At 63.2% G+C, this 230,686-nt stretch carries 198 protein-coding genes and 1 riboswitch (2 of these 199 running past the window's edge); of the genes, 86 read left to right on the plus strand and 112 right to left on the minus strand.

The genetic code is table 11. From position 1 onward, the window contains the following. The 11 genes from EIC84_RS07070 to EIC84_RS07120 all read right to left on the minus strand — a co-directional run. Positions 1-432, minus strand: partial view of an ABC transporter permease gene (locus EIC84_RS07070; protein WP_003058656.1) — the 5' portion only. It extends 324 nt beyond the left edge of the window; only the first 432 of its 756 coding nucleotides appear in the window; it begins with the start codon at positions 430-432; its stop codon lies beyond the left edge, outside the window. Continuing rightward, entirely contained in the window at positions 429-1,364 is a 936-nt protein-coding gene (locus tag EIC84_RS07075) for an ABC transporter ATP-binding protein (RefSeq protein WP_034348309.1), read from the minus strand. The genes EIC84_RS07070 and EIC84_RS07075 overlap by 4 nt, the downstream gene beginning before the upstream one ends. Before the next feature lie 74 nt (positions 1,365-1,438). Next, on the minus strand, positions 1,439-1,765 hold the full coding sequence (locus EIC84_RS07080) for a lipid asymmetry maintenance protein MlaB (RefSeq protein ID WP_003062083.1): 327 nt from the start codon (positions 1,763-1,765) through the stop codon (positions 1,439-1,441). 19 nt (positions 1,766-1,784) lie between these two features. After that, a complete protein-coding gene (locus EIC84_RS07085; protein ID WP_003062081.1) occupies positions 1,785-2,417 on the minus strand; it encodes a phospholipid-binding protein MlaC in 633 nt (210 codons plus the stop codon). 80 nt (positions 2,418-2,497) lie between these two features. Continuing rightward, the gene (locus EIC84_RS07090) at positions 2,498-3,295 is read right to left on the minus strand and encodes a VacJ family lipoprotein (RefSeq protein ID WP_012837064.1); all 798 of its coding nucleotides are present in this window, start codon (positions 3,293-3,295) and stop codon (positions 2,498-2,500) included. Next, complete coding sequence (mlaD, locus tag EIC84_RS07095; RefSeq protein WP_003062074.1) at positions 3,292-3,792, minus strand: outer membrane lipid asymmetry maintenance protein MlaD; 501 nt, start codon at positions 3,790-3,792, stop codon at positions 3,292-3,294. Before mlaD ends, EIC84_RS07090 begins: the two co-directional genes overlap by 4 nt. 29 nt (positions 3,793-3,821) lie before the next feature. Continuing rightward, the gene (mlaE, locus tag EIC84_RS07100; protein ID WP_003062071.1) at positions 3,822-4,598 is read right to left on the minus strand and encodes a lipid asymmetry maintenance ABC transporter permease subunit MlaE; all 777 of its coding nucleotides are present in this window, start codon (positions 4,596-4,598) and stop codon (positions 3,822-3,824) included. Beyond that, a complete protein-coding gene (locus EIC84_RS07105; protein WP_003062068.1) occupies positions 4,595-5,407 on the minus strand; it encodes an ABC transporter ATP-binding protein in 813 nt (270 codons plus the stop codon). The genes mlaE and EIC84_RS07105 overlap by 4 nt, the downstream gene beginning before the upstream one ends. Before the next feature lie 221 nt (positions 5,408-5,628). Beyond that, complete coding sequence (locus EIC84_RS07110) at positions 5,629-6,405, minus strand: amino acid ABC transporter ATP-binding protein (RefSeq protein ID WP_003062063.1); 777 nt, start codon at positions 6,403-6,405, stop codon at positions 5,629-5,631. Next, the gene (locus tag EIC84_RS07115) at positions 6,386-7,039 is read right to left on the minus strand and encodes an amino acid ABC transporter permease (RefSeq protein ID WP_003058677.1); all 654 of its coding nucleotides are present in this window, start codon (positions 7,037-7,039) and stop codon (positions 6,386-6,388) included. The genes EIC84_RS07110 and EIC84_RS07115 overlap by 20 nt, the downstream gene beginning before the upstream one ends. Positions 7,040-7,182: 143 nt before the next feature. Beyond that, complete coding sequence (locus tag EIC84_RS07120; protein ID WP_003062059.1) at positions 7,183-7,992, minus strand: amino acid ABC transporter substrate-binding protein; 810 nt, start codon at positions 7,990-7,992, stop codon at positions 7,183-7,185. Between the two features lie 266 nt (positions 7,993-8,258). Here EIC84_RS07120 and EIC84_RS07125 point away from each other — a divergent pair, with 266 nt between their 5' ends. Then, positions 8,259-8,708: a DUF3293 domain-containing protein gene (locus EIC84_RS07125; protein ID WP_034361381.1), complete on the plus strand. Its 450-nt coding sequence runs from the start codon at positions 8,259-8,261 to the stop codon at positions 8,706-8,708. Positions 8,709-8,853: 145 nt separating this feature from the next. Here EIC84_RS07125 and EIC84_RS07130 read toward each other — a convergent pair whose 3' ends face one another. The 4 genes from EIC84_RS07130 to EIC84_RS07145 all read right to left on the minus strand — a co-directional run bounded on the left by EIC84_RS07130 (position 8,854) and on the right by EIC84_RS07145 (position 16,955). Next, positions 8,854-10,329: a glutamate synthase subunit beta gene (locus tag EIC84_RS07130; RefSeq protein WP_003062054.1), complete on the minus strand. Its 1,476-nt coding sequence runs from the start codon at positions 10,327-10,329 to the stop codon at positions 8,854-8,856. 73 nt (positions 10,330-10,402) lie between these two features. After that, positions 10,403-15,139, minus strand: coding sequence for a glutamate synthase-related protein (locus tag EIC84_RS07135; RefSeq protein WP_003062051.1), 4,737 nt, complete (start codon positions 15,137-15,139; stop codon positions 10,403-10,405). Between the two features lie 182 nt (positions 15,140-15,321). Continuing rightward, positions 15,322-16,029 carry a transposase gene (locus EIC84_RS07140; protein WP_003062049.1) on the minus strand — a complete coding sequence of 236 codons (708 nt, stop codon included), beginning with the start codon at positions 16,027-16,029 and terminating at the stop codon, positions 15,322-15,324. Between the two features lie 89 nt (positions 16,030-16,118). Next, a complete protein-coding gene (locus EIC84_RS07145) occupies positions 16,119-16,955 on the minus strand; it encodes an IclR family transcriptional regulator (protein ID WP_034361331.1) in 837 nt (278 codons plus the stop codon). A 104-nt stretch (positions 16,956-17,059) separates the two neighbouring features. On the opposite strand from EIC84_RS07145, the gene EIC84_RS07150 reads away from it, so the two are divergent. From EIC84_RS07150 to catC, 10 genes are all read left to right on the plus strand, one after another. Beyond that, positions 17,060-17,761: a 3-oxoacid CoA-transferase subunit A gene (locus EIC84_RS07150; protein ID WP_003062042.1), complete on the plus strand. Its 702-nt coding sequence runs from the start codon at positions 17,060-17,062 to the stop codon at positions 17,759-17,761. 31 nt (positions 17,762-17,792) lie between these two features. Further along, positions 17,793-18,434: a 3-oxoacid CoA-transferase subunit B gene (locus EIC84_RS07155; protein WP_003058693.1), complete on the plus strand. Its 642-nt coding sequence runs from the start codon at positions 17,793-17,795 to the stop codon at positions 18,432-18,434. Positions 18,435-18,494: 60 nt separating this feature from the next. Next, positions 18,495-19,706, plus strand: coding sequence for a 3-oxoadipyl-CoA thiolase (gene pcaF / locus EIC84_RS07160; RefSeq protein WP_003062039.1), 1,212 nt, complete (start codon positions 18,495-18,497; stop codon positions 19,704-19,706). 165 nt (positions 19,707-19,871) lie between these two features. Next, complete coding sequence (locus tag EIC84_RS07165; RefSeq protein WP_003062036.1) at positions 19,872-20,867, plus strand: tripartite tricarboxylate transporter substrate binding protein; 996 nt, start codon at positions 19,872-19,874, stop codon at positions 20,865-20,867. Between the two features lie 163 nt (positions 20,868-21,030). Further along, positions 21,031-21,828 carry a 3-oxoadipate enol-lactonase gene (gene pcaD, locus EIC84_RS07170; protein ID WP_003062032.1) on the plus strand — a complete coding sequence of 266 codons (798 nt, stop codon included), beginning with the start codon at positions 21,031-21,033 and terminating at the stop codon, positions 21,826-21,828. A 68-nt stretch (positions 21,829-21,896) separates the two neighbouring features. Further along, positions 21,897-22,958, plus strand: a complete 1,062-nt coding sequence (locus EIC84_RS07175; protein WP_003062029.1) for a cyclase family protein — start codon at positions 21,897-21,899, stop codon at positions 22,956-22,958. Positions 22,959-22,977: 19 nt separating this feature from the next. Next, positions 22,978-23,286 carry a YciI family protein gene (locus tag EIC84_RS07180; protein WP_003062026.1) on the plus strand — a complete coding sequence of 103 codons (309 nt, stop codon included), beginning with the start codon at positions 22,978-22,980 and terminating at the stop codon, positions 23,284-23,286. A 52-nt stretch (positions 23,287-23,338) separates the two neighbouring features. Then, positions 23,339-24,076: an SDR family oxidoreductase gene (locus tag EIC84_RS07185; protein ID WP_003062025.1), complete on the plus strand. Its 738-nt coding sequence runs from the start codon at positions 23,339-23,341 to the stop codon at positions 24,074-24,076. Positions 24,077-24,294: 218 nt separating this feature from the next. After that, complete coding sequence (locus EIC84_RS07190; protein WP_003062023.1) at positions 24,295-25,632, plus strand: short-chain fatty acid transporter; 1,338 nt, start codon at positions 24,295-24,297, stop codon at positions 25,630-25,632. A gap of 50 nt (positions 25,633-25,682) precedes the next feature. Then, positions 25,683-25,967, plus strand: coding sequence for a muconolactone Delta-isomerase (gene catC / locus EIC84_RS07195; RefSeq protein WP_003062020.1), 285 nt, complete (start codon positions 25,683-25,685; stop codon positions 25,965-25,967). 221 nt (positions 25,968-26,188) lie between these two features. Here catC and EIC84_RS07200 read toward each other — a convergent pair whose 3' ends face one another. Then, the gene (locus tag EIC84_RS07200) at positions 26,189-27,034 is read right to left on the minus strand and encodes an SIS domain-containing protein (protein ID WP_003058703.1); all 846 of its coding nucleotides are present in this window, start codon (positions 27,032-27,034) and stop codon (positions 26,189-26,191) included. Positions 27,035-27,278: 244 nt separating this feature from the next. Between EIC84_RS07200 and tal the strand changes: the two genes are divergently transcribed. Beyond that, positions 27,279-28,244, plus strand: coding sequence for a transaldolase (gene tal / locus EIC84_RS07205; protein ID WP_003062018.1), 966 nt, complete (start codon positions 27,279-27,281; stop codon positions 28,242-28,244). A 12-nt stretch (positions 28,245-28,256) separates the two neighbouring features. Beyond that, positions 28,257-29,861, plus strand: coding sequence for a glucose-6-phosphate isomerase (gene pgi, locus EIC84_RS07210; protein ID WP_003062016.1), 1,605 nt, complete (start codon positions 28,257-28,259; stop codon positions 29,859-29,861). A 45-nt stretch (positions 29,862-29,906) separates the two neighbouring features. On the opposite strand, the gene EIC84_RS07215 is transcribed toward pgi, so the two are convergent. From EIC84_RS07215 to EIC84_RS07260, 10 genes are all read right to left on the minus strand, one after another. Then, complete coding sequence (locus tag EIC84_RS07215) at positions 29,907-30,812, minus strand: SAM-dependent methyltransferase (RefSeq protein WP_003062013.1); 906 nt, start codon at positions 30,810-30,812, stop codon at positions 29,907-29,909. Continuing rightward, on the minus strand, positions 30,812-31,429 hold the full coding sequence (locus EIC84_RS07220; RefSeq protein ID WP_003062011.1) for a DUF1415 domain-containing protein: 618 nt from the start codon (positions 31,427-31,429) through the stop codon (positions 30,812-30,814). Before EIC84_RS07220 ends, EIC84_RS07215 begins: the two co-directional genes overlap by 1 nt. Positions 31,430-31,584: 155 nt before the next feature. After that, positions 31,585-32,763: a deoxyguanosinetriphosphate triphosphohydrolase gene (locus EIC84_RS07225; protein ID WP_003062008.1), complete on the minus strand. Its 1,179-nt coding sequence runs from the start codon at positions 32,761-32,763 to the stop codon at positions 31,585-31,587. A gap of 84 nt (positions 32,764-32,847) precedes the next feature. Then, complete coding sequence (gene aroB / locus EIC84_RS07230) at positions 32,848-33,945, minus strand: 3-dehydroquinate synthase (RefSeq protein ID WP_003062004.1); 1,098 nt, start codon at positions 33,943-33,945, stop codon at positions 32,848-32,850. Between the two features lie 55 nt (positions 33,946-34,000). Then, positions 34,001-34,546, minus strand: a complete 546-nt coding sequence (locus EIC84_RS07235) for a shikimate kinase (RefSeq protein ID WP_034361329.1) — start codon at positions 34,544-34,546, stop codon at positions 34,001-34,003. 114 nt (positions 34,547-34,660) lie between these two features. Continuing rightward, positions 34,661-36,775: a type IV pilus secretin PilQ gene (gene pilQ, locus EIC84_RS07240; RefSeq protein WP_003061998.1), complete on the minus strand. Its 2,115-nt coding sequence runs from the start codon at positions 36,773-36,775 to the stop codon at positions 34,661-34,663. Then, positions 36,772-37,323, minus strand: coding sequence for a pilus assembly protein PilP (locus EIC84_RS07245; RefSeq protein ID WP_034357416.1), 552 nt, complete (start codon positions 37,321-37,323; stop codon positions 36,772-36,774). The genes pilQ and EIC84_RS07245 overlap by 4 nt, the downstream gene beginning before the upstream one ends. Beyond that, positions 37,320-37,994 (minus strand): type 4a pilus biogenesis protein PilO, encoded by a 675-nt coding sequence (locus EIC84_RS07250; RefSeq protein ID WP_003061994.1) that lies wholly within the window; start codon positions 37,992-37,994, stop codon positions 37,320-37,322. The genes EIC84_RS07245 and EIC84_RS07250 overlap by 4 nt, the downstream gene beginning before the upstream one ends. Next, positions 37,994-38,605, minus strand: coding sequence for a PilN domain-containing protein (locus tag EIC84_RS07255; RefSeq protein ID WP_012837038.1), 612 nt, complete (start codon positions 38,603-38,605; stop codon positions 37,994-37,996). Before EIC84_RS07255 ends, EIC84_RS07250 begins: the two co-directional genes overlap by 1 nt. After that, positions 38,602-39,684, minus strand: coding sequence for a pilus assembly protein PilM (locus tag EIC84_RS07260; RefSeq protein WP_370456492.1), 1,083 nt, complete (start codon positions 39,682-39,684; stop codon positions 38,602-38,604). The genes EIC84_RS07255 and EIC84_RS07260 overlap by 4 nt, the downstream gene beginning before the upstream one ends. A 349-nt stretch (positions 39,685-40,033) precedes the next feature. Between EIC84_RS07260 and EIC84_RS07265 the strand changes: the two genes are divergently transcribed. After that, positions 40,034-42,364: a penicillin-binding protein 1A gene (locus EIC84_RS07265; protein ID WP_003061989.1), complete on the plus strand. Its 2,331-nt coding sequence runs from the start codon at positions 40,034-40,036 to the stop codon at positions 42,362-42,364. A 67-nt stretch (positions 42,365-42,431) separates the two neighbouring features. Here the strand turns inward: EIC84_RS07265 and cyaY are convergent, their stop codons facing one another. Beyond that, complete coding sequence (gene cyaY, locus EIC84_RS07270) at positions 42,432-42,773, minus strand: iron donor protein CyaY (protein WP_003061987.1); 342 nt, start codon at positions 42,771-42,773, stop codon at positions 42,432-42,434. A gap of 12 nt (positions 42,774-42,785) precedes the next feature. Between cyaY and EIC84_RS07275 the strand changes: the two genes are divergently transcribed. Both EIC84_RS07275 and EIC84_RS07280 read left to right on the plus strand, forming a co-directional pair. Next, the gene (locus tag EIC84_RS07275) at positions 42,786-43,034 is read left to right on the plus strand and encodes a lipoprotein (protein WP_034361327.1); all 249 of its coding nucleotides are present in this window, start codon (positions 42,786-42,788) and stop codon (positions 43,032-43,034) included. A gap of 74 nt (positions 43,035-43,108) precedes the next feature. Then, positions 43,109-43,936 (plus strand): MBL fold metallo-hydrolase, encoded by an 828-nt coding sequence (locus EIC84_RS07280; RefSeq protein WP_003061985.1) that lies wholly within the window; start codon positions 43,109-43,111, stop codon positions 43,934-43,936. Here the strand turns inward: EIC84_RS07280 and EIC84_RS07285 are convergent. From EIC84_RS07285 to EIC84_RS07305, 5 genes are all read right to left on the minus strand, one after another. Continuing rightward, a complete protein-coding gene (locus EIC84_RS07285; RefSeq protein WP_003061983.1) occupies positions 43,900-44,532 on the minus strand; it encodes a sulfite oxidase heme-binding subunit YedZ in 633 nt (210 codons plus the stop codon). The genes EIC84_RS07280 and EIC84_RS07285 overlap by 37 nt on opposite strands. Further along, a complete protein-coding gene (gene msrP / locus EIC84_RS07290; RefSeq protein WP_134737304.1) occupies positions 44,532-45,524 on the minus strand; it encodes a protein-methionine-sulfoxide reductase catalytic subunit MsrP in 993 nt (330 codons plus the stop codon). Before msrP ends, EIC84_RS07285 begins: the two co-directional genes overlap by 1 nt. Positions 45,525-45,718: 194 nt before the next feature. Next, positions 45,719-47,053 carry a c-type cytochrome biogenesis protein CcsB gene (gene ccsB / locus EIC84_RS07295; protein ID WP_003058739.1) on the minus strand — a complete coding sequence of 445 codons (1,335 nt, stop codon included), beginning with the start codon at positions 47,051-47,053 and terminating at the stop codon, positions 45,719-45,721. Further along, positions 47,050-49,224 (minus strand): cytochrome c biogenesis protein ResB, encoded by a 2,175-nt coding sequence (locus tag EIC84_RS07300; RefSeq protein WP_034361325.1) that lies wholly within the window; start codon positions 49,222-49,224, stop codon positions 47,050-47,052. The genes ccsB and EIC84_RS07300 overlap by 4 nt, the downstream gene beginning before the upstream one ends. Positions 49,225-49,354: 130 nt before the next feature. Then, positions 49,355-49,978 (minus strand): c-type cytochrome, encoded by a 624-nt coding sequence (locus tag EIC84_RS07305; protein ID WP_003061979.1) that lies wholly within the window; start codon positions 49,976-49,978, stop codon positions 49,355-49,357. A 77-nt stretch (positions 49,979-50,055) separates the two neighbouring features. Between EIC84_RS07305 and yihA the strand changes: the two genes are divergently transcribed. Together yihA and EIC84_RS07315 are read left to right on the plus strand one after the other, a co-directional pair. Continuing rightward, the gene (gene yihA / locus EIC84_RS07310) at positions 50,056-50,826 is read left to right on the plus strand and encodes a ribosome biogenesis GTP-binding protein YihA/YsxC (RefSeq protein ID WP_034361323.1); all 771 of its coding nucleotides are present in this window, start codon (positions 50,056-50,058) and stop codon (positions 50,824-50,826) included. Positions 50,827-50,870: 44 nt separating this feature from the next. Beyond that, positions 50,871-51,788 carry an alpha/beta fold hydrolase gene (locus EIC84_RS07315; RefSeq protein WP_003061976.1) on the plus strand — a complete coding sequence of 306 codons (918 nt, stop codon included), beginning with the start codon at positions 50,871-50,873 and terminating at the stop codon, positions 51,786-51,788. Between the two features lie 50 nt (positions 51,789-51,838). Here EIC84_RS07315 and EIC84_RS07320 read toward each other — a convergent pair whose 3' ends face one another. Next, complete coding sequence (locus EIC84_RS07320; protein ID WP_003061974.1) at positions 51,839-52,720, minus strand: lysophospholipid acyltransferase family protein; 882 nt, start codon at positions 52,718-52,720, stop codon at positions 51,839-51,841. Then, the gene (locus EIC84_RS07325; protein WP_034361321.1) at positions 52,717-53,568 is read right to left on the minus strand and encodes a lysophospholipid acyltransferase family protein; all 852 of its coding nucleotides are present in this window, start codon (positions 53,566-53,568) and stop codon (positions 52,717-52,719) included. The genes EIC84_RS07320 and EIC84_RS07325 overlap by 4 nt, the downstream gene beginning before the upstream one ends. Before the next feature lie 126 nt (positions 53,569-53,694). Here EIC84_RS07325 and metK point away from each other — a divergent pair, with 126 nt between their 5' ends. Then, complete coding sequence (metK, locus tag EIC84_RS07330; RefSeq protein ID WP_003061970.1) at positions 53,695-54,882, plus strand: methionine adenosyltransferase; 1,188 nt, start codon at positions 53,695-53,697, stop codon at positions 54,880-54,882. Between the two features lie 194 nt (positions 54,883-55,076). Then, a complete protein-coding gene (locus EIC84_RS07335; RefSeq protein WP_003058756.1) occupies positions 55,077-55,250 on the plus strand; it encodes a DUF1328 domain-containing protein in 174 nt (57 codons plus the stop codon). A gap of 65 nt (positions 55,251-55,315) precedes the next feature. Here EIC84_RS07335 and EIC84_RS07340 read toward each other — a convergent pair whose 3' ends face one another. Continuing rightward, a complete protein-coding gene (locus EIC84_RS07340; protein ID WP_003061969.1) occupies positions 55,316-55,999 on the minus strand; it encodes an NUDIX domain-containing protein in 684 nt (227 codons plus the stop codon). A 122-nt stretch (positions 56,000-56,121) separates the two neighbouring features. Between EIC84_RS07340 and EIC84_RS07345 the strand changes: the two genes are divergently transcribed. From EIC84_RS07345 to EIC84_RS07370, 6 genes are all read left to right on the plus strand, one after another. After that, complete coding sequence (locus EIC84_RS07345; protein ID WP_003061966.1) at positions 56,122-56,970, plus strand: hypothetical protein; 849 nt, start codon at positions 56,122-56,124, stop codon at positions 56,968-56,970. A gap of 67 nt (positions 56,971-57,037) precedes the next feature. After that, positions 57,038-58,240 carry a nicotinate phosphoribosyltransferase gene (gene pncB, locus EIC84_RS07350; protein WP_003061964.1) on the plus strand — a complete coding sequence of 401 codons (1,203 nt, stop codon included), beginning with the start codon at positions 57,038-57,040 and terminating at the stop codon, positions 58,238-58,240. A gap of 16 nt (positions 58,241-58,256) precedes the next feature. After that, a complete protein-coding gene (locus EIC84_RS07355; RefSeq protein ID WP_003061963.1) occupies positions 58,257-59,960 on the plus strand; it encodes an NAD+ synthase in 1,704 nt (567 codons plus the stop codon). Positions 59,961-60,179: 219 nt separating this feature from the next. Further along, positions 60,180-61,340 (plus strand): bifunctional nicotinamide-nucleotide adenylyltransferase/Nudix hydroxylase, encoded by a 1,161-nt coding sequence (locus EIC84_RS07360; RefSeq protein ID WP_003061962.1) that lies wholly within the window; start codon positions 60,180-60,182, stop codon positions 61,338-61,340. A 66-nt stretch (positions 61,341-61,406) separates the two neighbouring features. Beyond that, positions 61,407-61,901, plus strand: a complete 495-nt coding sequence (locus EIC84_RS07365) for a GNAT family N-acetyltransferase (RefSeq protein ID WP_003061961.1) — start codon at positions 61,407-61,409, stop codon at positions 61,899-61,901. Between the two features lie 188 nt (positions 61,902-62,089). Further along, complete coding sequence (locus tag EIC84_RS07370) at positions 62,090-62,428, plus strand: H-NS family nucleoid-associated regulatory protein (protein WP_003061960.1); 339 nt, start codon at positions 62,090-62,092, stop codon at positions 62,426-62,428. A 14-nt stretch (positions 62,429-62,442) separates the two neighbouring features. Here EIC84_RS07370 and EIC84_RS07375 read toward each other — a convergent pair whose 3' ends face one another. Continuing rightward, the gene (locus EIC84_RS07375) at positions 62,443-65,091 is read right to left on the minus strand and encodes a chemotaxis protein CheW (RefSeq protein WP_100086381.1); all 2,649 of its coding nucleotides are present in this window, start codon (positions 65,089-65,091) and stop codon (positions 62,443-62,445) included. A gap of 246 nt (positions 65,092-65,337) precedes the next feature. Between EIC84_RS07375 and groES the strand changes: the two genes are divergently transcribed. Beyond that, entirely contained in the window at positions 65,338-65,628 is a 291-nt protein-coding gene (gene groES, locus EIC84_RS07380) for a co-chaperone GroES (RefSeq protein ID WP_003058782.1), read from the plus strand. A 93-nt stretch (positions 65,629-65,721) separates the two neighbouring features. Beyond that, positions 65,722-67,365, plus strand: coding sequence for a chaperonin GroEL (groL, locus tag EIC84_RS07385; protein WP_003061955.1), 1,644 nt, complete (start codon positions 65,722-65,724; stop codon positions 67,363-67,365). 158 nt (positions 67,366-67,523) lie between these two features. Here the strand turns inward: groL and EIC84_RS07390 are convergent, their stop codons facing one another. Together EIC84_RS07390 and EIC84_RS07395 are read right to left on the minus strand one after the other, a co-directional pair. Further along, positions 67,524-68,693 carry a porin gene (locus EIC84_RS07390; protein WP_034361318.1) on the minus strand — a complete coding sequence of 390 codons (1,170 nt, stop codon included), beginning with the start codon at positions 68,691-68,693 and terminating at the stop codon, positions 67,524-67,526. A 229-nt stretch (positions 68,694-68,922) separates the two neighbouring features. Further along, positions 68,923-69,975, minus strand: a complete 1,053-nt coding sequence (locus EIC84_RS07395; RefSeq protein ID WP_003061951.1) for a porin — start codon at positions 69,973-69,975, stop codon at positions 68,923-68,925. 330 nt (positions 69,976-70,305) lie between these two features. On the opposite strand from EIC84_RS07395, the gene coq7 reads away from it, so the two are divergent. Beyond that, positions 70,306-70,923: a 2-polyprenyl-3-methyl-6-methoxy-1,4-benzoquinone monooxygenase gene (coq7, locus tag EIC84_RS07400; protein ID WP_003061949.1), complete on the plus strand. Its 618-nt coding sequence runs from the start codon at positions 70,306-70,308 to the stop codon at positions 70,921-70,923. 59 nt (positions 70,924-70,982) lie between these two features. Here the strand turns inward: coq7 and EIC84_RS07405 are convergent, their stop codons facing one another. Next, entirely contained in the window at positions 70,983-71,435 is a 453-nt protein-coding gene (locus EIC84_RS07405; protein WP_012837016.1) for an OsmC family protein, read from the minus strand. 383 nt (positions 71,436-71,818) lie between these two features. Here EIC84_RS07405 and ilvA point away from each other — a divergent pair, with 383 nt between their 5' ends. The 3 genes from ilvA to EIC84_RS07420 all read left to right on the plus strand — a co-directional run bounded on the left by ilvA (position 71,819) and on the right by EIC84_RS07420 (position 74,880). After that, positions 71,819-73,372 (plus strand): threonine ammonia-lyase, biosynthetic, encoded by a 1,554-nt coding sequence (ilvA, locus tag EIC84_RS07410; protein ID WP_003061943.1) that lies wholly within the window; start codon positions 71,819-71,821, stop codon positions 73,370-73,372. A 109-nt stretch (positions 73,373-73,481) separates the two neighbouring features. After that, entirely contained in the window at positions 73,482-74,309 is an 828-nt protein-coding gene (locus EIC84_RS07415; RefSeq protein WP_003061941.1) for an adenosylcobinamide-GDP ribazoletransferase, read from the plus strand. A gap of 7 nt (positions 74,310-74,316) precedes the next feature. Beyond that, positions 74,317-74,880, plus strand: a complete 564-nt coding sequence (locus tag EIC84_RS07420) for a histidine phosphatase family protein (RefSeq protein WP_003061939.1) — start codon at positions 74,317-74,319, stop codon at positions 74,878-74,880. Here EIC84_RS07420 and EIC84_RS07425 read toward each other — a convergent pair. Next, complete coding sequence (locus EIC84_RS07425; RefSeq protein WP_003061938.1) at positions 74,873-75,343, minus strand: hypothetical protein; 471 nt, start codon at positions 75,341-75,343, stop codon at positions 74,873-74,875. The genes EIC84_RS07420 and EIC84_RS07425 overlap by 8 nt on opposite strands. A gap of 70 nt (positions 75,344-75,413) precedes the next feature. Here EIC84_RS07425 and gspG point away from each other — a divergent pair, with 70 nt between their 5' ends. The 10 genes from gspG (at position 75,414) to EIC84_RS07480 (ending at position 85,009) form a co-directional block, all read left to right on the plus strand. Next, positions 75,414-75,842: a type II secretion system major pseudopilin GspG gene (gene gspG, locus EIC84_RS07430; RefSeq protein ID WP_080554087.1), complete on the plus strand. Its 429-nt coding sequence runs from the start codon at positions 75,414-75,416 to the stop codon at positions 75,840-75,842. Between the two features lie 232 nt (positions 75,843-76,074). Beyond that, positions 76,075-76,482: a type II secretion system protein GspH gene (locus tag EIC84_RS07440; protein WP_003061935.1), complete on the plus strand. Its 408-nt coding sequence runs from the start codon at positions 76,075-76,077 to the stop codon at positions 76,480-76,482. Next, positions 76,479-76,844, plus strand: a complete 366-nt coding sequence (gene gspI / locus EIC84_RS07445; protein ID WP_003061933.1) for a type II secretion system minor pseudopilin GspI — start codon at positions 76,479-76,481, stop codon at positions 76,842-76,844. Before EIC84_RS07440 ends, gspI begins: the two co-directional genes overlap by 4 nt. 3 nt (positions 76,845-76,847) lie before the next feature. Then, a complete protein-coding gene (locus EIC84_RS07450) occupies positions 76,848-77,531 on the plus strand; it encodes a type II secretion system protein J (protein WP_003061931.1) in 684 nt (227 codons plus the stop codon). A 65-nt stretch (positions 77,532-77,596) separates the two neighbouring features. Then, entirely contained in the window at positions 77,597-78,598 is a 1,002-nt protein-coding gene (gspK, locus tag EIC84_RS07455) for a type II secretion system minor pseudopilin GspK (protein ID WP_003061929.1), read from the plus strand. Between the two features lie 45 nt (positions 78,599-78,643). Beyond that, entirely contained in the window at positions 78,644-79,870 is a 1,227-nt protein-coding gene (gspL, locus tag EIC84_RS07460) for a type II secretion system protein GspL (RefSeq protein ID WP_003061927.1), read from the plus strand. Further along, the gene (gspM, locus tag EIC84_RS07465; RefSeq protein WP_003061925.1) at positions 79,867-80,409 is read left to right on the plus strand and encodes a type II secretion system protein GspM; all 543 of its coding nucleotides are present in this window, start codon (positions 79,867-79,869) and stop codon (positions 80,407-80,409) included. Before gspL ends, gspM begins: the two co-directional genes overlap by 4 nt. A gap of 9 nt (positions 80,410-80,418) precedes the next feature. Then, entirely contained in the window at positions 80,419-81,249 is an 831-nt protein-coding gene (gspN, locus tag EIC84_RS07470; protein ID WP_003061923.1) for a type II secretion system protein N, read from the plus strand. Between the two features lie 3 nt (positions 81,250-81,252). Beyond that, positions 81,253-83,634: a type II secretion system secretin GspD gene (gene gspD / locus EIC84_RS07475; RefSeq protein WP_034361312.1), complete on the plus strand. Its 2,382-nt coding sequence runs from the start codon at positions 81,253-81,255 to the stop codon at positions 83,632-83,634. 13 nt (positions 83,635-83,647) lie between these two features. Next, positions 83,648-85,009 (plus strand): GspE/PulE family protein, encoded by a 1,362-nt coding sequence (locus EIC84_RS07480; protein WP_003061919.1) that lies wholly within the window; start codon positions 83,648-83,650, stop codon positions 85,007-85,009. Between the two features lie 11 nt (positions 85,010-85,020). On the opposite strand, the gene EIC84_RS07485 is transcribed toward EIC84_RS07480, so the two are convergent. Then, a complete protein-coding gene (locus EIC84_RS07485) occupies positions 85,021-86,199 on the minus strand; it encodes a helix-turn-helix transcriptional regulator (RefSeq protein WP_003061917.1) in 1,179 nt (392 codons plus the stop codon). 173 nt (positions 86,200-86,372) lie between these two features. Between EIC84_RS07485 and EIC84_RS07490 the strand changes: the two genes are divergently transcribed. From EIC84_RS07490 to EIC84_RS07510, 5 genes are all read left to right on the plus strand, one after another. After that, positions 86,373-88,325 carry a hypothetical protein gene (locus tag EIC84_RS07490; protein ID WP_003061912.1) on the plus strand — a complete coding sequence of 651 codons (1,953 nt, stop codon included), beginning with the start codon at positions 86,373-86,375 and terminating at the stop codon, positions 88,323-88,325. 95 nt (positions 88,326-88,420) lie between these two features. Then, on the plus strand, positions 88,421-88,705 hold the full coding sequence (locus EIC84_RS07495; protein ID WP_034361373.1) for a hypothetical protein: 285 nt from the start codon (positions 88,421-88,423) through the stop codon (positions 88,703-88,705). Positions 88,706-88,750: 45 nt separating this feature from the next. Next, the gene (locus EIC84_RS07500) at positions 88,751-89,758 is read left to right on the plus strand and encodes an LLM class flavin-dependent oxidoreductase (protein ID WP_003061908.1); all 1,008 of its coding nucleotides are present in this window, start codon (positions 88,751-88,753) and stop codon (positions 89,756-89,758) included. A gap of 125 nt (positions 89,759-89,883) precedes the next feature. After that, positions 89,884-90,573: a YafY family protein gene (locus EIC84_RS07505; RefSeq protein WP_003061905.1), complete on the plus strand. Its 690-nt coding sequence runs from the start codon at positions 89,884-89,886 to the stop codon at positions 90,571-90,573. Positions 90,574-90,666: 93 nt separating this feature from the next. Beyond that, on the plus strand, positions 90,667-91,323 hold the full coding sequence (locus tag EIC84_RS07510) for a glutathione S-transferase family protein (protein WP_003061904.1): 657 nt from the start codon (positions 90,667-90,669) through the stop codon (positions 91,321-91,323). A 72-nt stretch (positions 91,324-91,395) separates the two neighbouring features. On the opposite strand, the gene EIC84_RS07515 is transcribed toward EIC84_RS07510, so the two are convergent. Next, the gene (locus EIC84_RS07515) at positions 91,396-92,145 is read right to left on the minus strand and encodes an SDR family NAD(P)-dependent oxidoreductase (RefSeq protein WP_003061901.1); all 750 of its coding nucleotides are present in this window, start codon (positions 92,143-92,145) and stop codon (positions 91,396-91,398) included. A gap of 161 nt (positions 92,146-92,306) precedes the next feature. Here EIC84_RS07515 and gspF point away from each other — a divergent pair, with 161 nt between their 5' ends. From gspF to EIC84_RS07535, 4 genes are all read left to right on the plus strand, one after another. Further along, positions 92,307-93,530: a type II secretion system inner membrane protein GspF gene (gene gspF / locus EIC84_RS07520; RefSeq protein WP_003061898.1), complete on the plus strand. Its 1,224-nt coding sequence runs from the start codon at positions 92,307-92,309 to the stop codon at positions 93,528-93,530. A 131-nt stretch (positions 93,531-93,661) separates the two neighbouring features. Continuing rightward, a complete protein-coding gene (locus tag EIC84_RS07525) occupies positions 93,662-94,864 on the plus strand; it encodes an ammonium transporter (RefSeq protein ID WP_003058831.1) in 1,203 nt (400 codons plus the stop codon). Positions 94,865-94,925: 61 nt separating this feature from the next. Further along, positions 94,926-95,843 carry a 5'-nucleotidase gene (locus EIC84_RS07530; protein ID WP_003061895.1) on the plus strand — a complete coding sequence of 306 codons (918 nt, stop codon included), beginning with the start codon at positions 94,926-94,928 and terminating at the stop codon, positions 95,841-95,843. Positions 95,844-95,914: 71 nt separating this feature from the next. Next, positions 95,915-96,382, plus strand: coding sequence for an EF-hand domain-containing protein (locus EIC84_RS07535; RefSeq protein WP_003061892.1), 468 nt, complete (start codon positions 95,915-95,917; stop codon positions 96,380-96,382). 63 nt (positions 96,383-96,445) lie between these two features. On the opposite strand, the gene EIC84_RS07540 is transcribed toward EIC84_RS07535, so the two are convergent. From EIC84_RS07540 to EIC84_RS07550, 3 genes are all read right to left on the minus strand, one after another. Continuing rightward, complete coding sequence (locus tag EIC84_RS07540; protein ID WP_034361309.1) at positions 96,446-96,883, minus strand: hypothetical protein; 438 nt, start codon at positions 96,881-96,883, stop codon at positions 96,446-96,448. A 205-nt stretch (positions 96,884-97,088) separates the two neighbouring features. Then, the gene (locus EIC84_RS07545) at positions 97,089-97,580 is read right to left on the minus strand and encodes a DUF1854 domain-containing protein (RefSeq protein WP_003061886.1); all 492 of its coding nucleotides are present in this window, start codon (positions 97,578-97,580) and stop codon (positions 97,089-97,091) included. Continuing rightward, on the minus strand, positions 97,577-99,874 hold the full coding sequence (locus tag EIC84_RS07550; RefSeq protein ID WP_034361307.1) for an ABC transporter ATP-binding protein: 2,298 nt from the start codon (positions 99,872-99,874) through the stop codon (positions 97,577-97,579). The genes EIC84_RS07545 and EIC84_RS07550 overlap by 4 nt, the downstream gene beginning before the upstream one ends. A 225-nt stretch (positions 99,875-100,099) precedes the next feature. On the opposite strand from EIC84_RS07550, the gene cphA (EIC84_RS07555) reads away from it, so the two are divergent. The 4 genes from cphA (EIC84_RS07555) to EIC84_RS07570 all read left to right on the plus strand — a co-directional run bounded on the left by cphA (EIC84_RS07555) (position 100,100) and on the right by EIC84_RS07570 (position 108,016). Further along, positions 100,100-102,280, plus strand: a complete 2,181-nt coding sequence (gene cphA, locus EIC84_RS07555; RefSeq protein ID WP_034361371.1) for a cyanophycin synthetase — start codon at positions 100,100-100,102, stop codon at positions 102,278-102,280. Positions 102,281-102,376: 96 nt separating this feature from the next. Beyond that, positions 102,377-104,947: a cyanophycin synthetase gene (cphA, locus tag EIC84_RS07560; RefSeq protein WP_003061870.1), complete on the plus strand. Its 2,571-nt coding sequence runs from the start codon at positions 102,377-102,379 to the stop codon at positions 104,945-104,947. A gap of 294 nt (positions 104,948-105,241) precedes the next feature. Next, positions 105,242-105,616: a DUF2946 family protein gene (locus EIC84_RS07565; protein WP_003061869.1), complete on the plus strand. Its 375-nt coding sequence runs from the start codon at positions 105,242-105,244 to the stop codon at positions 105,614-105,616. 84 nt (positions 105,617-105,700) lie between these two features. Next, positions 105,701-108,016: a TonB-dependent receptor gene (locus tag EIC84_RS07570; RefSeq protein ID WP_003061866.1), complete on the plus strand. Its 2,316-nt coding sequence runs from the start codon at positions 105,701-105,703 to the stop codon at positions 108,014-108,016. Between the two features lie 12 nt (positions 108,017-108,028). Here EIC84_RS07570 and EIC84_RS07575 read toward each other — a convergent pair whose 3' ends face one another. Further along, entirely contained in the window at positions 108,029-109,228 is a 1,200-nt protein-coding gene (locus EIC84_RS07575) for an MFS transporter (protein ID WP_034361304.1), read from the minus strand. Positions 109,229-109,502: 274 nt separating this feature from the next. On the opposite strand from EIC84_RS07575, the gene EIC84_RS07580 reads away from it, so the two are divergent. Then, positions 109,503-110,003 carry a CreA family protein gene (locus EIC84_RS07580; RefSeq protein WP_003061862.1) on the plus strand — a complete coding sequence of 167 codons (501 nt, stop codon included), beginning with the start codon at positions 109,503-109,505 and terminating at the stop codon, positions 110,001-110,003. Positions 110,004-110,073: 70 nt separating this feature from the next. On the opposite strand, the gene EIC84_RS07585 is transcribed toward EIC84_RS07580, so the two are convergent. Together EIC84_RS07585 and EIC84_RS07590 are read right to left on the minus strand one after the other, a co-directional pair. Further along, positions 110,074-110,295 (minus strand): hypothetical protein, encoded by a 222-nt coding sequence (locus tag EIC84_RS07585; protein ID WP_003058848.1) that lies wholly within the window; start codon positions 110,293-110,295, stop codon positions 110,074-110,076. Between the two features lie 139 nt (positions 110,296-110,434). Then, positions 110,435-111,379 carry a LysR family transcriptional regulator gene (locus EIC84_RS07590; protein ID WP_034361369.1) on the minus strand — a complete coding sequence of 315 codons (945 nt, stop codon included), beginning with the start codon at positions 111,377-111,379 and terminating at the stop codon, positions 110,435-110,437. Positions 111,380-111,643: 264 nt separating this feature from the next. Here EIC84_RS07590 and EIC84_RS07595 point away from each other — a divergent pair, with 264 nt between their 5' ends. The 3 genes from EIC84_RS07595 (at position 111,644) to EIC84_RS07605 (ending at position 115,396) form a co-directional block, all read left to right on the plus strand. Next, the gene (locus EIC84_RS07595) at positions 111,644-112,732 is read left to right on the plus strand and encodes a YeiH family protein (protein WP_034361302.1); all 1,089 of its coding nucleotides are present in this window, start codon (positions 111,644-111,646) and stop codon (positions 112,730-112,732) included. Between the two features lie 181 nt (positions 112,733-112,913). Continuing rightward, positions 112,914-113,405, plus strand: a complete 492-nt coding sequence (locus tag EIC84_RS07600; RefSeq protein WP_003061853.1) for a MarR family winged helix-turn-helix transcriptional regulator — start codon at positions 112,914-112,916, stop codon at positions 113,403-113,405. After that, positions 113,402-115,396 carry an FUSC family protein gene (locus EIC84_RS07605; protein WP_003061851.1) on the plus strand — a complete coding sequence of 665 codons (1,995 nt, stop codon included), beginning with the start codon at positions 113,402-113,404 and terminating at the stop codon, positions 115,394-115,396. The genes EIC84_RS07600 and EIC84_RS07605 overlap by 4 nt, the downstream gene beginning before the upstream one ends. 5 nt (positions 115,397-115,401) lie before the next feature. On the opposite strand, the gene EIC84_RS07610 is transcribed toward EIC84_RS07605, so the two are convergent. From EIC84_RS07610 to EIC84_RS07695, 18 genes are all read right to left on the minus strand, one after another. Then, entirely contained in the window at positions 115,402-116,157 is a 756-nt protein-coding gene (locus tag EIC84_RS07610) for an ABC transporter ATP-binding protein (protein ID WP_003061849.1), read from the minus strand. After that, positions 116,157-117,215 carry an iron ABC transporter permease gene (locus EIC84_RS07615; protein ID WP_003061847.1) on the minus strand — a complete coding sequence of 353 codons (1,059 nt, stop codon included), beginning with the start codon at positions 117,213-117,215 and terminating at the stop codon, positions 116,157-116,159. Before EIC84_RS07615 ends, EIC84_RS07610 begins: the two co-directional genes overlap by 1 nt. A gap of 65 nt (positions 117,216-117,280) precedes the next feature. Further along, a complete protein-coding gene (locus EIC84_RS07620) occupies positions 117,281-118,318 on the minus strand; it encodes an iron ABC transporter substrate-binding protein (protein WP_003061846.1) in 1,038 nt (345 codons plus the stop codon). Then, positions 118,312-118,848 (minus strand): DUF2478 domain-containing protein, encoded by a 537-nt coding sequence (locus EIC84_RS07625; RefSeq protein ID WP_003061844.1) that lies wholly within the window; start codon positions 118,846-118,848, stop codon positions 118,312-118,314. The genes EIC84_RS07620 and EIC84_RS07625 overlap by 7 nt, the downstream gene beginning before the upstream one ends. A gap of 25 nt (positions 118,849-118,873) precedes the next feature. Continuing rightward, complete coding sequence (locus EIC84_RS07630) at positions 118,874-119,779, minus strand: tungsten ABC transporter permease (protein WP_237704397.1); 906 nt, start codon at positions 119,777-119,779, stop codon at positions 118,874-118,876. Between the two features lie 5 nt (positions 119,780-119,784). After that, positions 119,785-121,749, minus strand: a complete 1,965-nt coding sequence (locus EIC84_RS07635) for a TonB-dependent siderophore receptor (RefSeq protein ID WP_050788925.1) — start codon at positions 121,747-121,749, stop codon at positions 119,785-119,787. A gap of 256 nt (positions 121,750-122,005) precedes the next feature. Next, the gene (locus EIC84_RS07640; RefSeq protein WP_003061837.1) at positions 122,006-123,448 is read right to left on the minus strand and encodes an NAD-dependent succinate-semialdehyde dehydrogenase; all 1,443 of its coding nucleotides are present in this window, start codon (positions 123,446-123,448) and stop codon (positions 122,006-122,008) included. Positions 123,449-123,593: 145 nt separating this feature from the next. Beyond that, positions 123,594-124,418: a uroporphyrinogen-III C-methyltransferase gene (gene cobA, locus EIC84_RS07645; RefSeq protein ID WP_003061835.1), complete on the minus strand. Its 825-nt coding sequence runs from the start codon at positions 124,416-124,418 to the stop codon at positions 123,594-123,596. Positions 124,419-124,454: 36 nt separating this feature from the next. Continuing rightward, positions 124,455-127,316 (minus strand): nitrate reductase, encoded by a 2,862-nt coding sequence (locus tag EIC84_RS07650; RefSeq protein ID WP_003061833.1) that lies wholly within the window; start codon positions 127,314-127,316, stop codon positions 124,455-124,457. 189 nt (positions 127,317-127,505) lie between these two features. Next, positions 127,506-127,904, minus strand: a complete 399-nt coding sequence (nirD, locus tag EIC84_RS07655; RefSeq protein WP_003061831.1) for a nitrite reductase small subunit NirD — start codon at positions 127,902-127,904, stop codon at positions 127,506-127,508. Between the two features lie 23 nt (positions 127,905-127,927). Next, positions 127,928-130,408, minus strand: a complete 2,481-nt coding sequence (gene nirB / locus EIC84_RS07660; RefSeq protein ID WP_003061830.1) for a nitrite reductase large subunit NirB — start codon at positions 130,406-130,408, stop codon at positions 127,928-127,930. 289 nt (positions 130,409-130,697) lie between these two features. Next, positions 130,698-131,510 (minus strand): ABC transporter ATP-binding protein, encoded by an 813-nt coding sequence (locus tag EIC84_RS07665; RefSeq protein ID WP_003061828.1) that lies wholly within the window; start codon positions 131,508-131,510, stop codon positions 130,698-130,700. Between the two features lie 109 nt (positions 131,511-131,619). Then, entirely contained in the window at positions 131,620-132,612 is a 993-nt protein-coding gene (ntrB, locus tag EIC84_RS07670) for a nitrate ABC transporter permease (protein WP_003061826.1), read from the minus strand. A 26-nt stretch (positions 132,613-132,638) separates the two neighbouring features. Then, positions 132,639-133,913 carry a CmpA/NrtA family ABC transporter substrate-binding protein gene (locus EIC84_RS07675; protein WP_003061824.1) on the minus strand — a complete coding sequence of 425 codons (1,275 nt, stop codon included), beginning with the start codon at positions 133,911-133,913 and terminating at the stop codon, positions 132,639-132,641. A gap of 260 nt (positions 133,914-134,173) precedes the next feature. After that, a complete protein-coding gene (locus tag EIC84_RS07680) occupies positions 134,174-135,448 on the minus strand; it encodes a nitrate regulatory protein (protein ID WP_003061822.1) in 1,275 nt (424 codons plus the stop codon). A 57-nt stretch (positions 135,449-135,505) separates the two neighbouring features. Continuing rightward, on the minus strand, positions 135,506-135,886 hold the full coding sequence (locus EIC84_RS07685) for a DUF2809 domain-containing protein (protein WP_003061820.1): 381 nt from the start codon (positions 135,884-135,886) through the stop codon (positions 135,506-135,508). Positions 135,887-135,944: 58 nt separating this feature from the next. Beyond that, the gene (locus tag EIC84_RS07690; RefSeq protein WP_134737305.1) at positions 135,945-136,973 is read right to left on the minus strand and encodes a tripartite tricarboxylate transporter substrate binding protein; all 1,029 of its coding nucleotides are present in this window, start codon (positions 136,971-136,973) and stop codon (positions 135,945-135,947) included. A 195-nt stretch (positions 136,974-137,168) separates the two neighbouring features. Further along, a complete protein-coding gene (locus EIC84_RS07695; RefSeq protein WP_003061816.1) occupies positions 137,169-140,030 on the minus strand; it encodes an Hsp70 family protein in 2,862 nt (953 codons plus the stop codon). Between the two features lie 196 nt (positions 140,031-140,226). On the opposite strand from EIC84_RS07695, the gene EIC84_RS07700 reads away from it, so the two are divergent. Further along, a complete protein-coding gene (locus tag EIC84_RS07700; RefSeq protein WP_034361292.1) occupies positions 140,227-141,258 on the plus strand; it encodes a porin in 1,032 nt (343 codons plus the stop codon). Between the two features lie 250 nt (positions 141,259-141,508). Here the strand turns inward: EIC84_RS07700 and EIC84_RS07705 are convergent, their stop codons facing one another. Together EIC84_RS07705 and EIC84_RS07710 are read right to left on the minus strand one after the other, a co-directional pair. Next, positions 141,509-143,485, minus strand: coding sequence for an Hsp70 family protein (locus EIC84_RS07705; RefSeq protein ID WP_003061812.1), 1,977 nt, complete (start codon positions 143,483-143,485; stop codon positions 141,509-141,511). A 3-nt stretch (positions 143,486-143,488) separates the two neighbouring features. Next, positions 143,489-144,154, minus strand: a complete 666-nt coding sequence (locus tag EIC84_RS07710) for a DUF2760 domain-containing protein (protein ID WP_003061810.1) — start codon at positions 144,152-144,154, stop codon at positions 143,489-143,491. 467 nt (positions 144,155-144,621) lie between these two features. Between EIC84_RS07710 and EIC84_RS07715 the strand changes: the two genes are divergently transcribed. Then, complete coding sequence (locus EIC84_RS07715; RefSeq protein ID WP_003061808.1) at positions 144,622-145,533, plus strand: transporter substrate-binding domain-containing protein; 912 nt, start codon at positions 144,622-144,624, stop codon at positions 145,531-145,533. Positions 145,534-145,659: 126 nt separating this feature from the next. Here the strand turns inward: EIC84_RS07715 and EIC84_RS07720 are convergent, their stop codons facing one another. Beyond that, positions 145,660-146,577: a LysR family transcriptional regulator gene (locus tag EIC84_RS07720; RefSeq protein WP_034361365.1), complete on the minus strand. Its 918-nt coding sequence runs from the start codon at positions 146,575-146,577 to the stop codon at positions 145,660-145,662. Positions 146,578-146,747: 170 nt separating this feature from the next. On the opposite strand from EIC84_RS07720, the gene EIC84_RS07725 reads away from it, so the two are divergent. The 5 genes from EIC84_RS07725 (at position 146,748) to EIC84_RS07745 (ending at position 151,588) form a co-directional block, all read left to right on the plus strand. Next, entirely contained in the window at positions 146,748-148,163 is a 1,416-nt protein-coding gene (locus EIC84_RS07725) for a VOC family protein (RefSeq protein WP_034361363.1), read from the plus strand. Beyond that, a complete protein-coding gene (locus EIC84_RS07730; RefSeq protein ID WP_003061802.1) occupies positions 148,160-149,398 on the plus strand; it encodes a PLP-dependent aminotransferase family protein in 1,239 nt (412 codons plus the stop codon). Before EIC84_RS07725 ends, EIC84_RS07730 begins: the two co-directional genes overlap by 4 nt. Before the next feature lie 194 nt (positions 149,399-149,592). Continuing rightward, positions 149,593-149,772 carry a hypothetical protein gene (locus EIC84_RS07735; RefSeq protein WP_003061800.1) on the plus strand — a complete coding sequence of 60 codons (180 nt, stop codon included), beginning with the start codon at positions 149,593-149,595 and terminating at the stop codon, positions 149,770-149,772. A 143-nt stretch (positions 149,773-149,915) separates the two neighbouring features. Next, positions 149,916-150,785 (plus strand): FapA family protein, encoded by an 870-nt coding sequence (locus EIC84_RS07740; RefSeq protein WP_240701974.1) that lies wholly within the window; start codon positions 149,916-149,918, stop codon positions 150,783-150,785. Between the two features lie 95 nt (positions 150,786-150,880). Then, positions 150,881-151,588: a riboflavin synthase gene (locus EIC84_RS07745; RefSeq protein WP_003061796.1), complete on the plus strand. Its 708-nt coding sequence runs from the start codon at positions 150,881-150,883 to the stop codon at positions 151,586-151,588. Positions 151,589-151,645: 57 nt separating this feature from the next. On the opposite strand, the gene EIC84_RS07750 is transcribed toward EIC84_RS07745, so the two are convergent. The 4 genes from EIC84_RS07750 to EIC84_RS07765 all read right to left on the minus strand — a co-directional run bounded on the left by EIC84_RS07750 (position 151,646) and on the right by EIC84_RS07765 (position 156,886). Next, positions 151,646-154,129 (minus strand): heavy metal translocating P-type ATPase, encoded by a 2,484-nt coding sequence (locus tag EIC84_RS07750; protein WP_003061794.1) that lies wholly within the window; start codon positions 154,127-154,129, stop codon positions 151,646-151,648. Between the two features lie 103 nt (positions 154,130-154,232). Next, entirely contained in the window at positions 154,233-155,183 is a 951-nt protein-coding gene (locus EIC84_RS07755) for a 2-hydroxyacid dehydrogenase (RefSeq protein WP_003061792.1), read from the minus strand. Between the two features lie 69 nt (positions 155,184-155,252). Then, positions 155,253-156,023, minus strand: coding sequence for a class II aldolase/adducin family protein (locus EIC84_RS07760; RefSeq protein ID WP_034361290.1), 771 nt, complete (start codon positions 156,021-156,023; stop codon positions 155,253-155,255). Next, a complete protein-coding gene (locus EIC84_RS07765) occupies positions 156,005-156,886 on the minus strand; it encodes a TauD/TfdA family dioxygenase (RefSeq protein ID WP_003061789.1) in 882 nt (293 codons plus the stop codon). Before EIC84_RS07765 ends, EIC84_RS07760 begins: the two co-directional genes overlap by 19 nt. Positions 156,887-157,130: 244 nt before the next feature. Between EIC84_RS07765 and EIC84_RS07770 the strand changes: the two genes are divergently transcribed. Continuing rightward, a complete protein-coding gene (locus EIC84_RS07770) occupies positions 157,131-157,784 on the plus strand; it encodes a TetR/AcrR family transcriptional regulator (protein ID WP_003061787.1) in 654 nt (217 codons plus the stop codon). 50 nt (positions 157,785-157,834) lie between these two features. Here EIC84_RS07770 and EIC84_RS07775 read toward each other — a convergent pair whose 3' ends face one another. The 6 genes from EIC84_RS07775 to EIC84_RS07800 form a co-directional block, all read right to left on the minus strand. After that, positions 157,835-159,559, minus strand: coding sequence for a biotin carboxylase N-terminal domain-containing protein (locus EIC84_RS07775; RefSeq protein ID WP_034361360.1), 1,725 nt, complete (start codon positions 159,557-159,559; stop codon positions 157,835-157,837). A 147-nt stretch (positions 159,560-159,706) separates the two neighbouring features. Then, positions 159,707-161,329 carry an urea amidolyase family protein gene (locus EIC84_RS07780; protein WP_034361288.1) on the minus strand — a complete coding sequence of 541 codons (1,623 nt, stop codon included), beginning with the start codon at positions 161,327-161,329 and terminating at the stop codon, positions 159,707-159,709. A 5-nt stretch (positions 161,330-161,334) separates the two neighbouring features. After that, positions 161,335-162,102 carry a LamB/YcsF family protein gene (locus EIC84_RS07785; RefSeq protein WP_003061781.1) on the minus strand — a complete coding sequence of 256 codons (768 nt, stop codon included), beginning with the start codon at positions 162,100-162,102 and terminating at the stop codon, positions 161,335-161,337. Between the two features lie 20 nt (positions 162,103-162,122). Then, complete coding sequence (gene pcp, locus EIC84_RS07790) at positions 162,123-162,785, minus strand: pyroglutamyl-peptidase I (RefSeq protein ID WP_003061779.1); 663 nt, start codon at positions 162,783-162,785, stop codon at positions 162,123-162,125. Positions 162,786-162,797: 12 nt separating this feature from the next. Beyond that, positions 162,798-163,751, minus strand: a complete 954-nt coding sequence (locus tag EIC84_RS07795) for a DUF979 domain-containing protein (RefSeq protein ID WP_003061777.1) — start codon at positions 163,749-163,751, stop codon at positions 162,798-162,800. After that, positions 163,748-164,467 (minus strand): DUF969 domain-containing protein, encoded by a 720-nt coding sequence (locus tag EIC84_RS07800; RefSeq protein WP_003061775.1) that lies wholly within the window; start codon positions 164,465-164,467, stop codon positions 163,748-163,750. The genes EIC84_RS07795 and EIC84_RS07800 overlap by 4 nt, the downstream gene beginning before the upstream one ends. A gap of 293 nt (positions 164,468-164,760) precedes the next feature. Between EIC84_RS07800 and EIC84_RS07805 the strand changes: the two genes are divergently transcribed. From EIC84_RS07805 to EIC84_RS07820, 4 genes are all read left to right on the plus strand, one after another. After that, a complete protein-coding gene (locus EIC84_RS07805) occupies positions 164,761-165,438 on the plus strand; it encodes a GntR family transcriptional regulator (protein WP_003061773.1) in 678 nt (225 codons plus the stop codon). Positions 165,439-165,609: 171 nt separating this feature from the next. Then, complete coding sequence (locus EIC84_RS07810) at positions 165,610-166,593, plus strand: TRAP transporter substrate-binding protein (protein WP_003061772.1); 984 nt, start codon at positions 165,610-165,612, stop codon at positions 166,591-166,593. A gap of 79 nt (positions 166,594-166,672) precedes the next feature. Beyond that, the gene (locus EIC84_RS07815) at positions 166,673-167,179 is read left to right on the plus strand and encodes a TRAP transporter small permease (RefSeq protein WP_003061770.1); all 507 of its coding nucleotides are present in this window, start codon (positions 166,673-166,675) and stop codon (positions 167,177-167,179) included. Then, entirely contained in the window at positions 167,172-168,467 is a 1,296-nt protein-coding gene (locus EIC84_RS07820) for a TRAP transporter large permease (RefSeq protein ID WP_003061766.1), read from the plus strand. Before EIC84_RS07815 ends, EIC84_RS07820 begins: the two co-directional genes overlap by 8 nt. Before the next feature lie 399 nt (positions 168,468-168,866). On the opposite strand, the gene glmS is transcribed toward EIC84_RS07820, so the two are convergent. After that, on the minus strand, positions 168,867-170,783 hold the full coding sequence (gene glmS / locus EIC84_RS07825; protein ID WP_003061764.1) for a glutamine--fructose-6-phosphate transaminase (isomerizing): 1,917 nt from the start codon (positions 170,781-170,783) through the stop codon (positions 168,867-168,869). A gap of 136 nt (positions 170,784-170,919) precedes the next feature. Between glmS and EIC84_RS07830 the strand changes: the two genes are divergently transcribed. Further along, the gene (locus tag EIC84_RS07830) at positions 170,920-171,420 is read left to right on the plus strand and encodes an Lrp/AsnC family transcriptional regulator (RefSeq protein ID WP_003061762.1); all 501 of its coding nucleotides are present in this window, start codon (positions 170,920-170,922) and stop codon (positions 171,418-171,420) included. Positions 171,421-171,547: 127 nt separating this feature from the next. After that, positions 171,548-172,681, plus strand: a complete 1,134-nt coding sequence (locus EIC84_RS07835) for a diguanylate cyclase AdrA (RefSeq protein WP_034361285.1) — start codon at positions 171,548-171,550, stop codon at positions 172,679-172,681. 4 nt (positions 172,682-172,685) lie between these two features. On the opposite strand, the gene EIC84_RS07840 is transcribed toward EIC84_RS07835, so the two are convergent. After that, on the minus strand, positions 172,686-173,483 hold the full coding sequence (locus EIC84_RS07840) for an ATP-binding protein (RefSeq protein ID WP_003061759.1): 798 nt from the start codon (positions 173,481-173,483) through the stop codon (positions 172,686-172,688). Next, positions 173,483-174,922, minus strand: a complete 1,440-nt coding sequence (glmU, locus tag EIC84_RS07845) for a bifunctional UDP-N-acetylglucosamine diphosphorylase/glucosamine-1-phosphate N-acetyltransferase GlmU (RefSeq protein ID WP_003061757.1) — start codon at positions 174,920-174,922, stop codon at positions 173,483-173,485. Before glmU ends, EIC84_RS07840 begins: the two co-directional genes overlap by 1 nt. A gap of 104 nt (positions 174,923-175,026) precedes the next feature. Here glmU and EIC84_RS07850 point away from each other — a divergent pair, with 104 nt between their 5' ends. Next, positions 175,027-176,007, plus strand: a complete 981-nt coding sequence (locus EIC84_RS07850) for a LysR substrate-binding domain-containing protein (protein WP_003061754.1) — start codon at positions 175,027-175,029, stop codon at positions 176,005-176,007. A gap of 231 nt (positions 176,008-176,238) precedes the next feature. On the opposite strand, the gene tyrS is transcribed toward EIC84_RS07850, so the two are convergent. After that, a complete protein-coding gene (tyrS, locus tag EIC84_RS07855) occupies positions 176,239-177,471 on the minus strand; it encodes a tyrosine--tRNA ligase (RefSeq protein WP_003061750.1) in 1,233 nt (410 codons plus the stop codon). 191 nt (positions 177,472-177,662) lie between these two features. On the opposite strand from tyrS, the gene EIC84_RS07860 reads away from it, so the two are divergent. Continuing rightward, positions 177,663-179,021 carry a M23 family metallopeptidase gene (locus EIC84_RS07860; protein ID WP_003061747.1) on the plus strand — a complete coding sequence of 453 codons (1,359 nt, stop codon included), beginning with the start codon at positions 177,663-177,665 and terminating at the stop codon, positions 179,019-179,021. A 141-nt stretch (positions 179,022-179,162) separates the two neighbouring features. Further along, the gene (locus EIC84_RS07865; protein ID WP_003061745.1) at positions 179,163-180,302 is read left to right on the plus strand and encodes an anhydro-N-acetylmuramic acid kinase; all 1,140 of its coding nucleotides are present in this window, start codon (positions 179,163-179,165) and stop codon (positions 180,300-180,302) included. Positions 180,303-180,330: 28 nt separating this feature from the next. On the opposite strand, the gene EIC84_RS07870 is transcribed toward EIC84_RS07865, so the two are convergent. The 11 genes from EIC84_RS07870 to rplM all read right to left on the minus strand — a co-directional run bounded on the left by EIC84_RS07870 (position 180,331) and on the right by rplM (position 193,454). Continuing rightward, positions 180,331-181,683 carry an LLM class flavin-dependent oxidoreductase gene (locus EIC84_RS07870; protein WP_003061744.1) on the minus strand — a complete coding sequence of 451 codons (1,353 nt, stop codon included), beginning with the start codon at positions 181,681-181,683 and terminating at the stop codon, positions 180,331-180,333. Between the two features lie 13 nt (positions 181,684-181,696). After that, positions 181,697-182,422, minus strand: a complete 726-nt coding sequence (locus EIC84_RS07875; protein WP_034361283.1) for an ABC transporter ATP-binding protein — start codon at positions 182,420-182,422, stop codon at positions 181,697-181,699. Next, positions 182,419-183,276, minus strand: coding sequence for an ABC transporter permease (locus EIC84_RS07880; protein WP_003061740.1), 858 nt, complete (start codon positions 183,274-183,276; stop codon positions 182,419-182,421). The genes EIC84_RS07875 and EIC84_RS07880 overlap by 4 nt, the downstream gene beginning before the upstream one ends. A 12-nt stretch (positions 183,277-183,288) precedes the next feature. Continuing rightward, positions 183,289-184,272 carry an ABC transporter substrate-binding protein gene (locus EIC84_RS07885; protein ID WP_003061738.1) on the minus strand — a complete coding sequence of 328 codons (984 nt, stop codon included), beginning with the start codon at positions 184,270-184,272 and terminating at the stop codon, positions 183,289-183,291. Between the two features lie 421 nt (positions 184,273-184,693). Then, on the minus strand, positions 184,694-185,995 hold the full coding sequence (locus EIC84_RS07890) for an NCS2 family permease (RefSeq protein ID WP_003061737.1): 1,302 nt from the start codon (positions 185,993-185,995) through the stop codon (positions 184,694-184,696). Positions 185,996-186,158: 163 nt separating this feature from the next. Further along, entirely contained in the window at positions 186,159-188,585 is a 2,427-nt protein-coding gene (gene xdhB / locus EIC84_RS07895; protein ID WP_003061735.1) for a xanthine dehydrogenase molybdopterin binding subunit, read from the minus strand. Between the two features lies 1 nt (position 188,586). Next, on the minus strand, positions 188,587-190,191 hold the full coding sequence (gene xdhA, locus EIC84_RS07900) for a xanthine dehydrogenase small subunit (RefSeq protein WP_003061732.1): 1,605 nt from the start codon (positions 190,189-190,191) through the stop codon (positions 188,587-188,589). Between the two features lie 318 nt (positions 190,192-190,509). Next, on the minus strand, positions 190,510-191,982 hold the full coding sequence (gene mdtD / locus EIC84_RS07905; RefSeq protein WP_255432025.1) for a multidrug transporter subunit MdtD: 1,473 nt from the start codon (positions 191,980-191,982) through the stop codon (positions 190,510-190,512). A 64-nt stretch (positions 191,983-192,046) separates the two neighbouring features. Continuing rightward, entirely contained in the window at positions 192,047-192,412 is a 366-nt protein-coding gene (erpA, locus tag EIC84_RS07910; protein WP_003059000.1) for an iron-sulfur cluster insertion protein ErpA, read from the minus strand. A 210-nt stretch (positions 192,413-192,622) separates the two neighbouring features. Continuing rightward, positions 192,623-193,015: a 30S ribosomal protein S9 gene (gene rpsI, locus EIC84_RS07915; RefSeq protein ID WP_003059002.1), complete on the minus strand. Its 393-nt coding sequence runs from the start codon at positions 193,013-193,015 to the stop codon at positions 192,623-192,625. A gap of 10 nt (positions 193,016-193,025) precedes the next feature. After that, complete coding sequence (gene rplM, locus EIC84_RS07920) at positions 193,026-193,454, minus strand: 50S ribosomal protein L13 (protein ID WP_003059004.1); 429 nt, start codon at positions 193,452-193,454, stop codon at positions 193,026-193,028. A gap of 332 nt (positions 193,455-193,786) precedes the next feature. Between rplM and EIC84_RS07925 the strand changes: the two genes are divergently transcribed. Beyond that, positions 193,787-194,653, plus strand: a complete 867-nt coding sequence (locus EIC84_RS07925) for a 23S rRNA (adenine(2030)-N(6))-methyltransferase RlmJ (protein WP_003061727.1) — start codon at positions 193,787-193,789, stop codon at positions 194,651-194,653. 88 nt (positions 194,654-194,741) lie between these two features. On the opposite strand, the gene EIC84_RS07930 is transcribed toward EIC84_RS07925, so the two are convergent. The 12 genes from EIC84_RS07930 to EIC84_RS07985 form a co-directional block, all read right to left on the minus strand. Beyond that, entirely contained in the window at positions 194,742-195,419 is a 678-nt protein-coding gene (locus EIC84_RS07930; protein WP_003061725.1) for a septal ring lytic transglycosylase RlpA family protein, read from the minus strand. Positions 195,420-195,558: 139 nt separating this feature from the next. After that, positions 195,559-196,386: a methylenetetrahydrofolate reductase [NAD(P)H] gene (gene metF / locus EIC84_RS07935; RefSeq protein ID WP_003061724.1), complete on the minus strand. Its 828-nt coding sequence runs from the start codon at positions 196,384-196,386 to the stop codon at positions 195,559-195,561. Between the two features lie 77 nt (positions 196,387-196,463). Beyond that, the gene (locus EIC84_RS07940; RefSeq protein ID WP_003061723.1) at positions 196,464-197,672 is read right to left on the minus strand and encodes a TlyA family RNA methyltransferase; all 1,209 of its coding nucleotides are present in this window, start codon (positions 197,670-197,672) and stop codon (positions 196,464-196,466) included. Between the two features lie 323 nt (positions 197,673-197,995). Then, entirely contained in the window at positions 197,996-199,426 is a 1,431-nt protein-coding gene (ahcY, locus tag EIC84_RS07945; protein ID WP_003061721.1) for an adenosylhomocysteinase, read from the minus strand. A gap of 75 nt (positions 199,427-199,501) precedes the next feature. Then, a riboswitch (S-adenosyl-L-homocysteine riboswitch) is annotated at positions 199,502-199,598 on the minus strand. A gap of 18 nt (positions 199,599-199,616) precedes the next feature. Continuing rightward, on the minus strand, positions 199,617-200,324 hold the full coding sequence (locus EIC84_RS07950) for a response regulator (RefSeq protein WP_003061719.1): 708 nt from the start codon (positions 200,322-200,324) through the stop codon (positions 199,617-199,619). A 35-nt stretch (positions 200,325-200,359) separates the two neighbouring features. After that, positions 200,360-203,053, minus strand: a complete 2,694-nt coding sequence (locus EIC84_RS07955) for a sensor histidine kinase KdpD (RefSeq protein WP_003061718.1) — start codon at positions 203,051-203,053, stop codon at positions 200,360-200,362. Between the two features lie 29 nt (positions 203,054-203,082). Next, entirely contained in the window at positions 203,083-203,970 is an 888-nt protein-coding gene (locus EIC84_RS07960) for a TorF family putative porin (protein WP_003061716.1), read from the minus strand. 87 nt (positions 203,971-204,057) lie between these two features. Beyond that, positions 204,058-206,148 carry a potassium-transporting ATPase subunit KdpB gene (gene kdpB / locus EIC84_RS07965; RefSeq protein WP_003061713.1) on the minus strand — a complete coding sequence of 697 codons (2,091 nt, stop codon included), beginning with the start codon at positions 206,146-206,148 and terminating at the stop codon, positions 204,058-204,060. A gap of 3 nt (positions 206,149-206,151) precedes the next feature. Then, positions 206,152-206,865 carry a K(+)-transporting ATPase subunit C gene (gene kdpC / locus EIC84_RS07970; RefSeq protein ID WP_034361278.1) on the minus strand — a complete coding sequence of 238 codons (714 nt, stop codon included), beginning with the start codon at positions 206,863-206,865 and terminating at the stop codon, positions 206,152-206,154. A gap of 64 nt (positions 206,866-206,929) precedes the next feature. Continuing rightward, positions 206,930-208,636 (minus strand): potassium-transporting ATPase subunit KdpA, encoded by a 1,707-nt coding sequence (gene kdpA / locus EIC84_RS07975; protein WP_034361276.1) that lies wholly within the window; start codon positions 208,634-208,636, stop codon positions 206,930-206,932. A gap of 115 nt (positions 208,637-208,751) precedes the next feature. Continuing rightward, positions 208,752-208,847: a K(+)-transporting ATPase subunit F gene (gene kdpF / locus EIC84_RS07980; protein ID WP_003061706.1), complete on the minus strand. Its 96-nt coding sequence runs from the start codon at positions 208,845-208,847 to the stop codon at positions 208,752-208,754. Positions 208,848-208,955: 108 nt separating this feature from the next. Further along, positions 208,956-210,230: an MFS transporter gene (locus EIC84_RS07985; RefSeq protein WP_003061704.1), complete on the minus strand. Its 1,275-nt coding sequence runs from the start codon at positions 210,228-210,230 to the stop codon at positions 208,956-208,958. A gap of 266 nt (positions 210,231-210,496) precedes the next feature. Between EIC84_RS07985 and EIC84_RS07990 the strand changes: the two genes are divergently transcribed. The 5 genes from EIC84_RS07990 (at position 210,497) to EIC84_RS08010 (ending at position 216,488) form a co-directional block, all read left to right on the plus strand. Further along, positions 210,497-212,125, plus strand: a complete 1,629-nt coding sequence (locus tag EIC84_RS07990) for a peptide chain release factor 3 (protein WP_003061703.1) — start codon at positions 210,497-210,499, stop codon at positions 212,123-212,125. A gap of 165 nt (positions 212,126-212,290) precedes the next feature. Then, on the plus strand, positions 212,291-213,091 hold the full coding sequence (locus tag EIC84_RS07995; RefSeq protein ID WP_003061702.1) for an HAD-IIB family hydrolase: 801 nt from the start codon (positions 212,291-212,293) through the stop codon (positions 213,089-213,091). Positions 213,092-213,342: 251 nt separating this feature from the next. Then, positions 213,343-214,329: a TRAP transporter substrate-binding protein gene (locus EIC84_RS08000; protein WP_003061700.1), complete on the plus strand. Its 987-nt coding sequence runs from the start codon at positions 213,343-213,345 to the stop codon at positions 214,327-214,329. A gap of 202 nt (positions 214,330-214,531) precedes the next feature. Beyond that, entirely contained in the window at positions 214,532-215,047 is a 516-nt protein-coding gene (locus tag EIC84_RS08005; protein ID WP_034361274.1) for a TRAP transporter small permease, read from the plus strand. A 154-nt stretch (positions 215,048-215,201) separates the two neighbouring features. Continuing rightward, positions 215,202-216,488: a TRAP transporter large permease gene (locus tag EIC84_RS08010; protein WP_003061695.1), complete on the plus strand. Its 1,287-nt coding sequence runs from the start codon at positions 215,202-215,204 to the stop codon at positions 216,486-216,488. 192 nt (positions 216,489-216,680) lie between these two features. Here EIC84_RS08010 and EIC84_RS08015 read toward each other — a convergent pair whose 3' ends face one another. From EIC84_RS08015 to EIC84_RS08030, 5 genes are all read right to left on the minus strand, one after another. Continuing rightward, positions 216,681-217,442, minus strand: coding sequence for a hypothetical protein (locus EIC84_RS08015; protein WP_003061693.1), 762 nt, complete (start codon positions 217,440-217,442; stop codon positions 216,681-216,683). Between the two features lie 15 nt (positions 217,443-217,457). Continuing rightward, positions 217,458-223,394 (minus strand): excinuclease ABC subunit UvrA, encoded by a 5,937-nt coding sequence (uvrA, locus tag EIC84_RS08020; protein WP_003061691.1) that lies wholly within the window; start codon positions 223,392-223,394, stop codon positions 217,458-217,460. A gap of 148 nt (positions 223,395-223,542) precedes the next feature. After that, entirely contained in the window at positions 223,543-223,680 is a 138-nt protein-coding gene (locus EIC84_RS25940; RefSeq protein ID WP_003059044.1) for a hypothetical protein, read from the minus strand. Positions 223,681-223,900: 220 nt separating this feature from the next. Continuing rightward, a complete protein-coding gene (locus EIC84_RS08025) occupies positions 223,901-224,893 on the minus strand; it encodes a porin (RefSeq protein WP_003061690.1) in 993 nt (330 codons plus the stop codon). Positions 224,894-225,152: 259 nt separating this feature from the next. After that, complete coding sequence (locus EIC84_RS08030) at positions 225,153-226,835, minus strand: MFS transporter (protein WP_003061688.1); 1,683 nt, start codon at positions 226,833-226,835, stop codon at positions 225,153-225,155. A 292-nt stretch (positions 226,836-227,127) separates the two neighbouring features. Here EIC84_RS08030 and EIC84_RS08035 point away from each other — a divergent pair, with 292 nt between their 5' ends. Together EIC84_RS08035 and EIC84_RS08040 are read left to right on the plus strand one after the other, a co-directional pair. After that, positions 227,128-227,436: a DUF485 domain-containing protein gene (locus tag EIC84_RS08035; RefSeq protein WP_003061686.1), complete on the plus strand. Its 309-nt coding sequence runs from the start codon at positions 227,128-227,130 to the stop codon at positions 227,434-227,436. Further along, positions 227,433-229,166 (plus strand): cation acetate symporter, encoded by a 1,734-nt coding sequence (locus tag EIC84_RS08040; RefSeq protein WP_003061684.1) that lies wholly within the window; start codon positions 227,433-227,435, stop codon positions 229,164-229,166. The genes EIC84_RS08035 and EIC84_RS08040 overlap by 4 nt, the downstream gene beginning before the upstream one ends. Positions 229,167-229,258: 92 nt before the next feature. Here EIC84_RS08040 and EIC84_RS08045 read toward each other — a convergent pair whose 3' ends face one another. Then, the gene (locus EIC84_RS08045) at positions 229,259-230,179 is read right to left on the minus strand and encodes a LysR family transcriptional regulator (RefSeq protein ID WP_003061683.1); all 921 of its coding nucleotides are present in this window, start codon (positions 230,177-230,179) and stop codon (positions 229,259-229,261) included. An 83-nt stretch (positions 230,180-230,262) separates the two neighbouring features. On the opposite strand from EIC84_RS08045, the gene EIC84_RS25945 reads away from it, so the two are divergent. Together EIC84_RS25945 and EIC84_RS08050 are read left to right on the plus strand one after the other, a co-directional pair. Next, a complete protein-coding gene (locus tag EIC84_RS25945) occupies positions 230,263-230,424 on the plus strand; it encodes a hypothetical protein (RefSeq protein ID WP_003061681.1) in 162 nt (53 codons plus the stop codon). Between the two features lie 109 nt (positions 230,425-230,533). Beyond that, a protein-coding gene (locus EIC84_RS08050; RefSeq protein ID WP_003061680.1) for an NADH:flavin oxidoreductase/NADH oxidase crosses the window boundary here: on the plus strand, positions 230,534-230,686 show its start. 966 nt of this gene lie beyond the right edge of the window; only the first 153 of its 1,119 coding nucleotides appear in the window; the start codon lies at positions 230,534-230,536; the stop codon falls past the right edge of the window.

Here is a 230,686-nt window from a genome sequence, read left to right on the forward strand (position 1 = left end):
GCCCAGAAAGCCGAACACCAGAATCCACAGCGGCGCGGCAAAGTCGGGCACGGCAAAGAACAAGGTAACCACAAACACGCCCAGGCCCACCAGCAGGCCGCGCAGAATCGCCGCGCCCACATAGGCGCTGAACCAGGCCCAGTGCGACAGCGGCGTGAGCAGCACGAACACCAGCGAGCCCATGATCTTGCTCTGCACAAGGCTGGACGAGCTGTTGGCAAACGCGTTTTGCAACATGCTCATCATCACCAGGCCGGGAATCAGAAACGCGGTATAGGGTATGCGGTCGTAGACCATGACCCGGCCTTCGAGCACATGCCCGAAAACCAGCAGATACAGCACGGCCGTGAGCACCGGTGCGGCCACGGTCTGAAAGCTCACCTTCCAGAAGCGCAGCACTTCCTTCTTGAGCAGGGTCTGCCAGCCGTTCATTGGACACCTCCTGCAGGAGCCTGTGTCCTGGAGCCTTCATTCATGATGTGGATGAACACATCCTCCAGATCCGCGCGGCGGATTTCCACATCCTCGGGGGTCACACCCGCCTCGCGCAAAGCGGCCAGCAGTTGCTCCACATCGACTGCATGGGCGGCGGGAATCTGCACGATTCGACCGGTGACACGCGCTCTGTCGGCCACGGCCTTGGGCAGGGCGCTATCGGTCTTGAACTGCAACACATTGCTGGAAGCCGACTTGAGCAGCTCGCTCATGGGCGAGAGCTTGATGATCTCGCCGCGCTTGAGCATGGCCACGCGGCTGCAAAGGGCCTCGGCCTCTTCGAGATAGTGAGTGGTCAGCAGCACCGTATGGCCCTGCTTGTTGAGTTTGGCAATGAAATGCCACAGCGTCTGGCGCAGCTCCACGTCGACGCCGGCCGTGGGCTCGTCCAGCACGATGATGGGCGGCTTGTGCACCAGGGCCTGAGCCACCAGCACGCGGCGCTTCATGCCGCCCGAGAGCTGGCGCATATTGTTGTGGGCCTTGTCCGTCAGGCCCAGGCTGTCGAGCAGCTCGTCGATCCAGTCGTCGTTGTTCTTGACGCCGAAATATCCGGACTGGAACTTCAAGGCCTCGCGCACATTGAAGAAGGGGTCGAACACCAGCTCCTGCGGCACGATGCCCAGCTTGCGGCGTGCATCGGCGTAGTTCGCCTGCACATCGCTGCCCTGCACCAGCACGCGCCCGCCCGTGGCTTGCGCCAGTCCGGCGAGGATGCTGATCATCGTGGTCTTGCCGGCGCCGTTAGGGCCGAGCAGACCGAAGAATTCACCTTCCTCGATATCCAGGCTCACCGATTTGAGGGCCTGAAAATCCCCCTTGGGGGTGCGGTAGGTCTTGGAGACGGATTGGAATGAGACTGCGGACATGGAGCCCATGATTCTAGGGCTTGCCCACAGCCTCTGCCTTGGCGGGGCTTAGCCGGACACAGTGATTCGTCAGCCTAGCCCTGCTGAGCGGTGGCGGCCGCATCGGGCACGGGAGCGGGCATCAGCAAGCCGTCCACGCCATACAGCGCGGCCATGGACTGCAGGCCCTTGGGCAGACCTTCGACAATGAGCTGCTTGCCCACCTCCTGGGCTGCGCGCCGGCAGGCCAGCAGCACGGCCAGAGCCGCCGAGTCAAAAACCTTGACGGCGCTGGCATCCAGCACCACCTGGGCATCCGCATGACCGGTGACCAGCGGACGCAGACGCAGCAGACAGTCGCGCCCCTGACGATAGGTCAGTTCCTTGGGCAGTTGCAGAGGGTTGCTAGCTGAGCGGGCCATGACGTCTGAAGCGCTTTGCTTACTTGGTCGCCGCGGCCGGCATGGAGCTGCGCGAGGCCAGGGTCTTGATCAGGCCGTCAATGCCGTTGGCATTGATTTCCTGCGCAAACTGGTTGCGATAGGTTTCCACCAGCCACACACCGAGCACATTGAAGTTGTAGAGCTTCCAGCCCGTGGCCTGCTTTTCCAGACGGAAATCCAGTTGCACGGGGTCGCCACGGCCGTTGACCTGGGTGCGCACCAGCACGTCGGTGTCGCCGGCTGCCATGCGCACAGGCTTGACGGTAATGGTCTGATCGCCGACCTGGGACAGGGCCCCCGCATAGGTGCGAATCAGCAGGGCCTTGAACTCATCCTGCAGCTTCTGGCGCTGCTCGGGCGTGGCCTGACGCCAGGCCGGACCGACAGCAGCCGATGTCATGCGGCGAAAGTCCACATAGGGCATGACCTTCTCGTTGACCAGTGCATTGATCTTGCTGGAATCACCGTTGCGCAGCGAGGCATCCTTCTTGATGGTCTCCAGCACATCGGCAGAGACGCGCTTGACCAGTGCATCGGGCGCTTCCTCAGCAGCCTGGGCTGCAGGCAGACCCAGATTCAGAGCGAGCACGGCACTTGCTGCCATGCCCCACATGCGACGAGTAATCTTCATTGCGTTTTTTCTCCTAGGCCCGCAAGTGTCACCGCACTCGCGCAGCCTGTGCATCATGTTTGTAACCAAGCTCTACCGGCTCACTGGCCTTCGGGGGGCAGCTTGCCGGCGTTGTCGTCATCATAGTTTTCGAGGCGACCATCGCCGCCGGACGCCGCGCCGCCAATGCGTGAGCGCAGATAGACATCACGCACCAGGCTGTATTTGTCGAGCGCAACAGAGTCCAGCACATCGCCGGCCTTGAGCAGATTGGCACGGTTGTTGACCATGCGCAGACCGAACAGGCTGTTGCGCCAGCGCACATCATCCATGGTGTTGGCAGGATAGCCGAAGGCATCGACCACCAGGCCGGCCGAATCCCGCACCGTGGAAGGACCCCAGAAAGGCAGCACCAGATACGGCCCCGTGGGCATGCCCCAGCGACCCAGAGTCTGGCCAAAGTCCTGCTTCTGGCGCTCGATGCCGGCCTCGCTGGCGATGTCGAACAGACCGCCTATGCCCAGCACCGTGTTCACGCTGAAGCGCACCATGGAGTTGTAGGCACCCTGGCCCTGACCCTGCAGCACATTGTTGACGAAGGACCAAGCATCGCCGAGGTTGTCGAAGAAGTTGGTCACGCCCTGGCGCGCCACGCGCGGCGTCACGTTCTGATAGGCCGTGGCCACGGGCTTGAAGATCGCCTCGTCCACGCCTTCGTTGAAGGAATAGATGCTGCGGTTCATGGACTCCAGCGGGTCGGCTGGGTTGGCAGGGCCTGTGGTTGTGGCGCAGCCGGACAGCAGTGCGGCCACGGAAACGCTGGCTGCCAGCGCAACGCGCCTGAGCGCCTGGTTCTCGTCTGACGTCAATTTCGTCTGTGGGCTTGTTGTAGTCATCATTCTTTCGCTCCCCCGTTGGCTGCGGCACCACCGGAATCACCACCCTGCTCCGCCTTGCTGTAGAGAAACTGACCGATCAGATTCTCGAGCACCACGGCAGACTGGGTGGCCGTCACACGGTCGCCTGCCTTGAGGTTCTCTTCGCTGGCGCCCGCTTCAATACCAATGTACTGATCACCCAGCAGGCCGCTTGTCAGAATTTTCAGCGAGCTGTCCTTGGGGAAGGCGTAACGGGTTTCCATGCTCATGGCCACGTCGGCCTGGAAGGTCTGGTCGTTGAAGGCAATGGATTCGATACGGCCCACGACCACGCCGGCGCTCTTGACCGCCGCCTTGGGCTTGAGTCCGCCGATATTGTCAAAACGCGCCGTGATCGCATAGGTCTTCTGGAAATTCAGACTCAGCAGATTGGCCGACTGCAAGGCCAGGAACACCAGGGCCAGAGCACCGATCAGCACAAACAGGCCGACCCAGACATCACTTTTCTTTTGCTGCATGATTTTTTACCTCTATCTGCTGAGCAGCCTCAAATGCTGAACATGGTTGCGGTGAGCAGGAAGTCCAGGCCCAGAACCGCTAGCGAAGCCACGACCACGGTGCGGGTGGTGGCACGGGAAACTCCTTCAGGCGTGGGCTTGGCCGCATAGCCTTCGAGCAGGGCCACAAAGGTCACGGCCAGGCCGAAGACAAAGCTCTTGAGCACGCCATTGCCCAGATCGCTCCACCAGTCCACGCCCTGCTGCATCTGGCCCCAGAAAGCACCGCTGTCGACGCCGATCATCACCACGCCCACCAGCCAGCCGCCCAGCACACCCACGGCGCTGAAGACTGCAGCCAGCAAAGGCATGGTGATCAGCCCGGCCCAGAAGCGCGGCGCCAGAATGCGTTTGACGGGGTCCACCGCCATCATCTCCATTGCAGACAGCTGTTCACCGGCCTTCATCAGGCCGATTTCGGCCGTCAGGGCCGTGCCGGCACGACCCGCGAACAGCAGGGCCGTGACCACGGGCCCCAGCTCGCGCAGCAGGCTCAGGGCCACCATCATGCCCAGCGCCTCGGCCGAGCCATAGCGCTGCAGGATGTAATAGCCCTGCAGACCCAGCACAAAACCCACGAACAGACCGGAGACGCCGATGATGGCCAGCGAATAATTGCCCAAAAAGTGAATCTGGTCGCCGATCAGGCGCGGGCGCCTGAGCGCCGGCCCCATCAAACCCAGCAGGCGCCACAGCAGGCGTGCGCCAATCCCCATGTTGACCAGCTGGCAGCGCACTGCCAGGCCAATGCGTGCGAGAAAGTTCATGCACGCCTCCTGCTGCCAAAGTCCTCGTCGGCGCTGACGCCCGGATAGTGAAACGGCACAGGCCCCGTGGGTCTGGCATGGATGAATTGCTGCACCAGCGGGTCGGTGCTGGCGCGCACCTCCTCCGGTGTGCCCTGAGCGGCAACGCTGCCGGCTCCCAGAATCACCACATGGTCGGCCACGCGGAAAGTTTCTTCCAGATCGTGGGATACCAGAATCGAAGTCAGGCCCATGGCATCGTTGAGCTGGCGGATCAGCTGTGCCGAGGTACCCAGCGAAATAGGGTCCAGGCCCGCGAAAGGCTCGTCATACATGATGAGTTCGGGGTCCAGCGCAATCGCGCGGGCCAGTGCCACGCGGCGGGCCATGCCGCCCGAGACCTGGGAAGGCATCAGATCGCGCGCACCGCGCAGGCCCACGGCATGCAGCTTCATGAGCACGATGTCGCGAATCAGCTCTTCGGGCAGATCGGTGTGCTCGCGCAGCGGAAAGGCCACGTTGTCGAACACGCTCATGTCGGTGAACAGTGCACCGAACTGAAACAGCATGCCCATGCGACGACGCGCGGTGTAGAGCTGCTGCGCATTCATGATGGTCACATCCTGGCCGTCAAACAGCACCTGCCCCTGCTGGGCATGGTTCTGCCCGCCGATCAGACGCAGCACCGTGGTCTTGCCACCGCCCGATGCGCCCATCAGCGCCGTGACCTTGCCGCGCGGCACTTGCAGGGACAGATCGCGCAGGATGACGCGGTCACCATAGCCAAAGGTGACATTGCGCAGTTCCACAAAGGGTGCGTTGGGTGACATGCGTGAATAGCCGCTCAAGAGAAAGCAAACTGGTATTGTGCCGACAAGCTCGGCAAAAAGCTCGGGTTAGCCCCAAGTAAACATACATTCGCGAATGTTTCTTGAAGGTCTGGCTTGAATTGCAGAGCAATCACTCCTGTTTCAGGAGCATTAAGTGCTTGTTGCGTATTCGCAAACTGCTGTTTTTGCGATATGAAACCGCATCAGCAGCTGCGACTTATTTACAACATATTCTGCAGAAACGCCTTGGTACGCTCGTGCTGAGGCGCCACAAAGAATGCTTCGGACGGGCCTTGCTCGACGATGTAGCCACCGTCCATGAAGATGACGCGGTTGGCCACCTCTCGCGCAAAACCCATCTCGTGGGTCACGACCAGCATGGTCATGTGCTCCTCGGCCAGTTCGCGCATGGTGCGCAGCACCTCGCCGGTCAGCTCGGGATCCAGCGCCGAGGTGGGCTCGTCGAACAACAGAATGTCCGGCTCCATGGCCAGTGCACGGGCAATCGCCACGCGCTGTTTCTGACCGCCGGAGAGATGGTTGGGGTAGGCATCGCGCTTGGCGGCCAGCCCCACCTTGGCAAGCAGAGCCTCGGCCTTGGGAATGATGTCTTCGCGCTTCATGCCCTTGACGATGACGGGCGCCTCGATGATGTTCTCCAGCACCGTGAGATGGGGAAACAGATTGAAGGACTGAAACACCATGCCCATCTTGCGGCCGATCTTGCGGATTTCGGCATCGCTCACATACTGAGCCCTGGCCTCACCCTCGGAGCGCGCCAACACCTCGCCTTCGATGCTGATGGTGCCGCGGTCAATCGTCTCCAGGTGGTTGAGGCAGCGCAAAAAGGTGCTCTTGCCCGAGCCGGACGGGCCGATCACGGCCACCACCTCGCCGCGCAGCAGCTCCAGAGAGACGCCGCGCAGCACTTCGTTGCTGCCAAAGGCCTTGTGGATGCCCTGGGCGGAAATCATCACATCAGGCGTCGTACTTGGCATATTTTTTCTCAAGATATTGGAAGCCCCAGGTCAGCACCAGGGTCATGATGAGATAGAAGGCCGCAGCCACGATGAAGGGCGTGAAGCTGAAGTCGCGCTGCACCACGCCGCGCGCCACGCGCAGCAGATCGTTGAGTGCCAGCACATAGATCAGCGAGGTGTCCTTGACCAGGGTGATGGTCTCGTTGCTGACGGGCGGCAGGATGCGGGCCCACATCTGGGGCAGCACGATGCGGCGCATGGTCTGGGCATAGGTCATGCCCAGCACCTTGGCGCCCTCGTACTGGCCGCGGTCCACGGACTTGATGCCGGCGCGGAAGATCTCCGCAAAGTAGGCCGCATAGTTCAGCGCAAACGCCACCACGGCGGCAGGAAAGTCGGGCAGGCGCACACCGATGTAGGGCACAAAGGGCAGCGCGAAGTACACGAACAGCAGCTGCAGCATCAGCGGCGTGCCACGCATCAGCCAGATATAGGCGCCCACGGCGCTGCTCAGCGGCTTGATGCTGGAGATGCGCATCAGCGCCAGCGCCAGCCCCATGGGAATGGACAGCGCCAGCGTGATGAAAAACAGCTTGAGTGTGACAAGGGCACCAGCCGACATGGGCCCCAGGAGCGAGATTACATAGTCCATCAAATGGCCTTCAGTGTGGCGCTGCAGCTATCGAAAGCCCGCCACAGGCACGGGCGTGCGCAGGAGGAAGTGTTTGCACGCATTGTCGTCGCAAAAAAAACCGGCAATGCCAGGCATTGCCGGTGCAGTACGTCAAAAAGGGATTAGTGCTTGATGACGTCGGCGCCGAACCACTTCTGGGCGATTTCAGCAGCCTTGCCGTCCTTCTTCATTTCGGTCAGCACATCGTTGACCTTGTTGCGAGTGGCTTCGTCGTCCTTGCGGAAACCCACACCGTAGTCTTCGGTGCCGAAGTCCTCGGCCAGCACCACGTAGTTGTCGGGCTTCTTGTTGACGTAGTAGCGACCCACCACTTCATCCACCACCACCACGTCCAGACGGCCGGCTTCCAAGTCCATCATGGCAGCGATGTTGTCACCGAAAAGCTTGGTTTCCTTGAACTTGTCCGACAGTTCTTTGTCCTTGGTCAGGGCGGTCACGGCGCTGGAGCCTTCCTGGGCGCCCACGATCTTGCCGACCATGTCAGCCTTGCCCTTGATGGGAGAGCCGGCCTTCACGATGATGATCTGCTTGTTCACCATATAGGGGTCGGAGAACAGGATCTTTTCCTTGCGCTCTTCCAGAATGGTCAGGCCGTTCCACAGAGCGTCCACGCGCTTGCCCAGCAGCTCGGCTTCCTTGGCATTCCAGTCGATGGGCTTGAACTCCACTTCGATATTGGCGCGCTTGGCGACTTCACGGGCCATGTCGATGTCGAAACCGACCAGCTCGTTCTTTTCGTCACGGAAACCCATGGGCGGGAAGTTGTCGTCCAGGCCCACCACCAGCTTGGCGGCGGCTGCTGCGGGAGCGGGCGCAGGAGCTGCAGCGGTGTTGCTTGCGGGCTCGTTCTTGCCGCAGGCAGCCAAAATTGCAGTCAGGGCCACCGAGGCCAGCAGGGTACGTTTTTTCATGGCGTCAAAATTTGAAGTGGAAAAAGCGGAGGCAGGGGCTTTGTCTCCCGTCCGGGGCCACCGCAGCCGCCCCGAAGCCGGGCTGCCGCCAGCGCCGAATCCGCTATTGTCGCGCAGACGGGACAGAACGTCACTCGCCGGTCGCAAAACCATCACGACTTAGGCAAAACAGGTTCAGGCAAGACGGCTTCCTCAGGGGGCAGACCGTTGTTGCATTCTTGTTTGTACAAGTCCACACCATGTGCAAGCTTGCCAAACTCCAAACCATGTCACCACCGTCACCAGACACCAGCCAGCTCCCGCCTGCCTTGCAGCAGGCCTATCGCGATGCGCTCTACCGGGTCGATGCAGCCCAGGGCGCTGTCGCACAGACGCTACGCGTGGGCGAGCGCAATGACTGGCTCGGGCAACAACTGGGACGGCAGCTCGTCCAGGCCGCCTGCTATCTCACTGCCTGCAATCCCTTGGGACAGATCCTGGAACCTGCGGAGAACGCCCGCCGCATGCGCGCCCTGCGCCAGGAGCTGGACAGCGAGGGCTGGCAGTACCTGGGCGGCTCGGGCCAGGACCCGCTCGGCCATTGGCCTGCGGAGGACAGCGTGATGATCTGGGGCATGGATGCCGACACGGCCATGCAATGGGGCCGGCACTGGCAGCAGAATGCCGTGCTGTGGAGCGATGCCGACGCCCGCCCTCGGCTTCTGTGGCTACGCTGACTTTTTCTAATAGCAACTTACGCTTTACAGCAATCAAAAACCCACTGAAATCTCTCTGAATTCCATTTAAGGAAAGCGCTTGAAGCTATCAAAAACAAAAGGCATTCCGGGGAATGCCTTTTGTTTGATGACCCGCCGTGAATGATCAGCGAGGCAGTTCGCTGGCGCCCATCAGGAACTCGTCCACGGCACGTGCGGCCTGGCGGCCTTCACGAATGGCCCACACGACCAGCGACTGGCCACGGCGGATGTCGCCGGCAGCGAACACCTTGGACACGCTGGTGGCATAGCCGCCGATGAAATCGGTGCTGGCCTTGGCGTTGCCGCGCGCATCCTTGTCGACGCCAAAGGCTTCGAGCACGGTGGCGACGGGGTTCACAAAGCCCATGGCCAGCAGCACCAGATCCGCAGGCCAGACCTTTTCCGTGCCGGGCACTTCGCTCAGCTTGCCATCCTTGAACTCGACCTGCACGGTGGTCAGGCTCTTGACCTTGCCCTTTTCGCCGCCGAATTCCTTGGTGGAGATGGCGAACTCGCGCACCACGCCTTCGTCGTGGCTGGACGAGGTACGCAGCTTGATCGGCCAGTAAGGCCAGACCAGGGGCTTGTTCTCCTGCTCGGGCGGCATGGGCATGACCTCGAACTGGGTCACGCTCTTGGCGCCGTGGCGGTTGGAGGTGCCCACGCAGTCGGAGCCGGTGTCGCCACCGCCGATGACGATGACATGCTTGCCGTCGGCACGGATCTGGCCCTTGAGCTTGTCGCCCGCGTTGACCTTGTTCTGCTGGGGCAGGAACTCCATCGCGAAGTGCACGCCTTCCAGATCTCGGCCGGGCACGGGCAGATCACGCGACTGCTCGGAGCCGCCAGTCAGCAGCACGGCATCGAACTCGGCGTTGAGCTGCTCGGGGCTGATGGTTTCCTTGGCCCAGTTGGTGACCTTGGAGTCCTTGCCCAAGCCGTCCTTGCCGGCAATCAGCACGCCGGTGCGGATCTTCAGGCCTTCGGCCACCATCTGCTCGACACGGCGATCGATCAGGCCCTTGTCCAGCTTGAAGTCGGGGATGCCGTAGCGCAGCAGGCCGCCCACGCGGTCGTTCTTCTCGAACAGGGTCACGTCGTGGCCGGCGCGCACCAGTTGCTGGGCTGCCGCCATGCCTGCAGGGCCGGCACCGACCACGGCCACCTTCTTGCCGGTCTTGTGCTTGGGCAGCAGGGGCTTGACCCAGCCTTCGCTCCAGGCACGGTCGATGATGGAGTGTTCGATGGACTTGATGCCGATGGCGTCGCCATTGATATTGGCCACGCAGGCAGCTTCGCAGGGTGCGGGGCAGATGCGGCCCGTGAACTCGGGGAAGTTGTTGGTGCTGTGCAGCGTGGTGATGGCGTTCTTCCAGTCACCCTGGTACACGAGGTCGTTGAAGTCCGGAATGATGTTGTTGACCGGGCAGCCGTTGTTACAGAACGGCGTGCCGCAGTCCATGCAGCGTGCAGCCTGCACCTTGGCCTGATCGGTGGTCAGGCCGATGACGAATTCCTTGTAGTGCTTGAGACGTTCCGCAACGGGGGCATAGCCCTCTTCGATGCGCTCGTATTCCATGAAGCCGGTGGTCTTTCCCATGATCTTTAATCCTTGAAATCTGTGTTCGCTTGCAGTGCGGTGGCCGCCTGGCCGCCACCGCTTGGAGCCGTGTTTACTTGGCGGCTACTGCTTCTTTCTGAGGAGCTGCTGGCGCTTTCGCAGCTTGCTTTTCCTTCTGTTTGCGTTCAAAGATCTCGCCGAGTGCACGCTGGTACTCGGTCGGGAACACCTTGACAAACTTGGCACGCGCTGCGGCCCAGTTGTCCAGCAGATCACGGGCACGCTTGGAACCCGTCCAGCGGCTGTGAGCCTCCACCATATTGCGCAGTTGCTGATCGTCGCTCTGGCCGCGGTGCCAGATGCCGGGATCGACACGCGAGACAAACTCGTCGTGCGGCAGCACCTTCTCCAGCTTCACCGAAGCGGTGTTGCAACGCTCGGCAAACTTGCCGTCCTCGTCGTAGACATAGGCTACGCCGCCGCTCATGCCGGCCGCGAAGTTGCGGCCGGTCTTGCCCAGCACGACCACGGTACCGCCGGTCATGTATTCGCAGCCGTGGTCACCCACGCCTTCGACCACGGCCGTGGCGCCGGACAGACGCACGGCAAAGCGCTCGCCGGCCACGCCGCTGAAGAAGGCCTCACCGCTGGTGGCGCCGAACATCACGGTGTTGCCCACGATGGTGTTGGTGGTGGTGGAGCCACGGAACTCATGGCTGGGATGCACCACCACACGGCCGCCGGACAGGCCCTTGCCGGTGTAGTCGTTGGCTTCGCCGCTGAGGTTCAGCGTGATGCCGTTGCACAGGAAGGCACCGAAGGACTGGCCGCCCGTACCTTCGAAGTGGATGCGGATGGTGTCGTCTGGCAGGCCTTCGGCGTGATGCTTGGTCACCGCGCCAGAGAGCATGGCACCGACGGAGCGGTTGACGTTGCGCGCCACTTCCATGATGCGCACCTTCTCGCCGTTGTCGATGGCGGGCTTGCAGCGCTCGATGAGCTTGACGTCCAGCGCCTTGTCCAGCAGGTGATCCTGGCTTTCCACGTGATAGCGGGCCACGTCGGCAGGCACTTCGGGCTGGGCGAACAGACGGCTGAAGTCCAGGCCCTGAGCCTTCCAGTGCGCTATGCCCTTGCGGGTGTCGAGCAGGTCGGAACGGCCGATCAGGTCGTCGAACTTGGCGATACCCAGCTGGGCCATGATCTGGCGCACTTCTTCGGCGATGAAGAAGAAATAGTTCACCACATGCTCGGGTTTGCCGGTGAACTTGGCACGCAGCACGGGATCTTGCGTGGCCACGCCCACGGGGCAGGTGTTGAGGTGGCACTTGCGCATCATGATGCAGCCTTCCACCACCAGCGGAGCCGTGGCGAAGCCGAACTCGTCGGCACCCAGCAGAGCACCGATGACCACGTCGCGGCCGGTCTTCATCTGGCCGTCGGCCTGCACACGCACACGGCCGCGCAGACGGTTCAGCACCAGGGTCTGCTGGGTCTCGGCCAGGCCGATTTCCCAGGGGCCGCCCGCATGCTTGATGGAGGACCAGGGCGAGGCGCCGGTGCCGCCGTCGTGCCCTGCGATCACCAGGTGATCGCTCTTGCACTTGGTCACGCCTGCGGCAATCGTGCCCACACCGACTTCGGACACCAGCTTGGTGCTGATGCTGGCGTGCGGAGCCACGTTCTTCAGATCGTGGATCAGCTGCGCCAGGTCTTCGATCGAGTAGATGTCATGGTGTGGAGGAGGCGAGATCAGGCCCACACCGGGCACCGAGTGACGCAGTGCGCCGATGTAGTCGGAGACCTTGCCGCCGGGCAGCTGACCGCCTTCACCGGGCTTGGCGCCCTGAGCCATCTTGATCTGGATCTGGTCCGAAGAGGCCAGATATTCGGCAGTCACGCCGAAACGACCGGACGCGACCTGCTTGATCTTGGAGCGCAGCGAGTCGCCGGCCTGCAGTTCGATATCGGACTCGACCTTGTCCTTGCCGATGATGGAGGCCAGGGTTTCGCCCTTGCTGATGGGGATGCCCTTGAGCTCGTTGCGATAGCGCTTGGGATCTTCGCCGCCTTCGCCGGTGTTGCTCTTGCCGCCGATGCGGTTCATGGCCACGGCCAGCGTGGCATGGGCTTCGGTGGAGATGGAGCCCAGGGACATGGCACCCGTGGCAAAGCGCTTCACGATTTCCTTGGCCGACTCGACCTGGTCCACGGGAATCGCCTTGGCGGGATCGAACTTGAACTCGAACAGGCCGCGCAGCGTCATGTGGCGCTTGGTCTGGTCGTTGATCAGCTGGGCGTATTCCTTGTAGGTGCTGAAGTTGTTGGCACGTGTGGAGTGCTGCAGCTTGGCGATCACGTCAGGCGTCCACATATGCTCTTCGCCACGGGCGCGCCAGGCGTACTCGCCGCCGGCATCCAGCATGGTTTCGAGCACGGGGTCGTCGCTGAAGGCAGCTTCGTGGTTGCGGATGGTTTCCTCGGCGATCTCGAAGACGCCGATGCCTTCCACACGGCTGGCCGTGCCCGTGAAGTACTTGTCCACGGTCTCGCTGTTCAGGCCCACGGCTTCGAACAGCTGGGCGCCGCAGTAGGACATATAGGTGGACACGCCCATCTTGGACATGATCTTGGACAGGCCCTTGCCGATGGCCTTCACATAGTGATAGATGGCCTTGTCGGCAGTGATGGGCGCAGCTTCGCGGCTGAAGATGTCGACCAGGGTCTCCATCGCCAGATAGGGATGCACGGCTTCCGCACCGTAGCCGGCCAGCACGGCGAAGTGGTGCACTTCGCGGGCCGTGCCGGTTTCCACCACCAGACCGGCGGTGGTGCGCAGGCCTTCACGCACCAGATGCTGGTGGATGGCGGACAGAGCCAGCAGCGCAGGGATGGCCACTTGCGTGGCGCTCATGTTGCGGTCGCTGATGATCAGGATGTTGGCACCGCCCTTGATCTCGTCCACGGCGTGGGCGCACAGCGAGGCCAGCTTGGCTTCCACACCCTGCTTGCCCCAGGACAGCGGGTAGGTGATGTCGATCGTCGAGCTCTTGAACTTGCCGTTGGTGCGCTTCTCGATATCACGCAGCCTGGCCATGCCTTCGAAGTCGAGCACGGGCTGCTGCAGCTCCAGGCGCATGGGCGGGTTGACCTGGTTGATGTCCAGCAGGTTGGGCTTGGGGCCCACGAACGACACCAGCGACATCACGATCGCTTCGCGGATCGGGTCGATGGGGGGGTTCGTCACCTGGGCGAACATCTGACGGAAGTAGTTGTACAGCGGCTTGTTCTTGTCGGACAGCACGGCCAGCGGGCTGTCGTTGCCCATGGAGCCAATGCCTTCCTCGCCCTTTTCGGCCATCGGGGTCAGCAGGAACTTGATGTCTTCCTGCGTGAAGCCGAAGGCTTGCTGGCGGTCCAGTAGGGACAGCTCGGTCTTGGCTGCGGGTACCTTGAAGTCGGCGGGGATTTCCACCTCGTCGAGCTTGATGCGCAGGTTCTCGATCCACTGCTTGTAGGGCTTGGTGTTGACGACGTTGGCCTTGAGCTCTTCGTCTTCGATCATGCGACCCTGCTCCAGGTCGATCAGCAGCATCTTGCCGGGCTGCAGGCGCCACTTGCGCACGATCTTGCTATCGGGCACGGGCAGCACGCCGGCTTCGGAAGCCAGGATCACCATATCGTCATCGGTGATGCAGTAGCGCGAGGGACGCAGACCGTTGCGGTCCAGCGTGGCACCGATCTGGCGGCCATCGGTGAACACGATGGAGGCGGGGCCGTCCCAGGGCTCGATCATCGCAGCGTGGTATTCATAGAAGGCGCGGCGGCGCTCGTCCATGGCTTCGTGCTGCTCCCAGGGCTCGGGAATCATCATCATCACGGCCTGGCTGATGGGATAGCCGGCCATGGTCAGCAGTTCCAGGCAGTTGTCGAAGGTGGCGGTGTCGGACTGGCCGGCAAAGCTGATGGGATAGAGCTTTTGCAGGTCTTCGCCCAGCACGGGAGAGGCCATCACGCCTTCGCGCGCCAGCATCCAGTTGTAGTTGCCGCGCACGGTGTTGATTTCACCGTTGTGGGCCACATAGCGGTAGGGGTGAGCCAGGGGCCACTCGGGGAAAGTATTGGTGGAGAAACGCTGGTGCACCAGACCGATGGCCGAGACGCAGCGCTCGTCTGCCAGGTCACGGTAGTACACGCCCACCTGATCGGCCAGCAGCAAGCCCTTGTAGACCACGGTGCGGCTGCTCATGCTGGGAACGTAGTATTCCTTGCTGTGCTTGAGGCCCAGGTTCTGGATGGCGGCCGAGGCCGTCTTGCGGATCACGTACAGCTTGCGCTCCAGCGCGTCCTGCACGATGACGTCGGCGCCACGGCCGATGAAGACCTGGCGCAGGATGGGCTCCTTTTCCTGCACGGTGGGCGACATGGGCATGTCGCGGTTCACCGGCACATCGCGCCAGCCCAGCAGCACCTGGCCTTCGGCCTTGATGGCGCGCTCCATCTCCTGCTGGCAGGCCAGGCGCGAGGCATGTTCCTTGGGCAGGAAGATCATGCCCACGCCATATTCGCCGGCGGGGGGCAGTGCCACGCCCTGCTTGGCCATTTCTTCGCGGTAGAGCTGATCGGGGATCTGGATCAGGATACCGGCGCCGTCCCCCATCAGAGGGTCCGCACCCACTGCACCGCGATGGTCGATGTTCTCGAGGATCTTCAGTGCCCCTAGCACGATGTCATGGCGCTTCTGGCCCTTGATATGGGCCACAAAGCCCAGACCGCAGGCATCGTGTTCGTTGCTCTTGGAGTACAGACCGTGGTCCTGGAGATACTTGATCTCGGCAGCAGTCGTCATGGGGAATCCTCTTATATCAATCGCGGGGAACGCAAGATTACGACAGGACATGAAGTTATGCAATAAGTTTTAATTAGGGTCAGATTCCAATTAATTCCCAACTTTTTTTATTTGCATTTAATTAGGGACATATAAAAATAGAGTGAAGCAATCCAATAAAAACAAAGGGTTGGAAGAACCGCCTAGTCTTCGTGCACCGAAGCTGTGCGTGCTGCAGGCCTGCCGGCCTTCTGCCGCTTCACGCGTCGCTCGGTTTTCTGTTGCAAATTTTCAATGAAATCGGGCTCGCCCAAAGCCCAGCCACGCAGTGCGGCATGGCTGATCTGCGCCTGGGTATCGGCATCCAGACCGGCCTCCACGGCTCTGACATAAGCGGCATCTCTGGCAAACGGCGTGTTGCCCAGAGCCCAGAAAAGCGCATGCGGGCTGATGAGCGCATCGCTTTGCAGGCCTGCGTTGTGCGCATAGCTGGACCAGGGCCAGTCCACCGCGCGCTGCACCAGCCCGTCGCGCACGGGGTTGAGATCCATGGAGACCATGGTGGCCATCAGCCATTGCTCGGCCTGCAGCACGGTGCAGCGATAGCGCCCCTCCCACAGCGTACCGGTGCGTCCGTGGCGGTTGTTGAAGTAGCGCACATAGCTGCGCCCCACGGCCTGCATGAACTGGGGCACGCCCTGCTCCGTTCTGGGCGTCAGCAGCAGATGGAAGTGATTGGGCATGAGCACATAGGCATGCACATCGACCTCGAAGCGCCGCGCCATCTCGCGCATCAGATCCAGCATGACCAGGCGATCCTGCGCGTCCACAAAGATCTCGCCGCTGTTGTTGCCACGCTGGATGATGTGGTGCGGCATGTTTGCCAGCGTGAGACGGGGAAGGCGGGCCATGGAGCGGACTTGAGCAGGGGCGACAGAGAAGGCGTTTCGGTCATTATGAAGCGTCGCGCCAGGGCCGACGCGTCCTCAGGCGCCAGACATCACAGATGCATGCGACCCGAAGCACTCAGCAACTGACTGATGTGGCGCGTAGCGGCCAGCAACTGCGGCAGCAACCGCTCGCGCATCATCTGCTCGCTGGTGCGGTTGGCCTGACCACTGATGTTGAGCGCCGCCACGGTCTGGCCGCGCGCATTGCGTATGGGGGCGGCAATCGAGATCAGGCCCTCCTCCAGCTCCTGGTTGAGCAGGGCCCAGCCCTGCTCGCGCACGCGGGCAATCTCGGCATGCAGCTCGTCGTCGCCGGTCAGCGTGTGGCGCGTGAAGGCGCGCTGCTCGCGCCGGGCCATCAGCGCCCGCAGCTCATCGGGGGGCAGAGCCGCCAGCAGCACCCGGCCCATGGATGTCCAGAAGGCAGGCAGTCGCGAGCCCACGCCCAGATTGGTACTCATGATCTTGTGCGTGTGCACGCGCAGAACATAGACCACGTCCAGGCCCTCGAGCACCGCGGCCGAGCATGACTCCTTGACCTCGTCCACCAGCGCCTCCATCGCAGGCTCGGCCAGATTCCACAGCGGCGTGGAGCTCAGATAGGCAAAGCCCAGATCCAGGATGCGCGGCGTAAGTGCGTAGTACTTGCCATCGCTGCGCACATAGCCCAGCGTCTGCAGCGTCAGCAGGATGCGCCTTGCACCGGCACGCGTCAGACCCGTGGCGGCAGCCACCTCGCTGAGCGTCTGCTCGGGCGCCCTGGCGCTGAACGAACGTATGACTTCCAGCCCCCTGGCAAAGGACTGCACATAGCTGTCACCGGGCTTGAGCGAGACCGCTTCGCCCTCGACCTGGGTTTTCCCTGATGTGGTTTTTACAGTCTCCATTTTCATCATCCTTTTCTACAATTCTTTTAGCGAACAAATGTTCTATATACGAACATTTTAGCGCCAATGGCACAGATCTTTGTGTAGAAAAATTGGAGACACCCATGATCAACAAGATCGCCGACTCGGTCGCTCAGGCCCTGTCCGGCATTCAAGACGGCTCCACCGTGCTCATCGGCGGCTTCGGCACCTCGGGCATCCCCGGCGAGCTGATCGACGGCCTGATCGCCCAGGGTGCACGCGAGCTCACCGTGGTCAACAACAATGCCGGCAATGGCGACACCGGCCTGGCCGCCCTGCTCAAGACCGGCCAGGTGCGCAAGATCATCTGCAGCTTCCCGCGCCAGGTGGACAGCTGGGTCTTCGACGAGCTGTACCGCAGCGGCAAGATCGAGCTCGAACTGGTGGCCCAGGGCAATCTGGCCGAGCGCATGCGCGCTGCCGCCGCAGGCATAGGCGCTTTCTTCTGCCCCACGGCCTACGGCACCGAACTCGCAAAAGGCAAGGAAACGCGCGAGATCAACGGCAAGCACTATGTGCTGGAGTACCCCATCCATGGCGATGTGGCCTTGATCAAGGCCGAAAAAGGCGACCGCTGGGGCAATCTGACCTACCGCATGTCGGCGCGCAACTTCGGCCCCGTGATGGCTTCGGCCGCCAGGTTCACCGTGGCCACCGTGCATGAGATCGTGGAACTCGGCCAGCTTGACCCCGAAACAGTGGTCACCCCGGGCATCTATGTGAGCCAGGTGGTGAAGATCGAGCGCGTGGCCACCCAGGCCGGCGGCTTCAAGAAGGCGGCCTGAGCCCGCCAAGGTCCAGCAAGGAGATACAAGCGTGAGCTATCAAAAACGAAGCAAGGACGAACTGGCCCTGCGCGTGGCCCAGGACATTCATGACGGTGCCTATGTGAATCTGGGCATAGGCCAGCCCACCCTGGTGGCCAACCACATCCCCGCAGGACGCGAGATCGTGCTGCAAAGCGAGAACGGCATTCTGGGCATGGGCCCGGCACCGGCGGCCGGCTCCGAAGATTACGACCTGACCAATGCCGGCAAGCAACCCGTGACCCTGCTGCCCGGCGGCAGCTATTTCCACCACGCCGACAGCTTCGCCATGATGCGCGGCGGTCACCTGGACATCTGCGTACTCGGAGCCTTCCAGGTTTCAGCCACGGGCGACCTGGCCAACTGGAGCACGGGCGAGCCCGGTGCCATTCCCGCCGTGGGTGGAGCCATGGACCTGGCCATTGGCGCCAAGCAGACCTGGGTGATGATGGATCTGCTCACCAAAAAGGGCGAGAGCAAGGTCGTGGCCCAGTGCAGCTACCCGCTCACCGGCCTGGGCTGCGTCAAACGCATCTACACCGATCTGTGCACCCTGGCCTGCACACCCGAGGGGCTGCGCCTGATCGACAAGGTCGAAGGCCTGGAGCACGCCGAACTCGAACGCATCGTGGGCCTTCCCATCGCGGCCTGAACGGCCCTCAAGCCAATCCGACCTAGACCCCAAGCTCAATTTTTATAACGGAGACATGTCATGAGCAACCAAAACCAAGCCTTTATCTGCGACGCCATCCGCACCCCCTTCGGTCGCTACGGCGGCGCGCTGTCCAGCGTGCGCACCGATGATCTGGGCGCACTGCCCATCAAGGCGCTGATGCAGCGCAACCCCGACGTGGACTGGACCGCCGTGGCCGATGTGCTCTATGGCTGCGCCAACCAGGCTGGCGAGGACAACCGCAACGTGGCCCGCATGTCGGCGCTGCTGGCCGGCCTGCCCATCGACGTGCCCGGAGCCACCATCAACCGCCTGTGCGGCTCGGGTCTGGACGCTGTCGGCACGGCCGCGCGTGCCATCAAGTCCGGCGAAGCCCGCCTGATGATCGCCGGCGGCGTGGAGAGCATGAGCCGCGCCCCCTTCGTCATGCCCAAGGCCGAGTCCGCCTTCAGCCGCAACAATGCCGTCTACGACACCACCATTGGCTGGCGCTTTGTCAACAAGCTGATGAAAGCACAGTACGGCGTGGACTCCATGCCCGAGACCGCCGAAAACGTGGCCGACGATTTCGGAATCGAACGCGAAGCCCAGGACCGCATGGCCCTGGCCAGCCAGGAAAAGGCCGCGGCTGCGATTGCTGCCGGCCATCTGGCGCGCGAGATCGTGCCCGTCTCCATCGCCCAGAAAAAGGGCGATCCCATCGTCGTGAGCCAGGATGAGCACCCTCGCGCCACCACCATCGAGGCCTTGGCCAGGCTCAAGGGCGTGGTACGCCCTGACGGCACGGTCACGGCCGGCAACGCCAGCGGCGTCAACGACGGTGCCTGCGCCCTGCTGCTGGCCAACGAGGAAGCGGCAAAACAGTACGGCCTGGTGCCGCGCGCCCGTGTGGTCGGCATGGCCGTGGCCGGCGTCGCGCCGCGCATCATGGGCTTCGGCCCCGCTCCCGCCGTGCGCAAGGTGCTGGCCCAGACAGGACTGACTCTTGAGCAGATGGATGTCATCGAGCTCAACGAAGCCTTTGCCGCACAAGGCCTGGCCGTGCTGCGCGACCTGGGCATTGCCGACGACGACCGCCGCGTCAACCAGTGGGGCGGCGCCATCGCCCTGGGCCATCCCCTGGGCGCATCGGGCGCCCGCCTGGCCACCACGGCCGTGAACCAGCTGCATGCCTTCGGCGGCCGCTATGCGCTGTGCACCATGTGCATCGGCGTGGGCCAGGGCATCGCCGTGGTGCTCGAACGCGTCTGATCCCGACTGCGGCAGGGACCGGCCAAGTCCGGCCTGCTGCCGCCCCCTGCCTCTTACACCCAAACAACGACCGCTGGCGTGCACCTTCTCTCGCAGGTGTGCCACCGCGGCAGCCCGCGCCCCGGCCTTTGGCCGGCGGTGTCTTGCCTTTTTCCGGAGACCTAGATGTCCAATTCCCTTTCCCTGTCTCGCCGCCGCAGCCTGCAGACCCTGGCAGCAAGCGCCCTGTTCGCTCTGGGCGCTGCTCCCTCCATGGCCCAGACGCCCTATCCCAGCAAGCCCATCACCATGATCGTGCCCTTCTCGGCCGGCGGTACGACCGACATCCTGGCGCGCGTGGTGGGCCAGGCCCTGAGCACCGAACTGGGCCAGAGCATCATCATCGACAACCGCCCCGGCGCGGGCGGCAATATCGGCGGCCAGGCCGCGGCCCGCGCAGCCGGTGACGGCTACACCCTGTTCATGGGAACGGTGGGCACGCACGCCATCAACGAAGCCCTGTACAAAAAGATGCCCTTCGACCCGGTCAAGGACTTCGCTCCGCTGACCCGCGTCGCCAATGTGCCCAATCTGCTGGTGGCCCACCCCAGCCAGCCCTTCAAGACGGTCAAGGAAATGATGGCCTACGCCAAGGCCAATCCCGGCAAGCTGAATTTCGGCTCCTCGGGCTCGGGCAGCTCCATCCACCTGTCTGGCGAGCTGTTCAAGTCCATGACCCATCTGGACATGGTGCATGTGCCCTACAAGGGCAGCGCGCCGGCCATCACCGATCTGCTGGGCAACCAGATCGCCATCATGTTCGACAACATGCCCTCGGCCATCCAGCATGTGCGCTCGGGCAAGCTGCGCCCCATCGCCGTGACCACGGCCAAGCGCTCGCCCGAACTGCCCGATGTGCCCACCGTGGCCGAAGCCGGCGTGCCCGGCTATGAAGCCACTTCCTGGTTCGGTCTCTTCGTACCAGTCAAGACACCGGCCGACATCCAGCAAAAGCTGCATGCCGCCATTGCCAAGGTGCTCAAGGATCCCGCCGTGATCAAGAAGATCAACGACCAGGGCGGCGAAGTCGTGATCGACACCCAGGACGGCTTTGCCAAGTTCATCGATGCCGAAGCCAAGAAGTGGGGCAAGGTCGTCAAGGACTCCGGCGCCAGCGTTTGAGATCAGACACACCCCCTGAGCCGCTGCGCGGCTTCCCCCTCTCCTTCGGGAGGGGGACGACAGCCTCGCTGCGGGACGGCCCTTGCTCGCTGTCCCTAGCTTGATCCACGCCAGTTTCATGCGCTGCTACGCGCTCTACTTCACTCATCGTCTGCGAGTCTGTATGACCACCTCCCTGCTCTCCACTGCCAGCGGTGATTTCCGCATTGATCTGCAAGGCCCTGCCGACGCCCCCGTGCTGGTGCTGTCCAACTCCCTGGGCACCACGCTGGAGATGTGGGATGCACAGGTAGCTGCCCTGCGCAGCGAATTTCGCGTGCTTCGCTACGACACGCGCGGCCATGGCGCCAGCGTCTGCAACGACGGCCCCTACAGCTTTGACCAGTTGGGCCGCGATGTGCTGGCCATCCTCGACGCGCTGCAGGTACAGCAGGCGCATTTCTGCGGCATCTCCATGGGCGGCCTGACCGGCCTGTGGCTGGGTGTCAATGCCGGCCAGCGCCTGCGCAGTCTCACCGTGGCCAACAGCGCCGCCAGAATCGGCGTGGAGTCGGCCTGGCTGGAGCGTGCCGCCCAGGTGCGCGCCAACGGCGCAGCCGGCATGCAGGCCTTGGCCGAATCGTCGCCGGGCCGCTGGTTCACGCCCGGTTTTGTAGCTGCCCAGCCGGCCGTGGTGCAACGCGCCCAGGCCTGGATCGCCAGCATCGCCCCCGAAGGCTATGCCAGCTGCTGTGAAGCACTGGCCCGCGAGGACCTGCGCGCAGCGATTGCCGCCATCGCCACGCCCACGCTGCTGGTGGCCGGCGCGCATGACCCCGTGACCACGGTGGCCGATGCCCAGGCCATGCAGGCCGCCATCGCCGGCTCGCAGCTGGTCGAGCTGCAGGCCTCGCACCTGTCCAATCTGGAGGCGCCCGAGGCCTTCGAACAAGCCCTGGCCGGCTTTGCACGCCAGCACTGACCGACGCCGCGACGACCGGCTGCCCTTCTGTGGCAGCGGCCGCCACGGCCTGTGACACGGAGACCGCCATGCCCACACTCTCCCGCCGCTGGAGACACCGCCCCGAAGGCTCGACCTGGGGCGATTTCGGTGAAGACGACCAGCTCGGCCGCCTGAACCTGCTGACCCCCGAAAAAGTCCGCCAAGGCGCGGCCGAAGTGCAGACCGGCCAGCGCTTTGCGCTGAGCCTGCCGCTGGACTACCCGGGCGGCAGCGCCCTCAATCCCAACCGCAAGCCCCCGGTGCTGCGTCCGCTGCAGCGCAAGGGCCGCGTCAATTTCAACTGCCTGCTGCAGGAGCTGGAGCCAGGCCGCACCGATGTGCTCTCGGACGATATGGTCATCCTGTCGCTGCAGTACTCCACGCAGTGGGACGGCCTGGCCCATGTGGGCGCCCTGTTCGATGCCAACGGCGACGGTCTGCCCGAGCCGCTGTACTACAACGGCTTTGCTGCGGGTATCGACATCGTGGGCCCCGCCGAACTGAGCGGCACCGGCATTCCCGCGCACCTGGACGACAACGCCAGCACCAGCTGTGCCAAGGCCCTGGGCATTGAAGGCATGGCCCGCAACGGGGTGCAGGGCCGCGGGGTGATGGTGGACCTGCGCGCCCACTTCGGCGACGCCCGCACCGTGGTCGGCTACGAGCAGCTGATGCAGGCCATCGCCGCCGACGGCGTGCAGATCGAGCCCGGCGACATGCTGTGCCTGCACACAGGCTTTGCCCAGCGGGTGCTGGACATGCACAAAAACCCCGACCCCGAGGTGCTGGAACACGCCTGCGCCGTGCTCGACGGGCGCGATGCGCGCCTGCTGCAGTGGATCACCGACAGCCAGATCGCCGTCATCGCCACCGACAACTACGCGGTCGAGGCCTTCCCCGCGCGCCCCGGCGCTGCCTGCTGCGCGGCCCTGCCGCTGCACGAGCATTGCCTGTTCAAGCTGGGCGTACACCTGGGCGAATTGTGGCACCTGACGCCGCTGGCGCACTGGCTGCGCGAGCGCGGCCGCCACCGCTTCCTGCTCACGGCACCGCCGCTGAACCTGCCGGGCGCCATCGCCTCGCCGGTCACGCCCGTCGCCACGGTCTGAGCCCAACACCGGAGCCTTTATGCCCTTCATCATCGAAACCTTCGACAAGCCCGGTCACCAGGCCGTGCGCCAGGCCCATCGCCCCGCGCACCTGGGCTTTCTGGACACCCACAAGCACCTGCTGCTGGCCTGCGGCGCCAAGCTGGCCGACGACGGCAGCGACCTCGGTGGCGGCCTGTACGTGGTGGAACTGGACACGCGCGAAGCAGCCCAGTCCTTCATAGAGTCCGACCCCTTCTTCGCTGCCGGCCTGTTCGAGCGCGTGTCCATCACCCGCTGGCGCAAAGCCTATGTGGCCGGCGCCAGCCACCTGCCTGCGGCGGCCTAGCGCAAGTCCGCCAGCCCAGCCCTTTCCTCGCATTCCGTCCGAAAGTATTGCCATGTCCTCCCAGAACGCTTCCCTTCCGCTCCGCCCCCGTGTACTGATCACCGGCGGCGGAGCCGGCATCGGCGCCGCCGCTGCACAGCGCTGCCGCGCCGACGGCTACGAACCCATCATCATCGACCGTGTGGTCGACCATGTGCCCGGCGGCATCCAGGCCGACCTCAGCAATACCGAGGACACGGCGCGCGCCCTGCGTCAGGCTCTGGAAGGCGGCCCCATCACACGCCTGGTCAACAACGTTGGCGTGGTCGTGCCCAATGACGCCGCGTCCCAGACCTTGGCCGAGTTCGACCTGGCCGTCTCGCTGAACCTGCGCTGCGCCTTCCAGTGCATGCAGGCTCTGCTGCCCGGCATGAAGGAGGCGGGCTTCGGGCGCATCGTCAACATGTCCTCGCGCGCCGCGCTGGGCAAGGACTTGCGCACCGCCTACGCTGCCACCAAGGCTGGCCTGATCGGCATGACGCGCGTCTGGGCGCTGGAGCTGGGACAGTGGGGCATCACGGCCAACGCCATAGGCCCCGGCCCCATCCGCACCGAGCTGTTCGACAAGGCCAACCCGCCCGATGCACCGCGCACGCAGAAGATCATCCAGTCCGTCCCCGTCAAGCGGGTGGGCACTCCCGAGGATGTGGCCCATGCCGTGTCCTACATGCTCGACGAGCGCAGTGGCTTTGTGACCGGACAGGTGCTCTATGTCTGCGGCGGGATGACCGTCGGCGTGGCGTCCGTATGAACGCCTCCTGAGCCGCGCTGCGGCTTGCCTGCATGCACGGCGCCCTCTCTCGATGCGCGGGAGGGGACGACGCCCACGCTGCGGGACGGCCCTGGCTCGGCGTCTCTGACGCGAGCCCTGCCAGCCACTTCCGCAAAGCCACGTTCCAGCCCTGCGCCCCCGCGGCGCAGGCGCCTTCTTCTCCCCATAAATCATTCCAACCCCGGAGACCGGCACCCATGTCGAAAATCACCGCCTTCTTCACCGAGCTGATGCGCAAGTATCTGCCCGACCCCTTCGTCTTTGCCATCTTGCTGACCCTGTTGACCATGGTCCTGGCCTTTGCCGTGGAAAGCCGGCCCGTCAACCTCGTGGTCGAGGACTGGGGCAAGGGCTTCTGGAGCCTGCTGGCCTTCACCACCCAGATGGCCGTGATCCTGGTCATGGGCTATGTGCTGGCGGCCGCGCCCCTGGTCAACCGTTTCCTGGACCGCATCGCCAGCCACGTGCACACACCACGCCAGGCCATCATCGTGGCCACCATCGTGGGCTGCGTGGGCAGCTACCTGAACTGGGGCTTCGGCCTGGTGATCGGCGGCATCATGGCGCGCAAGCTGGCGCTCAAGGTCAAGGGCGTTCACTATCCGCTGATCATCGCCTCGGCCTATACCGGCTTCACCATGTACAGCCTGGGCTTCTCGGCCACGATTCCGGTGCTGATCTCGACCAAGGGCCACACCTTCGAGAGCAGCATGGGCCTGATCCCTCTGACGCAGACCATCTTCTCCGCCCCCATGCTGCTGACCAGTCTGGCCGTGCTCATTGCCCTGCCGCTGCTGAATGCCGCCATGCACCCCAAGGCCGGCGAGAAGATCGTGGAGCTGGACCCCGCCGTGGCCGCCGAAGAAGGCAAGAGCGCAGCGGGTCACGACCTGCTGGGCGACCAGAAGACCCTGGCCTACCGCCTGAACAACAGCCGCGTGCTCAATCTGCTGATCGGCCTGTGCGGCATGGCCTATGTGGTGCTGCATTTCGTCAAGGGCGGCAACCTCGACCTGAACATGATCAACTTCTTCATCCTGTTCCTGGGCGTGCTGCTCCTCAAGACGCCCATGCTCTATGTGGAAAAGGTCAATGAGGGCGTCAAGACCATCGGCGGCATCATCCTGCAGTTCCCCTTCTACGCGGGCATCATGGCCATCATGCATGGCTCTGGCCTGGTGGAGTCCATCGCCCACATCTTCGTGAGCATCGCCAGCGAGCACACGCTGCCGCTGTGGGGCCTGGTCAGCTCCTTCGTGATCAACTTCTTCGCGCCCTCGGGCGGCGGCCACTGGGTGCTGCAGGGCCCGTTCATGATTGACGCGGCCAAGACTCTGGGGGCCTCGCAGGCCCAGACCGCCATGTCGGTGATGCTGGGCAATGGCTGGAACGACCTGGTCCAGCCATTCTGGATCCTGCCGGCCCTGGCGCTGTCCAAGCTCAAGCTCAAGGACATCATGGGCTATACCGTGGTTTCCATGATGCTGGTCGGCGTCATCTACGCGACCACCATGCTGATCTGGCCTCATCTGTAACAGAGCGCCTGCGTACTTTTTCCGTTCACTTCCTCACCTAGGAGAACCCCATGCTGTACATGGTAGAAATGATTGTCCAGATCCCCCACTCGCTGGACCCCGCACTGGTCGCGCAGATCAAGCAGGACGAGAAGGAATACTCGCAAAAGCTGCAGCGCGAAGGCAAGTGGCGCCATATCTGGCGCGTGGTGGGCGAATACGCCAACGTCAGCATCTTCGACGTCCAGAGCAATGACGAACTGCACAGCCTGCTCAGCGGCCTGCCGCTGTTCCCCTATATGCAGATCAAGGTAAAGCCCCTGGCCAACCACCCCTCCTCCATCGTGCAGGAGTAAGCACGACAACGGCGGGCAAGCGCCCGCCCGCAACAAAGCCCATGCAGGTTTTGCCCGCATGGGCTTTTTTGATAGCTGTTACCGTCTATTCACAAAGGATTTCAATATGTTTTACATCTGAAATCTTTATCAATCAAGCGATAGAAGCTCCTATAAAAAGAGCAAAAAAGAGCACTCGCGCCTTCGCTGCTGCCCGCCCCAGGCCGCGTCTTTGCGGGCTTTCAGGTATAGCGTTTGGCGCGCAGATTGTTCTTCATCTGCTCCAGCGCCGGCTGCAGCGCAGGCCCGATGCGCAGTGCTACGCAGGTCGCCAGCACGTCGATGATGAGCAGGTGCAGCAGCCGCGAGACCATGGGACTGTAGCGGTCGTAGCCTTCGGGGTGATCGGCAGCCAGATGCACCTGGCAAGCGGAGGCAAGAGGCGAGCCGCTGGCCGTGATGGCGATGGTGGTGGCCCCGTTCTTGCGAGCGATATCCGCCGCATCCATCAGATCTCGCGTGCGCCCGGAGTTCGAGATGATGACCACGCAGTCGCCCGGACCCAGCAAGGTCGCGCTCATGACCTGCATATGGCCATCGCTGGTGGCCAGACTGGTCACACCGAGGCGGAAAAACTTGTGCTGGGCATCCAGCGCCACGATGCCCGAGTTCCCGGCGCCGTAAAACTCGATGCGCTTGCCCGTCTGCCAGGTCGCTGCAATCGCCTGCGCAGCCTGCTCTATGGCCGCCGTGCTCGCCGCATTGCGGTACTGCAGAAAAGCGGCAACCGCGTTGTCCACCACCTTGACCATGACATCGCTGGTCTTGTCATCGCTGTCCACACTGCGATGGATGAAGGGCACGCCTTCGCTGACGCTGCCCGCGAGCTTGAGCTTGAAGTCCGCCAGGCCGTCATAGCCCATGCTGCGGCAAAAGCGCACCACCGTGGGTTTGCTGACATGTGCCCGCACTGCCAGCTCTCGCACCGGCAGATGCGCGAAGGCCCGCGGATCGGCCAGTACCAGGCGTGCAACACGCTGCTCTGCAGGCGCCAGGGACGGAAGGGAGGCAGTAATCCGATCAAGCATATTGGCGCAGATGAGGTGGAGGCAATGAATGAGTGCAGCAAAAGGCGAGCATAAGACCGAAGCGCCTCACGCCTCGCAAAATGGCAGCAAAACTTGAATATTTCCGCAAATAAATAGGCGAGCGCGCATATTCAACAGGGTTTGCCTTGATGCATCCTCAAACGGAGTATCTGCAAGCTCATTCTCAATCAGGGATTCACGCTCTACACTTGCTGGTTAGTTTGAAACACAGCAAAGGATGGACATGAATCAGTTGGAGGCGCTCAAGCAATTCACGACCGTGGTCGCGGACACCGGTGATTTTCATCAACTGGCGCAGTTTCAACCGCAAGATGCCACCACCAATCCATCCCTGATTCTCAAAGCGGTTCAAAAGACCGAATATGCACCGCTGATGCGCGCCACCGTGGCGCAATTCAAAGACCGGGGGCTGGACGAAATCATGGACCGGACGCTGGTGCGCTTCGGCTGCGAGATTCTGAACACCATACCCGGTCGTGTTTCCACCGAAGTCGATGCCCGCCTGTCTTTCGACACCGTGGCCACGGTCACGCGCGCCGAGCGACTGATCGAGCTGTATCAGGCCGCAGGCATCCACACCGAGCGTGTGCTCATCAAGATCGCCGCCACCTGGGAAGGGATTGAAGCGGCCCGCATTCTCGAGCAGCGCGGCATTCACACCAATCTGACGCTGCTGTTCTCCTTCTGCCAGGCCGTTGCCTGCGGCCAGGCCAAGGTCCAGCTGATATCGCCCTTTGTGGGCCGTATCTACGACTGGTACAAAAAGCAGGCCGGCGCGCAGTGGGATGAGGCCACCATGGCCGGCGCCAATGATCCGGGCGTGCGCTCCGTACAGAAAATCTACGACTATTACAAGCACTTCGATGTTTCCACCGAGGTCATGGGTGCAAGCTTTCGTAATACCGGCCAGATTCTGGCTCTGGCGGGCTGCGATCTGCTTACCATTGCACCTGAGCTGCTGGCCCAGCTCCGCGCACAGCAGGACGACGCCATGCCTTTGACTCGCGCCCTGGACCCGGACAAGGCCAGAGCCCAGCCGCAGGAACGCGTTCTGTATGACCAGGCCTCGTTTCGCTTTGCGCTGAACGAAGATGCCATGGCCACCGAAAAGCTGGCCGAGGGCATTCGCGCTTTCACCGCGGACACCCTGAAGCTGGAAGCATTGATGCAGCAAGCGGCTGCAGATTGACGGAAATTTCCTTTGACGCCTCTTTGTCACGAGCTGCCTGCCTGGCAGGCTTTGCAAACCCATTACCGGTCGCAGATCCAGCATCTGGATTTGCGCCAGGCTTTTGCACAAGACCCGCAACGTCTTGACGCCCTGAGCATGCAGGCGCCGCATGTCTTCGCCGATCTGTCGAAGAACCTCTGGACTGGCGAGACCGAGGCCTTGCTGAGGCAGCTTGCAACCGAGAGCCAGCTCTCGAGCAAGCGCGACGCCATGCTGGCCGGCGCAGCCATCAATACCAGCGAGCAGCGCAGCGCGATGCACTGGCTGCTGCGCACTCCTGCAGACGGCGGGCAGCTCGCCCAGTCACCCGTGCTTCGGTCCTGGCCCCAGGACATGCATTCGGCGCTGCGTGAGGTTCACGACACACTGGATCGAATGCTCGCCCTGGCCGATCAGATCAGGGGCAGCCAACAGATCACCGATATCGTCAATATCGGCATCGGCGGCTCGCACCTGGGTCCGGAAGTCGTGGTCAATGCCCTTGAGGACTGGATAGACCAGGACAAGAACTTTCACTTTGTCTCCAATGTGGACGGCCACGAGCTGGGACATGTGCTGCGCCGGGTCAAACCGGAAAGCACGCTGTTTCTAATTGCCTCGAAATCCTTCACCACGGCCGAGACCATGCTGAATGCTCGCTCGGCCAGGCAGTGGTTTCTCGATCATGGCGGCAGCGAAGATCCGCAGGCCCCATGCTCGATCGACCGACACTTCGTGGCCCTCACCACCAATACACAGGCGGCTGCAGAGTTCGGCATACAGCGCACGCTGGGTTTCTGGGATTGGGTAGGCGGACGCTTTTCGCTGTGGTCCGCCATCGGCTTGCCTATCGCCATCGCCATAGGCTCGGCGCAATTCAGGGCGCTACTGGGCGGCGCGCACGCGATGGACGCCCACTTTTTCACAGCCCCTCTGGAGAGCAATCTCCCGGTGCGCCTGGGACTACTGGACATCTGGTATCGCAATTTCTGCCAGTTTTCCAGCCGCTGCATTGCACCTTACAGCCATGGACTGCGCCGCCTGACGGCCTATCTGCAGCAACTGGAGATGGAGAGCAATGGCAAAAGCATCAACAAGAATGGCGTTCGGCTCACAGCTCCCACGGCACCGGTGATCTGGGGCGAGCCCGGCACCAATGGGCAGCATGCTTTTTTCCAGATGCTGCACCAGGGGCAGGATGTCATACCGGTCGAATTCATTGCCCTGCGCGACGGGGGCAAATACCTGGGCGAGCACCATCAAAGCCTGGTAGTCAACGCGATTGCCCAGGCCCAGGCGCTGATGGTGGGGCGCTGCGGCGAAGGTCTGGAAAAAGACTGCCCCGGCAATCGCCCCAGCAGTTTCTTGATGCTTGAAAGACTGGATCCAGCCTCTCTGGGCGCCTTGATTGCGCTGTATGAACATCGCATTTTTGTCTCTGGCGCCATCTGGGACATCAACAGCTTCGACCAGTGGGGTGTGGAACTGGGCAAGAAGCTGGCAAAGCAGCTTCATGCCCGCCAGAACCACAATGACTGGGAAGGAGTGGACGCGTCAACGCAGGAGCTGATGGAGCGCCTGATGGAGAGTCACTGAGCATCACAAGCAGCGGGCCCGGCAGAGCTCATGCTTCAAGCCTGCTCAGACCGCGCTGGTTTGCTGCAAATGGGGATAGCGCACGCCAGCCAGACCTTCCAGTCCAAACTCGGCGAGCAGCTGACGCAGGCGTTGCGCCGCACTGCGCTTTTTCTGTCCCGTATAACGGGCCACAATCAATTCGTTTTTCATGCTGTGCTCCCAGCCCACCAGCTCGGTGACCGTGACCTGGTAGCCGCAAGCCTCCAGATACAGACAGCGCAGCACATTGGTAATCTGACTGCCCATCTCGCGAGTGTGGATCGGGTGACGCCACAACTCGGCCAGCGGAGTGCGCGCCAGGCTCATGGCCTTGGTCTGGCGCAGACATGCAGCTACCTCGGCCTGGCAGCAAGGCACCAGCACCATGGCCTTGGCCTGCTTTTCCAGCCCGAAGGCGATCGCATCATCAGTCGCCGTATCGCAGGCGTGCAAGGCCGTGACCACGTCAAACTGCGAAGGCATGAAGTCTGCTCGCGTGGACTCGGCCACCGACATATTGAGAAACTCCATGCGCTCGAAGCCAAGTTCAGCCGCCAGCTTCTGAGATGCCTCGACCAAAGGCGCACGCGTCTCGATACCGAAAATCCGGCCCTGAGCCAAGGCCTTGAAATACAGGTCGTAAAGAATGAACCCCAGATAGGACTTGCCCGCACCATGGTCAGCCAATGTCACGGCATGCCCATCCTTGGACAGCTCGGCAAGCAAAGGTTCGATGAACTGATAGAGGTGATAGACCTGCTTGAGCTTGCGGCGCGAATCCTGATTGAGCTTTCCCTCGCGCGTGAGGATATGCAGGGCCTTGAGCAACTCAAGGCTCTGGCCGGGCTTGAGCCCCAGTTGCTCGGCGATATCAAGTGCCCCTGCTTTGGCGGGCTTTTGCAGGCTCTGCTTTTTATCGGTCTTGCCCATCACTTCTCTGCCTTCGTCTGACCATGGCCGGTCACGGGGCAGCGAGCCCCGACATCCAGGTCCAGCCAGCCTTCGATGCCGATCTTTTCCAGCGTTTCCATATTGCGCTCGTATATCGTTTCGGCTTCCGGAAACACCTCCACAGCCTTGTCGATACTGTCTTCGCGCAGCAAGTGCAATATGGGATAGGGAGCACGATTGGTGCAGTTGGTAACGTCGTCCACATCCGTGCCCTCAAACTGAAATTGAGGATGGAACGAGGCCACCTGCAAGATGCCGCCCAGATCCAGCTCCTCGATCATGGCATCCGCCACTTCAAGAAAGTCATTGAAGTCCAGAAAATCCTGCAGGGCATGGGGCAGTATCAGCAGTGTGGTGTCGCGTTTTTCTGCGTTGGCTTCGGCCAGGGCCTCAAGCTCGCGATGCAGAGCCTCGGCAACAGCCTCCGCATCGGTCGCATCGCTGACGGCGTAGTGGATCTGAGCCTTGACATGCACGCCTTTGGCGAAAGGGCATAGGTTGAGACCTATCACGGCCTTTTCCAGCCAGCGCACGGTATCCGCAATCACAAGCTCCGGCGGGAAAGCCTGATCGGCGATGGTTGAAGTTTCGGTCATGACAGGGCCCTCCAAAATGCAAACGGGGGCCATCGCCCCCAAAGAATGCGCACTGGGCGGGAAATATTCCGGCTCTAGATACACAGAACCGCTATTTTAGCGATCCGGCCTGTGCCATGCTCGCCACTGGCAGCAAGACCGTTGAGGAGCTTCCTTCAGGCCTCGCCCAGCAGCCTGAGCCCGGTGATGCGCTCATGCTCTCGCGCCGCATAACGATCCGTCATACCCGCAATAAAGTCTGCCACCACTCGCGCACGTTCATGCAGGGTAGTGACGATATGGGCACGCTGAACAAAGCGCGGCTTCATGCGTTCAGGCTCCACCATATAAGCAGCAAACAGCTCTTTCACAACTTGCTGGGCACTGTTCATGGTCTGCATGACTTGAGGATGCCGATAGAGCTGCCTGAACAAGAACTGCTTTAGCACCAGAGACTGCGCTTTCATCTCTTCGCTGAAACCGATCAGCGTCCGACCGTGCTGACGAACCTCCTGCACCGAGCGCACAGCCGCCTGCTCAATACCGGCCTGTGAGTGATGGATGACGTCATAGACCTGGTCACTGAGCATGCGGCGAATGCTCTCATAGAGCAGCTTGCGCTGAGCATCCGGCAGAGCCAGATCGGGCCAATCCGCCAATGTCGAGGCATAGTAGCGGGCAAACAAAGGCACGGCTTCACGCAGCTGGGCCATGGTGATCAGACCCGATCGAACGCCGTCGTCCACATCGTGGGCGTTATAGGCAATCGCATCCGCCAGATTGCATAGCTGTGCCTCCAGAGAAGGCTGAGTGCCATCCAGAAAACGCTGAGCCACGCCGCCGGGCTCACGTGCATTCAGCAATTGCGCATTGCTGAGCGAGCAATGCTTGAGAATTCCCTCGCGCGTTTCAAAAGTCAGGTTCAGACCGTCAAAGGCTGGATAACGCTCCTCCAACCTGTCCACTACACGCAGACTTTGCAGATTGTGCTCAAAACCGCCATGGGGCTTCATGCACTCATTGAGCGCGTCTTGCCCCGCATGTCCAAAAGGTGTGTGCCCCAGATCATGCGCCAGACAGATGGCTTCAACCAAGTCTTCATCCAGCCGCAAAGAACGCGCGATGGAGCGCCCCAGTTGTGCCACTTCCAGAGAATGCGTGAGCCGGGTTCGGAACAGATCGCCCTCATGGTTCACAAAGACCTGGGTCTTGTAAACCAGTCGCCTGAAGGCCGAGGAGTGAACAATGCGATCCCGATCGCGCTGAAAGTCGCTGCGCGTGGGAGCCGGGGGCTCAGCAAAGCGACGCCCGCGGCTTTGCTGGGGATGGCAGGCGTAGGAAGCCAGAGCGGTCATGCAAATCGCCTCAACAACTCGATGCAATGACTCTAACAGCTATGGGCTCGCTTCCCCCAGGGTCTGCTCACATAGGGCCATCCATCAAGCGCAGCAACTCTCGATCACTTCACGCACCAGAGCGTCAGGTGCCGACCTCATCACCGCCTTGCCGGGACCATCGATCAGCACAAAGCGGATTTCACCAGCTTCGGATTTCTTGTCGACCCGCATCAGCTCCAGATAGCGACCAGCATTGTCCTCGACATCGATGACCGCTGCGCGCACCGGCAAGCCCGCTCGCTCAATCAGCTTGCGCAGACGCGAGACAAAGCTCGCCTCCACCAGGCCAAGACGTTGGGACAGCTCCGCCGCCATCACCATGCCTGCCGCCACACCTTCACCGTGCAGCCAGTTGCCGTAGCCCATGCCGGCCTCGATCGCATGACCGAAGGTATGACCAAAATTGAGAATCGCGCGCAGACCTGCTTCCTTCTCGTCCTGCCCCACGACCCAGGCCTTGATCTCCACACTTCGCTTGACGGCATGGGCGAGCATGTCGCGATCGCGGCGCAGCAGGCCATCCATGTTCTGCTCAAGCCAGTCGAAGAACTGCATATCGGCAATAGGGCCGTATTTGATGATTTCCCCCAGACCTGCACTCAACTCGCGCTCGGGCAGGGTATCCAGCGTAGCAAGATCGCAGAGCACCAGTTGCGGCTGGTAGAAGGCCCCAATCATGTTCTTGCCCAGCGGGTGGTTGATGGCAGTCTTGCCCCCCACCGAGGAATCGACCTGGGACAGCAGCGTGGTCGGCACCTGCACAAAAGGCACGCCACGCATATAGCTGGCGGCAGCAAAGCCCGTCATATCCCCCACAACACCGCCGCCCAGTGCAAACAGCACCGTCTTGCGGTCGCAAGCATGCTGCAGCAGGGCATCAAAAATCAGGTTCAGAGTCTGCCAGTCTTTATGCGCTTCGCCATCGGGCAACACCACCTCGTGAACCTGAGCGTATTGGCCGCTCAAGGCCTGCTTGAGCGCAGACAGATAAAGCGGGGCCACGACATCATTCGTCACGACCAGAGCCGCCGCCGCCTTGGGCAATGCCTGCCAAGTGGAGCTCTGGGCCAGCAAGCCCTCTGCAATCACGATGGGATAGCTGCGCTCTCCCAGATCAATATGCACCGTTTCCACGTTCAACCTCTCTCAAAATACATAGCAGGAACCACACGCAGTGTATTGACCAACAAGCTTTTCAGCGCAATCCGGAATGCTGACCGAGTTCAATCTGCATGGCAACTCGCTGAGCCACCTGCGTGGCGGACAGGCCGCTGCCCGCCACCACAAAATCTGCAACCTCCCTGTAGAGCGGATCTCTGATGGCATGCAAATCCAGCAAGCGCTGCAAAGGATTGTCCACTTGCAGCAAGGGACGCTGAGTATCCCGCTGCAGGCGCTTGGCAATCTCATGCGGTGATGCACTCAGATAGACCACCTGTGCATGCTCGGCCAGCTCTTGCCGGTTTTCAGCCTTCAGCACGGCACCGCCACCTGTGGCAACCACCGTTTTCTCAGGTCGCGCCAGCAGCGCTGCCAGCACCTCCTGCTCTACATCCCTGAATCTGGACTCGCCTTCCTTGGCAAAAAAATCGCGAATCGTGCAGCCGATATGCTCTTCGATGGCCACGTCCACATCCACAAAAGGCATAGACCAACGCTTGGCCAAATAGCGTCCGATGGTGGATTTGCCGGAGCCTGGCAAACCCACAAGGGCAATATGAAATTTCTTTAGAACAGTCATCGCGTTACCGTCATCCGCCAATCTGGCCAGCCCATGATTCTCGCAGCCCGCAGATATTACAAATGAAAAGGCCCGCATCAACTCGTGCGGGCCCTATGTAAAAACTGATAACAGTTATTTGCTGGTGCTGCGCGCCTGGCTCAGCATCTTGGGAGTGATGAAAACCAGCATTTCACGCTTGCTCGAAGCCTTGGTGTTGCTACGGAACAAATGCCCCAACACAGGCAGATCTCCGAACAGCGGTACCTTGTTGAGCTGGTTGGTTTCCTCCAGTTCAAAGATACCGCCAATCACGACCGTGCCGCCATTCTCGACCAGCACCTGGGTCTTGACATGTTTGGTATCAATGGCGACGCCCTGAGTCGTGGTCTCACCGCGACTGTCCTTGTTCACATCCAGATCCAGAATGATGTCGCCTTCAGGGGTAATTTGCGGAGTCACTTCCAGCTTCAGCACGGCCTTCTTGAACGAGATGGTCGTGGCGCCATTCGGCGCAGTCACGGAGTATGGGTATTCCGTGCCTTGCTCGATCAATGCCTTGTTCTGGTCTGCCGTCACCAGACGGGGGTTGGAGATGATCTTGCCGTCGCCTTCTGCTTCCAAAGCGGACAGCTCCAGGGACAGGAAACGTGTCATCGAGCTATTGAAGACAGAGAATGCGACCTGACCCACAGTGTTGATTCCCGAAACACTGGCGGGCAAATTGACAAAATTGCCACTGGGGAACTTGGAGCTTGATCCCGAGCTGCTATCAGGCAGGAACTGAGACGATGTCATGGAGGCATTGCTGCCAACAGCCCCTCCGCCAAACTTCACACCCAGCGAACGGCCAAAGGTATCGCGTGCCTCCACAATGCGGGCCTCGATCATGACCTGGCGCACCGGCACATCCAGCGTTGCCAGCAAAGCCTTCATTTCTTCCAGCTTGGTCGGCGTATCCGTCACAAACAGCTGATTGGTGCGTGGCTCGGAAATGGCGGAGCCTCTCGACGACAGAAAGCGCGTGCTGGACCCTGTACCGCCTGCACCGCCGCCGCCTGTCGAAGTCGTGATCTGCTGCAGAATGTCCGCCGCCTTCGCATAGTTGAGCTGGAAGCCTTGCGTGCGCAAAGGCTCCAGCTTCTGGATTTCCATGGCCGCTTCGTAGTCACGCTTGGTCCGCGCGTCAATCTCGTCCTTGGGAGCGATCCAGAGCACGGAGCCGGACTTGCGCATGCCCAGCCCCTTGGCATCCATAATGATCTGAAGAGCCTGGTCCCATGGCACATCCTTCAGACGCAGAGTCAAGGCACCTGTCACCGTATCCGAGGTGACGATATTGAAGTTGGTGAAGTCCGCGATGACCTGCAGCAAAGAGCGCACTTCAATATTCTGGAAATTGAGCGACAGCTTTTCGCCGCTGTAGCCCGGGCCTTGCGTCAACTTGCTGGTGTCGACCTTTTTCTGGCGCACTTCCACCACGAACTGATTGTCGCTCTGGTATGCGCTGTGCTCCCAGTCACCCACGGGGTCAATGCGCATCCGAACACGATCGCCTTGCTGAGTGGTCGATATCGTTTGCACAGGCGTACCGAAATCTCCCACATCAAGCTTCTTGCGCAAATTTTCAGGCAGAGCTGTACGCAGGAAGTCCACCGTCAGGCCCTTGCCCTCCTGCCGCAGATCCACCCCCACCTGGCTGCTGCCAAGGCTGACTACAACCCGGCCGGAGCCATCGCTACCACGGCGAAAGTCGATACCGCGAATCGGAGCTGCATCAGAGGCTGCCGTCTTGTTCTCGAACACCGGAGCCATGACAGGAGCCGCAGCTGCAGCGGTTGTCGCGGCACCTGCGGGATCAAGCAAGATCAGCAAAGATTTGCCCTGGCGCTGCAAGCGATAGGTCGTAGCCGTCTTCAGATTCAATACCAGGCGTGAGCGACCCGATGCTTCCACCAGATTTGCCGAGCGCAGATTGCCCTGATTGAATTCAAGCAACGACTTGCCCGAGCCATTGCTCACACCCGGAAAATCCAGAGCGATACGCGCCGGAGACTGAACCACGAATCCGGTCGGGTCAGCAGCCAGCGGTTCGGACAGCTCGACACGGACGACCTCGGAGCCTGACTGCAAAGCACCTGTAACAGCCTCAATGCGGGCTTGCGCCCAAGCTGCCGAAGAAAGCAAAAGGCCGCTCAGGGTCAGACCCCAACGGGCCTTCGCCATAGTGCTGCGATTAATACCCATCATTTGCCGACCTCCTGCAACTCCAAAGTGCTTGTTCTTTCAATCCAGTCACCACCGCCATCCTGGACAATTTCTCTTAGCTGGATGGAGTTTTCCGTAATCTTGGTGATCTTTCCGTAGTTCTGCCCCAGATAGTTGCCGACACGTACCTGATAGAGCAGGCCGCCGACTTTGACCAAGGCCGTGGGCACGTTCTTTTTGTCGAGACTGCCCACCATGGTCATGGTGTCCAGCGGCTCGGCCTCCAGCGGCTCCTTGCGGCGACTCAGCTCTGGCGTGAGCAACGCCGTGCTGATGTTGGATTGCGCAGACTCCTTGCGCAGCACCTGGATCAGCTTGAGCGGATTGAAGGGATCCATGCCATCAGCCCCTGTATAGGCCTGGGGCTTGAAAGGCTTGGGCTCCTCCAGAGGAGTCACGCGAGGCTTGGCATTGGCACGCTCCTGGGCCATCCACTCACGCAGTTGCTCCTCCTCGGAGGAGGTGCAACCCGCCAGCAAAGCACTGCTCATCAGGACCAGCCAGACAGGGCTCAAGAATGCTCTGCTCATTTCTTCCCCTTGGCCGCGTCACGCTGCGCCTTGACTTCGTCCGCATCCAGATATCGGAAGGTCCGTGCCGTGGCATCCATGGACAGCACATCCGTGTCCTTGCCGCCCGGGGCGATAGACAGATTGTTCAAGGTCACGATACGGGACAGGAAAGCGATATCCGAGGCAAAAGCACCGATGTCGTGATAGCGTCCCGTCACCTTCAGGGTGATTGGCAGCTCGGCGTAGTACTCCTTGGTCACCATGGCGCCAGGGCGGAATACTTCAAACTGCAGGCTACGCCCCAAGCCGGCCTGGTTGATATCGGAAAGCAGAGCAGCCATCTCCGCCTTGCTGGGCAGTTGCTTTTCCAGCTGCGTCACATACTGCTGCACCTGCTCGCGCTGCTTCTTCAAGCCCTCCAGGCTCACCGCCTTGACCATTTTCTTGGAGTAGTCTTCGCGCAGAGTCACCTCGGTCGCACGCTCGGCGTCGAGCTCTGCCTCGTAATCCTTCAGAACGACGAACCACAGCAAGGCAGCGACAGCGACTGCAACGGCGACATACAGCAGTGCCTTGGGCAAGGCTGGCCAGACCGAGGGGTCATTGGGGTCCAGATTCCGGAATTGGCGCTGAATCCTCTCTTGCAGCGCAGCGAAATCGATGTCCAGAGATTTCTTCTTTTTTGCCATTACTGCGCCTTCACAGAAGAGCTTGCAGCAAGCAGATTTTTCTCCGCATCGCTGGCTCTGGTCAGATTGAAGCGCAATGTGAATGCAGCTGCACGGCGCTTATCCTTGGCAGTCACATCAACAGTCTTGGCCACAATTTCCATCAGCTCCGGCTTGGAGAACCAGGGCGAGCCATCCGTAAGATTGCGCAGCATCTCGGAAATACGTTCATTCGACTGTGCAGTTCCCTGCATGGTCACCGACAGGCCTTCTTGCTTGATGCTGCTGATGTAGACACCGTCCGGCAGTTGCTTGACCAGCTCATTGAGCATGTACACCGGCAGGTTGCGGTCGGACTGTAGATCCTCCACCGCCTTCTGCCGTGCACGCAGAGCGGTGATTTCGGCCTCGAGCCCCTCGATTTCCTTGATCTGTGTTTCCAGGACCTTGATTTCGGAGCGCAGCAGATTGTTCTTGTTCTGCTGGCCCTCGATCATCATCTGGAAGTACCAGTAAATCAGTGCTGCGATCAGCAGTCCACCCAGTGCGCCCAGCACCATATTGACCTGAAACGCCTCTTTACGGCGTTTCTTGGCCGCCTCGCGGTGCGGTAAAAGGTTAATCAGTATCACTCTTGAAACCTCCGCATGGCCAAACCGCAAGAGGTCAGATAGGACGGCGCTTCACGCGCCATCTTCTTCAGACGCACGCCGCTGCCAATTTCCATGCCTTCAAAGGGATTGGCAAGACTGCAGGCACATCCCGTCTGCTGGCTGACGGCATCCACCAGCCCCGGCAAGGACGACGATCCACCTGCCAGCAAAACATGATCGACGCGGTTATAGGGAGTACTCGTGAAGAAGAACTGCAACGCTCGCGCCACTTCCTGGGTCAGGCTTTGCACAAAGGGCTTGAGCACACCAGCCGCGTAGTCGTCCGGCAATTCGCCGCTGCGCTTCTTGGCCTCCGCCTCTTCCGGAGAAAAACCGTACTGGCGTGCAATCAACTGGGTAAGCTGTGCGCCGCCAAAGGCCTGATCACGCTCATACAGCACCTCGTCATTGCGAAGCACCTGCATGCTGGTGGTCATTGCTCCCACCTCGAACAGCGCCACAACGGCGTCACGCCCGGCATTGGGCAAACGCGACACCAGACGCGTTGCCGCCATTCGGGCAGCGTAGGGCTCGATATCGATCACCATGGGCTTGAGACCGGCTGCCTCGGCCAGGCCCTGGCGGTCCTGCACTTTTTCCTTGCGCGATGCAGCGATCAGCACATCCACATCGCCAGGCGACACCAGCGATGGACCTATGACACAGAAATCCAGGCTCACCTCATCGAGCGAGAGCGGAATGTATTGATTGGCTTCGGACTCGACCTGAACTTCCATTTCCAGCTCGGTCAAGCCGGCTGGCAAGGTGATCTTCTTGGTAATCACCGCAGCGGCAGGCAGTGCCATGGCCACTTGCTTTGTACGCGTTCCGCTTTTCTTGACCAGGCGGCGCACAGCCTCCGCCACCTCATCAAATTTCTCAATATTGCCGTCGGTGATCCAGCCTTTTTCAAGAGGCTCAATCGCACAACGCTCCAGTTGCCACTCGCCGGATTTGCTTTTGGCCAGCTCGACCAGCTTCACGCTGGAGGAGCTGACATCAATGCCAAGCAAAGGTGCAGGCTGACGGCTGAATAAAGAACTCAGAGCAATCAACATGCCCCCCCAGGTTTGTAAGAATGGAAACAAAAGCCAGCGATACCCCGGAATCCTAGCAGCAAGCTATAGCAGCACATGCTTTGCTGCAGCGCTTTTCACCGTATTTCGTGGTCAAAAAAAGACAAACTTGTGTAACGTCAAACCGCAAGAACCTCAGCCCTTGCGCATACTGGTGCTTACCCTGTGATTTAGGATTCAATCAAAGCGCGGCACCCACCCGGCCGCCACGATGCTTTTCCGGGCGGCATTTCTATAATGCCCTACCCCTTGCCAATACTGCGAAATGCCGCCATCAGAACATTCTGCTCACCAGGCACCTGCGCCTGGGTCTCAAACTCCCAAAAAACGCATGCACTGGCTGCCGCGTTCCATTTTCTGGCTGATCGGACTTGCCGTCGCCGCCGCCCTGGCCGTGTTGCTGGCCGTGGCCGTGGCGCTGGCCATGGCTTACCCCAATCTTCCAGACGTCTCCGAACTTGCAGACTACCGCCCCAAGCTACCGCTGCGGGTCTACTCCAGCGAAGGCGCTCTGCTGGGCGAATTTGGGGAGGAGCGTCGCACCCTGACGCCCATCAACGAGATCCCCAAGGTCATGACGGATGCCGTGCTGGCCATCGAAGACACCCGCTTCTTCGAGCATGGCGGCGTGGACTACAAGGGCATGCTGCGTGCTGCGCTGGCCAACCTGGGCAAGGTCAAGAGCCAGGGCGCCTCGACCATCACCATGCAGGTCGCACGCAATGTCTACCTCTCCTCCGAGAAGACCTATACCCGCAAGATCTACGAAATCCTGCTGACCTTCAAGCTTGAGCACTTGCTCACCAAGGAGCAGATCCTCGAGATCTACATGAACCAGATTTTCCTTGGCAACCGTGCCTATGGCTTTGCAGCAGCCTGTGAAGCCTATTTCGGCCATCCGCTCAAGGACATCACGGTGGCCGAAGCCGCCATGCTGGCAGGCCTGCCCAAGGCTCCATCGGCCTACAACCCGATCAGCAACCCCAAGCGCGCCCGCATCCGCCAGCTCTACATCATCGAGCGCATGGAGGAAAACGGCTTCATCACGGCAGATCAGGCCAAGCAGGCCCGCGAAGAGCCGCTCAAGCTGCGTACTGCCGCCAATTCGACCCGTGTACATGCAGAGTACGTGGCTGAAATGGCCCGTCAACTGATCTTTGCCCAATACGGCAGCGACGCCTATACCCGCGGCCTGAACGTCTACACCACTCTCAATGCTGGTGAACAAGAGGCTGCCTACAAGGCTTTGCGCGAAGGCATCATGAACTACGAACGCCGCCAGAAGTACCGCGGCCCCGAGAAGTTCATCACTCTGCCAGCCAACGCTCAGGAGCTGGAAGACGCCATCGACGATGCCCTGGCCAACCATCCCGACAACGGCGATGTGGTTGCGGCCGTGGTGCTGGAAGCCTCGCCGCGCAAGATTGTCGCGGCCCGTGCGGACGGTACCCATTTCGAGATCACGGGCGACAACCTCAAGCCCGCCGAATCCGGCCTCAGCCCCAAGGCACCGCCCAATATCAAGATCCGCCCCGGTGCCGTGATCCGCGCCATCAAGAACGCCAAGGGTGCCTGGGAAATCACCCAGTTGCCCGAAGTCGAAGGCGCTTTTGTGGCCATGTCCACGCAAACCGGCGCGATCCGCGCGCTGATCGGTGGCTTCGACTTCGAAAAGAACAAGTTCAACCACGTGACCCAGGCCTGGCGCCAGCCCGGCTCCAGCTTCAAGCCCTTCATCTACTCGGCAGCGCTGGAGCACGGCTTCTCGCCCTCCACCATGATCAATGACGCACCGATCTTCTTCAGTGCGGCAACCACCGGTGGTCAGCCCTGGGAGCCCAAGAACTACGACGGCCGCTACGACGGCCCCATGACCATGCGCACGGGCTTGAACAAGTCCAAGAACATGATCTCCATCCGGTTGCTGCAGGCCATCGGCCCCAAGACCGGACAGGAATGGGCGACTCGCTTCGGCTTTGAAGCCGCCAAACAGCCCGCTTACCTGACTATGGCTTTGGGCGCCGGTTCCGTCACGCCGCTGCAGATGGCGGGAGCCTATTCGGTGTTTGCCAACGGCGGCCACCGCATCAACCCCTGGCTGATTGCCCGCGTGACCGACCACAAGGGTCGCATCCTCTCCGAGTTCACGCCGCCAGCGGTGAAGGAGCTGCCCCAGGCCATCCCCGAGCGCAATGCCTTCCTCACCGGCACCCTGCTCAATGATGTGGCACGCGTGGGCACGGCTGCACGTGCCCAGGCCACACTCAAGCGCCCAGACCTGTATGGCAAGACCGGCACCACCAATGACTCGGTGGACGCCTGGTTTGCCGGCTACCAGCCCAGCATTGCCGCAGTCTCCTGGATTGGCTACGACACTCCGCGCAACCTGGGTTCGCGCGAAACCGGTGGCGGCCTGAGCCTGCCCATCTGGATCAATTTCATGCAGCACGCACTCAAGGGTGTGCCGGTGGCCGAAGTGCAGACCCCGCCCGGCGTGGTCAATATGGGCGGCGACTGGTATTACGAAGAAAACGCCCGCAACGGCGGCGTCTCCAGCCTCGGTATGGAAGGCGCCTCCGATCCTGGCAACGCAGGCCCGGGTGCCACCCAGCCGCCTGCCGCAGAGGAGCGCAGCCGCATTCTGGACCTGTTCAGAAACTAAGCCCTCGCCAAGCAAAAAGCCTGCCTCTCGTCGAGGCAGGCTTTTTTTATTCCAGCGCCCTGAAGACTCAGGCCAGGGCCTTGAACTCCAGAGCCATGCCCGACTGCTCGCTTGCATATTGCGTCAGATTGGCAAAGAACTCGCCAGCACCCTTGGTGTCCAGCCAGACTTTCTTGTCCTCGTCAAAGCGATAGTGAAAGCCACCTGCCTTGGCCGCCAGCCAGATTTCATGCAGGGGTTTTTGCTGGTTGATGACAATCTGGCTGCGATTGGCAAACACCAAAGTCACCATGCCGCCCACACGCTGGGCATCAAGGTCGGCATCGGTTTCGTCATTGATGCGATCACAGCATTGCTCCACAGCCAGCAGAAGTTGGTCGGCGCGATCCAGATATTCAAGGTCAGTCATTACAATTTGCCCATGTTGAAAGCCAACCAAATTTTAGTCAGGAGCATTGCCCTTGCGGCTTGTGCGGCGTCCCTGGCAGCACTTTCCGCCTGCGGGCAAAAAGGCCCGCTCTATCTGCCTACAGATCCTGCGGCGCAGGGTCGCGCCACGCTGCCCGAAACGCTTGGCATTTCCCCCAAGCCTTCCAGCGCAGCAACACCCGCAACGAAAGCCACGCCGATAGAGGCTGAAGAGATTCCCCAGATCGATGCCAAGCCCTGAGGCTTGATGCACATCAACATGGCGCCCGGACTTACTCTCTAGAGTGATGGCATCTTGTCCTTTGACAAACTGCCATGTCCATTGAGCTCTATCGCGACAAAAACCACGTCTGTCTGATGTTCACCGACCTCATCGAAGAGGACGGTCAGGCCATTCAGGCCAACCAGTTTCTGATCGTGGACAACGGCACGGGCGCCATCATTGATCCCGGCGGTAACCTGGCTTTCAACGAGCTGTTCATGGGCATGTCGCGGCATTTCCCGCCGCAAAAGCTCGCCTATCTGATTGCCTCGCATGCCGACCCGGACATCATCGCCTCGCTGGATCGCTGGATGAGCAGCACGCGCGCACAACTGGTCATCTCGCGCATCTGGGAGCGCTTTGCACCGCACTTTACCAAGGTGGGCAAGACGGAAAACCGCGTCATCGGCGTACCTGACTCGGGCGGACGCCTGCCTCTGGGCCATAGCGAGCTGGTGCTGCTGCCCGCGCATTTTCTCCATGCAGAGGGGAACTTTCACTTCTACGACCCCATCAGCAAGATTCTGTTCACGGGCGACCTCGGCGTTTCTCTGACCACCGGCGCAGAAGCGCAGAAGCCCGTCACCGACCTCGCTCCCCATATCTCGCGCATGGAAGGCTTTCACCGCCGCTACATGGTCTCCAACAAGATTCTGAGGCTATGGGTGCAGATGGCACGGCAGTTGCCCATAGACATGATCGTGCCCCAGCATGGCGCGCCCATCATGGGCAAACAGGCGATTGGCGACCTGTTCAACTGGCTCGAAGGCCTGCAATGCGGAATCGACCTGTTCGACCAGCGCGCTTACCAGCTGCCTTCAGCCGAGATCGACCCGATCTCGCGTCAGGTACGTCCGCCGCTGCGCGCCGTGGCCGGTTGATTGCTTCTGAGTGCACGCAGCACTCGCCAGCCAAGCAAGCTACCGAGAATGGCTGCATAGACGGCCACCTCGCCAAAATTGTTCTTTCCGGCGCGCATCCAGAAAAAATGCAGCAAGGCCAGAGGCACCGCCACATAGACGGCACGGTGCAGCCATTGCCAGCGCTTGCCGCCCAGAGCCCTGAGCATGAACTTTGGCGAGGTGACGGCCAGCACCAGCAGCAGCAGCCAGGTGCTGAAACCTACCAAGATGAACGGGCGCTTGGGAATATCGGCCACGATATCGCCCCAGTCCAGCCCCATGTCGAACCAGGCATAGCAAAGCAGGTGCAGACAGGCGTAGAAGAACACGTACAGGCCCAGCATGCGCCGGTAACGCACCAGCAGATTCCAGCCGCTGATCTGGCGCAGCGGCGTCACTGCCAGCACGATGCAGAGAAAACGCAGAGTCCAGTCGCCCGTGCTGCGCAGCAGGGCTTCGGCCGGATTGGCCCCCAGCCCGTCGGTGAACGCCGCATAGAACAGCCATGCGCAAGGCAGCAGGCATAGCGTGAAGACCAGTGGCTTGGCCCAGGGCCTGAGCAACCAGGCCTGCATCAGTAGAACTTCTTCAGGTCCATGCCCGCATACAGCGACGCCACCTGATCGCCATAGCCATTGAACAGCAAGGTCTTGCGGCGCTTGGCGAACAGCCCGCCCTCGCCGATGCGCCGCTCGGTGGCCTGGCTCCAGCGCGGATGATCGACCTCGGGATTCACATTCGAATAAAAGCCGTACTCGTTGCGTGCCGCCTTGTTCCAGGCGGTGCCTGGCTCCTTGTCGGTCAGACGGATCGCCACCAGCGACTTGGCGCTCTTGAAACCATATTTCCAGGGCACGACCAGACGCAGCGGCGCACCATTCTGGTTGGGCAGTACCTCGCCATACATGCCGAAGGCCAGCAGCGTCAGCGGGTGCATGGCCTCATCCAGCCGCAAGCCTTCGGTATAGGGCCAGTCCAGCACGCCGCTTCTGAGCCCTGGCATCTGGGCCTTGTCGGCCAGGGTGACGAACTCCACATACCTGGCGCCGGAGAGCGGCTGCACTTTCTTCAGCAACTCGGACAGCGAGTAGCCGACCCAGGGGATGACCATGGACCAGCCCTCCACGCAGCGCAGGCGGTAGATGCGCTCTTCCATGGACGCGAGCTTGAGCAGGCTTTCGATATCCAGGGTCTGCGGCTTGTGCACCAGACCTTCTATGCGCACCGTCCAGGGCCGGGTCTTGAGCGTGTGCGCATTGCGTGCTGGCTCGTCCTTGTCGAGCCCGAACTCGTAGTAGTTGTTGTAGCTGGTCACGTCCTGATAGCTGGTGGCCGCCTCCACGGTCATGGCGCCGGCCACCTTGCTGGCCACGCCCTTCAGGGCGGGCAGATGCACGCGGTCGGCCGCAGCCAGCGCATCACGGCCGGCCCAGCCCGCCAGGCTCGCTCCCGCCGCCCCCATGGCCAGGGTCTGCAGAAAGTCCCGGCGCTGCATGTATTGGGTCTGAGGCGTGATCTCGCTGCCCAGCGGATGCTCGAAGCCTTGGTTGCTGTGACGAATCAGCATAGGAATGCTCCCAAACGACAATCAAGAGTAGTGCGATTTGGAAGTCCTCTGCGTCAGCAAAGTTCCCCCGAAGTGCTTAATAAAAAAGGAGCTGCTTGCGCTTGACGATCAATGGTTTCAGATTGTTTTCAACCTGAAATCCTTATTCAATCAGCGCAAGCAGCTCCTGTTTTTTGGAGTGCTTGTTACGCGGCCTACAGTTCGCCGTAGCTGTGCAGGCCCGACAGGAACATGTTCACGCCCAGGAAGGCAAAGGTGGTGACGGCCAGACCCGCCAGCGCCCACCAGGCGGACACCGTGCCGCGCAGGCCCTTCATCAGGCGCATGTGCAGCCAGGCTGCATAGTTGAGCCAGACGATCAGCGCCCAGGTTTCCTTGGGGTCCCAGCTCCAGTAGCCGCCCCAGGCCTCGGCCGCCCACAGAGCGCCGAGCACGGTGGCGATGGTGAAAAAGGCAAAGCCCACGGCGATGGCCTTGTACATCACGTCGTCCAGAATCTCGAACGAAGGCAGGCGGGCCGCAATGCGCTTGCGCGAGAGCAGGATGCCGGCCACGATCAGGGCCGAGATGCCGAAGTACACCATCCAGTAGCTGCCGCCGTTCTCGGTCGCACCCTTGCGAAAGACGATGGGCTCGAAGCACAGCACCACGCCCAGCAGCCACAGCGGCGCAAGCTTGTACCACTTGGTCTCGGTGGCCTGCTGCTTGATCAGATAGGCAAACGCCACCATGGCCGACAGCGCGAACGTGCCGTAGCCTATGAAGTTGGCGGGCACATGCAGCTTCATCCACCAGCTCTTGAGAGCCGGCACCAGGGGCTGAATCTCATGGGCCTGGCGCACCAGCGTGTACCAGAGCAGAAAGCCCACGGCCGCGCTGACCACCAGCATCACAAAGCCGCCCAGGGCACGCGTGTCGTAATGCTGCTCGTAGTACAGATAGAAAATGGCCGTCATCCAGCAGAACATGACGAACACTTCGTAGAGATTGCTGACGGGGATATGGCCGATGTCCGGACCCAGCAGATAGCTCTCGTACCAGCGCACCATGGTGCCAATCAGCGCCATGGCCACGGCCAGCCACGCCAGGCGAGAGCCCAGCAGCGACATCACCGAGCGCTCGCCCTTGGCAAACACGCCTATCCAGTAGAAGGCCGTGCTGATGAAGAACACCATGCTCATCCACAGGATGGCGGACTGGCTGGAGAGGAAGTACTTCAGGCCGAAGACGGTCTCCGACCGTGCCAGTTCGCCGCCATCTCCTCCCTGGTACAGACCGATGGCCATCAGCGAGAAGCCGGCCACGGTCAGCATCAGCACCGCCAGCGGGCGCCAGAACCAGCCCATCCAGATCATGGCCGGGATGGTCGCCAGCAAAATGCCCTTCTCATACACATCCATATAGGCGGCGTAGCGCTGCAGCGCATAGCCCAGGCCCACGGCCACCACGACCGCGAACAACCAGTCAAACCAGTTGCGGCGGGCGAAATAGCCTTCATTCAGAGTCAATGTCGTGGTTGCGGTGTTCATACAGAACCTCCGGGAGTCTTCTTTTGTAAGGGCTTGGCCCCGATCAGCTTGTCAGCCAGCATGACGAATTCGCGGTCGCCATCCATGGTCTTGCGGTTGGTGGACAAGGCCATGTTCGCATGGCTGCCACCATTCGCAGGGGTCAGCCAGATCCAGATGCGGCGGTCACGCACGTACAGCATGGCAAAAACGCCGAGGATCAGGAAGAGGCAACCCAGGTAAACAATGTTTTTACCGGGAGCTCGCGCCACCTGGAACACGCTGGCCTGAACCTGCTTGAAGTCCTGCAGCATGAAGACCACGGGCGCTGGGTAGAACTGCGCGTCGCTGAGCGAGAACACCGATTGCGTCATGAAGGCCTGGGTCTTCTCGTCGTTCTCGAAAGGCTTGAGCCCCGCCTGCTGGCGCACCTGCTGGGCCAGCTCGAACAGCACGCCGTTGAGAATCCGCACCAGCACCTCGCCGGCGCGCTCGCGCTCGGCCTCGGGCACATTGCTGTCCATGAAGTCCGATATCGCCTGCAAACCACCCAGCTGGCGGCCGTCAGGACCCTTGAGCTTGGCGTCCTGGCCGGCAAACAGCTCCAGCGCCTTGAGCGCGGACTGCGTCAGCGGCTCGGCCAGCTCGGGCTTGGAGACATCGACCGCACGCTGCACATAGGCGCGCGCCGCCTTCTCGGCCTGGGCCTTGTTCTGCATGGCCTGGCGCAGCTGCATGAAGGTGTTCATCGTGCCTTCAGGATCGGCAGGCACGCGCAGATAGCGCATCTGGTCGGCCTGATTCTCACGCACGCCTAGCAGGAAGACGGGCTGGCCCTCGCCCGTGTCCACGGGCAGCATATAGTTCTGGAACTCGCGCGCCTGACCCGAGGCATCGCGCAGCTTGTAGCCCACGCTGGGGCCGATATTGCGCAAATCCTTTTTGTCCGTGGTCTTGTGGGCAGCGCCCAGACGCTCGTCGATGGCCTGCTTCAGGTCGACCTTGCGCACATCGGTGCCGCCCTTGTCCTGGCCGCCGAAGTTCTCCACATTGATGGTGCGCAGCGCCGTGTACTCCAGAGTCACCTTGTCCTGCTGGCCATCGGCCAGCTTGCGCACGAACTCGGTGGAGTTGCCGATCACGCCCTCCACGTCGAAGGGCTGGGAGACGCCGTCCATGGGCACGGCATGCAGCTTGACGCTGGAGCCGCCGTCATCGAAGCTGCTCTGGTAGATCTCTATGCCCTTGTAGCTGGCCGGATGGTTCACTTCCACGCGCTTTTCCAGCTTCTCGCCGGTGGCGCGGTCATGAATCACTATATCGCTGGCAAACAGCTTGGGCATGCCGGTGGAGTAGTACTCCACGATGAATTTCTTGAGTTCCACCGAAAATGGCAGATCTTGCAGCAAGATGCCATCCGATTGATTCAGGATCGCAGTACCGGACTGCGTGCCTTCGGACACCATGAGGTTACCGCGAAAGGTCGGATTCTTGATCGACAGACGATGCTCGGGCGCCACGTCCGAGATCATGCCGCCGCCGGTATAAGGCGTTTTGCCGCCCAGCAGCATCTGGGCCCGCACGATGAGATCGCCGTCAAACAGCCCGCCAATGCAGATCAGCACGATCGCGCAATGCGCGGCGATATAGCCCAGCTTGTTGGCCGCACCGGCCTTGGCTGCCAGCATCCAGCCGGTACCGGGCCCGGCCGCCGTGTCGCGCTGCTGCATCTTGACCTTCCAGCCGCCAGACACCAGTTGCTGGCCGATGCGCTTGGCCGCCTCTTCGGTGCTGCCAGCCACATCCGCCTCGGCGCGATGATGGAAAGCCTTGAGGCTTTGCTCGCGGAGATTCTCCTTGTAGTTGCGGATGTCGGCCAGATATTTGGGAGCATGGCGGCTCACGCACAGCGAGGTGCTGATGACCAGGAAGGCCAGAATCAGCAGAAACCACCAGGCGCTGTAGACCGCATTGAGCTTCAGCGCCAGAAACAGCTGCGCCCAGAAGGGACCGAACTGGTTGACATAGTTGACCAGCGGTTCATGTTGCTTGAGCACCGTGCCGATGACCGATGCGATGCAGATCACCGTGAGCAGTGAAATCGCAAAGCGCATGGAGGCCAGCAACTCCAGAGTCGCGCGCACTGCCTGTGAGCGAGAGGAGTCACGATCGCGAAGTGGAAGGTCTGACATGAGGATGAGATAGAGCCGAACGCAAAAAGGCGGGCCATCTGCTGAACTAGCCGATGGGCCCGCCTGACTTGGGGGGTGCCAGATGCCTGAAAGTTCCCGGAGTCACCCGCGCATCTGGTGAAAAGGATTTTTAACGCAAGCCAGCTATATAGTCTGCCACGGCCTTGATTTCGCGATCATTAAGCTTGGCAGCAACCTGGGCCATGGGAATGCTATTGCTGCGCTTGCCGTCGCGGAAGTCCGTCAACGACTTCACGGTGTATTCCGCATGCTGACCCGACAGACGCGGGTACTGGGCCGGAATGCCGGAGCCGTTGGGGCTGTGGCAGCTCGCGCAGGCGGCAATCTGGCGATCCTGAATGCCGCCGCGATAAATGCGTTCACCCAGGGCGATGGAGTCCTTGTCCTTGGAGAAGCCGTTCTTGGGTGCCTGGGTATGCAGCCAGGCCGCAATGTTCTGCATGTCGCCATCGCTGAGCGTGGCGGCGAAGCCCTTCATCACCGGGTCGTTGCGCTTGCCATCCTTGAACTCGCGCAGCTGCTTGACCAGATACTCGGGGTGCTGGCCTGCCAGCTTGGGCTGCAGGGGAATGGTGGAATTGCCGTCTGCGGCGTGACAGGCGGCGCAAACCGCCCCATAACTGGCTTGCCCTTTGGCAGCATCCGCCTTCACAGGTGTTTCTCCCGCCGAAAATGCGGGGAAGGCAGGTGCTGCGAAAATGGCAGCAGTCAGCAAAGAGGCAAGCAACTTCATATCAAGGGGCTGGGTCTATTGTTGAGAGCGCGAATCCGTCAAATTCTACAATGGGCCTCCCTGAAATAGTTACCGTCATGACCCATGCTTCCCCGGATACCACTGCCGGAAAAACACTTTCTTTGATCGACAGCAAGCTTGCGATGGGCTGGATGCACACCGCGCGCTTTTTCACGACTGCGGCCCAGCTCAACCAACTGCCCAAGGTCGACGTTCCCGAGATTGCCTTCGTCGGCCGCTCCAACGCCGGCAAGTCCACCGCCATTAATACGCTGACCCAGCAAAAGCAGCTGGCTTTCGCTTCCAAGAAGCCTGGCCGCACCCAGCACATCAACCTGTTTGCGCTGGGCAAGCAGGGCGTGACCGATGCCGTGCTGGCCGACCTGCCCGGCTACGGCTACGCTGCCGTCTCGCGCACCGACAAGGAGCGCTGGCAGCGCGTCATGCTCAACTATCTGATGAGCCGAGAAAGCCTCTCCGCCGTGGTGCTGCTGTGCGATCCGCGCCTGGGCCTGACCGAACTCGACGAAGCCCTGCTGGATGCCATCCGTCCGCGCGTGGAGCAAGGTCTGAAGTTCCTCATCGTGCTGACCAAGGCCGACAAGCTGACCCGCGCCGAGCAGGCCAAGATCCTGTCCATCACCAAGCTCAATGCGGGCGGTGGCGAGGTGCGCCTGTTCTCCGCCCTCAAAAAGCAGGGCGTGGATGACGTAGCCCAGCTGCTGTGGCACTGGTGCCACCCCGAGGGGTTGCCCCAGGCGGGGACGCCCCAGGCGGGAATGCCCCAGGCGGCTCCCGTCACCCAAGCGACGCCCGCAGACGAGACACCTGCGCAAAATCAGCCATAGGCGCTTATCTTGCAAGCGCCAGAAGCTACAAAAAGGAGAGCTTCATGGTCATGACTTGCACGCATACCCTGTCCACAGGGGTTGAACTGGAATGCCGCACCAGCGGCGAGCCGGGTCAGCCCCTGTTGCTGTTTCTGCACGGTTTCCCCGAAGGCGCTTTCATCTGGGATGGGCTGCTTGAGCAATTCGGCAGCCGCTACCGCTGCGTGGCGCCCAATCTGCGCGGCTATGGCCGCTCCAGCCAGCCCACGTCCATCAGCGACTACCGTGCCAAATACCTGGTGGAGGATCTTGCCGCCTTGGTTGCGCTGGAAAGCCCTGCCAAGCGCGCTGCCTGCGTGATTGCCCATGATTGGGGCGGTGCCGTGGCCTGGGGCCTGGCCAACCGCTATCCCCAGCAGCTTGAGCGGCTGCTCATACTCAACTCCCCGCATCCCGGCAGCTTCTTGCGGGAGCTGCAGTCCAATCCCGTGCAGCAGTCCGCCAGCCAGTACATGCATTTTCTGCGCCGGCCTGATGCCCCCGAGCTGCTGGCCGAAAACGGCTGGCAGCGCATGCTCGGATTCTTTCAGAACCCCGACGGCAGCATGCCCGCATGGCTGACGCCCGAGCGTCAGCAGCAATACCGCGAGCATTGGGATCTGGGCGTGCACGGCGCCTGCATGTTCTACGCGGCCAGCCCGCTGGTGCCGCCCCGACCCGGCGGCAGCGCCGATGAGCTGCAGGACATTCGCGAGCTCAGCCTGCCCGATGAAATGCTGCACATCCCTGTGCCGGTGCGCATTCTCTGGGGCGATAGCGACCTGGCACTGCAGCCCGCCTTGTTGCATGGGCTGGAGCAATGGGTGCCGCAGCTTGCGATAGAGCATCTGCAAGGCTGCAGTCACTGGGTGGTCCACGAGAGGCCGGAGGCCGTGCAGCGCGCTCTGGCGGAGTTTCTTTCAGCGCCAGCTCGCTCCTGAAAAGGAAGCCTCTGGCACCCATGCCATCAGGCATGGAAACGATTTGGCGCCTATTTCCCGGAGTACAGCGATGGCTCGCCATCGGGGCGCGTCTTGAAGCGCTTGTGCACCCAGTAATACTGCGGAACCATGGTCATGATGGCGGCCTGCAGCTCGCGGTTCATGCGGGCGGTGTCGGCCACATGGTCGTCGGTCGGGAAGTTCTCCCAGGCCGGCGTCAGCTCGGCCACATAGCCTTCAGGCGTCATGCGGTTGTAGAGCGCCACCACCTTGGCCTTGCCCAGACGCGCAAAGCGCGAAAGCGAGGGAATCGTGGCCGTGTTTTCCACCGCAAAAAAGGGCACGAACACCGAATCGTTCTTGCCATAGTCCATATCGGGCAGCAGATACAGCAGCCCGCCCTTGCGCAGGCACTGGATGATGGGCTTGACGCCATCGGCACGATTGAGCATCTTCACATTGCCGAAGCGCTGACGGCCATTCATGAACCAGGCATCCAGGTCCGGGTCGGGATTGGTGGCAAAGATGGAGGTGAACTCGCGCTCGGTATTGAGCGGCAGGGCCAGGCCACCGGCATCCATGCTGTAGAAATGCGGCGCGAAGACGATGGTGGGTGTATCACCTTCCAGCTCATGCGTGGCTCCGTCCAGCTTGACACGGCTGCGCACCAGCTCCTCGGAGCCGAACCACAGCCAGCTTCTATCGAGAAAAGTCTGGCAAAAGACCTCAAAAGACTCTTTCGCCCAGGCTTTGCGCTGCGCCTCAGGCACATCGGGAAAGCACAGCTCGAAATTGCGCAGCGCGATGCATCGGCGCTGGCCCGCCACTACAAACAGCACACGCCCCACACACTTGCCCAGGCCACGCAGCACGGGCAGCGGCAGCTTGGCCAGCACATGCATGCAGCCGATAGCGATCTTGCTGGCGCTCATGCCTTCTCCCCCGAGAGTTGCTTGTCTTCACGCGGCTGCTTGTAGCGGCCATAGCCCCACAGGTATTGCTGCGGAGACTGGCGGATGGTGGTTTCCATGGCGTGATTGATCAGCGCCACGGTGGCTTCCAGCGATTGAGATTCGGGCACAGGCAATTCCTCTAGATACAGCGTGTAGCCCCGCCCCCAGGACTTGCGCTCGCACCGCGCCACGATGACCGTGGCCCCGGTTTGCAGCACCAGGCGTGCCGCCAATGTCATCGTATACGCATCACGGCCGAAAAAAGGCGACCAGATGCCCAGACCGTTGGGCGGCACCTGATCGGGCAGCAGCCCCACGGCCGCACCCTGGCGCAGCGCCTTGATCATCTGACGCACACCCGCGAGAGTGGTGGGAACGGCCTGAACGCCAGGACGATTGCGCGCGGTTTCCAGAATTTCGGCCAGCCAGCCCTGACGTGCGGGGCGGTAGAGCACGGTGATTGCGCCATGCCGGTCCGACCAGCGCCGCGCCGCGGCCTGCACGGACATCTCGAAGCAACCCAGATGCGGCGTGAGAAACACAATGCCCTTGCCACGCGCATAGGCCTGCTCGGCCACGGCTCCATTGACGATATCGCAATCCGGCAACTGGCCCAGCCAGATGCGCGGCATCTCGAACACCATGCGACCCGCATGTCCCACCGCAGCCCTGACCTGCGCAAATGCATAGCCAGCCTGCGCCGCATTGGCTGCAAATCGGCGCCGATAGGTGGGAGATAGCACCCAGGTCACCCACCCCATGGCAGCACCAAGGCCATGCAATAGCCATAAAGGCAGTGCAGCAAACAGTCGAAACAGGGAAGGCATTAGAATAGCGGGGTCGCTGAGTTAAAGAGCAACTTGCAGGGCGACGTAAAAACAAAACTGCTAAAGCGTTCGCCAGACTTCGAAGCTCGGGCAACGCAATTGCCCAAGCTACAAGGAGTTATATCAATGGCGAACAGCGATTTTCTGTTTACCTCGGAATCGGTTTCTGAAGGCCACCCCGACAAGGTCGCCGACCAGATCTCTGACGCGATTCTGGACGCTATTTTCACCCAAGACCCGCACAGCCGCGTGGCTGCCGAGACACTGACCAACACCGGTCTGGTGGTATTGGCCGGTGAAATCACCACCGGTGCTAATGTGGACTACATCCAGGTCGCACGCGACACCATCAAGCGCATCGGCTACGACAACACCGAATACGGCATCGACTACAAGGGTTGCTCGGTACTCGTCGCCTACGACAAGCAAAGCCAGGACATCGCCCAGGGCGTGGACAAGGCCAGCGATGACGAGCTGAACACCGGCGCTGGCGACCAGGGCCTGATGTTCGGCTACGCCTGCGACGAAACGCCCGAGCTGATGCCCGCTCCCATCTATTACGCACACCGTTTGATGGAACGTCAGGCTCAGCTGCGCAAGGATGGACGTCTGCCTTTCCTGCGCCCTGACGCCAAGAGCCAGGTGACCCTGCGCTATGTGGACGGCAAGCCCCACAGCATCGACACCGTGGTGCTGTCCACCCAGCACAGCCCCGATCAGTCGGAAACGGCGACCAAGATGAAGGCTTCGTTCACCGAAGCCATCATCGAAGAGATCATCAAGCCCGTGCTGCCCTCCGAGTGGCTGCTGGACACCAAATACCTGATCAACCCCACCGGCCGCTTCGTCGTGGGCGGCCCTCAGGGTGACTGCGGCCTGACCGGCCGCAAGATCATCGTGGACACCTACGGCGGTGCCTGCCCTCATGGCGGCGGCGCCTTCTCCGGCAAGGATCCAACCAAGGTGGACCGCTCGGCCGCCTACGCCGCCCGCTATGTGGCCAAGAACGTGGTGGCCGCCGGTCTGGCGCGCCAGTGCCAGGTGCAGGTCGCTTACGCCATCGGCGTGGCCCGCCCCATGAACATCACCGTGTACACCGAAGGCACGGGCGTGATTCCCGATGCGGAAATCGCCAAGCTGGTGGCGGCGCATTTCGACCTGCGTCCCAAGGGCATCATCCAGATGCTGGATCTGCTGCGCCCCATCTACAGCAAGACTGCAGCTTACGGTCACTTCGGCCGCGAAGAGCCCGAGTTCACCTGGGAACGCACCGACAAGGCGGCTTTGCTGCGCGCCGCTGCCGGTCTGAAGTGATTCGGACACCCGCAAAAACGGGCCTGAGGATATGAGGGCATGAGCCCTCAAGCCTCGTCAATAAGCCATCGCGAACCATCGCGGTGGCTTTTTTGTTGTCGGATCAAGCCGACAAGGATTTTCCCCAAATGAGCACCATGGGTCCGCGCCTGGCGACTTAGTCTCAAGGCATCGCTTCAGACAAAGGAGTTCCGATGCTCAAGTGGGCCATTATTTTTGCCATCATCTCCCTGGTGGCCGGTGTTTTCGGCTTCACCGGCGTAGCCGCAGGCGCAGCCGGCATAGCCAAGATCCTGTTCTTTATTTTCATTGCCGTTGCCGTGATCTTTGTGGTTCTGGCGCTGCTGGGCATAGGGGCTGTCAGCTAGCAGCCCTCCGCTGCACACGCGCCCAAATGCCTGCCTTGTGCAGGCATTTTTCATGCAGGCTGGCCTCAAAGCCCCCGGGCAGTCAGCGCCAGCGTCTGGCTGAAGCCGGGCTTGGCGCGGTAAAGCTGGGCGGGCCGGTGCGCCCCGCCACCTTGCATAGCCCCAGGCACTGCCTCCAGCCAGTCCATCTCATCCATCTTGCGCCTGAAGCTGACCTTGTTCAGCGGCTCACCCAGAATGTTTTCATAGACCTGCTGCAGCTGTGGCAGCGTGAAGGTTTCGCCGCACAGGTGAACGGGCAAGGAGGAATACAGGCTTTTGCTGCGAACGCGCTCCAAGGCAGCGTCCAGGATGGCACGGTGATCGAACGGCAGCTGCGGCAGAGCCGAGAGCGGCACCACGCTGAGGTCGGCGCGATCGGGCGGCAGGTTCTGCACAGGCAGCAGCGCGCAATAGGCGATTGCCACCGACCAGCCGCGCGGATCGCGCGCCGGGCCACTGAAAGTAGCCAGCTGCTCAAGATAAGCACCCTCTATGCCCACCTTGGTTCTGAGTACGCGCGCCGCACTGGCTTTGGCATCCGCATCCTCATCGGTATGAATAAAGCCGCCGGGCAAGGCCCACACCCCGGCAAAAGGCGCAGCCTGACGACGCAGCAGCACGGCATGCAGCTGCTGCTCCACCAGGGTCAGCAGCACCACATCCACACTGACCTGCACCGCTTCCCTGCGCTCATTGCTTTGATTCATTTTTTTACCAACTTAGTTTTTCTTGCCTGATTATTTCACAGCAATCTAAAAATACTTAGTTGCAAAAATATTTTAAGTGTTTTAAACTGCAGACATTGCATCTCGCATGAAAGCTGAACACCATGAGTCATCCACAAGCCCAGCTGCTCATCATTGACCCGCAAAACGACTTCTGCGACCTGCCTGCCGACTGGTGCCCCCACTCACCAGACACTCATCAGCTGATAGCACCCAGCCTTGCGGTGGCGGGCGCTCATGCCGATATGCAGCGCCTGAGCAGCTGGATGGCAGCCCAGGCAGACAAGCTGGGCCAGATCACCATCACTCTGGACTCGCACCAGGCTTATGACATTGCCCATCCCGCCTTCTGGCAGCAGCGCGATGGCCGTGCCGCCCTGCCATTCACCCCGATCACGGCAGCGCAGGTCCGTGCCGGCGACTATGCACCGCGCAACGCTGCCGAGCGCGAACGCACGCTGCAATACCTGGATCAGCTGGAGGCCCAAGGCAGCTACACCCTGATGGTCTGGCCGCTGCACTGCGAGATCGGCAGCTGGGGCCATGGCGTGCATCCCAGCGTGCTCGCGGCCTGCCGCCAGTGGCAGGAGCTGCAGCACCGTGCCACCCGCAATGTCTTCAAGGGCATGAACCCCTGGACCGAGCACTACAGCGCCATTCGTGCCGAGGTTCCCGACCCGCAGGATGATGAGACCGGCTTGAACACCGCCTTGCTGACCCAGTTGCGCCAGAGCAGCACCCTGGTGATCGCTGGCGAGGCCAGCAGCCACTGCGTGCGCGCCACCACCGAGCACATCGTGGAGCACTGGGGCAGCAACGACTACTCGCGCATCGTGCTGCTGACGGACTGCATGAGCCCGGTCGCCGGATTCGAGGCCGCGCACCAGGACTTCCTGCAGCGCATGCGCGCAACCGGTGTACGCTGCGAAACCAGTGCCAGCTTTGGCTTATGAGACAAATCGGCCTCTAGCTCCCATGGATAAAGCGCTAGCAGCTCATATTTTTGAAAAGAAGAACGGCATGAAGCCCATCATCACCAGCCTGCTGGACACCGACCTCTACAAATTCACGATGTGGCAGGCCATGCTGCACCGCCACCCCCAGACCGAGGCCGAGTACGAATTTGTCTGCCGCACGCCCACGGCCTTCCCGCTGGCCGAGCTGCTGCCCGAGGTGGAACGCGAGCTGGACGCCCTGTGCAGCCTGCGCTTTGACCAGGGCGAGCTGGACTACCTGGCCGGCCTGCGTTTCATGAAGAGCGACTTCATCGACTTTCTGCGCATCTTCCAGTTCCAGCGCGCCTTCATCCGCGCCTGGGCCGAAGGCGACCGGCTCCATATCGTGGCCAAGGGCCCGCAAGTCCATGTGATGGGCTTCGAGATCTATGTGCTGGCCATCGTCAACGAGCTGTACTTCCGCCGCTTCGATGCCGGGGCTGCCCTGGTCGAAGGCCGCAAGCGCCTGCAGGTCAAGCTGGCCCAGCTCAAGCATCTGGCTGTCGAGGCCAGGCTGCACAACCCCTTCGAGCTGTTTGACTTCGGCGTGCGCCGCCGCTTCTCGGGAGCCTGGCAACGCGAGGTGGTGCAGGCTTTTGCCCAGGAGACCGCGCAGTGGTTCAAGGGCACGTCCAACGTGCTGCTGGCTCGTGATCTGAACCTGGTGCCCATTGGCACCATGGCCCATGAGTATCTGCAGACCTATCAGGCCCTGGGCGTGCGTCTGCGCGACTTCCAGGTCGCCGCCCTTGAGGACTGGGTGCAGGAATACCGCGGCGACCTCGGTATCGCCCTGACCGATACCGTGGGCATGGACGCCTTTCTGGCCGACTTCGACATGTACTTTGCCAAGCTCTTCGACGGCCTGCGCCATGACTCCGGCGATCCCTTCGAGTGGGGCGAGAAGGCCATTGCCCACTATGAAAAGCTGCGCATTGCGCCGCAGAGCAAGCGCCTGGTGTTCTCGGACGGACTCGATCTGGACACGGCACTGGCGCTCTACCACCGCTTTGCCGATCGCATCCAGTGCGGCTTCGGCATAGGCACGCGATTGACCAACGACATGGGACTGACCACGATCAATATCGTGATGAAGCTGACCCATGCCAACGGCCAGCCCGTGGCCAAGATTTCGGACTCGCCCGGCAAGACGCTGTGCAACGACGAGACCTATCTGGCCTACCTGCGCCAGGTCTTCAACATCCCTGAGCCTGCCAAGGCAGCCTGAATCTTCGGAGGCAACCATGCTGAAAGTCACCATCGCCCAGCTCAACTACATGGTGGGCGACATCAGCGGCAACATCCGCCGCATGAGAGAAGCCGCGACCAGGGCGGCGGCCGAACAGGCCGATCTGGTGGTGTTTTCCGAGCTGTCGCTGTGCGGCTACTACCCCGGCGACCTGCTGGACGAGCCCAGCTTTCTGCAAAGACTCGATGCAGGTCTGCAGGAGCTGCTGCAGGCCACACGCCAGTTTCCCGATCTGCACTGGGTCGTGGGCGCACCCACACGCCACAATGGCCCCGGCAAACCGCTGCACAACAGCCTGCTGGTGCTCAAGAACGGACAGATCCGCCTGCAGTACGACAAGCAACTGCTGCCCACCTACAACATCTTTGACGAGCGCCGCCACTTCGAGCCCGGGGCCGACACGGCCAAGGTGCTGCGCGTGGGCAACTGCCAGGTGGGCTTTCTGGTCTGCGAGGACGGCTGGAACGACCAGGGCGCCGACTACGCCACCAACCCCTTTGTACGCATGGGCGATGCGGCCCCCGATCTGGTCATCAGCATCAACGCCAGCCCCAGCCACCTAGGCAAGCGCGAGCAGCGCCACGAGGTCTTCACCCAGGCCGCGGCACGCCACAAGCTGGCCATCCTCTATATCAACCAGATCGGCGGCCAGGATCAGATCGTGTTCGACGGCGCCTCGTTTGCCGTGGAGCCCGAGGCGGGCCTGGTGTTTGAAGCCAGACGCTTCGAAGAAGATGTCTGCACACTGGAGCTGAATGCGCAGGGCCGGTTTCAGGCCTGCGACGGTACGGCCTTGCCTACCGTGCCGGCGCAAGGCCTGGCCACCATGGAGTTCTACCGCCAGCAGATCGTGCTGGGCCTGCGCGACTATGCGCGCCGCTGCGGTTTCCAGCAGGTGGTGGTCGGCAGCTCGGGCGGCATCGATTCGGCATTGACGCTGGCCCTGGCCGTCGATGCCCTGGGAGCAGACAACGTGGTCGGCATCACCATGCCGTCCAGCTATTCCTCGGCCGGCTCGGTCGACGACTCCGTGCTGCTGTGCCGCAATCTGGGCATCAGACTCTACGAGCATCCGATCAAGGAGCTGGTCACCACCTATGCACGCCAGTTCGAGGCCAGCTTTGGCGAACCGCTCAAGGGTCTGGCGCTGGAGAATCTGCAGGCCCGCGCACGTGGCACCACGCTGATGGAGTTCTCCAATGCCTTTGGCCATCTGCTGCTGACCACAGGCAACAAATCCGAAGTCTCGGTGGGCTACTGCACCCTGTATGGCGACACCAACGGCGGCCTGGGCCTGCTCGGCGATCTGTACAAGACCGAGGTCTTCGAGCTGTCACGCCATATCAACCGCCATGCGGGCCGCGAGCTGATCCCGCAGGCCATCATCGACAAGCCGCCTTCGGCCGAACTGGCTCCCGGCCAGAAGGACGAGGACAGCCTGCCGCCCTATGCCGTGCTCGACGAGATTCTCAAATGGCATATCGAGGGCCAGCATCTGTCGAACAAGGAATATGCGCATGCCGCAACCTTTGTGGCCAAGCTGCGCACCCAGGCCGGCGGGCCCGAGACCATTGCCCGCGTGCAGAAGCTGGTGTTCCGCAGCGAATACAAGCGCCGCCAGGCTCCGCCCATGCTCAGAGTACGCCCACGGGCCTTTGGCACGGGCCGGCAGATGCCGATTGCGGCACACTACGAATAGCAATGCCCGGCATCTGCTTGAGACAAGCTGGCAAAGCCTTGCAGCACCTTGGGTGTCGCCGAGCGACTGGCAGCCTGTCTCGAATGCCGACTTTGGCCGTGCCGGGCCTGGTTAAACGTTTAAAAATGTGAGCTACTCTCGCTTACCCAGTAAGCGTTTAGCGCGTTTTCACCAATATTTGCCCTTGCGGGCGCCGATTTCTGTACGGGTTTCGCTCTCATGCCTCAAGCCAGTCCCAACACCTCCAGCAAGCGTGTCATCGCCGCAGCACCCGAGATCCTGCCCACCTCCGTGCCTCTGCATACCGCCGTGCTGATCGGCCGCTTTCAGCCACTGCACAACGGCCATATGGCCTTGCTGCATGCCGCACTGGAGCGGGCTCGCCAGGTCGTGGTGGTACTGGGCAGCGCCTGGCAGGCACCCAATCCCAAAAACCCGTTCAGCTGGCAGGAGCGCGCGCAGATGTTGCGCAATGCGCTATCGAAAGAGGATGCCGAGCGCGTGCGCTGCGTTCCCGTGCGCGACTACTACAACGAGCCGCTGTGGGTGCATGCCGTGCGCGAAGCCGTGCAGGCCCATGTACCCGAGGGCGCGAGCGTGGCCCTGGTCGGGCATTTCAAGGACTCCAGCAGCAGCTATCTGGCCCGCTTTCCGGGCTGGGAGCTGATCAGCCTGCCGCGCCTGGGCCAGTTCGACGCCACGCCGCTGCGCGAAATCCTCTTTGGCGAAGGCGGCGCCTCGCCCGAGACCATGGATGCTGCTCTGGCCAGGCTTTCCTCCCAGATGCCCGAGAGCACGCTGGACTTTCTGCGCCGCTGGGCCCAGACACCGCTGTATCTGCGCCTGCAAAAAGAATGGCATATGCTGCAGGACTACAAGCGGGCCTGGGCCAAGGCGCCTTATGCACCGGTGTTCGTCACCGTGGATGCGCTGCTGCGCTGCCGTGCCAAGGGCCAGGACCAGGTGCTGCTGATCCAGCGCGGCCATGCGCCGGGCCAGGGCCTTTGGGCGCTGCCCGGTGGGTTTCTCGAGCAGCGTGACAGCCTCTGGCAATCCTGCATGCGCGAGCTGCGTGAAGAGACTTGCTCCTCCATCAGCGAGGCCGATCTGCTGGCGGCCCTGCAGGCCGTGCAGGTCTTCGATCACCCGGACCGCAGCCTGCGCGGGCGTACCATCACCCATGTGCACTATCTGGACCTGGGCGTGCAGCCCAGCCTGCCTCCGGTACAGGGCGCGGACGACGCCGCCCTGGCCCGCTGGGTGCCGATTGCCGATCTGCCCCGCATGGAAGCCGAGTTCTTCGAGGACCATTTCCAGATCCTGTGCCAGTTCTTGCCCGTGACTCTGGCTCAGAGCGAGCCCGAGCTCCAGGTCGCCTGATAGAACAAAACCATAGCTGAGAGCGATTGACCATCAAGCGCTTGAGCTACTTTTCCCCGTTATTCCATGAGCCAGCTCCATATCCGCCCCGCCACCGAGCAAGACATCGACCTAATCCTGCACTTCGTACGTGAACTCGCCATCTATGAAAAGGCCGAGCATGAGGTCAAGGCCACGCCCGACCATGTGCGTCGCACGCTGTTCTGCGCCAACCCTTCTGTCTTTGGACTGATCTGCGAGATCGAGGGCAAGGCCGTGGGCTTTGCCGTGTATTTCTTCAACTATTCCACCTGGCAGGGCCAGCATGGCCTGTATCTGGAAGATCTGTACATCACTCCCGACGCCCGCGGCCACGGCGCCGGCAAGGCCCTGCTCCAGCATCTGGCCCAGATCGCCATGGAGAAGGACTGCGGCCGCTTTGAATGGAGTTGCCTGGACTGGAACACGCCCTCCATCAAGTTCTATGACAGCCTGGGCGCTCTGCCACAGACCGAGTGGATCCGCTATCGCATGACGGGCTCGGCCCTGCAGGCCATGGCCACGGGTGACAAACAGGCTTGAGCCCCAGACCGGATCATCCAGAGTGATGTGTGCAGCCCTTCGAAGTGATGTGCGCCCCTTTGCAGATTGAGTGTACGCAACATCAACAATGCGGCGCGTTCGCGCTTGCGCCAAAATGAATGGTTTTGCAAAACAATAACAAAGGCGGCAATCAGTGCTGACCTTTCACACTATCTCTGGAATCCAGAATGCCAAGCTATCAAGAACTCATCGCTCAGAAAAATGTGCTGGACAAGCGCATCGAAGAAGCGCGCAGCACCGAAGCCAAGGAAGCCCTGGCCACCGTCAAGCAACTGATCGCCACCTTCGGCTTTACCTCTCAGCAGGTTTTCCCCTGGAAGCCTGAAGAAAAGAAAAAGGTCGAAGCCAGGTACTACGACCCCGAAAGTGGTGCGACCTGGACCGGCCGCGGCAAGCCCCCGAAGTGGATCGAAGGCAAGGATCGCGGCCAGTACGAGATCAAGACCACGCCTACCGTGGACTTCAGCGCCCCTCGCGACGAAAAAAACCCGTTCCCGGTTCAGTAAGCGCCCCTGCCCGTTCAGCCCCCAGCAGCCTGCTCCGCCGGCAGCGGTGCCTTGAGCATGCGCACCAGGGCCGTCACGTTCAGGCATTGGATGAGCAGATCTCCGTCATTGGCACGGATCAAGCGGTCCACAAGCTGATCTGCCGCACCCGCCATTGCAGGAGCCAGTCGCAACTGCCCGCTCTCGAAGCGCACCACGCCTTCGAGATCACTGACCAGCACGCCCAGCTTGAGCCCCTGGAGCTCCAGCACGATCACCTGGCTTTGCGCCGTCCTGATGACAGGTTTGCCAAAGAGCAGGGCTCCCAGATCGAAGACCCATACATAGCCGGCCACGACTCCCTGGCTGCGCTGCGCCAGCGTGCCTACGCAATGCGGCAAGCGACCGGCAGAAACAGGAGCGATGGCCGAGGCACTCTGGGCCTCGAGCACGCAGGCAGCATCCACGGCGAGCACGCTGCGCCCCACAAAAAAGGTCGCCATCTCCATGCCGGCTGCACTGCCCTGGCTGGCCGCCGCCAGGCTTTGCACCCTGGTGTTGCGGCGAGAGACGGCCGCCAGCGCATCGTCCTGCACGGCACCAAACGCCTGCACGGACAAGGCCAGTACCTCTTCGCGATAGCCATCGCTGCGCTTGAACTCCCGGTAACCGCTGCCCGCCGTGATCGCCACCACACAATACCGGCCCTGATACACCATGGCACGGGCCATGCTCTGTCCAGGTGCCAGGGCCAGCATCTGTGGCGGCAGATCCAGCTGCATTCCCGGCTGCAGCTGCACATCCGAGGAGGACATGACCAGGCCCGAGCGGTTCAGGTAAGCCACCTGTCTGCTGGTTGCGCCTCCTGCCTGCACGCCGGTCACGCCTTCCAGCATGGCCTTGAATTCACGCTGTGCATGGAACACCAGGCCAATCCCGCCCAGCACCACGCCATCGGCATTGCGTATGGCCGCGTAATAGACATAGGTCGGGCCGTCCTCCTCGTGCTGAACACAAGGGCGCCATGGCGAGACGTGATAGGCCTGGGTCCCGCCCAGCGCCAGAACCTGGTGCAGGCTGTCCGTCTCTATATAGGTGCCCAGCAGCCCACGGACCTCGGCATCGGGGCGGCCTCGCTGACTGACGGCCACGACCCTGCCGCAAACGTCATAGACCATGATTTGCTGGTAGACCGTATACAGGTCGTGAATGGCGGTGAGCAGCGCACAGGCCTCGCTCACCTGATCTGGAGCCGTCTCGCCCAGGGCCTGGTCCTCGAGCAATTCGGACAGCTGCGGCGTCAAGGCCCACCAGCGGCAGTCGTTGGCACGCTCATAGAGATTGCGATCGAGCAGATCCACCAGCAGACTGGTCAACAGGCTGTTGTCTCTCAGTGCGGTGTTGAGCACCGTGCCGTAGAGCGCATCGATGGACTGTGAGAAGACCTCGTTGGTCCGCGCCCCCGTCTCGCCAATCTGCTCCAGCACGGCCTGCAGTCGCGTGTTGTCCATCTGCTTGCCTGCCGTCATGACGCGGCCGTTCCAGACCACACGACGTATGGTGTCCGCTGCGCTGCGTATGGCGTGCAGGGGTGGGCAGAAGCGATGTGCATGTGCCAGCAGGCCCTGGGCCACCGCGGCATCCAGCCCATCCAGACCCGCTTGCGATTGAAGACCGAAGGCCAGCTCCAGCGGCGTCATGATCTGCGCCCGCCAGCCCTGGGGGCCCATATAGCCTTGATAGCCTGCCGAGGCCGCCGATTGCACCAGATAGGTGCGTCCGCCATGTACATACAGCGGATCCGCACCATCACGGTGAGCCTGCAGCTTCGCCCCCACACCAATCCAGTGCGGATCGCTGCTGGTCAGCACCAGTCCCTGATCATCGAGCAACAGGGCGATGCTGGTCTGAGCTTCGGGCGCACCGCTACTGTCTGTCCGGTCTCGGCCGCTCCAGATGCCTTGCATCTCGCCATCAAAGTCAAAACACAGGCACAGCACGCCAATAGGCTGGCGGTTGTCGGCGTGCAGCATGCGATGCGCATAGATCAGCGCGCTGCCGTGCCCCGGCAGCAGGTCGGTGGCGCCGAAACTCTGCACAAAGCCCTGGCTTTGCAGAGCGCGGGCAATCAATGCATCCCGACATGGCTGATCTGTGGCCTGACTCCTCTCGCGCGCACTCGCTCGCACCTGGCCTTCGGCATCCAGCAGCAGAATGTCCGCGTAGACCGTGTACTTACTGCGGTAGGCACGCAGACGCTGGGTGATGGCCGCCTCATCGCCATCCGCTGCGGCCATGAACTGGCACAGCATGGCGTCGGTCGCCAGAAATCCCACGTCGGCCGTGCGCTCGTAGAGATTACGCACCAGGGTATCGATCAGATGCTGTGCCTGACTGGCCAGCCCCGCCGTCACCCCCGTCACAGCCTGCATCACCATGGACTGCACCAGGTCCTGCTCCAGCCGCTCGAAGCCGCCGCGCGTGGCGGCCATCATGGGCAGCAAGGCCTGCGCTTCCTGTGGGCAATTCATCTTGGCGGAGGACTCTATGAGCCGCCACATCAGATTCAGCTCCCTGAGCGAACTCTCGCAGCGCCCGACCTGGCACATATGGGGAATGAAGACATCTGTCTGCAACAGGTCTTGGGCGCGCTGCGCCGGGGCAGTCATGGTTTCTAGAGGCATGTTCTGCCAGAGCAAAAGCCAGGCCTATTTGTAAAAACACGTTACACATGACTAAGAATAAACCCTGTTTCCTCGCAGATTTGTCCTGCGACCGACGGGGGAGAGGTCTTGAAAGCGCGAGAAATTGCCTTATTATTAGCACTCAATGGGGTTGAGTGCTAACAGCTTGACCCTAGATATTCCGAATGTCGGCCAGGATGGCTGGCAAGTCTTGTTTCAACTTTGTTGATGTATTTAGGAGTTGGTATGAACCTGCGTCCCCTGCACGATCGCGTGATCGTCAAGCGCCTCGAAAACGAAACCAAGACAGCCTCGGGCATCGTGCTCCCTGATGCTGCCACCGAGAAGCCTGACCAGGGCGAAGTGCTGGCTGTGGGTCCCGGCAAGCGCAATGACAAGGGCGAGCTGATCGCTCTGAACGTGAAGGTCGGCGACCGCGTTCTGTTCGGCAAGTACTCTGGCCAAACCGTGAAGATCCACGGCGACGAGCTGCTGGTCATGAAGGAAGACGACCTGTTCGCAGTCGTCGAGAAGTAATCCTTCCCGAACACATTCTCCTCTTCATGGCTGTCGGCGACTGATTGACAAGCGCTGGCAGCCCAATTGAACCTCATTCTTTAGGAGCCAAAAATGGCAGCAAAAGACGTAGTTTTCGGCGGTGAAGCACGTGCACGCATGGTTGAAGGCGTGAACATCCTGGCTAACGCAGTCAAGGTTACCCTGGGCCCCAAGGGTCGCAACGTGGTTCTGGAGCGCTCCTTCGGCGCCCCCACCGTGACCAAGGACGGCGTGTCCGTGGCCAAGGAAATCGAACTCAAGGACAAGCTGCAGAACATGGGCGCCCAGCTCGTGAAGGAAGTGGCCTCCAAGACCAACGACATCGCTGGTGACGGCACGACCACCGCTACCGTGCTGGCCCAAGCCATCGTGCGCGAAGGCTCCAAGTACGTGGCCGCCGGCCTGAACCCCATGGACCTGAAGCGCGGCATCGACAAGGCTGTCGCCGCCCTGGTGGAAGAGCTGAAGAAGCAATCCAAGGCCACCACCACTTCCAAGGAAATCGCTCAAGTGGGCACGATCTCCGCCAACTCCGACTCCGACGTGGGCGAAATCATCGCTCAAGCCATGGACAAGGTCGGCAAGGAAGGCGTGATTACCGTTGAAGAAGGCAAGAGCCTGGCCAACGAACTGGATGTCGTCGAAGGCATGCAATTCGACCGCGGCTACCTGTCGCCCTACTTCATCAACAACCCCGAAAAGCAAGCCGCGATTCTGGACAACCCCTTCGTGCTGCTGTTCGACAAGAAGATCAGCAACATCCGCGACCTGCTGCCCACGCTGGAAGCTGTGGCTAAGGCCGGCCGTCCTCTGCTGATCATTGCCGAAGACGTCGAAGGCGAAGCCCTGGCGACTCTGGTGGTGAACACCATCCGCGGCATCCTGAAGGTTGTGGCTGTGAAGGCTCCCGGCTTCGGTGACCGTCGCAAGGCCATGCTGGAAGACATCGCCATCCTGACTGGCGGCAAGGTCATCGCTGAAGAAGTGGGCCTGTCGCTGGACAAGGTGACTCTGGAAGATCTGGGCCAGGCTGCTCGCGTCGAAATCGGCAAGGAAAACACCACCATCATCGACGGTGCTGGCGCTGCTGACGAAATCGAAGCCCGCGTGAAGCAAATTCGCATCCAGATCGAAGAAGCCACTTCCGACTACGACCGTGAAAAGCTGCAAGAGCGCGTGGCCAAGCTGGCCGGCGGTGTTGCCGTGATCAAGGTTGGCGCTGCCACCGAAGTCGAAATGAAGGAAAAGAAGGCCCGCGTGGAAGACGCCCTGCACGCTACCCGCGCAGCTGTGGAAGAAGGCATCGTGGCCGGCGGTGGCGTGGCCCTGCTGCGCGCCAAGCAAGCCGTTGGCGCCCTGGCTACCGGCAATGCCGAACAAGACGCCGGCATCAAGCTGGTGCTCAAGGCTATCGAAGCCCCTCTGCGCGAAATCGTGGCCAACGCCGGTGGCGAGCCCTCGGTGGTCGTGAACGCCGTGCTGAACGGTTCCGGCAACTACGGCTTCAACGCTGCCAACGACACCTACGGCGACATGCTGGAAATGGGTATCCTGGATCCCACCAAGGTGACTCGCACTGCTCTGCAGAACGCCGCTTCCGTGGCTTCCCTGCTGCTGACCACTGAGTGCATGATCGCCGAAGCCCCCAAGGCTGACGCAGCTCCTGCCATGCCCGATATGGGCGGCATGGGCGGCATGGGCGGCATGGGCATGTAATTGCTCTGCTGCTGACCGGGTGGTTTGCTCCACCTGGTTTGCCCACAACAAAAAGGCCGCATTTGCGGCCTTTTTCTTTTGCACCGAGCTTCACGAGCTGCTCCGAGCACAAAAAAGCCAGCCGATATCGGGCTGGCTTTTGTATCCAGAGATTCGCCTTAGAAACGATGACGCAGACCGATGGTGATACCGGTACGCTTTTTCGCGCCATTGGCATCAAGCATCACGCCCGCACCGCCTTTGGTCTTGGTGTGATCCACCGCGAAATAGGCGTCTGTGCGCTTGGAGAAGGCATAGTCAGCCACGGCAACGATAAAGTCGGCCTTGCCATTGAAGGCGCCAGTCGCCGATCCCGATTGCTTGGCATGGTAGTAATGCAGACCTGCATTGAGCTGCGGCGTGACCTGGTAGCCAAAACCGACCTTGAACATCTCACGCTTGTTGGCAAAATTTCCGGGCGCATTACCCGCGATAAAGCCACCATTGGAAGAGCCTGTCCAATATGCATTGAGCAGGCCAGCGTCAAAAATGGCACCAGCCCCCGCAGCACCGAGACTATCCTTGACCTTGTTCTGGCCGTAACCAGCCATCAGATACAGAGGCCCAGTGCGATAGGAGCCGCCCAGTGTCCAGGCATCCACATCGGTGCCGGCCGGCAAGGTGGAGCGCTGGAAAGCACCACCCACAGAAATGCCATTGGCAGAATAGCGCAGATAGCCGCCTGCGGTTTTCAATGCCAGACCACCTGGCGTCATATCAATACTGCCGCCCTTCTTGGCAAAGGTATTTCCTTCGTCAAAAGAATACTGCAGCCCTGCACGAACCGGCCCGAACTCGGCAACGTACTTCAGCATATTGTTTGCACGCGCACCCAGAGACATGCCGATTTCAGGCTTGTAGGCATCCATATAAGGCGAATATGGGAACGATGCATAGGTAGAGGTCACCAGATCAAACAGCACGTTGTATTGGCGCCCGATGGTCACCTGACCAAAACTGGTGCTGCGCAAGCCCACCCAGGACTGCGCAAAGTAAGGTTGAGCGGTGCTGGGCGTGCCCGAATCCGTCCAGAAACGATTTTCCAGATTGGCAATAGCCGACAAGCCTCCACCCAGATCTTCCTTGATATTGATACCCCAGCGGCTCTCCGACATGCCGCCACCGATCATTTTGGTCAGACCACTTTTATTCGGACCCTCATTAGTCGTGTGACGAATCGCTGCATCCACAATGCCATACAGTTGCACGCTGCTTTGTGCATAAGCAATCGTCCCCAGCGAACCCAGCACAGCCAAAGCCAATGTTTTTTTCACAAATGAAGATGTCATTGTGTTGCCTCTCTCTTAATTCAATTCGCAAACAGTTGGTGGAAAAATCATTCTAGAAATGCTTTCCTCAACCGCGCGAGCATTGGCACAAGCGCAACACAGGCCTTTCCCTCTGGGGGCAAACCTCTCAGCAAACACCCTTTCAGGTTTAACCCCAGAAATAAAAAAGGCCTGTCTTTCGACAGGCCTTTCGGCTTTTAAGCAGTTACTGGCTTACGCCAGCAATTGATTAGAAAGCGTGGCGGATACCAACTTGCACGCCAGTCTGGTTGCGAGCAGCACCGCTGTCCTTCAGACCGATTTGGTTGCTCACGCCCTTAGCGTTCAGGGACATGAAAGAACCTTCCTTGTTCTTCAGGTAAGCAACGGTACCGTACAAAGCAGTACGCTTGGACAGGTTGTGCACATAGCCCAGGGAGAACTGGTGAGCCTTGGCATCGTTAGCCTTTTGGTCATACATAGCGTACTGAGCCTTGACTTCACCCACGCCACCCACAGGAGCGGACACGCCCAGCAGGTATGTGTTGTACTTGTCGCTGCCAGCGCCATCCCACTTGTACTTCACTTGCTGTGCCAGACCTGCAACCTTGGCAACGCCAAAGTTGTAAGAAGCGCCGATAGACATTTCGTCACGCTTGTTCTGGGAACCCAGCAGCAGTTCGCCGTAAGCAGCAGTCACGCTCAGGGGACCGTTGTCGTAACCAACGTTACCACCAACATAGCGGCCAGCCTTGGTGTTGCCGTATTGCTTTTCGTCGAAAGCATAGCTCACGTTAGCGTTGAAGCCGTTGAAGTTAGGGGAGGAATAGGACAGCATGTTGTCCTTACGGATGGTGTTGCCGTCAGCAATATCAGTACCAGCCCAGTCAGCGTAGGACATGTTCTGGCCGATACCGGTGGCGCCGAACAGGTCATACTTCAGACCAGCACGGAAAGTGGGGGTGGTTTCACGACCCAGACGAACTTCACCGAAGTTGCCCGACAGACGCACTGTGGATTCACGGCGGAAATTGAAACCACCAGTGTTGCCGCTGTCGCCGAAGATTTCGCCTTCCAGCCAGAAGCCAGCCTTCAGACCACCACCCAGGTCTTCAGTGCCGCGCAGGCCCAGACGGCTAGTAGCGTTACCGCTGCTGTGCACGCCGTAACGGCTGCTGTCGCCGGAAGCGTTGTCGACGTAGGAAACGCCAGTGTCAACGATACCAAACAGGGTCACGGAAGATTGAGCCATTGCGGCGCCGGAAGCGGCCAGCACTGCCAGGGCGATCAGAGATTTTTTCATTACGAGTTACTCCAAGGTTTAGAAGGGCGCCGGTTCTATGGGAGAGAGACTTGAGCCTCGAGCTCCACCGGTTTCCCGCGCCAACCTCCTGGTGGGGAAGTTGGGTCTATTGCACCAGACCACCGAGCCCAGCGCAAAGGAATTCACCCAAAACTGCTCGATTCGGCGCGTTTTCGTTGCACCACCGCAACAAACACCAAGCCGCACTAGCGGGCACACCCTTAGGGGTTCCTGCCTAGGATTGCCCCAGCGCAAGTTGCGGATGAGCCACTCTGGTGTACCTTATGTGCATTGACGCCAGACAGGCGCCGCACTGAGTTCTTTTTAGCCATGGACAAGTTTCTGACCGCTGCCGATGCAGCTCTTCGCACTCTGTTTGCCGACCCGGTGGCCGCAGAGCGCTCGCCTGCCGCAGGGATCGCCGAAGCCGATCTGAGCGATGAACAGCGCAAGCTCTCCGCAGCCTTGATGCGCGTCAATCATGTGGGCGAGGTCTGTGCGCAGGCCCTGTACAACGCCCAGGCCATGGTGACCAAGGACATGGAGTTGCGCGAGCATCTGCTGCATGCCGCTCGCGAGGAAATGGACCACCTGGCCTGGACCCGCGAGCGCCTGCATGCCCTGGGTGACAGACCCTCGTTGCTGAACCCGCTGTGGTTTGCTGGCGCTTTTGCCATTGGCACGATTGCTGCCAAATTCAGCGATGCCGCCAGCCTGGGTTTTGTGGTCGAAACAGAAAACCAGGTCTCCGCCCACCTGGCAAGCCATCTGGGCCGCCTGCCCGAGGAGGACGAGGCTTCGCGTGCCGTGGTCGAGCGCATGAAGGATGACGAAGAGCGTCATGCTGCAGCAGCGATCGACGAAGGAGCGATGCAACTGCCCCCGATTGCCCAGGGGCTGATGCGTGTGGCAGCCAAAGTCATGACGATTACGGCGCATCGCATCTGATCAGCGCCTGTTCAACAAAAACGGGCCGTTGAGGCCCGTTTTTCGATCGAACGTCCAGTTCAGGCTTCGACGATGTCGAAACCCGTCGTGATTTCTGCCGTCTTTCCCAGCATGATGGTGGCCGAGCAGTATTTGTCGTGGCTCATGGCGATGGCACGTTCGACGGCACCGGCCGGCAGGTTCTTGCCGCTGACCGTGAACTGCATGTGGATCTTGGTGAACACCTTGGGGTCGGTCTCTGCGCGCTCGGAAGTCAGCTGCACGCTGCAGCCCTTCACATCGTGGCGACCGCGCTTGAGGATGAGCACCACGTCGTAGGCCGTGCAGCCGCCGGCGCCGGCCAGCAGCATCTCCATGGGGCGTGGTGCCTGGTTGCGACCGCCGTTGGCCGGGTTCTTCTCGTCCGGTGCGCCGTCCATATTGACCACATGGCCGCTGCCGGTCTCTGCCACAAAGCCCATGCCCGAGCGCGTTCCGGTGGCCGCGCCTGTCCAACTAACCGTGCATTCCATTGTTTTTCCTCTCAAAACTGTTGCAATTTTGCATCAAATACATAAAAACCCGAATCTTTTGATGCACAGAAAACACAAGCCTCATACAATACAACCCAAGCGTTACCTGTGAGGTCAAACCCGCAGGCAGACTGCAGATTGCTGGTTAATACCGATCTGTATCGCACCCTTTGTCTCCTCCACCTCCTCTAATGGTGGATTCAGCCCCTAGCTCCTGAGCTAGGGGCTTTTTTTCGTGCCTGCTCATCCTGCTTCTCAGAGCAGCAGCATGCACCTCTTGAGCGAGTACTGCAGCGCAGCAAGCAAGGGCCTATCATGATCGGCTTCCATGCACCCGGCAGGCTGATTGCCCTGGCTCTGGTGCTCTGCTTTCGATTTGCACCATGACTCAAGCCCTGACCCCTGCCGATTATCTGACTCGCATCCTCAATGCACGCGTCTATGACGTTGCCGTGGAGTCGGACCTGGACATTGCCAAGAACCTCAGCCGCCGCCTGCACAACAAAGTGCTTCTGAAGCGCGAGGACCAGCAGCCCGTGTTCAGCTTCAAGTTGCGCGGCGCCTATAACAAGATGGCCAATCTGACGGCCGAGCAGCTGCAAAAGGGCGTGATCTGCGCCAGCGCGGGCAACCATGCCCAGGGTACGGCGATGAGCGCCAAGAAGCTGGGCTGCCGCGCCGTGATCGTGATGCCCACCACCACGCCCCAGGTGAAGATCGATGCCGTGATCGCCCTGGGCGGCGAGGCGGTGCTGGCCGGAGAAAGTTACTCCGATGCCTACAAACACGCCGTCAAGCTGCAAAAGTCCGAGGGTCTGACCTTTGTCCACCCCTTTGACGACCCCGATGTGATTGCCGGCCAGGGCACCATCGCCATGGAGCTGCTGCGCCAGCTGCAAAAGCTGGGCAGCCAGCGTCTGGATGCCATCTTCGTGCCCATTGGCGGCGGCGGCCTGATTGCCGGCATTGCCAACTACATCAAGGCCGTGCGCCCCGAGGTGAAGGTGATCGGCGTGCATACCAAGGACTCGAACGCCATGATGCAGTCCGTGCAGGCGGGCGAGCGCGTGGAACTGGCCGATGTGGGCCTGTTTGCCGACGGCACGGCCGTGAAGCTGGTGGGAGCAGAAACCTTCCGCGTCACCCAGGGCCTGGTGGATGACTATGTGACCGTGGACACCGATGCCGTCTGCGCTGCCATCAAGGACATCTTTACCGACACCCGCTCCATCGTCGAGCCCTCGGGCGCCCTGGGCGTGGCAGCCATCAAGCAGTACGTGGCCAGGCACAAGACCAAGGGTGAGACCTACGCCGCCATACTGAGCGGCGCCAATATGAACTTCGACCGCCTGCGCTTTGTGGCCGAGCGCGCCGAGGTCGGCGAGGAGCGCGAAGCCCTGTTCGCCGTCACCATCCCCGAAGAGCGCGGCAGCTTCAAGCATTTTTGCGAGGTGGTGGGCAAGCTGCCCGGCGGCCCGCGCAACGTGACCGAGTTCAACTACCGCATCAGCCACGACAGCAAGGCCCATGTGTTCGTGGGTCTGACCACGCCGACCCGGGGCGAGTCCGAGAAGATCTGCAAGAACTTCCAGAAGAACGGCTTTGAGGCGCTGGACCTGACCTTTGACGAGATGGCCAAGGAACATCTGCGCCATATGGTGGGCGGCCACTCGCCACTGGCACAGGACGAGCGCCTGCTGCGCTTTGTCTTCCCCGAGCGCCCCGGCGCGCTGTTCAAGTTCCTGAGCCTGATGGCGCCGACCTGGAATATCTCCCTGTTCCACTACCGCAACCAGGGCGCCGACTACGGCCGCATCCTGGTCGGCATGCAGGTACCTGCCAAGGACCACAAGAAGTTCGACAGCTTCCTCAAGAACCTCGGCTATCCCTGGGTGGAGGAAACCAGCAATCCTGCTTATCAGTTGTTCCTGAAGTAAAAAATAAAAAAGGAGCTGCAACCACCCTCCCTGCAATGCTTTCAGATAGAAAAGACTCTGAAACATAGGAATACCAAGCGGGACCAGCTCCTTTTTTATTCGCAACATCATGCAAGCCCTGCGCCACTATCTGCTGGCCGTCCAGTTCTTCAGTCGCATCCCCGTGGCTGGACGTCTGGCCGCCTGGGTGGGCTGGAGCCCCGAAATGCAGCGTGCCAGCGCCGCGCATCTGCCGGGCGTGGGCTGGCTAGTGGGCCTGTGGGCCGCGCTGCTGCTAGCAGCCCTGCTCTGGCTGCTGCCGGCAAGCCCCTGGTCGCCGCTGGCGGCTGCTCTCATCAGCACCGCCGGCACCTTGTGGCTGACCGGCGGTTTTCATGAGGACGGCCTGGCCGACGTCGCCGACGGGCTGGGCGGCCTGGTCCCGCCCGAGCGCGCACTGGAGATCATGAAGGACTCGCGCATCGGCGCCTATGGCGTGATGGCACTGCTCATGGCCCTGCTCACCAAGGTCGTGCTGATCGCCCTGCTGCTGTCCGTCATGCAGCCGTTCTGGGGACCGGTGCCGGTGCTCATCCTCGTGTGCTGCATTCATGTGCTGTCGCGCTTTGCGCCGCTGGTGCTGATGCGCAGCCTGCCCCACGTCAGCCTGGCCGCGAGCAGCAAGACCCTGCATATCGCGGGCAGGCAGCTGGGCTGGCAAGGACTGCTGACAGGCAGCCTCTGGTGCCTGCCGGCACTGGGCCTGCTGGGCTGGCTCGGCGTCTGGAGCTTTGTGCCCAGCCTGCTGGCGGCCATGCTGCTCACCACCTGGCTGCTGCAGCGCTGGTTGTTGCAGCGCCTTGGCGGCATGACGGGTGACTGCCTGGGTGCCTGCCAGCAGCTCAATGAACTGGCTCTGCTGCTGGCCAGTTGCATCTATCTGCGCCAACTGCTATAGAACAGCCATGAAGACTCTATGGCTGGCGCGCCACGCACGCCCCTTGATCGATACAGAGCGCTGTTACGGCCGCCTCGATATCGCCGCCGATGCACAAGCCACCCGGCAAGCCGCTCAGGCCCTGCAGCAATCTCTGCAGCCCCTGCATGGCAGGCTGCAGATCCAGCACTCGCCGCTACAAAGATGCAGGCAGTTGGCGTTGGATCTGCAGGTACTGGAGCCGGATTTCATCTCCACCCCCGACGGCAGACTGCTGGAGATGGACTTCGGGCATTGGGAAGGCCTGCGCTGGAACGACATCGGCGAAGCTGCCATCGGTGCCTGGGCGCAGGATCTGGCGCGGCACGCACCTGGCGAGGGCGAATCACTGGCACAGATGCTGCAGCGCGTCCACGAGGCACTGCAGGACGCGCTCAGCAGCGACAGCGAGCATATGGTGTGGATCTGCCATGCCGGTGTGGCACGCTGTGCGCAGTGGCTGCTGCAACATGGCCGCCGGCTGCCGCAAAGCCATGAATGGACCTTGCCGGCGCCCGCCTATGGACAGTGGCTGCAGCTCGAACTCAGTTGAAGCTGGCCATGGGCGGCCTGGGCAATTGCAGCACCGTGCTGGCCGGCCCGTTGGCAGGGCCCAGTCGCGCTTCGCGCGCCGCCAGAGATTGCAGAATCACGCCATCCTCCACGGCCTCGCCCACACGCACGGCCTTGCTGCCCTTGCCTTCCACGGCAATCACCGCGGCACCGCCACCTGTTTCGTGCCCTGCCAGCACCCCCAGCAGCGCGTAGCGGCTGGCCACTGGCGCGGCCACGGCGGCAACAGGCGCGGCGACCGCCCCCAAAGCCTTGGCCATGGCCTGGACATTGGCCTGTACCGGCTGAGCAGGTACAACCGAAGGTAACTGCTCACTGCCACTGCCGACGAACCGGAGTGTCCAGAACACCACCACCGCAGCGGCAATCGCCCACAGCAGCAGGGTCGTGAGTTTGACCGGCATGGAAAGGCCCTGACCGGTATTGAAAGATTGCAGTCGCATTCGACGATTATGATGGTGCAATACTGCATTTTTCCTACAGTTTCCAATGAGCACCAACTGCCGTCATCCGATGTCTGCTATTCGCCACGCCGCATCGCGCGGCTTTACCCTGATCGAATTGATGGTGGTGCTGGTCATCATTGGCGTGCTGGCAGCTCTTATCGTGCCCAATGTGCTGGACCGCGCCGACGATGCCCGCGTGACCGCAGCCAAGACCGATATCGCCAATATCAACCAGGCGCTCAAGCTCTACCGCCTCGACAACCAGCGCTATCCAACGGCCGAACAGGGCCTGCAAGCGCTGGTGGTCAAACCCACCACCGGCCCCGCTCCGCAGAACTGGAAGCCCTACCTGGAAAAGCTGCCCAATGACCCCTGGGGCAATCCTTATCAATACCTGAACCCAGGCGTGAAGGGCCCCATTGACATCATGTCCCTGGGCGCTGACGGCAAGGCCGGCGGCGAAGGCAAGGATGCGGATATTGGCTCCTGGCAATAGCAATGAGCCCCCACGCTCCCTCACTGCGTGTGGTCGCTGCCCCCCGAGGGGGCCCTGACCGGCTGGCGCCGGGGTTTGCCTTGGGGCGGCCCGGCGGCAACCCCGAACGCATCAAATGCCTGTAGAACGGGTGCGCTCTGTCACAGGGACAGCCAGCAAGGGCCGCCCCGCAGCACAGGCTGTCGTCCCCCGGGGGGGAAGGCGCGCAGCGCTTCAGGGGGGATTCACACTCTTGGAGTTGCTGGTGGTGATTTCCATCATGGCGCTGGCGACGGCGGGTGTGAGCCTGGCCATACGCGACAGCGGCGAGCAACAGCTCGAGCGCGAAGCCCAGCGTCTGGCCACGCTGCTGGAGTCGGCACGCGCCCAGGCCCGTACCAATGGCGCCCTGGTGGTCTGGCGCCCGCTGCCGCAGGGCTTCCGGTTTGAAGGCCTGCCACCCAACGTCAAGATGCCCACTCAATGGCTGCAGACTCCTGTGCTGGTGCAGCCCAATACACCCGTGGTGCTGGGGCCGGAGCCGCTGATTCCAAGACAGAGCATTACCTTGTCGCTGCCCGGCAGCAACTCGGCACCACTGCGGCTGGCCACCGACGGGCTGCGCCCGTTCAGCATTCAAAGCCTGCAGGTGACGCCATGAAGCCCGTCCTGCTGCAGCGCGGCTTCACGCTGATCGAGGTACTGGTCGCGGTCGGCATTGTCGGCGTCACCCTGCTGGCTGGACTTCAGGCCAGCAGCGCCCTGACGCGCAACGCCCAACGCCAGTCCGACGTCATCCTGGCCCAGCTCTGCGCGCAGGACGAACTGGTGCGACTGCGCCTGTTCAATCAGATGCCTGCCGTCGGCGACACCACCATCCAGTGCCAGCAGGCCGGCAGACAGATGCAGGTACAGCTCAGCGTGCGCCCCACGCCCAACCCCAGTTTCAGGCGCGTGGATGCCCAGGTGTTTTCCGAGGCTGCTGCGGTGCTGCGCGTCTCCACCATCGTCGGTCGCTACTGAATCATGAGCAGCATGCGCAACAGAAACCAAGGTTTCACGCTGATCGAGCTGCTGGTCGCCCTGGCCGCCATGGCCCTGCTGGCCATCATGAGCTGGCGCGGCATCGACGGCATGCTGAGGGCTCAGGAAGTGACACGCGAGCAAGGTGAGCAACACGCCGTCATGCAGACCGTGCTGGCCCAGTGGAATGCCGACCTCAACGCGCTGATGCCGCTGCAGGGCCGCCAGGTGCTGGACTGGGACGGCCAGGTGCTGCGCCTGACGCGCAAGACCAGTGCAGCCGTCGACAACGGGGCGCTCATCGTGGCCTGGAGCCGTCGCAATGTTGATGGCCGCTTCCAATGGGTGCGCTGGCAATCGCTGCCCGCGCGCACGGTCAGCGAATGGAACGATGCCTGGAACCAGGCGGCCCAATGGGGCCGCAATCCTTCCAGCGACCAGATGCGCCGCGAGACCGTGCTGATCCCGCTTGATCTGTGGCGCGTCTACTACTACCGCAGCAACGCCTGGACCAATCCGCAGTCCAGCGATCAGGGCAGCGATGACGGCAGCAGCGACGGCAACCCCGTGCTGCCCGTCGTGCCCGACGGCATACGCATAGAACTGACACTGCCCCCAGGCCGCGCGCTCAATGGAGTGATGACGGTGGACTGGGTCAACCCGCTGCGCTCGAACTCACGATCATGAAATCCCCCCTGAGTCGCTTCGCGCCTTCCCCTCAAGGGGGCAACCCCATCGCTGCGAGGCAACCCATGCTCGGGGTTTCCGGCTTGGGACGCGCCAGTTTCAGGCGCACGCGCCAGCGCGGTGCAGCACTGCTGGCGGCCATGCTGACGGTGGTGCTGGTTGCCACCCTGGCCTCGGCCGCGCTCTGGCAGCAATGGCGCGATGTGGAAATCGAGACCGCCGAACGTAATCGCGTGCAGGCCAACTGGTTGCTGCTGGGCGCGCTGGACTGGTCGCGCGTGGTGCTGCAGGAGGACTCGCGCGCCAACCGCAGCAACCCGGTCGATCATCTGGGCGAGCCCTGGGCGGTGCCGCTGAAGGAGGCTCGCCTGTCCACATTTCTGGCAGCCAAGAACAATGTCAGCCAGGTCGATGACGGTCTTGCCGACATGCAGGACGCTTTTCTCTCGGGCGAGATCGTGGATCTGCAGTCGCGCCTGAATCTGCGCAATCTGCTCAGCGGGGCCGATTCGAGCGTGAAGGAGGAGAACCTCAAGCCTTTTCTGCGCCTGTTCGAGCGCCTGGGTCTGCCCGGCAGCTCCGCCATGCAGATCGCCACGGCCTTGCAGCAGGCCCTGCGCGGCAAGAGCCAGGCTGCGCCGCTGATGCCGCGCACCGTCGGGCAACTGGGCTGGCTGGGCGTCGATCCGCGCATCATCGCGCGCATCGAGCCCTATGTCTCGCTGTTGCCCGAGCGCACCATGGTCAATCTCAATACGGCCAGCGCCGAGGTCATCTGGGCCAGCACCGAGGATCTGGACTGGGCCCGCGCCAACCAGCTGGTGCAGTTGCGCGACGCCTCGCCTTTCAAGTCCCTGAATGCAGCGGCTGCGGCCATAGGCCTGAGCGGCGTCTTCAACAGTGCCATGCACTCCGTGACCACCAGCTATTTCGAAGCCCGCGGTCGCCTGCGCCTCGGGGACAACGTCTTGAGCCAGCGTTCACTGATTCAGCGCAAGGACATGAGCGTGACTACCCTGTGGCAGGAGCATGCCGACTGGGGTATGCCCGCGGTTGCCAGACCCTGACACCCTGATGTCACACTGCCCCCATAGAATGCTGCATCTTCCCTCATGAGCACATTGCTAATACAGCTGTCGGCGAAGCACGCCAACTCCGCCACGGAATATCTCTACGTCCTCAGCGACGATGGCCAAAGCATTCAGCGCAGCGGCCAGGCTGCGGCGTCCCTCCTGCCAGCTGCGGGCCGCACGGCCCAGGTCACCGCCGTCATCCCCGCAGCTCAGCTGTCCTGGCATGCCGTCACCTTGCCTTTGGGACTGAATGTGCAAAGCCGGCGCCAGCAGCGTCTGCGCGCCGTGCTTGAGGGTTTGCTGGAAGAAAAGCTGCTCGATGAGCCGTCCGCCATGCACCTGGCACTGGACGCTGGCTCGGCAGCGGGTCAGACCTGCTGGGTGGCTGCCTGCGACAAGGGCTGGCTGCAATCCCATCTGCAGGCCCTGGAGCAGCATGGTCATGCTGCCAGCCGCCTGGTGCCCGAACAATGGCCCAGCAGCATGGCCCAGCTGCTTCTGTCGGGCGACAGCACCCTGCCCCAGCTGAGTGCCACCGGACTGGATGCACAGGCCTGCCTCGTCGTCCTGCCCCTGCATGCCGATGCCGGCCTGTTGCAGCCACTGCTGGCTCGCCTGCCCGAGGATCTGCCGGTGCTGGCCGAACCCCATCTGGCACACAGCGCGGAGACACTGCAGCGCCCGGTCAGCATCTTCACCGCCGCCCAGCGGCTGCTGCAAAGCCATGGCTACGCCGGCGACCTGGCCCAGTTCGATCTGGACCTGGGCGGCAGCACCCGCGCCAAGCGCCGCCTGCTCGATGCCTGGCATGGTTTTGCCAAGGCCCCGCAATGGCGTGCTGCGCGCTGGGCAGCAGGCATTGCCGTCGTCGCCCAGCTGGCCGGACTCAACGCCTGGGCCTTCAGGGAAAACCGTGCCATCGAACTGCGCCAGCAGCAGGCCAAGCAGGTACTTCAGACCACCTTCCCTCACGTGCCCGTCATCATCGATGCTCCGGTACAGATGCAACGCGAACTGGATCTGCTGCGCAGCAACTCCGGCGCACTGTCCGCCGGCGACCTTGAAGCCCTGCTGGCCGCTAGCGCTGGCATTCAGGGCGTGCAGAATGCCAAGAGCCTGCAATACCAGGACAAGCAGCTGCGTATCTCGGGTCTGGACCTGAGTCCCGAAGCACTGGGCGACGCACAGCAAAGCCTGCAGGCCAATGGCTATATGCTGCAACGCGAAGGAACAGATCTGGTGCTCAGTGCAAAGGCTAGGCCATGAAGCAGAAGAACGCTTTGAAAACCGCATTGGCTCCGCTGCGCCAGCGCTGGAGCGCCCTGGCCCAGCGCGAACAGAATCTGTTGCTGATCGCCGCCAGTGTCGTGCTGCTGGCCCTGCTCTGGTGGGTGGCGCTGGCACCGGCCCTGCACAGCCTGCGCACGGCCCCCGCACGCCATGCGGCAGCGGAGCGCGAGCTGCAGAACATGCTGCAGATGCAGGCCCAGGCCGAGCTGCTGCGCCAGCAGCCGCAGGGCAATAGCGTCGATGCACGCGCGCAGTTGGAGCAGTCGCTCAAGACCGAACTCGGCAACAGCGCACAGTTGCAGTGGCTGGGCAACCGTGCCCAGGTCAGCCTGAGCAATGCCGCCGCTCCCGCCCTCGCCCGCTGGCTGGCACAGGTGCGTGATAACAGCCATGCCTCGGTGGCCGAGATGAAGCTCAACCGCATCCTCGGCGAAAGCGTCGACGGCGCTGCCGTTACACGCTGGAGCGGCAATCTGCTGCTCGATTTGCCCGACAACGCGGGCGGGCAGAACTGAGCCCAGGCCATGAAACTGTCCCGATCACGCCCCGCCAGCCAAGCCCTGCGCAGACAGCGCGATGCGGGCGATCCGCGTTCGCCGCGCCGCTGGGCAGTGGGCGGTGCCTTGCTGGGTGCTCTGCTGACGGTGCTGGTCCAGGCTCCGGCGGCCTGGCTGGCCGCAGGCGTGCAATCGATCACAGCCGACCAGGTACAGCTGCAGGAGCCGCGCGGCACGCTCTGGCGTGGCTCGGCCAGGCTGGTGCTCACGGGCGGCAAGGACAGCCAGGACCAGAGCAGCCTGCCCACGCGCCTGAACTGGACACTGCGACCCGGCCTGAGCGGCGCCAGCATCAGCCTGCAAAGCGATTGCTGCACCAGTACCCCGATGCTGGCGCAGCTGCAGCCGGGCTGGAGCGCCATGACGGTGCGCTTCAAGGACGGCATGCTGCAACTGCCCGCCGACATGCTGGCCGGCCTGGGCACGCCCTGGAACACCGTGGCCCTGCAGGGCCAGTTGCGCCTGTCCACCGTCGGGCTGACGCTGCAATATCGCGCCGGCCGGGCCACCAGCCAGGGCCTGACGCGGCTCGAAGCCCTGGCCGTATCGTCCAGACTGTCGTCGCTCAAGCCCCTGGGCAGCTACCGCCTCGATATACAGGGCGGAGACAATGCCCAGCTGAATCTGACCACGCTGGGCGGCGACCTGCAGCTCAGCGGTCAGGGCCAATGGGTGGGCTCGCGCCTGCATTTCAGTGGCGAAGCCTCTGCCAACCCCGAGCGCGAAGCCGCTCTGTCAAATTTGCTCAATATCTTGGGGCGCCGCCAGGGTGCGCGCTCCATCATCACCTTTGGTTGACACATGACTCAGCATTCACGCACCGCCTGGCAAAACACACTGCATTCGATAGCTGTTGCCTCGCTTGCCGTCTGCATTTCAGCACCTATTCATGCTCAAACCCAGAGCGGACAAGCGAATGCCACTCCCAGTTTGCGACCTGGCGAGCCGGTCACGCTGAACTTCACCAATGCCGATATCGAGGCCGTGTCGCGCGCCATGGCAGCCATCACCAATCGCAACGTGGTGGTGGATCCGCGCGTCAAGGGCCAGATCACGCTGCTGACCGACAAGGCCGTCTCGCCTGCCACTGCCTATCAGCAGTACCTGGCGGCACTGCGCATGCAGGGCTTCACGGTGACGGAGTCGGCAGGTCTGTTCAAGGTGATTCCCGAAGCCGATGCCAAGCTGCAGTCCAGCGAGGTCTCCGTCGGCCAGGGCGGACGCGGCAGTCAGGCTGGCGGCGGACAGATCGTCACGCAGATCTTCAAGCTCAACTACGAGAACGCCAACAATCTGGTGCCCGTGCTGCGGCCGCTGATCAGCCCCAACAACACCATCAACGTCAACCCCGGCAACAACTCGCTGATCATCACCGACTACGCGGACAACCTGCAGCGCATCTCGCGCATCATCGCCAGCACCGATGTATCCAACGCCACCGATGTGGAAGTCATCTCGCTGCGCCATGCCGTGGCCGCCGACATGGTGGCCCTGGTCAATCGCCTCATGGAAGGCGGCTCTGCCACCGCAGGCGGCGTGGTCCAGGCCGGAGCCGGCGCGGCAGCAGGCCAGGCGGACACCAGCTTCCGCACCTCCATACTGGCAGAGCCGCGCAGCAACTCGGTGCTGATCCGTGCGGCCAACCCGGCCAAGCTGTCTCAGATCCGCTCGCTGATCGCGCGTCTGGACCAGCCGGCCATGACGGGCAACGGTGATGACGGCAACATCCATGTGGTGTATCTCAAGAACGCCGACGCGGTGTCCCTGGCCGCCACGCTGCGTGCCGCCATCAACGCCCAGACCAGCGCCAGCACCGCCCTGGGCGGCCAGCCGGGCATGACGGCAGCCGCCGGCTCGACCACGAATGCAGCAAGCTCCCAGCCCGTCATTTCACGCGGCACGGACGGCAGCGCCACCGTAGGCCTGGGCGGCGGCAACAGCGGCCCCAGCTCGCGCTTCGGCACGGCCCAGCAACCCTCCACGGGCGGCATGATCCAGGCCGACCCCACGACCAACTCGCTGATCATCACCGCCCCCGGCCCGCTGTACCGTCAGTTGCGCACCGTCATCGACAAGCTCGACGGCCGCCGCGCCCAGGTGCTGATCGAAGCACTGATTGTCGAAGTCTCCGCCGACAAGGCGGCCCAGCTCGGCGTGCAATGGAGTTCGGTGATCCGCAACAACGGCCGCGTGCTGGGCGTGCTCGGCAACGGCACTTCCATCAGCGGCATCTCGAACATCTTCGGCCTGTCGGGGGCCGTTGGCAATCTGGTCAACGGCACGCCCCTCACCGACAGCCAGGCATCGGCGATCGGCGGCATGAAGGGCATGAACCTGGGCTTCACCCAGAACGTCAACGGCAACACCAGCCTGGGCGCCCTGGTCAACCTGATGCAGGGCGACGGCGACACCAACATTCTCTCCACGCCCAATCTGATGACGCTGGACAACGAGGAAGCCAGCATCATGGTGGGCGAGAACGTGCCCTTTCCCACAGGCTCCTATACCAACACCGCCGGCACCTCGGGCTCGGTCAATCCCTTCACTACCTATGAGCGCAAGGACGTGGGTACGCTGCTCAAGATTCGTCCGCAGATCAACGAGAACGGCACCATCAAGATGGCCGTCTACCAGGAGAACTCGGCAGTCAAGCAGGGCACAGCCAACGCCCAGTCCGGCGCCACCACCACCAAACGCTCCATCGAGTCGAATGTGCTGGTCGAGGACGGTGCCATCGTGGTGCTGGGCGGCCTGATTGCCGACGAATACAGCCAGAGCCAGGAGCGCGTGCCGCTGCTGGGCGACATTCCCTTGCTGGGCAATCTGTTCCGCAACACCAGCCGCGAGCGCAAGAAAACCAATCTGATGGTGTTTCTGCGCCCCACGGTGTTGCGTGACGCCAACTCCACCAGCCAGCTTTCGCAGGACCGCTATGAGTCCATTCGCGGCATGCAGCAAACCGTGCAGCCCGACCCCAATCTGCTGATGCGCAATGTCAATGCCGCGCCCTTGCTGCCCGCATCCAGCGGTGCTGCACCGGCGAGCGTGCCCAATGTGGCCATCGTTCCTGGAGCCAAGCCCGAGATCGTGGACTTCACGCGCCCAGGCCAGCCCACGGTGAACGGCCAGCCTGTGACCGTGACGCCTGTGACGCCCGCCACCCTGCCCCCGGGCACCCTGTAAGCGAAGGCCAGGCATGCGCTACCCCCTGCCCTATGGCTTTGCCCGCAGCAGCCAGCTGCTGATCGAGGATGACGGCCAGGAGCCCGTGCTCTGGCATGGTCCGCAACCCGACTGGTCGGCCATCTCCGAAGTGCAGCGCAAGCATGCTGTGCAACGCTGGCAGTTGCTGGACAGCGGCGCGCTGGCCCACCGCATCAGCGCGGCCTATGCGCAAAGCGACTCCAGCGCGGCCATGGTGGTCAGCGAGGTCGAGTCCGATGCCGATCTGACGCGCATGATGCAGGACCTGCCAGCCGTGGAGGACTTGCTGGAAACCGCCGATGACGCCCCCATCATCCGCATGCTCAACGCCCTGCTCACGCAGGCGGCTCGCGACGGTGCTTCGGACATCCATATCGAGCCCTACGAGCGCCATTCCAGCGTGCGCTTTCGCGTGGACGGCGATCTGCGCGAAGTGGTGCAGCCCAATCGCGCCCTGCACGCCGCCCTGATCAGCCGCCTGAAGATCATGGCCGATCTGGACATTGCCGAGAAACGTCTGCCCCAGGACGGGCGCATCAGCCTGCGCCTGGGCACGCGAGCCATTGACGTGCGCGTCTCCACCCTGCCCAGCGCCCACGGCGAGCGTGCCGTGCTGCGCCTGCTGGACAAGAGCGAGAGCAAGCTCAGCCTGGAAGCCGTGGGCATGGGCGGCGAGACGCTCAGGCGCTTTACCCATCTCACGGCGCAGCCGCACGGCATCGTGCTGGTCACCGGCCCCACGGGCTCGGGCAAGACCACCACGCTCTACGCCGCGCTGCAGCGCATGGATGCCAGCCACAGCAACATCATGACGGTGGAAGACCCCATCGAATATGAGCTGGCCGGCGTGGGCCAGACCCAGGTCAACGCCAAGATCGAGCTGACCTTTGCCAAGGCCTTGCGCGCCCTGCTGCGCCAGGACCCGGACGTGATCATGATCGGCGAAATCCGCGACTTCGAAACCGCGCAGATCGCCATCCAGGCTTCGCTCACCGGCCACTTGGTACTGGCCACGCTGCACACCAACGACGCACCCAGCGCCGTCACCCGCCTGATCGACATGGGGGTCGAGCCCTTTTTGCTGTCCTCATCGCTGCTGGGGGTGCTGGCGCAGCGCCTGGTACGCAAGGTCGACCAAAGCGAGCCCAGCGGCTACCGGGGCCGCACCGGCATCTTCGAGCTGCTGGCGGTGGACGATGCGATTCGCGCCCAGATCCATCGCGGTGCCAGCGAGGCCGAGATCCGCGAGACTGCCATGGCTGCAGGCATGCAGTTGATGCGCGAGGATGGCGAACGCCTGATTCGCGAAGGCATCACTACCCAGGCCGAGGTGATGCGCGTCACGCGCGACTGAGGGTCCGAGACTCACTCGCGCCAGCGCAGCATGGCAGGCCCCGTGAGCAGCACGCGCACGAAATCAGCCTGCCGCCCCACACCGACCTTGACCGCTGCCGATTTGAATTGCGAACGCGCGGTATGGATGGACAGGCCCTGTCTCTCGGCGAACTCCTGCAGGGTCCAGCCATTGATCAGTGCCTGGGCCAGTTGAGCCTCTGCCAGCGTGAGCCGATAGAGATTGCGCAGCAAATCCTGCAGCGAAGGAATGCTCAGCGCCGGATCGCTGATAAGCAGCATGGCGGCACTGCGCTCGCCATAGGGGCTGCTGTGTACGGGCAAGGGCGACACCATGACCTGCAACTGCTGTCCGGCCAGCCCTGTGAAGCGGCTGGCCCGCCCGTGGTGCAGCGCCTTGCCCAGTCCCGTGGCAACACAGTCCCGCATGGCTTTCTGCAGCCAGCGCTGGTCTGCGGCATTGGTGGCCTGCAGGCTCTCGTCGGCCGCGCGATACATCAGCTGGCTTTGCTCCATCAGGCGCAAGGCCCGGCTGCTGGCATGCATCACGGCCGCACGCTCGTCCAGAAGAACCACGCCTACCGGCAGATCCTCCAGTACGGCCAGCGATGCATTCAGCAATGCCTGGGTACGGTACAGGCGTCGGTGAATTGCAAATGCGCTCTGCAGATGCGGCATGAGCTGCTGCACAAGGCCCAGCTCTTCGGCGCTGTAGGCACCCACGGCATGCGGCCTGACAACGGTGATGTTGAAAGATCGGTCATGCTGATTGTCGACCACGGCCGCGCAGGAATAGAACAGGTCCTGAGGCCGCAACCAGTCGCCATACCACTCGGTACCCGGCAGGCTGCGGTCGGGAAACAGGGTGGAGGAATTCACCACCGTGCCCGGTCTATGCAGACTCTGGTCCTGCAGCCAGACATTGCACTGACAGTAGTGCGCGGCAAAGCTTTCCAGTTCGGCGGCGGCAAAGCCCTGACTGGCGCCGAAAGTGCCAACCCCCCCGTCCAGATCCACCGTCCGCTGCGCGAAATCGTTGGCCCAGATCACGCTGGCCGGTGAACGCAGGGCCGCGCCGAACAAGGCCAGAAAGCCCTGCCAGCGCGCCGGCTCCAGTGCCGACTCGTAGATGGCCGCAATCAATGCGGGCAACCGTTCCTGCAACATCAAAGGCAGATGCGCTACCGCCATAGAGCCCCCTTCCAAGGCTCGCCACAGCAAGCACCTCATGGAGCTTCGCCGGGGATTCATTTCATTTACTCACACTTTGAAATAGCTGCAAACCCTTCACTCATTCTGGTGATGTTTTCGCGACAACAAGTGCTTACAAACAACGACAGCCACTCTCTCAACCAAAGGCTGCCATGTCACAAACATCCACCACCACACTCTTCATCCGCCGCTCGGTATCCCTGGGCACCCTGGTCCTGATTGCCTCCATTGCCGGCTGCGGTGGCGGCAGCGACAGCGCCTCTCCCGCTCCGTCGCCCGCCCCGGCTCCGGCCACAAGATCGATCTCCACCACCGTGATCGACGGCGCCTTGCAGAACGTCAAGGTCTGCTTGGACAGAAACGACAACGGCAGCTGCGACACAGGGGAGCCCAGTGCCGTCACCAATGCAGCCGGTCAAGCCAGCCTGGAAGTGCCAGAGGCCGATGTGGGCAAATTCCCGATTCTGGCCCTGGTCACCAAGGACTCCGTCGATGCCGACACCGGCGCCGTTCCCGTGGCCTTCATGCTGCGAGCGCCCGCCGATCAGCCTGGCGTCGTCAGCCCGCTGAGCACCCTGGTCCATGCGCACAGCCAGGCCACGGGCAGCAGCACCAGCGATGCGGCAGCAGCCATCCAGAGCCAGCTGGGCCTGGGCACTTCGGCGCTGGCGGATTTCACCCAGGACGGCAGCGACGCCGGCAAGCTGGCCGCAACCATGGCGCGCCTGATCGTGGTGACCACCCAGACCCAGCTCAGCAACACGGCAGGCGCCACTGGCGTCGACGGCGCACCGCTGAGCTCGGTGCAGCTCAATGCCGCCATCAACAGCGTGCTGCTGCAGCAGTTGCAAACCCTGGCCACGGCCGTGCTGGACAACCCCGCCCTCAGCGACACCAGCAGCTCCATGAAGGACAAGCAATCAGCCATGGAAACCGCCGCCCAGCAGGTGGCCAGTGCCTCGGGCGTCACGGCCGGCAATGTGGGCCTGATCGCAGCCATGCAGTCGCAATCCAGCAGCCCCGAGGCCGGCGGCCCCGCGCCGAGCACTCAGCTGCGCTGGCTCAGCTTTACCGACACCAGCAACTACTACATCCGGGCCTTCGAAGCCACGGCCGAGCAGAACACGCCCGATGCCAACGGCAAACGCTATTTCACGGCATTCCGCGAGCGCGTGGTCGGCGGCCAGGAACAGCCCTGGACCCGGCCGCAGGTCTATTGGACCGGCAGCGAATGGTTTGCCTGTCCCACCGATTTCGTGCAGCAGGTCACCAGCCTTGCCAGCGGCGAGACCGAATCCCTGTACTGCAAGAGCCTGGCCAGCAGAGCCAGGCAAAGCGTGCGCAATATCACCGGCCTGAAGATGCGCGACATCGTCACCGAGATCCGCTCCGCGCCGTGGCAGGACGCGGCCGACGGCAGCTTTGCCAGCTGGGGCCCCAGGCCCGATCAGGTTCCCGCCGAAACGACCTTCCCCAGCGGCTCCACGCTCAGCTATCGCACCGTCACCGATCTGGGCGGCAGCGACTACTACCTGAGCAACAACGCCAACCGCGCCACCATTGCTCGTGCCGACGCCCCCAACAACCCTGACACCAGCACCTGGCGCAGCGCCACGCTTGCGGAATTCATCGCGTGGAACGCCGGCGACTTCGCGCCCAATGTCTCGGCCGCCGATGTGCACGGCAACAACTCGCGCGTGCTGGTCGGCCGCCGCGACTATCTCAAGCCCGATGGCAGTGCTGCCTACAAGCGCTATATGGTGGGTTTCGAGAACGGCGGCGAGCAGCGCGCGCGCTTTTATGAATGCGAGGGCGATATGAGCACCTTGCCCAACAACCGGACCCTGTTCATCAACGGAGTGTCCACCTGCAAGACGATCCTGGTCAGCAACTACAGCATCGCCAGCCAGGCAGATGCCAAGGTGCTGCGCTTCGCACAGGAGCCCACCCAGCTCAATGTCAGCAACTTCCAGAGCTACCGCCTGTTCGTCGAGCGCGGCGGCATCACCTATGTCGGCTATCGGGACAAGCAGATGGTCAGCAATCAGCAGCGGCTCAATGGCACTGCAGCCGATGCGCTGCTTGCCGCCCTCGGCCTGAACTGACTCCCCGCCTCGCTGCACAGCCCACCTCACGGTGGGCTTTTTTCATGCATGGCCTCAGCCAGCAGCGGTCATTGAGCTTTGCCAGAATCGTTGCCATGCTTGAAAACCTTCGCACTTTCGTCCAGCCCTATGGCGGCGATCTGTTTCTGCTGCTGATCGCCCTGGCTGTCATCAGCCTCGCCGTGCTGTTCAACCTCAAGGCCCGCCTGCCCGTGGACCAGTTGCGCCGCGTGATCCGCATGGCCGCGCTGGTGGCCTTGCTGGGCTCGGTATTCGCCATGCAAGCCGGCAGCACCTACTACGCCATGGCCGCCGTGCTGCTGGCCTGGGGTGTGCTGGTCGGCATTGTTTTTGGACGTGAGATCGGCCGCAAGCGCTGACCCCAAAAACGCTGCAAGCTATCAAAACCATAGAGATCAATCGCCATGAAATCCCTGAACAACGTCAAGCTGTCCATGCTGGACCTGGTCGCCGTGCGCGAAGGCGGAACGGTGGCCGATGCTCTGCAGATTGCCGTGCGCACCGCGCAGCAGGCTGAAAAGCTGGGCTTCACCCGCTACTGGCTGGCCGAGCACCACAATATGCCGGGCATTGCGAGTTCGGCCACGGCCGTGCTGATCGGCCACATCGCAGGTGCCACGCAGAAGATTCGTGTGGGCTCGGGCGGCATCATGCTGCCCAACCATGCACCGCTGGTGGTCGCCGAGGCCTTCGGCACGCTGGCCGAGCTCTACCTGGGCCGCATCGACCTGGGTCTGGGCCGCGCGCCGGGTACTGACGCAGCGACCATGCGCGCCCTGCGCCGCGACCGCGTGGAGACCGAGGAGGACTTCCCGCGCGACGTACAGGAGCTGCAGCGCCTGCTGGGCGATCAGCAGGATGGAGCACGCATCATCGCCATGCCGGGCGCGGGCACGCATGTCCCGATCTGGCTGCTGGGCTCCAGCCTGTTCTCGGCCCAGCTGGCTGCACACATGGGCCTGCCCTATGCCTTTGCCTCGCACTTTGCGCCGCGCATGCTGCACCAGGCCCTGGCCCTGTACCGCCAGATGTTCAAGCCCAGTGCCACACTGGCCAAGCCTTACGCGATTGTCGGCGTGCCCGTGATTGCAGCCCCCAGCGATGAAGAGGCCCGATTTCTGGCCAGCAGCACCTATCAGCGCGTGCTCGGCATTCTCACCGGCAACCGCACCCGTCTCATGCCCCCGATACCGGACTTCTGGGAGCAGCTGGACGGACGCGCCCAGGCGGCGATTGCCGATTTTCTGGCCGTGGGCGTCATCGGCGGCCCCGATACCGTGCGCCAGGGCCTGCAAAAGCTAGCCGACGAGACCCAGGCCGATGAATTCATGATCGTCAGCGATGTCTATGACGCCGAGCTGCGCCTGCGCAGCCTGGAAATCACGGCTGGCGCCATGAACACCGCAGCCTGAGCGGTCCTGGCAGCTCCCTCCTCTCTCGCTGCGCGGGAGGAGGAAGCTCAGGGATAGCGACAGACCGGCGTCCCGGCATCAGAGCGTGCCAAACTCCAGCGTCGTTCACCTCTGAAATCTTGCCCATGAGCCGTTCCGCCCGTCTGCTGCAATTGCTGGATACGCTGCGCCGCGCCCGTCAGCCGCAGACCGGGCCCGAGCTGGCTCAGGCGCTGGACGTCAGCCTGCGCACGCTGTATCGCGACATCGCCACCTTGCGAACTCAAGGAGCCGACATTCTGGGCGACCCCGGCATAGGCTTCGAGATGCGGCCCGGCTTTTTGCTGCCGCCGCTGATGTTCAACGCCGACGAGCTGGAGGCGCTGCTGCTGGGCGCGCGCTGGGCCAGCCTGCAGGCTGATCCGCAACTGGCCCAGGCCGCCACCGCCGCCATGGACCGCATACGCACAGCACTGCCGCTGGAGCTGCGCATTGCCGTCGATACCAGCGGCCTGCTGGTTCCCAATATGCAGAACGACCCGCCGCCCGAGCCCTGGCAGGCCGCGCTGCGCCGCGCCATCCGTGCCGAACACAAGGTCGTGCTGCACTACCGTGACCAACATGGCGTGCCAAGCCAGCGCCAGATCTGGCCGTTTGCCATGGCCTACTTCGAGCGCAGCCGCGTGGTGTCGGCCTGGTGCGAGTTGCGCCAGGCCTTTCGTCACTTTCGCGCCGACCGTGTGGATGCGCTGGAGGATCTGGGCGAACGCTACCCGCAGCGACGCCAGGCGCTGATACAGCGCTGGCTGGACGAAACCGGCTATACGCTGGATTGAGAGGCGCTGCTGACAGAAACTGTCAGCCCCCGCTCCTACATTGGCTGCATGGCGTTTTTGCCATGTCACAACAGCCCGTCAAGGAGAGCCGCAATGTCCACATCTCACCAGCCCAAGCTGCGCTTTTTCAGCAACCCCAGATCACGCGCCCGCATGGTGCGCTGGATGCTGGAGGAATGCGGTGCCGACTATGAAACCGTTGACCTGGAATTCGGACCCGAGATGAAGTCACCCGAGTACCTGTCCATCAACCCCATGGGCAAGGTCCCGGCGCTGCAGCATGGCGATGCCGTGGTCACCGAGACCGGAGCCATCCTCGCCTATCTGGCCGAGCTTTTCCCCGAGAAACGACTGGCCCCGGCGATGGGCAGCACGGAGCGCGCCAGCTACTTTCGCTGGCTGTTCTTTGTCGCCGGGCCGGTGGAGGCCGTCACAACCGCCCGCAACGAAGGCTGGCTGCAATCGCAAACTCATCAGCAGGCCATGAGCGCAGGCTTTGGCCGCTTTGACGATGTGCTGAACACCTTGCTGCATGCGGTGGCCGGAAAACGCTATGTCTGCGGCGACCACTTCACGGCCGCCGATCTGTATCTGGCCAGCTATATCGGATGGAGCATGATGGACGGCAGCTTGCCCAAGCGGCCCGAATTCGAGGCCTATGCCACGCCGCTGCTGCAGCGTGCGGCCTCGGTGCGCGCCGACGAGATCGACGGCGATATGCAAGCCGCCGCCATGGCGCCAGTTGTTTAAAGGTTCTGGCCTGCAGCGATCGCCAGTCAAGCGCAGGGTCATCAAAACCTATAGCAAGCCGCTGCAGACCACTCAGCGTGCCAGGTAGCCGCCGTCGACCGGGTAATAAGCGCCCGTCACAAACGACGCACGGTCGCTGGCCAGCCAGGCCACCAGCTCGGCGATCTCCTCGGGCTGGCCCAGGCGTCCCATGGGGTGGGCCGCCACCAGCGCCGCATGCGTAGCCGGGTCCTGCTCCAGACCGCTGATCATGGGAGTGTGGATAAAGCCCGGCCCCACGGCATTGACGCGCACGCCCCTGGCCGAATACTCGAGCGCCGCCGCCTTGGTCAGGCCCAGCACGCCATGCTTGGCGGCTGTATAGGCTGCAGAGTTGGCAAAGCCCACGGCGCCGAGTATGGACGCCATATTGATGATGGAGCCGCCACCGCCCTGCAGCATGGCGGCGATCTGGTATTTGCAGGCATAGAAGACACCCGAGAGATTGACGCGCAGCACCTGCTCCCAGGCATCGAGTGGATAGTCGGCCGTGGGCGCGCTGGCTCCGCCGATGCCGGCGTTGTTGCAGGCCACGTCCAGCCTGCCGAAGTGGCGCATGGTCAGGGCCACCAGCGCTTCATGATCCGCCGCGCTGCCGGCGTCGGCGCGCAGATACAGTGCCTCGGCACCCAGCTCGCGCACCAGGGCCGCGCTCTCCTGGCCCTGCTCCTCGTTGAGGTCGGCCAGCACCACCCGCGCGCCTTCCCTGGCCCATGTCAGTGCCACACAGCGGCCTATGCCGGATGCAGCCCCCGTCACCAATGCAACCTTGTCCTTGAGCATCGAAACCTCGCATTCTTGAATCGGCAGACCATTGTGCCGACCTCGCCCGCGGCAGTCCTGACCTGCGTCAAGCCGGGCTCGCTCTCTCAAACGCCGAAGTGCTGACATCATTAGTCGCTACCATCTGCACTAACCCCCTCACCCGTCAGATCGATTCGCGCATGCCCGCCTTTACCTTTGAAGCCCTGGATGCCCAGGGCCAGACCCGCAAGGGCACCCTGGAAGCCGACAACGCCCGTGCCGCGCGCAGCCAGCTGCGCAGCCAGGCCCTGGTGCCGCTGCAGGTCGAGCCCGTCGCCGCTGGCAAGGGCCAAGGCCGCACCGGCGCTTCCGGATGGTTCACGCGCCCGGTCTTCAACTCCACCAGCCTCGCGGTATGGACCCGCCAGCTCTCGGGCCTGGTCAGCTCCGGCCTGCCCATAGAACGCGCACTGGCCGCGCTGTCCGAGGAAGCCGAGGACGAACGCCAGCATCAGCTGGTCGCAGCGCTGAGGGCCGAGGTCAATGCCGGCTCCAGCTTTGCCAGGGCGCTGGAACAGCATCCACGCGAGTTTTCCGATATCTTTTGCGCCGTGATCGGCGCCGGCGAATCCAGCGGCAGCCTGGGTCCGGTGCTGGAAAACCTGGCCGACGACCTGGAGGCGCGCCAGGCCTTGCAGTCCAAGCTCATCGGCGCCTCGCTGTATCCGGCCATCGTGACGCTGGTGGCCATCGTCATCGTGATCTTTCTGGTCAGCTATGTGGTGCCGCAGGTGGCCGGCGTGTTTGCCGGCACCAAGCGTGCGCTGCCGTTTCTCACCGTGGTCATGCTCGGCATCAGCGACTTTGTGCGCCACTACGGCTGGCTCATGCTGGCCGTGCTGCTGCTGGCTGCCGTGGGCTTTCGGCTGGCGCTCAGGAACGAGGCGTTTCGCGAGCGCTTCGATGCCCAGTGGCTGCGTCTGCCGCTCATAGGCCGGCTCTCGCGCAGCTATAACGCGGCGCGCTTTGCCGGCACTCTGGCCATGCTGGCCGGAGCGGGCGTACCCATTCTCAAGGCCTTGCAGGCCGCGGCCGAGACGCTGAACAACCGCGCCCTGCGCGCCGATGCCATGGATGCGCTGGTGCTGGTGCGCGAAGGCGCGCCACTGGCCTCGGCCCTGGCTCAGAAGAAGCGCTTTCCGGGCCTGGTCGCCATGTTCGCCCGGCTGGGCGAGCAGACGGGCCAGCTGCCGCTGATGCTGCAGCGTGCCGCCACCCAGCTGTCCACCGAGGTCCAGCGCCGCGCCATGCACCTGGCCACGATCCTCGAGCCGCTGCTCATCGTCGTCATGGGACTGGTGGTCATGCTCATCGTGCTGGCCGTGCTCATGCCCATCATCCAGCTCAACCAGTTCGTCAAATAGGCCGGCCGCGTCCGCAGCGGTGCGGAAGCGCCCACTCCAGCTTGGCGCAATTCTTGCTTTCTTTTAGTGCATTGCGGGTATTTCCCTCAATTTCGCACCAATAAATAGCAAATTTCAGCTGGAGCGTTTTCATGCAAGCACTAAAACAGGGCGCGGATGCCCTGTTCATTCTGATGGGCGCCGTCATGGTCCTGGCCATGCACGCCGGTTTCGCCTTCCTGGAACTGGGCACCGTGCGCCGCAAGAACCAGGTCAATGCCCTGGTCAAGATCCTGGTCGACTTCTCGGTCTCCACCGTGGTCTATTTCGCTCTCGGCTATGGCGTGGCCTACGGCACGCACTTTTTCGTGGGCGCCGAGCAGCTCGCTGCGCTCAACGGCTACGGCCTGGTCAAGTTCTTCTTTCTGCTGACCTTTGCCGCCGCCATTCCCGCCATCATCTCGGGCGGCATCGCCGAGCGCGCCAAGTTCTGGCCCCAGCTGATCGCCACGGCCATGATCGTGGGCCTGATCTATCCCTTCTTCGAGGGCATTGCCTGGAACCAGCATTTCGGCGTCCAGGCCTGGATCAAGGCGCTGACCGGTGCCGAGTTCCATGACTTTGCCGGCAGCGTGGTGGTCCACGCCGTGGGCGGCTGGATCGCCCTGGGAGCCGTGCTGCTGCTGGGCCCGCGCCGCAACCGTTACCGCCAGGGCGGAGCGATTGCCGCCACACCGCCCTCCAGCATCCCTTTTCTGGCGCTGGGCGCCTGGATTCTGATCGTGGGCTGGTTTGGCTTCAATGTGATGAGTGCCCAGAGTCTGGACAAGATCTCCGGCCTGGTCGCTGTGAATTCGCTGATGGCCATGGTGGGCGGCACGCTGGCAGCCCTGGCAGTGGGCAAAAACGACCCGGGTTTTGTGCACAACGGCCCGCTGGCCGGTCTGGTCGCCGTCTGCGCGGGCTCGGATCTGATGCATCCGCTGGGGGCACTGGTCGTGGGGGCTGCCGCAGGCGCCATCTTTGTCTTCATGTTCACGCTGACGCAGAACAAATGGAAGATCGACGACGTGCTGGGCGTGTGGCCGCTACACGGTCTGTGCGGCGCCTGGGGCGGCATTGCGGCCGGCATCTTCGGCACGCAGGCGCTGGGCGGGCTTGGCGGCGTGCATCCGCTGGCCCAGCTCATAGGCACGCTGATGGGCGTGGCCTGGGCCGCGCTGGGCGGTCTGCTGGTCTACGGCCTGCTCAAGAAAACCATGGGGCTGCGTCTGAGCCAGGAGCAGGAGTTCGACGGGGCCGATCTGTCCATACACCACATCAGTGCCACGCCCGAGCGCGAAGCCAACTGGTGAGGGCCAGGCGGCCTGCGTATCATCGGAGCTTGTCTGCACATCCGCTTAAAGCCGTACCGCCATGGCCATGACCCTGAACGACAAGCTCGTCGTCGCCATCTCCTCGCGAGCCCTGTTCGATTTCGAGGAGGAAAACCGCCTCTTCGAGGACAGCGACCCGGCGACCTATCTGCGCCTGCAGCGCGAGCGGCTGAATGTGCCTGCCGCGCCCGGCGTGGCCTTCTCGCTGGTCAAGAAGCTGCTGGCCTTCAACACCGAGGCACAGCAGCATGTGGAAGTGGTGCTGCTCTCGCGCAACGACCCCGTCAGCGGCATGCGCGTCTTCCGCTCTGCCCAGGCCCACGGCCTGCACTCCATACAGCGCGGCGTGTTCACCCAAGGACGCGACCCCTTCGGCTATCTGCGCCCGCTGGGAGCCCAGCTGTTTCTGTCGGCGAATGCCGACGACGTGACCCAGGCACTGCAGCTGGGCTACCCGGCCGCCCATGTGTTCACCGACTCCATGCGTGCCAGCAGCAGCCATCCCCGCGAAGTGCGCATCGCTTTCGACGGCGATGCCGTGCTGTTCTCCGACGAGGCCGAGCGCATCTTCCAGGCCCAGGGCCTGGAGGCTTTCCAGCAGCATGAGCTGGAGAAAGCCGCCCAGCCGCTGCCCGAAGGCCCGTTCAAGCCGCTGCTGGCTGCCCTGCACCGGCTGCAGCAGGCCGATGTGGCCGGCATGCGCGTGCGCACGGCCCTGGTCACGGCGCGCAGCGCCCCGGCCCATGAACGCGCGCTCAATACGCTGATGGACTGGAAGATCGATGTCGATGAAGCCATGTTCCTCGGCGGACTGGCCAAGGGCGGGTTTCTGCGCGAGTTCGAGCCCGATTTCTTCTTCGACGACCAGACCGGCCATGTGCGCAATGCAGCCGGGCATGTTCCCTCGGGCCATGTGCGCAGCGGCATTGCCCACGACAAGGCGGCGCTGCCTACGTAAAGCTTGGCAAAGTCCGGCAAGCGAATGCAAAACTTTGAAAGTGCGGCGGGACGGAGCTTGAGAATGCCGTCATGGCCCTCATCTGTACCGCTATGTCAAAAGCCAAGAACCACCCCATCGTCGCGCGCAGCAGCTCGGTCATGAAGACCGCCATGGGCGTGCTGCTGACCAGCGCCGTGCTGCTGCTGCCCACGGTGCGCGCCGAGGAAATCGCCAGCGACAAGGTGGCGGAAAGACAGGGAACCCAGCTCTCCAAGGGCGAGATCAAGGCCCAGCAGCAGTTCAAGATGCTGGACTTCAATCAGGATGGCAAGCTCAGCCGCAAGGAAGTGGCCATCATCCCCAAGCTGGCCGCCGCCTTTGACGAAACCGACACCAACAAGGACGGCTTTGTCACCTATGAGGAAGTGCGCGCCTTTGCCGTCAAATACCGGGCAGCGCGTGAAAAGGCCAAGGCCGCGGAAGCCGTGGCAGCTGCACCAGCCAAGGACGATGCTCACAAATCAGAAGCTGACAGCGCTGATCCTGAAAGCAAATAAGATATAAAAATAGCTGAAGCGCTTGAATATCAAGCGCAATCAGCTCTCAAAAAAAGCAATCACTTACTTGGCGTTGCCGCTGCGCTTTATCCGGGGCTCGGAATAAGTCAGCGGCTCATTGCGCGCCTGCTGCTTGCTCTGCAGCAGATCTTCCGACTTGCTGGTTTCCTGCGCCTGCTCCACCGCCTGGGCGCTGGCGCGCCACATGGACTGGATGAACTCGATCAGTTGCTTGGAGATCGGCTCCTTGGGCGGCTCCTCGACCTCCTCCTTTTGCTTGACCTCCTCGGCCAGCGTCCAGTCGCGGTTCTCGGTATCGGGAGCCGAGGGCTTCTCGGGCTCACGCACCGTGCGGCCCTCGCCGATCTTGTCCACCGACTCCGTCGCATTCACCGCATTCACGGGGCGCACCGGCGCGGCGCCAGAGGCGCCTGTGGAATACAAATCCGCACCCTGGGTACGCCAGGGCGTCTGTGTCCGGTCTAGAGGTGGAATTTGCATGGCTTGGCCCTCGGCAGTAAAAAGGTGCAGGCGGAAAATCAGCTATCTCGCCCTGTTATCGGCCACGCTTGAGAAAACTGTAGGATTATTTTCAATCCTATTTTGATAGCTATTAGCCTATATATATCAAGCGCCACTGCGCAATTTGATACAAAAAAGGGCCTCGCGATTATGCGAGGCCCTTGAAATAGTCGCGCTGCGCGGCTTACAGAAAGCGCTCCAGCAGCTTGCGCGAATGCCGGTCCAGCTTGCTGCTGTCGGGAATCCGATATTGCACGCCATCCTGGCCCGTGATCTGCAGTCGGGTGCGCCCGGCCAGCTTGCGAATGTCTTCCTCGGCCTTGAGCACCATCTGCGTCAGGCCGCGATCCGTCTGCAGCTCCCAGGTGCTGGGGGTGGAAAAACTCGAGACCTTGAGAATGCGCTCTATGGTCGGCACGAACTCCCGCACTGCCAGGTCCTGCTCGATCAGCTGACGATGCTCGGGCTGCAGGTCTGCCATGCGGGCCACCCACAGCGCTTCCTTGCCATCGGCGGCGATCAGCGACAGCCCTTCGGCAGGCGCGGCAATCGGAAATGCACGCACGGGAACGACGGCTTCGTAGACCAGGCCGTTGCCCAGGGTCAGCACCAGACGGCCATGGGCGTTGCGCTCCAGCTGCATGCCGCTCAGATTGGATTGGGGAGCTTCGATCATTGTGTTTCCTTGGTCTGCAGCTTGAGGCCGGCCGCTTGCGCATCCTCTTCGGCACGGCGTGCCTGGGCGTCGTACAGGCGGAAGTAATGGCCCTTGAGATCCATCAGCTCGTCGTGCGGGCCGACTTCGACGATTTCGCCGCGATCCATGACCACCAGACGGTCGGCCTTGCGCAAGGTGGACAGACGGTGGGCAATGGCGATCGTGGTGCGCCCCTGAACCAGATTGTCCAGCGCCTTCTGGATCTCCTTTTCGGTCTCGGTATCCACGGCCGAGGTGGCTTCGTCGAGGATAAGGATGCGCGGATCGATCAGCAGCGCACGCGCGATGGAGATACGCTGGCGCTCGCCACCCGACAGGCCCTGGCCGCGCTCGCCGACCAGGGAGTCATAGCCGTGGGGCAGGCGCAGGATGAACTCGTGGGCATGGGCGGCACGCGCCGCGGCCACGATTTCCTCGCGCGTGGCATCGGGCTTGCCGTAGGCGATGTTCTCGGCAATCGTACCGAAGAACAGGAAGGGCTCCTGCAGCACCAGGCCGATATTGCTGCGGTAGTCGGACACGGACATGCGGCGCACGTCCACGCCGTCGAGCTGGATGGAGCCCTCGGATACGTCGTAGAAGCGGCAGATCAGATTGACCAGGGTGCTCTTGCCCGAGCCGCTGTGGCCGACCAGTCCGATCATCTCGCCGGGCTTGATCTCCAGGTTCAGATGCTTGATGACGGCACGGCTGCCGTAGCGAAAGCCCACATCCTCCATGGTGATGGCACCCTTGGCCTTGCCGGGCAGCTTCACGGGGTTGCTGGGCTCGGGCACATTGCTGACATGGTCGAGGATGTCGAAGATGCGCTTGGCACCGGCAGCAGCCTTCTGCGTGACCGAGACAATGCGGCTCATCGAATCCAGGCGGGTATAGAAACGGCCGATATAGGCGATGAAGGCGGTCAGCACACCGACCGTGATGGAGCCGCCGGCCACCAGATAGATGCCGAAGCCCCAGACCACCAGAATGCCGACCTCGGTCAGCAGCGTCACCGTGGGGGTGAACAGCGACCAGGTCTTGTTGACCTTGTCGTTGGCCTGGAGATTGATCAGATTGGCGTCGGCAAAGCGGTCGGCTTCACGCTTTTCCTGTGCGAAGGCCTTGACCACGCGGATGCCGGGAATGGTGTCGGCCAGCACATTGGTCACCTCGGACCAGACGCGGTCTATCTTCTCGAAGCCCGTGCGCAGGCGGTCGCGCACGGTGTGGATCATCCAGGCGATGAAGGGCAGCGGCACCAGCGTGACCAGCGCCAGCCAGGGGTTGATGGAGAACAGGATGGCCGATGTCATCACGATCATCAGCACATCGGTTGCAAAATCAAGTGCGTTGAGCGACAGAAACAGATTGATGCGATCGGTTTCGGCACCGATGCGCGCCATCAGATCCCCCGTGCGCTTGCTGCCGTAGTAATCCACCGACAGGTTCAGCAAGTGGTTGTAGGTGGTGGTGCGCAGATTGGAGCCTATGCGCTCGGACACCTTGGCCAGCACGAAAGTACGTGCCCAGCCCAATGCCCAGGCAAGCAGCGCCGACAGCAGCAGCATGCCCAGATAGAAGAAAACCAGATCCCGGTCGATTTTTTCACCGTTCTGGAACGGAATCAGTATCTTGTCCATCAGCGGGATGGTCAGATAAGGAGCCACCAACTGGGCCGCCGTGGTGGCCAGGGTCAGCAAGAAGCCCAGCAGCAGCTGGCCCTGATAAGGTTTGGCAAAACGCCACAGGCGCAGCAGCACCCAGGTGGAGGTCTGGGGCGCCTGCTGGCGTGCGCAGGCCGGGCATTCCTCGGTATCGGGCGGCAGCACCGAGTGGCAGACCGGGCAATGCGGGACATCCTCATCGCTGACCGCGCTATAGGCCTCCTGACGGGCGATGCGCTCGCGCTGGCGGTCGAACTGCTGCATCAGCTGCAGCATGGAGGTCTGATGCTTCAGCGTGATCAGCCACTGTGCAAGACGCGCGCTCCTGTCATGCAGTTCCAGGTTGCCCACACCGCCATGATCCTGCAGGCGCAGGCTTTGATCTACCGCCAGGGCCCATTCACGCCACTGCTGGGTCTTGGGATCGCAGGCCAGCAGACGCTCCTGGGTCAGGGCCAGAAGGCCGCTGCCGAACTGCAAATCCGCACTCAGGTCAACCGGGACGACGGCTAATACGTTTTCATGTTCAGCGAGTCTTGCTCGCAGCTCGCCCCCCAGGGGGCCGGCAAAGACTGCCGAGGCGTCCACAGTATGGTGATGTTGCATGTTGAGTTATTTTTCTCCGCCGATGGCGGCTCCAAGAGTCATGCGGGCAACCGCATCGGCATGGTGAATATGGCTGCGCCTGACGTCCGATATATCCTGGTTAACGCGCGAACCTGCATTTAGGCTGACAAGCTTCACAATGCAGATTCTGGGCGCACAATGCCAACCTATCAGGGGCAGGAGTTTAAGAAAACCTGCTCTCCTCATTCCTATCCGCTGATCAACATGGCGAAATTCAACGACATCCAACTCTTGCGCACAACTTTCCTGCGTGGCCCCAGTGTCTGGACCTACCGCCCGGTACTGGAGGTCTGGCTGGATCTGGGAGAGCTGGAAGACTATCCGTCCAACAAGATCCCCGGCCTCAACGAGCGCCTGACCAGCTGGCTGCCCGATCTGATCGAGCACACCTGCGGCGTCGGTGAACGCGGCGGCTTCATCCAGCGCCTGGAAGGCGGCACCTGGATGGGTCATGTGATGGAGCATGTCATCATCGAGCTGCTGAACCTGGCCGGCATGCCCGCAGAATTCGGTCAGACCCGCGAAATTTCCAGGCGCGGCGTGTACCGCATGGTGTTCCGCTGCCCCGAAGAGGCCGTGGCCCGCGTGGCTCTGGAATATGGGCACAAGCTGCTGATGGCGGCCATCAATGACGAGCCGTTCGACCTCAAGCCCGCCGTACATGCCATCAAGACGGCCATCAACGACCGCTACCTGGGCCCCTCGACCGGCTGCATCGTCGATGCCGCCAGCGAGCGCCGCATTCCCCATATCCGCCTCAACGACGGCAACCTGGTGCAGCTCGGTTATGGCGCGGCACAGCGCCGCATCTGGACCGCAGAGTCCGACCAGACCAGCGCCATCGCCGAAGGCATTGCCCAGGACAAGGACTTCACCAAGCGCCTGCTGGCCGCCTGCGGCGTGCCCGTGCCCGAAGGCCAGATCGTGGCATCGCCCGAAGAAGCCTGGGAAGTGGCGCAGGACATCGGCTTTCCCGTGACCGTCAAGCCCTCGGACGGCAACCATGCCCGTGGCGTGACCCTGGAGCTGTCCAAGGAAGCAGACATCAAGGCCGCGTTTGCACTGGCCCAGCCCGAAGGCTCGGACGTGATCGTCGAAAAATTCATCGACGGCGTGGAGCACCGCCTGCTGGTCGTGGGCGGCAAGGTGGTGGCCGCGACCAAGGGCGAGACGGTTTCCGTCTACGGCAATGGCAATGCCACGCTGCGTGAGCTGGTGGAAGTGCTGAACCAGGACCCACGCCGCGGCCCCGAGCAGGAATACCCGCTGGACTGGATCAATCTGGAAGCCGGTGCCGTCAAGCTGGAACTCAATCGCCAGCATGTGACGCCCGACAGCGTGATTCCCCAGGGTCAGGGCGTGCTGCTGCAGCGCAACGGCAATATGGCCATCGACTGCCTCGACGACGTGCACCCCGACGTGGCTTACTACGCCGTGCTGGCCGCCAAGATCGTCGGCCTGGACATTGCCGGCATGGACATGATCCTCAAGGATGTCTCCAAGCCCATGCAGGGCCAGGGAGCAATTCTGGAAGTCAACGCCGGCCCCGGCCTGTTGATGCACCTCAAGCCCACCAGCGGCGCACCGCGCCCCGTGGGCATGGCGATTGCCGACCATCTCTTCCCCCGCGAAGACGGTGCCGGCGCCGGTCGCATCCCCGTGGTCGGCATTGTGGGCACACGCAACAACGCCTTCATTTCGCGCCTGGTCGGCTGGCTGCTGCAGCTGTCGGGCAAGCTGACCGGCGTGGCCAGCAGCGAAGGCATGTTCCTCGCCAATCGCCATACGCAAAAGACCAATACCGCCAACTGGGCCGGAGCCCATCGTCTGCTGACCAACCGTCTGGCCGAAGCCGCCGTCATCCAGACCACGGCCCGTTCCATTCTGGAAGAAGGCCTGGCCTATGACCGCTGCCTGGTCGGCGTGGTCACCGACATGGACGGCTACGAGCAACTGGCCGATCACGATGTGCTGGAGCCCGGCCAGATGCGCCGCGTGATGCGCACCCAGATCGACGTGGTGCTGGACGAAGGCGCGGGCGTGCTCAACGCCGACCTGCCCGAAGTGGCCGATCTGGCCGAGCTCTGCGACGGTGAAGTCATTCTGTACGCCACCGGCGCCGAGAATGAATTTGTCGCCGCCCACCGCGCCAACACCGAAGCCCGTCATGAAGGCGGCCGCGCCGTCTTCCTCAAGGGCAACAACGTGGTGCTGGCCACCGGCACGCAGGAACGTGTGCTGGGCACGCTGGAAGCGCTGTCCCTGGCCGGCGGCAAGCGCCCCGACACCAGCGCGCTGCTGGCTGCGATTGCCTCCGCCTGGGCGCTGGACATCACACCCGAGCTGATCGGCGCCGGCATCAAGACCTTTGAATACCAGGCTTGATTGCCCCATAAAACGCTTCAACAGATATAGCTGCTGACGCTTTCCTCACAAGCGTCAGACCAAGAAAAAGCTTGAAATTCAGCTGAAAGAAACACTATGCAGATCACTCGCAACCGAGCCTTGCGCGGCCCCAACCTCTGGACCCGCAGCACAGCCATCGAAGCCATCGTGCACTGCGAAGACAGCGAGCTGCTGTACACCGCCATGCCCGGCTTTGAAGAAAAGCTGCGCGCGCGTTTCCCCACCATCGGTACGCTGCAGCCGCATGGCGCAGACCAGCGCCTGTCGCTGGCCCATGTGCTGGAAGTTGCCGCCCTGTCGCTGCAGGCCCAGGCTGGCTGCCCCGTCACCTTCAGCCGCACCCACGAGACCGTGGAGCACGGCACCTTCCAGGTGGTGGTCGAGTACACCGAAGAATCCGTGGGCAAGCTGGCCATGGAGCGTGCCGAAGCCCTGATTCAGGCGGCATTGAACGACACGCCCTTTGACGCCGACGCCACGATTGCCGAGCTGCGCGAGCTGGACGAGGACGACCGCATCGGCCCCTCGACCGGCGCCATCGTCGATGCCGCCGTGGCACGCGGCATTCCCTTCCGTCGCCTGACCACCGGTTCGCTGGTGCAGCTGGGCTGGGGTTCGCGTGCGCGCCGCTTCCAGGCCGCCGAGATCGACTCCACCAGTGCCGTGGCCGAATCCATTGCGCAGGACAAGGATCTGACCAAGCGCCTGCTGCATGCAGCCGGCGTGCCCGTGCCCATGGGCCGTCCCGTCACCGACGTGGAAGACGCCTGGGCCGTGGCCCAGGAAGTGGGTCTGCCCGTGGTGGTCAAACCCCAGGACGGCAACCAGGGCAAGGGCGTGGTGGTGAACATCACCACCCGCGAAGGCCTGGAGGCCGCTTACAAGACCGCCAGCGAATTTGGCGACGAGATCCTCGTCGAGCGCTTTTTGCCCGGCCATGACTTCCGCATGCTGGTCGTCGGCGGCCAGCTGGTCGCTGCCGCCCGCCGCGAGCCTCCCCAGGTGCTGGGCGACGGCCAGCACACCATCCGCGAGCTGGTGAACATCGTCAACCAGGACCCGCGCCGCGGCTCCGGCCACGGCACGGCACTGACCAAGGTGCGGCTGGACGATATCGCCATCGCCCGCATCGCCAGCGAAGGCCTGACGCCTGACAGCGTGCCCGCCCAGGGCCAACGCGTGGTGCTGCGCAACAACGCCAATCTGTCCACCGGCGGCAGCGCTACCGATGTGACCGATGATGTGCATCCCGAAATCGCCGCGCGCGCCATCGAGGCCGCACAGACCATAGGCCTGCATATCTGCGGCGTGGACGTGGTCTGCGAAACCATGCTCAAGCCTCTGGAAGAGCAAAGTGGCGGCATCGTGGAAGTCAACGCCGCCCCCGGCCTGCGCATGCACCTGGCGCCCTCCTTCGGCCGTCCCCGCAATGTGGGCGTGCCCATGGTGGACGAGCTGTTCGCGCCCGGCGACGACGGCCGCATCCCCCTGGTCGCCGTCACCGGCACCAACGGCAAGACCACGACCACGCGCGTGATCGCTCACCTGTTCACCTCGCATGGCTGGCGCACTGCCATGACCAACACCGATGGCGTGTACGTCAACGGCCGCCAGATCGACAGCGGCGACTGCTCGGGCCCCAAGAGTGCGCGCAACGCCCTGGCCCACCCCGAGACCGATGCGGCCGTGCTGGAATGCGCACGCGGCGGCATCTTGCGTGAAGGCCTGGGCTTTGACCGCTGCCAGGTCGCCGTGGTCACCAATGTGGGCGAAGGCGACCACCTGGGCCTGAACTTCATCACCACCAAGGAAGATGTCAGCGTTCTCAAGCGCGTCATCGTGCAGAACGTGGCTTCCACGGGCTATGCCGTGCTCAATGCCGCCGATCCACTGGTCGCGGCCATGGCCCATGTCTGCCCCGGCAAGGTCATCTTCTTTGCCGCCGACCGCCACCACCCCGTCATGGCCACGCACCGTGCCCAGGGCAGCCGCGTGGTCTATGTCGATGGCGACGCCATCGTGGCCGCAGAAGGTTCCTGGCGCGAGAGCATCGCGCTGCGCGACATTCCGCTGACCCGTAACGGCACCATCACCTTCCAGGTGGAAAACGTCATGGCCTCCATCGGCGCCGCATGGGCCGCAGGCCTGCCCTGGCAGACCATCCGTCGCGGTCTGGCAGGCTTCCTCAATGACAGCGACAACGCCCCTGCCCGCTTCAATGTGATGGATTACAAGGGCGCCACCATCATTGCCGACTACGGCCACAACCCCGACGCCATCCGCGCGCTGTCGCAGGCCGTGGAAGCCATGCCCGCCAAACGCCGCAGCGTGGTGATCTCGGGCGCCGGCGATCGCCGCGACCAGGACATCACCGAACAGACCCAGATCCTGGGCAAGGTGTTCGATGATGTGGTGCTCTATCAAGATGCCTGCCAGCGTGGCCGCGTGGATGGAGAAGTGCTGGCCCTGCTGAAAAAGGGCCTGGAAGGCGCTCCGCGCACCAGCTACAGCACAGAGATCCATGGCGAGTTCCTTGCCATCGACCATGCCCTGGCGCGCCTGCAGCCCGGCGACCTGTGCCTGGTGCTGGTGGATCAGGTGGAAGAAGCTCTGGAGCATCTGCGCAAGCATGTGAATGGACAGTGACCCCCTGAGGCGCTGACGCGCCTTCCCCCTGAGGGGGACGACGGCCTCGCCGCGAGGCGGCGCGGCCGGCCAGGCTCTTGCTTGCCATCTCTCGCTTGAGCGAGTGCCTATATTCCAGCCCAGGAGCCGTGCATGAACCCTCGGCACCTCCATACAGAACCCGGCCTTGCGCCGGGTTCTGTATTTGAAGTCACAGCACTTTGCACCTGCGGCAGGGCTTGCGCGGCGGTTTTCACGCATGCTCTGAGGCGGCGGACGACGTATGATGCGCACGCATATCAGCACCGCCCACCCATGACCTTGCAACAGCTTCGCCGCATTGCCACCTGCCTGCTGGGCCGGTGCGTGCTGGCATGGATGGCACTGTCCATGGGGGTGGCGGCAGCCGCGCCGCTGATCCAGTCTCAGGGGTTTGAGCTGATCTGCACCAGCACCGGCGCGGTCAAGCTGATCGTCAAGGGCGAAGACGGCGGCAGTGCCCTGGGTGCGGGCCACCTTGATTGCCCCATGTGCCTGCCCCATGCAGCACCGCCTCCGCCCGCGCTGCAGCTGCCGCCGCCTACCGAGTCGCCGCTGTGGCATGCGCTGCAGCCCGTGGAGCGGGCGCGCATCGCCTCACTCACCGCAGCCCCCCTGCCTGCGCGCGGGCCGCCCCCCGCTTACCTTTGAACCATTTCGGGCTCTAGCGCAGTTCCGATCTGCGCCGGCCGCTATCAGATTCATAGGGACGACCACGTCCCAAGGTAAGCATTCATGAAACAGATTTTTCTGCCACTGGTTGTCAGTGGTATCGCATGGCCGTGCCTGGCCCAGACCTCAACCGACTCCGCCGACCTGCCTGAGCGCTCCAAGACCCTGGGCGTGGTCACCGTCAACGGCGGCCAGCCCAGCTCGCTGCCCACGCAGATTCCGACCACCATCGAAGGCATCACGCGCGAGGAGATAGAGACCCGCATCAATGCCACCGACAGCGAGGATGCCCTCAAATATCTGCCCAGCCTGCTGGTGCGCAAGCGCTATATCGGCGACTACAACCACGCCATCCTCTCCACGCGGGCCTCGGGCACGGGCAATAGCGCGCGCTCGGCCGTCTATGCCGACGGCATTCTGCTGTCCAACTATCTGGGCAATGGCATTGCCAACGGCAGCAACTATGCGCCGCGCTGGGGCCTGGTGACGCCCGAGGAGATCGAACGCGTCGATGTCATGTACGGCCCGTTCTCGGCCGCCTACCCCGGCAACTCCGCCGGTGCCGTGGTGGACTATGTGACGCGCATGCCCGACAAGCTCGAAGCCCATGTGGCCGCCGGCTATGCCCACCAGAGCGCCGACGTGCTGGGCAGCAGCGGCCATTACCGCAGCTGGAATACCAGCGCCTCCATCGGCAGCAGAAGCGGCGACTGGTCGTACTGGATCAATCTGAGCCGCAGCGACAGCCAGGGCCAGCCCATGACCTTCCCCACCGTGCTGCAGTCCGCCGGCGTGGCGGGGGGTGCCGGCACGCCCGTGACCGGGGCGATTGCCGGGCTCAACACCACCAACCAGCCCTGGTACATCCTGGGCGCGGGCACGCAGTACCGCACCCGGCAGGATCACGCCAAGATCAAGCTGGCCTACGACATCACGCCCACGCTGCGCGCCAGCTACACCCTGGGCTGGTGGCAGAACAGCGCCAGAGGCAGCTCCGAGACCTATCTGCGCGGGCCCGACGGTCAGCCGGTCTATAGCGGCAACATCAATATCGACGGCAAGACCTACAAGCTGGCCGACACCGCCTTCGGCCTGAGCCAGGACCAGCAGACCCACACCATGCATGGCGTCTCGCTCAAGAGTCATGCCCAGGGCGAGTTTGACTGGGAGCTCAGCGCCAGCCTCTATGACTACGGCAAGGATCAGCAGCGCGTGCCCGCCGTCGCCCAGCCGGCTGCCAATCTAGGCGGCAAGGGCACGCTGCAGGATCAGGACGGCACGGGCTGGAACACGCTGGCCGCCAAGGGCACATGGCGACAGAACGACATACTGGGCCTGCAGGGCACACATATCGTGGACTTCGGCCTGGGCCGCGATGCCTACAAGCTCAACATCAGCAAATACAACGTGCTGGGCGACTGGCAGTCCGGCCCGGCCAACGAGCAGGCTGTCGTCAGTCAGGTCGGCGGCAGGGCCGAGACCCGCTATGCCTGGGCACAGGACAGCTGGCAGCTGGCCAGGGACTGGAAGGCCGTGCTGGGTCTGCGCTGGGAGGACTGGACGGCCAGCCAGGGCCATACCGCCACGACCAGCAGCCAGCTGAGTTACGCCCAGCGCAGCGAATCGTATTTCTCGCCCAAGGCCGCGCTGGCCTACCAGCTGGCCCGCAACACCACGCTCAAGGCCTCGCTGGGCCGTGCCGTGCGCTTTCCCACCGTGGGCGAGCTGTATGGCGCGACTTCGGGCGGCGCGCTGTCCTTCATCAACGACCCGAATCTGAAACCCGAAAAGTCCTGGACGGGCGAGCTGACGGCCGAGCAAGACCTGGGTAACGGCCTGCTGCGCGCAACCTGGTTCCACGAGCGCACGCGCGATGCGCTTTACAGCCAGCTGATTGCCGGCACCACCATCTCTGCGGTGCAGAACGTGGATCAGGTCCGTACCTCGGGGCTGGAACTGGCTTACTCGGCGCAGTCGGTGTGGATTCGCGGGCTGGACCTGGGCGGCAGCCTGACCTGGGCCAACTCGCGCATCACGGCCAATACCGCCAACCCGGCCAGCGTGGGCAAATGGCAGCCGCGCGTGCCACGCTGGCGCGCCACGGCCTGGGCCACATACAAGCCCGATGAACGCTGGGCCCTGACGGTGGCCGCGCGCTACAGCGGACGCCAGTACTCGAATCTCGACAACAGCGATGTGCATGCCGACACCTATATGGGTGCCAGCCAGTATTTCAGCGTCGATCTGCGGGCCCGCTATCAGATCGACAGACAGCTGTCGGCAGCCTTTGGCATAGACAACGCCAACAATGCCAGGTACTGGAACTTCCATCCCTATCCGCAGAGAAGCTTTAGCGCCTCCCTGCGCTGGGATCTTTAGACACCGGCGGCTTTAGGCCAGCCTGGCCACCAGGCCATGGGTCTTGCGCATCCTGAAAGTGCCCAGGCAGGCCAGCAGCGCCAGGGCCAGTCCCAGCACGCAGGCACCTTGCCAGCCGTCAATGCGCCAGGCGAGAGTCCCCAGGGCCGAGCCCGCCGCCGCGCCCGTGAAATAGCCCGTCATATAGACGGCATTCATGCGGCCGCGCGCTGCGGGCAGCAACTGGGCCACCGTGGCCTGGTTGGTGATGTTCAGGCATTGCAGTCCCAGATCGATCACCACCATGCCCAGCACAAACCAGCCAAGATGCGCTCCGCCCACCCATAGCAACGGCCAGGACAGCAGCAGGGCCAGTGCCCCGATGGCACAGCTCACGCGGCCAAGGCCCTTGTCCACCAGCCGCCCCGCCTGAGTGGCCACCAGGGCTCCCGCCGCGCCGGCCAGACCGATCAAGCCTATCTGACCGTCATCCAGGCCCAGGGGACCGCTGGACAACTGCAGCGCCATGGTAGAGAACAGCACGCTGACCGAGGCGAACGCCAGCGCGCTGACCAGAGTGCGCTGGCGCAGACCCGGCTGACTGCGCAGCAAATGCCACATGCTTCTCAGCACCTGTGGATAACTGACAGGACTGGGGTTGCGCGATGCCGGCAGCGCCCTCCACAGCCACAGCGCCACCACGGCCATCACCAGCGCAGCGCCCTGGTAGACGGCCTGCCAGCCCCAGGCCTCCGAGACCATGCCGGCCACGCTGCGCGCCAGCAAGATGCCCAGCAGCAGACCGCTCATCACCCAGCCCACGGCCCGCCCGCTTTGCCTCGGCTGGGCCAGGGCCGCTGCCATGGGCACCAGCACCTGGGCTGCAACCGAGAACAGACCGGCCATCAGCGTGCCCAGCAGAAACAGATCGAACTGGTCCGCCAGCCCGCACAGCGCCTGCCCCAGGGCAGCCAGCAACATCAGGCTCACGGCCAGGCCGCGGCGCTGCAGCTTGTCGCCCAGCGGGGCCAGCAGCAGCAGGCCTGCCGCATAAGCGACCTGGGCCAGCGTCACGCTGGTCGCAGCCGCCGACTCGCTGACCGAGAAATGACCAGCAATCGAGTGCAGCAGCGGCTGGTTGAAATAATTGCCGCCCGCGCAAAGGCCGCAGGCCAGTGCCATCAGCAACAGGGAGGAAGCGCTCAGACCGGGCGCGGAAACGTTAACCGACATAGATAACAGCCACATCCGGCGGATGCGGCGCTTGCATGGAGCCACCGCCCTAGGGGCCGTCGCAGATCAAAGAGGGAGTTAGCAAGACCGACATGCGCTGTGTCATGCCTGTGGCAGCGTCTCAGCTGCCGGTGCCCGCCAGCAGGCCGGGACAAACCGTGATGCAATACAGAAAGCTCTGCAGCAGCCGGTATTGTCCTAAGGCCGGCTGCAAATCCCTTGCCCGGGGCACAATGCCCTGTTAAAAAACAAGGGTTAACCCTTAACTCACTGTATGCGCACCACCATGAAATTGCTCTCTGCCGTTCTGGCCGTTGCGGCCGCCACCGCGGGAACCATGGCCTTTGTCGGCATGAGCCATGCCGAGCAGATCGGCGCCGTGGACACCGTCTTCAAGTGGATTGGCCCGGATCACAAGATCGTGGTCGATGCCTATGACGACCCCAAGGTGCCGGGCGTGACCTGTTATGTCTCGCGCGCCAAGACCGGCGGCATCAAGGGCGGCCTGGGTCTGGCCGAGGATCGCTCGGAGGCGTCTATCGCCTGCCAGGCCACGGGCAATATCCAGTTCCCCGCACCGCTCAGGCAACAGGAAGAAGTGTTTACCGAGCGCACCTCGCTGCTGTTCAAGCGCCTGCGTGTGGTGCGCATGGTGGATGCCAAGCGCAACGCACTGATCTATATGACCTACTCGGATCGGGTAATCGAGGGCTCGCCCCAGAACAGCGTCACAGCCGTGGCCGTGCCCCAGGGCACGGCTATCCCGTTGAAATAAAAATCAGAGCAGGCTGCGTTTGTGCAGCCTGCGTTTGATGCAGTTTTAGCTCAAGGCCAGGCCCCGCGACTTACTGACTGAAAGTCAGGCCACCCGCGTCCAGCGCCGGCGGGCGCAGCAAATCCTCGTTCACGCCCATGGCCTGGCTGGCGCGTTCCACGGCCTGCCAGAGTCCGGCAGGCATCTGCAAAATGGCCTCGGGGGACTGCGCATCGTCGATCCAGTGGCTGATCTGCAGATGCTGTTCATGAGTGAGCAGGTCCAGGTGCAGCATTTCATCGATGGTTTTCATGGTGTTCCTCCCTGCTTGTGAAAGTCGGCGCTGTGCAACCCGCGCTCGACTTGTCTATCCAATATAGGGGCAAAAACCGCCGCCGCAAGCAAAATCATTGTCAAGAAAACCATAGCTGTCTGCGACTGTCATTCAAGCGCTACAGCATGTTTGGCGCTTGGGCTACGGACGGCTCGAGCGGAGGCTGCTCGCCGGCCTTGCAGGCATCGACAAAGGCCTGCAGCGCAGGCGAGCGGCGCTTTCCGGCGCGCTGCACCAGTGAGAAGTTGCGCCACATGCGCGGCAAGGTGGTGGGCAGGATTTCCAGCGCCCGAGCCTGCAGCTGTGACTGCACCAGCACGCGCGACAGACAGCTGATGCCCAGCCCCTGCTCGACACAGCGCGCAATCGCCTCGGAGCTGCCCAGCGTGGCGCTTGCAGGCAGCTGGTGCAGATGCGGCAGCAGCGCATGCTCGACCATCTCGCGCGTGCCAGAGCCCGCCTCGCGCAGCAGCCATGCCGCCTTGCGCAGCGCTGCCACGCCCAGCGGCTTGCTGCGCGCCAGCTCGGCCAGCGGGTCCTGCGGCGATGCCACGATGACCAGTTCGTCGCGCAGCCAGGGTTCGACCTCCAGACCCTGCCAGTGACTGCTGCCCTCGATCAGGCCCATGTCGACCTCCATGGCCAGCACGGCTTCGCCCACTTCCTGGGTATTGGCGATCTGCAGGTCCACGCGCACCAGCGGATGCGAGCGTGCCAGACGCGCCAGCACTTCGGGCAGCGCATAGGTGCCGATGGTGGTGCTGGCCGCCACGCGCAGGCGCACCGGCATATTGGCCGCACGCGCGGAAAACGTCTGCTCTATGCCTCTGGCCTGCTCCAGCACGCCCAGGGCCTGGGGCAGCAGCGCACGACCCGCATCGTTGAGCACCAGGCGCTTGCCCACGCGCTCGAACAGCTGCACGCCCAGGCCTTGCTCCAGCTGCTGCAGCGCGGCACTGGTGGCCGACTGCGAAAGCGCTACGGCCTCTGCGGCCGCCACCGTGGTACCGCTTTGGGCCACGGCGCAGAAGATCTCGAACTGACGCAAGGTGAGGTGCAGCATGACGATGATTCGTATATTCGTATCGATGACAGCAGGCTCGCCAGCAGCCCCTGCCTGCCAGCAGAAAACGGGCAGCCCGGCCATTCGATAGCGACTCAGGCCGTCAATGATTGAGTCGAATTGCAGGCGCCAGAAAGCCCAATCTACCTGTTTTATAGGTTGTTCTTACAAAAACTATTAGTTATACAAATATAACCAAGAAATCTAAAGTGATCTCCATGCCGGCAATCAGACCTGTTGTCTTGCCTGCTGCGAAAGGTCACGATGAACACTACAACACTGAAAAACTCCGCACCCTCGCAAGGCTGGATGCACAAGACCGGCGGGATGATTCCCGGCCTGCTGCTGGCGGGCGCCATCGCTGCCGTGGCCACCTGGGCCGCGCAGTTTCCGGCCATCAAGAACAACGGCCTGAGCGCGCTGACGCTGGCCATCATCATCGGTTTGCTGGTTGGCAACACCGTCTACCCAGCCATTGCCAGCCAGTGCGCCAGCGGCATCGCCTTCACCAAGGCCCGCCTGCTGCGCACCGGCATCGTGCTCTACGGTCTGCGCCTGACCTTCCAGGACATCGGCCAGGTCGGCATGGCCGGCGTGGTGATCGATGCGCTGGTGCTGTCCAGCACCTTTTTGCTGGCGCAGTGGATAGGCCAGAAGCTGCTGGGCATGGACAAGCGCACCACCATGCTGGTGGGGGCTGGCGCCTCCATCTGCGGCGCTGCCGCCGTGCTGGCCACCGAACCCGTGGTCAAGGGCCGTGCCGAGGACGTGGCCGTGGCCGTGGCCACCGTGGTGGTGTTCGGCACCATAGGCACTTTTCTCTACCCGGCGCTGTTCCACTGGAATGCCGAGTACGGCTGGATAGACACCAGCATGCAGCAGTACGGCGTTTTCGTCGGCTCCACCGTGCATGAGGTGGCCCAGGTCGTGGCCGCCGGCGAAGCCATAGGCAGCCAGGCTGCGGACACGGCCGTGATCGCCAAGATGGTGCGCGTGATGATGCTGGCTCCCTTCCTGCTGGTGCTGTCCATGTGGCTGACGCGCAGCGAACGGGCCCTGGGCGTGAACGACGGCCAGCCCGGCAACCGGATCACCATTCCCTGGTTTGCCGTGGGCTTCGTGGCCATGGCCGGCGTCAACTCCCTGGGCGTGCTTCCCAAGGAAGCGGTCAGCGTCGGCATTCAACTCGACAACGCGCTGCTGGCCCTGGCCATGGCCGCCCTGGGCCTGACCACCCATATCCGCGCCGTGCGTGCTGCCGGCACCCGGCCGCTGATTCTGGCCCTGGCTCTGTTCGCCTGGCTGCTGGTCGCCGGCCTGGTATTGAATCTCTGGATTCCAACACTGTTTTGATAGCTGCTATCGCCTGACTGGATTAGAACTAGAAAATCTACAGGTCTGAAACCCTTTGAAAGAGAGCGCTTGTCGCTCTCTTTTTTTATGCTGCACGACATCAAGGGAATACCCTAGATATCAATGCAGACTCAATTAATTTGAATTGCAAATTAATTGCAAAAGCATCAAAATTTCATCCATGTCTTTTGCCGATGCACCTTCCCGCGACCGCCTGGGCTTTCTCATGGTCACCCTGACCCGCCAATGGCGGCGCTTTGTCGAAGAACAGCTGGCCGCCAGCGGCCTGACCGACGCCACCTGGACGCCGCTTCTGCATCTGCGCGCCTGGGGCGACGGCGTGACGCAAAAGGAGCTGGCCGAGCGCGTGGGCCTGGACGGCTCCAGCCTGGTGCGCCTGCTGGACATTCTCGAAGGCAAGGGCTGGGTGGAGCGCCGCGCCGATGCAGCCGACCGCCGCAGCAAGCGCATCTTTCTCACGGCCGAAGGCAATAGCGCCGTGGACAGCATCCGCGCCACCATGCTCGAGGCCGAGCTCAGTCTGCTGCAGGACCTTGAGGACTCCGAGGTCGAGGCCATGCTGGACGGCGTCAACAAGATTCGCGCCCGCATCGAGCAGATGCACGAGCAGCGCTCAGCCCAAGCCCAGCCCGACACCGAGGAGCGCGCATGAGCGTGGCTGCCTACGACCGCCTGCTGGAGAGCGCCACGCGATGGGGCTTTGACAGCGCCCGCCTGCGCCAGCATCTGCGCACGGCTTTTGCAGCCTGTATTGCCGTGTTCGCCGCCTGGGCCCTGGGGCTGGAACATCCGCAATGGGCGGGCATGACGGTCTGGGCCGCCTCCCAGCCGCTGCGCGGCCAGTTGCTGGAGAAAAGCTTTTTCCGTACCACGGGCACGCTGGTCGGAACAGCCGCCGGCGTGGTGCTGGTGCTGGTGGCCAATGGCGATCTGCTCTGGCTGGTCACGGGGCTGGCGGTGTGGATAGGCATATGCGCGGGCCTGGGCAATCTGCAGCGCAGCTTTGCCTCCTACGGCACCATGCTGGCCGGCTATTCGGCCTCCATGGTGGCCCTGCTGGACAACGGCAACCCCGCCCATGTCTACGCACTGGGCTGGGATCGTTTGTTCACCGCGCTGACCGGCGTGGCTGCCGCCCTCGTCGTGGGCTGGCTGTTCACGCCCGTGGGCGCTGAAATCCCCGGCGACGGCAGGGTACGGCGACTCTGCGCCCGCCTGCTGCGCGACATCGCGGACGCCGCACAGGCCACGGCCAGCGGGCATAGCGCCCTCAGCCCCAGGGACCTGGCTGAGCGACTGGCCGTGATGGCTGCCATCGAAGAAGGGCTGGACCCACATGCCGCGGGCTCGCAGCGTTCGCGCCGCGCCGTGCGGGCGCTGCGCCGCCTGATCAACACCCAGATTTCGGCCCTGCTCTGGCTGCGCGACAGCACGGGCAAGACCATCACCCCGGCATTCACGCCTGCGCAGGCCCAGGCCATGACGGCCGCGCTGGAGCAGGCCGCCATGCTGCTCGAAACCCAGCCCGCACCGCTGGCCGCCATCGACGCCATCGCCACGGCCCGCAGCGCCGCCGCCGGCTGGGGTCATGCCGAGGAGATTCTGGGCAATATCGGCCTGGCCCTGCAGGCTCACTTTGTGGCTGCCAGCGACCTGACTCTGCCAGCCCACCATCGCGCACGCCAGTTGCCCGTGGTCCTGCACAGCGACTGGGTGGGCGCGCGCCGGGCCATGCTGCGGGCCTTCAGCTCCATTTTTCTGGTCGGCCTGATCTGGGTCGTCACGGGCTGGCATGGCGGCGCCTTTATGTTGCTGGGCCTGTCGGTGATGATCACCGTGTTCTCCTCGTTCGAGAACCCGGCCTTCACCATGCGCTTTGTGATTCTGGGCCAGGCCATGGGCGCGGGCGTGGCGCTGGTCTGCCAGTGGTTTGCCTGGCCGTTCGCCAACAGCCAGCTGCAGATGGTGTTGATGATGCTGCCCTTCATCTTCCTTGGCGCCCTGCTGCTCAGCCACCGCCGCACCACGCTGTACGGCTTTGACTGCAATATGGTGATCCTGCTGGCGCTGTCGCCGCATTTCCCCTACCAGCTCGATGTGGGCCACTCGCTGTCCATGGCCTTTGCCATCGTCACCGGCCCGCTGGCCGGCTGGGCGGCCTATCGCTTCATCCTGCCCGTCACCGCGCAAGGCAGGCTCAACGGCCTGCGCGCCATGATGGTTCATGAGTTGCAGGACATGGCCTGCGCCCCGGTGCACGCCCGAGACGTGCGCGTCTGGCGCGCCCGCCTCTATCACCGCCTGCTGCGCCTGGTGCGCGCCTCCGAAAAAGTCAGCGCCCCCGCCGTGCAGGACGCGGCCGACTGCGGTCTGGCCGCGCTGCGGGTGGGCAAGGCCGTGCTGATCCTGCACCAGCTGCAGGCGGATGTACTCCTGTCCGAAAGCAGCTTGCGCGGTGTGCGCAGCGCGCTGCAGAGACTGCAACAACTGCCCAGCGCTCCCGCCAGGGCCGTGCCGCTGCTGCAAGGCCTGGCCCGGCGCATACAGCAGCGCCAGCCCGAGCAGGCGCTGCAACTGCGGCTGGCCGCCCAGGACATCAGCGAGCATCCGGCCTTCTTTGCCTCCAGCGCCGCGTTGCGCTGAGCGCTTCAGCGGCCGCCCGATAGATGGGCGGCAATCGCCGCTTCGCTGACGTCATAGAGTTCAGCCAGCGCTGCGGGCGTGGCCACGGCGCGCGGCTCGCCCACGCCCAGCAGCCGCCCGTGGCCCAGCAAAGCGATCCGGCTGGCCACACGCAAGCCGTGCTCGGGCTGGTGGGTGGACAACAGCATGGCCATGCCCTGGGCGCTCAGCGCCTCGATCTGTTCCAGCACGCGGATCTGGTTGCCGAAGTCCAGGCTGGCCGTGGGCTCGTCCATGACCAGCAGCGCCGGCTCCTGCGCCAGCGCGCGTGCAATCAGCACCAGTTGCCGCTCGCCGCCGCTGAGCTCCGTGTAGCGGCATGCGGCCAGATGGGAGATCTGCAGCCGCTCCATGCAGGCCAGTGCCATGGCCCGGTCTGCGCCGGAGGGCCTGGCCAGCAGGGGCAGGCGCGCAGCGCGGCCCATGAGCACCATGTCCAGCGCCTCGAAGGCAAACACCCCGGCCTGGGCCTGAGGCACATAGCCGACGCGGCGCGCGAACTCCGCGCGCGGCCAGTGCTGCACCGGCTGGCCCTGCACCAGCACCCGACCCGCCAGCGGCGGCAACAGGCCCAGAACCGTGCGAAACAGCGTGGTCTTGCCGCAGCCGTTGGGGCCGAGCAGACACAGTACCTCGCCGGCGGCAATGGACAGATCCACCGCTTCGCTGACCACGCTGCGGCCATGGCCGGTACGCAGACCCTGCAAGTCCAGCACCGTCATCAGGTATCTCCTTCGCGGCGGCCCGTGCGGGCCAGCAGATACAGAAAGAATGGTGCACCGACCAGGGCCGTCAGAATGCCCAGCGGCAGCTCGATACGCGCCATGGTACGGGCCAGCGTATCGGCCGCGACCACAAAGCCCGCGCCCAGCAGGGCCGAGGCCGGCAGCAGGCGCACGAAATCGGGGCCGACCAGCAGGCGTGCCACATGCGGCACCACCAGCCCGACCCAACCGATGATGCCGGCCAGCGACACGGCCGCCGCCGTCCCCAGCGTGGCGCAAACCACCAGCACCAGGCGCAGCCGCCCGACCGGCACGCCCAGAGCCCGTGCCTCCTCATCGGGCAGGGCCAGCAGATTGATACGCCAGCGCAGCAGCAGCAAAGGCAGCAGGGCCGCCAGCATCACGGGCGCCGTGGCGGCCACTTCCTGCAGCGTCACGGCCGACAGGCCGCCCATGAGCCAGAAGGTGATGGACGGCAGCTGGGTGTTCGGGTCGGCCAGGGTCTTGATCAGGGCAATGCCGGCCCCCAGCAGGGCTCCCAGTGCAATACCGGCCAGTACCAACACCAGCACCGGATCGTGCCTGCGTACGCAGGCGCTGATAGCCACTACGACGGCCACTGCGACCAGTCCGCCGCCAAAGGCCAGCCACTGCACGGCAAACATCGACAGGCCCAGATAGATGGCGACGACGGCCCCCAGGCCGGCACCGGCCGAAACGCCCAGGATGTCAGGCGAGACCAGCGGGTTGCGAAACATGCCCTGGTAGGCCGCACCGGCTGCAGCCAACATCGCGCCGACCGCCACGCCGGCTGCGATGCGCGGCAGCCTGATGTTCCAGAGCACGGTTTCGGCCGCTGGCGGCAGCGGCGAAGCCGCCCCCGTGGCCCGCGCCCACAATGCTTCGACCAGTTGTGCCGGCTCGAGCGCAAACTGGCCCGAGCCCAACGCCCACAGCAGCACCAGAGCCAGCAAGAGCAGGGCCAAAAGCCAGCCCCAGGCTGTGCTGCTGCAAACATGGCCGCGTTGATGGCTGCGGCTTGCAATGCTCCTCAAAATAGAGCTGCTACCAATTACCCTGTCTGAGCTAGAGCCAAATAACTTCATAAAACCAAAGACACTCAGCGCGCGGCTTCCAGCAGCGCTTGCAACTGCGCCGACGACAGCTGGACGCCATAGAACAGCGCATAGAACTCGCGCACCGCCTGCTCCAGGGGCTTGGCACCCTGCCGCGCGAGCCGGCCCGGATGCAGTTTCTCGAGCAGCCAGCGCACGCCGATCAGCCGGTTCACACTGGGCGGGCCGTCCAGCCAGCCAAAAGGCAGCACGGGCGCACAGTGCACTCTGCCGCTGCGCACGGCGCTGATGCCGCGCCACAAGGGGTCCTGGCGCACGCGCTCTGCAAAACCCGCCTCCTGGGTCAGTATGACTTCGGGGTCCCAGGCCAGGATCTGCTCCATGGAAACGCGCGTGAGTCCGCCCCTGCCGGCCTGAGCTGCCACATTGCGGCCGCCCGCATACTCGATCACCTCGACATTGATGGAATCGGCCAGCCCGGTTTCCAGGCCGTTGGCGCCGCGCCCCAGATAGACGCGCGGCCGCGCCTGCTCCCCCAGCCCTGCGGTCACGGCGCGCACCAGTCTGGCCACTTCGTCGGCATGTCGGGCCAGGGTCTCGCCACGTTCGGACGCACCCAGCAAGCTACCGACCTCGCGCAGCTGGCGCGCATGGTCGCTCAGGCTGCCCTGCACCAGCACGCAGGCCAGGCCCGTCTGGCGGGCCAGACGTTCGGTGGCAGAGACATGGGTGGCGTCGGAGGTCCCGGAGTCCAGCACCAGATCGGGTTGCAGCGCCAGCAGCTTTTCAAGCGACAGCGTGCTGCCGCGCCCCGACAGGCGCCCCAGATAGGGCAAGGCCTGCAGCGGCGATCCCAGATGGGCGCGCGCCGCATCGCCAAGCTCCATGGGCCAGCCCAGCAGTTGCTGCGGCGCCAGCGCGGCCAGCAGCACGCCGGCCGGCGGACCTGAAGCGAAAACGCGACCCGGCCGTGCCGGCAGCGAGCCAAAGCGGGCTGCGATGACCGAGCCGCCATCCTGGGCCCAGGCCCCGGGGGCCAGCGTCGCAGCACCGGCCTGCAGCCATTGGCGCCGCGTCAGCATGACCGGTCTCCCTGGTCTTCGCGCTGCAGCTGCTGACGGCACCAGTGCAGCAGTGCCTGTTCGTCAACCGGCAGGCGCACGAAGGCGCCACCGGTAAAGCTCTGCCAGCCAGCCTCGTGGCGGGCCGCCACGGCCGTGACCACGGGAATGCCGGCCTCGACAAAAGCAGCGATCTCCTGGACAAAACCACCGCCTGCGGCTTCGAGCTGGCCGAAGCAGTTGACGACTGCCAGCTCCACACCATCGGCCAGTGCCTGGCGCAGCACCACGCTGGCCCGGGCCAGGGCCTGCGGATTGAGGCTGCAGGCCTGCGAGGCAGCGCCCAGGTCCTCGGTCATCTCGAACTGCTGGCCGCTGCGCAGATCCACGAGACGCATGCACTTGTTGCCATTGGCATAGCGGCTCTGGCGATGCACCAGCCCGCCCACCTGCCGGCCCGACTGTTGCAGCCGCCGCGCCACGCCTTCGAGCAAGTCCTCGATATCGTGCCGCTCATCGGGGTAAATCAATGCCGCCAGCGGCGGCGTCATAGCGGTGCTCATGCAGCTCCTTCGATCATGTCGGTCCATCGGCGCCGGTGTTCATGCCGGCGGGTACGCTGTCGCGCGCAAACACCCAGGGGCCGCCCGTGCCGCTGGCGGCTTCGAGTACATGCTGGCCGGCCGCCGACAACAGGTACTCGGCCAGCAGGCCCGCCGCCCGGCGCTGCTCCGGCGTGGCTGGATGGCGCGGGCCGGGCCTGAGCAGCACATAGGGTCTGCGCATCAGCGGATCGCCATGCAGCAGCAGCTCTATGCCGGGAGCGCCCATCTTGCCGAAAGCCAGGGGAATATGGCCGACCACGGCATAGGCCTGCTCGCGCGCCGCCAGCTCCAGCACGGCCTGCGGGCGCGGGCCGGTGTCGGCGCGCAACCAGCGCGCATCGGGTCGTATGCCACCGCGCCGCCACAGACGCTGCACCACGGTATAGCTGCCGGGGTCGCGCAGCGCGATGAAGGGCGAGCCGGTCTCGGCAATGCGCCGCAGCGCCTGCGTGCCGTCAGCGGCCGAACGCACGCCCGCAGGGTCCTGCGCGGGGCCGGCAATCACATGCTGGTTCCAGCCCCAGACGCGGGCCGCAGACGCCATGCCGCTGGCCTCCAGTGCCATGGCTTCGTCGCTGGCGTGGATCAGCAGCATCTGCGCCTCGCCGCGCGCGAAGGCGGGCACCACGCCTTCCTTGGGCGCGGCCGCCACGGTGGTGACCGGCATGGCCAGGGCCTGGCTGGCCTGCTCTGCCACGCGCGACCACACGCCGCACAGCACGAGTCCGCCCACGGCAGCCACCTGTACGCCGGTGCTCGCAGCGGGTTTTGCTCCCGCCGCCAGGGCGGGACCACCGGCCGTGCCCAGGGCAGCCAGACTGCGCAGCCAGTCACGCCTTGTCAGCGATGCCAGCGCTGTCCGAAGCAGGTATTCCATGGCCATCAGAACCGGTAGCCCAGATTCATGTACCAGCTGCGGCCAGGCATGGGCAGACCGTCAGCCAGCTGATACCACTTGTCGCCCAGATTGGCCACGCCGAAGTCCAGCGTGGTGTCCGGACGCGGCAGATAGCGCGCGCGCAGATTGGCCACGCCGTAGCCGGCCATCTGATAGACCTGAGCCTGGCCGCTGGCCGACAGCGGCACCTTGCGGCCCTGTTCTGCCTCCAGCTCGGCGCGCAGCTGCCACTGGGCCTGCGGATTCCATTGCAGGGCCGCTGTCAGGCGCTGGCGCGGCGTGTCCGTCAAGGTGATGCTGCGGTCGCTGAGGTTGGTGCGGCTCAGATAGGTGTAGCCCGCATGCAGAGTCCATTGGGCCGACAGTTGCTGCGCCAGCGACACCTCAAAACCGGCATTGCGCGTGCGTCCCACGTTCTGCGCCTGGTTGCAGGTCTTGCCGCCGCAGGCCGTGGAGTCCACGACCATGGTCTGGATCTGATCGCGCACCCGGCTGTAGAACAACGCCGCCTGGCCCTTGCCGCCCTGCCAGGGCTTGCCGCTCAGGCCCAACTCCAGATGGTTGGCCACCTCGGGCTTGAGGTCGGGGTTGGCCAGGGCCGTACCCATGCGTGCCGAATAGCGGTCCTTGATGGTCGCAAAACGGGTCTTGTGCGAGGCAATCAGATAGACCTCGTCGCCCTGGGCCGTGAGCGCATAGCTCAGGCGTGCCAGGCCGTTGGTGGCGCTGGTCGAGCCCGTGGGCCACTGGTAGACCTGCTTGGCGTCGCGCTGGTCATGGCTCAGGCCCAGCGTCAAGCGCCAGCGCTCGGCCAGGGCGATGTGATCCTCGAGCACCAGCGAGGTGGTCACATCGCGGTAGTGCTTCTGCGGGTCCTTGCCCGAGGCCGCGTCGGTGTGCTCGTCCTGCTTGTAGTGGAAGGCCGCATGCAGCTCGTGGCCGGAGAAGGCGTAGTTGACCCACTCCACGCTGGCCCCCTTGCTCACATCCTTGTAGCTGCTGGTCGGATCGTGGGCCGTGTAGCTGGCGTCCTTGTACATGTCGAGACCGTTTTTGTAGGTGTCGTGGTAGAGACGCGTCTTGAGCACATTGCTGCCGTTCAGACGGGTGGTGCTCAGGAAATACAGGCTGTCCTTGTCCCAGTAGGGCCAGCGCCAGTAGCGCACGGCGTTCTTCTGCGTGGACTGGCCGGTGTAGACGGGATTGCCCTTCTCGCCTTCCTGGCGCACATAGCCGATGGCGTATTCGTCCGTGGCATTGGGCGTGAGTCCCAGCTTGAAGGACAGGCGCTTGTCGGTGCGGTCCGCGTTCTCGCGCTTGCTGCCGGTATCGGTGGGCTGCTTCTTGTAATCCCTGAAGCCCCGGGGCAGAGGAAAGCTGTCGGCATCCAGGTAGGAGGCACCCAGCTGGTAGTACCAACTGCCCTGGTTACCTCCCAGGTTGAAGCTCGCCCTGCGCTCGCCGCCGCTGCCCACACCCAGGCGCACATCGCCTTCGAAGGGCTTGACCGGTTTGCGCGTGACCAGATTCACGGCACCGCCCAGCGTATTGGGGCCGTACAGCAGCGAGGCGCCGGCCTTGGCCACATTGATCTCGGCCAGGTCGAAGGTGGTGAAGCGGCCCAGGTCCACATAGCCGTCATAGGGCACGTACAGCGGCACGCCATCCACAAAAATCGGCACCTGGCGCGAGTCGAAGCCGCGCAGGCTGATCATTTCCTCGTTGCGGTTGTTGCGCGACAGGCTCACGCCGGGGAGATTGCGCACGGCATCGGCCACGGTGCTGGCGTTGCTGCGCTCCATCTCGGCACTGCCCACGCGCTGCATATCGCCGGCCCCGAGTTCCTCGGCCTCGCGCCGCGCGCTGACTTCCACCGTCCCCAGCGTGAAAGTCTGGCTGGCGGCTTCGGCTGCGCCCGCAGCTGCCACCTGGGCCCAGGCCGTGCCCATGGGCACGATGGCCAGCGCGCCCCACAACCAGCTGCGGCGAAGAACAAAACTTGGAGGATGGATCTGGGAAACCGTGGAGTGCAATGGCATGGCGCGGGCTGGAATTTGTTGTCGAATGTAAAAAACCGTCGATTCTAGCCACCGCTATTCATTTTTGGAATAACGATCGACAAACAGTCCCCATACGCCCCACGGCATACACATCCCATGAAAAAAGGCCACCCGAGGGTGGCCTTGCATCAAATGCCTTGCAGATTCAAACGCAGCTGATCGCCACGGCCTTGGCCACCAGATAGGCCTCCAGCGCCTCCGGGCCGCCTTCGGAGCCATAGCCCGAATCCTTGATGCCGCCAAAGGGCAGCTCGGCAGACGGCAGTGCCGGCTGGTTGATCCACAGCATGCCGGCTTCCACATCCTGCGACAGCTGGTGCGTCGTCTTGAGCGAGCGCGTGAAGGCATAGGCGGCCAGGCCATAGGACAGGCGATTGGCCTCTTGAATGGCGTCTTCGATCTTGTCGAAGCCGCGAATCGCCGCCACGGGGCCGAAGGGCTCCTGGTTGAAGATATCGGCCGTCAAAGGCACGTCGGCCAGCACCGTGGGCGCAAAGAAGTTGCCCGCAGAGCCAAAGGATGCGCCGCCCGTCATCAGCTTGGCACCGCTTTGCTCGGCGTTCTGGATCAGCTGGGTCAGCGCCGTCACGCGACGCGGATTGGCCAGCGGGCCCATCTGCGTGCCCTGCTCCAGGCCGTTGCCGACCTTCAATGCCTCGGCATGGGCCACCATGGCACGCGTGAACTCCTCGCGCACGCTGTTGTGCACCAGAAAGCGCGTGGGCGAGATGCAGACCTGGCCCGCGTTGCGGAACTTGGCCGCACCCGCGGCCTTGACGGCCAGTTGCACATCGGCATCCTCGGCCACGATCACGGGGGCATGGCCGCCGAGCTCCATGGTTGAGCGCTTCATGTGCTGGCCGGCCAGCGCCGCCAGCTGCTTGCCCACGGCCGTGGAGCCCGTGAAGGTCACCTTGCGGATTACGGGGTGAGCAATCAGATATTCGGAAATCTGTGCGGGGTTGCCATAGACCAGGCCCACAACACCGGCAGGAATGCCAGCATCGACAAAGCACTTGAGCAGGGCTGCGGGCGAGGCCGGGGTTTCCTCGGGCGCTTTGACCAGGAAGGAGCAGCCCGAAGCCAGGGCCGCGCCGATCTTGCGCACGATCTGGTTGACGGGGAAGTTCCAGGGCGTGAAGGCGGCGACCGGGCCCACGGGGTCCTTGATCACCAGCTGCTGCTGCTCGGGGCGACGCGAAGGCACGATGCGGCCATAGACACGCAGGGCCTCGTCGGCAAACCATTCGATGATGCCGGCGCCGGCAATGATTTCCACCTTGGCCTCGGCCAGCGGCTTGCCCTGCTCCTGCGTCAGCAGCGCGGCGATCTCGTCGGCACGCTCCTTGAGCAGAGCTGCGGCACGGCGCATGATGGCGCCGCGCTCATGGGCAGACACCTTGCGCCAGACCTGAAAGCCCTTGTCTGCCGCCGCCAGGGCGCGATCCAGGTCGGCAATATCGGCATGGGCCACACGGCCAATCACCTCGCCGCTTGCAGGGTTGCGCACATCAATTTTCTTGCCGCTGGCAGCGTCCTGCCACTGTCCGTCGATCAAAAGCTGGGTATCGGGATATGCAGTGCTCATCGCATGACTCATAGGTGTCGGCCGCCGCTATCCCCCTGCAGACTGACGAGGCCGGGTGTGACAAATTTTCAGGGGTTACCGGACAAATTCTAGTCATGCGGGCTCGGCACTCAGACAAAAGGGAGACAGCTGTCAGCAATCGGCCTCATGCGCCCACGGCCCGGCGCAGCTGCGCCTGCTCCAGCAGCCCGCCCAAGCCCTCGGCGGACGATGCGGCCAGCCTGACCACCTCGCCCACCACGAACACGCAGGGACTGCCCAGTCCGCTGTATGCCAGCGCCTGCGTCATCTGCCCCAGATCGGTCAGTATTTGCTGCTGTGCGGGCAGGCTGGCGCTCTGGACCAGGGCCACCGGAGTAGAAGCCGGCAGCCCGCCAGCCAGCAGCTGCTGTTGGATGAGGGCGGCAGTGGCAACGCCCATGTAGATCACCAGCGTCAGCCCCAGCATCCGGGCCGTGCCGGCCAGCAACTGCCAGTCGTGACCGGCACTGCCTGGCTTGGCATGACCGGTGATGAACACCACGCCATGGGCATGGTCGCGATGGGTCAGCGGCACGCCGAGGCTGGTGGCCGCGGCCAGCCCGGCAGTGATGCCGTTGACCACTTCGACGGCTATGCCCGCCATGCGCAAATGCTCGATCTCCTCGCCGCCACGGCCAAAGATGAAGGGGTCGCCGCCCTTGAGGCGCACCACCAGCTCACCCTGGCGCGCCGCCATGATCATGAGCTTTTCGATGAATTCCTGCGAGGTGCTCTCGCGCCCGCCACGCTTGCCCACATGAACGATGCGGGCGCTAGCGCTGGCAAGCTTCACGATGTCGGCAGACACCAGATCGTCTGCCAGCAGCAGCGTGGCGGACTGGATCAGTCTCAGCGCCTTGAGCGTGAGCAGCTCCGGATCACCGGGGCCGGCACCGACCAGGTAGCAGCGGCCCACGGGCGGCAGGGAAGTGGCATGGCTGTTTGTCATGGCTGGCCTTTCATATGCATTGCCGGACATCGGAATCTAGGCGGCAACCGGCAAGGCTGCCGACTGCGGCGCAGGCATCGCATGCACCAGTTGTTTGATCCTGGGAATACAGGAGCCGCAGCGCGTGCCGCAACCCAGAGAAGTCTTGAGCTGCGCGAGCCGCTCGTCGGCGGAGCCCTCGCAGGTGGTCAGCGCCGAGTTGATGCTGGCCTCATCCACATTCATGCAGGCACAGATCTGCGGCGACCGGGCCGGCATGGCGGCGGGCGGCCTGCCCCCCGAGGACAGCAATAGGCGCCCATAGCTTTGCACCGATTGCTCGTCGCGCAGTACCGGCCCCAGCCAGCGGCCGGCGCTGGCATCGCCGCAAAGCAAAAAGGCATCAAGCCTTGGCTCCTCCGTCTGCCGGCCTATCGCCATGGCACGGCTGCATTGGCGACGTGCGTCGGCATAGCGCATGGCCTGCGGGCCATCGAGCTGCAGCAGGCTGTGCAGCCGCGCCAACACCTCTGCGGACGGCGCCGCATAGGCTGCCGCGCGGAACTGCACGCCGGCGCGCCCCTGATCCGCTTGCTCCAGCGGCACGGCGCGCCCGAACAACACGCAGCTGGCGAAGTCGAACTCGGCCATCAATTCAGTCAAAGCCTGGCGAACCGACTGCACCTGCTGCTCATCAAGCCAGGCCATGCCCAGACAGGTCCAGGGCAGCTCGGCCTTGAGCAGCTTCACGGCCACATGCTTGAGCTCGGGCTGCTTGGAGCGCGGGCAGCGCTCGGGCGTGGTCAGGGCGTTGACTCCCGCAAGCCGCTGTCCCTTGGAGCCCAGACCGCTCAGATACATGCTGCCCCAGTGCATGGGCAGATAGAGCTGTGCGGGCTGCAGCCCCCCTTCCGCCTGCACAGGCAGCACGATGGCGCCGTAGCGGTTGGACAGGTGGACCAGGTCGCCGTCCTGCAGCTGCAGGCGCTGCATGTCCTGGGGACTGACCTGCAGCTGCGGTTCGCTGACATGGGCAAACAGGCGCCCCAGCTGGCCGGTGCGCGTCATTCCATGCCATTGATCGCGCAGGCGGCCGGTGTTGAGACTGAACGGATGCCTTGCATCGCGCGGCACGGCCACTGCCTGCCAGGGCTGGGCATCAAAGCGCGCACGCCCGTCATCGGTTGCAAAGACTGCGTCGCCATACAGACGCTGACGGCCCTGGCTAGCGCCTTGGGGCATGGGCCATTGCTGGGGTCCCTTGACTTCCAGCACCGCCCAGCTCAGACCCGTGATATCCAGATCGCGCCCGCGTGTGGACTCGCGATGCTCGTTCCAGATGGCTTCGGCACCCGCGTCCGCATTCGCGGTGTCATAGGGAAACAAGCTTGGCAGCGAGGGCCGCAGATGCTGCTCCAGGCGCCGCGCCAGCTGCACGCCTATCTGCCAGTCATGGCGTGCCGCCCCCGGCGCGACCACGGCAGCGCGCACCCGCGAGATGCGCCGCTCGCTGTTCGTGACCGTGCCCAGCTTCTCGCCCCAGGTGGAGGCAGGCAGCAACCAGTCGGCATAGGCCGTGGTCTCGGTTGCGGCAAAAGCCTCCTGCACCACCACCAGCTCGGCACGCTCCAGCGCCCTGCGCACCATGGCCTGTTCGGGCATGCTCTGCGCGGGATTGGTGCAGGCAATCCACAAGGCCTTGATCTGCCCGTCGGCAGCGGCCTCGAACATCTCCAGCGCGGATTTGCCGGGCTGCGCGGGAATCGACTTCACCCCCCATAGCCGCGCCACTTCGGCCCTGTGCCCTGCGTTGGAAAGATCACGATGCGCGCTCAGCAGATTGGACAGCCCGCCCACCTCGCGCCCGCCCATGGCATTGGGCTGGCCCGTCAGCGACAGGGGCCCGGCGCCAGGCCTGCCGATCTGGCCCGTTGCCAGATGCAGATTGATCAGCGCGGCGTTGTTCGCCGTGCCGCTGCGGCTTTGGTTCAGACCCTGGCAGTACAGGCTGAGCGTGGGACGACGCACTTCCGCCGACTCCTCGGCACCGCCCAGCGCCATCCAGCGCGCCGCCCGGTACAGGTCCGCCACGGGCAGGCCGCAGATGGCAGCGACCTTCTCGGGCGTGGCTTCGCGCACCAGTTCCTTGAGCGCTGCAAAGCCGCTGGTGTGCTGCGCGATGAAGGTGCTGTCCGTCCAGCCCTCCCACAACATGATGTGCAGCAGACCGTGAAACAGCATCACATCGCTGCCCGGCTGCAACGGCAGATAAAGATCGGCCAGTTCGGCGGTCTCGGTACGGCGCGGATCGGCCACGATGATCCTGAGTTGCGGATTGCGCGCCCTGGCCTCCTCCACACGCCGGAACAGAATGGGATGCGCCCAGGCCATATTGCTGCCCGTGATGAACATGCAGCCAGCCTGGTCTATGTCCTCATAGCAGGCCGGTGGTGCATCGGCGCCCAGCGTGGCCTTGTAGCCGGCCACGGCGCTACTCATGCACAGGCGCGAATTGGTGTCGAGATTATTGGTGCCCAGCAGGCCTTTGACCAGCTTGTTGAAGACGTAGTAGTCCTCGGTCAGCAGCTGGCCACTGAGGTAGAAACCCAGCGCGTCGGGACCATGGGCTGCATGAATCTGGGCGATGCGCCCGGCCAGTTCGTCCAGTGCCAGATCCCAGCTGACCGCCTGCGGTACGGCTGTACGCTCCAGCCGGCGCATGGGCTGCAGCAAACGTGCCTGCTGGGCATAGGCGGGCGCGGCCGTCAGATGCAGGGTGCTGCCCTTGGTGCACAGACGGCCCAAGTTGGCAGGATGCTCGGGATCGCCGCGCACGCCGGTAATCTGCAGGCCATCGGACTCGATGACCACGCCGCAGCCGACACCGCAATAGGGGCAAGTGGATTTGGTTTCTTTCATGGCGTCACCGAAGAGAGGCTGCGGCGTCCATGTTCACTCCTACGCGGACCGCCGAAGTCGAGTTCGCAGCCCACACGGCAACAAGGGCAGCTGGATTGGGTCTCACACATAGCAGACTTTCAGTGAAATCATGCTGTAACGCTTTCTGAACAAGCGCATGCAGCTATTCATTTCATATCAACAGAGGCACTAGGCCGCAGCACAGCCGGACCTGGCTGCGCAATGCGCAGGACCGGCATGCGGGCGGGTCTGCTCCAGGGCACGGCTGGCCAGCTCGTCGGCGCGCAGCTGCACCTCGCCGTTCTCCACGCGCACGCTGAAATAAGGCGTGCAGCCCTCATCGGGCGCCGCCGCCTCGCCGCTGCTGAGCGCAATCGTCCAGTTGTGCAGCGGGCAGGCCACGCTGCGCCCGAACACAATGCCTTGCGACAACGGCCCGCCCTTGTGCGGGCAGCGGTCCAGCAGCGCAAACACCTCATCGTCGGCATTGCGAAACACGGCCACATCAAGACCTTTGGCCCGCGCCACGCGGCGCGCTCCCAGCACGGGAATGTCGCCAATCGTGCAGATAGAAATCCATTCGCTCATTTCTGGCTCCTCGGTGCTTGTGATCAGACGCTAGCGCTTTCGGTTTGCGCCGCAGTCAGTGGCTGGAACTGGCGCGTATCCACGGATGCCTTGTCGGTTTCGAACCAGGGATCGGGCTCGCCATCCAGTGCAAACTGCAGCTGCTCCCACAGCGCCCTGCGGCCCTCGGCATCGTCAAGAATGCGTCGCTTGACATAGTCAAGGCCCACGCGATTGATGTAGTGCACCGTGCGCTCCAGATACCAGCCTTCCAGACGATACAGCTGCATGAAGGCGCCCGTGTACTCCATCACCTCTTCGGCGGTCTTGAGCTTGGTGAAGAAATGCGCGACCTCGGTCTTGATGCCGCCGTTGCCGCCCACATACATCTCCCAGCCCGAATCCACACCGATGATTCCCACATCCTTGATGCCGGACTCCGCGCAGTTGCGCGGGCAGCCGCTGACGGCGAACTTCACCTTGTGCGGTGCGTACATGCGCCACATGGCGCGCTCCAGGTCCTTGCCCATCTGGGTGCTGTCCTGCGTGCCCATGCGGCACCATTCGCTGCCCACACAGGTCTTGACCGTGCGCAATGCCTTGGCATAGGCATGGCCGCAGGGCATGCCTATATCGTTCCAGACTGCCTGCAGATCCTCTTTTTTCACGCCCAGCAGATCGATGCGCTGACCGCCCGTGACCTTCACCGTGGGGATCTGGTACTTGTCCACCACATCGGCAATGCGGCGCAGCTCGGAGGCCGTGGTCTCGCCGCCCCACATGCGCGGAATCACGCTGTAGGTTCCGTCCTTCTGGATATTCGCGTGGCTGCGTTCGTTGATGAAGCGGCTTTGCGGGTCGTCCCTGGCTTCCTTGGGCCAGGTGCTGATTAGGTAGTAGTTGACGGCCGGGCGGCAGGAGGCACAGCCATTGGGCGTGCGCCACTCCATGAAGCGGAACACCGCATCCGTGCTCAGCAGCTTGTGCTCGCGGATCGCATCGCGCACGGCCTGGTGCCCGTGGTCGGTGCAGCCGCACATGGCCTTGGTCTTGGGAGCGGCCGAGTAGTCGCCGCCGGCCGTGAACATGATGATCTGCTCCACCAGCCCGGTGCAGGAACCGCAGCTGGCACTGGCCTTGGTGTGCTTGCGCACATCGTCGAGCGTGAACAGGCCCTTGTCCTTGATGGCCTTGCAGATCGCGCCCTTGGTCACGCCGTTGCAGCCGCAGACCTCGTCGCCGTCGGCCATGGCCGCGGCCTTGCTCTGGCCCTGGTGGCCGGTATCGCCGAGATTGGATTCACCGAACATCAGCTTGTCGCGGATATCGGCAACGCTGCGGCCCTCGCGCAGCAGCTTGAAGTACCAGCTGCCGTCCACCGTGTCGCCGTACAGGCAGGCACCGACCAGCTTGTCGTCCTTGATGACCAGCTTCTTGTAGACCCCCGCATAGGGGTCGCTCATGAGGATTTCCTCGGTATCGCCGCCGCCCTGGAAATCGCCTGCAGAGAACAGATCGATGCCCGTGACCTTGAGCTTGGTCGAGGTCAGCGAACCCAGATAGCGACCGATGCCGAACTCCGCCAGATGGTTGGCCAGCACCTTGCCCTGCTCGAACAGGGGCGCCACCAGTCCGTAGGCAATGCCTCGGTGTGCCGCGCATTCGCCCACGGCATAGATGCGTGGATCGGTCACGGTCTGCAGCGTGTCGCTGACCACGATACCGCGACTCACATGCAGATGCATGGACTCCGCCAGTTCGGTGCTGGGGCGAATGCCCACGGCCATCACCACCAGTTCGGCCGGGATCTCGCTGCCGTCCTTGAAACGAACGGCGCGCACGCGGCCACTGCGCCCACCGTCTTCGTCGCCCAGCAGCTCCTGTGTCTGTGCCTGCATGCAGAACTGCATGCCGCGCTCGGCCAGCGATTTCTGCAGCATGCGGCCCGCCTGATCGTCGAGCTGGCGCTCCATCAGCCAGTCGCCGACATGCACCACGGTGACCTGCATGCCGCGCTTCATGAGGCCGTTGGCCGCTTCCAGTCCCAGCAGGCCGCCACCTATCACCACCGCATGCTTGAGTGTCTTTGCCGCTTCGATCATGGCCTCGGTGTCGGCAATGTCGCGGTAGGCCAGCACGCCCTCCAGGTCCTTGCCGGGGATGGGCAGAATGAAGGGCTTGGAGCCCGTCGCCATGATCAGGCGGTCGTACTCGGCGCTGGCACTCTCACCCTGGGCATTGACTGCATGTACCGTGCGCCGTGCCCGGTCAACGGCCGTCACGGTATAGCCGGCGTGCAGCAAGATATGGTGGTCCTGGTACCAGGACCAGTCGTTGAGCACGATATCGCCGAGCGTCTGCTCGCCGGCGAGCACGGGCGACAGCAGAATGCGGTTGTAGTTGGGATGCGGCTCGGCGCCGAAGACCGTGATGTCGTACAGATCGGGGGCAATGGCCAGCAGCTCTTCCAGCGCACGCACGCCTGCCATTCCGTTACCAATCATGACCAGTTTGGATTTTTTCATCTGAGTCCCCGTGGGCATTTGCAAAGCCAAAAAAAAGACGTCTGCGCGCTTCATGACTTGCATGAACGCGTAGACGTCTTTGTCTGTGGGTTCTGGTCCAGCCTTGCACCATCCCCCGGTGACCCACCTTGGCCACGCTGAACAACACGCAATTGCTGTGCCAGCTTTTCTCAGCCTGCAGAGACTATTCCATCCCGCGGCATGCACTGCTTTTGTGCATGGCCGCTTTATTGCTGTGCAAAACAAACATGGCGCCCCAAGGCGCCATGCAGCTTGAAATCAAAAAGGCTCAGGCCGCCTTCTCCACATGGCCCTGACGCGTGTAGAGAAAGTCGATCACGGCCTTGCGATAGCTTTGGTAATGCGCATCCTCGGCCAACTCCACCCGGCTGCGCGGGCGTGGCAGCTCTACATGCAGCACCTCGCCAATCGTGGCAGCGGGACCGTTGGTCATCATCACGATCTTGTCGGACAGCAGCACGGCCTCGTCCACATCGTGCGTGACCATGACCACGGTGCTCTGGGTGCGTTCCACGATCTCCAGCAGCTCGTCCTGCAGCTTGGCACGCGTCAGGGCGTCGAGAGCGCCGAAGGGCTCGTCCATGAGCAGCACCTGGGGCTCCATGGACAGGGCGCGGGCAATGCCCACGCGCTGCTTCATGCCGCCCGAGATTTCGCCAGGGCGCTTTTGCGCCGCATGGCTGAGGCCCACCATGGCCAGCGCCGCATCGGTGCGCTGTGCCAGCTGTGCCTTGCTTTCGCGCTTGCCGAAGACACGCTCCACGGCCAGGTGCACATTGCCCCAGCAGCTCAGCCAGGGCAGCAGCGAATGGTTCTGGAAGACCACCGCACGCTCGGGCCCGGGGCCCTTGATTTCCTTGTTGGCGCACAGCAGTGCACCGCCCGTGGGAATGGTCAGGCCGGCAATCAGATTGAGCAGCGTCGACTTGCCGCAGCCCGAATGCCCGATGAGACTGACGAACTCGCCCTTGGCAATGTTCAGGTTGATGTCGCGCAGTGCGGGAAACAGGCCCTTGGCGGTCTTGAAGGTCTGCTCCACCCCGTGGATCTCGATGTACTTGGTGCTGAGAGATGTATGCATGAGGTACTCCTTGCTTTGTTCCGAGACCACCGTGGCGCCGGCTTTGCCGGGCCACCGGTGGTGCCCCCTTGAGGGGGTGACGCGCCCGAGGGCGCGGCTCAGGGGTGGGTTAAGTCTTGACCTCTTCAAACGTAAAGGCCGAAGCCAGCTTGACCATGGCCCACTCCAGCACCAGGCCCACGATGCCGATCACGAAGATGGCGATGATGATGTTCTTGACGTTGAGGTTGTTCCACTCGTCCCAGACCCAGAAGCCTATGCCCACGCCGCCCGTCAGCATCTCGGCGGCCACGATCACCAGCCAGGCCGTGCCCACGGCCAGGCGCACGCCGGTCAGCATATAGGGCAGCACCGCAGGAAACAGAATGGTGGTGGCGATCTTCCACTCCGACAGATTGAGCACGCGCGCCACATTCATATAGTCCTGGGGCACACGCTGCACGCCCACGGCGGTGTTGATGACCATGGGCCAGATCGAGCAGATGAAGATGGTCCAGATGGCTGCCGGATTGGCGCCCTTGAACACCAGCAGGCCGATCGGCAGCCAGGCCAGCGGCGAGACCGGGCGCAGCAGACTGATCAAGGGGTTGAACATGCGCGACAGAAAGCCGAAGCGCCCGATCACGAAGCCCAAAGGGATGCCGACCAGTGCCGCCAGACCGAAACCCAGGGCCACGCGCTGCAGCGAGGACAGCACATTCCAGCCCACGCCCTGGTCGTTGGGCCCGTTGCGGTAGAAGGGATCGCTGAACACCTGCAGGGCCTGCTCCCAGGTCTCGGCCGGGGTCGGAATGCTCTTACCGGTGCTGCTCGATACCAGCGACCACAGCCCGACCAGCAGCGCCAGCCCCAGCAGCGGCGGCAGGACCTGAGCAAATAGCTGTTCAGCCCATTGGCGCAAGCGGCTGGGTGCCACCGCAACCGGAGCCTTGACTATCGCTTTGGGTTTGATATCTTTTTGCACTTCAGCCTTTACAAGTTCTGTGCCGGCAGCTATCTCTTTTGAAGTTTCGAGCAGCGCATCGTTGGCCGCCTGGGCTGCCAGTTGCGGATCGTGCGGGGGATCGAGTTCGAGCGGTGAGTGAAGTACGGCACTGACCATGATGGTTCTCCGTTAAGGTGGCGGCCTCAGGCGGCCTTGATCTTGAAGCTGTCGGCGTACTGGGCAGGGTTCTTGCCGTCCCAGACCACGCCGTCGATCAGCTTGCTGGTGCGCAGCACATCCTTGGGCACGCTGACCTTGAGCTGGCTTGCCGCCTGCTGGTAGAGGTCGATGCGGTTGATCTGCCTGGCCATGGACAGATAGTCGGGATGAGCCTTGAGCAGACCCCAGCGCTTGTGCTGGGTGAGGAACCACATGCCGTCCGACAGATAGGGGAAGTTCACGGCCCCGTCGTTGAAGAACTTCATGTGGTTGGGGTCGTCCCAGGTCTTGCCCAGGCCGTTCTGGTAGCGGCCCAGAATGCGCTGGTTGATGGCGTCCACACTGGTGTTGATGTACGACTTCTGGGCCACGGTCTCGGCCATCTTCGTCTTGTTCTGCAGGCTGGCGTCGATCCAGCGGCCGGCTTCGAGAATCGCCATCATCACGGCACGGCAGGTATTGGGATTCTTCTGTGCGAACTCGCCCGTGGTGCCCAGCACCTTCTCGGGATGGTCCTTCCAGATGTCCTGCGTGGTGTTGGCCGTAATACCGATGCCATCCATGATGGCGCGATGGTTCCAGGGTTCGCCCACGCAGAAGCCATCCATATTGCCCACGCGCATATTGGCCACCATCTGGGGCGGCGGCACGGTGATCAGCTTGGCCTCGGATAACGGATTGATGCCCGCAGCCGCCAGCCAGTAATGCATCCACATGGCATGGGTGCCGGTGGGGAAGGTGCCGGCAAACGTGTATTCGCGCTTTTCCCTGGCCATGACCTTGGCCAGGCTGGCTCCGTCGACCGCCCCCTTGTCGGCCAGGGCCTTGGACAGCGTAATCGCCTGGCCGTTGTTGTTCAGCCCCATGAGCACCGCCATGTCCTTCTTGGGGCCGCCCACACCCAGATGCAGGCCGTAGACCAGGCCGTAGAGCACATGGGCGAAGTCCAGCTCGCCGTTGACCAGCTTGTCGCGCACGCCGGCCCAGCTCGCTTCCTTGCTGGGGACGATCTTCACGCCGTATTTCTGATCGAAGCCCAGCACCGAGGCCATGACCACGCTGGCGCAATCGGTCAGCGGGATGAAGCCTATCTTGACCTCTTTCTTCTCCGGCGCGTCGGAGCCTGCAGCCCAGGCGCCATGGTGACCCAGCGAGCCATAGAGGGCGGCGGCGCCAGCCACGCGCAAAAACTCACGCCGGCCACCGGCAGATACGGGCTCCGGCGTGGGAGCAGTAGTCGAAGAAAGGCGCTGGCTCATGAGAAAACTCCATCAAGAATCGTGGTGAAGGCGATCCGGAAAACAAAAAGGCGCCCTTCCCTCCTCGGGTGTGAGGAGAAAAGGACGCCGTTGTCCCAGGTCACTCGTAATAACGCTTTAAGCGCGACCGCCTTTGGTCTGCTTGACATCAACAGTCATGCACAAACCATGCCAGACCTTGATCAGAGGCGGAGCATGCTTTGCGCTTCCGGTTTTGGCCCATATTTGGTGCAGCGCAACAAACACCGAGCTGCCAAGCGCTATGAATTGGTGCTGCCCGGCAGCAGGTCCACCGTGGCCAGAATCGCTTCGGCCACATCCAGCATGCGCCGGTTCTGGTTCATGGCCGTCTGGCGGATCAGCTTGTAGGCCTCGCCCTCGCTGAGCTGGCGGTAGTTCATCAGCACGCCCTTGGCCCGCTCTATGGTCTTGCGCTCCTTGAGCGTGGCGCGCGCCTTGTCGATTTCGGTCTGCATGTCCTGCAAGCGCATGGACTGCTCCTGCACCAGCAAGACAATGCTTTTCTCGAGCTGCAGCCCGTATGCACCCTCCGCAGGCAAGGAGGCGGCTGGCTGCGTGGCTCCCAGAAAGGCCGCAGCCGCTTCGGCGCGAGTCCCGGGCAGCGGCTGCATCTCCAGCAGCGCCTTTTGCTGACTCAGCGCGGCACCTGCCTGCTCCAGCTTGCGCAGACATTGGGCCTGCAGTTCCTCGGCCAGGAATGCCTCAATCTGGTGCATGGCATCGAGCCGGCTGGAACAGGCTTCGAACCATGGCGAGCTCAAGCTGCAGTCCAGCGCCATGCCGTCCCCGGCCGTGCAGCCCAGGCGCCTCAGCCGCTCGATCACCGTCATATCGGGACAGGCCCCGCATTGCTGCTGCCAGCGCTCCATTCCCGAGGGGCTGGCGAAGTCTGCAAACACCTGAAAGCAGCGCTCCTGCGATTCGATCAGATGCAGCCAATGGCGCTGACGCTCCGTCCTGCCGGCCCCTGCGGTAAACGCCGCGACCCCTGTGGCGCGCTCCTGGCCCGCCAGCTCCTTGCCCTGCATGAAATGAAACAGCGCCACCAGCAATTTCGCGATATCGGGATCGCAAGCGCTGTCCGCCGCCTCGAACACCACGGTCAGGCAGGCCGCAATCATGCGGATCAGCGCCTGCGTGCAATCCTCGGCACTCAGCTGCAGCGCATCGCGCCTGCGGCGCAGCAGCGGCAGGGCTTCAAAGCCTTGCAGCGCATTGGCAATCGCATTGAACAGACGAGCTCCATGCGCACCCGGCGCCCGCGCGCCCAGCTCTTCAAGTGCGAGGCAGACCCGCTCCATGACCTGGTCCACATGCCGGCCATGATCGAGCAGGCTCTGCTGCGCCTGTGCTCCACCGCTGACCAGAAAGATATTCGAGAGACCGCGCTCTTTCTGCAGCGCATGGACGAGCTCGGACATGCTCGCCACCAGGCTGCTGGCGCGGCTGATCTGCTCCAGCTCGGCAATCTCGCTTTGCCTTGCAGCCACCAGATAGTGCAGAGGCGTTTTCATGGGGTAGTGCTTATCGTCATGTTGATGCCATGGACGACGAGCACGATTCATGCCATCTCAGGCAAGGCGACGCTGCCGCCTCTCCCAGAACCAGTCCACCATGACGCCCACACCGATTCCCACGACATAGGCCAGCAGATCCAAGGGGTCGAAGCCGTTGCCCAGAACCAGATAGGCCAACTTGTTGGCACGCAGGGCCTGCATCCAGGGGGCCTGATAGAGCTGCAGGAACTCGATGGCAAAGGCGATGACCAGGGAACAGGCCATGAGCTTGCCGCGCGTGATGGCCGGCCGCAGCCAGGCCACGCACAGCAGCACCACCCAGGCCCAGAGCGCATCGCCCGGATAGTTGCCCAGCACGGCGGGAAAGGGCATGTAGCCCCGGCGCGAGGCCAGCCCGATGGCAATGACCACCGCAATGAGCAGGGTCAACACCATCCGTGAGCGACGAAAGGGTCCGGCAGCGGCCAGATGTATCAACAAGCTGTCGTCCCCTTTAGTCGATATGCGCGCCGGAGTCCTTGACCACCTGCTTCCAGTACGCCAGCTCGGCCGGCAGCATGGCCTTGAAGCTTTGCGGCGTGGACTCCACGCGCTCGGCGCCCAGAGTCTTGAGGCGCTCGGCCATCTCGGGCCTGGCCAGCACGGTCTTGACGGCCTGATAGAGCTTGTCCACCACCGGCTGCGGCGTACCGGCCGGTGCGAACAAGCCGTACCAGCTGGTCACGGCCAGGCCCTTGCCCAGCACGGGTATCTCGGGCGCCAGCGAGGTCGGCCTGTCGGACGCCACGCCCAGCACGCGCAGCTTGCCGCTGCTGACAAAAGGCATCACACCGGGAAAGCTGCCAAAGGTCACCGGCAACTGGCCGGCCACCACATCGGTGGCGGCAGCCGACGCCCCCTTGTAAGGCACATGCAGCAGGCTCACGTTCTTCTGCTTTTTCAGCATCTCGCCCAACAGATGGTTGAGCGTGCCATTGCCGGCAGAAGCGTATTCCACCTTGCCCGGATGCGCCTTGGCATAGGCCACCAGTTCGTCCAGATTCTTGGCCGGGAAGTTCGGATTCACCACCAGCAGATAAGGCGCGACGGCCAGCTGCATCACGGGAGTGAAATCCTTGATGGGATCGAACGGCACCCTGGAATAAAGCGCCGGATTGATGGTGTAGGCGCTTTGCGCCGTCACCAGAAAGGTGTAGCCGTCGGCCGCGCTGCGCGCCACCTGGCCCGTACCCAGATTGCCGTTGGCACCGGCGCGGTTTTCCACGATGACGGGCTGGCCCAGCGAATTCTCCAGCCCCTGCGCCACGGCTCGCGCAATCACATCGTTGGCACCGCCCGGTGCCTGGGGCACGACAAAGGTAATCGGCTTGGCAGGCCAGTTGCCGCCCTGCGCCAATGCTTGCGTCAGAGGAGCCGCCACCACGGCAGCCACCGCCGCCAGCAGTAGCGGGCGGCGTCGGGTTCCGGAGATAAAAACAGCGTTTCGCGCCATCTCGGTGCGCGCAGCTTCTTCAAACTTCATGGCAATCATTTCCTGTGGTGGTGGACATGGATGCTGCCAGCCCTCCATGCCGGCCTGTCGTCCCATGCAACAGGCCATTCTTGCATCGCTGGTCGGGCGACCTGAGCAGCGCTCACTGTTCGGCCATCGCGTTTGGCAGTGGCTGCCTCCTGCAAATGCCGTGACCAAAAGCCTGGCCGCAGCGGCACAGCCTCTTCACAGCAGCACCAGCCCCGGCGGCAGACTATCGCCCAGACTGCGCCTGTGATCCTCTGCCTCCATCTGCACCACCTGCTCGACCATGGCCATCCAGCGCTCGGGAGCGCCGCTGCTTCGCATCTTCTCCAGCACCTGCGCCCTGACGGCATCGGGCAGATCGCGCGCGCGGTCACCCGTCATGCGGGCCATCTGCACGGCGGCAAACATAGCGGTTTCGTTCTTGCGCCAGTCCTGAGCCAGCGTGGCGTTCAGGAACTCCAGCGCCGCATCGGGCGGCATCACCAGATGGGCGTTGGCGGCCAGCGATTGGCGTGCCGCCAGGCGGCCTATGGCCCACCAGGTCTGCACGGTTTCATCCTCGCGCCTGAGGCGCTGCAGCATCCACTGCCCCATTTCCTGGCGGTACTGCCAGGGCACGGCCTCCATGGCCGCGAACAGGCGCAGCATGTCGTCATAGCTGCCGTGGCTGGATTTGCCGCGCGTGTTCTGCTGCACGGCCTTCTGCATATGGCCGGCCACGTCTTCGAGCAGCTCCATCTGCCGGGCCTCATTCAGACCCGCAGCCACGCGGCGCCAGAACACCCACCACTCCGTCCAGTTGGCGCCCTCTTTGGCATGACCCAGACCCTGGCCATACAAGGCCCAGACCTGGTCTATGCGCCAGCCATCGAGCTGCGCCCCCACGCCTGGGCGCAGACACCAGCCTGCAAGGTTGAACCAGACGCGCTCATGGTCGGCCGTGCGGCGGCGACGCCTGGCACGGGCCAGCAGCGCATCGAAAAAGGCACGCAGAAGGCCCAGCTCCCAGCCCTCGCGCGGGCCGAGGATTCTTTCGAGCGACTGGCGCAACTGGCGCACTTCCCGGGTCGTCACCTCCTGCGCCTGCGTGCCGAAGATGCGCTCCACCAGGGCCACGGCTTCGGGCAGCCTGGCTGCCAAAGAATTAGACTGTTTTGCGCCTTCAGCGCCTTGTTCACCGGCGCTGTCAGCTATGGGTTCCGAAGCCGAAGCACCGCGTACAGCAAAGGGCAGCAGCCAGGACTGGCCCGCATCCTGCACGGCCACGCAGCGCACCTCCAGCGTGCCGACCTCGCTCATGCAGGCTTGCAGCTGCACCTCGACCTGGGCTGCGGCCCGGCCTTCGGGCGCGGGCAGCACCGTGGCCAGGGGCGGCAGCTCTACCCAGCCCTCGCCGATCAAAGCTGCAATCTGGCCGGCCTGCGCAGGTACATGGCTCTGGCTGTTGGCCAGCAAATTGAAGCGCACGGCCTGGCCCAGCTTGAGCGCAAAGCGCCGGCCAGAGAGCACCATGCGCACGCCCTCTTCCGTGCCACGCGGCAGCAGGCAGAGGCCTTGCGGAGCCTCGCCCCTCTCGCCCGGCAGCAGCAGCCAGTAGCTGCGTGCCGAACCGCCGCCAATGCGCGGCACCATGGTCTTGATCGCTGCCGACGCTTGCCCGGCCCGTGCTGCTGGCTGATTGGGCGCAGCAATCTGTGCCACCGACAGCTCTGCCTGATGGCGGGCCAGCCCGTAGGCTGCCGCACCGCGCGCCACGGCCCAGTCGGGGTGCGGGTTGTGCAGCACGCGCACCGGGCTGCCGCGCCACCGGTCAAGCAGTTCTGTCAGACGCTGCACCATGGCATGGGCATGGAACACGCCGCCGTTGAGCAGCACGGTATCGGGCAAACCTTCACTTGCATGCTGGGCAAGAAAATGCGCCAGATGACGGCTGATGGCCGCATCGGCCGGATAGGGCAGACCAAAGCCGCGCAGCGCGCCCTGCCGCCTGGCGGGCATATCGCTGATCTGCACGACCGGCAAAAAGCCGTCGACCACCGACTGCCGCACCTGCTCGCGGGTCAGCATGACGCTTTGAGTCGCCGCCAGCAGTTTGCTGCCGCCCCCCAGCAAGGTGATGCCGATCTGCTCTGGGGCGTTCTGCGCCAGCAACTGCTCCTTGGCCATGCGGCAGCGCTGGACCAGCTGGGCAAAGCGCTGGGCAGGGAGCTTCTGACCTTCGCCAGCAAATGCAGATTCGAGTTGGTGAGCCAGCGCCAAATCCATGTTGTCGCCGCCCAGCATCAGGTGCTCGCCGACGGCCGTACGCGTCAGCGTGGGCAGGCTGCCGTCAGCCGATGCACCCACGCGGATCAGCGTCAGATCGGTAGTTCCCCCGCCCACATCCACCACCAGCACCAGCCGGCTGTCCGCCAGTTGCGCGGCCAGCTCATCGCCCTGCAGCACCAGCCAGTCGTGAAACGCGGCCTTGGGCTCCTCCAGCAATTGCACGCGCGGCAGACCGGCCAGCTGTGCAGCCTCCAGCGTCAGCGCGCGTGCGCCTTCATCAAACGAGGCAGGTACGGTCAGCACCACGGCCTGCTGATGCAACGGCGCCTCGGGATAGGCTCTGTCCCAGGCCGTTCTGACATGGGCTAGATAGGAGCTTGACGCGACCAGTGGGGAGACCTTGACTACATCGTCACCCGCGCCCCAGGGCAGTATGGGCGCCGTGCGATCCACGCCGGTGTGCGAGAGCCAGCTTTTGGCACTGGCCACCAGCCGCCCCGGCACGGCAGCCCCCAGATCTCGCGCCCAGCGGCCGATGACGGCAGGCGCAGCTTCATCCGCGCCCTGCGGCGGCCAGGGCTGCTGCCAGGCCTCGCCCAGCTCGCCCTTTGCCGCCTGGTAACGTACCGAAGGCAGCAGAGACTGAGCCACGAGCTCGCCTGCCGTACTGCGCTGCGGAATATCGAGCAGCGCGATATCGCCAGTCGCACCGTCCAGCGGAACGCTTGCGACGACCGTGTGGCTGGTGCCCAGGTCTATGCCGACGGCGTGGGTGGGGCGAGATGGATGCATGGGCTGGGACGAAGACACGTAAAACTCTGTCGCCGATCGTAACAAGAGCCGGATGCCCGAACCGCCTGCCGGGATGAGCTGCTGCAGCGACGACAACTGTCCAAAGCAGTGCACGGTGGCTGGCACGGGATTTGCCTTGTAACAAGCGCGCAGGTTCGCGCAAGTTTCATAGCAAAGATCGAAGGCTAGTCGCTACATGCCAGTCAAAACAACAACTGTGTCTCGTGTTCTCCTCGCCGCTCTGGCCACCGCCGGAGCTTCTGCCGCTTTCGCACAAAGCAGCGTTCAGATCTACGGCCGCCTCAATACCTCGGTCGAGCATCAGAAGGTTGGAAACAGCAGCCTGACCGGGCTCTTCAACAACAACTCGCGCTTTGGCTTTGTGGGCAGCGAAGACCTGGGCGGCGGCCTCAAGGCCGGCTTCCAGCTCGAATCCGGCTTCGAATCCGATACCGGCGCCGGTACCGGCAGCACCGGCGCCCTGGCCTTTCAGCGCCAGAGCGAAGTCAACCTCTCGGGCAGTCTGGGCAAGCTGCGCCTGGGCCGTTTTGGTGCCGCCACCTATTTCGGCATTGCCGACTATGGTGCACTGGATGAGCCCAACCACGACACCGGCTCCATCGCCGATGCGCTCTACGACTACGTGATGCGCAACACCAACAAGATCGCCTACCGCAGCCCTGTGATGGCCGGGCTGACCTTGGAAGCTCAGGCATCGCTACACGAAAAGACGACAGGCGCCGTGCAGAAGAACGGCTACGACCTCTATGCCAACTGGGAACGCGGCCCCTTGGCCCTGGGCGCGGGCTTTACCCAGCTGGGTGACGACAGGCAGTTTGCCCTGCGCGGCCACTACATCTGGAATGCGCTGCAGATCGGTGCCTACTACCAGCGCTCGGACAACGGCTCGGGCTCGCTGTGCAGCAATGGCGGTACCGGCTGCGGCACGCGTGACGCTGCGCGCGTGACTGCGGCCTACCGGGTCGGCGCTTCGGAGCTTGCCCTGGGCTACGGCTGGGCCAGCCGCTGGAGCCATGTGCCCGGCAGCAGCGCACGCCAGTGGATTCTTGGCTACAACCACCACCTGAGCAAACGCACCAAGCTCTACGCTGCCTACACACGCATCGACAACGGCGCCGGCGTGGCCTATGGCTATAACTTCAAGGGTGGCGTGGGCTATGGTCAGGATGCCAGCAGCCTGAGCATCGGTCTGCGCCACGCGTTCTAGACCTGCTTGAGTGGGGCACGTGCCATGTTGCTGGTGGGCATGGTGCGCGCCCTGCTTCTCAAAAGAAGAGTTTCATGATCTTGCGCCTGGCATGATTGGGCCTGAACCTTTTTGTGACATGCCTTTGTCACGGACAGAGGGCGGGTCTCGGCCAGAAGTGCAGCCACAAACAAGAGAACAAAAAGAGAGAACAAAAAAGCCCGCCAACCAATCGGCCAGCGGGCTTTCGCAGTCGAGCAATTCAACAGCCTTACTCGGCGGCCTCCGCAGAGGTCTCCGCGCGCACATCGAATTCCACTTTCCAGCGCTCGCTTCCGCCCACGGGCACGGCATTGAGCTCCAGCGTGCCGATATCGGTCACGCGCGCCGCCAGGGTCACGGGCACCACCTCGCCGGCAGCGCGGCCGGCGGCGGGCAGATTCAGCTCGATCTCCTGCAGCTCCACCAGCTCTTCGGGCGACCAGAAGTCCAGCATGGTGCCGACCTGATCGGTGCGGCGCACGGACGAGCCAAAGAAGCGCAAACGCACGGGCTCGCCCACGACCAGGCCGAACTCTTCGTCAGGCAGAGCGACTTCCGTGCCCTCCTCCATGCCGAACGGTGCCAGGCACAGGGCGGACAGGGGCGGCTCCATGCCGGGGATGGCGGGCATATTGCTCTCCACACCCACGTAATAGGACTGAGCCGTGCCGCCGCGAATGCGCACGCCGCGACCGCTGGTGGCGATATGGCCGTAATAGGCCGCACCGCGGGCCACAGCCAGATCGAGGTTGGCACCGTCCAGCAGGCGCGCAGGCTCGCAGGCCTCGTCGTCCAGCCAGCCGTTGATGACTTCCAGGATTCGCTGCTCGATCTGGGGTGCCTTGAGCACGCCACCGTTGAACAGAATGGCCGTGGGATGCAAAAAGGTGGAACCGTCGATCTGATCGCCTCTCAGGCCCTCGATCTCGGCCAGCGCATGAACCTGACGGCTCAGAAAGGCCGCCAGGTGGCGCGTGACGGCGGCATCCTGCGCATAGGGCAGGCCCAGCTGCGTGAGTGCGCCGCGCGCACGGGCCTTGGGCTTGTCGCTGACGGCCACCTTGGGGAAGAAGCCTTCGACCAGCATGGCCAGCACTTCGTCGCGTGTCACTTCGGTGCGAATGCTGCCGCCGATGAGCTTGCTGCCCCGGCTGGGTACGACCACGGGCACGGCCTGCAGGCTTGCGTCGGCCAGCAACTGTTCCTTGGCAGTGCGGCAGCCATGGGCCAGCGCACGGGTCTGCCAGGCATCGAGCTGCCTGCCCTCGGCCGCCAGTTTGCGTGCCACGCCGTAGGCCAGAGCCAGGTCCATGTTGTCGCCGCCCAGCAAAATGTGTTCGCCCACGGCAATGCGCTGCAGCTCCAGATTGCCATCGCGCTCCAGCACGGCGATCAGCGAGAGGTCGGTGGTGCCACCGCCCACGTCCACGACGAGGATGATGTCGCCATGCTTGACCTGCTTGCGCCACTGGCCGCCACTGGCCTGGATCCAGCTGTACAGCGCGGCCTGGGGTTCTTCGAGCAGTGTCAGCCTGGCAAAGCCCGCGGCCTTGCAGGCCTCGGCCGTCAACTCGCGCGCCGCGGGGTCGAACGATGCCGGGATGGTGACGGTGATGTCCTGCTGGGCAAACGGGGCCTCGGGGTGGGCCTGTTCCCAGGCGCGGCGCAGATGCTCGAGATAGCGGGTTGAAGCGGTCAGCGGCGAAATACGGCTGACTTCCTCGGGCGCATCGGCGGGCAGAATGCCGGCGCGGCGATCGACGCCTGGGTGGCAGAGCCAGCTCTTGGCGCTGCTGACCAGACGGATGGGCGTGGCCGCGCCGCGGCTGCGGGCGAATTCGCCGGTGATGAAGTCGCAGGGCGCACCGGGCAAGCTGCGCTCGGCCTCGGTCAGCTCGCTTTCGTGCGGCAGATAGAGAAAGGACGGCAGCAGGGGCCTGGCCTCGACACTGCCGGGAGCCGTGAGCTGGGGAATGTCCAGCACGCCCTGCACCACCTTCTCGCCATCGCTGGCGGTCTTGTTCACATAGGACAGCGCGCAGTGGGTGGTGCCCAGATCGATGCCGATGCTGTAGCTAGCGCCGGCAGACAGGGCGTCGGCCTGGCCTGCAGGGCCTTGTGGCTGAGCGGCGGCAGCCACGGAATCAGGAGTGCTCGCAGCTTGACTGGCCGCACCCGATGCGGCGATGGAGGCAAACATATTCATGGCTCACAGCTCCACTTCGGCTTGGGCGATGACCTTGGCGGCCTGAATGTCGGTGAGCTGGGGCAGCCTGACCTGCGTCACCAGCCAGCCGCGATGGGACAGCGTGCCGGTAAACGGAGGCTGGCCGACCACATTGCCCGTCAGTCGCACGGCAGCAGCGTCAAAACCGGCCTGCAAAGTGATGCGCGAGCCTTCGGCTTCGCTGCAAACGGGGGAGAGCGTGAAATGCTCGCGCAGCACCTTGCGGCAGCCTTCATGCACCACGCGCGCAGCCGCGCCGATCTCGGCATCGGTATAAGGCGCGACGTCTTCCTGGATGAAGTCCACAAAACGGGCCTCGCGCTGCATCAGGCCCAGCAGTTGCAGGGCGGCGCTATCGGTGGCGACGAGCTTTTCCACTTCGACGGTTTTTTCGATCAGCTTCTCGACCGGAACCTCGACGGTCTTTTCCACGATTTTTTCGACCGGCACTTCGACGCGAACCTCGACGATCTTCTCGACCGGCACTTCCACGCGTACTTCCCTGGGGGCGACGTCGGCGGCAAAAGCCTCACCGGCGCGCACACGGGTCACGTCGGCGGCCAGGCGACCGTTACCGAGAATGGCAAAGAAACTGCCGATCGCGATGGCGATGCGGCTCAGGAATGAGGGGGGAGTATTGGCAGTCATGGAGTCTGTCTCAAAACAGGTTCACGCATGCAGAGTCATTCTGTGGCGCCCTTGCGGGCTGCGCTGCGCGAACCGAAAACGGAGCCGGACCAGGCGGCAGCGACACGGCCGGCCCTGGCGGCACAAGGCTGGACGCGCCGCAAACGAGATGCGCGCGGGCCTGTGCAACAGGCGCAGATATTACCCAAAAAGCCCGGTCAGCCGTCCCGCTATGGCTTTGCCGCGCCGGCTGCCGCACCTGGACACGCGCTGCCGGGTCATACGCCGCAAGCATGACCTTCTTCCGTTTCATCGTTATGAAACCGCTGCCATTTGCCGGATAGTTGATGCAGGATCTTGACAAACAGGCCACCCCGGCAACGGGTCTTGCCGATTCATGGGCTGCAGGCAATGCGCGGCACCATGAACGACCGAACAACAACTGCATTGCGTTTTCGATACGCCCACTTCCCGAGGAGACTTCCCCCATGCGCCTGATGACCGCGAACATAACGCTGGCATGTACCGCCCTTGTAGCCGCCATGGCCGCCTCCGGCGTCCAGGCCCAGACCACTTCCGGCAGCACGCTGGAAAAACTGCAGAAGACCGGCAAGGTGGTCATAGGCGTGCGCGAAAGCTCGGCCCCCATGGCCTATGCCATAGGTGCCAACCACCGCTTCACCGGCTACCACGTGGAGTTGTGCGAAAAGGTACTGGCCCAGATCGCGCCCAGTGCCAAGATCGAATACATGGCCATCACCGCGCAGAACACCATGCCACTGGTACAGAACGGCACGGTGGATCTGGGCTGCGGCCCCACGACCAACAACCTCAGCCGCCAGAAGCAGGTCTCGTTTGCCGTCACCACCTATGTCAGCCAGGTGCGCATGGCCGTGCGCGCAGACTCGCCCGTGACCTCGTTCAAGCAGCTGGACGGCAAGACCGTGGCAGCTTCGGCAGGCACCACCGCCGTGCAGCTGCTGCGCAAGTACAGCCATGACAACAATGTGAAGCTGCCGACCCAGCTGGGCAAGGACCATTTCGAGAGTTTTCTGATGCTGGAGTCCGGCCGCGCGGATGCTTTTGTGCTTGACGACAATCTGCTGGCCGGCGTGATCGCCAACTCCAAGGACCCCAGGGGCTACAAGATCGTGGGCGAGGCGCTGGGATCGGAGCCCATCGCGCTGCTGATGCGCAAGGATGATCCCAGCTTCAAGAAGGCCGTGGACGATGCCCTGGTGCGCATGATGAAGTCCGGCGAGGTGGCGAAGATCTACGACAAGTGGTTTATGCAGCCCATTCCACCCAAGGAAATGCCGCTGAACCTGCCCATGAGCGAGACGCTCAAGCAGTTGCTGCAAGTGCCCAATGACAAGCCGCTGGAAGCCTACAACAGCTGAAACGACCGCAAGCCTGCGCCTGAAGTCATGCTTTATTGATAGCTTGTTGCGCTTGTTGAACAACCATTTCAGGCATATTCATTGCTGAAGTCATTGAAGGAGCTGCGCTGGCAGCTCCTTTTTTCATTACAGCGGCGCAGAAGAAGCAAACTCCTGCGCGACCTGCTTGAGCCAGCCCTGGAAGGCCTGCAACGGCGGATAGGCCGAGCGGCTGGTCGGCCAGGCCAGGTAGTAGCGCTCGGCACTTTCCACCTCTGGCAGCTGCGGCAGGGCCTGGACCAGATCGCCGGTCTGCAGCTCGCACTGGATCAGAAACTTGGGCAGCAGCGCCACGCCCACGCCGGCAATAGCCGCCTGCGCCGCCGTGGCGAACTGATCGAACAGCATGCCCTGCATATCGCCGCCCTGGCAGCCCTGGCTGCCGAACCAGCGCTGCCAGGCGTCGGGGCGCGAAGCCAGATGCAGCAGCGGCGCGCGCAGCAGATCCTGGGGCCGGGCAAAGCCATGGCGGGCCGCCACATCGGGGCTGCAGGCCGGCACCACGGTCTCGCTCATGAGGAACTCCAGCTCCGCGCCCGGCCAGTTCGGCAAGCCGAAATGAATGGCCGCATCCACGGCCTCGAGCTGGAAATCGAACTGCGACAGCCGCGTTGTCAGATTGATGGTGATGCCCGGATGGGCGCTGAAGAACTGCGGCAGCCGCGGCGCCAGCCAGCGCGTGCCGAAGGTCGGCAGGATGGCCAGGTTCAGGCTGCCGCCCTGCGGATTGGTGCGAAAGCCCAGCGTGGCATTGGAGATGCGCGCCAGGGCAGCGCGTATCTCCTGCGCATAGGCCTGGCCCGCAGCGCTCAGGCGCACGGTCTGGCGCTCGCGCACGAACAGTTCGGTGCCCAGGCGCTCCTCCAGCGCGCGAATCTGGCGGCTGACGGCGCTTTGCGTCAGATGCAGCTCGGCGGCCGCTGCGGTAAAGCTCTGATGCCGCGCCGAGGCCTCGAAGGCGCAGAGCAGGGACATGGGGGGCAGAAAGCGACGGGATAACTGCATGGCGGCAAGGATGTGGGAGGGATTCGGGTGCAGGTTCATTCCATCCGGGTATGACCTGCAGGCCGGATTATCGTTTGACCAAAGTCATGACGGCGCAGAACATGCTGCATATTCCTGCGGCCCCGCCAGCGGCGCGGCCATCCCACGAACCCCAGCCCTTCTGTTTTGTCATGAGCGCCACGCCCCACGCCTCTTCCACCGCAGCCCGCTTTGTCAGCGTCGACGAGATCCGCACGCGCTTCTCGCGTGCCATGTCCGAGATGTACCGCAAGGAAGTGCCGCAGTACGGCACGCTGATCGACCTGGTGGCCGATGTCAACGCCGTGGCGCTGCAGGCCGACCCCGAACTGCGCCAGCGCATGAACAGCAGCGGCGAGCTCGAGCGCCTGGATGTGGAGCGCCATGGCGCCATCCGCGTGGGCACGGCCGAGGAACTGGCCACGCTGCGCCGCCTGTTCGCCGTGATGGGCATGGAGCCCGTGGGCTATTACGACCTCTCGGTGGCCGGCGTTCCCGTGCACTCCACGGCCTTTCGCCCCGTGCACGACGAGGCACTGCTGGCCAACCCGTTTCGTGTCTTCACCTCGCTGCTGCGCCTGGAGCTGATTGCCGATGCAGCGCTGCGCGCGCAGGCCGCCGAGATCCTCGAGCGCCGCAGCATCTTCACGCCACGCGCACTGGAGCTCATTGCCCAGGCCGAGCGTGACGGAGGCCTGGACAGCAGCAACGCCGACGCCTTCGTGCAGCAGGCCCTGGAGACCTTCCGCTGGCACAGCGACGCCACTGTGGATGCCGCCACCTACAAGGCCCTGCAGCAAGCCCACCGCCTGGTGGCCGATGTGGTGTGCTTCAAGGGCCCGCACATCAACCATCTGACGCCACGCACGCTGGACATAGACATGGCCCAGGCCGATATGCCCGCGCGCGGCATGGATGCCAAGGACGTGGTCGAAGGCCCGCCGCAGCGCGCCTGCCCCATCCTGCTGCGCCAGACCAGCTTCAAGGCACTCAAGGAGGCCGTGCGCTTTACCGATGCGGACGCCGCGGACAGTTCCGGCGCCCATACCGCGCGCTTTGGCGAGATCGAGCAGCGCGGTGTCGCGCTGACACGCAAGGGCCGCGCCCTCTACGACGAGCTGCTGGGCCTGGTGCGCGGCATAGACAGCGCGGGCAGCGCCGCGCCCGACTATGCACACCGCCTGCAGCAGGTCTTCACGCAGTTTCCCGACACGCACGAACAATTGCGCCGCCAGGGTCTGGCCTTCTACCGCTACCGCCTGACCGAGCAGGCTCAGGCCTCGCTTGCCCAAAGCCCTGCCGGTGCAGACCTGGAAGCACTGATCGACCGGGGTCTGGTGCAGGCCGAGCCGATTACCTATGAAGATTTTCTGCCCGTGAGCGCGGCCGGCATCTTCCAGTCCAACCTCGGCGGCGAGGAGCAAAAGCAATACCAGGCCCATGCCGCGCAGCAGGTCTTCGAAAGCGCGCTGGGCGCGCGCGTGCATGACGAGATCGCCCTGTACGAGGCCTCCGAGCAGCAATCCAGGGCTCAGGTTCTCGCAATGCTGTCGGGAGCTGTGGCATGAGTCGGGACAGCGCACTGGCTCCCTTTGCCGCGGTGTTTGCCGAGCCTGCGGGGTCTCCAATACGCGAGCTATTTCCCTACCTCTCGCGCCCCGGCATGATCTCGCTGGCCGGCGGCTATCCATCGCCCAGCCTCTTCGATGCCGAGGGCCTGGCCCAGGCTGCACAGCAGTCCATGGCCCAGGGCCCCGGCGCGCTGCAGTATGGCGCCACCGAAGGCCTGAGCGAGCTGCGCGAGGCCCTGGCGCAGCAGGCGCGCGAGCGCGGCATGCATGCGACGGCCGCAGACATACTCGTGACCACCGGATCGCAGCAGGCCTTTGACCTGCTGGTGCGCGTGCTCGTCGAGCCCGGCGACACGGTGCTGGTCGAGGTGCCGGCCTATCCCGCCACGCTGCAGGCCCTGCGTCTGGCCCAGGCGCGCATCCTGCCCGTTCCCATGGACGAGCAAGGCCTGCAGACAGAAGCCCTGGCCGATCTGCTGGCCGCACTGCCCGCCGGCCAGCGCCCCAAGCTGCTCTACACCGTGCCGAACTTCTCCAACCCGCGCGGCACGCTGCTGGCGGCCGAGCGCCGCGAGGCTCTGGTGCAACTGGCCAGGCAGCACGGCTTCTGGGTGGTCGAGGACGATCCCTATGGCGAGCTGCGCTTCGACGAGCCCGGCGGCATCCACCAAGCCATGCCGGGCACCGTGCGCGCCGCGGGCGAGCGGCTGGCCGAGCCCGGCTCCAACCCCGTCATCTATCTGTCCAGCCTGTCCAAGACCGTGGCCCCCGCGCTGCGCGTGGGCTGGATGCTGGCCGACGCACCGCTGCTGCGCCGCTGCACGGTGGCCAAGCAGACGGCCGATCTGTGCACCTCGCCGCTGACGCAGTCGGTCGCCGCCTGCTATCTGGCCAGCGGCCGCTACCCGGCTACCGTACAGCGCGCACGCCAGGAATACCAGCGCCGCATGCAGGCCCTGGTCCAGGGCCTGAACGCTGCACCGGACAGCGGCATACGCTGCTCGCGCCCCGCGGGCGGCATGTTCGTCTGGGCCGAGCTGGACCGCTACATCGACCCGCAAAAGCTCTTCGACGCCGCCGTGGCCCTGGGCGTGATCTATGTGCCTGGCAAGGCCTTCTATCCGGCCGATCCCGACCTGCACACGCTGCGCATGTCGTTTGCCGCGCCCGAGGTGCCGCAGATCGCGCAGGCCGTGGAGCGCTTGTGCCAGGCCGCCGCGCAAAGCCGCTGAGATAAAGCACCCTCTGTGCCGCTTCGCGTCTTCCCCCTCTCTGGCTTCGCCGGAGGGGACGGCACCGACGCTGCGGGGCGGCCCTTGCGCGGCGCCCGGCCATGCACAGCGCCATGAAACAACGGACAAGCAGGGGATCATCTGCACCAGCCCGGGCTGCGCGGCATAATCAGGGCTCCGACATCTTCTTAGCCATGGCCTGCCTGCACATGTCCACCGCTGCCCGCCTGCGCCGCTCTGCCCTTGCTGCAGAGCTGTCCGCGCGTGCCTGCGTGCTGCGTGCGCTGCACACCCGCCGCCATGGCATTCCCACCGCATTCGTGAGCCTGAGCGGTGTCACGGCCATGCTTTCCGCCGCCGTGCGGAAGGCTTGAAGCACACAGCTCACATCCTCCGCACGGCCTTCCCAAACAGCATTTCCCTGGTGCATAGGAGAGGTACGTCCACGTCTAAGGCGTCCGCACTGTCACGCGCACCGCATCTTGCTCAAAGGACGATCCGGAGGTCAGCCATGGACATGGAACTCACTCAAAATTTCTTGCGCGGCAAAAACCCATGTGCCATGGGCTACCGCTGGTTTGTGCGCAACAACCTGGCCGGCGGCGACTACCAGGCGGCCATGGACACCCAGGTGGCCGCCGGCCGCGTGGAAGATGCACGCTGGCTGCTGGAGAACTTCGGCTCCACCAACAGCGTGCTGGAGCTCGAGCACCTGGAGGCCGACAACTTCGTCTATGCCGGCACGCTGATCGTGCACGGCGATGTGCGCGTCCCCGGCCAGCTGCTGGTGGGTCGCAGCCTGGAGGCGGGCGGCGGCATACGCGCGGGCAAGCTGGAAGCGGGCGAAGAGATTCAATGCGGCGGCGCCATCTTTGCCGGTGAATTGCTCCAGGCCGGCGGCAGCATCAAGGCGGCCTGGAGCGTGGAGGTGCAAGGCGAGGTGCGCGCCGAAGACCTGCGCTGCGGCTGGGAGCTGCGCGGCGGCGGCCATGTAAAGCTCAAAGGCAATGCCCATATCGGCCAGGAGGTGCAGGTGCAAGGCGATATGCACTGCGGCAAGGGCCTGAAAGCAGGCGGCGCCATCGAGGTGCAGGGCCTGCTCGATGTAGGCCATGGCATTGCCGGCAATGACGGCATTCTGTGCGGCAACCATATTCAGGCCGGCTGGGGCATCAAGGCACAGGGCGATATCCGCGCGACCTGCAGCATCCGCAGCGGCGAGACCCTGCAGGCCGATGGCGAGATCGCGGCCGGCCCGGGCTACGGCGTGTTTGCCGGCATGAATGTGCAGATGCAGGCCTGGCCCGACTGCGCCTGGGTGCGCGCGCTCAAAAAGCCCGAGGCGCTGATCAGCGGCTTCTGGGAAGGCCGGCCGGCCTTCGCCTAGACGCTGGTCGGGTTAAGGTGCAAGCAGGCAAAATAGCTTTTTTGACCCAAGGCCAGCGCCCGGCGCCCGCCTGTTGATAAAAGAGAGTCTGCCCCGTGTTTACCGGCATCATTCAGGCCGTGGCAAAGATTGCCGCGCTGCGCGACCAGGACGGCCTGCGCACCTTCATCATGGAGTTTCCCGAAGGCTTCTGCCAGGATCTGGCCATTGGCGCCAGTGTCTCGCACGACGGCGTCTGCCTGACGGTGACCGAAAACCTCTCGCCCACCAGCGCCAGCTTTGATGTGATGCTGCAAAGCCTGAACATCACCACGCTGGGCAGCTACAAGGCCGGCGACACGCTCAATGTGGAGCGCGCCGCCAGGGATGGCGCCGAGATTGGCGGCCACCCTCTGTCGGGCCATGTGGACTTCACGGCGCCGCTGCTGGAGCTGATGCAGACCGAGACCAATCACAAGATCCGCTTCGGCATTCCCGAGGCCTTTCGCCCCTATGTGTTTGCCAAGGGCTATATCGCTGTCAACGGCGCCAGCCTGACGGTGGCCGAGGTGAATCGCAAGGAGGGCTGGTTCGAGGTCTGGCTGATTCCCGAAACCCTGCGCATGACGGTGTTCGGCGACAAAAAGGTCGGCGATCTGGTCAATATCGAGATCGAGCGCAGCACCCAGGTGGTGGTCGATACCGTGCGCGAAACCGTGGAAGCCAGCCTGGGCCGGCTCAAGCCCGTGCTCGAAGCCCTGCTGCAGGAAAAAGGTCTGAGCCTGGACGATTTTGTGGATGTGCCGCAACTGCCCAAGCAATAGCCCCGGGTCAGAGGCAAGCGTCAGAACATCTTCCGGCGCCCACCCCATGCCCTCTTTTCAGAGAGCCGGTTTGAAGCGCTTGAGCCGCAGCGCGTTGGAGAGCACGAATACGCTGGAAAGTGCCATGGCTCCGGCCGCAAACACCGGTGACAGCAACATGCCGTTGAACGGATAGAGCAGACCTGCCGCCACCGGTATCAGCGCCACGTTGTAGGCAAAGGCCCAGAACAGGTTCTCGCCAATGTTCTTCATGGTGGCCTTGGACAGCGCGATTGCATTCGGCACGCCCGAGAGATCGCCCGACATCAGCACCACATCGGCCGCCTCGATGGCGATATCGGTGCCCGTGCCTATGGCAATGCCCACATCGGCTTCGGCCAGGGCTGGCGCGTCGTTGATGCCGTCGCCCACATAGGCCAGCGTGCCATGCTCGGCCTTGAGGCGCTTCACGCTCTCGACCTTGCCGCCGGGCAGCACTTCTGCCACCACCTCATCAATGCCCAGCTGCCTGGCGATCGCCTCGGCCGTGTGGCGGTTGTCGCCGGTAATCATGGCCACCTTCAGGCCCAGCGCATGCAAGGCATCGATCGCCGGCTTGGTGGTGGACTTGATCGGATCAGCCACGGCAATCATGGCCGCCACCTTGCCGCCGATGGCCGCATACAGCGGCGTCTTGCCTTCGCTGCCCAGGCGCTCGGCCTCGGCCGCAAAGCCGTCAACGCTCAGGCCAAGTTCGCGCATGAACCGGTCGGCACCAATCTCCACCTGGTCGCCCAGCACCAGGGCACGCACGCCGAAACCGGTCACCGATGCGAAGTCGCTGATGGCCGGGACCTCCAGCCCCTCGGCCTTGGCTGCATCGACAATGGCGCGTGCAATCGGATGCTCGCTGCGATCTTCCACGGCAGCCACCTGCGCCAGCACGGCGGCACGTTCAAAACCATCGGCCAGCACCAGGTCGGTGAGTTCGGGACGGCCACGGGTCAGCGTGCCGGTCTTGTCCACCGCCACCACCCTGGCATCCTTGAGCTGCTGCAGTGCCTCGCCCTTGCGCAGCAACACTCCCATTTGCGCGGCACGCCCGGTTCCCACCATGATGGAAGTCGGCGTGGCCAGCCCCATGGCGCAGGGGCAGGCAATGATGAGCACGGCCACGGCATTGACCAGGGCAAAGCTCAGCGCGGGATCGGGACCCCAGATCAGCCAGATCACAAAAGTCAGCAGGGCCGCCGCCATCACGGCCGGCACAAACCACATGGTGATCTTGTCCACCAGCGCCTGGATCGGCAGCTTGCTGCCCTGGGCCTGCTCCACCATGCGGATGATCTGCGCCAGCAGCGTATCGGCGCCCACCTTGGTGGCTCTGAAAGCCAGCGCGCCATTCTGATTGACCGTGCCGCCCACCACTTCGGCGCCCTCGGCCTTCTCGACCGGCACGGGCTCGCCGCTGATCATGGATTCGTCGACAAAGCTGCGGCCTTCGATGACCAGGCCATCTACGGGAATACGCTCGCCCGGCCGCACTTCGATCAGGTCGCCGGCGCGCACCTGGGCAATGTCGATTTCCTGCACCAGGCTTCCCTTGCGCACGCGCGCGGTCTTGGCCTGCAACTGCACCAGGCGGCGAATGGCCTCCGAGGTATTGCCCTTGGCACGCGCCTCCAGAAAACGGCCCAGCAGGATCAGCGCGACGATGACGGCCGCAGCTTCGAAGTACACATTCACCGTGCCTGCGGGCAGCCATTGCGGCACAAAGGTCGCGACTACCGAATAAGCGAATGCCGCCGAGGTGCCCACCGCGACCAGCGAATTCATATCGGGCGCAGCGCGCAGCAGGGCGGGCACGCCTTTCTCGAAAAAGCGCCGGCCCGGCCCGAACAGCACCACGGCCGTCAGCGCAAACTGGATGTACCAGCTGTTCTGCGTGCCGATGCTGCCCGCAATCCAGTGGTGAAATGCGGGCACCATGTGACCGCCCATTTCCAGCAGAAACACGGGCAGTGCGAACACGGTCGCAAAGATCAGCGAGCGCTTGAGCGACTCGCGCTCCTGCGCCTGGCGCTGGGCTGCGGCGTCCTCACCGGTTGCGGCAACGTTGTGCAGCACGGGTTGCGCTTCATAGCCGGCCTTTTCGATCGCCGCAATCAAGCTGCTCACATCCACGCTGCCCTGCAGTTGCACGCTGGCACGCTCGGTCGCAAGATTCACCACGGCGTTCTGGACACCGGGCACTTTCTTGAGCGCACGCTCCACGCGGCCCACACAGGACGCACAGGTCATGCCGCCCACCTGCAAATCCACGCTTTGCGCAGGTACCGCATAGCCTGCTTTTTCAATCGCCGCCACGGCTTGCGGCAGGATGGCCGCAGCCTGCGCCGGATCGGCCACGGTGAGGCTGGCTTTTTCCGTGGCCAGATTGACCACGGCCTCCTGCACACCCGGCACTTTCTTGAGCGCCCGCTCCACCCGGCCCACGCAGGATGCGCAGGTCATTCCTTCCACAGACAGCTCAAAGGCTCCGCTTTTGGTCAGTGCATTCATCGCGTTCTCCATTCACGTTGAAGGCCACTGTAGAGATTGACATCATGTAAAGGTCAACCCCCCGGCAAAAACCTCTGCAGCAAGGGTGCAAACATGCGGCGGTTCAGTCTGTGATTTCGGGCAGCCCGAAGTGCTGCAGCAGACATGCCTCGGCCTGCGCAAGCATGGCCTGCAGGCCATGCCGTGTGGAACTTGCCATGTGCGGCGTCAGCACCGTATTGGGCAGAGTCATCAAGGCTTCGGGCACTTGCGGCTCATGCACGAACACATCGAGCGCCGCCGCCGCAATCGTGCGTTCCTGCAACGCCTGCCGAAGCGCCTGTTCATCCACGATGGAACCACGCCCCACATTCACCAGTACGCCCTGCGGGCCCAGGGCCTGAAGCACTTCGGCATCGATCAGGCCTCGGGTTGCAGGACCACCGCTGGCGCAGACCACGAGAAAATCCACATCTGCGGCCAGCTCCAGCACACTGTCACACCAGCGGTACGGCACATCGTTCTTGGGAGCGCGCCCCGTATAGGCAATCGACATATCAAAGGCCTGCGAGCGCCTAGCCACAGCACGGCCGATGCGCCCCAGGCCGACGATGCCCATGCGCTGCCCCGAAAAACGCAAGGTGGGTGGATACCGTCCCCGCAGCCAGCGACCGTGTCGCACAAACTCATGGGCCTGCACAATCTCGCGCGTGGCAGCCAGCAGCAAAGCCAGCGCGTGATCGGCGATATCTTCGGCAGAGATAGCTGGCGTGTTGCGCACCTTGATGCCCATCTGCTCTGCTGCGTCGAGATCGATGCCGTCCATGCCCACGCCAATGACCACGATCAGCTCCAGTGCAGGCCACTGCAGCAACTGCTCGCTGCCGATGACGGACTGCGCATTGCACAGCATGGCGCGCACCTGGCCGGACAGCGAGCTGCTGCGGAAGCTATCAAGCGCAGCCGCGTCAAGCAGCTCGAACTGCAGCTGCAGTCTTTCGCGCATGGCTGGCGTCAGCGCCGTGTGCAGCAGCAGCCGGGGACGCTGCGGGAGCGGTGATTCATGAATGGACATAAGAGAGCTTTCGGCAGATCGATGCAGTCCTGGCTTCCCGCTCTCAGCGGGCGGGAAGCCAGAGCGGGCTTAGTCCAGCACGCGGGGGTCTCGGCGGATTTCCTCGCGGCACATGGCCTCCCAGAGGAAGGGAAAGCCGTTGAGATCGGTGCGCGCTCCGGTCGCCTCGATCACGGCATCGCTCAAGGGGGTGCCGCCGCCGAGCGCCTGCACCCGCCAGGCCAGGCGGCAGCGCCACTCCAGCGTGATGGCACGCAGATGCGCCTGTCGAATGCTCTCGCCCACCACCAGCGCACCATGATTGGCCAGCAGCGCCCATTTGCTCTGGCCCAATGCGTTGGCCACGGCATTGCCCAGCTCGCGCTGCTCCACCGTGCCCCGGTATTCGTCATAGACCACGGGGTCGGTATCGACCAGGGCCGAGGTCTGGTCATACACCGGCGGCACCTTGCCCGTGGCCGACCAGACCGAGCTCCATTCGGGATGGTTGTGGATGACCACGCGCACATCGTGGCGCTTTTCATGCACGTCCATGTGCAGCCGGATGGCCGGAGTGATGTTCCAGTCGCCCTCGATCACCTGGCCTTGCGCATCCAGCCTCAGGATGTCCGAGGCCGTCAGCTCGCTCCAGGTCAGCTCCCAGGGATTGGCAAGATAGCTGCCGTCATCCAGGCGCAGCGTGATGTGGCCCGCGATATGGTCGTTATAGCCTTCGCGCGAGAGCACGCGGCACAGCAGCGCAAGCTGCTGGCGATCACCGAGCGCTGGCAGCAGCGGCTTGCGGCCCGGACGCGGCGCATATCTGGACAGCAGCTCCCGGTTCAGTCCGTCATGGCGCATGCTGCCTCCTGTTCGTTGTGCTTCCGGGCGGCAACGCCCTGGCGTGCAAACACCGACGCACGGTGCATGCGACGCTGGTGCGGCGCATAGTCCATGATGGCGTTGTGCACCACGCTGCGGTTGTCCCAGATCACCATATCGCCCAGCGCCCAGCGGTGCTTGAACAGGAACTCCACCTGCATGCAGTGCGCATGCAGATAGGCCAGGATGGCACGGCTTTCAGCCTGTGGCAGACCATCTATATGCGTGACATAGGTGGGACTGACGTAGAGCGCCTTGCGCCCCGTGAGCGGATGCACTCGCACCATGGGGTGCAACTGGCGACGGTTTTGCCCGACCACTTCCACATAGCGCTCATGCGTGCAGATGCCATGCTGCAGCGCCGCCGTCATGGGGCTGTTCATGTCATGCCAGGCACTCAGACCATCGAGGTACTGCTTCATCTGCGGCGACAGCGCATCGTAGGCACTGGTCATGCTGATCCAGCAGGTATCTCCACCCGTGGGCGGCAGGATGCGAGCATGGGTCATGGTGACAATGGGCGGACTGGGCAGAAAGCTCTCGTCGTGGTGCCACATATCGGCACGGTCGCCGAGCTTGGAGTCTATGACTGTGATCTGCTCATAGCCCTGGCCCAGATTGGGATAGAAGGTATGGACTTCGGCTTCGCCAAAATGACGGGCAATCGCCAGATGCTGGTCGGGCGTCATATCGGGCACATGCAGCACCAGTGCTTCATGTCTGAGCAGGGCGGCTTCCAACTCCTGCAAGGTTTGCGCAGACAACGGGTCTGCCAGGTCCAGCTGCGGCACTTCGGCACCGATGCGCGGGCCGAGAATCCGAACCGAGATGGGGAATGACATGGGCTTTCTCCTCTATGCAATGTCTTGCCCGAGTGCAGTGCTTCTGTCTCCTCCACAGCGTCTGCCTCAGGCTCTGTCGGGCCGCTCCTTAGCGCTAGGATGGTGAGCTGCCTGGTACAAAGTCTAGGCAGAGGAAGTGCGTTTTTCCACTCGCATTCCAGCCCCCTCAAAGACGTCGCAAGTCATTGATGGAAAAAGAAAAAATCAGCGCCAACAGATAAACCGAAGACAGGACTTGCATTTCATGGAAGCGCCCGCCACCCCACGCCCCAAGGACCAGTTGCCGCAACCGCGCAAACAGCCTGTGCAGGCACGCTCCAGAGCGCTGGTCGATGCCATTGCCGAAGCCTGTTTGCGTCTTCTCGAAAAAGAGGGCGAGGACGCTCTCACGGTCAATCGCATTGCAGAAGTATCGGGCGCTGCCGTGGGCTCCATCTACCAATATTTTCCCAACAAGGAATCCATGATTGCGGCAGTGTATGAACGCCTGCTCGATCAGGAATCCGAGCAGCTTTTCCAGATGCGCGAGCAGTTGCAGGGCCTGTCGCTCGAAGCCATATTGCGCCAGGTCTTTGCGAACATGATCCGGGTCGAGCAGCGGCTGCATCAGCTCAGCCATGCTTTCCACACGCGCTATCGCACGGCCTTGCATCTGGGCCTGTGGCATGCACCGCAGGCCAGCCGGGAGGAATTCATCAACACCACCTGGCTGCCACTGCTGCAGATGCATGGCTCGCAGGTACAGACCGACAACCTGCCACTGGCTGCCTATCTGCTGGGCCAGGGCCTGCGCGAGATCATTCACAGTGCCGTGCACGATGTGCCGCAGCAGGCCCGCTCACCCGAGTTTCTCGACGCACTGGTGGCCATGGCTATGAGCTGCGTGAAGCGAGGCTAGAAAAACAAAGCGCGACACAGAGGTCGCGCTTCGAGCGGGGCTGACTATGCCTATCGGATATGTGCGATCACGGCACCCAAGGTCTGTGCAGAGCCTGCCTGTGCGGCCAATGTGACACGACCGCTCTTGTGGGCCGAGACCTGCATTTCCATTTTCATGGCTTCCATCACGGCGATCACATCGCCTTCCTTGACCTCGTCGCCATCGACGACCTTCCAGGCATGCAGATTGCCGGCAATCGGCGAGATGACCGCCTCAGGGTCCACGCTTTGCTGCGTGACGGACTGAGACACGCCAGTCGTCGGCGCGGACAGACCTTGCAGCAGCATGGCGGGCAGGCCCAGTTGCACGCGGCGGCCGTCGATCTCGATGGCGGTGCGCAGCAGGCTGGTATCGGCCACAGGTTCGGCGCGGGCAGCCGCTGCCAGCGGCTCGGCAAACTCGGTCTCGATCCAGCGGGTGTGGACATTGAAACCAGCAGTCCCCACAAAGTCGGCCTGATTCAGCACGGCCTTGTGGAAAGGCAGCACCGAAGCCACGCCCTCGATGCGGAACTCGGCCAGCGCACGTCGGGCGCGGGCCAGGGCCTGCTCACGCGTGGCCCCGGTGACGATGAGCTTGGCCATCATGGAGTCGAACGTGCCGGGGATCACCGAACCGGTTTCGACGCCCGAATCGAGTCGCACGCCCGGCCCCGAAGGAGGGGCAAAGCGCGTGATCAGACCCGGTGTGGGCAGAAAGCCGCGCCCCACATCTTCGGCATTGATGCGGAACTCGATGGAATGGGCCCGTGGTGCCGGAGTTTGCGTGAAGGACAGCGGCAGACCGTCGGCCACGCGCAGCTGTTCCTGCACCAGATCGATGCCCGTGGTTTCCTCGGTCACGGTGTGCTCGACCTGCAAGCGGGTATTGACCTCGAGGAAGGAGATGGAGCCATTGCCGCTGAGCAGGAATTCCACGGTTCCGGCGCTGATATAGCCTGCCTGCGCACAGATAGCCTTCGCCGCACTGTGAATGCGTTCACGCTGCGCCTCGGTGATGAAGGGTGCCGGCGCTTCTTCCACCAGCTTCTGGTTGCGACGCTGCAGCGAACAGTCGCGCGTGCCCAGCACCACCACATTGCCGTGCGTGTCGGCAATCACCTGTGCCTCGATATGGCGCGGCTTGTCGAGGAACTGCTCCACAAAGCATTCGCCACGGCCGAAAGCCGTCACGGCCTCGCGCACGGCAGAGGCATACAGCTCGGCCACTTCGTCCATGCGCCAGGCGATCTTCATGCCACGGCCACCGCCACCAAAAGCAGCCTTGATGATGATGGGCAGGCCATGCTGCTGGGCAAAGGCCAGCACTTCGTCGGCATCCTTGACGGGATCCGGCGTGCCAGCCACCAGCGGCGCTCCGACCTGCAGCGCAATCTTGCGCGCCTCGACCTTGTCGCCCAGCTTGGCAATGGTGTCGGGACGCGGACCGATCCAGATCAGACCCGCATCCAGCACGGCCTGGGCAAAGGCTTCGCTCTCGGACAGAAAGCCATAGCCGGGATGGACGGCGTCGGCGCCCGAGCGCCTGGCGATCGCAATCAGCTTGGCGATGTTCAGATAGGTGTCGGCGGGCTTGTCGCCGTCGAGGCCGTAGGCTTCATCGGCGCGGCGCACATGCAGAGCATCGATATCGGCATCGGCATAGACGGCGACGGACTTCACGCCATAGTCGGCGCAGGCTCGCGCGATGCGCACGGCGATCTCGCCACGGTTGGCAATCAGAACTTTGGTAATCATGGTTGCCACCTCAGAAAGCGTAAGACAGGGATGCGAGACCGCCGCAGCCTGCTGCGCAGGCCCGGCAATCTGGTGAAACCGCTGCTGCGCAGCAGTTTTCGCCACGGTTGGCAATCAGAACTTTTTTCATCAACTCACTCCTCATTACGCGCTTGCAGGCACCAGCTCTGCAAAGGCGCGGATGGGGTTAAAACGAATCCAGGCACCTACGGGAATCTGCCCCGCAAGGTCCAGATGATGGGGTGCTACGCAACCGATCACGGGATAGCCACCGGTCAAGGGGTGGTCGGCCAGAAACAGCACGGGCTGGCCGCTGGCGGGGACCTGGATGGCCCCCAGCGGCGTGCCTTCGCTGGGCAGCTCGCTGGTCACGGCGCGCGTCAACGCCTGCTCGCCGGCAAGGCGCAAGCCCACGCGATTGGACTGGGGCGTGACCTGCCAGCGCTGGGCGGCCAGCAAGGCCACGGCCTCGGGCGTGAACCAGTCGGTGCGCGGACCCAGCTCCACATCCAGCACCACCTCGCCGTCCGGGGCCGGCAGGTCCTGCACAGGCAGGGCCAGCTCGGCCACCACGGCATGGACTGCCGGCTGCACCGCCAGCAACTGGCCGCTGTGCAGGGCGGGCGGGCCGACATGGGCCAGGGTGTCCGTCGAAGCGCTGCCCAGCACGGGCGCCACCTCATAGCCGCCGCGCACCGCCACATAGCAGCGGGCACCGGCGACGGGTTGGGCAAGGCTCAGCGTGTCGCCATCGGCCAGCGCAATCGCGGCATGGCGCGGCGCAGACCAGCGGCGTCCGTCGGCCGTGGTGATGCTGATGGGCGCATCCGCGCCCGTCACTGCAACAACGTTCTCGCCCACGCTTTGCAGCGACAGGCCGCCACCTACTGTCTCCAGCACCGGCAGCTGGCTGGCATTGCCGACCAGCCGGTTGGCCGTCTTGAACGCCGCCTGATCCATGGCACCGGAGGCAGAAACGCCCTGCCCGGCCTGGCCGTGGCGACCCATGTCCTGGAACAGCGTGAGCAGACCCGTGGCGCGCACACGCAAGGCGCAGCCATTGAAACTCGTAGCTGCTTGCGCCTGTTCGCTTTTGGTCTCAGATACTTTTCCATCTGAAATCGAATCAGAGAAATCGCCAGCAGCTACTTTTTGAGTAGCAGCATCGACAAACTGCACGCGGTAGCCGGGCTGCAGCAAGGCCGGCAGATCGCGCGCCAGATCCCACATGGCAGCATCGGTGACGCCAATGATCTGCCAGCCGCCGGGGCTGGCCTGTGGATAGACCGCGCTGAAGCTGCCGGCCAGCGCCACCGCACCGGCCGGAACCTTGGTTCGCGGCGTGGCACGGCGTGGCACGTTGAAGATGGGATCCCCGCCGCTCAGATAGGCAAAGCCCGGCGCAAAGCCGGTGAAGGCCACCGACCATTCGCTGCCGGTGTGGCGGCTCACCACTTCCTCGGCTGTGATGCCCAGTATCTGCGCAACCTCGGCCAGATCTTCGCCGTCATAGCGCACGGGAATCTGCACCAGCACATCCGAGCGCTGCACGCTGCCGCTGAGATCGCAGTCGGCAATGCGTCTTACTAGTTGCGCCGCGCCGATGATATGGGGCGCGAACTGGACAAGAATGGTGCGCGCGGCAGGCACCAGTTCCTGCACGCCCTCTATGGGCTGGGCCTGCAAGGCACCCAGCAGCACCAGCGTCTGCTGCAGGTCGGCCAGCTCCACCAGAATGGCCTGGCGGTTGACGGGCAAAAAGCGCATGGAACTCATGGTGCTGTTTCCACAAAGGAGGTGATCTGCACGCCCTCCTGCTCGAAACGCTGGCGGATGTTGCGCGCAATGGCCACGGCACCGGGACTGTCGCCGTGCACACAGATGGAGTCTGCCTCCACGCGCACCAGGCTGCCGTCCACGGCCTCGATCACGCCCTCACGCACCAGGGTCAGCATGCGCTGGGCGATCAGGTTTTCGTCGTGCAGCACGGCTCCGGGCTCGCGGCGCGAGACCAGGGCGCCGTCGGGCGTATATCCGCGATCGGCAAAGGCCTCGGCCACCACACAGAGGCCCGCATCGCGGGCCCAGGCTATCAGGGGCGCACCTGCCAGAGCCATCAGCACCAGCTTGGGATTGATGGCCTTGATGGCATTGATCACATCCATGGCCTGGCGCTTGTCCTGGGCAATGGTGTTGTAGAGCGCGCCGTGCGGCTTGACATATTGGACGCTGGTGCCGGCCGCCTGCGCCAGGCCTTGCAGAGCGCCGATCTGGTAGATCACGTCGGCCACCAGATCGCCGCTGGCCACATCCATGTTGCGACGCCCGAAACCCGACAGGTCGCGGTAGGCCACATGCGCACCTACGACCACGCCGCGCGCCTTGGCAGCCCTGAGCGTGGTCAGCATCCCGGCCGGGTCGCCGGCATGAAAGCCGCAGGCCACATTGGCGCTGCTGACGATGTCCAGCATGGCCGCATCGTCGCCCATGCGCCAGGCGCCAAAGCTCTCGCCCAGATCGCTGTTCAAATCCATTTTCATCATTCGTCTCCCGGTCGGCATCAATGCAGCTGACCTGCGTGTTCCAGCAAATCCTGCTGCACCGTCATGGCCGTATGAATGGCTGTACGTATGCCCTGGATCTGTGTGTCCAGCGCCATGCTGGCCATGCCTGGCTGGCGCGCCGCCTGCTGCGGCAGCGCAGGTATGTGAATAAAGCCGCCGCGCACGCCGGGGCCCGCACGGCGAGACAGCCTGTGCATCAGGGCATAGAACACATGGTTGCAGACAAAAGTGCCCGCCGTGTTCGATACCGAAGCCGGAATGCCCACATCGCGCAGATGGCGCACCATGGCCTTGATGGGCAGGGTCGAGAAGTAGGCCGCGGGCGCGTCGCGCACCACGGACTGATCGACGGGCTGATGGCCCGCGTTGTCCGGAATGCGGGCATCGTCGATATTGATGGCCACGCGCTCGGGCGTGATTTCGCTGCGCCCGCCGGCCAGTCCGAGGCTGATGATCAACGTGGGCTGCAGCCTGGCCAGCGCCTCGTCGAGCGCAACCATGGCCGCGCCGAACACGCAGGGCAGTTGCACGGCATGCACCACGCCATCAGCAATCAGCTCGCCGTCCAGCGCGCGCGCCACTTCCCACGAGGGGTTGACGCTGTCTTTGTCGAAGGGCTCGAAGCCGGTCAGCAGGATTCGGTGGGCAGCCTCAGTCATGGCAACTCTCTCTTAACGGAACATCAGGAAGTTGAGCAGGAACACATTGACGATCAGCAAGGTGATGGCCGTGGGAACCTGCGCACGGATGACGGCATTTTTGTCAATTTCCAGCAGTGCTGCGGGCACCAGGTTGAAGTTGGCCGCCATGGGTGTGAGCAAGGTGCCGCAGTAGCCCGACAACATGCCGACTGCCGCCATCACGGCCGGGTCACCATGGTAGACGCCAACCAGCACAGGCACGCCCACACCACCCGTCATCACCGGAAAGGCTGCAAAGCCATTGCCCATGATGACGGTGAACAGCGCCATGCCGATCACGTACACGGCCACGGCCACAAAGCGCACATCCATGTTGATGTAGGTGGTGGTCACATAGGCCACGGCCTTGCCCACGCCGGCATCCGAGAACACCAGACCCAGCATGCCCAGCATCTGCGGCAGCACCAGGGCCCAGCCCAGCGCATCGATCAGGCGGTGCGACTCGCGCAGGCCCTGCACCGGGGTCTCGCGTGTCATCTTGCAGGCCAGCACCAGCGCAATCACGCAGCCTATGCCCAGACTGACCAGCGTGCTGTTCTTGGGGTCGATCAGGGGAGTACCGCCAAAGACCAGATACTTGGCCGACAGCGTGCCCACCATGGTGATCAGCGGGATGGCCAGCGCCGGCACGAACAGCCTGTTGCCCAGGCGCTTGGCGCTTTCCAGGTATTGCGCATCGGTGCGCGGCTGATGCTTGCCACCCATCACGCCGCCGAAGCCCGCAATCAGGGCCATGACGACCGCCACCGCCCCCACCCATACGGGCGGCAGCAGATCACCGACGAGGAACACCAGCGCATACAGCGCCCAGAACAGGCCCGCCGAGAAACGGCGCGGATTGCTGCCATCGCGCAGCGTCATCACGGCCGTCACCGCCAGCACCAGGCCGACGAGGTAGTACAGATATTGAATGGTGATGGTCATGCCTGTTCTCCCTGGGCAGATTTCTTTTCCGCAGCAATTTCACGCGCCAGCTGCTTGTCCAGGCGATGCAGGCGGAAGGCATGGATTGCAAAGGCCGAGATGGCCGTGGGAATGCCCCACAGCGCGACATGAATCGGCTCGACCTCGATACCGGCCTCCTTGAGGAAGGTGGTCATCAGCACGATCGCGCCGAAGGCCACAAAGATGTCTTCACCAAAGAACAGGCCCACGTTGTCCGTGGCAGCCGACATGGCGCGCAGCTTCTCGCGCACCTTGCCCGACAGCTTGCCGTAGCGGTTTTCCGTCGCGCCTTCGGCCATGGGAGCCAGCAGCGGACGCACCATCTGGGGATGCCCGCCGAGGCTGGTCAGGCCGATGGCTGCCGTGAGCTGACGCGCTGCCAGGTAGACGATCAGCAGACGGCCGGCTGTGGCCGACTTGATGGAGCTGATCCAGTTCTGCGCATGCTGACGCAGGCCATGGCGCTCCAGCAGGCCGATCACGGCCAGCGGCAGCAAGATGATGAGTGGCAGATTGCGGGTCTTGATGAAGCCGGTCCCGATGGCGGCCAGAACCTTGTCCAGCGGAAAGCCCGCCGCAAAGGCTGTGCCGATGGCGGTCACGATGACCACCAGCATGGGATTAAAGCGCAGCGCGAAGCCGGCAATGATGATGAGCACGCCGATCAGCGGCCACAGGTTTACGTCTACAGGCATGGAAGCCTCCGGAAATCACGCCCTGATCCGCTGCGCGGCGGGCTCTACCAAAGACGGGAACGCTATCGGCAACCCCGCCCAGCTCTTTTGAGGAAGGCCGGGCAGCTCTGCTTCAGACCTGCTTCATTCCTCATATTGTTGAACAATCTATTTAGATTGATTCCACAAATGAAATTGTTTGCAGAACAAATAGACTTTGTAATAGAGCAAACCCTAGGTTGCACCACTCTTTGGGACTTCTCTGAGTCAACAGAACGATGGCTACACTCTGGCGACAGCCAAAAGGGAACGCCATGAAAGTCGCAGCAGAGGTCCAGAACCTGACCGAACGCATCGCCGAAGAAATACGCAGCCAGCTGGTCAAGGGCGTGCTGAGCCCGGGCCAGCGACTGTCCGAAGCGGCACTCAGCGAAGCGCTGGATATTTCGCGCAACACCTTGCGCGAGGTGTTCCGCATGCTGACCAAGGAAGGTCTGCTGGTACACGAGCCCAACAAGGGCGTATCGGTGGCCGTGCCCAGCATGGCGTCCATCATCGACATCTATCGCGTGCGGCGCATGATCGAGTGTCAGGCCCTTGCACAGGCTTACCCCATGCACCCGGCGCTGACGCGGATGCGCGAGGCCGTGGAAAGCGGCCAGCGGCACAGCGAGGCCGAGGACTGGTCCGAGGTGGGCACAGCCAACATGGCGTTTCACAAAGCCATCGTGGCCCTGGCCGACAGCGAACGCCTCAACGAGATGTTCTCGCATCTGCTGGCGGAGCTGCGCCTGGCCTTCGGCCTGCTGCGCGACCCGCATTTTCTGCATGCACCCTATGTGGGCATGAATCTGAAGATTCTGCAGATCTTCGAATCCGGCAGGCCTGCGGAGGCGGCACAGGAGCTCAGCGCCTACCTGGTGCATTCCGAACGCATCATTCTGGCCGCCTATGCCCGGCGTCTGGCAGAGGCGGGGATCAAGGCCCCTTGAGGAATCTTGTTCAACAAAATATCATTTTCAATAGAAACAAAGCAATAAAACACCCTACGTTTCTTTGAAACTCGTTGAAATCCCTCATGGATGTTTGTTGAGACAAATGCTACTTTTGGCACAACTCTTGCCTGAGTTCATTCGTCCGCATCTCTTATCCGAGGAGTTCTCATGAAGCGTCGCATTTTCTGCGCCACCGCAACCTTGCTCGCCGGCATCGGCATTGCCGGTCATGCAATGGCACAAACCAAGTGGGATTTCGCCACCGCATACGGGCCTGGAAACTTTCACTCCAAGAACAACGAACTGTTTGTGAAGGATGTGGATGCTGCCACGGGCGGCAAGCTCAAGATCACGCCGCACTTTGGTGCGTCGCTGTTCAAGATGCCCGAAATCAAGCGTGCCGTGCAGACCGGCAATGCACAGATGGGCGAATTCTTTCTGGTGAGCTTTCAGAATGAGTCGCAGATCTTCGGTGTCGACGGACTCCCGTTCCTGGTGAGCAACTATGACGATGCCTACAAGCTCTATCAGGCTCAGAAACCCGCGCTGCAAAAGCTGCTGGACAAGCAGGGGCAGGTACTGCTGTATTCCGTGGCCTGGCCTCCCCAGGGGATCTACACCAAAAAGCCCGTCAACTCCGCGGCCGATCTCAAGGGCATGAAGTGGCGCGTGTACTCCCCCACTACCGCCCGTATTGGCGAACTGATTGGCGCCCAGCCCGTGACCGTGCAGGAGGCCGAGCTGTCCCAGGCTCTGGCGACCGGCGTGGTGGATGGCCTGATCACCTCCAGCGCAACCGGTGCCGACAACAAGCTGTTTGAAAGCCTGAAGTACTACTACAACGTGCAGGCCTGGATTCCCAAGAATGCCGTGACCGTGAGCAAGAAGGCCTTTGGCGCGCTGGACAAGAGCACGCAGGAGGCCGTGCTCAAGGCCGCTGCCGCCGCCGAGCAGCGCGGCTGGAAAGAGTCCAGGGAAGTGGATGCACGCTCGATTGCCGCCCTCAAGCAAGGCGGCATGCAGGTCGAGCAGCCCTCTGCCCAGCTCAAGACCGACCTGGGCAAGATCGGTGCGACCGTGATCAAGGAATGGACGGACAAGGCCGGCGCTGACGGCCAGGCCATTCTCGACGGCTACAAGGCTGGCAAGTAAGGCGCAGATTGCATCGGCTCGCCCGACCCCGGCATCCGGGGCGGGCGGCCGATGACCTCATCCTCTCAGGAAGACAAGCATGCGCAAGTTACTCAACGGCCTATATGACGGCAGTGCCTGGCTTGCCGGCATCGCCATGATCGGCGTGCTGGCGATGGTGCTGCTGACCATCACCAGCCGACTCTTTGGCTTCAGCGCCCCGGGCACCGATGCCTACGCAGGCTACGCCATGGCCGGAGCCGGCTTCATGGCTCTGGCCAGCACCTTGAAGAAAGGTGAACATATCCGCGTCACCCTGCTGCTGGGCGCGCTCAAGGGCAAGGCCTACAAGGCGCTGGAATTGACCGCCCTTGGCGTCGCCACCATTCTTTCGGCCTTTCTGGCTTTCTATTCCACGCGTCTGGTATGGCAGTCCTGGGAGATCGAAGACATCTCCGTGGGCATCGACGCCACACCGCTGTGGATTCCGCAGATTTTCATGGCTCTGGGCACGATTGTTTTCTTCATCGCGTTCTGTGACGAACTGGTGCTGGAGCTGCTGGGCAAACGCAAGGCGGTAGAGAAGGAGGGAACCCCTCATGAATGAAATCACCGCAAGCATTGCACTGATTGTGGTGCTGCTGGTCCTGCTTGGCGGCGGCGTCTGGGTCGGACTGACGCTGGCGGGTGTTGCCTGGTTCGGCATGGAATTCTTCACCGCGCGCGCAGCAGGCGATGCCATGGCCATGACCATCTGGGGCTCTGCCAGCAGCTGGACCTTGACGGCTTTGCCACTGTTTGTCTGGATGGGCGAGATTCTCTACCGCACCAATCTGTCCGAGAGCATGTTTCGCGGTCTGGCGCCCTGGGTCAATGCGCTGCCGGGCCGCCTGCTGCACACCAATGTCATCGGCTGCACGATTTTTGCGGCGGTGTCCGGCTCCTCGGCCGCCACCTGCGCCACCGTGGGCAAGATGAATGTGCCCGAGCTGCGCAAACGCGGCTATCCCGAGAACATGGTGATCGGTTCGCTGGGTGGCCCCGCCACACTGGGTCTGCTGATCCCGCCCTCCATCATCTTGATCGTCTACGGCGTGTCGGCCGAGCTGTCAATCTCCAAGCTCTTCATGGCAGGCGTGCTGCCAGGCATCATGCTGGCACTGATGTTCAGCGGCTGGATCGTGGTCTGGGCCCTGATGAACCCGGACAAGGTGCCCAAGGCCGACAGCACCATGAGCTTCAAGCAGAAAGTCTACGAGTCGCGCCACCTGATCCCCGTCGTGCTGCTGATCTCGGGCGTGATTGCCAGCATCTACAGCGGCATTGCCACGGCGACCGAAGCTGCCGGCATAGGCGTGATGGGAGCGCTGATTCTGTCGGCCCTGCAAGGTGCACTGAGCTGGAAGAACTTCAAGGAATCGCTGTTCGGAGCCACCCGGCTTTACTGCATGATTGCGCTGATCCTCGCCGGTGCAGCCTTCATGACCTTGTCCATGGGCTATATCGGACTGCCACGCCAGCTGGCTGAATACGTGGGCAGCCTGAACCTGTCGCCCGCCATGCTGATTGCGGTACTGGGCCTGTTCTACATTCTCATCGGCTGCTTTCTGGACGGCATCTCCACCATTGTGCTGACCTCCGGCGTGGTTCTGCCCATCATCCAGGCCGCAGGCATAGACCCCCTGTGGTTCGGCATCTTCCTCGTGATCACAGTGGAGACCGCTCAGATCACGCCACCGGTGGGCTTCAACCTGTTCGTGCTGCAGGGCATGACGGGCAAGCAGATCACCTATCTGGCCCGCGTCTGCGCACCCTACTTCCTGCTGATGGTGCTGGCACTGGTCATACTGTGGTTCTTCCCGCAGATCGTGACCGTGCTGCCCAATAATATGTAAGCAAAATCGCTCTGCATGAACGCCCCGCAAGGGGCGTTTTTCATAGGCGAGCCATGATGGCTGCATGCATGCCAGGACATGCGGGCTTCAACGCCGGGATGTTGATGCCGCATCCATCTGACAGGGTGTTACGAAAAATGCTCACTACGCTGTTAGATTAGTTGGGTTAGCCATCCAGACACATCGCAATGAAAGAAAAAATCAACTTCATTGAGAGGGAGCGCCTCTACCGACATGAACTCAAACGCCGCCGCGTGAAGTTTCTGCCCATGCAGGTACTGCGCCGGGTCTTCAAAGCGGCAGGAGTCTAGCCAGCGCTGAAGCCAGCCATCCACCTGTCATGCCAAAAACGAAAAAGCGCTCCATGGGAGCGCTTTTTCGTGGCACGAAGCAACCGGCTTATTCCACCGTGACCGACTTGGCCAGGTTGCGCGGCTTGTCCACATCGGTGCCGCGTGCCACCGCCGTGTGATAGGCCAGCAGCTGCAGCGGCACCACGTGCAGAATGGGGCTCAGGGCACCATAGTTCTCGGGCATGCGAATCACATGCATGCCTTCGCTGCTTTCGATATTGGTCTTGGCATCGGCCAGCACATAGAGAACACCGCCGCGCGCACGCACTTCCTGCATATTGCTCTTGAGCTTTTCCAGCAGTTCGTCGTTGGGTGCCACGGTGACCACAGGCATCTGGCTGTCCACCAGTGCCAGCGGGCCATGCTTGAGCTCGCCGGCAGGATAGGCTTCGGCGTGGATATAGCTGATTTCCTTGAGCTTGAGCGCGCCTTCCAGAGCGATGGGGTAGTGAATGCCGCGACCCAGGAACAGCGCGTTTTCCTTCTTCGCAAAGTCTTCGGCCCAGCTGATGATCTGCGGCTCCAGCGCCAGCACGGATTGCAGGGCCACGGGAAGGTGGCGCATGGCCGTCAGATACTGCTGCTCCTTCTCTTCCGTCAGACGTCCCTTGGACTGGGCCAGCGCCAGCGTCAGCAGGAACAGACCTGCAAGCTGCGTCGTGAAGGCCTTGGTCGATGCCACGCCGATTTCCACGCCGGCGCGCGTGATATAGGCCAGCTCGCACTCGCGCACCATGGCGCTGGTGGCCACATTGCAGATGGTCAGGCTGTGCTTCATGCCCAGGCTCTGGGCATGGCGCAGGGCCGCCAATGTATCGGCCGTCTCGCCCGACTGGCTGATGGTCACGATCAGTGTCTTGGGATCGGGCACGCTGGTGCGGTAACGGTACTCGCTGGCCACCTCCACATTGCAGGGGATGCCGGCAATCGCCTCTATCCAGTACTTGGCCGTGCAGCCGCTGTAATAGCTGGTGCCGCAGGCCAGGATCAGGACCCGGTCGATCTCCTTGAATACTCGCCAGGCCGCCGCGCCGGTCTTGCCTTCCGAAGTGACCCCGTCAAACAGCTCGGGGGCAATGTTCTTCAGGCCTTCCAGCGTATCGCCCAAAGCGCGCGGCTGCTCGAAGATTTCCTTTTGCATGTAGTGGCGATAAGGGCCCAGTTCGGCTGCGCCGCTGTGCGCCATCACGGTCCTGACCGGGCGTTGCTGCTCTGTCAGGCGCTCGCCGCTCTTGCTGATGACCCAGTAGCGTCCTGGCTGCAGATCGATCAGATCGCCCTCTTCCAGGTACACGATCTGGTCGGTAACACCCGCCAGCGCCATTGCATCGCTGGCCAGGAAATGTTCCGCGCCGTCCTTGCCCACACCCAGAATCAGCGGCGAGCCGGCACGAGCGCCCACCACACGGCGGGGTTCATCCCGGTGCATCACGCCGATCGCATAGGCGCCATGCAGGCGAGCCGTCGCGGCTTGCACGGCTTCGAAAAGATCGCCGTTGTAGAGGCTGTCCACCAGGTGAGCAATGACCTCGGTGTCGGTCTGGCTGGCAAATACATAGCCCTTGGCCTGCAGCTCGGTACGCAGGGCTTCGTAGTTCTCGATGATGCCGTTGTGCACCAGGGCCACGCGGGCCGGCGCATCGGCATCGGCCACGGGCGAGATGCCGGGACCATGGCTGAAGTGGGGGTGGGCATTGCGTACGGCAGGCTCGCCGTGAGTGGCCCAGCGGGTATGGGCAATGCCGGTGAAACCTTCCACATGCTCGGTCTTGACCTGCTCCATCAACTCGGCCACGCGGGCTGTAGAGCGTGCACGCTGCAAGCCCAGGCTCAAGCCGCTGGCATCCGCTGCCTGTACAGCCACACCACAGGAGTCATAGCCGCGATACTCCAGCCGCTGCAGACCCTGGACCAGAACCGGAACGATATTGCGATGAGACACCGCAGCAACAATGCCACACATAGAGGTACACCTTAGGTTGTTTGAGCGAGCATGCTAACGGTTGCGATAAAAAATTTTCAATCAATAAAAACAACAAAATGATTGAAAATTTCATCGAATCGGAATATTGATTATTTATTCAATAAAATTTAAATAAATGAATGAAAATTCCATCAATCTGGATGACACCGACTTGCAACTGCTGCAGCAATTGCAGCTGGATTCCAGCCTGAGCAACCAGGCCCTGGCCCGGCATCTCGAGCTGTCTGCCCCTACCTGCCTACGCCGGGTCAAACGCCTGCAGGAGCTGGGTCTGATCGAGAAACAAGTCGCCATCCTGAGCAGCGAACACATCGCCCGCCTCACCGGTCATGGCCTGCAGGCCATTGTGGAAGTCTCGCTGGACCGGCAGGACAGCAGCTCACTGCTGCAATTCGAGCACAAAGCCGTGGCCGAACCCGGCGTGCAGCAATGCTGGCGCGTCTCTCCCGGCCCCGACTTCATCCTCGTCATTGCCACCATCGATATGCCTGCCTACCTGGCATTGAGCCAGAAGCTGTTCACGCAGGATGCCAATGTGCGCAATGTCAAAGCCTTCTTCAGCATCAAGCGCGCCAAATTCAGTACCGAACTGCCCTTGCCCGTCTCCAATCATTAGGGACTTGCACGCCTTTATTTTTGAACCGTCATGTGTGGTGCGGATGCCGCGCAAGTCCCTCAATATTTGATACAAATTGTATTAATTAGATTATTCTCGCATCCTTGACTTAAGCCAATTCCACCAGATGCCCTTGCATCGAGATATTCACCGCCGGACCTACCCTCTGCGCGCCTCTTATATGGCACTGGGCGGAGCGGTGGTGGCTGCGAGCCTGTCATATCTCCCGACCAATCTCGCCTGGTGGGCATTCACGACGGTCAGTGCGCTGGTATGGCCGCATATTGCTTTCTTGCATTCAAGCCGGCAACAGGATCAGTTCCATGCGGAGTATTTCAATTCTCTGATAGATGCGCTGATCGTCGGCTGCTGGATTTCTCTGATGCACTGGAGCCTGCTGCCCAGCATCTGCATTCTGGCCATAGGCGTGGCCGATCGCTTCTATACCGGTTTGAAGCGCCGCTGGCTGCCCTCACTGATCGCGCTGCTGTGCGGCATGCTTTTCATGAGCATCGCCATAAGGCCCACCCCGCAATGGGCCGCGCCACTGGCGGTACAGCTCAGCCTGCTGCCGCTGATCATCCTGCACAGCGCCTATGCAAGCTGGTCCAACAGCCGAATGCTCAAGACTCTGGCCAGGCAGAACCTGCAGCTCAAGTTGCTGGGGCGCATTGATCCTCTGACCACGGTATACAGCCGCGATTACTGGTGGAAAAAAGCCCGTGCCGCGCTGCATCAGCACCGCACCGCCAAGGAGCAGACCTGCCTGCTGGTGATTGACATTGACCGTTTCAAAAGCGTGAATGATCTGTACGGCCATATTGTGGGCGACGATGTTTTGAAAATGATCGGGCTGGCGATTAGAAACAGCCTGCGCAGCAACGATATTGCAGGGCGCTACGGCGGCGATGAATTCACCGTGCTTTGCAAGCACACCACGGCCAAGGAGGCATATTCGGTCGCCATGCGTATTTGCGAGAAAATTGCTCAGATACGCATTCGCGAATATCCACAGCTGCACATCAGTGCGAGTATCGGCGTTGCTGCAGCCGATGAAGGTTTTGGCTCGGTGACCGAGTGGATAAAAGCGGCCGACAGTGCGCTTTACAGTGCCAAGAGCGGCGGGCGCGACCAGGTGATGGATGCCACGCAACAACCCGAGCGGCAGCACAGTCCCTCGACCATGCCCATGCGACCGGAATCCACGCGAATCAGCCCGGCGAGCGCCGAGCAGGAAAGCCTGGACCGCGACGTGGTCTGACCACTCAGGGCAGGCAGGTGGGCCAATGCATCTGCAACTGGCATCCCGCATTGAGCTGGGCCTGGATTTCCGCCTCGCCGCCATGGCGGCGGCAGATATCGCGCACCAGCGCCAGGCCGATGCCGAGGCCCTCGAACTCGGCCTCGCGATGCATGCGCTGAAAGACGCCAAACAGCTTGCCTGACCGCGCCTGCTCGAAGCCGGCTCCGTTGTCGGCCACGGTGATGAAGCAGCCCCCCTGCCCGTCACGCTGCACATCGACCTGAATGCGCGCCAGCGGCACGGCCCGCGTGAACTTGACGGCATTGGCGAGAGCTGCGTCCAAAGCCTGCTCCAGCAGACGCGGATCTGCCTGCAACATGGGGGCGACAGCGGGCAGACACCACTCTATGCGTCGGCCTTGCGCGCCTGCCTGCAGACGCTGGCGCAGACTGCCCAGCAAGGCCAGCAAGTCCACAGGCTGCGGCTGCAGCACATGGCTCTGAGCCCGATTCAGCTGCAGCAAGCCGTCGAACATGGCCGCCATGCGCTGGGCGGACTGATCCATGGTCTGGAGGAAGCTGCGCGCTTCCTCCAGGTCTTCGGCACCGGGGCTGGCGGACTGCAGCAGCTCGGCAACCAGCGGATTGAAAGCCAGCAGATGGCGCAGCGGCGCCCGCAAATCATGCGAGACGGCATGCATCCACTCCTGCTGGGCCGTGCGCAAGGCGGCCAGTTCGGCCTCGCGCCTGGCCAGCAGTGCCAGCGCTTCGTCCAGGGACTGAGGCGCCATGCTCTCCAAAGCTTGCTGCGCTTGTTCCATCAGGCTTTGGGCAGCTTTTCAGGGCGCTTCCAGTTGCGGATGCTGACCTGCCTGCCACGTCCTACCGTCAAGGCACCAGCCTCGGTGTTCTTGGTCACGGTGGAGCCACCGCCCACGGTGCCGCCGGCGGCAATCGTCACCGGAGCCACCAGCACGCAGTTGCTGCCGATATGCACATCGGCCTCGATCACGGTACGGTGCTTGTTCACGCCGTCATAGTTGGCAGTGATGCTGCCTGCGCCGTAGTTCACGCGCTCACCCACCGTGGCGTCGCCCAGATAGGCCAGATGATTGGCCTTGGCGCCGTCGGCCAGCGTGGAATTCTTCACCTCCACGAAGTTGCCGATATGCACTTCGCGACCCAGTCTGGCGCCGGGGCGCAGGCGGGCAAACGGGCCGACCAGCGCACCCTGGCCCACTTCCACGCCGGCCTTCTCGCCATCAATGTGCGTGAAGGGGTGGATCACGGCATCGTCGGCAATGCTCACATTGCTGAGATGGCAGTTGGCCCCGATCCGGGCGCCGGCGCCAATCGTCACCTTGCCGGCAAAGATGCAGTTCACGTCGATTTCCACATCCTGACCGCAGCTCAGGCTGGCCTTGGCGCCGCGCGCATCGTCACGCAGGTCGAAGCGCGCAGGATCGGCCATGCGCACGCCCTGCGCCATCAGCTCGCGCGCCTGGCGCAGCTGGTGGGCGCGCTCCAGCTCTGCCAGTTGCAGCGGGCTGTTGACGCCCGCCACCTGCAGCGCATCGGCAATGCGGTGGCCCACCACGGGCACGCCGTCGGCCACGGCCATGGCGACGATATCGGTCAGGTAGTACTCGCCCTGGGCATTGTTGTTGTCGAGCTTGGCAAGCCAGGCCGTCAGATGCCTGGCGGGCACGGCCATGATGCCGCTGTAGATCTCGGTGATGGCGCGTTCGGCCTCGCTGGCGTCCTTTTGCTCGACGATGCGCTGCACCGTGCCGGCATCGTTGCGCACGATGCGGCCATAGCCCGTGGGATCGGCCATGGTCACGGTGAGCAGCGCCATCTTGTCGCTGCCGGCGGCATCGAGCAGACCCTGCAGCGTGTCGGCCCGGGTCAGCGGCACATCACCCGACAGCACCACGACCAGGCCATCGTCCTTGAGCGCAGGCACGGCCTGCTGCACGGCATGGCCGGTTCCCAGCTGGGGCTCCTGGCGTACAAACTTCAGGTCCATTGCACCATGGGCGCCATCTGCGCCATTGGCAGCGGCGATGGCCGCTTCCACTTCCGCAGCACCATGGCCCGTCACCACCACGGCCGAGCGCGCCTTGAGCTGCGCAGCAGTATCCAGCACATGCTGCAACAGGGCGCGTCCGGCCAGCTTTTGCAGCACCTTGGGATGGCGGCTTTTCATGCGGGTGCCTTTGCCGGCAGCCATGACGACGATGTCCAGAGGTGCAGTCATATTGATTTGTGGAATGAAAACCGCCTGATTATCGACCCATAGCCGTGCTCGGCAACTGCAAGCGCAGGCAACAGTCGCCGCAAACACCTTATGCTTGCCCTGCCATGCCTCATGCAACCACCAGCCCCACTCCGCTGCTTCGCACCCGCGCCGTCGGCGCCGGCCATCTGCGCGCCTTTCTGGCCGTGGCCCGACACCTGAACTTTCGTGCCGCGGCGGACGAGCTGGCACTGACCCAGTCTGCCGTCAGCCGCCAGATCCAGTCGCTGGAAGACGAGGTGGGCATCCCGCTGTTCCTGCGCCATTCGCGCGCCGTGGAACTCACGGGTGCCGGCGCCCAGCTGCTGCATGCCGTTCAGCCTGCACTGGAGTCGATCGACGCCACCGTGCGCCAGATCCGCCAGACCGTGGGCCGCAAGAGCGTGGCCATCACCACCTGGGCCAGCTTTGCTGCCATGTGGCTGATTCCGCGTCTGGAGGCTTTCCAGCGCGCCTATCCCGATATCGACATTCGCATAGACACGGGCGACGCCGTGGTGGATCTGGAGACCACCGATGTGGACCTGGCCATACGCTACAGCGCCGGCGTCGCCGATGCTTCGGCAAAGGCTTTGTTCGGCGAAGAGCTGGTGCTGGTCGCAAGCCCAGCCCTGCTCAGGAGCGGCCCCGCCGTGCACAGCCCCGCCGATGCGGCCCGCTACACCTTGATTGAAACCGGCGACGTGCACCGCATGCCCCAGCTGGAGTGGCTGAGCTGGCAACGCTGGTTTGCCGCCAACGGCTGCGACCAGCTGCAGCCGCCGCGCTGGCTGTACTTCAACTACGCCCACCAGATCGTGCAGGCCGCGCTGGCGGGCCAGGGTCTGGCCATCGCGCGCCTGCCGCTGGTAGCCGATGCGCTGGCGGCCGGCACCCTGATCGAGGTATTGCCCGAACATCGCCTGGCCTCGCCTCTGTCGTACTGGCTGCTGCAAGGCCCACGCAGCAGCGAGCGGCCCGAAGTGCAGGCCTTCTGTCAGTGGCTGATGGAACAAGCCCGCCAGACGCGCGACGCCATGCAAGGTGCGAGCGAGCCAACCCAATAAAAAAGAGAGCTACTCACGCATGACCTGCATCGGTCTCAAATACAAAGTGATTTGAAACGCAGATGTATCAAGCGTAAACAGCTCTCATTTTTACTGTCACCTCTTTAGGCCGCGCCACAGCGGCAAAGGCCTTGCCCTGTGGCGCCAAGCGCAAAGAGGCGAACGGGGCGAACGGGGCGAACGGGGCGAACGGGGCGAACGGGGCGAATGGGGCGAAGCGCCCCAGGGCGCTCAGCTCAGCGTGACACGCGCAAACTTGCGCTTGCCCACCTGCAGCACAAAGGTGCCGGCATCCAGCTTCAGTGCGCGGTCGCTGATGACGTTGCCGTCGACACGCACGCCGCCGCCATCGATCAGGCGGTTGGCTTCGCCGGTCGATGCAGCCAGATTGGCCTGCTTGACCAGCGCACCAATGCCCAGCGGAGCGCCGGACAGGCTGATTTCAGGGATGTCATCGGGAATGCCGCCCTTGGAGCGGTTGATGAAATCCTGCTCGGCCGCATCGGCGGCTTCGGCGCTGTGGAAGCGCGCGGTGATCTCCTTGGCCAGAGCCACCTTGGCATGCTTGGGGTTGCCGCCAGCCTCGATCTCGGCCTTGAGCGCGGCAATCTCGGCCAGGCTCTTGAAGGACAGCAGGGTGTACCAGTCCCACATCAGCTCGTCCGAGATCGACAGCACCTTGGCGAACATGGTGTTGGCGTCCTCGGTGATGCCGATGTAGTTGTTCTTGGACTTGGACATCTTGTGCACGCCATCCAGGCCCACCAGCAGCGGCATGGTGAGCACACACTGCTGCTCCTGACCATACTCGGCCTGCAGATGCCTGCCCATCATCAGATTGAACTTCTGATCGGTGCCGCCCAGCTCCAGATCGGACTTGAGCGCCACCGAGTCATAGCCCTGCAGCAGCGGGTAGAGAAACTCGTGCAGGCTGATGGAGCTGCCGTCGGTGAAGCGCGTATGGAAGTCGTTGCGCTCCATCATGCGCGCCACCGTGTACTTGGCCGACAGCTGGATCATGCCGCGCGCGCCCAGCTGGTCGCACCATTCGCTGTTGTAGCGTACCTCGGTCCTGGCCGGGTCCAGCACCTTGGCGGCCTGGGTGTAATAGGTCTCGGCATTGACCTTGATCTGCTCGGCCGTCAGCGGCGGACGCGTGGAGTTGCGGCCCGAAGGGTCGCCGATCAGCGTCGTGAAGTCGCCGATCAGGAAGATCACCTGATGGCCCAGATCCTGCAGCTGGCGCATCTTGTTGAGCACCACGGTATGGCCCAGGTGAATGTCGGGGGCTGTCGGGTCCAGACCCAGCTTGATGCGCAGGGGCACGCCGGTGGCTTCGGACCTGGCCAGTTTCTGGACCCACTCGTCCTTGGGCAGCAGCTCATCGACTCCACGCAGAGTGACTTCCAGCGCCTGGTTCACTCTGTCGGTCACGGGAAAACTTGTAACAGCAGATTGATTCATAAGGGTTTTTCGGCAGGCGAAGTAGGACGCGGCCGATATACTTGGAGGTTTGGTGTTACGGTCAATTCTAGACTGCTCCCTCATAAAGACCTCTTTGGATGGACTTATGGCACGGTAGAGCTGCTGGAGACGTGTCAGTCGTAACAAATACCAACTCCACCGACACGCTTTCCCAAGGATTTGATGTTTTGATGACTGGCTTGAAAAATGCCGGCGGTGCTCTGCTTGCGCGGCTGACATCGGCTCTGCAAAAACACCCCAAGCGCGCCACGGCGGCGCTGGCGACTGTTTTGCTGACCGGTGGCAGCGGCGCCTTCGCTGTGGCCAGCCTGGGCCCCGACCCCGCCGACCTCCCCGTACGTACACTGACCGAACCCGTCACCTCCCTGGCCGCTGGCCAGGATCTGGCCGATCTGACGGATCTGCAGTCCTTCTCCCTCTACCGTTCCGAATACACCCGCAGCAACGACACCACAGAGTCGCTGCTGCAGCGCCTTGGCATTGCCGATCCGCAGGCCGCAGCCTTCATGCGCAGCAACGAAGCCGTGCGCCAGAACGTGCTGGGCCGCGCCGGCCGCCTGGTGTCCGCAGAGACAACGCCCGACCAGCAGCTGAGCCAGCTGACCGTGCGCTGGGCTCCCAGCGAAGACGGCAGCTTCCAGCGCCTGACCGTGGAACGCGTGGACGGCAAGCTGCAGTCCAAGATCGAGACCGGCAAGCTCACGGCCAGCCCCCGCCTCGCGGGTGGCGTGATTCGCTCCTCCTTCTTTGCCGCCACGGATGCCTCCGACATTCCCGACAGTGTCTCCATGCAGATGGCCGACATTTTCCAGGGCGAGCTGGACTTCCGCCGCGGCCTGCGCAAGGGCGACCGCTTTGCCGTGGTCTATGAATCGCTGGAAGCCGATGGCGAGCCGCTGCGCGCCGGCCGCGTGCTGAGCACCGAGTTCTACAACAATGGCAAGTCGCATCAGGCCATGTGGTTCCAGGAAGCAGGCAAGAAAGGCGCCTACTACACGCTGGACGGCAAGAGCCTGCGCCAGGCCTATCTGAACTACCCCGTGGAGTTCTCGCGCATCAGCAGCGGTTTTTCCATGCGCGTCCACCCCATCCAGAAAACCTGGCGCGCCCATCTGGGCACCGACTTCGCGGCCCCCACGGGCACCAAGGTGCGCACCGTGGGCGACGGCATCGTGTCCTTTGCCGGCGTACAAAACGGTTACGGCAATGTGATCTTTGTCGATCACGCCAACCAGCACACCACCGTGTATGCCCACCTGAGCCGCATCGACGTCAAGCACGGTCAACGCGTGGACCAGGGCGACATCATCGGCGCCGTGGGCTCCACGGGCTGGGCCACCGGCCCTCACCTGCACTTCGAGTTCCGCGACAAGGGCGAGCAGCGCGACCCGCTGACCATTGCCCAGATCACCGACGCCGCCCAGCCTATCTCCAAGGCCGCCCGCCCTGCCTTCGAGCAGCAGGCAGCGCAGATGCGCATCGAACTTAACGCCGGCACGCAGTCGTTCGCCTTGGCCAGCGCGCGCTGATCCACCGCTGCGACACAACCTGAGGGCTGCAAATTGCAGCCCTTTTTCATTTGCGCATCAGAATCGTTTGCAGCGACCGCCAGGAAAGCCGCAAACGCTACAGCTAAGATAGTAAGCCGCACGCCAACCCTCTGATCTACCATGTCCAATGCCATTGAACAAGCCGCTCAAAGCAACCTCTATATCGGCCTGATGTCCGGTACATCGCTGGACGGCGTCGACGGGGTTCTCGTGGACTTCAGCCAGGGCACGCGAGTGCTGCAACATGCCAGCTGCGGCTTCGACGCGGCATTGCGCGCCGAGTTGCTGGCCCTCAACACCGCTGGTGGCCAGGACGAGCTGCATCGCGCCGCCCTGGCCGCCAATGCACTGGTGCGCCACTATGCACAGGTGGTGCAGCAACTGCTGACTGCAGCCGGCGTCCGGGCCGGGCAGATCGCAGCCATAGGCGCCCATGGCCAGACCGTGCGCCACCGTCCGCAGATGTTCGATGGCACGGGCTATACGCTGCAGCTCAACAACCCCGCCCTGCTGGCCGAGCTGACCGGCATCAGCGTCGTCGCCGACCTGCGCAGCCGCGATGTGGCGGCAGGCGGCCAGGGCGCGCCGCTGGTGCCTGCCTTTCACCAAAGCGTGTTCGGCAGGCCCGCTGAAACCGCACTGGTGCTCAATATCGGCGGCATTGCCAATCTCAGCGTGCTGGGTGCCGACGGCTCGGTGCTGGGCTTCGACACCGGCACTGGCAATGCGCTGATGGACGGCTGGTGCCTGCGCCATACCGGCAAGAGCTATGACGAGAGCGGCCGGTGGGCCGCCAGCGGCAAGGTCCTGCCCGAGCTGCTGGCCGCCATGCTGGGCGATCCCTATCTGGCCCAGCAGCCGCCCAAGAGCACGGGGCGCGATCTGTTTCACGCCGAGTGGCTGGAGCGGCATCTGCAGCAGCATGCGGCCCAGGCCGCCGCGGCCGATGTACAGGCGACCCTGGCCGAATTCACGGCCGCCAGCTGCGCCCATGCCGTGCAGCGTTTCGGCAGGGGCGGCACCGAACTGCTGGTCTGCGGCGGCGGCGCACTGAACACCTATCTGATGCAGCGTCTTGCCGCCCTGCTGCCGGGCGTGAAGTTGGCCTCCACGGCAGAGTGCGGCCTGCCCCCGCTCGAAGTGGAAGCAGCCGCCTTTGCCTGGCTGGCACGTCAATGCCTGCTGGGCCTGCCCGGCAATCTGGCCAGCGTGACAGGCGCCAGCGGCCCGCGCATTCTGGGCGCCATCCACCCCGCTTGACCGCGCGGCCGCCGGCCCGCCTGCAGGCTCAGGCCGCTACTGCGGCATCCGCCTGCGCCTTGTGCTGCACCACAGGCAGATCGGGCAAGCCGAAATGGCCGCGCAGCGTGCTGCTCTGGTAGTCGCTGCGAAACAACCCGCGCTTGCGCAAAATGGGCACGACCTCGCTGGCAAACAGCTCCAGCTGCTGGGTGATGACCGGTGGCATCACATTGAAACCATCGGCGGCGCCCGTGCGGAACCAGTCTTCAATCGTGTCCGCCACCTGCTCGGGCGTGCCGGCAATTGCCAGATGCCCGCGCGCGCCTGCCAGTCGCTTGAGCAGCTGACGCAGCGTGAGTCCATCGCGCAGCGTGGTCTCCACATAGCCCATGGCGCGACTCCTGGAAGCTTCCACCAGCGCGGGGTCGGGAAAATCGTCGCGGGTCAAGCGGCGGTCCAGCGGCAGACTGCTGAAGTCATGGCCGCCAAAGCGGGCCGACAGGCGCCCCAATCCCACGTCGATGCTGGTCAGGCTGTCGAGCTCCTCCCACACCTGGCGGGCTTCGTACTCCGTGGATCCAATCGCGGCGCTGATGCCCGGCAGAATCACAATGTCCTCGGCCCTGCGCCCCAGAGCCTTCGCCTGCCCCTTGATATCGGCATAAAAGCCTTGTGCCGACTCCTTGCTGCCATGCGCCGTGAAAATGGCCTCGGCCCATTGCGCAGCAAAGGCCCGGCCCGTTTCGGACTGCCCGGCCTGCACCAGCACCGGACGGCCCTGGGGGCTGCCCGGCACATTCAGCGGTCCGCGCGTACGGATATGCGTTCCCGCATAGTTGACGGGGCGCACCTGGCCTATGTCCAGGAACTGGCCCGATTCGGCATCGTCCACCACCGCAGCGCCCGGAAAGCTGCGCCACAGCGCATCCACTGCGGCCACGAACTCGTCGGCGATGCGGTAGCGCTCGGCATGCTCCACGTTCTGCTGCAACCCGTAGTTCTCGCCGGCCCGGGGCAGCCAGGAGGTCACGATATTCCAGCCTGCCCGGCCCTTGGACAGGTGGTCCAGCGTGGCGAACTGCCGCGCCAGCGTATAGGGCAGGCTGTAGGTGGTGGAAGCCGTTCCGATCAGCCCGATGCGCTCGGTATGCTGCGCCAGTGCAGCCAGCAGCAGCAGCGGCTCCAGCTGGCCTGAAGAGGCCATCTGCCCGTTGTCGGGCCCGACCAGCCCGTCGGCCAGAAACACGGCATCGAATTTGGCGGCCTCGGCAATGCGGGCAGCATCCACATACAGTTGCAGATCGGTCAGTGCCTTGGGATTGGCGCCGGGGTGACGCCAGGCACCTTCATGGTGGCCTCGCGTCATCAGAAACAGGTTCAGGTGTAGTTGTCGTGTCATGGCACAGCTTCTTTCAGACAAATTCGGCTTCCACTCCCAGACTACGCAGCAAGGTCGTGCGCAACTGCATGAAAGCGGGGTGATCGGGTCGCCGCGGATGGGCCAGATCCAGCGCATGGTCTTCGGCAATCTTTCCGTCCCTGAGCACCAGAATCCGGTCTGCAAGCAGCAGGGATTCATCCACATCGTGGGTGACCAGAATCACCGTCGGGCGTATGCGCTCCACCATGCGCCGCAGCAGGCCATGCATGCGCATGCGGGTCAGGGCATCCAGTGCCCCGAAAGGCTCGTCGGCCAGCAGCACATGCGGCTCGCGCAGCAAGGAGCGAGCCAGTGCCGCGCGCTGCTTTTGCCCGCCCGACAAGCTGGCGGGCCAAGCCGCTGCCTTGTCTTCCAGCCCCACCTCGCGCAGCAACTGAGCTGCGGCAGGCCGGGCAGCCTGCGCGTCCAGGCCCAGCGTCAGGTTGTCCAGCACCGTCAGCCAGGGCAGCAGGCGCGAGTCCTGGAACAGCACGGAGACATTGCCATGGGCCAGCGCCGCCCCCGAACTCCGGGCCTCAGCATCGAGGCCGGCCAGAGCCCGCAACAGCGTGGTCTTGCCGGAGCCCGACTCCCCCAGCAATGCCACGAACTGCCCGGGGGCGATATCGAGATGGAGGTCGTCGAGCACCTGCTTGCCATGAAAGCTGCGGCTGAAGCCATGCAGGTGCACGGCACCTGCCAATGATGGACGGTTCATGATCCCAGCGACCTCCGATAGGACAGCACACGTGCCTCCAGGCGCCGCACTGCGGCATCGGAGAACAGACCCAGCAAGGCGTAGATCAGGATTCCCACCACGATCACATCGGTCTGCCCCCAATCGCGCGCACGGTTCATCAGATAGCCGATACCGGTCTGCGTGTTGATCAGCTCCAGCACCACCAGCGCCGTCCAGCACAGCGAGACCGCCATGCGCAGGCCGACAAAAAAGCCCGGCAAGGCTCCCGGCAGGGCCACCTTGCGAATGAACTCGGCACGCGACAGTCCCAGCGTCTGAGCCAGCTCCACATGACCGATGTCTATGCTGCGCAGCGCTGCATGGGTGTTGATATAGATGGGAATCAGCACGGCGGTGAAGATGAGGAAGACCTTCATCGCCTCGCCTATGCCCAGCCAGATGATGGCGAGAGGAATCAGCGCCAGCGTGGGAACGGCCCGCTTGATCTGCACCAGACCATCGATCAGGGCCTCGCCGCTGCGGCTCAGTCCGGCGACCAGCGCCAGCAGCACGCCCACCACAATGCCCAGAAACAGCCCTGTGTAGGCTCGCCCGGCCGAAGCCAGCAGATGCGGCAGCAGGCTTCCATCAAGGGCCATTTCATAGCCTGTACGCAATGCCTGCGACGGTGCGGTCAGCGTCTCGGACGAAAGATATCCCAGGCGCGATGCGGCCTCCCATACCAGCAGCAGCAGGGCCGGCCCGGCCAGCAGCATGCCCGGCGACAGGCGGTCCTGCACCAGTGCCGGGGCCTTGCGGTCTGGCACGGCAAGCGGCGCTCCGGTCTGAGACTGCCAGCCGGCCACGCGCGCTTCCAGAGGAATCGGAGTCATCACGGCAACTCCTCAGCGATTGGCGACGATCACGCCGTCATAGCTCGCCACAAAGGAGTCCCTGGCATCCAGGCGCCGGGGCAAACTGCCAGCGCTGTGCAGGATGTCGATGAGCTTCTGATGATGAGGCTGGGCCTGTGCGGCGGTCTGGAACTCGAGCGGAGCCTGCGCCGCCTGTATGGCCGCAGCGCTCTCGGCATCGAGGCGCTGGAAATTGCGCAGGTAATGCTGCTCCCATTCCTTGCGATGGACATTGCTCCAGCGCCCCGCGCGCACGAAGGAGGCCAGGAACTCGCGGATGGCCTCGGCCTTCTGCGGATCGGCCAGCACATCTGGGCGGGCATAGATATAGGAGGTGGACGGCAGCAGTTGACGCTCCAGTGGATCGGGCACCACACGCGCACCGATCTGCCTGGACAGCCGCGTGACATGCGGCTCGGCAATGGTGGCGACATCCACGGCCCGGGCGCGCAGGGCATCGTTGAGTTCGGCCACGCGCAGATGCACCAGCGTGACATCCTTGAGCGTCAGGCCTGCCCGGTTCAGGGCCTCGATGAGGAAAACCTGGCGACCCGAGCCTTCGACATAGCTCACGCGCTTGCCACGCAGATCGCTCAGGCGCTCCACCCCGGCGCCGGCATGTTGCAGCAAACGATATTCCGCTCTGGCTCGGGTGAAGGTTGCGATGATGGGCAGGTTCACGCCTGCTGCGCGCGCCTGGATGGGAGGCGTGTCTCCCACATAAGCCATGTCCAGCGCTCCGGCGCGGATGGCCTCGAAGATGGCCGGACCGCCGGCAAAATTGGGCAGCTCCAGCTGAAAGCCGGTCTTCTTGCGTTCGCCGCTGGCATCCAGCAGATGGCGAATCAGCTCGCTCTGATCAGCGACAACCAGCCTGGTCTTGGCGTCCACCGCAGCATGCGCAGCACCGGTGATGCCGGCTGCCGCCATTGCCAGCCATGAAGGCCCGGCCAGCAGAAATCGACGCTTGTCCACTTTCTTCTCCCATGTATGCAATGGGACAGATGCTAGGGAGCAGTCGACAGATCAAAAAATATTGATTTCAAATTTGGAAACAACCAACTCATCCGAGCGCCGGTGTCGGTCCAGCGGACGCACATGGATTTCGCTGTGCTGTCAGGCACTTAAGGCGGCAGGCGCCCATCGAGGCCAGGCGCACGAACGCACAACAAGCTTTGATTCGGCAATATGCTCATGAAATCAATGTTGTTGAGGCCCGGGGAAATGACTGACCATCCGGGCGTCTGCCTATCAAGGCACAGGCCATCGGCAGGCCTGACCCTCACAATGCAAAAAGCAGCCCGACCCACCAGTAGCCGGACTGCTTTTCGCATCTTGGATGTCCTGTCCGGCTGGCTCCTTCGAGCCATGCCGGGCTCGATCAGCGCATGAGCGCTCAGTGACCGCCGACGTAGATGAACTTGAACAGGAACAGGGCAGCAATCACCCACATGATCCAGTGCACCTCCTTGACCTTGCCCGTGCACAGCTTGAGTACGGCATAGGTGATGAAGCCGAAGGCCAGACCGTTGGCGATGGAGTAGGTGAAAGGCATCATCAGCGCGGTGACGACTGCCGGTATGGCTTCGGTGGTTTCATCCCACTGCACTTCCGTCAGGTCACGCAGCATCAGGCAGGCCACGAACAGCAGAGCAGGCGCAGTGGCATAGCCGGGCACGACACCGGCCAGCGGCGCGATGAACAGGCAGGCCAGGAAGAGCATGGCAACCGTGAGAGCCGTCAGACCGGTACGGCCGCCGGCCTGCACACCGGCAGCGCTCTCCACATAGGCGGTGGTGCTGGAGGTACCCAGGATGGAGCCCACAAAGATCGCGCCTGAATCGGCCAGCAGCGAGCGGTTGAAACGCCCCATGCGCTCGGGCACCAGCAGGCCGGCGCGGCGCGCCACGCCCATCAGCGTGCCGGTGGCATCGAACAGTTCCACCAGGAAGAACACCAGCACCACATTGAGGAAGCCCGTGGTCAGCGCCGTCTTGATGTCGAGCTTCATGAAGGTGGGCTCGATGGAAGGAGGTGCCGAGAAGATGCCGTGGAAGGTGTTGCCGCCGAAGAAGAACGAGGCCACGGTCACGGCCAGGATGCCGATCAGCAAGGCGCCCGGCACCTTGAGACGGTCCAGCACCACGATCAGCAAAAAGCCCAGCAGCGCCATGATGACCTCGGGCTTGTGCAGATCGCCCAGCGTCACATAGGTGTTCTGGTCGGCCGCAACCACACCGGCGGTCTTGAGCGCGATCAGCGCCAGGAAAAGACCCAGACCCACGGTGATGGAAACGCGTATGGACTGCGGTATGCCCTTGATGATGAGCTCACGCAGTCCCAGCATGGTGCAGATCAGGAACAGACATCCCGAGACGAACACCGCCCCCAGGGCAGCCTCCCACGTATAGCCCATCTTGAGCACCACCACGTAGGCAAAATAGGCGTTCAGCCCCATGCCCGGCGCCAGCGCAATCGGGTAGTTGGCATACAGCGCCATGATGGTCGAGCCCAGCGCTGCGATCAGGCAGGTGGCGACAAAGACCGAGCCCTTGGGCATGCCCGCATCCCCCAGAATGGAGGGGTTGACGAACATGATGTAGGCCATTGAAAGAAAGGTCGTCAGCCCTGCGACCAGTTCCGTGCGCACATTGGTGTTGTGCTCCCTGAGTTTGAATATCCGCTCTGTCCAGTTCATTGCATAGTCTCCGTGTTGTTTTGCATGCGAGGCGCAACGCGAGGAACGCGCCCGGTCCTGCGCCGCCAAATGAGCGGCGCAGCACATGGCCTTGCCCCGCGGCAAACAGCCATGACTCAGAATGGCTGCCGCCCCGCAAGGCGACAACACCTGTGAGGAAAAACTAGCCAGTGTGCCCTTGAACGGCTTCCACTGCGCGCAGGATGGCTTCTGACGTGGCAGGCGCCTGCAGAGGAGGGTTCATGCGGTGCTCGCCGGCGGCCGACACCGCATCGCGAATCGCGAAGAACACCGAGAACGGCAGCAGCAGCGGTGGCTCGCCCACGGCCTTGCTGCGGTGGATGGAGTCTTCATAGTTGTCACCCTCGAACAGGCGCACATTGAAGACCGGCGGGCAGTCATTGGCCGTAGGAATCTTGTAGGTGCTGGGCGCATGGGTCGTGAGCTTTCCGGTTTGCGGATGCCAGACCAGCTCCTCGGTGGTCAGCCATCCCATGCCCTGGATGAAGGCGCCCTCCACCTGGCCCACATCGACGGCCGGGTTCAGCGAGCGGCCCACGTCATGCAGCACATCGGCGCGCAACAGCTTCCATTCGCCCGTCAGCGTATCAATGACCACTTCGCTGACGGCCGCGCCATAGGCAAAGTAGAAGAAGGGGTGGCCCTTCATGCGCTTGCCATCCCAGTGCAGGCCGGGCGTGGCATAAAAGCCATCCGACCACAGCTGCACACGCTGCAGATAGGCGGCGCGCACCAGCTCGGCAAACGGCACATTCTGGCCATTGACCTGCACCGCATTGTTGGCAAAGCGCACGTCATGGGCATCGCCGCCATGCAGGCGTGCGGCGCATTCGGCCAAACGCTCGCGCAGCTGGCGTGCGGCATCCTGTGCGGCCTTGCCGTTGAGGTCGGCTCCCGTCGAGGCAGCCGTGGCCGAGGTGTTGGCCACCTTGCTGGTATCCGTCGCCGTCACGCGCACATTCTCGAATGCCACGCCCAGTTCATGTGCCACCACCTGCGCCACCTTGGTGTTCAGGCCCTGGCCCATTTCGGTGCCGCCATGGTTCACGAGAATCGAGCCATCGGTATAGATGTGGACCAGTGCGCCGGCCTGGTTGAAGTGGGCCACATTGAAGGAGATGCCGAACTTCAGCGGCGTCAGCGCCAGGCCGCGCTTGAGCACGGCACTGCCGGCGTTGAAGGCATTCACAGCCGCACGGCGCGCACGGTAGTCGCTGGACTCCTCCAGCTCGGCCACCAGCTCGTGAATCACGTTGTCGGTCACGACCTGCTCGTAAGGCGTGATGTTGCGCTCGCCCTTGCCGTAGAAGTTGACGCGCCGCACATCGAGCGGATCGCGCCCCAGGCTGCGCGCCACCGTATCCAGAATGTTCTCGATGGCAATCGCGCCCTGAGGTCCGCCAAAGCCACGGAAAGCCGTATTGCTCTGGGTGTTGGTCTTGCCCATATAGCCATGCATGAGCACATCGGGCAGCCAGTAGGTATTGTCGAAATGGCAGAGCGCACGCGTCATCACCGGCGCCGACAGATCGGCAGAGTGACCGGCGCGCGAGACCATGGAGATCTCGGCTCCCAGCACGCGGCCTTCATCGTCATAGCCCACTTCGTACTCATACCAGAAGCAGTGACGGCGACCGGTGATCATGAAGTCGTCGTCGCGGTCCAGACGCAGCTTGACCGGTTTCTGCAGCCTGGTTGCCGCCACGGCCGCCACGCAGGCGAACAGCGCCGACTGCGACTCCTTGCCGCCGAAGCCGCCACCCATGCGCCGGCATTCCACATGCACGCTGTGCGAAGCCACGCCCAGAGCATGAGCCACCAGATGCTGCATTTCGCTGGGATGCTGGGTGGAGCAATGAATATGCACGGCTCCGTCTTCCTTGGGCGTGGCGTAGCTGATCTGTCCTTCCAGATAGAACTGCTCCTGCCCGCCCACATCGAAGGAACCCTTGAGGCGGTGCGGCGCGGCATCCATGGCGGCGCGCGCGCCGCCTTCCCGGGTGCTGCGCTCCAGGTGCATGGGCGGCATCACATACTGGCCCAGCTCATGGGCCTTGCGCGGTGTCAGCACGGGCGGCAGCTCGCTGATGGTGGCCGCAGCCTTGGCCAGGGCGGCCGCACGTCTTGCCGCATCGCGCGAGCGGGCAATCACGGCGAACAAGGGTTGGCCTACGTAGCGGATTTCGCCATCACACAGAATCGGGTCGTCATGAATGATGGAGCCGCAGTCGTTGACACCGGGGATGTCGGCAGCCGTGATCACCTCCACCACTTCGGGCATGGCGCGCACGGCCTCCAGCGCCAGCGCCGTCAGACGGCCGTGGGCCACGGGCGAGAGCCCCAGCGCGCAGTGCAGCGTGCCTTCCAGCTCGGGCAGGTCGTCGATATAGGCGGCCTCGCCGGCCACATGCAGGTGTGCGGACTCGTGCTTGCGGCTGACGCCCACGCGCGCGCCCTGATCATGGGCCTTGGCTTCGGTCACTTCGTCAATGCGATAGGCCTGATTCTTGCGGTAATCGGCAAAGGCTTCCGCCACCAGTTCATTCGTCAATTCAAGGGGGTTGTTCATTTCAGACTCCTTGCTCCACGGCGGCGGGAACGACGTGGGGCATCACGCTCCAGACACTGGTCGCATCAGTGCCCTGCGGCTGATCGGCGCGCGTTTCCAGCCACAGACGCTGGATCAGGTTCTGCGCCACCTTGAGGCGGTAATCGGCGCTGGCGCGCATATCGCTCATGGGCTTGAAATCCTGGGCCAGCGCGACCTGCGCGGCCTTCACGTTTTCAAGGCTCCAGGGCTTGCCCAGCAGGGCCGCTTCGGCTGCCGCCGCTCTTTTGACCGTGGCGGCCATGCCGCCAAAAGCCAGCCTGATGGATCGCACGATCTCGCCATCGAGCTCGATGGCAAAGCCGGCGCACAGGGCCGAGATATCGCAGTCGAAGCGCTTGCTGATCTTGTAGCCGCGCACCTGGCGCTGCATGGCCGCCAGCGGCACCGCCAGGGCCTGCACGAACTCGCCAGGCTCCAGCTGGTTCTTCATATAGTCCAGATAGAAATCCGTCAGAGGCATGCGGCGCACGCGCTCGCCCTTGCGCAGCTCGATCTGCGCATCCAGTGCCATCAGCACCGGCGGCGAATCGCCGATAGGCGAACCATTGGCCACATTGCCGCCCATGGTTCCCGCATGGCGGATGGGCGTGGAGGCAAAGCGCAGCCAGACATCGGTCAGGCTGGGCCAGCGCTGCACCAGCGCACTCCAGGCCGATTCCAGCGAAGCCCCGGCGCCGATATACAGCTCGCCGCCCTCGGCATCGGGCCGCACCTCGATGCGCTTCATCTCGGCCACGTCGCCGACATAAATCATGTCGCCCAGGTCGCGGAACTGCTTGTTAACCCAGAGCCCCACATCGGTGGAGCCTGCCACGATGCGGGCCTTGGGCTTGGCCTCGCACAGACCGGCCAGATCCGCCAGCGTGCGCGGAGCATGGAAGAAGTCCGTGCGCAGGCCCTGGGGCGCCGCATAGTTCAGCCCTGCATTGCCGGCCTGCAGGCCTTGCAGCGCAGCCACCACGGGCGCCGTATCCAGTCGCACCGCAGGCAGGTCGAACATGCGCTGACCGGCATCGAGAATCGGACGGTAGCCCGTGCAGCGGCACAGATTGCCCGAGAGTTCGTCGGCCAGTTGCTGACGCGTGGGCTCGCTGCCCTGCTGCTGATGATGCTCATAGGCCGACCACAGCGTCATCACGATGCCGGGCGTGCAGAAGCCGCATTGCGAACCATGGCACTCCACCATGGCCTGCTGTACCGGATGCAGGCTTTGTGGGCCTGCGGGCTTGCCGGCGCAGGCAGACTTGCCCGCGCACTGGCTCTTGAGGTCTTCCACCGTGAACAAGGCCTTGCCATGCAGGCTGGGCAGGAACTGAATGCAGGCATTGACGGTCTGCAGGCGCAGGCCGTTGACGGCCTCGGTATCGCCGGCTTCGGCCAGCTCGCCGATGACTACCGTGCAGGCACCGCAGTCGCCTTCGTTGCAGCCTTCCTTGGTGCCGGTGCAATGGGCATCCTCGCGCAGCCATTGAAGCACGGAGCGTGTGGGGTGCGGGCCTTGCACTTCCACCACCTCGCCGCGGTGGAAGAAGCGTATCGGTTGAGAGTTCTGACTGGTGCTCATGATCGTGGGACAGGGTGAGATTGAATGCCTGCATGCAAGATGCATTCCAAACGCAGCATTCGTCAAGATCGAAGGCTACGCCTGCATGGGCAGCTTCTCATACAGACGCGCTCATAGGGGCTATGTAGCGCGTCATATATCCGTGACCAAAATCAAGGGTGAACCCGTACAAAACCCGGTTCCCTACGGGTAAGTCCCAGGAAGTGGGAGCCGAGTCGCGCTCCCCTATCAATATCTAATAGCGCCTTTTAATCAATGACTTCAAATTGAAAACAATCTGAAATCATTTATTGACAAGCGCTATAAGCTATCAAATTTTCAGGCATCGCCACCATCCGGAGCCGGGCGCACAGGCTCGTCGGCATCGAGCTGGCTGAACACCAGCGTCGCCGCCAGCGTCATCAAGGCCACCGTCACAAAGGTGGCGCGAATGGCCTGCATGCGCTCGTCGCTGTGCGCCGGCCACATATCGCTGAAGCCCGTCAGCAAGGCTCCGCCCAGGGCCACGCCCATGCTCATGGCCAGCATCTGCACCATGGACAGCAGGCTGTTGCCGCTGCTCGCAGACTCGCCCTCCATGTCCTTGAGCGTGACCGAATTCATGGCCGAGAACTGCATGGAGTTGAAGCCGCCGAAGATGAACAGCTGCACCAGCAACAGCCAGACCGGCGTGCCCGGCACCACCAGCCCGAAGGAGGCCAACATCACCGCCAGCATCACCGAATTGACCTGCAGCACGCGTTTGTAGCCAAAGCGCTGCACCGTGCGCACGGCAATGCGCTTGACCAGCATGCTGCCGGTGACGGTGGCCAGCATCATCAGGCCCGCGTTCATGGGCGACATCTTGAGGCCGACCTGCAGCATCAGCGGGATCAGGAACGGCGCGGCGCCGCTGCCGAAACGGGTGAACAGATTGCCCAGCAGACCCACTCGCAGCGAGCGCACCTTGAACAGCCCTGGCGCAAACAGCGGCTCCTCCACGCGCAGCGCATGCATCCAGTAGCTGGCCAGGCTGGCCATGCCGAACACCATGAGCACCACCACCAGCGCCATGCCCAGCCCCATGCCGGACAGGCCGTCCAGCGCAATAGAGATGGCCACCATGCCGAAGGCCAGCATGGCATAGCCCTTGCCGTCAAAGCGGTGCACGGGCACCGGCGCGCTGCGCGGGAACCAGCGCCAGGTGGCCCACAGCCCAATCAGGCCCACCGGCACATTGATCCAGAAGATCCAGTGCCAGCTGGCGTACTCCACCATCCAGCCGCCCAGGGTAGGCCCCAGCAACGGCCCGACCTGGCCGGGAATGGCAATAAAGCTCATGGCGCGAATGAACTCGCCACGCGGATAGGTGCGCAGCACGGCCAGCCGACCCACGGGCAGCATCATGGCGCCGCCCACGCCCTGCACCACGCGTGCCGCGATCAGAAACGGCAGGCTGGGCGAGAGCGCGCACAGCACCGAACCCAGCACAAACAGGCCTATCGCCCAGCCGTAGACGCGCCGCGTGCCAAAGCGGTCGGCCACCCAGCCCGTGGCCGGAATCAGCATGGCCGTGGTCAGCGCATAGGCCACGATGACGGACTGCATCTTCATCGGGCTCTCGCCCAGTTCGGTCGCCATGGCCGGCAACGCCGTGTTGAGGATGGTCGCGTCCAGCGACTGCATGAAAAAGCCTATGGCCACCAGCCAAAGCAGTCTTTCTTTATGGGGGGCACTATGGTGCGCGGTGGGCATCTCACCCATGGGCAGCTCCGGAACGAGGCGGCAAGGCAACAAAAAAGCCGCTGACAAGCAGCGGCTTAAGCAATATGCGGGCGCCAGACCAGAGCGGTCGGCGCGCAAACAATCATTTCACTCAGACCGAGAAGCTGGAGCCGCAGCCGCAGGTGGTCGAGGCATTGGGATTCTTGATCACGAACTGAGCGCCCTGCAAGTCTTCCTTGTAGTCGATCTCGGCACCCACCAGATACTGATAGCTCATGGAGTCGATCAGCAGCGAGACACCGTTCTTGGTCATGGTGGTGTCGTCGTCGTTGGTGATCTCGTCGAAGGTGAAACCGTACTGGAAACCGGAGCAGCCACCACCTTGCACAAAAACGCGCAGCTTCAGATCGGGATTGCCTTCTTCGGCAATCAGATCGGCCACCTTTGCAGCAGCGCTGTCGGTGAAGACGATGGGGGAAGGCATTTCGGTGGTCGTGGTTTCAGCAACGGCGCTCATGGCATTACTCCGTAGTTTCTTGATTGCCTGAAATGGTACAGCAAGGGGCTCGGGAATACCGGCCGTACCTCTTTGTCGCCAGTGCAAGTGGGGGCTTTGCGCAAGCGCTGGACAAGGCTGCGGCCGCCCATGAAAAAACCGCCAGGAATTGCATTCGAGGCGGCTTTTCTTGAAAAGACTCCGCAGAGTCTTTCCTGCAGGGGAAACGGATTAACGCTTCGAGAACTGCTTGGCGCGGCGTGCGGAGTGCAGACCGACCTTCTTACGTTCGACTTCACGAGCGTCGCGAGTCACGAAGCCGGCTTGGCTCAGTGCAGGCTTCAGAGCTGCGTCATAGTCGATCAGGGCACGGGTGATGCCGTGACGGGTTGCACCGGCTTGACCGGATTCGCCGCCGCCATGGACGTTCACTTGAATGTCGAAAGTCTCCAGGTTCTCAGTCAGAACCAGGGGTTGCTTTGCGATCATGATGGAGGTTTCGCGACCAAAGTACTGCTGAATGTCCTTGCCATTCACAGTAATCTTGCCGGAGCCCTTCTTCAGAAACACGCGAGCGACGCTGGACTTGCGACGGCCTGTGCCATTGTTCCAATCACCAATCATCTAGGTCTCCTTAGATTTCCAGAGCCTTAGGCTGCTGTGCGGTATGGGGGTGCTCAGCACCGCCGTAAACCTTCAGCTTCTTGATCATGGCGTAGCCCAGAGGACCCTTGGGCAGCATGCCCTTGACGGCCTTCTCGAGAGCACGGCCAGGGAACTTGGCTTGCAGGTCGCGGAAGTTGGTGGCAGTGATGCCGCCGGGGAAACCGGAGTGACGGTAGTACACCTTGTCCAGGTTCTTGGTACCAGTGACCTTGAGCTTGGAGGCGTTGATGATGACGATGTAGTCACCGGTGTCAACGTGAGGTGTGTAAATGGCCTTGTGCTTGCCGCGCAGACGGAGTGCCACTTCGCTGGCGACACGTCCGAGCACCTTATCGGTGGCGTCAATCACAAACCACTCGTGTTGCACCTCAGCGGGCTTTGCGCTGAATGTAGACATGAGTTTTCTCTTTCAAGAAGGTTTGGCGGTCCCTTTTCCGCGGTCGGTGCTTCTTCTTGAAAAAGACAGGTCTTTTAAAGGAAGCCTCTTAGGCGGGGTTACTCGGACCAATTTAAACTTGGCCCAAGCCTTCGCCGCGGGAACCATAAAATCGCTGCGAAGCCCGCCATTATACAAAAACGCCAGAATCTGCGTGTTTTCGTGCAGCAGCCTGTTGTGAAACAGCCCCTAGTGCCTGTTTCTCCCTCTGCACCCAGGCGCCGACAGCCTTTAAAGACCACAGGGTAAAAAGTGCTGTTCCCCTCTTGCCCTGCTGGTTACCATCCATTTCTATGTTCAGTTACCGCCACGCCTTCCATGCAGGCAATCACGCCGATGTGCTCAAGCACACCGTTCTGATTGCCACCGTGCAATACCTCACGCAAAAAGAGGCTGCGCTGACGGTGCTCGACACCCACGGCGGCGCCGGCCTGTACCGCCTGGACGGCGACTACGCCAGCAAGAGCGGCGAGGCCGAGGAAGGCGTGCTGCGCCTGGCTGCCGCCAAGGAGGCCGAACTGGCCCCTGTGCTGCAGGACTATCTGCAGATGGTGCGTCGCTTCAACCAGGGCAATGCCATCCGCAACTATCCCGGCTCGCCCTTCATCACCCAGGCGCTGCTGCGCGGTCATGACCGTCTCAAGGCCTTTGAGCTGCACCCCACGGACATGCGCTCTCTGACCGGCAACATGGCCCAGCTGGAGGTCAGGCGCCAGGTCGCCATCCTGCATGAGGATGGCTTTGAAGGCGTGAAGAAATTCCTGCCTCCGCCATCGCGCCGCGCCTTGCTGCTCTGCGATCCGAGCTACGAATTGAAGACCGACTACGGCCGTGTGCTGGACATGGCGGCGGACGGTCTCAAGCGCTTTCCCACAGGCACTTACGCCGTCTGGTACCCCATCATCCCGCGCCCCGAAGCCCATGATCTGCCCAAGCGGCTCAAGACCATGGCCACCAAGGCTGGCAAGAGCTGGCTGCATGCAACGCTCACGGTCAAGAGCAACAAAACCTCCGAACGCGGCGGCCTGCCCGCCAGCGGCATGTTTCTGATCAACCCGCCGTTCAATCTCAGGGATCAACTCAAGCCCGCCATGCCGCAGCTGGTCAAACTGCTGGGTCAGGACAGCAATGCAGGCTTTACGCTGGAGTCTGGCGGCTGATTGGCGGCTGTAGGCCGGCCCTTGCCGGCCCTCTGCAGTCCGGGCGCGCCAGCTTCACTGGCCGCACCCCTTCAACAGCAACAATGGTTCAGCGCTTGCGCTTGGCGGTCTGGGAGACCTTGCGCGCGGGCTGATTCGCGGATGCCGCGCGCGTCTTGGAGGCGGCAGCGCCCTGCGCCACACTGGGATGGCGCTTCTTGCCCGAAGCATTGAGCGTGGCCGGGCACTCGTCCTCATCGGCGTCCAGCTGCCACAGCTCCACGGGCTTGATGCCCAGACCCAGCATGCCCAGCTCCTGGGCCGCGGCCTTGCTCAGGTCGATGACGCGACCTGGCGCGAAGGGGCCGCGGTCATTGATACGCACCACCACGCTCTTGCCGGTCACGGAGCTGCGCACGCAAACGCGCGTCCCGAAAGGCAGGGTCTTGTGCGCTGCCGTCATGTCCATGCTGTCAAAGCGCTCGCCGCTGGCCGTCTTGCGGCCGTGGAACTGCTCGCCATACCAGGAGGCCAGGCCCGCCTGGTCGCTTTCACGCGGAGGGCTCAGCTCGTACTTGTTGCTGTCTTCGGGCAGGTCTGCCTTGTCGGCATCCGCAGGCTTGTTGGCCTTGACGCCCAGACCTTTGTCGCGATAGTTGCTGCGCGCATAGGCGTCGGGCAGCAGGGGAGCGGAGACCGTGGGCTGCGCACCCTTTTTTCGGGGCTGGCTCTGAGCGACGGGGGGCTGTTCCTCGGGCTTTTCCTGCAGCGGAGCACAGCCGGCCATGGTCGCGGTGACGACGGCAAGACCTATCCACTGACAACAACGCAAGCGCCAAAATTTCGGTTGCACGGGCGCAATCTCCTTGAAAGCTCAAGTGAGAGCCGCCCAAGACCGGCCGCCTCGCGGCCGGCAAGCTTTTGGCTTACAGACCCAGACGGTCGCAGATCTCCAGAGTGGCGACGCTCTGGTTCATCGTATAGAAGTGCAGCCCGGGAGCACCCTGGCTGCGCAACTGCTCGCATAGATGAGTCACGACATCCAGACCGAACGCACGAATGGAAGCGGTGTCATCTCCGAACGCCTGCAGACGCAGACGAATCCAGCGCGGAATCTCGGCACCACATGCATCCGAGAAGCGCATCAGCTGTGTAGAGCTGGTAATCGGCATGATTCCTGGCACGACCGGCACGTCGAGCCCCAGAGCCCTCACCTCATCGACAAAGCGCATGTATGCGTCGGCATTGTAGAAGTATTGCGTGATGGCGGAATCTGCACCAGCGCGCACTTTAGCAACAAATGCGTCCAGATCGCTGCGAGGGGACTTTGCTTGGGGGTGAGTTTCAGGATAGGCGGCGACTTCGATGTGAAACCAGTCGCCGAACTCCTGGCGCACGAAAGCCACCAGATCGCTGGCGTACTGGAACTCGCCGCCCAGGCCGTAGCCGCTGGGCAGGTCGCCGCGCAAGGCGACGATGCGCTTGACGCCCATGGCCTTGAGCTCGTTCAGCTCGGCGCGCACTTTCTCATGCGTGGCGCCGATGCAGGAGAAGTGCGAGGCCGCGCCCACACCTTCGTTCTGAATGTCGCGAACCATGGTGAAGGTGCCTGCCTGGGTGGAACCGCCCGCGCCATAGGTCACGGAGCAGAACTCGGGCTTGCGCGCATACAGGGCCTGGCGCACGCCCACATGCTTGGCAGCGCCTTCGGGCGTCTTGGTGGGGAAAAACTCGAAGCTGACGGGAAAGCTCATGGCGGTCTATGTCTCTGAATCCTGGATCATGTGCGGGCGTCGAAGGCTCGGCACCCGCCACGCTTTTTACTCAACGCTCAACGTTCGTTGCGCTTTTTCTGCTTGCTGCGGGCCGGGCCGGGCTGGCCGAAGCTGGCCACCTCGGGGTCTTCATACAGCTCCTGCTTGGCGCGCTGGGCCTTGATGTCGGCACGCGAAGGGCGCTTGGCGGCCGCCTTGACGGCCGCCTTGACGGCCGGCCTGGCCGCAGCCGCTTCGTCTGCAACGACGGGGGCCGGAGCCTTGACTTCGGCGCCCTGCTGGGCCCAGACAAAGAATTCGTGATTGCCGTCGCCGCCCTCAATGGACGAGTCCAGCCACTGCTTGACGCTCAGCCCCAGATCGCCGAGGCAGTCGCGAATGCGCTTTTCGACCTCGGCGTACAAGGCCGTGTCGCGCACGATGCCGCCCTTGCCGATCTGGCCGGGCTGCAGCTCGAACTGCGGCTTGACCAGCATCAGCAGCTGGCCATGAGGCTTGAGCAGCTGCACCACGGCAGGCAGCACCAGGGTCAGCGAGATAAAGGACAGATCGCCGGTCACGAAATCAAAGGCCGGGCTGATGTCGATATTTTCGGTACCGGGCTTGCGGCGCAATTCCACCGGAGCCAGACCTTCGGCACGGGCCTTGGCCTTGGCGGCGCGCTCGGCCTTGAAGCTCTCGACATCCTGCTCCTTGGCATCGTCGCTGTCGTCATAGTCCTCATCGACCTGACCGCCGTTGCGCATCCAGGCATAAGGAGCGACGGGCTGGGTGTCGTTGTCCTCTTCTTCCTCGATGACTTCGCACAGCGCCTCGTCGCAGGCCTTCTCCAGCAGCTCGGGCGTCAGCGCGCGGGCGTTGAAGCCCTCGACGCAGACCACGCGCTCGTCATTCTTCAGGCGCTCGTGCAGCTGGCCGTGGCCCACGTCGATGCCGATGACCTGGGTCGCACCGGCCTGCAGCAGGCAATCGGTGAAGCCGCCCGTGCTCTGGCCCACATCCAGGCAGCGCAAGCCCTTGACGCTGAGGCCGGTCGCGGCCAGCGCGCCTTCGAGCTTGAGCCCGCCGCGCGAGATGTATTTGGCCTCGGCGGCGTCCAGCAGCTGCAGCTCGGCACCGGCAGGAATGTCATCGCCGTTCTTGGCCACTTTCTTCCATGGTGCCAGCGGCGTCAGGCGCCACTCCACACCCGAGGCGATCAGGCGCTGGGCCTGGGAACGGGTGGCAGCATGACCTGCTTCAACCAGAAAAACATCTGCGCGCATAGCGTCGCTTCCTTTGAAATAAACCGGCGCCAGGCGCTGCACAAAGGTGCAGCGGGCAAAAGAAATCTTTTAAGATAGCAGCCTACGCTTGATACATCTTGATTTCAGATAAATATTCACCTGAAATCTATGTATGACGTGCGCAAGCAGCTATTAAATTTAAACCACGACAGCCGCTCACTAATATTGGCAGAGCCTAGCAAAGTGGCAGCGAGCAAGCGCCGCCGCGCAGCAAAGCTGTCGTCCCCCTCCCCTAGCGCGCAGCGCGTAGAGAGAGGGGGAAGGCGCGGGGCCGCCCAGGCAAAGCGCCTCAGGGGGTGCTATTAATAACGATAAGTTTCAGGCTTGTAAGGGCCTTGCTTGCTCACGCCGATATAAGCGGCCTGCTCGTCGCTCAGTTCGGTCAGCATGGCGCCGACCTTCTTCAGGTGCAGGCGGGCGACCTTTTCGTCCAGGATCTTGGGCAGCACATAGACCTTGCCCACTTCGTAGGCGTCGGGGCGGGTGAACAGCTCGATCTGCGCCAGGGTCTGGTTGGCAAAGGAGTTGGACATCACAAAGCTGGGGTGGCCGGTGGCGCAGCCCAGGTTCACCAGACGGCCCTTGGCCAGCAGGGTGATCTTCTTGCCGTCGGGGAACTCGATCTGGTCGACCTGGGGCTTCACTTCTTCCCACTTGTACTTCTCGATCGAAGCCACATCGATTTCGTTGTCGAAGTGACCGATGTTGCAGACGATGGCCTGATCCTTCATGGCAACCATGTGCTCGTGGCGGATGATGTCCTTGTTGCCGGTGGTGGTCACGAAGATATCGGCCTTGTCGGCAGCGTATTCCATGGTCACTACACGATAGCCTTCCATGGCGGCCTGCAGGGCATTGATGGGGTCGATCTCGGTCACCCACACTTGGGCCGACAGCGCGCGCAGGGCCTGGGCGGAGCCCTTGCCCACGTCGCCATAGCCGGCCACGCAAGCCACCTTGCCGGCGATCATCACGTCGGTGGCGCGCTTGATGCCGTCCACCAGCGATTCGCGGCAGCCGTACAGATTGTCGAACTTGGACTTGGTCACCGAGTCGTTGACGTTGATGGCGCGGAACAGCAGCGTGCCCTTGGCCGACATTTCGTTGAGGCGGTGCACGCCGGTGGTGGTCTCTTCGGTCACGCCCATGATCTGGGCCGACTTGCGGCTGTACCAGGTGGGATCCACGGCCAGCTTGGCCTTGATGGCGGCGAAGACGATGCGCTCTTCTTCCGAACCGGGGTTGGCCAGCACGGACAGATCCTTCTCGGCGCGCTTGCCCAGGTGCATGAGCATGGTGGCGTCGCCGCCGTCGTCCAGGATCATGTTGGGGCCTTCGCCTTCGGTACCGGCGGCACCGAATTCAAAGATGGAGTGGGTGTAGTTCCAGTAGTCTTCCAGCGACTCGCCCTTGATGGCATAGACAGGCACGCCGGTTTCGGCGATGGCGGCAGCTGCGTGATCCTGGGTCGAGAAGATGTTGCACGAAGCCCAGCGCACTTGTGCACCCAGAGCCGTCAGCGTCTCGATCAGCACGGCGGTCTGGATGGTCATGTGCAGCGAGCCCGTGATGCGCGCGCCCTTCAGGGGCTGGGCAGCGGCGAACTCCTCGCGCACGGCCATCAGACCGGGCATTTCGGTTTCGGCGATCCTGATTTCCTTGCGGCCCCAGGCAGCCAGGGAAATATCGGTAATGGCCGAATCAGCGGGGTTGAAGCGCACGGCAGCGTTCATGGTTTTCTCCAAAACTTGAATGAAAAACCACGTTCTGCAGCAGAGGGGGAATAAACCGGCTCACCGCACAGAAAGCGTGGGCGAGCGTCGTTGCGGGATGAAATCCGAGCCTCACGCCCCGCGCAGACCAGCTCATGGCTGGCTGGGGAACGCTGCAACGCTCCTCGGATGGACGGCGATTATAAAGGAATCAGCCTTCCAGGCCCACCAAGCGATAACCGACTTGCAACTCGGTTACCAGATGCCGGGGCTGGGCCGGATCGAGCTCTATCTTCTGGCGCAGGTTGGCCATATGCACGCGCAGATAGTGGGGGCGGTCCAGATATTCAGCGCCCCAGACCTGCAGCAGCAACTGGCGGTGGGTCAGCACCTTGCCATGGCCGGCAATCAGGGCCGCCAGCAGGCGGAACTCTATGGGCGTCAGGTGCACGGCCACTCCGTCGCGCCTGACATCGTGCGCCGCCAGATCCACCACCACCGCGCCGAAACGCGCACAGCTACCGGGCTTGTCTGACGCCGACGCCTGCTGGCGGCGACGCAGCATCACGCGCAGCCTGGCCAGCAGCTCGGGCACGCCAAAGGGCTTGGTCAGATAGTCATCGGCCCCAGCGTCCAGCGCCGCCACCTTGTCCTCTTCCCGCTCGCGCGCGGACAGGATCAGAATCGGCAGCTGGCTCCAGCCGCGCAGCTCGGCAATCACGGTCTTGCCATCGGCATCGGGCAGCCCCAGGTCCAGCACCACGGCGTCGGGCTGGCGGCTAGCGGCCTCGATCAGGCCGCGCCTGGCGGTTTCTGACTCGAACACCTGCCAGCCTTCGTCCTCCAGTGCCAGGCGCACAAAGCGGCGGATGCTGGCGTCGTCTTCAATCAGCAAAATGCGGGGTGCGGCGCTTGTCATGTTCGGATTTGCATGTGATGCACGGGATTGTCGGCTCATTCGTCCATGGCCGGCTGCTCGGGCACGGGCAGCGAGATGCTGAAAACGGTGCCCGGCCCGGGGTCTGCCGCCGCCACTCGCAATCTGCCGCCATGGGCTTGCACGATGCGCTGAGCCAGCGCCAGGCCGAGCCCCATGCCGAACACGGCACTCTCCGCCTGCCCACGCGTGAACGGCTCGAACAGTTGCTCGGGGGACAGATGCCCGGGCAGGCCCGGCCCCGCGTCCTGCACGCTCAGCACACAGTCGCCGTCGGCCACGCTCGCTGCCACTGTGATCGTCGTGCCTTCGGGTGTGTACTTGATGGCGTTGTCCAGCAGATTGACCAGCACACGCTCCATCAGCACGGCATCGAGCTGCAGCAAGGGCAGATCGGCCGGCAGCGAGGTCTGCAGCGCATGAGCGGCCAGTCGCTCGCGCATCTGCGCCAGCGCGCTGCCCACCAGTTCGTCCACCGGCAGCCATTCACGCTTGAGCTGCACGCCGCCTTGCTGCAGGCGCGCCATGGCCAGCAGGTTGTCCACCAGTTGCTGCAGCGCCTGTGCCTGATTGCGAATCTGCACCAGCATGTGATGCGCCGGCCCCTGCGGCGCATGTGGCAAGGCCGCCTGGGCCGCGCCCAGGATGCCCGTCAGCGGCGTGCGCAGATCATGCGAGACGGCCGAGAGCAAGGTGTTGCGCATGCGCTCGCCTTCCATGGCGATCTGGGTCTGCTGCGCCACCTCCACAAAATGCACACGCTCCAATGCCAGGGCGATCTGGCTGGCACAGGCTTCAAGCAGACGGCGCTCCTCGGGCACTCGCAATCGTTGCGGCGCACGCAGCTGCAGCACCAGCACGCCACGCGAACGCACGGGCGCCATCAGCGGCACATAAAGTGCCGGCGCAGCTGCCAGGGTATCGGTTCCATGGCCGGCCATCTGGCCATGCTCCATGCTCCAGCGACCCACGCTGGTGTCGATCTGAGCTTCGCTGCCAGGCGCCAGCTGCAGGCGCTCATCGGCATCGGGCACCAGCAGCCCGGTCTGGGCATCGAAAACGCCTGAAATCGTGGTCAGCGCGATCTGCGTGACCTGCTCCTGCGTCAGCGCACCCGACAGGTCACGCGCCAGCCTGGCCAGCGCGCCGGCCCGCCTTTCGCGCTCTGCGGCCACGCGCGCCTCGTGGCGCAGCCGCGCCGTCAGCTGGCCGCAGACCAGGGCCACACCCAGCATCAGGCTGAAGGTGAACAGGTATTGCGTATCGTTGACGCTGAAGGAGTTGCGCGGCGGCACAAAGTAGAAATCGAACAGCAGCACCGACAGCAGGGCCGCCCATGCTCCAGGGCCGCGCCCCCAGCGCACGGCAGACAGCACCACCACCAGCAGGAAAAGCATGACGACATTGGCCGGATCGAACACCCGCAGCAGCAGCTCCGCCACCGCTGTCGCGGCCAGGCAAGCCAGGGTCACGCCCGCATAGCCCTTCCACGGAATGGTTTTTTCACGCGCCGCCGGCAATCGCAAGGTGCTCTCGTTCTTGCTTTGCTTGACGGACAGCAGCAGCACGTCCAGGCCGGGATCCAGCGCCGCAATCTGTTCGGACAGACTGGGGGCACGCCAGCGCAGCCAGCGGCTCAAAGGTTCATGCACACGCGCCAGCACCAGATGACTGGCATTGCGCTCGCGCGCAAAGTCCACCAGAGCCTGGGCCACATGAGCACCGGGGATGGTGGCCGTTTCCGCACCCAGACGCGCCGCCAGCGCCAGGGTCTTGAGCACGGCCTCCTGCGCTGCCCGAGGCCTATGCTGGCGCTCCGGTGCATCCACATAGACCACCACCCAGTCGGCCTCCAGCCGCCTGGCTAGGCGCGCCACCTGGCGCACCAGGGCATCGTCACCGGCGCGGCCGCCCACGCCTACCAGCAAGCGCTCGCGCGTGGGCCAGACATCGCCGATGGAGCGCTCGCGGCGGTAGTCGCGCATGTCCTCATCGACACGATCGGCCGTGCGGCGCAGGGCCAGCTCGCGCAGCGCCAGCAAATTGCCCTGGCGAAAGAAATTGCGCGAGGCCCGCTCGGCCTGCTCCAGCGGATAGACCTTGCCCGACTTGAGGCGCTTGAGCAGCTCCTCGGGCGGGATGTCGACCACGATGACCTCGTCGGCATCGTCAAAGATATGGTCGGGCACGGTCTCATGGACCTGTATGCCCACAATGCCGCCCACCACATCGTTCAGGCTTTCCAGATGCTGAACGTTGAGCGTGGTCCACACCTCGATGCCAGCCTCCAGCAGCTCCTGCACATCCTGCCAGCGCTTGGGATGGCGTGAGCCGCTCACATTGCTGTGTGCCAGCTCGTCGAGCAGCAGCACCTCCGGGCGGCGTGTCAGAGCGGCATCGAGGTCGAACTCGTCCAGCTGCCTGCCCTGGTAGGCCAGCGTGCGCCGCGGCAGCAGCTCCAGGTCGTGCAACTGCTGCTCGGTCTCGGCACGGCCATGCGTCTCCACCAGCCCCACCAGCACCTTGCGCCCGGCCTGCCGCTCGCGCTGCGCGGCCGCCAGCATGGAATAGGTCTTGCCCACTCCGGCATTGGAGCCAAAGTAGATGCGCAGCTTGCCGAGATGGGCGCGCTGCCGATCTGCCTGCAGTTGAGCGACCAGCGCGTCGGGGTCGGGGCGCTGCGCGGCGGATGATGGTGTGGATGAAGGCATCAGGCGATCAGCGTATCACTCAAGCCCGGTCAGAACCCGGCACTCAGGCCCAACAGCCAGCCGCTGCGCGCCAGATCACGCCATTGGCCACGACTGTTGACGGCGCTGTAATACCTGGCATCGGCCGAGGTACCCACGTACGCAAGCGATGCTGTCCACGGGCCCCAGGCCCTGGATAGCGAGATGCGCCAGTCGGCATAAGAAACCTCGCTGTAGTTGCGCACCCAGGTATAGCCGCCATGCAGGCCCAAGGTTGCGAGATCGCCCAGCGGATGCTGATAGTTCAGATCCAGATACTGGCTGCCGCGACTGCTGCCCGCTGGTTGCAGCGCAGTGGCGAACGCCGAGTCGGCGGTACTCTGGCCCAGGCCGAAATAAGGCGTCAGTGCCACAGACCATTTGATGCTCAGACCACCATGAGTCGCCCCCAGATAGAGCTCGGTGGTGTCAAAGCGTTTGCTGCTGCCATCGCTTGCGCCCAGGCGTGCGCCGGGATAGCGGTACTGCAAAAGCCCGACATCCAGCAACCAGTCAGGCACGAGCTCGCCGCGCCAGCCACCATAGATATCGTGCTCCAGCCCCTGGCCCCGGCCGTAGCTGTTGGTAGAGACATTGGACAGCGACGTGCCCAGATAAAAGCCCTTGGGCAAGGCCAGCTCCACTGCGCCCTGCACTGCCGCGCCTTGCCAGGTCTGCGAGATGCCGCGAAAGCGGTAGTCACTGATCAGGCCCAGCGAGCCGGTCAGGGAAGACCTGCTGTCGGCCTGCGCAGGAGCTGAGCTTTCAGAAGCAGATTGCGCTTTTGTTTCCTCGGCAGCAGAGGGCTTTGCACAGCTCAAGGCAATCATCAGCAACGCAGAGCCGATGGCCCAGGAGCGCGAGGCGTGAAATGGTTTTTGGGGATGGAAGAGACGCATGATGGTGAAGCAAACAGATCAGACTTGCCGCGCCCGCAGGGAACGCGGACAAGCCACAGAAACGAGAAAGCAAGGCCTGGATATGACTTAGACGAGGCCCAGAACTGTCAGCAGCATGTCGATGAGCTTGATGCCCACAAACGGCACGATCAGCCCGCCCAGGCCATAGATCAGCAGGTTTCGGCGCAGCAGCAGGGCCGCACCCACGGCGCGATACTGCACACCACGCAAGGCCAGCGGCACCAGGGCGATGATGATCAGTGCATTGAAGATCACGGCACTCAGGATGGCGGAATCGGCGCTGTGCAGCTGCATCACGTTGAGCGAGGCCAGTTGCGGATAGGTGCCCACAAAGGCGGCAGGAATGATGGCGAAATACTTGGCCACATCATTGGCAATGCTGAAGGTGGTCAACGCGCCGCGCGTCATCAGCATCTGCTTGCCGGTTTCCACCACCTCGATCAGCTTGGTGGGGTTGGAGTCCAGATCCACCATATTGCCGGCCTCTTTGGCAGCCTGGGTGCCGCTGTTCATGGCCACGGCCACATCGGCCTGGGCCAGGGCCGGAGCATCGTTGGTGCCGTCCCCCGTCATGGCTACCAGGCGGCCCGCCGCCTGGTGCGAGCGGATCAGCTGCAACTTGTCTTCGGGCCTGGCTTCGGCCAGGTAATCATCCACCCCTGCCTCGGCGGCAATGGCGGCTGCCGTCAGCGGGTTGTCGCCCGTCACCATCACCGTCTTTATGCCCATGCGGCGCAGTTCGGCAAAGCGCTCGCGCATGCCTGGCTTGACGATGTCCTTAAGCTCGATCACGCCCAGCACCTTGGCGCCATCGGCCACCACCAAGGGCGTGCTGCCCTTGCGCGAGACGTTATCCACAGACAGTTGCACCTGAGCCGGGAAGCTGCCTCCCAGTGCCTCGACATGCCGGCGCACGGCATCGGCGGCCCCCTTGCGCAAGCTGCGCAAGCCTTGTGGACTCTGCAGATCCACACCACTCATACGCGTCTGTGCGGTAAAGGGTACGAACTCGCCCGGGAAATCCGCACTGCTGCGATCGGGCAGGCCATGGCGCTCCCTGGCCAGAGCCACCACGCTGCGGCCTTCAGGTGTTTCATCTGCCAGAGACGACAGCTGTGCGGCTTCGGCCAGTTGCGCGGCGCTCGTTCCAGGGGCCGGCAGAAACTCGCAGGCCTGGCGGTTGCCCAGGGTGATGGTGCCGGTCTTGTCCAGCAGCAGCACGTCCACATCACCGGCAGCCTCCACGGCCCGGCCCGAAGTGGCGATGACATTGGCCTGCATCATGCGGCTCATGCCGGCCACGCCAATGGCCGACAGCAGGCCGCCAATGGTGGTCGGAATCAGGCAGACCAGCAGCGCAATCAGCACGGCAATGCCGACCACCGAGCCCGTTCCGGCCTGTGACACCGCAAAGGCCGAGAAGGGCCACAGCGTGACGATGACCAGCAGAAAGACCAGCGTCAGCCCCACGAGCAAAATCGTCAGCGCCATCTCGTTCGGAGTCTTCTGGCGCTTGGCCGACTCGACCATGGAGATCATGCGATCCAGGAACGACTCGCCGGGGTTGACCGTGACTTCCACCACCAGCCAGTCCGACAGCACGCGCGTGCCGCCGGTCACCGACGAGAAGTCGCCTCCGGCCTCGCGGATCACGGGCGCGGATTCGCCGGTGATCGCGCTTTCGTCCACCGAAGCAACGCCCTCGATCACCGTGCCGTCAAGCGCAATCGTGTCGCCGGCTTCCACAAAGATGACCACGCCCTTGCGCAGTTCGCTGGCGCGCATGGGAATCCATGAGCTGCCGAAATGCGGTTGTTGCAGCAGCTTGGCCACCGTATCGCGCTTCATGCCGCGCAGGCTGGCGGCCTGGGCGCGGCTGCGGCCCTCGGCCAATGCTTCGGCAAAGTTGGCAAACAGCACGGTGAACCACAGCCACAGCGCAATCGCCAGGACAAAGCCGCTGTTCTCGCTGCCCGGCTCCATCAGGCTCTGCCACCACAACAGAGTGCTCAGGATCGCACCCAGATACACCACAAACATCACAGGGTTGGCCCACTGCGTACGCGGCGAGAGTTTGCGCAGCGCATCCCACAGAGCCGATTTCGCCAGCTTGGCATCGAGCAGGCTGCGACCTGCCGTTATTTTCTTGGTGCTCATGGCTTACTCCTTCACTGCGCTGGTGGCGGGCTGCAAGGCGTCCAGCGCCAGATTGAGCTGCAGCACATTCACGCGCGGCTCGCCCAGCAAGCCCAGCGTGCGCTGCTCTGTTTTCTGCGCCAGCAATGGCTGCACCTGGTCTGGCGAGAGCCCTCGCGCCTTCGCCACACGCGGCAGTTGCAGCAGCGCATTGGCCATCGAGATATGCGGATCCAGGCCAGATGCCGACGCAGTGACCGCATCCACCGGCACCGCCAGGTCTGCGGCCAGACCGTTATCGGCGCGGTACTGTGCGACACGCTGCGCCACGGCTTCGGACAAGTCCTTGTGCGTGGCCCCCTGGTTGCTGGCACCAGACAGGCCGGCGTTGTAGGGCGCAGCAATGTTTGCCCCCTCCTGACTCGGATCGGGAGCGACTGTGGCGCTGGGACGGCCATGGAAGTACTGCGGCCCGGTGAATTGCTGACCGATCAGGACCGAGCCCACGATCCGGCCCTGGCGTTCGATCAGGCTGCCATTGGCTGCATGCGGGAACAGTGCCTGCGCCACACCCGTGGTCAGCAAGGGATAGGCAATGCCGGAGATCGCCATCACCAGCAGGGCGGCGCGCACGCTGCTGCCCAGCAGATGTGGCCAGGAGGCGGATTGCGCCTCGGGCTGCGCTTGTGCATGGCTTGGCAGCACTGAAGCGCAAAGAGTTTGAGTCGATGTTTTCATGATTTGCTCCCTGGTCTGCAGCCTTGCATGGACTGCAGACCATTGGCATCAATTGGATAGAACGTTAGGCGTACAGCTGAGCCACAAGCATTTGCAGGTGCTCGATCACGGGCCCCAGAGCCAGCGCCGGCAGAAAGGTCAGACCGCCCACCACCAGCACCACAAACACCAGCAGGCCCATGAACAACGGCGTGGCCGTGGGGAAAGTGCCCGGACCCGGAGGCACGGTGGCCTTGGCGGCCAGGCTGCCGGCCACGGCCAGCATGGGCACAAGCGTCAGAAAGCGCCCTGCCAGCATGGCCAGGCCCGTGGTGGTGTTGAAGAAGGGCGTATTGGCATTCAGCCCTGCAAAGGCCGAGCCGTTGTTGGCCGTGGCCGAGGCATAGGCGTAGAGAATCTCCGAGAAGCCATGCGGGCCGCGGTTATTGAGGCTGGCTGCGGCATCCGGCCAGAGCACGGCCAGCGCCGTGAAGCCCAGAATGCAGGCCGGCGGCACCAGCACCGCAAGCATGACCAGCTTGATCTCGCGCACCTCGATCTTCTTGCCCAGAAATTCAGGGGTACGCCCAATCATCATGCCGGCCAGAAACACCGTGAGGATGGCGTACTGAATCAGGTTGATCAGTCCCACGCCGTCGCCGCCGAAGACGCAGTTGAGCATCATCTGCGCCAGCGGCGTGATTGAGCCCAGCGGGGTCAGCGAATCATGCATGGCGTTGACCGAGCCCGTGGTGGCCGCGGTGGTGGTAGCCACGAACAAGGCCGTATCGGCAATGCCGAAGCGCAGCTCCTTGCCCTCCATATTGCCGCCGCTCTGGATCAGGCTGTATTGCTGATCGGCTCCGGCGCGCGCCAGCAGCTGGCTGCCGTTTTGCTCGGCCACAAACGCCAGGCTCAGAAAGCCGACGAACATCACCATGCAGGCAGCAAACAGCACCCAGCCCTGCTTGCGGCGCAGCAGCATGGAGCCGAAGGCGTAGGTCATGCCGGCCGGGATCAGCAGCATCGAGAGGATGTGCAGCAGATTGGTCAGCGGCGTCGGGTTCTCGAAGGGATGGGCTGCATTCATGCCGAAGAAGCCGCCGCCATTCGTGCCCAGATGCTTGATGCTTTCCAGGCTGGCCACCGGCCCCATCAGCAGCTGCTGCCGGGCGCCTTCGAGCGTCGTCGCCACCGCGTCGGTGTGCAGAGTCTGCGGAATGCCCTGCCAGACATAGACCAGGGCCATGATGAAGGACAGCGGCAGCAGCACGCGCCAGAACACGCGCACGAAGTCGACCCAGAAGTTGCCGACATCCTTGCTACTGGATCGCGCCAGGCCGCGCACAAAGCCGGCACCGGCAGCAACACCCGTGGTGGCACCGGCAAACATCAGAAAGGTGATGACCACCATCTGCGTTGCATTGCTCAGGCTGTTCTCACCCGAGTAGGCCTGCCAGTTGGTATTGGTGATGAAGGAGGCTGCGGTGTTGAAGGCCAGGTCGGGCGCCTGCGCCGCGATCTCCAGCGGGTTCAGCGGCAGTGCGCCCTGCAGACGCAGCAGCAGATAACCCAGCAGCATCATCAGCGCATTGCTCAGGACCAGGGCTGCGCCATAGCGCTGCCAGCCCATGCGCTCCTGCGGGTTCACGCCCATGACCCGGTAGCTCAGGCGCTCCAGCCAGCCATGACGCTCGCTGGTAAAGCAGCGTGCCAGCCATTGGCCCATGGGTATGGTCAGCAAGGTTGCCGCAGTCAGCACGGCGGCAAATTCCATCCAGGGTAACCACATGATCCACCCCTTTCACAGACGCGCCAGGGCGCGCACAAAGCCCAGCAGTCCGACAAAGCAGACCACCGTCAGGCTCACAAAAATCAGGTCTTGCAGCACTTGCATGGCAGCCCCTTCAGAATTTCTCGGGGCGCAGCAGCGCATAGCCCAAATAGGCAAACAGCCCCAGCGCCGTCAGGGCGGCCAGGGCTTCAATCCAGGTGATGGTCATTTCATTCCTCCCGCAAGCCGTTCACGCGGCTTGATTGCGATGGAGGAACTGTAGAAATTCGCCCGTCAAGAACGGGTAGAGATTGGGCGTGCCGATATCAAGACGGCATCAAGAAGCGGCTCGATTCGCGGCCGCAATCCCGGCCAGCCACTGAACGCGCAAGGCCAGCACGATGACCAGCGCCAGTACAGCCAAGGCCACGGAGCCCACGCCCGTCCAGCCCCAGCGCGACCAGAACCAGCCCGCCCCGGCCCCCAGCACGCTGGAGCCCATGTAATAGCCCCAGAGATATAGCGATGATGCGTGCCCCTTGGACTGCGTGGCCAGTCGCCCCACCCAGCCGCTGGCCACCGAATGCGCGATGAAGAACCCTGCCGTCAGCAGGACGATGCCGAGCACGATGACGGCCAGCGGCTGCAACAGGGTCAGAACCACGCCTGCGGCCATCAGCAAAGTGCCAGCAACCAGCACCGGGCCGCGGCCCAGCCTATCGGCCAGCCCCCCGGCAATCGGCGACGCCGCCGTGCCCAGCAGATAGGCGTAGAAGATATGGCTGATCTGCAGCTGGCTCAGACCATAGGGCGATGCGCTGAGCAGAAAGCCGGCATAGTTGTAGATGCTGACAAACACGCCCATCAGGCCGAAGGCGATCAGAAACAGCAGCGGCAGGCCCGGGTGGCGCAGATGCCGGCCCCAGGCCTGCAGGTGATACCGGGCACCCAGCCCGGTCTTCTTGATGAAGTTGCGCGAGTTGGGCAGCAGCCAGACAAAGCCCAGGGCTGCCAGCAGGTCAAGCACCGACAGTGCAGCCATGGCATGGCGCCAGCCCCAGAACTCGGTCATGGCGCTCATGCCGACCCGGCCCAGCATGCCGCCCAGCGCCGTGCCACCCACATACAGGCCCATGGCAAAGCCCAGGCCGGGCGGGTCGATCTCCTCGGACAGATAGGCCATGGCCACGGCAGGCACGCCGCCCAGCAGCAAGCCTTCCAGCGCGCGTGCGGCCAGCAGCGCATGCCACTGCGGCATGAACGAAGCCAGCAGATTGCACAGCGCCGCCTGTGCCATGGAGATGAACATCAACTTGCGCCGCCCCAGCCCCTCGGACAAGGCCCCTGCCAGCACGATGGAGCCGGCCAGGCAGGCCGTGGATACCGACAGCGCCAGCGCGCTCTGGGCCGGACTGACGGCAAAGCTGTGGGCCAGCTCGGGCAGCAGCGGCTGCACGCAGTACAGCAGGGAGAAGGTGGCAAACCCCGCCAGGAACAGCGCCACGCTGACCCGCCGGTACTCGGGCGTGCCGCGCTTGATCCATACCGGAGCGGCAGAGGCTGGAGACTGGATGGGCAAGGAGGTGTTCACATCCTGCGGGGCGCTGTTCATGAGGGGTAAATAAGGACCGGAGACTAGGCCGCTATTGTGCTCCGCATCTGCCAGTTGCCGGAGCCAGCGGCCCTGGGCAATGGCGTCGCCCGCCCCGCATTTGCCGGAGCATCTCCATGAATTGGCCCTGCCGTTAAAATAAGCGCCCTCAAGACTTATTCACAGGTCTGCCCTGCATGGGTGCGGGCCTGGTGCGGCAAACGGACCGCCGCACCTTTTGTTGTCACAGCCGGCGTTCTCCGGCTGTATTTACAGCTCTCAATACTGTGTCATACGCCCCAGAAACCCGGCGCCGTCGTACGTTCGCCATCATCTCCCACCCGGACGCGGGTAAGACCACGCTGACCGAAAAGCTGCTGCTGTTCTCGGGCGCGATCCAGATTGCCGGCGCCGTCAAGGGCCGCAAGGCCTCGCGTCACGCCACCTCCGACTGGATGGAAATCGAAAAGCAGCGTGGCATCTCGGTGGCCTCGTCGGTGATGCAGATGAGCTACCGCGACCATGTGATCAACCTGCTTGACACTCCCGGCCACAAGGACTTCTCGGAAGATACCTACCGCGTGCTGACGGCCGTGGACTCGGCGCTGATGGTGATCGACGCGGCCAACGGCGTGGAGTCGCAGACCCGCCGCCTGATCGAGGTCTGCCGCCAGCGCAACACGCCCATCATCTCCTTCGTCAACAAGTTCGACCGTGAAGTGCGCGACCCGCTGGACATCATGGACGAAGTCGAGCGCGAGCTGGGCATGCCCTGCTGCCCCATCACCTGGCCCGTGGGCCAGGGCAAGAGCTTCGGCGGCATCATCAATCTGCAGACACAGAGCATGACGGTGTTTGCCGCCGGCAGCGAGAAGCGCCCCGAAGACTTCGAAGTCATCCCGCTGACCGAAGTCGACAGGCTGCGTGCCCGCTTCGGCCAGGCCTACGACGATGCCATCGAGAGCATGGAGCTGGCCCAGGGCGCATCGGCCGAATGGGATCACCAGGCGTTTCTGGAAGGCAGGCTGACCCCCGTGTTCTTCGGCTCCGGTGTGAACAACTTCGGTGTGATGGAAGTGCTGAACGCCGTGGTCGACATGTCGCCCCCACCCGGCCCGCGCGTCGCCTTCACCGAAGTGAACCGCCAGCGCGAAGAAGTCACCATCAACCCCGAAGACAAAACCTTCGCAGGCGTGGTGTTCAAGGTGCAGGCGAACATGGATGCCAACCACCGCGACCGTATCGCCTTCGTGCGCGTGGCCAGCGGCAAGTACACCCCTGGCATGAAGATGAAGGTGCAGCGCACCGGCAAGGAACTGCGCCCCACGTCCGTGGTGACCTTCATGAGCCAGCGCCGCGAGGCCGTTGACGAGGCCTATGCGGGCGACATCATCGGCTTCACGATTCACGGCGGCGTGCAGTTGGGCGACTCCATCACCGACGGCCCGAATCTACAGTTCACCGGCCTGCCCTTCTTCGCCCCCGAAATGTTCATGACCGTGGTGCTCAAGAACCCGCTGCGTACCAAGCAGCTGCAGCAAGGCCTGATGCAGCTGGGCGAGGAAGGCGCGATCCAGGTCTTCAAGCCCGATGTCGGCGGCAATATGCTGCTGGGCGCTGTGGGTCAGCTGCAGTTCGAAGTGGTACAGCACCGCCTCAAGACCGAGTACGACTGCGACGTGCGCCTGGAAGGCTGCCAGTACACCGGGGCGCGCTGGATCACGGCCGATTCGCCCGCCGAGCTGCGCGAGTTCGAGAACGCCTATCCCATGCGTCTGGCGCATGATGCGGCCGACACCCTGGCCTATCTGTGCACCAGCCCCTATGACGTGCGCCTGGCGCAGGAGCGCTTCCCCAAGATCCACTTCCACCCGCTGCGCGAGCATGCGGGCCTGGCACTGGGCTCGGCGAATTGAGCGTGATCACCCCCTGAGGCGCTTCGCCTAGGCGGCCCCGCGCCTTCCCCCTCTCTGGCTTCGCCGGAGGGGGACGACATCCTCGCTGCGAGGCGGCTCTTGCTCGATGTCTCTGAGTTGGACCGCGCTAGCTTCAGGCGAGGATCAACATCGAGAGAGTTTGTTGTGAGCCAAGAATTTCTGCGCCCTTTGTCTGAACTGCGGACACCTGCCAAGCTGCTGGGCGTGCTGACCGATATCGACGACACGCTGACCACCGACGGCGTGGTGCCCGAGCATGTGGTGGCCGCGATTGCGCGCCTCAAGGATGCGGGCCTGAAGGTCGTGCCCATCACCGGCCGCCCCGTGGGCTGGAGCGTGCCCTTTGCATCGGCCTGGCCCGTGGACGCCATCGTGGCCGAGAACGGTGCCGTGGCCCTGCGCCGCAATGCCCAGGGCGGCCTGGACAAGCTCTACCAGCAATCCGCCGACGAGCGTGCCCGCAACTTTGCCCGTATGCAGCAGGTGCTCGAGCAGATCGAGGCCACCGTGCCCGGCGCCAGACGCGCCACGGACTCGGCCGGCCGCGAATGCGATATCGCCGTGGACCACAGCGAATTCACGAACATGCCCCAGGCACAGATCGATGAATGCGTGGCCATCATGAAAGCGGCCGGCATGAACGCCACCGTCAGCTCCATCCACATCAACGGCTGGTTCGGCGAGCACAACAAGCTCGAAGGCGCGCGCTGGATCACACGCGAGCTGTTCGACATCGATCTTGACGCCACGCTGGCGCGCTGGGTGTATATCGGCGACTCGACCAACGACCAGCAGATGTTCGAGCACATGCCCCACAGCGTGGGCGTGGCCAATATCGCGCGCTTCGTGCCCCAGCTCAGGCATCTGCCGCGCCATGTGACCTCGGCCGAGCGCGGCGACGGCTTTGTGCAGCTTGCCGATCAGTTGCTGACTCAGCAAAAATAGTAGCTTCAACCGCTCTTTGCTTAACGATTTCACTATCAAAACAATCTGAAATCGTTTGGAAACAAGCGCAAGCAGCTCTCATTTTCAAAGGCCTCCGTGCTTGCCGGCACAGAGGCCTTTTTTGATGCCCATCCATCGCCAAACACGATGCACCCACCCGTACAAGACGACCCCCGGGTGCGTAAAAACCCACGGTTGGCACTCACTACAATTTTTGATTCATTTCAAAACATTTCTGAGAGACCAACACCATGCGCATGATTCGCCGCACCTTCGTCGCCACGGCCGTGGCAGCAACAGCCGCCCTGACCGCAGGCACTGCATTTGCCCAGGGCAAGGAAGTCAAGATCGGCTATGCGCTGGCCGTCAACTCCCATTACGGCGCTGCCGCCAACGCCTGGGCCGAAGGCGTGGAAAAAGGCACCAACGGTGCCTACAAGTTCAAGCAGTTCCCCGCCTCCGCCCTGGGCGGCGAGCGTGAGCTGATCGAAGGCCTGCAGCTGGGCACCGTGGAAGCCGCCATCGTCTCCACAGGAGCGCTGAGCAACTTCGTGCCCGATGTGGGCGTGGTGGACATCCCCTTCCTGTTCCGCGACACCCAGCACGCACGTGCCGTGATGGACGGTGCCTTCGGTCAGGAGCTGCTGGCCAAGTTCCAGAAGCGCGGTCTGATCGCGCTGGCCTGGGGCGAGCAGGGCTTTCGCCATCTGAGCAACAACAAGCATGCCGTCAATGGCGTGGCCGACCTCAAGGGCCTGAAAATCCGCGTGACCGAGAACCCCGTGCACATCACGGCCTTCCGTACCCTGGGTGCCTCGCCCACCCCCATGTCCTGGCCCGAAGTCATCGGTGCGCTGCAGCAGGGCACGATCGACGGCCAGGAGAACCCCATCTCCGTGCTGGTGTCCGCCAAGCTGTGGCAAGTGCAAAAGCACCTGACCCTGAGCTCCCACGTCTACGCCCCCATGGCCCTGATCGTGTCGCCCTCGTTCTGGGGTTCGCTGAACGCGGCCCAGAAGACCGCCTTCACGGAAGCCGCCAAGAAGGGGGCACTGGCTTCGCGCGCCTTCGTGGACAACGTGGAGAAGAAGGGCGTGGAAGAAGCCAAGGCCAACGGCATGAAGGTCGTGGAGAAGGTCGACCAGAACGCGTTCCGCACCGCGCTGGAGCCCGCGTACAAGGAATACGCCAAGAAGTTCGGCCAGAAGACGCTGGACTCCATCACCGCCGTCAAGTAAGCAACCGGCAACATGGGCCTGCCTCCACGGAGACGGGCCCGTGCATTTTTCTCCCTCCTGGGCAAGGCAGGTCCTTGCCCGGCTGCGGTCAGCACGAATGGACTTGCGCCAATTCCTGCCGATGATGAAGCAGCTCTCAACTTTGTGATGCAGCCAGCTCTTGCGGCAGGTTTCGCCGCTGCCTCTGCTCACCCCCACTCCTATGCTTGATCGTATCGAACGCATTCTCGTGGCCGGCAATCGCTGGCTGCTGATCTTGCTGCTGCTGGCCATGGCCTGCATCGTTTTTGCCAACGTGGTGCTGCGCTACACCACGGGCGACTCCATCGTCTGGGCCGAAGAAGTGGCCCGCCACATGATGATCTGGGTCACTTTCCTGGGCGCGGGCCTGGTGCTGCGCTTTGGCGGCCATGTGGCCATCGACAATCTGCACCGCAGCGTGAGCACCCGCAAGGCACAGGCCATGCGCGGCTTTGTCGTAGTCGTCCTGGCGGTCTTCTTTGCCGTGATGACCGTGACCTCCTCGCAGTATGTGTACGCCACGCGCTTTCAGACCACGGCGGCCACGGACATCCCGATCTCCTATATCTACGGCGCCATGCCTGTGGGCTTTGTGCTGATGCTGATCCATCTGCTGTTCATCGCACGCGGCTACATCACCGCTGGCAGCTTCGCCGAGTCCGATGAAATGGATGCGGACGCCGCAGCGTCGATATGAAACACCCCCTGTGCAGCTTCGCTGCTTCCCCCTCTCTCGCTTCGCGGGAGGGGAACGACACCTCGGTGCGGGGCGGCCCTTCCTCGGTGTCCCTGACTTGGTGCGCGTACGAATCTATGCGCCACACCATGAATCACTGATTGACTGAAACATCATGGGTATCACTTTATTTGTTGCCATCATCGTCCTGCTCACGCTGGGCTTTCCGGTGGCGTTTGCGCTGGCCATCTCGGCAGCCCTGGCGGTCTTTGTGGGCGGACGTTATCCACAGCTGATCGTCTTCAAGGAGATGTTCACGGGCATCGACAGCTTTCCGCTGATGGCCGTGCCCTTCTTCATCCTGGCCGCAGAACTGATGTCGGGCGGTGCGCTGACTGCCGTGCTGCTGCGCTTTGCCGCCCAGTTCGTCGGCCATCTGCGCGGCGGCCTGGGCTATGCCAATGTGCTGTCGCTGACCATGTTCTCGGGCATCTCCGGCTCGGCCCTGGCCGATGCGGCCGGACCCGGCTCCATGATGGTCAAGATGATGGACAAGGCCGGCTACAGCCGCCCCTATGCAGCCGCGCTGACGGCCAGCACCGCCATCGTCGGCCCCATCATTCCGCCATCGGTGAGCATGATCATCTATGCGCTGCAGGATGAGAACGTGTCCGTGGGCGGCCTGTTCATGGCCGGCTTCATTCCCGGCATTCTGATCGCGCTGGCCATGGCGGCCGTCAACTGGTGGGTCTGCAAGAAGCGCAACTACCGCAGCACAGAACCGCGCCCCTCGGCACGCGAGATGTGGAGCACCAGCTTCAAGGCCATCCCCGCGCTGATGCTCATCGTACTCATCGTGGTCGGCATCCGCTTCGGCATCTTCACGCCCACGGAAGCCTCCGTCGTGGCCGTGTTCTATGCCCTGGTCTGCGGCAAATGGGTTTACCGCACGCTCAGGTGGTCGGCCCTGCCCGGCATTCTGGCGCGCTCGGCCATGCTCACGGCCTCGGTGCTGCTGGTGATGGCGACCTCGGCCGCCTTTGCCTGGGTGCTCACGGTGGAAGGCATTCCGCAGTATCTGTCCGAGCTGATCGTGAGCTGGGAGCTCTCGCCCGTCATGTTCCTGATTGCCGTGAACATTCTGCTGCTGGTCTTCGGCATCTTCATGGAGCCGCTGCCCGGCGTGATGATTCTGGTGCCCATTCTCGCGCCCATCGCCTTCAGCCTGGGCATCGATCCCACGCACTTCGCCATGGTGGTGATCGTCAACCTCACGCTGGGCATGATCACGCCGCCGGTCGGCGGCCTGCTGTTCGTGACCGCCGTGTCCACGCGTGTGTCCATCACCGAGCTGACGCGCGAGATGCCGCTGTTCCTGCTGGCCCACTTCGTCGTGCTGTGCCTGCTGACCTTCATCCCGGCTCTGTCCACCTGGCTGCCGCACACGCTGGGCTTCCAGTAAAGCGGACTGTGCTGGACCACAAGGCCTGCGTGCATCACGGAGGCCTTTTTTTCGATCAAAAATCGGTGCCGCGGCCCCATGAACACCATGCACCTGCCTTGGCAGAAATGGCACTGGTGATGCGTGATGATGGTGAGGTGTGTTGTGGAAGGACGCGCTGCATGCGCCGCATCGGCCGCCTTTGCGTGCGCGCTACAAGCGACGTTCGCTCACTTCCACGCGCGCGCCCAGACCCCCGAAATGCTGCACCAGGCGGTCCTTTTGCAAGGCGCTGACGCTATCGTCGAGCAGCGTCAGCGGCAGCCGGGTCTTGAGTTTCAGCAGCTCCTGCGCAGACAGCGTCGTGAAGATTTTCCTGAGCGCCAGCATGACCCTGGTCGGGTCGGGTCCAAGCTCCAGCAGGCGCACGGTGTAGAAGATGGTGGAAGAGCGCGTTTCACGCGGCACAAGTGGCGCTTTGGCGACCTTGACCTGCACATGCGCCATCAACTCCTCGAGCGAGGCAAACAATGGCCTGGCCGCGCGGTGCGGCTCGTCATGCCACTTCCACAGCACAGGCACTTCGGGCCGGCTCATGTCACCGATCAGCGGGTCGCCATCCAGGCCATGGCTCAGCACCAGCCAGTGCGGGCTCCAGCCATCCGCCACCGCACCGTCGATCCAGCGCAGATCACCGGGCGTGCTGGCCGTGAGGTCCAGACCGAAGCGGTACTCACCAGTCTGAGACCACAGCCCTGCCGCATCGGTGGCACGCTGCATCGCGAGCCAGTTGCCCGCGCCTTCACGCCATGCAGGAAGCTGCAACCACGGCAGCGCATCCTTCCAGCCACGCGCCCAGGTCATCCAGGCCTGCACCGCAGGCGGCAGCGATGGGCGCGCGATCTGCGCCATCCACGCGATACGCGAGGCCACCAGCTCCGCCGGTGCAGGAAAGTTGCTGCGCGAGAAGGACATGGTGCGCGCCGCCTCTTACCGCGCCAGCACCGGCGCCAGTGCCTTGCCGGTGTGGGTGCCGATCTTCACAAGCTCCTCGGGGGTTCCCGTGGCCACGATGCGCCCACCGTCCTTGCCGCCCTCGGGGCCCAGATCGATGATCCAGTCCGCCTCGGCAATCACGTCGAGGTCATGCTCGATGACCACCACGCTGTGGCCGCCGTCGACAAGGCGGTGCAGCACATGGATGAGCTTGTCCACATCGGCCATGTGCAGGCCCACGGTGGGCTCGTCCAGCACATACAGCGTGTGCGGAGCCTTCTGTCCGCGCCGGCCGATATCGTCGCGCACCTTGGTCAGCTCGGTCACCAGCTTGATGCGCTGGGCCTCGCCGCCCGACAGCGTGGGCGATGCCTGGCCCAGGGTCAGATAGCCCAGGCCCACGTCTTTCAGCAGCTGCAGCGGATGGGCAATCGAAGGCATGGAGGCGAAGAACTCCACGGCCTCGTCGACCTCCATCTGCAGCACGTCGCCAATGCTCTTGCCGCGCCAGCTCACGGCCAGCGTCTCGGGGTTGAAGCGTGCACCGTGGCAGACTTCGCAAGGCACTTTCACATCGGGCAGAAAGCTCATCTCGATGGTGCGCACGCCCTGGCCTTCGCAGGCCGGGCAACGGCCTTCGCCCGTGTTGAACGAGAAGCGGCCAGCCGCATAGCCGCGGGCCTTGGCCTCCAGGGTCTCGGCGAACAGCTTGCGAATCGTGTCCCAGAAGCCGATATAGGTCGCCGGGCAGGAGCGCGGCGTCTTGCCGATCGGCGTCTGGTCGACTTCGAGCACGCGATCAATCGTCTCGAAACCCTTGAGTCCCTTGCAGCCCACGAGCGCCGGCGACTTGCCGGCATCCATGGCATCGCGTCCGGCCTTGGTCGAGCGCTGCTGCACCCAGGCCGCCACATTGCTCAGCAGCACATCGCGCGCCAGCGTGGACTTGCCCGAGCCGGACACTCCGGTCACGGCCACCAGCCGCTTGAGCGGAACCCGGGCCTCCACGCTCTGCAGATTGTGCAGATTCGCGCCCATCACCGTCAGCCAGTGCAAGGCGTCGCTGTCTTGCTGCACCACATTTTCAGTAGCAGCTACCGCTTTCTTTTTCTTGGCTTTGGATGGTTTCTTCTCTGAAACTGCCATATCACCAGCGTCAGCAGCTTCTGCATTGATAGCAACCGGCTGTTCCGGAGGCTCGCCCTCCCCCACCCACAGACGAGGCTTGAAAGGGTGGCGCATGGCGTGCAGCAGATAGCGCCCCGTGACCGAGTCCTTGGCCGCCATGATGTCATCCACCGTGCCCTCAGCCACCAGACGGCCGCCGCGAATGCCGGCGCTGGGGCCGATATCGATCACATGGTCGGCGCGGCGAATCGTGTCTTCGTCATGCTCCACCACCACCAGCGTGTTGCCCTTGTCGCCGAGTTTGTGCAGGGCATTGAGCAGAATCTGGTTGTCGCGCGCATGCAGGCCGATGGTAGGTTCGTCCAGCACATAGCAGACGCCTTGCAGATTGCTGCCCAGCTGTGCGGCCAGTCGGATGCGCTGGGCCTCGCCCCCGCTCAGGGTAGGTGCGCCGCGATCCAGCGTCAGATAGTTGAGACCGACTTCTTCCAGGAATTCGAGACGGCTCTGGATCTCGGGGATCAGATCGCGCGCAATATCGGCTTCGCGGCCCGTGAGCTCCAGGCTCTGTATCCAGTGGCGCACATCGCTGACCGACAGCTGGGCGATATCGGTAATCGCCTCATCGTGAAACTTCACGGCTCGCGCCACAGGGTTCAGACGTGTGCCATGGCATTTGGGACAAACGACTTCAGCCAGATCTTCCACTTCCTGGCCTTCGAACTTCACCTCACGGCCCCGGTTGTCGTCGGCCAGCAAGGTGTCGTCATAGACCTTGCGCTGGTCCTTGGTCAGCTTCACGCCCGTGCCCACGCAATCGGGACACCAGCCATGCTTGCTGTTGTAGGAGAACAGACGCGGGTCCAGCTCGGCATAGCTGGTGGCGCAGACCGGGCAGGCGCGCTGGGTGGAGAACACCTGCAGCGCACCGATGCCGGCCGTGCTCCGGCCGCCCTGCATGGCGTCGGCCAGATTCTCGATGCCCGAGAGCACATGCAGCACGCCCTTGCCGATCTCCAGCGCCTGGCGCAGATGGCCGCGCAGCTCCTTCTCGTTGGCCGCGGTCACCGTCACGCTGGCCACGGGCAGCTCGATGGTGTGCTCCTTGAAACGGTCTATGCGCGGAAAGCCCGTGGTCGGCAGAAACTCGCCGTCCACGCGCAGATGCGTGTAGCCCTTGGGTCTGGCCCAGTCGGCCAGCTCGGTATAGACGCCCTTGCGGTTGACGACCAGCGGACTCAAGAGGCCTATGGTCTGACCGCGGAAGTTCGTCATCAGCTGCGCGGCAATGCTTTCCTCGGTCTGCGGCTGCACGATGGCATCGTCGTGTATGCAGTGCTGCACGCCCAGCTTCACATAGAGCAGACGCAGAAAGTGCCAGACCTCGGTGGTCGTGCCCACCGTGGACTTGCGACCGCCGCGCGACAGGCGCTGCTCGATGGCCACCGTGGGCGGAATGCCGTAGACCGCATCGACCTCGGGACGGCCCGCAGGCTGCACGATGGAGCGCGCATAGGCATTGAGCGATTCGAGATAGCGACGCTGGCCTTCGTTGAACAGAATGTCGAAAGCCAGCGTGGATTTTCCGGAACCCGAGACACCGGTCACCACATTGAACTTGCCGCGCGGCACATCGACCGTCAGCGACTTGAGGTTGTGCTCCTTGGCGTTGACGATTTCAATCGAATTCTTGGCCTGCAGCGCTTGTGCGGCCTTGGCTTTGCGCTCTGGTTTGTAGAGCATGGGCGCGACTTCGCGCACCGCCTCGCCGCCCACGCCCATGGCCAGGTCGTATTCACGCAAGGCCTGGGCCGTGTGCGACTCTTGCACATGGCGCACATCTTCAGGCGTGCCCTGGGCCACTATCAGACCGCCGCCATCGCCGCCTTCGGGGCCCAGATCGATGAGCCAGTCACTGGCGCGAATCACATCCAGATTGTGCTCGATGACGATCAGCGAGTGGCCCGCTTCCAGCAGCTTGCGCAATGCGCGCATGAGCTTGGCGATGTCTTCGAAATGCAGGCCGGTCGTGGGCTCGTCGAACAGGAACAGCGTGCCTTTCTTGGCCAGCGACTGCTTGGATTTGGATTGCGCCTTGGCCGCCTCGGCCAGGAAGCCTGCGAGCTTGAGGCGCTGGGCCTCGCCGCCCGACAGCGTGGGCACGGGCTGGCCCAGCTTCACATATTCCAGACCCACATCGACGATGGGCTGCAGCGCGCGGATCACATCGCGGTCCTGCGCAAACAGCAGCGCGGCTTCGGCCACCGTGAGCTCCAGCACATCGGCCACATTCAGCGGCTGGCCGTTGCGCTCGATTTTCACTTCGAGGATCTCGGGGCGATAACGCGTGCCGTTGCAATCGGGGCAGCGCAGATAGACATCCGAGAGGAACTGCATCTCCACATGCTCGAAGCCCGAGCCGCCGCAGGTCGGGCAGCGGCCGTCGCCGCTGTTGAAGCTGAACTTGGCAGCCGTGTAGCCGCGCTGGCGCGACAGCGGCGCCACGGCGAACAGCTCGCGGATCGCATCCCAGGCGCCCACATAGCTGACCGGGTTGGAGCGCGCCGTCTTGCCGATGGGCGACTGGTCCACGAACATCACATCGGCCAGATGGTCCGCGCCCAGCAGGCGCTCGAACGCGCCCGCCGCATCGGTGGGCTTGCCGAAATGGCGCATCAGCGCTGGCACCAGCACATCCTGGATCAGCGTGGATTTGCCCGAGCCCGACACGCCGGTGATCGTGACCAGGCGCTGCAGCGGAAAGTCCACGCTGATATCGCGCAGATTGTGTTCGCGTGCGCCTTCGAGAATCAGGCGCGGCGTGCTCTCGGTCACCATGCGCTTGAGCCCGAAACCCACCTGCTTGCGCCCGCCCAGATAGGCGCCGGTCAGGGTATCGGCCTGGCGCAGATCCTCGGGCGTGCCGTCGAACACGATCTGGCCGCCGCGCGCACCTGGGCCAGGACCCATGTCGATCATGCGGTCGGCAGCAAACATCACGGCCGGGTCATGCTCCACCACAACCAGCGTATTTCCCGCATCGCGCAGGCGCTGCATGGCCTCGGTGATGCGTTCCATATCGCGCGGGTGCAGACCTATCGATGGCTCGTCGAGCACGAACAAGGTATTGACCAGCGAAGTGCCCAAAGCGGTGGTCAGATTGATGCGCTGCACCTCGCCACCGCTCAGCGTGCGGCTCTGACGGTCCAGCGTGAGATAGCCTATGCCCACATCGCACAGATACTGCAGCCGCGTCATGACTTCTGCATGCAGCATCTTCAAGGCCTGGGCTTCACCATCATTTTTAACGGCGTTGTTGTCTGGCGCCAGCTGCGCAAAGAAGTCACGCAGGCGCGTGATCGGCAGGCGCATCAGGTCATGCAGACACAGGCCAGGCAGGCTTTCCAGCTGCTCGCGGCTCCAGCCCACCGCCTGCGGCATGAAGCGCTGGTATCTGCCGCTCTCGTCGCCGGGCGGCAGCACGGCATCCGCAGCCTGCTTGCCGCCTATGCGCCAGAGCAGGCTTTCGGTCTTGAGACGCGCACCTCCGCATGTCGGGCATTCGGTATAGCTGCGGTATTTGGACAGCAGCACCCGGATATGCATCTTGTAGGCCTTGCTTTCGAGATACTCGAAGAAGCGGCGAATGCCATACCAGGTCTGGCTCCACTTGCCGTTCCAGTTGGGCGAGCCTTCGATCACCCAGTCCTTCTGCGCCTGGGTCAGCTTGGACCAGGCCGTATCGCGTGGAATGCCCTCGGCCTCGGAATGGCGCATCAAATCGTCCTGAATCTCCTTCCAGGCCGGCGTCTGGATCGGCTTGATGACACCGGTGCGCAAGGTAAGCTTTTCATTGGGAATCACCAGTCCCCAATCGACCCCGATGACGCGACCGAAACCACGGCAGGCATCGCAGGCGCCCACCGCGGAGTTGAAGGAAAACAGCGAGGGAATCGGCTCCTGATAGGTCAGATTGCTCTCGGGGCAATGCAGACCCAGCGAGAACTTCCACAGCTCGGGCTCGGCCGCCTCAACACCGCTTTCAGGCAACACATAGACCGTGAGCCTGCCGCTGCCGCGCTTGAGGCCCACCTCGATCGCCTCCATGGCGCGGGACCGCTCGGCCTTGCCGAGGCGAAAGCGGTCGGCAATCACATCCAGCACCTTGATCTTCTCGGGGGCTGGCTTGGCCTTTTTCTTGCCCTTGGCGACCTCATCAGCTGCTGGGTGAGCGCGCTCCACTTCGCGCTCGGCCTGCACCTTGGTGAAACCGCTGGCAGACAGCCATTGCTCCACCTCTTCGGCCGAGGTATTGGCCGGCAGCTCCACCGGGAAGGTGATGGCAATGCGCGGGTCGCCCGCGGCCTCGCAGCGCTGGGCCAATTCGGCATAAATACTGTCCGCCGTATCGTGGCGCACCGGCAGGGCCGTCCTGCTGTCGAACAACTGGGCCGCGCGCGCAAACAGCAGCTTGAGGTGATCGTTGATCTCCGTCATCGTGCCCACGGTGGAGCGCGAGTTGCGCACCGGATTGGTCTGATCGATGGCAATCGCGGGTGGCACCCCCTCGACCTTGTCCACGGCCGGCTTGTCCATGCGATCGAGGAACTGGCGGGCATAGGCGGAGAAGGTCTCGACATAGCGGCGCTGACCTTCGGCGTACAGCGTGTCGAAGACCAGACTGGACTTGCCCGAGCCGCTGGGGCCGGTGACTACGGTCAGCTCACCGGTACGGATATCGATGTCCAGATTGCGAAGATTGTGCTGGCGAGCACCACGGATACGGATCAGGCCCTGCGTCATGTTCTGCGGTCTTTTCTATGGAGGCCAAACATTCTAGGCAGTCCTGGCATGAGCCTTGGGTGCGCATGTGCATTACCGTTTCAGCGTGCAGCCAGGGTCGCCGAAAAAAAGCCCCGGCTGGCGGGGCTTTGATCGAGTGCTGCTGCCTTCATTTGGATTCTGCCGGTGCATGAATCGCATCCGCACCATGCTTTTCTCCACTCATATCCACCTTGTCGCCCGCCTTCATGATGACAAACAGCGCCACGGCAGCAAACACCACAAAACCAATCGCCAGCTTCCACATATCAGTCTCCAGAGTGTTATGAATAAGCAGCTGGTGCAGCTACTCGTGCCACGCCAGTCAGCACGACCATTGAGCCTGAGCGAGTTTGCGCGTGGCTTACTGCCAGACAGGCTGCGCATAAGAAAAAACCCCATGCCTTGCGACATGGGGTATGAACTTGGAGTAATGGTCTGCATTATCAGCTGCAGCTGCTGGAGACACCGCTTGCGCGGTGCACAAATTAGAAGTTGTGGCGGATACCCACGGCGATGGAGCTGAAGTCCTTGCCTGCTGGTGCGTTATATGCAGCACCGCTGTCGTTGTTCACACGGGTGTAGTAACCGTAAACCTTGGAGCGCTTGCTCAGGTTGTAGTTGTAGCCCAGAGTCCACTGAGTAGCTGCGGAGTCGGCAACCTTGCTCCACTTGTTGGCGTGACCAACGTTCACGTGGAACTCGGAAGCACCCATGGTGTACATACCGGACAGGCGGAAGTTGTTGCGTGTGCCGATCAGGTCTTGGTCGTTGCGCTGGTAGTAGGCGCCAACCGTGAATTGACCAAATGTGTACAGACCGCGCAGTGCGGCTTGCCAGTTGTCGCCCACCTTGCTGAAACCGGCACCCAGGTGCAGAGGACCGGTGGCGTAGTTGGCAGCCAGATCGTAGCCGTTCTTGCGAGGACCGACCGTGGGATCCTTCTCGTGCATAGACACGGAGGCATCCACCGTCAGGCCGCCCATGCTGGGGGTGCGATAGCCGATCTTGTTCTTGGTGCTCAGACCACCGAACCAGACGGGATCGTAGTACAGCGCATCGGAAGAAGAACCTGTGTCGTGGTTGTGCATGCTGATGTAGTCAGCAGTTGCGTAGTAGGACTCGGGGACGAAGTTGCCCAGACGGATCATGCCGAAACCGCCGGACAGGTTCACTTCGCTCTGACGTGCAAAGGACATGCCGGTAGTGGGGTGGGTCCAGGCGGAGCCGGTACCGGTGTCGGAGTTGAAGCCGGACTCCAGGGTGAAGCCTGCCTTCAGGCCGCCACCCAGATCTTCGGTACCGCGAATGCCCCAGCGGGAAGCATTGTTGTACAGGCCGGACACCGATTCATCACCCACCTTCTGGCGTTCGACGGTGGTGTTGATACGGCCATACAGCGTCACGCTGCTCTGTGCCATTGCGGTGGTTGCGCCCATCACAGCCAGTGCGGCCAGTGCGATGCGAGTCATCTTGGTCATTCAGTGCTCCTATGTCCTGGGATAGTGTTTTTTGCACCGCATTGGCTTGTAGGTTGTTGGCCCTCTCGCGGCTAGGTGTGATTCTAGGTTGCCCCCTCTCAAAAGCATGATTTCCATCGCAAAAAAGTAACGCAATGATGCTTTGTTGCCACACTGCTGTAACCCACTAGTGCTGAGGCAAATAAAAAAGACCTGCAAAGCACAAGCCTTGCAGGTCTTTGATGCGATGCTGCATAAATTGCAGCATCAGCGCCTGGCATCAGTCTTCGGCGTAGATGTCGCGATCCTTGGTTTCGGGCACGAACAGCGTGCCGATCACGGCCGTCACACCAGCGATGATGATGGGGTACCAGAGACCGTTGTACATATTGCCGGTCTGCGCCACGATGGCGAAGGACATGGTGGGCAGCAAACCGCCAAACCAGCCGTTGCCGATGTGATAGGGCAAGCTCATCGAGGTGTAGCGGATGCGTGTCGGGAACAGCTCCACCAGCATGGCCGCGATGGGGCCGTAGACCATGGTCACCAGCAGCACCAGATAGGTCAGGATCACGACCATCATGACCTTGTTCATCTTGGCGGGGTCGGCCTTGGTGGGATAGCCATCCTTGGCCAGTTCTGCAGCCACAGTCTTCTTGAACGCACCGTCCTTGGCCTTGGCGTCTTCAGGGCTCAGGCCCTTGAGCGAGAACGAAGGAATCTCGGTCGCACCGATACGGATCATGGCCTGCGTGCCTGCAGCCGCCTCTTCGGTTTCATAACTCACGGAACCCGCAGCCAGCACCTGCTTGGCCACGTCGCAGGAACTGGTGAACTTGGTCGTGCCTGTGGGGTTGAACTGGAAGGAGCACTCCGCAGGATCGGCCACGATGACCACCTTGTTCTTGGCTTGAGCCGCAGCCAGGTCTGGGTTGGCGGCTTCGGTCAGCGCCTTGAAGACCGGGAAGTAGGTCAACACGGCCAGAATGCAGCCCAGCATGATGATGGGCTTGCGGCCGATCTTGTCGGACAGCGTGCCGAAGATCACAAAGAAAGGCGTGCCGATCAGCAGTGCGGCGGCAATCATCAGATTGGCCGTCACGGCATCGACCTTGAGTTGCTGCGTTAAAAAGAACAGCGCATAGAACTGGCCGGTATACCAGACCACAGCCTGGCCGGCAGTCAGGCCGACCAGCGCCAGAATCACGATCTTGAGGTTCTTCCACTGACCGAACGACTCAGTCAGAGGCGCCTTGGACACCTTGCCCTCGGCCTTCATCTTCTGGAAGGCTGGAGACTCGGACAGCGTCATGCGAATCCAGACCGAGATGGCCAGCAGCAAAATGGAAACCAGGAAGGGAATACGCCAGCCCCAGTCGGCAAACTTCTCTTCGCCCATCGAGGTACGCACACCCAGAATCACCAGCAGCGACAGGAACAGGCCCAGCGTTGCCGTGGTCTGAATCCACGAGGTGTAAGCACCGCGCTTGCCATGCGGCGCATGCTCTGCCACATAGGTGGCAGCGCCGCCGTACTCGCCACCCAGGGCCAGGCCTTGCAGCATGCGCAGCGCGATCAGGATGACGGGGGCGGCCACGCCAATGCTGGCGTAGTTGGGCAAGATGCCGACGATGAAGGTGGACAGGCCCATGATCAGAATCGTCACCAGGAAGGTGTACTTGCGCCCGATCATGTCGCCCAGACGGCCGAACACCAGCGCGCCGAAGGGGCGCACGATGAAGCCTGCCGCAAAGGCCAGCAACGCGAAGATGAATGCCGATCCTGCATCCAGACCGCTGAAGAACTGCTTGGCGATGATGGCTGCCAGAGATCCGTACAGATAGAAGTCGTACCACTCGAAAACGGTTCCGAGGGAAGACGCAAAGATGACTTTGCGCTCTTCCGGGCTCATCGGCCTTGGGGCCGATTTACCTCCCATATGTGCTGTCGCATTGATGGCCATGTTTGTCTCCTAGGTTTTGGAATTTCAGGCGCTGCCAACTCACCTGTTTGCCCAATATCAAAGCGACAACTGACCGCTAACTTACAAAAAAATGCTTCTCAAAAATTCAAGACTGGGCATTACCCGACCCTCTCCGCACTTACCCGGATTGGTTTTTTTTTGATGTGAAAAACCAGGGGCAAACACCGATATCGTAAGTAAGGAGACGGTCAGACGGGCTTCTCAGAATGCATCGCAAGCAAGCCACCGAGCACCTGATGGCAGGCTGGAAAACTTCAAAGGAGACAACGCTGTGCGAGACCCGGTGATAGAGACCATCCAAAGCAACCCCGCCTACCAGCAGCTGCGCCGCAAGCGCAATCGCCTCGGCCTGGCGCTGACCGTCCTGATGCTGATCGTGTACTACGGCTATGTCGCGCTGATCGCATTCGACAAGGAATTCCTGGCCCGGCCCATAGGCGCTGGAGTGACCACGCTGGGCATTCCCATCGGCATGGGCGTCATCATTTTTTCCGTGATCATTACCGGCCTCTATGTGCGCCGCGCCAACAACGAGTTTGATCAGCTCACCCGCGACATTCTCAAGGGCATCAAGCAATGAAGCAGCGCATCTCTTCCCAATGGCTGGCGGGCGCTGCGGCGCTGGTCGCGACAGCTCCCGTGCTGGCCGCCGGCGGCGACGTCGGCAACGCCGCCAAGCAGGCCACCAACTGGACGGCCATCATCATGTTCACCGCCTTTGTGGTGGCAACCCTGTGGATCACCAAATGGGCGGCGGGCCGCACCAAGTCGGCGTCCGATTTCTATACCGCAGGCGGCGGCATCACCGGCTTTCAGAACGGTCTGGCGATTGCGGGCGACTATATGTCCGCCGCCTCCTTCCTGGGCATCTCGGCCTCCGTCATGGCCAGCGGCTATGACGGCCTGATCTACTCCATCGGCTTTCTGGTCGGCTGGCCGATTCTGACTTTTCTGCTGGCGGAACGCCTGCGCAATCTGGGCCGCTTCACTTTTGCCGACGTGGCCGGCTACCGTTTCGAGCAAAAGCCCTTCCGGATTTTTGCCTCCTGCGGCACGCTGGTCGTGGTGGCCTTCTATCTGATTGCCCAGATGGTGGGCGCAGGCCAGCTGATCAAGCTGCTGTTCGGTCTGGACTACTGGATTGCCGTGGTGCTGGTCGGCGGCCTGATGATGATCTATGTGCTGTTCGGCGGCATGACGGCCACCACCTGGGTGCAGATCATCAAGGCCTGCCTGCTGCTGGCCGGCGTGACCTTCATGGGCTTCATGGTGCTGGCCAAGTACGGCTTCAGCCCCGAGGCACTGTTTGCCGAAGGTGTGAAGGTTCGCACCCAGATCGCCGCAAATGGCGGCGCAGAGCCATCCGTGGCGGAAAAGCTCGGCCTGGCCATCATGGGTCCGGGCGGCTTCATCAAGGACCCGATCTCCGCCATCAGCTTCGGCATGGCGCTGATGTTCGGCACCCTGGGCCTGCCCCACATCCTGATGCGCTTCTTCACCGTGCCTGACGCCAAGGAAGCACGCAAGAGCGTGTTCTGGGCCACGACCTGGATCGGCTACTTCTATGTGCTGATCTTCATCATCGGCTTCGGCGCCATCACCCTGGTGCTCACCAACCCCGAAATGGCGGACACGGCCAAGGGCGTGATCCACGGCGGCGCAGGCACGGCCAATATGGCGGCCGTGCTGGTGGCCAAGACCGTGGGCGGCGATGTGTTCTACGGCTTCATCTCGGCCGTGGCCTTTGCCACGATTCTCGCCGTGGTCGCAGGTCTGACCCTGTCCGGCGCCTCGGCCGTCTCGCACGACCTCTACGCCACCGTCATCAAGAAGGGCAAGGCCGACAGCGCCTCCGAACTCAAGGTCTCGCGCATCACCACGCTGTGCCTGGGCTTTGTGGCCGTGCTGCTGGGCATTGTGTTCGAGAAGCAGAACATCGCCTTCATGGTCTCGCTGGCCTTTGCCGTGGCGGCTTCGGCCAACTTCCCGCCGCTGCTGCTGTCCGTGCTGTGGAAGAACTGCACCACCAAGGGCGCCGTCATCGGCGGCTTCATGGGCCTGGTCTCCTCCGTGGGCCTGACCATTGTGTCGCCCTCGGTATGGGAAGGCACCTTGGGCAACCCGGCCGGCTCGGCATGGTTCCCCTACGCCTCGCCTGCACTGTTCTCCATGGCGATCGGCTTCTTCGGCGTGTGGCTGTTCTCCGTGCTCGACAAGAGCGCTCAGGCTGCCAAGGAGCGCGCCGTGTTCCCTGCGCAGCAAGTGCGTTCGGAAACCGGTCTGGGTGCGGCAGGCGCATCCGGCCACTGATGATGTGAATGGCCCGGCGCCATGCCGGGCCCCGGCAGGAATCTGCCCTCACCTCGGCCCGCAGAGACCGCCACGGTTTCTGCGGGCCGCGCTCATTCCACGTCCATCCCGCCGGCCTGCGCCAACTCGAACAACAGCTCTCGCGCCCACTGGTGCCCCGCAGAGCGATGGGTGCGCGCATGCCAGGCAGCCGTCTTGGTGAAGCCCGGAATCTCCAGCGGCGGCTCCAGCACCACCAGCCCCGAGTCGGGCTTGACCAGACGCCGCGGCACGACGGCAATCAGATCGCTGCTGCGCAGGATTTCGGGCAGCACCAGAAAGCTGGTCACGGACAGCGCCACGCGCCGGCGCCGCCCCAATCGCTCCAGCGCCTCGTCTGTCACGCCATGAAAACCGCCTCCGTCATAGGACACCAGCGCATGGTCCAGAGCGCAGAAACGCTCCAGTGACAGGCCACGCCGGCGCGCATCGGGATGGCCCTGGCGCATCACGCAGACATAGCGTTCATCGAACAGCCGGCGCGCATGCAGATCGGGGGCCGTGCGCTCCGGCGTAACCAGCGCCAGATCGATATCGCCGCGCTCCAGTCGCTCGTGCAGCGGCAGATGCTGTGCCGGTACCACGGCCACACACAGACCGGGCGCGCGTTGGCGCAACACGGCCAGAAACGGCAGCACCACCGCCTGCAGCGCGTAATCCGTGGCGGCAATGCGCAGCGTCATATGTGCTGTGGCCGGATCAAAGGCCTGGGGACGCAGCAGCGCTTCGGCATTGCACAGCAATTCCTTGAGCGGCCCGGCCAGTGCCAGCGCGCGCAGCGTGGGGGCGATGCCGCGCTGCGTGCGCACGAACAAGGGATCGTCGAAGCTCTCGCGCAGCCGCGTCAGCATGCCGCTGACCGCCGGCTGGGTCAGCGCCAGACGCTCGGCCGCGCGCGTCACGCTGCGCTCGTCCAGCAGCGCATCCAGGGCCTTGAGCAGATTCAGGTCCAGACTCTTGATATCAGTCGGCATGATTTCATAAATCAGAAATATCGATTGGATTTATTTCATCACAGACCCCATCATTTCCCCACTCCCTTCGACAGAAGCCCTGCATGCACCGCATTCACTGGCCCGCCGACTACATGCCGGGCAACACCGAAAACTTCGCCTCCGGCGAGATCATTGCCCAGGACCTGTATCCGCCGCTTTCCGAACCCGCTTTCCTTGATTTTTTGATAGCTGTCAGCAACTTCATTCATTGGGTTTCAGATTGATTTCATTCTGAAAACAAGCAATGAAAAGCGCTAGTCGCTATCAAACCTTTTGCATCCTGCATTGCCACAGGACTGCTGGCTCACTCCATTCGCACCACCAATACTCCGCATGTCTGCACTCTTTACCCCTTTCACCCTCAAAAGCCTGACCCTGCGCAATCGCATCGCCATTCCGCCGATGTGCCAGTACAGCGCCGTGGACGGTCTCACCAATGACTGGCACCAGGTCCACTACGCCTCCATGGCGCGCGGCGGCGCGGGG

Origin of the sequence: Comamonas sp. A23 (assembly GCF_004522605.1) — a bacterium.
Lineage (GTDB): Bacteria > Pseudomonadota > Gammaproteobacteria > Burkholderiales > Burkholderiaceae_C > Comamonas > Comamonas thiooxydans.

Excerpts from the sequence above, each read along its gene's own strand:
- EIC84_RS07075 (WP_034348309.1), bottom strand. The coding sequence starts at position 1,364 with ATGTCCGCAGTCTCATTCCAATCCGTCTCCAAGACCTACCGCACCCCC.
- EIC84_RS07080 (WP_003062083.1), bottom strand. The coding sequence starts at position 1,765 with ATGGCCCGCTCAGCTAGCAACCCTCTGCAACTGCCCAAGGAACTGACC.
- EIC84_RS07085 (WP_003062081.1), bottom strand. The coding sequence starts at position 2,417 with ATGAAGATTACTCGTCGCATGTGGGGCATGGCAGCAAGTGCCGTGCTC.
- EIC84_RS07090 (WP_012837064.1), bottom strand. The coding sequence starts at position 3,295 with ATGATGACTACAACAAGCCCACAGACGAAATTGACGTCAGACGAGAAC.
- mlaD (WP_003062074.1), bottom strand. The coding sequence starts at position 3,792 with ATGCAGCAAAAGAAAAGTGATGTCTGGGTCGGCCTGTTTGTGCTGATC.
- mlaE (WP_003062071.1), bottom strand. The coding sequence starts at position 4,598 with ATGAACTTTCTCGCACGCATTGGCCTGGCAGTGCGCTGCCAGCTGGTC.
- EIC84_RS07105 (WP_003062068.1), bottom strand. The coding sequence starts at position 5,407 with ATGTCACCCAACGCACCCTTTGTGGAACTGCGCAATGTCACCTTTGGC.
- EIC84_RS07110 (WP_003062063.1), bottom strand. The coding sequence starts at position 6,405 with ATGCCAAGTACGACGCCTGATGTGATGATTTCCGCCCAGGGCATCCAC.
- EIC84_RS07115 (WP_003058677.1), bottom strand. The coding sequence starts at position 7,039 with ATGGACTATGTAATCTCGCTCCTGGGGCCCATGTCGGCTGGTGCCCTT.
- EIC84_RS07120 (WP_003062059.1), bottom strand. The coding sequence starts at position 7,992 with ATGAAAAAACGTACCCTGCTGGCCTCGGTGGCCCTGACTGCAATTTTG.
- EIC84_RS07125 (WP_034361381.1), top strand. The coding sequence starts at position 8,259 with ATGTCACCACCGTCACCAGACACCAGCCAGCTCCCGCCTGCCTTGCAG.
- EIC84_RS07130 (WP_003062054.1), bottom strand. The coding sequence starts at position 10,329 with ATGGGAAAGACCACCGGCTTCATGGAATACGAGCGCATCGAAGAGGGC.
- EIC84_RS07135 (WP_003062051.1), bottom strand. The coding sequence starts at position 15,139 with ATGACGACTGCTGCCGAGATCAAGTATCTCCAGGACCACGGTCTGTAC.
- EIC84_RS07140 (WP_003062049.1), bottom strand. The coding sequence starts at position 16,029 with ATGGCCCGCCTTCCCCGTCTCACGCTGGCAAACATGCCGCACCACATC.
- EIC84_RS07145 (WP_034361331.1), bottom strand. The coding sequence starts at position 16,955 with ATGGAGACTGTAAAAACCACATCAGGGAAAACCCAGGTCGAGGGCGAA.
- EIC84_RS07150 (WP_003062042.1), top strand. The coding sequence starts at position 17,060 with ATGATCAACAAGATCGCCGACTCGGTCGCTCAGGCCCTGTCCGGCATT.
- pcaF (WP_003062039.1), top strand. The coding sequence starts at position 18,495 with ATGAGCAACCAAAACCAAGCCTTTATCTGCGACGCCATCCGCACCCCC.
- EIC84_RS07165 (WP_003062036.1), top strand. The coding sequence starts at position 19,872 with ATGTCCAATTCCCTTTCCCTGTCTCGCCGCCGCAGCCTGCAGACCCTG.
- pcaD (WP_003062032.1), top strand. The coding sequence starts at position 21,031 with ATGACCACCTCCCTGCTCTCCACTGCCAGCGGTGATTTCCGCATTGAT.
- EIC84_RS07175 (WP_003062029.1), top strand. The coding sequence starts at position 21,897 with ATGCCCACACTCTCCCGCCGCTGGAGACACCGCCCCGAAGGCTCGACC.
- EIC84_RS07180 (WP_003062026.1), top strand. The coding sequence starts at position 22,978 with ATGCCCTTCATCATCGAAACCTTCGACAAGCCCGGTCACCAGGCCGTG.
- EIC84_RS07185 (WP_003062025.1), top strand. The coding sequence starts at position 23,339 with ATGTCCTCCCAGAACGCTTCCCTTCCGCTCCGCCCCCGTGTACTGATC.
- EIC84_RS07190 (WP_003062023.1), top strand. The coding sequence starts at position 24,295 with ATGTCGAAAATCACCGCCTTCTTCACCGAGCTGATGCGCAAGTATCTG.
- catC (WP_003062020.1), top strand. The coding sequence starts at position 25,683 with ATGCTGTACATGGTAGAAATGATTGTCCAGATCCCCCACTCGCTGGAC.
- EIC84_RS07200 (WP_003058703.1), bottom strand. The coding sequence starts at position 27,034 with ATGCTTGATCGGATTACTGCCTCCCTTCCGTCCCTGGCGCCTGCAGAG.
- tal (WP_003062018.1), top strand. The coding sequence starts at position 27,279 with ATGAATCAGTTGGAGGCGCTCAAGCAATTCACGACCGTGGTCGCGGAC.
- EIC84_RS07215 (WP_003062013.1), bottom strand. The coding sequence starts at position 30,812 with ATGGGCAAGACCGATAAAAAGCAGAGCCTGCAAAAGCCCGCCAAAGCA.
- EIC84_RS07220 (WP_003062011.1), bottom strand. The coding sequence starts at position 31,429 with ATGACCGAAACTTCAACCATCGCCGATCAGGCTTTCCCGCCGGAGCTT.
- EIC84_RS07225 (WP_003062008.1), bottom strand. The coding sequence starts at position 32,763 with ATGACCGCTCTGGCTTCCTACGCCTGCCATCCCCAGCAAAGCCGCGGG.
- EIC84_RS07235 (WP_034361329.1), bottom strand. The coding sequence starts at position 34,546 with ATGACTGTTCTAAAGAAATTTCATATTGCCCTTGTGGGTTTGCCAGGC.
- pilQ (WP_003061998.1), bottom strand. The coding sequence starts at position 36,775 with ATGATGGGTATTAATCGCAGCACTATGGCGAAGGCCCGTTGGGGTCTG.
- EIC84_RS07245 (WP_034357416.1), bottom strand. The coding sequence starts at position 37,323 with ATGAGCAGAGCATTCTTGAGCCCTGTCTGGCTGGTCCTGATGAGCAGT.
- EIC84_RS07250 (WP_003061994.1), bottom strand. The coding sequence starts at position 37,994 with ATGGCAAAAAAGAAGAAATCTCTGGACATCGATTTCGCTGCGCTGCAA.
- EIC84_RS07260 (WP_370456492.1), bottom strand. The coding sequence starts at position 39,684 with ATGTTGATTGCTCTGAGTTCTTTATTCAGCCGTCAGCCTGCACCTTTG.
- EIC84_RS07265 (WP_003061989.1), top strand. The coding sequence starts at position 40,034 with ATGCACTGGCTGCCGCGTTCCATTTTCTGGCTGATCGGACTTGCCGTC.
- cyaY (WP_003061987.1), bottom strand. The coding sequence starts at position 42,773 with ATGACTGACCTTGAATATCTGGATCGCGCCGACCAACTTCTGCTGGCT.
- EIC84_RS07275 (WP_034361327.1), top strand. The coding sequence starts at position 42,786 with ATGTTGAAAGCCAACCAAATTTTAGTCAGGAGCATTGCCCTTGCGGCT.
- EIC84_RS07280 (WP_003061985.1), top strand. The coding sequence starts at position 43,109 with ATGTCCATTGAGCTCTATCGCGACAAAAACCACGTCTGTCTGATGTTC.
- EIC84_RS07285 (WP_003061983.1), bottom strand. The coding sequence starts at position 44,532 with ATGCAGGCCTGGTTGCTCAGGCCCTGGGCCAAGCCACTGGTCTTCACG.
- msrP (WP_134737304.1), bottom strand. The coding sequence starts at position 45,524 with ATGCTGATTCGTCACAGCAACCAAGGCTTCGAGCATCCGCTGGGCAGC.
- ccsB (WP_003058739.1), bottom strand. The coding sequence starts at position 47,053 with ATGAACACCGCAACCACGACATTGACTCTGAATGAAGGCTATTTCGCC.
- EIC84_RS07300 (WP_034361325.1), bottom strand. The coding sequence starts at position 49,224 with ATGTCAGACCTTCCACTTCGCGATCGTGACTCCTCTCGCTCACAGGCA.
- EIC84_RS07305 (WP_003061979.1), bottom strand. The coding sequence starts at position 49,978 with ATGAAGTTGCTTGCCTCTTTGCTGACTGCTGCCATTTTCGCAGCACCT.
- yihA (WP_034361323.1), top strand. The coding sequence starts at position 50,056 with ATGACCCATGCTTCCCCGGATACCACTGCCGGAAAAACACTTTCTTTG.
- EIC84_RS07315 (WP_003061976.1), top strand. The coding sequence starts at position 50,871 with ATGGTCATGACTTGCACGCATACCCTGTCCACAGGGGTTGAACTGGAA.
- EIC84_RS07320 (WP_003061974.1), bottom strand. The coding sequence starts at position 52,720 with ATGAGCGCCAGCAAGATCGCTATCGGCTGCATGCATGTGCTGGCCAAG.
- EIC84_RS07325 (WP_034361321.1), bottom strand. The coding sequence starts at position 53,568 with ATGCCTTCCCTGTTTCGACTGTTTGCTGCACTGCCTTTATGGCTATTG.
- metK (WP_003061970.1), top strand. The coding sequence starts at position 53,695 with ATGGCGAACAGCGATTTTCTGTTTACCTCGGAATCGGTTTCTGAAGGC.
- EIC84_RS07335 (WP_003058756.1), top strand. The coding sequence starts at position 55,077 with ATGCTCAAGTGGGCCATTATTTTTGCCATCATCTCCCTGGTGGCCGGT.
- EIC84_RS07340 (WP_003061969.1), bottom strand. The coding sequence starts at position 55,999 with ATGAATCAAAGCAATGAGCGCAGGGAAGCGGTGCAGGTCAGTGTGGAT.
- EIC84_RS07345 (WP_003061966.1), top strand. The coding sequence starts at position 56,122 with ATGAGTCATCCACAAGCCCAGCTGCTCATCATTGACCCGCAAAACGAC.
- pncB (WP_003061964.1), top strand. The coding sequence starts at position 57,038 with ATGAAGCCCATCATCACCAGCCTGCTGGACACCGACCTCTACAAATTC.
- EIC84_RS07355 (WP_003061963.1), top strand. The coding sequence starts at position 58,257 with ATGCTGAAAGTCACCATCGCCCAGCTCAACTACATGGTGGGCGACATC.
- EIC84_RS07360 (WP_003061962.1), top strand. The coding sequence starts at position 60,180 with ATGCCTCAAGCCAGTCCCAACACCTCCAGCAAGCGTGTCATCGCCGCA.
- EIC84_RS07365 (WP_003061961.1), top strand. The coding sequence starts at position 61,407 with ATGAGCCAGCTCCATATCCGCCCCGCCACCGAGCAAGACATCGACCTA.
- EIC84_RS07370 (WP_003061960.1), top strand. The coding sequence starts at position 62,090 with ATGCCAAGCTATCAAGAACTCATCGCTCAGAAAAATGTGCTGGACAAG.
- EIC84_RS07375 (WP_100086381.1), bottom strand. The coding sequence starts at position 65,091 with ATGCCTCTAGAAACCATGACTGCCCCGGCGCAGCGCGCCCAAGACCTG.
- groES (WP_003058782.1), top strand. The coding sequence starts at position 65,338 with ATGAACCTGCGTCCCCTGCACGATCGCGTGATCGTCAAGCGCCTCGAA.
- groL (WP_003061955.1), top strand. The coding sequence starts at position 65,722 with ATGGCAGCAAAAGACGTAGTTTTCGGCGGTGAAGCACGTGCACGCATG.
- EIC84_RS07390 (WP_034361318.1), bottom strand. The coding sequence starts at position 68,693 with ATGACATCTTCATTTGTGAAAAAAACATTGGCTTTGGCTGTGCTGGGT.
- EIC84_RS07395 (WP_003061951.1), bottom strand. The coding sequence starts at position 69,975 with ATGAAAAAATCTCTGATCGCCCTGGCAGTGCTGGCCGCTTCCGGCGCC.
- coq7 (WP_003061949.1), top strand. The coding sequence starts at position 70,306 with ATGGACAAGTTTCTGACCGCTGCCGATGCAGCTCTTCGCACTCTGTTT.
- EIC84_RS07405 (WP_012837016.1), bottom strand. The coding sequence starts at position 71,435 with ATGGAATGCACGGTTAGTTGGACAGGCGCGGCCACCGGAACGCGCTCG.
- ilvA (WP_003061943.1), top strand. The coding sequence starts at position 71,819 with ATGACTCAAGCCCTGACCCCTGCCGATTATCTGACTCGCATCCTCAAT.
- EIC84_RS07415 (WP_003061941.1), top strand. The coding sequence starts at position 73,482 with ATGCAAGCCCTGCGCCACTATCTGCTGGCCGTCCAGTTCTTCAGTCGC.
- EIC84_RS07420 (WP_003061939.1), top strand. The coding sequence starts at position 74,317 with ATGAAGACTCTATGGCTGGCGCGCCACGCACGCCCCTTGATCGATACA.
- EIC84_RS07425 (WP_003061938.1), bottom strand. The coding sequence starts at position 75,343 with ATGCGACTGCAATCTTTCAATACCGGTCAGGGCCTTTCCATGCCGGTC.
- gspG (WP_080554087.1), top strand. The coding sequence starts at position 75,414 with ATGTCTGCTATTCGCCACGCCGCATCGCGCGGCTTTACCCTGATCGAA.
- gspI (WP_003061933.1), top strand. The coding sequence starts at position 76,479 with ATGAAGCCCGTCCTGCTGCAGCGCGGCTTCACGCTGATCGAGGTACTG.
- EIC84_RS07450 (WP_003061931.1), top strand. The coding sequence starts at position 76,848 with ATGAGCAGCATGCGCAACAGAAACCAAGGTTTCACGCTGATCGAGCTG.
- gspK (WP_003061929.1), top strand. The coding sequence starts at position 77,597 with ATGCTCGGGGTTTCCGGCTTGGGACGCGCCAGTTTCAGGCGCACGCGC.
- gspL (WP_003061927.1), top strand. The coding sequence starts at position 78,644 with ATGAGCACATTGCTAATACAGCTGTCGGCGAAGCACGCCAACTCCGCC.
- gspM (WP_003061925.1), top strand. The coding sequence starts at position 79,867 with ATGAAGCAGAAGAACGCTTTGAAAACCGCATTGGCTCCGCTGCGCCAG.
- gspN (WP_003061923.1), top strand. The coding sequence starts at position 80,419 with ATGAAACTGTCCCGATCACGCCCCGCCAGCCAAGCCCTGCGCAGACAG.
- gspD (WP_034361312.1), top strand. The coding sequence starts at position 81,253 with ATGACTCAGCATTCACGCACCGCCTGGCAAAACACACTGCATTCGATA.
- EIC84_RS07480 (WP_003061919.1), top strand. The coding sequence starts at position 83,648 with ATGCGCTACCCCCTGCCCTATGGCTTTGCCCGCAGCAGCCAGCTGCTG.
- EIC84_RS07485 (WP_003061917.1), bottom strand. The coding sequence starts at position 86,199 with ATGGCGGTAGCGCATCTGCCTTTGATGTTGCAGGAACGGTTGCCCGCA.
- EIC84_RS07490 (WP_003061912.1), top strand. The coding sequence starts at position 86,373 with ATGTCACAAACATCCACCACCACACTCTTCATCCGCCGCTCGGTATCC.
- EIC84_RS07495 (WP_034361373.1), top strand. The coding sequence starts at position 88,421 with ATGCTTGAAAACCTTCGCACTTTCGTCCAGCCCTATGGCGGCGATCTG.
- EIC84_RS07500 (WP_003061908.1), top strand. The coding sequence starts at position 88,751 with ATGAAATCCCTGAACAACGTCAAGCTGTCCATGCTGGACCTGGTCGCC.
- EIC84_RS07505 (WP_003061905.1), top strand. The coding sequence starts at position 89,884 with ATGAGCCGTTCCGCCCGTCTGCTGCAATTGCTGGATACGCTGCGCCGC.
- EIC84_RS07510 (WP_003061904.1), top strand. The coding sequence starts at position 90,667 with ATGTCCACATCTCACCAGCCCAAGCTGCGCTTTTTCAGCAACCCCAGA.
- EIC84_RS07515 (WP_003061901.1), bottom strand. The coding sequence starts at position 92,145 with ATGCTCAAGGACAAGGTTGCATTGGTGACGGGGGCTGCATCCGGCATA.
- gspF (WP_003061898.1), top strand. The coding sequence starts at position 92,307 with ATGCCCGCCTTTACCTTTGAAGCCCTGGATGCCCAGGGCCAGACCCGC.
- EIC84_RS07525 (WP_003058831.1), top strand. The coding sequence starts at position 93,662 with ATGCAAGCACTAAAACAGGGCGCGGATGCCCTGTTCATTCTGATGGGC.
- EIC84_RS07530 (WP_003061895.1), top strand. The coding sequence starts at position 94,926 with ATGGCCATGACCCTGAACGACAAGCTCGTCGTCGCCATCTCCTCGCGA.
- EIC84_RS07535 (WP_003061892.1), top strand. The coding sequence starts at position 95,915 with ATGGCCCTCATCTGTACCGCTATGTCAAAAGCCAAGAACCACCCCATC.
- EIC84_RS07540 (WP_034361309.1), bottom strand. The coding sequence starts at position 96,883 with ATGCAAATTCCACCTCTAGACCGGACACAGACGCCCTGGCGTACCCAG.
- EIC84_RS07545 (WP_003061886.1), bottom strand. The coding sequence starts at position 97,580 with ATGATCGAAGCTCCCCAATCCAATCTGAGCGGCATGCAGCTGGAGCGC.
- EIC84_RS07550 (WP_034361307.1), bottom strand. The coding sequence starts at position 99,874 with ATGCAACATCACCATACTGTGGACGCCTCGGCAGTCTTTGCCGGCCCC.
- cphA (WP_034361371.1), top strand. The coding sequence starts at position 100,100 with ATGGCGAAATTCAACGACATCCAACTCTTGCGCACAACTTTCCTGCGT.
- cphA (WP_003061870.1), top strand. The coding sequence starts at position 102,377 with ATGCAGATCACTCGCAACCGAGCCTTGCGCGGCCCCAACCTCTGGACC.
- EIC84_RS07565 (WP_003061869.1), top strand. The coding sequence starts at position 105,242 with ATGACCTTGCAACAGCTTCGCCGCATTGCCACCTGCCTGCTGGGCCGG.
- EIC84_RS07570 (WP_003061866.1), top strand. The coding sequence starts at position 105,701 with ATGAAACAGATTTTTCTGCCACTGGTTGTCAGTGGTATCGCATGGCCG.
- EIC84_RS07575 (WP_034361304.1), bottom strand. The coding sequence starts at position 109,228 with ATGTCGGTTAACGTTTCCGCGCCCGGTCTGAGCGCTTCCTCCCTGTTG.
- EIC84_RS07580 (WP_003061862.1), top strand. The coding sequence starts at position 109,503 with ATGCGCACCACCATGAAATTGCTCTCTGCCGTTCTGGCCGTTGCGGCC.
- EIC84_RS07585 (WP_003058848.1), bottom strand. The coding sequence starts at position 110,295 with ATGAAAACCATCGATGAAATGCTGCACCTGGACCTGCTCACTCATGAA.
- EIC84_RS07590 (WP_034361369.1), bottom strand. The coding sequence starts at position 111,379 with ATGCTGCACCTCACCTTGCGTCAGTTCGAGATCTTCTGCGCCGTGGCC.
- EIC84_RS07595 (WP_034361302.1), top strand. The coding sequence starts at position 111,644 with ATGAACACTACAACACTGAAAAACTCCGCACCCTCGCAAGGCTGGATG.
- EIC84_RS07600 (WP_003061853.1), top strand. The coding sequence starts at position 112,914 with ATGTCTTTTGCCGATGCACCTTCCCGCGACCGCCTGGGCTTTCTCATG.
- EIC84_RS07605 (WP_003061851.1), top strand. The coding sequence starts at position 113,402 with ATGAGCGTGGCTGCCTACGACCGCCTGCTGGAGAGCGCCACGCGATGG.
- EIC84_RS07610 (WP_003061849.1), bottom strand. The coding sequence starts at position 116,157 with ATGACGGTGCTGGACTTGCAGGGTCTGCGTACCGGCCATGGCCGCAGC.
- EIC84_RS07620 (WP_003061846.1), bottom strand. The coding sequence starts at position 118,318 with ATGCTGACGCGGCGCCAATGGCTGCAGGCCGGTGCTGCGACGCTGGCC.
- EIC84_RS07625 (WP_003061844.1), bottom strand. The coding sequence starts at position 118,848 with ATGACGCCGCCGCTGGCGGCATTGATTTACCCCGATGAGCGGCACGAT.
- EIC84_RS07630 (WP_237704397.1), bottom strand. The coding sequence starts at position 119,779 with ATGGAATACCTGCTTCGGACAGCGCTGGCATCGCTGACAAGGCGTGAC.
- EIC84_RS07635 (WP_050788925.1), bottom strand. The coding sequence starts at position 121,749 with ATGGGCACGGCCTGGGCCCAGGTGGCAGCTGCGGGCGCAGCCGAAGCC.
- EIC84_RS07640 (WP_003061837.1), bottom strand. The coding sequence starts at position 123,448 with ATGAGCACTGCATATCCCGATACCCAGCTTTTGATCGACGGACAGTGG.
- cobA (WP_003061835.1), bottom strand. The coding sequence starts at position 124,418 with ATGACAAACAGCCATGCCACTTCCCTGCCGCCCGTGGGCCGCTGCTAC.
- EIC84_RS07650 (WP_003061833.1), bottom strand. The coding sequence starts at position 127,316 with ATGAAAGAAACCAAATCCACTTGCCCCTATTGCGGTGTCGGCTGCGGC.
- nirD (WP_003061831.1), bottom strand. The coding sequence starts at position 127,904 with ATGAGCGAATGGATTTCTATCTGCACGATTGGCGACATTCCCGTGCTG.
- nirB (WP_003061830.1), bottom strand. The coding sequence starts at position 130,408 with ATGAAAAAATCCAAACTGGTCATGATTGGTAACGGAATGGCAGGCGTG.
- EIC84_RS07665 (WP_003061828.1), bottom strand. The coding sequence starts at position 131,510 with ATGCATACATCTCTCAGCACCAAGTACATCGAGATCCACGGGGTGGAG.
- ntrB (WP_003061826.1), bottom strand. The coding sequence starts at position 132,612 with ATGGTCAGTGCCGTACTTCACTCACCGCTCGAACTCGATCCCCCGCAC.
- EIC84_RS07675 (WP_003061824.1), bottom strand. The coding sequence starts at position 133,913 with ATGAGCCAGCGCCTTTCTTCGACTACTGCTCCCACGCCGGAGCCCGTA.
- EIC84_RS07680 (WP_003061822.1), bottom strand. The coding sequence starts at position 135,448 with ATGAAAACGCCTCTGCACTATCTGGTGGCTGCAAGGCAAAGCGAGATT.
- EIC84_RS07685 (WP_003061820.1), bottom strand. The coding sequence starts at position 135,886 with ATGGTGTTGACCCTGCTCATTGCGGTGGTCATTGCCATCGGGCTGGCC.
- EIC84_RS07690 (WP_134737305.1), bottom strand. The coding sequence starts at position 136,973 with ATGAAGTTTGAAGAAGCTGCGCGCACCGAGATGGCGCGAAACGCTGTT.
- EIC84_RS07695 (WP_003061816.1), bottom strand. The coding sequence starts at position 140,030 with ATGCATCCATCTCGCCCCACCCACGCCGTCGGCATAGACCTGGGCACC.
- EIC84_RS07700 (WP_034361292.1), top strand. The coding sequence starts at position 140,227 with ATGCCAGTCAAAACAACAACTGTGTCTCGTGTTCTCCTCGCCGCTCTG.
- EIC84_RS07705 (WP_003061812.1), bottom strand. The coding sequence starts at position 143,485 with ATGAATATGTTTGCCTCCATCGCCGCATCGGGTGCGGCCAGTCAAGCT.
- EIC84_RS07710 (WP_003061810.1), bottom strand. The coding sequence starts at position 144,154 with ATGACTGCCAATACTCCCCCCTCATTCCTGAGCCGCATCGCCATCGCG.
- EIC84_RS07715 (WP_003061808.1), top strand. The coding sequence starts at position 144,622 with ATGCGCCTGATGACCGCGAACATAACGCTGGCATGTACCGCCCTTGTA.
- EIC84_RS07720 (WP_034361365.1), bottom strand. The coding sequence starts at position 146,577 with ATGCAGTTATCCCGTCGCTTTCTGCCCCCCATGTCCCTGCTCTGCGCC.
- EIC84_RS07725 (WP_034361363.1), top strand. The coding sequence starts at position 146,748 with ATGAGCGCCACGCCCCACGCCTCTTCCACCGCAGCCCGCTTTGTCAGC.
- EIC84_RS07730 (WP_003061802.1), top strand. The coding sequence starts at position 148,160 with ATGAGTCGGGACAGCGCACTGGCTCCCTTTGCCGCGGTGTTTGCCGAG.
- EIC84_RS07735 (WP_003061800.1), top strand. The coding sequence starts at position 149,593 with ATGGCCTGCCTGCACATGTCCACCGCTGCCCGCCTGCGCCGCTCTGCC.
- EIC84_RS07740 (WP_240701974.1), top strand. The coding sequence starts at position 149,916 with ATGGAACTCACTCAAAATTTCTTGCGCGGCAAAAACCCATGTGCCATG.
- EIC84_RS07750 (WP_003061794.1), bottom strand. The coding sequence starts at position 154,129 with ATGAATGCACTGACCAAAAGCGGAGCCTTTGAGCTGTCTGTGGAAGGA.
- EIC84_RS07755 (WP_003061792.1), bottom strand. The coding sequence starts at position 155,183 with ATGTCCATTCATGAATCACCGCTCCCGCAGCGTCCCCGGCTGCTGCTG.
- EIC84_RS07760 (WP_034361290.1), bottom strand. The coding sequence starts at position 156,023 with ATGCGCCATGACGGACTGAACCGGGAGCTGCTGTCCAGATATGCGCCG.
- EIC84_RS07765 (WP_003061789.1), bottom strand. The coding sequence starts at position 156,886 with ATGTCATTCCCCATCTCGGTTCGGATTCTCGGCCCGCGCATCGGTGCC.
- EIC84_RS07770 (WP_003061787.1), top strand. The coding sequence starts at position 157,131 with ATGGAAGCGCCCGCCACCCCACGCCCCAAGGACCAGTTGCCGCAACCG.
- EIC84_RS07780 (WP_034361288.1), bottom strand. The coding sequence starts at position 161,329 with ATGCGCTTTTTGCCCGTCAACCGCCAGGCCATTCTGGTGGAGCTGGCC.
- EIC84_RS07785 (WP_003061781.1), bottom strand. The coding sequence starts at position 162,102 with ATGAAAATGGATTTGAACAGCGATCTGGGCGAGAGCTTTGGCGCCTGG.
- pcp (WP_003061779.1), bottom strand. The coding sequence starts at position 162,785 with ATGACTGAGGCTGCCCACCGAATCCTGCTGACCGGCTTCGAGCCCTTC.
- EIC84_RS07795 (WP_003061777.1), bottom strand. The coding sequence starts at position 163,751 with ATGACCATCACCATTCAATATCTGTACTACCTCGTCGGCCTGGTGCTG.
- EIC84_RS07800 (WP_003061775.1), bottom strand. The coding sequence starts at position 164,467 with ATGCCTGTAGACGTAAACCTGTGGCCGCTGATCGGCGTGCTCATCATC.
- EIC84_RS07805 (WP_003061773.1), top strand. The coding sequence starts at position 164,761 with ATGAAAGTCGCAGCAGAGGTCCAGAACCTGACCGAACGCATCGCCGAA.
- EIC84_RS07810 (WP_003061772.1), top strand. The coding sequence starts at position 165,610 with ATGAAGCGTCGCATTTTCTGCGCCACCGCAACCTTGCTCGCCGGCATC.
- EIC84_RS07815 (WP_003061770.1), top strand. The coding sequence starts at position 166,673 with ATGCGCAAGTTACTCAACGGCCTATATGACGGCAGTGCCTGGCTTGCC.
- EIC84_RS07820 (WP_003061766.1), top strand. The coding sequence starts at position 167,172 with ATGAATGAAATCACCGCAAGCATTGCACTGATTGTGGTGCTGCTGGTC.
- glmS (WP_003061764.1), bottom strand. The coding sequence starts at position 170,783 with ATGTGTGGCATTGTTGCTGCGGTGTCTCATCGCAATATCGTTCCGGTT.
- EIC84_RS07830 (WP_003061762.1), top strand. The coding sequence starts at position 170,920 with ATGAATGAAAATTCCATCAATCTGGATGACACCGACTTGCAACTGCTG.
- EIC84_RS07835 (WP_034361285.1), top strand. The coding sequence starts at position 171,548 with ATGCCCTTGCATCGAGATATTCACCGCCGGACCTACCCTCTGCGCGCC.
- EIC84_RS07840 (WP_003061759.1), bottom strand. The coding sequence starts at position 173,483 with ATGGAACAAGCGCAGCAAGCTTTGGAGAGCATGGCGCCTCAGTCCCTG.
- glmU (WP_003061757.1), bottom strand. The coding sequence starts at position 174,922 with ATGACTGCACCTCTGGACATCGTCGTCATGGCTGCCGGCAAAGGCACC.
- EIC84_RS07850 (WP_003061754.1), top strand. The coding sequence starts at position 175,027 with ATGCCTCATGCAACCACCAGCCCCACTCCGCTGCTTCGCACCCGCGCC.
- tyrS (WP_003061750.1), bottom strand. The coding sequence starts at position 177,471 with ATGAATCAATCTGCTGTTACAAGTTTTCCCGTGACCGACAGAGTGAAC.
- EIC84_RS07860 (WP_003061747.1), top strand. The coding sequence starts at position 177,663 with ATGACTGGCTTGAAAAATGCCGGCGGTGCTCTGCTTGCGCGGCTGACA.
- EIC84_RS07865 (WP_003061745.1), top strand. The coding sequence starts at position 179,163 with ATGTCCAATGCCATTGAACAAGCCGCTCAAAGCAACCTCTATATCGGC.
- EIC84_RS07870 (WP_003061744.1), bottom strand. The coding sequence starts at position 181,683 with ATGACACGACAACTACACCTGAACCTGTTTCTGATGACGCGAGGCCAC.
- EIC84_RS07875 (WP_034361283.1), bottom strand. The coding sequence starts at position 182,422 with ATGAACCGTCCATCATTGGCAGGTGCCGTGCACCTGCATGGCTTCAGC.
- EIC84_RS07880 (WP_003061740.1), bottom strand. The coding sequence starts at position 183,276 with ATGACTCCGATTCCTCTGGAAGCGCGCGTGGCCGGCTGGCAGTCTCAG.
- EIC84_RS07890 (WP_003061737.1), bottom strand. The coding sequence starts at position 185,995 with ATGAACTGGACAGAGCGGATATTCAAACTCAGGGAGCACAACACCAAT.
- xdhB (WP_003061735.1), bottom strand. The coding sequence starts at position 188,585 with ATGAACAACCCCCTTGAATTGACGAATGAACTGGTGGCGGAAGCCTTT.
- xdhA (WP_003061732.1), bottom strand. The coding sequence starts at position 190,191 with ATGAGCACCAGTCAGAACTCTCAACCGATACGCTTCTTCCACCGCGGC.
- erpA (WP_003059000.1), bottom strand. The coding sequence starts at position 192,412 with ATGAGCGCCGTTGCTGAAACCACGACCACCGAAATGCCTTCCCCCATC.
- rpsI (WP_003059002.1), bottom strand. The coding sequence starts at position 193,015 with ATGATTGGTGATTGGAACAATGGCACAGGCCGTCGCAAGTCCAGCGTC.
- rplM (WP_003059004.1), bottom strand. The coding sequence starts at position 193,454 with ATGTCTACATTCAGCGCAAAGCCCGCTGAGGTGCAACACGAGTGGTTT.
- EIC84_RS07925 (WP_003061727.1), top strand. The coding sequence starts at position 193,787 with ATGTTCAGTTACCGCCACGCCTTCCATGCAGGCAATCACGCCGATGTG.
- EIC84_RS07930 (WP_003061725.1), bottom strand. The coding sequence starts at position 195,419 with ATGGCCGGCTGTGCTCCGCTGCAGGAAAAGCCCGAGGAACAGCCCCCC.
- metF (WP_003061724.1), bottom strand. The coding sequence starts at position 196,386 with ATGAGCTTTCCCGTCAGCTTCGAGTTTTTCCCCACCAAGACGCCCGAA.
- EIC84_RS07940 (WP_003061723.1), bottom strand. The coding sequence starts at position 197,672 with ATGCGCGCAGATGTTTTTCTGGTTGAAGCAGGTCATGCTGCCACCCGT.
- ahcY (WP_003061721.1), bottom strand. The coding sequence starts at position 199,426 with ATGAACGCTGCCGTGCGCTTCAACCCCGCTGATTCGGCCATTACCGAT.
- EIC84_RS07950 (WP_003061719.1), bottom strand. The coding sequence starts at position 200,324 with ATGACAAGCGCCGCACCCCGCATTTTGCTGATTGAAGACGACGCCAGC.
- EIC84_RS07955 (WP_003061718.1), bottom strand. The coding sequence starts at position 203,053 with ATGCCTTCATCCACACCATCATCCGCCGCGCAGCGCCCCGACCCCGAC.
- EIC84_RS07960 (WP_003061716.1), bottom strand. The coding sequence starts at position 203,970 with ATGCGTCTCTTCCATCCCCAAAAACCATTTCACGCCTCGCGCTCCTGG.
- kdpB (WP_003061713.1), bottom strand. The coding sequence starts at position 206,148 with ATGAGCACCAAGAAAATAACGGCAGGTCGCAGCCTGCTCGATGCCAAG.
- kdpC (WP_034361278.1), bottom strand. The coding sequence starts at position 206,865 with ATGAAAACATCGACTCAAACTCTTTGCGCTTCAGTGCTGCCAAGCCAT.
- kdpA (WP_034361276.1), bottom strand. The coding sequence starts at position 208,636 with ATGTGGTTACCCTGGATGGAATTTGCCGCCGTGCTGACTGCGGCAACC.
- kdpF (WP_003061706.1), bottom strand. The coding sequence starts at position 208,847 with ATGACCATCACCTGGATTGAAGCCCTGGCCGCCCTGACGGCGCTGGGG.
- EIC84_RS07985 (WP_003061704.1), bottom strand. The coding sequence starts at position 210,230 with ATGAACAGCGCCCCGCAGGATGTGAACACCTCCTTGCCCATCCAGTCT.
- EIC84_RS08000 (WP_003061700.1), top strand. The coding sequence starts at position 213,343 with ATGCGCATGATTCGCCGCACCTTCGTCGCCACGGCCGTGGCAGCAACA.
- EIC84_RS08005 (WP_034361274.1), top strand. The coding sequence starts at position 214,532 with ATGCTTGATCGTATCGAACGCATTCTCGTGGCCGGCAATCGCTGGCTG.
- EIC84_RS08010 (WP_003061695.1), top strand. The coding sequence starts at position 215,202 with ATGGGTATCACTTTATTTGTTGCCATCATCGTCCTGCTCACGCTGGGC.
- EIC84_RS08015 (WP_003061693.1), bottom strand. The coding sequence starts at position 217,442 with ATGTCCTTCTCGCGCAGCAACTTTCCTGCACCGGCGGAGCTGGTGGCC.
- uvrA (WP_003061691.1), bottom strand. The coding sequence starts at position 223,394 with ATGACGCAGGGCCTGATCCGTATCCGTGGTGCTCGCCAGCACAATCTT.
- EIC84_RS25940 (WP_003059044.1), bottom strand. The coding sequence starts at position 223,680 with ATGTGGAAGCTGGCGATTGGTTTTGTGGTGTTTGCTGCCGTGGCGCTG.
- EIC84_RS08025 (WP_003061690.1), bottom strand. The coding sequence starts at position 224,893 with ATGACCAAGATGACTCGCATCGCACTGGCCGCACTGGCTGTGATGGGC.
- EIC84_RS08030 (WP_003061688.1), bottom strand. The coding sequence starts at position 226,835 with ATGGCCATCAATGCGACAGCACATATGGGAGGTAAATCGGCCCCAAGG.
- EIC84_RS08040 (WP_003061684.1), top strand. The coding sequence starts at position 227,433 with ATGAAGCAGCGCATCTCTTCCCAATGGCTGGCGGGCGCTGCGGCGCTG.
- EIC84_RS08045 (WP_003061683.1), bottom strand. The coding sequence starts at position 230,179 with ATGCCGACTGATATCAAGAGTCTGGACCTGAATCTGCTCAAGGCCCTG.
- EIC84_RS25945 (WP_003061681.1), top strand. The coding sequence starts at position 230,263 with ATGCACCGCATTCACTGGCCCGCCGACTACATGCCGGGCAACACCGAA.